Origin of the sequence: Marinobacter sp. ES-1 (assembly GCF_000475255.1) — a bacterium.
In the GTDB taxonomy this organism is placed as follows: Bacteria; Pseudomonadota; Gammaproteobacteria; order Pseudomonadales; family Oleiphilaceae; genus Marinobacter; species Marinobacter vinifirmus.
In genome coordinates, this window is the sequence record NZ_AXBV01000096.1 from 1 (window position 1) to 230,686 (window position 230,686).

197 protein-coding genes, 2 tRNA genes, 1 pseudogene and 1 riboswitch (1 of these 201 cut by a window edge) are annotated in these 230,686 nt (G+C 60.3%); of the genes and pseudogenes, 97 read left to right on the top strand and 103 right to left on the bottom strand.

What is annotated here, in order from left to right; genetic code table 11:
* Nucleotides 1-7 precede the first annotated feature (7 nt).
* Nucleotides 8-181 carry a replication protein C, IncQ-type gene (repC, locus tag Q668_RS17790; RefSeq protein ID WP_227498377.1) on the top strand — a complete coding sequence of 58 codons (174 nt, stop codon included), beginning with the start codon at nt 8-10 and terminating at the stop codon, nt 179-181.
* Nucleotides 182-369: 188 nt separating this feature from the next.
* Here repC and Q668_RS14760 read toward each other — a convergent pair whose 3' ends face one another.
* From Q668_RS14760 to rpmH, 6 genes are all read right to left on the bottom strand, one after another.
* Nucleotides 370-1,506, bottom strand: a complete 1,137-nt coding sequence (locus Q668_RS14760; protein WP_036220251.1) for a site-specific integrase — start codon at nt 1,504-1,506, stop codon at nt 370-372.
* A gap of 171 nt (nt 1,507-1,677) precedes the next feature.
* Complete coding sequence (gene mnmE / locus Q668_RS14765) at nt 1,678-3,048, bottom strand: tRNA uridine-5-carboxymethylaminomethyl(34) synthesis GTPase MnmE (protein WP_022990401.1); 1,371 nt, start codon at nt 3,046-3,048, stop codon at nt 1,678-1,680.
* Between the two features lie 72 nt (nt 3,049-3,120).
* Nucleotides 3,121-4,824: a membrane protein insertase YidC gene (gene yidC, locus Q668_RS14770; RefSeq protein WP_022990402.1), complete on the bottom strand. Its 1,704-nt coding sequence runs from the start codon at nt 4,822-4,824 to the stop codon at nt 3,121-3,123.
* Between the two features lie 4 nt (nt 4,825-4,828).
* Entirely contained in the window at nt 4,829-5,113 is a 285-nt protein-coding gene (gene yidD / locus Q668_RS16975; protein WP_081697620.1) for a membrane protein insertion efficiency factor YidD, read from the bottom strand.
* Nucleotides 5,113-5,535, bottom strand: a complete 423-nt coding sequence (gene rnpA / locus Q668_RS14775) for a ribonuclease P protein component (protein WP_036220201.1) — start codon at nt 5,533-5,535, stop codon at nt 5,113-5,115. The genes yidD and rnpA overlap by 1 nt, the downstream gene beginning before the upstream one ends.
* Nucleotides 5,536-5,550: 15 nt before the next feature.
* Nucleotides 5,551-5,685: a 50S ribosomal protein L34 gene (gene rpmH / locus Q668_RS16980; RefSeq protein WP_008172542.1), complete on the bottom strand. Its 135-nt coding sequence runs from the start codon at nt 5,683-5,685 to the stop codon at nt 5,551-5,553.
* A gap of 649 nt (nt 5,686-6,334) precedes the next feature.
* On the opposite strand from rpmH, the gene dnaA reads away from it, so the two are divergent.
* Genes dnaA through gyrB form a run of 5 tightly spaced genes read left to right on the top strand, consistent with a single transcriptional unit; the run spans nt 6,335 to nt 13,852 of the window.
* On the top strand, nt 6,335-7,804 hold the full coding sequence (gene dnaA / locus Q668_RS14780; protein WP_036220203.1) for a chromosomal replication initiator protein DnaA: 1,470 nt from the start codon (nt 6,335-6,337) through the stop codon (nt 7,802-7,804).
* Nucleotides 7,805-7,856: 52 nt separating this feature from the next.
* Nucleotides 7,857-8,960 (top strand): DNA polymerase III subunit beta, encoded by a 1,104-nt coding sequence (gene dnaN / locus Q668_RS14785; protein ID WP_022990405.1) that lies wholly within the window; start codon nt 7,857-7,859, stop codon nt 8,958-8,960.
* Nucleotides 8,961-8,978: 18 nt separating this feature from the next.
* The gene (locus Q668_RS14790) at nt 8,979-10,250 is read left to right on the top strand and encodes an ABC1 kinase family protein (protein ID WP_022990406.1); all 1,272 of its coding nucleotides are present in this window, start codon (nt 8,979-8,981) and stop codon (nt 10,248-10,250) included.
* Between the two features lie 31 nt (nt 10,251-10,281).
* Nucleotides 10,282-11,409: a DNA replication/repair protein RecF gene (gene recF / locus Q668_RS14795; protein ID WP_022990407.1), complete on the top strand. Its 1,128-nt coding sequence runs from the start codon at nt 10,282-10,284 to the stop codon at nt 11,407-11,409.
* Between the two features lie 28 nt (nt 11,410-11,437).
* A complete protein-coding gene (gene gyrB, locus Q668_RS14800; RefSeq protein ID WP_022990408.1) occupies nt 11,438-13,852 on the top strand; it encodes a DNA topoisomerase (ATP-hydrolyzing) subunit B in 2,415 nt (804 codons plus the stop codon).
* A 92-nt stretch (nt 13,853-13,944) separates the two neighbouring features.
* On the opposite strand, the gene Q668_RS14805 is transcribed toward gyrB, so the two are convergent.
* Nucleotides 13,945-14,712: a VC0807 family protein gene (locus tag Q668_RS14805; RefSeq protein ID WP_022990409.1), complete on the bottom strand. Its 768-nt coding sequence runs from the start codon at nt 14,710-14,712 to the stop codon at nt 13,945-13,947.
* 109 nt (nt 14,713-14,821) lie between these two features.
* On the opposite strand from Q668_RS14805, the gene Q668_RS14810 reads away from it, so the two are divergent.
* The 3 genes from Q668_RS14810 to Q668_RS16990 all read left to right on the top strand — a co-directional run bounded on the left by Q668_RS14810 (nt 14,822) and on the right by Q668_RS16990 (nt 18,773).
* On the top strand, nt 14,822-16,615 hold the full coding sequence (locus Q668_RS14810) for an ABCB family ABC transporter ATP-binding protein/permease (protein ID WP_022990410.1): 1,794 nt from the start codon (nt 14,822-14,824) through the stop codon (nt 16,613-16,615).
* Nucleotides 16,616-16,818: 203 nt separating this feature from the next.
* Nucleotides 16,819-18,201: a DUF1566 domain-containing protein gene (locus tag Q668_RS16985; RefSeq protein WP_081697621.1), complete on the top strand. Its 1,383-nt coding sequence runs from the start codon at nt 16,819-16,821 to the stop codon at nt 18,199-18,201.
* 14 nt (nt 18,202-18,215) lie between these two features.
* Nucleotides 18,216-18,773, top strand: coding sequence for a DUF1566 domain-containing protein (locus Q668_RS16990; RefSeq protein WP_081697622.1), 558 nt, complete (start codon nt 18,216-18,218; stop codon nt 18,771-18,773).
* 52 nt (nt 18,774-18,825) lie between these two features.
* Here Q668_RS16990 and recD read toward each other — a convergent pair whose 3' ends face one another.
* The 5 genes from recD to Q668_RS14840 form a co-directional block, all read right to left on the bottom strand.
* The gene (recD, locus tag Q668_RS14820; protein ID WP_022990411.1) at nt 18,826-21,096 is read right to left on the bottom strand and encodes an exodeoxyribonuclease V subunit alpha; all 2,271 of its coding nucleotides are present in this window, start codon (nt 21,094-21,096) and stop codon (nt 18,826-18,828) included.
* Nucleotides 21,093-24,818 carry an exodeoxyribonuclease V subunit beta gene (gene recB / locus Q668_RS14825; protein WP_022990412.1) on the bottom strand — a complete coding sequence of 1,242 codons (3,726 nt, stop codon included), beginning with the start codon at nt 24,816-24,818 and terminating at the stop codon, nt 21,093-21,095. The genes recD and recB overlap by 4 nt, the downstream gene beginning before the upstream one ends.
* Entirely contained in the window at nt 24,815-28,408 is a 3,594-nt protein-coding gene (gene recC, locus Q668_RS14830) for an exodeoxyribonuclease V subunit gamma (protein WP_022990413.1), read from the bottom strand. The genes recB and recC overlap by 4 nt, the downstream gene beginning before the upstream one ends.
* A 135-nt stretch (nt 28,409-28,543) precedes the next feature.
* A complete protein-coding gene (locus Q668_RS14835; protein ID WP_022990414.1) occupies nt 28,544-28,759 on the bottom strand; it encodes a hypothetical protein in 216 nt (71 codons plus the stop codon).
* A 20-nt stretch (nt 28,760-28,779) separates the two neighbouring features.
* Complete coding sequence (locus Q668_RS14840; RefSeq protein WP_022990415.1) at nt 28,780-29,250, bottom strand: hypothetical protein; 471 nt, start codon at nt 29,248-29,250, stop codon at nt 28,780-28,782.
* A 102-nt stretch (nt 29,251-29,352) separates the two neighbouring features.
* Here Q668_RS14840 and Q668_RS14845 point away from each other — a divergent pair, with 102 nt between their 5' ends.
* Together Q668_RS14845 and Q668_RS14850 are read left to right on the top strand one after the other, a co-directional pair.
* Nucleotides 29,353-31,065 carry a VRR-NUC domain-containing protein gene (locus tag Q668_RS14845; RefSeq protein ID WP_022990416.1) on the top strand — a complete coding sequence of 571 codons (1,713 nt, stop codon included), beginning with the start codon at nt 29,353-29,355 and terminating at the stop codon, nt 31,063-31,065.
* Nucleotides 31,062-33,317, top strand: coding sequence for an ATP-dependent DNA helicase (locus Q668_RS14850; protein WP_022990417.1), 2,256 nt, complete (start codon nt 31,062-31,064; stop codon nt 33,315-33,317). The genes Q668_RS14845 and Q668_RS14850 overlap by 4 nt, the downstream gene beginning before the upstream one ends.
* A gap of 16 nt (nt 33,318-33,333) precedes the next feature.
* On the opposite strand, the gene Q668_RS14855 is transcribed toward Q668_RS14850, so the two are convergent.
* Nucleotides 33,334-35,241 carry a hypothetical protein gene (locus tag Q668_RS14855; protein ID WP_022990418.1) on the bottom strand — a complete coding sequence of 636 codons (1,908 nt, stop codon included), beginning with the start codon at nt 35,239-35,241 and terminating at the stop codon, nt 33,334-33,336.
* A 285-nt stretch (nt 35,242-35,526) separates the two neighbouring features.
* Between Q668_RS14855 and Q668_RS14860 the strand changes: the two genes are divergently transcribed.
* The 5 genes from Q668_RS14860 (at nt 35,527) to Q668_RS14880 (ending at nt 41,409) form a co-directional block, all read left to right on the top strand.
* Nucleotides 35,527-35,919: a globin gene (locus Q668_RS14860; RefSeq protein ID WP_022990419.1), complete on the top strand. Its 393-nt coding sequence runs from the start codon at nt 35,527-35,529 to the stop codon at nt 35,917-35,919.
* 119 nt (nt 35,920-36,038) lie between these two features.
* Nucleotides 36,039-37,037: an HlyD family secretion protein gene (locus Q668_RS14865; RefSeq protein WP_022990420.1), complete on the top strand. Its 999-nt coding sequence runs from the start codon at nt 36,039-36,041 to the stop codon at nt 37,035-37,037.
* Complete coding sequence (gene rbbA / locus Q668_RS14870; protein ID WP_022990421.1) at nt 37,030-39,765, top strand: ribosome-associated ATPase/putative transporter RbbA; 2,736 nt, start codon at nt 37,030-37,032, stop codon at nt 39,763-39,765. Before Q668_RS14865 ends, rbbA begins: the two co-directional genes overlap by 8 nt.
* A 2-nt stretch (nt 39,766-39,767) precedes the next feature.
* Nucleotides 39,768-40,886, top strand: a complete 1,119-nt coding sequence (locus Q668_RS14875; protein ID WP_081697628.1) for an ABC transporter permease — start codon at nt 39,768-39,770, stop codon at nt 40,884-40,886.
* A gap of 10 nt (nt 40,887-40,896) precedes the next feature.
* Nucleotides 40,897-41,409: a lipocalin family protein gene (locus Q668_RS14880; protein WP_022990423.1), complete on the top strand. Its 513-nt coding sequence runs from the start codon at nt 40,897-40,899 to the stop codon at nt 41,407-41,409.
* Between the two features lie 7 nt (nt 41,410-41,416).
* Here the strand turns inward: Q668_RS14880 and Q668_RS14885 are convergent, their stop codons facing one another.
* The 12 genes from Q668_RS14885 to def all read right to left on the bottom strand — a co-directional run bounded on the left by Q668_RS14885 (nt 41,417) and on the right by def (nt 53,435).
* Nucleotides 41,417-42,397, bottom strand: coding sequence for a type II toxin-antitoxin system HipA family toxin (locus tag Q668_RS14885; protein WP_152521798.1), 981 nt, complete (start codon nt 42,395-42,397; stop codon nt 41,417-41,419).
* Nucleotides 42,375-42,692 carry a HipA N-terminal domain-containing protein gene (locus Q668_RS14890; RefSeq protein WP_022990425.1) on the bottom strand — a complete coding sequence of 106 codons (318 nt, stop codon included), beginning with the start codon at nt 42,690-42,692 and terminating at the stop codon, nt 42,375-42,377. The genes Q668_RS14885 and Q668_RS14890 overlap by 23 nt, the downstream gene beginning before the upstream one ends.
* Nucleotides 42,689-42,988, bottom strand: coding sequence for a helix-turn-helix domain-containing protein (locus tag Q668_RS14895; RefSeq protein ID WP_022990426.1), 300 nt, complete (start codon nt 42,986-42,988; stop codon nt 42,689-42,691). Before Q668_RS14895 ends, Q668_RS14890 begins: the two co-directional genes overlap by 4 nt.
* A 139-nt stretch (nt 42,989-43,127) precedes the next feature.
* Nucleotides 43,128-45,347: a DUF2075 domain-containing protein gene (locus tag Q668_RS14900; protein WP_022990427.1), complete on the bottom strand. Its 2,220-nt coding sequence runs from the start codon at nt 45,345-45,347 to the stop codon at nt 43,128-43,130.
* Nucleotides 45,344-45,664: a nucleotide pyrophosphohydrolase gene (locus Q668_RS14905; RefSeq protein ID WP_022990428.1), complete on the bottom strand. Its 321-nt coding sequence runs from the start codon at nt 45,662-45,664 to the stop codon at nt 45,344-45,346. The genes Q668_RS14900 and Q668_RS14905 overlap by 4 nt, the downstream gene beginning before the upstream one ends.
* 128 nt (nt 45,665-45,792) lie before the next feature.
* A tRNA-Pro gene (locus tag Q668_RS14910) sits at nt 45,793-45,869 on the bottom strand.
* Between the two features lie 87 nt (nt 45,870-45,956).
* Nucleotides 45,957-48,038 (bottom strand): glycine--tRNA ligase subunit beta, encoded by a 2,082-nt coding sequence (glyS, locus tag Q668_RS14915; protein WP_022990429.1) that lies wholly within the window; start codon nt 48,036-48,038, stop codon nt 45,957-45,959.
* Nucleotides 48,039-48,040: 2 nt separating this feature from the next.
* The gene (gene glyQ / locus Q668_RS14920) at nt 48,041-49,063 is read right to left on the bottom strand and encodes a glycine--tRNA ligase subunit alpha (protein ID WP_022990430.1); all 1,023 of its coding nucleotides are present in this window, start codon (nt 49,061-49,063) and stop codon (nt 48,041-48,043) included.
* A gap of 136 nt (nt 49,064-49,199) precedes the next feature.
* On the bottom strand, nt 49,200-50,603 hold the full coding sequence (gene trkA / locus Q668_RS14925; RefSeq protein WP_022990431.1) for a Trk system potassium transporter TrkA: 1,404 nt from the start codon (nt 50,601-50,603) through the stop codon (nt 49,200-49,202).
* Complete coding sequence (gene rsmB / locus Q668_RS14930; RefSeq protein ID WP_022990432.1) at nt 50,600-51,901, bottom strand: 16S rRNA (cytosine(967)-C(5))-methyltransferase RsmB; 1,302 nt, start codon at nt 51,899-51,901, stop codon at nt 50,600-50,602. Before rsmB ends, trkA begins: the two co-directional genes overlap by 4 nt.
* Before the next feature lie 2 nt (nt 51,902-51,903).
* Nucleotides 51,904-52,839 (bottom strand): methionyl-tRNA formyltransferase, encoded by a 936-nt coding sequence (gene fmt, locus Q668_RS14935; protein ID WP_022990433.1) that lies wholly within the window; start codon nt 52,837-52,839, stop codon nt 51,904-51,906.
* 92 nt (nt 52,840-52,931) lie between these two features.
* A complete protein-coding gene (gene def, locus Q668_RS14940; RefSeq protein ID WP_022990434.1) occupies nt 52,932-53,435 on the bottom strand; it encodes a peptide deformylase in 504 nt (167 codons plus the stop codon).
* 299 nt (nt 53,436-53,734) lie between these two features.
* Here def and Q668_RS14945 point away from each other — a divergent pair, with 299 nt between their 5' ends.
* From Q668_RS14945 to aroE, 5 genes are all read left to right on the top strand, one after another.
* Nucleotides 53,735-54,751: a LysM peptidoglycan-binding domain-containing protein gene (locus Q668_RS14945; RefSeq protein ID WP_022990435.1), complete on the top strand. Its 1,017-nt coding sequence runs from the start codon at nt 53,735-53,737 to the stop codon at nt 54,749-54,751.
* 83 nt (nt 54,752-54,834) lie between these two features.
* Nucleotides 54,835-55,980 carry a DNA-processing protein DprA gene (gene dprA, locus Q668_RS14950; protein ID WP_036220255.1) on the top strand — a complete coding sequence of 382 codons (1,146 nt, stop codon included), beginning with the start codon at nt 54,835-54,837 and terminating at the stop codon, nt 55,978-55,980.
* Between the two features lie 46 nt (nt 55,981-56,026).
* Nucleotides 56,027-56,599 (top strand): L-threonylcarbamoyladenylate synthase, encoded by a 573-nt coding sequence (locus Q668_RS14955; RefSeq protein ID WP_022990437.1) that lies wholly within the window; start codon nt 56,027-56,029, stop codon nt 56,597-56,599.
* A gap of 8 nt (nt 56,600-56,607) precedes the next feature.
* A complete protein-coding gene (hemF, locus tag Q668_RS14960; protein WP_022990438.1) occupies nt 56,608-57,537 on the top strand; it encodes an oxygen-dependent coproporphyrinogen oxidase in 930 nt (309 codons plus the stop codon).
* The gene (gene aroE / locus Q668_RS14965) at nt 57,527-58,354 is read left to right on the top strand and encodes a shikimate dehydrogenase (RefSeq protein WP_022990439.1); all 828 of its coding nucleotides are present in this window, start codon (nt 57,527-57,529) and stop codon (nt 58,352-58,354) included. Before hemF ends, aroE begins: the two co-directional genes overlap by 11 nt.
* A 9-nt stretch (nt 58,355-58,363) precedes the next feature.
* On the opposite strand, the gene Q668_RS14970 is transcribed toward aroE, so the two are convergent.
* Together Q668_RS14970 and Q668_RS14975 are read right to left on the bottom strand one after the other, a co-directional pair.
* Nucleotides 58,364-58,813, bottom strand: coding sequence for an Hsp20/alpha crystallin family protein (locus Q668_RS14970; protein WP_022990440.1), 450 nt, complete (start codon nt 58,811-58,813; stop codon nt 58,364-58,366).
* A 190-nt stretch (nt 58,814-59,003) separates the two neighbouring features.
* The gene (locus Q668_RS14975; protein WP_036220210.1) at nt 59,004-59,543 is read right to left on the bottom strand and encodes a gamma carbonic anhydrase family protein; all 540 of its coding nucleotides are present in this window, start codon (nt 59,541-59,543) and stop codon (nt 59,004-59,006) included.
* Between the two features lie 293 nt (nt 59,544-59,836).
* Between Q668_RS14975 and prlC the strand changes: the two genes are divergently transcribed.
* Both prlC and Q668_RS14985 read left to right on the top strand, forming a co-directional pair.
* Complete coding sequence (gene prlC / locus Q668_RS14980; protein WP_022990443.1) at nt 59,837-61,882, top strand: oligopeptidase A; 2,046 nt, start codon at nt 59,837-59,839, stop codon at nt 61,880-61,882.
* 56 nt (nt 61,883-61,938) lie between these two features.
* A complete protein-coding gene (locus tag Q668_RS14985; protein ID WP_022990444.1) occupies nt 61,939-62,208 on the top strand; it encodes a YheV family putative zinc ribbon protein in 270 nt (89 codons plus the stop codon).
* A 409-nt stretch (nt 62,209-62,617) separates the two neighbouring features.
* On the opposite strand, the gene Q668_RS14995 is transcribed toward Q668_RS14985, so the two are convergent.
* From Q668_RS14995 to Q668_RS15015, 5 genes are all read right to left on the bottom strand, one after another.
* Nucleotides 62,618-63,940 (bottom strand): Na+/H+ antiporter family protein, encoded by a 1,323-nt coding sequence (locus Q668_RS14995; protein ID WP_022990446.1) that lies wholly within the window; start codon nt 63,938-63,940, stop codon nt 62,618-62,620.
* A gap of 114 nt (nt 63,941-64,054) precedes the next feature.
* Nucleotides 64,055-64,285, bottom strand: a complete 231-nt coding sequence (locus Q668_RS15000) for a DUF1653 domain-containing protein (protein ID WP_022990447.1) — start codon at nt 64,283-64,285, stop codon at nt 64,055-64,057.
* A 197-nt stretch (nt 64,286-64,482) separates the two neighbouring features.
* The gene (locus Q668_RS15005; RefSeq protein WP_022990448.1) at nt 64,483-64,869 is read right to left on the bottom strand and encodes a DoxX family protein; all 387 of its coding nucleotides are present in this window, start codon (nt 64,867-64,869) and stop codon (nt 64,483-64,485) included.
* 89 nt (nt 64,870-64,958) lie between these two features.
* Nucleotides 64,959-65,603 (bottom strand): hypothetical protein, encoded by a 645-nt coding sequence (locus Q668_RS15010; protein ID WP_022990449.1) that lies wholly within the window; start codon nt 65,601-65,603, stop codon nt 64,959-64,961.
* Between the two features lie 190 nt (nt 65,604-65,793).
* Nucleotides 65,794-67,065, bottom strand: coding sequence for an MATE family efflux transporter (locus Q668_RS15015; RefSeq protein ID WP_413771529.1), 1,272 nt, complete (start codon nt 67,063-67,065; stop codon nt 65,794-65,796).
* Nucleotides 67,066-67,324: 259 nt separating this feature from the next.
* Here Q668_RS15015 and coxB point away from each other — a divergent pair, with 259 nt between their 5' ends.
* The 4 genes from coxB to Q668_RS15035 are packed head-to-tail and all read left to right on the top strand — an operon-like array spanning nt 67,325 to nt 71,607.
* Nucleotides 67,325-68,449, top strand: a complete 1,125-nt coding sequence (gene coxB, locus Q668_RS15020) for a cytochrome c oxidase subunit II (RefSeq protein ID WP_036220212.1) — start codon at nt 67,325-67,327, stop codon at nt 68,447-68,449.
* A 57-nt stretch (nt 68,450-68,506) separates the two neighbouring features.
* Complete coding sequence (ctaD, locus tag Q668_RS15025) at nt 68,507-70,090, top strand: cytochrome c oxidase subunit I (protein WP_022990453.1); 1,584 nt, start codon at nt 68,507-68,509, stop codon at nt 70,088-70,090.
* Between the two features lie 13 nt (nt 70,091-70,103).
* Entirely contained in the window at nt 70,104-70,703 is a 600-nt protein-coding gene (locus tag Q668_RS15030; protein WP_022990454.1) for a cytochrome c oxidase assembly protein, read from the top strand.
* A 16-nt stretch (nt 70,704-70,719) separates the two neighbouring features.
* The gene (locus Q668_RS15035; RefSeq protein WP_022990455.1) at nt 70,720-71,607 is read left to right on the top strand and encodes a cytochrome c oxidase subunit 3; all 888 of its coding nucleotides are present in this window, start codon (nt 70,720-70,722) and stop codon (nt 71,605-71,607) included.
* An 8-nt stretch (nt 71,608-71,615) separates the two neighbouring features.
* On the opposite strand, the gene Q668_RS15040 is transcribed toward Q668_RS15035, so the two are convergent.
* Nucleotides 71,616-71,819 (bottom strand): twin transmembrane helix small protein, encoded by a 204-nt coding sequence (locus tag Q668_RS15040; protein WP_022990456.1) that lies wholly within the window; start codon nt 71,817-71,819, stop codon nt 71,616-71,618.
* 60 nt (nt 71,820-71,879) lie between these two features.
* Here Q668_RS15040 and Q668_RS15045 point away from each other — a divergent pair, with 60 nt between their 5' ends.
* The 7 genes from Q668_RS15045 (at nt 71,880) to hrpB (ending at nt 80,306) form a co-directional block, all read left to right on the top strand.
* Nucleotides 71,880-72,575, top strand: coding sequence for an SURF1 family protein (locus tag Q668_RS15045; protein WP_022990457.1), 696 nt, complete (start codon nt 71,880-71,882; stop codon nt 72,573-72,575).
* Between the two features lie 62 nt (nt 72,576-72,637).
* Complete coding sequence (locus tag Q668_RS15050) at nt 72,638-73,279, top strand: hypothetical protein (protein WP_022990458.1); 642 nt, start codon at nt 72,638-72,640, stop codon at nt 73,277-73,279.
* A gap of 82 nt (nt 73,280-73,361) precedes the next feature.
* Complete coding sequence (locus Q668_RS15055) at nt 73,362-74,435, top strand: COX15/CtaA family protein (protein WP_052009731.1); 1,074 nt, start codon at nt 73,362-73,364, stop codon at nt 74,433-74,435.
* On the top strand, nt 74,432-75,352 hold the full coding sequence (gene cyoE, locus Q668_RS15060) for a heme o synthase (RefSeq protein WP_022990460.1): 921 nt from the start codon (nt 74,432-74,434) through the stop codon (nt 75,350-75,352). Before Q668_RS15055 ends, cyoE begins: the two co-directional genes overlap by 4 nt.
* Nucleotides 75,353-75,388: 36 nt before the next feature.
* A complete protein-coding gene (locus Q668_RS15065) occupies nt 75,389-76,054 on the top strand; it encodes an SCO family protein (RefSeq protein WP_022990461.1) in 666 nt (221 codons plus the stop codon).
* A 91-nt stretch (nt 76,055-76,145) separates the two neighbouring features.
* Nucleotides 76,146-77,348: a YbfB/YjiJ family MFS transporter gene (locus Q668_RS15070; RefSeq protein WP_022990462.1), complete on the top strand. Its 1,203-nt coding sequence runs from the start codon at nt 76,146-76,148 to the stop codon at nt 77,346-77,348.
* Between the two features lie 483 nt (nt 77,349-77,831).
* A complete protein-coding gene (gene hrpB, locus Q668_RS15075; RefSeq protein ID WP_036220215.1) occupies nt 77,832-80,306 on the top strand; it encodes an ATP-dependent helicase HrpB in 2,475 nt (824 codons plus the stop codon).
* A gap of 15 nt (nt 80,307-80,321) precedes the next feature.
* Here hrpB and Q668_RS15080 read toward each other — a convergent pair whose 3' ends face one another.
* A complete protein-coding gene (locus Q668_RS15080; RefSeq protein WP_022990464.1) occupies nt 80,322-80,693 on the bottom strand; it encodes a DUF6746 family protein in 372 nt (123 codons plus the stop codon).
* Nucleotides 80,694-80,848: 155 nt separating this feature from the next.
* Between Q668_RS15080 and Q668_RS15085 the strand changes: the two genes are divergently transcribed.
* Together Q668_RS15085 and Q668_RS15090 are read left to right on the top strand one after the other, a co-directional pair.
* On the top strand, nt 80,849-81,667 hold the full coding sequence (locus Q668_RS15085; protein ID WP_022990465.1) for an ATP-grasp domain-containing protein: 819 nt from the start codon (nt 80,849-80,851) through the stop codon (nt 81,665-81,667).
* Between the two features lie 170 nt (nt 81,668-81,837).
* A complete protein-coding gene (locus Q668_RS15090) occupies nt 81,838-83,013 on the top strand; it encodes a type III PLP-dependent enzyme (RefSeq protein WP_022990466.1) in 1,176 nt (391 codons plus the stop codon).
* 187 nt (nt 83,014-83,200) lie between these two features.
* Here Q668_RS15090 and Q668_RS15095 read toward each other — a convergent pair whose 3' ends face one another.
* From Q668_RS15095 to Q668_RS15110, 4 genes are read right to left on the bottom strand one after another with little or no spacing between them, the layout of a single operon-like run.
* Entirely contained in the window at nt 83,201-84,403 is a 1,203-nt protein-coding gene (locus Q668_RS15095; protein WP_036220216.1) for a CynX/NimT family MFS transporter, read from the bottom strand.
* 11 nt (nt 84,404-84,414) lie between these two features.
* Nucleotides 84,415-84,810, bottom strand: coding sequence for an ectoine synthase (locus Q668_RS15100; RefSeq protein ID WP_022990468.1), 396 nt, complete (start codon nt 84,808-84,810; stop codon nt 84,415-84,417).
* A gap of 50 nt (nt 84,811-84,860) precedes the next feature.
* Nucleotides 84,861-86,291, bottom strand: a complete 1,431-nt coding sequence (locus Q668_RS15105; protein ID WP_036220261.1) for a GTPase/DUF3482 domain-containing protein — start codon at nt 86,289-86,291, stop codon at nt 84,861-84,863.
* Nucleotides 86,291-87,700 carry a DUF2868 domain-containing protein gene (locus Q668_RS15110; RefSeq protein WP_022990470.1) on the bottom strand — a complete coding sequence of 470 codons (1,410 nt, stop codon included), beginning with the start codon at nt 87,698-87,700 and terminating at the stop codon, nt 86,291-86,293. Before Q668_RS15110 ends, Q668_RS15105 begins: the two co-directional genes overlap by 1 nt.
* An 82-nt stretch (nt 87,701-87,782) precedes the next feature.
* Between Q668_RS15110 and Q668_RS15115 the strand changes: the two genes are divergently transcribed.
* The 3 genes from Q668_RS15115 (at nt 87,783) to Q668_RS15125 (ending at nt 92,887) form a co-directional block, all read left to right on the top strand.
* Nucleotides 87,783-88,142, top strand: a complete 360-nt coding sequence (locus tag Q668_RS15115; RefSeq protein WP_022990471.1) for a DUF6164 family protein — start codon at nt 87,783-87,785, stop codon at nt 88,140-88,142.
* A gap of 45 nt (nt 88,143-88,187) precedes the next feature.
* Nucleotides 88,188-90,176, top strand: coding sequence for an acetoacetate--CoA ligase (locus Q668_RS15120; protein ID WP_022990472.1), 1,989 nt, complete (start codon nt 88,188-88,190; stop codon nt 90,174-90,176).
* A gap of 467 nt (nt 90,177-90,643) precedes the next feature.
* Nucleotides 90,644-92,887 (top strand): NADP-dependent isocitrate dehydrogenase, encoded by a 2,244-nt coding sequence (locus tag Q668_RS15125; RefSeq protein ID WP_022990473.1) that lies wholly within the window; start codon nt 90,644-90,646, stop codon nt 92,885-92,887.
* Between the two features lie 80 nt (nt 92,888-92,967).
* On the opposite strand, the gene Q668_RS15130 is transcribed toward Q668_RS15125, so the two are convergent.
* Together Q668_RS15130 and ybaK are read right to left on the bottom strand one after the other, a co-directional pair.
* Complete coding sequence (locus Q668_RS15130) at nt 92,968-94,167, bottom strand: cation:proton antiporter (protein WP_022990474.1); 1,200 nt, start codon at nt 94,165-94,167, stop codon at nt 92,968-92,970.
* Nucleotides 94,168-94,171: 4 nt separating this feature from the next.
* Nucleotides 94,172-94,642, bottom strand: coding sequence for a Cys-tRNA(Pro) deacylase (ybaK, locus tag Q668_RS15135; protein ID WP_022990475.1), 471 nt, complete (start codon nt 94,640-94,642; stop codon nt 94,172-94,174).
* A 131-nt stretch (nt 94,643-94,773) separates the two neighbouring features.
* Between ybaK and Q668_RS15140 the strand changes: the two genes are divergently transcribed.
* Complete coding sequence (locus tag Q668_RS15140) at nt 94,774-96,060, top strand: EstA family serine hydrolase (RefSeq protein ID WP_022990476.1); 1,287 nt, start codon at nt 94,774-94,776, stop codon at nt 96,058-96,060.
* A gap of 144 nt (nt 96,061-96,204) precedes the next feature.
* Nucleotides 96,205-96,432 carry a hypothetical protein gene (locus Q668_RS15145; RefSeq protein WP_094624546.1) on the top strand — a complete coding sequence of 76 codons (228 nt, stop codon included), beginning with the start codon at nt 96,205-96,207 and terminating at the stop codon, nt 96,430-96,432.
* A 3-nt stretch (nt 96,433-96,435) separates the two neighbouring features.
* Here the strand turns inward: Q668_RS15145 and Q668_RS16645 are convergent, their stop codons facing one another.
* The gene (locus tag Q668_RS16645; protein WP_152521799.1) at nt 96,436-97,515 is read right to left on the bottom strand and encodes a hypothetical protein; all 1,080 of its coding nucleotides are present in this window, start codon (nt 97,513-97,515) and stop codon (nt 96,436-96,438) included.
* Nucleotides 97,516-97,541: 26 nt separating this feature from the next.
* Between Q668_RS16645 and Q668_RS15155 the strand changes: the two genes are divergently transcribed.
* Genes Q668_RS15155 through Q668_RS15165 form a run of 3 tightly spaced genes read left to right on the top strand, consistent with a single transcriptional unit; the run spans nt 97,542 to nt 102,066 of the window.
* Complete coding sequence (locus Q668_RS15155; RefSeq protein ID WP_022990479.1) at nt 97,542-101,087, top strand: response regulator; 3,546 nt, start codon at nt 97,542-97,544, stop codon at nt 101,085-101,087.
* On the top strand, nt 101,080-101,625 hold the full coding sequence (locus tag Q668_RS15160; RefSeq protein ID WP_022990480.1) for a hypothetical protein: 546 nt from the start codon (nt 101,080-101,082) through the stop codon (nt 101,623-101,625). Before Q668_RS15155 ends, Q668_RS15160 begins: the two co-directional genes overlap by 8 nt.
* Nucleotides 101,626-101,652: 27 nt before the next feature.
* The gene (locus Q668_RS15165) at nt 101,653-102,066 is read left to right on the top strand and encodes a response regulator (protein WP_022990481.1); all 414 of its coding nucleotides are present in this window, start codon (nt 101,653-101,655) and stop codon (nt 102,064-102,066) included.
* A 20-nt stretch (nt 102,067-102,086) separates the two neighbouring features.
* Here Q668_RS15165 and Q668_RS15170 read toward each other — a convergent pair whose 3' ends face one another.
* Nucleotides 102,087-102,359 carry a hypothetical protein gene (locus Q668_RS15170; RefSeq protein WP_036220218.1) on the bottom strand — a complete coding sequence of 91 codons (273 nt, stop codon included), beginning with the start codon at nt 102,357-102,359 and terminating at the stop codon, nt 102,087-102,089.
* Between the two features lie 546 nt (nt 102,360-102,905).
* On the opposite strand from Q668_RS15170, the gene Q668_RS15175 reads away from it, so the two are divergent.
* Nucleotides 102,906-103,142, top strand: coding sequence for a hypothetical protein (locus tag Q668_RS15175; protein ID WP_036220219.1), 237 nt, complete (start codon nt 102,906-102,908; stop codon nt 103,140-103,142).
* On the opposite strand, the gene Q668_RS15180 is transcribed toward Q668_RS15175, so the two are convergent.
* Nucleotides 103,111-103,623, bottom strand: coding sequence for a hypothetical protein (locus Q668_RS15180; protein ID WP_036220267.1), 513 nt, complete (start codon nt 103,621-103,623; stop codon nt 103,111-103,113). The genes Q668_RS15175 and Q668_RS15180 overlap by 32 nt on opposite strands.
* Before the next feature lie 149 nt (nt 103,624-103,772).
* Here Q668_RS15180 and queC point away from each other — a divergent pair, with 149 nt between their 5' ends.
* Nucleotides 103,773-104,438 carry a 7-cyano-7-deazaguanine synthase QueC gene (gene queC, locus Q668_RS15185; RefSeq protein WP_036220221.1) on the top strand — a complete coding sequence of 222 codons (666 nt, stop codon included), beginning with the start codon at nt 103,773-103,775 and terminating at the stop codon, nt 104,436-104,438.
* Nucleotides 104,438-105,094 (top strand): 7-carboxy-7-deazaguanine synthase, encoded by a 657-nt coding sequence (gene queE / locus Q668_RS15190; RefSeq protein ID WP_022990485.1) that lies wholly within the window; start codon nt 104,438-104,440, stop codon nt 105,092-105,094. The genes queC and queE overlap by 1 nt, the downstream gene beginning before the upstream one ends.
* A gap of 1 nt (nt 105,095) precedes the next feature.
* On the opposite strand, the gene Q668_RS15195 is transcribed toward queE, so the two are convergent.
* The 4 genes from Q668_RS15195 to Q668_RS15210 all read right to left on the bottom strand — a co-directional run bounded on the left by Q668_RS15195 (nt 105,096) and on the right by Q668_RS15210 (nt 109,929).
* The gene (locus tag Q668_RS15195; protein WP_022990486.1) at nt 105,096-106,139 is read right to left on the bottom strand and encodes an AraC family transcriptional regulator; all 1,044 of its coding nucleotides are present in this window, start codon (nt 106,137-106,139) and stop codon (nt 105,096-105,098) included.
* A 136-nt stretch (nt 106,140-106,275) separates the two neighbouring features.
* Nucleotides 106,276-107,163: an alpha/beta fold hydrolase gene (locus Q668_RS15200; protein WP_022990487.1), complete on the bottom strand. Its 888-nt coding sequence runs from the start codon at nt 107,161-107,163 to the stop codon at nt 106,276-106,278.
* Nucleotides 107,164-107,256: 93 nt separating this feature from the next.
* On the bottom strand, nt 107,257-109,017 hold the full coding sequence (locus Q668_RS15205; RefSeq protein ID WP_022990488.1) for an ExeM/NucH family extracellular endonuclease: 1,761 nt from the start codon (nt 109,015-109,017) through the stop codon (nt 107,257-107,259).
* Nucleotides 109,018-109,026: 9 nt separating this feature from the next.
* Nucleotides 109,027-109,929, bottom strand: coding sequence for a helix-turn-helix transcriptional regulator (locus Q668_RS15210; protein WP_152521800.1), 903 nt, complete (start codon nt 109,927-109,929; stop codon nt 109,027-109,029).
* A 240-nt stretch (nt 109,930-110,169) separates the two neighbouring features.
* Between Q668_RS15210 and Q668_RS15215 the strand changes: the two genes are divergently transcribed.
* The 6 genes from Q668_RS15215 to Q668_RS15240 all read left to right on the top strand — a co-directional run bounded on the left by Q668_RS15215 (nt 110,170) and on the right by Q668_RS15240 (nt 116,422).
* A complete protein-coding gene (locus Q668_RS15215; protein ID WP_036220224.1) occupies nt 110,170-111,453 on the top strand; it encodes an MFS transporter in 1,284 nt (427 codons plus the stop codon).
* Nucleotides 111,454-111,624: 171 nt separating this feature from the next.
* On the top strand, nt 111,625-112,050 hold the full coding sequence (locus Q668_RS15220) for a MarR family transcriptional regulator (protein WP_022990491.1): 426 nt from the start codon (nt 111,625-111,627) through the stop codon (nt 112,048-112,050).
* Between the two features lie 348 nt (nt 112,051-112,398).
* Nucleotides 112,399-112,968: a TMEM165/GDT1 family protein gene (locus Q668_RS15225; protein ID WP_022990493.1), complete on the top strand. Its 570-nt coding sequence runs from the start codon at nt 112,399-112,401 to the stop codon at nt 112,966-112,968.
* A 52-nt stretch (nt 112,969-113,020) separates the two neighbouring features.
* Complete coding sequence (locus Q668_RS15230; RefSeq protein ID WP_036220269.1) at nt 113,021-114,076, top strand: L,D-transpeptidase family protein; 1,056 nt, start codon at nt 113,021-113,023, stop codon at nt 114,074-114,076.
* Between the two features lie 64 nt (nt 114,077-114,140).
* Nucleotides 114,141-115,604, top strand: coding sequence for an NfeD family protein (locus Q668_RS15235; RefSeq protein WP_036220226.1), 1,464 nt, complete (start codon nt 114,141-114,143; stop codon nt 115,602-115,604).
* A 29-nt stretch (nt 115,605-115,633) separates the two neighbouring features.
* Nucleotides 115,634-116,422, top strand: a complete 789-nt coding sequence (locus Q668_RS15240; RefSeq protein WP_022990496.1) for a slipin family protein — start codon at nt 115,634-115,636, stop codon at nt 116,420-116,422.
* A gap of 65 nt (nt 116,423-116,487) precedes the next feature.
* Here Q668_RS15240 and Q668_RS15245 read toward each other — a convergent pair whose 3' ends face one another.
* From Q668_RS15245 to Q668_RS15255, 3 genes are all read right to left on the bottom strand, one after another.
* Entirely contained in the window at nt 116,488-116,769 is a 282-nt protein-coding gene (locus tag Q668_RS15245; RefSeq protein WP_022990497.1) for an Lpp/OprI family alanine-zipper lipoprotein, read from the bottom strand.
* A 203-nt stretch (nt 116,770-116,972) separates the two neighbouring features.
* Complete coding sequence (locus Q668_RS15250; protein ID WP_022990498.1) at nt 116,973-117,527, bottom strand: L,D-transpeptidase family protein; 555 nt, start codon at nt 117,525-117,527, stop codon at nt 116,973-116,975.
* A 112-nt stretch (nt 117,528-117,639) separates the two neighbouring features.
* Nucleotides 117,640-119,364, bottom strand: coding sequence for a potassium/proton antiporter (locus Q668_RS15255; RefSeq protein WP_022990499.1), 1,725 nt, complete (start codon nt 119,362-119,364; stop codon nt 117,640-117,642).
* 70 nt (nt 119,365-119,434) lie between these two features.
* Between Q668_RS15255 and Q668_RS15260 the strand changes: the two genes are divergently transcribed.
* Nucleotides 119,435-119,508, top strand: a tRNA-Gly gene (locus Q668_RS15260).
* Between the two features lie 15 nt (nt 119,509-119,523).
* On the opposite strand, the gene Q668_RS15265 is transcribed toward Q668_RS15260, so the two are convergent.
* Complete coding sequence (locus Q668_RS15265) at nt 119,524-120,834, bottom strand: NAD(P)/FAD-dependent oxidoreductase (protein WP_022990500.1); 1,311 nt, start codon at nt 120,832-120,834, stop codon at nt 119,524-119,526.
* A gap of 255 nt (nt 120,835-121,089) precedes the next feature.
* Between Q668_RS15265 and Q668_RS15270 the strand changes: the two genes are divergently transcribed.
* From Q668_RS15270 to Q668_RS15290, 5 genes are all read left to right on the top strand, one after another.
* Nucleotides 121,090-121,713 carry a YbhB/YbcL family Raf kinase inhibitor-like protein gene (locus Q668_RS15270; RefSeq protein ID WP_022990501.1) on the top strand — a complete coding sequence of 208 codons (624 nt, stop codon included), beginning with the start codon at nt 121,090-121,092 and terminating at the stop codon, nt 121,711-121,713.
* 141 nt (nt 121,714-121,854) lie between these two features.
* Nucleotides 121,855-122,706 (top strand): UDP-2,3-diacylglucosamine diphosphatase, encoded by an 852-nt coding sequence (locus tag Q668_RS15275; RefSeq protein ID WP_022990502.1) that lies wholly within the window; start codon nt 121,855-121,857, stop codon nt 122,704-122,706.
* Between the two features lie 247 nt (nt 122,707-122,953).
* Nucleotides 122,954-123,469 carry a diaminobutyrate acetyltransferase gene (gene ectA, locus Q668_RS15280; RefSeq protein ID WP_022990503.1) on the top strand — a complete coding sequence of 172 codons (516 nt, stop codon included), beginning with the start codon at nt 122,954-122,956 and terminating at the stop codon, nt 123,467-123,469.
* 178 nt (nt 123,470-123,647) lie between these two features.
* Nucleotides 123,648-124,916: a diaminobutyrate--2-oxoglutarate transaminase gene (ectB, locus tag Q668_RS15285; RefSeq protein WP_022990504.1), complete on the top strand. Its 1,269-nt coding sequence runs from the start codon at nt 123,648-123,650 to the stop codon at nt 124,914-124,916.
* Between the two features lie 50 nt (nt 124,917-124,966).
* On the top strand, nt 124,967-126,418 hold the full coding sequence (locus Q668_RS15290; RefSeq protein WP_022990505.1) for an aspartate kinase: 1,452 nt from the start codon (nt 124,967-124,969) through the stop codon (nt 126,416-126,418).
* A 100-nt stretch (nt 126,419-126,518) separates the two neighbouring features.
* On the opposite strand, the gene Q668_RS17330 is transcribed toward Q668_RS15290, so the two are convergent.
* From Q668_RS17330 to pdxH, 4 genes are all read right to left on the bottom strand, one after another.
* Nucleotides 126,519-126,710, bottom strand: coding sequence for a hypothetical protein (locus Q668_RS17330; RefSeq protein WP_022990506.1), 192 nt, complete (start codon nt 126,708-126,710; stop codon nt 126,519-126,521).
* A 98-nt stretch (nt 126,711-126,808) separates the two neighbouring features.
* The gene (locus tag Q668_RS15300) at nt 126,809-127,393 is read right to left on the bottom strand and encodes a DNA-3-methyladenine glycosylase I (RefSeq protein ID WP_022990507.1); all 585 of its coding nucleotides are present in this window, start codon (nt 127,391-127,393) and stop codon (nt 126,809-126,811) included.
* A 14-nt stretch (nt 127,394-127,407) separates the two neighbouring features.
* On the bottom strand, nt 127,408-128,169 hold the full coding sequence (locus Q668_RS15305; protein WP_036220230.1) for a 4'-phosphopantetheinyl transferase family protein: 762 nt from the start codon (nt 128,167-128,169) through the stop codon (nt 127,408-127,410).
* Complete coding sequence (pdxH, locus tag Q668_RS15310) at nt 128,138-128,773, bottom strand: pyridoxamine 5'-phosphate oxidase (RefSeq protein WP_022990509.1); 636 nt, start codon at nt 128,771-128,773, stop codon at nt 128,138-128,140. Before pdxH ends, Q668_RS15305 begins: the two co-directional genes overlap by 32 nt.
* A 155-nt stretch (nt 128,774-128,928) precedes the next feature.
* Between pdxH and Q668_RS15315 the strand changes: the two genes are divergently transcribed.
* Both Q668_RS15315 and yfbR read left to right on the top strand, forming a co-directional pair.
* Nucleotides 128,929-131,745 (top strand): DUF748 domain-containing protein, encoded by a 2,817-nt coding sequence (locus Q668_RS15315; protein WP_036220271.1) that lies wholly within the window; start codon nt 128,929-128,931, stop codon nt 131,743-131,745.
* Between the two features lie 24 nt (nt 131,746-131,769).
* Entirely contained in the window at nt 131,770-132,375 is a 606-nt protein-coding gene (gene yfbR / locus Q668_RS15320; RefSeq protein WP_022990511.1) for a 5'-deoxynucleotidase, read from the top strand.
* 25 nt (nt 132,376-132,400) lie between these two features.
* Here the strand turns inward: yfbR and Q668_RS15325 are convergent, their stop codons facing one another.
* Nucleotides 132,401-133,435: an SPFH domain-containing protein gene (locus Q668_RS15325; RefSeq protein WP_022990512.1), complete on the bottom strand. Its 1,035-nt coding sequence runs from the start codon at nt 133,433-133,435 to the stop codon at nt 132,401-132,403.
* A gap of 2 nt (nt 133,436-133,437) precedes the next feature.
* On the bottom strand, nt 133,438-133,899 hold the full coding sequence (locus Q668_RS15330; RefSeq protein WP_022990513.1) for an NfeD family protein: 462 nt from the start codon (nt 133,897-133,899) through the stop codon (nt 133,438-133,440).
* A gap of 150 nt (nt 133,900-134,049) precedes the next feature.
* On the opposite strand from Q668_RS15330, the gene Q668_RS15335 reads away from it, so the two are divergent.
* From Q668_RS15335 to Q668_RS15345, 3 genes are all read left to right on the top strand, one after another.
* Nucleotides 134,050-134,865: an SDR family NAD(P)-dependent oxidoreductase gene (locus tag Q668_RS15335; RefSeq protein WP_022990514.1), complete on the top strand. Its 816-nt coding sequence runs from the start codon at nt 134,050-134,052 to the stop codon at nt 134,863-134,865.
* Between the two features lie 94 nt (nt 134,866-134,959).
* Nucleotides 134,960-136,066, top strand: a complete 1,107-nt coding sequence (locus Q668_RS15340; RefSeq protein WP_036220232.1) for a GGDEF domain-containing protein — start codon at nt 134,960-134,962, stop codon at nt 136,064-136,066.
* 50 nt (nt 136,067-136,116) lie between these two features.
* The gene (locus tag Q668_RS15345; protein WP_022990516.1) at nt 136,117-136,908 is read left to right on the top strand and encodes a class II glutamine amidotransferase; all 792 of its coding nucleotides are present in this window, start codon (nt 136,117-136,119) and stop codon (nt 136,906-136,908) included.
* Between the two features lie 185 nt (nt 136,909-137,093).
* Here the strand turns inward: Q668_RS15345 and Q668_RS15350 are convergent, their stop codons facing one another.
* Nucleotides 137,094-137,987 (bottom strand): metal-dependent hydrolase, encoded by an 894-nt coding sequence (locus Q668_RS15350; RefSeq protein ID WP_022990517.1) that lies wholly within the window; start codon nt 137,985-137,987, stop codon nt 137,094-137,096.
* A 228-nt stretch (nt 137,988-138,215) separates the two neighbouring features.
* Here Q668_RS15350 and Q668_RS15355 point away from each other — a divergent pair, with 228 nt between their 5' ends.
* Together Q668_RS15355 and Q668_RS15360 are read left to right on the top strand one after the other, a co-directional pair.
* Nucleotides 138,216-139,322 carry an AraC family transcriptional regulator gene (locus tag Q668_RS15355; RefSeq protein ID WP_022990518.1) on the top strand — a complete coding sequence of 369 codons (1,107 nt, stop codon included), beginning with the start codon at nt 138,216-138,218 and terminating at the stop codon, nt 139,320-139,322.
* 417 nt (nt 139,323-139,739) lie between these two features.
* Nucleotides 139,740-140,147 (top strand): NINE protein, encoded by a 408-nt coding sequence (locus Q668_RS15360; RefSeq protein ID WP_022990519.1) that lies wholly within the window; start codon nt 139,740-139,742, stop codon nt 140,145-140,147.
* Here Q668_RS15360 and Q668_RS15365 read toward each other — a convergent pair whose 3' ends face one another.
* The 4 genes from Q668_RS15365 to Q668_RS15380 all read right to left on the bottom strand — a co-directional run bounded on the left by Q668_RS15365 (nt 140,148) and on the right by Q668_RS15380 (nt 145,931).
* Nucleotides 140,148-141,515, bottom strand: a complete 1,368-nt coding sequence (locus tag Q668_RS15365) for a WS/DGAT/MGAT family O-acyltransferase (protein ID WP_036220234.1) — start codon at nt 141,513-141,515, stop codon at nt 140,148-140,150. It abuts the gene before it with no gap.
* A 106-nt stretch (nt 141,516-141,621) separates the two neighbouring features.
* Nucleotides 141,622-141,990, bottom strand: a complete 369-nt coding sequence (gene nirD, locus Q668_RS15370) for a nitrite reductase small subunit NirD (RefSeq protein WP_036220235.1) — start codon at nt 141,988-141,990, stop codon at nt 141,622-141,624.
* A gap of 170 nt (nt 141,991-142,160) precedes the next feature.
* Entirely contained in the window at nt 142,161-144,674 is a 2,514-nt protein-coding gene (nirB, locus tag Q668_RS15375; RefSeq protein WP_022990522.1) for a nitrite reductase large subunit NirB, read from the bottom strand.
* Between the two features lie 27 nt (nt 144,675-144,701).
* Complete coding sequence (locus Q668_RS15380; protein WP_036220273.1) at nt 144,702-145,931, bottom strand: NAD(P)/FAD-dependent oxidoreductase; 1,230 nt, start codon at nt 145,929-145,931, stop codon at nt 144,702-144,704.
* 346 nt (nt 145,932-146,277) lie between these two features.
* Between Q668_RS15380 and Q668_RS15385 the strand changes: the two genes are divergently transcribed.
* Nucleotides 146,278-147,576 (top strand): nitrate regulatory protein, encoded by a 1,299-nt coding sequence (locus Q668_RS15385; RefSeq protein WP_022990524.1) that lies wholly within the window; start codon nt 146,278-146,280, stop codon nt 147,574-147,576.
* A 45-nt stretch (nt 147,577-147,621) separates the two neighbouring features.
* On the opposite strand, the gene Q668_RS15390 is transcribed toward Q668_RS15385, so the two are convergent.
* The 3 genes from Q668_RS15390 to Q668_RS15400 are packed head-to-tail and all read right to left on the bottom strand — an operon-like array spanning nt 147,622 to nt 150,845.
* Nucleotides 147,622-148,482 carry an ABC transporter ATP-binding protein gene (locus Q668_RS15390; protein WP_036220236.1) on the bottom strand — a complete coding sequence of 287 codons (861 nt, stop codon included), beginning with the start codon at nt 148,480-148,482 and terminating at the stop codon, nt 147,622-147,624.
* The gene (locus Q668_RS15395; RefSeq protein WP_036220238.1) at nt 148,475-149,467 is read right to left on the bottom strand and encodes an ABC transporter permease; all 993 of its coding nucleotides are present in this window, start codon (nt 149,465-149,467) and stop codon (nt 148,475-148,477) included. Before Q668_RS15395 ends, Q668_RS15390 begins: the two co-directional genes overlap by 8 nt.
* 13 nt (nt 149,468-149,480) lie before the next feature.
* Entirely contained in the window at nt 149,481-150,845 is a 1,365-nt protein-coding gene (locus Q668_RS15400; RefSeq protein ID WP_036220275.1) for a CmpA/NrtA family ABC transporter substrate-binding protein, read from the bottom strand.
* A 474-nt stretch (nt 150,846-151,319) separates the two neighbouring features.
* On the opposite strand from Q668_RS15400, the gene Q668_RS15405 reads away from it, so the two are divergent.
* Nucleotides 151,320-153,995 carry a nitrate reductase gene (locus Q668_RS15405; RefSeq protein ID WP_022990528.1) on the top strand — a complete coding sequence of 892 codons (2,676 nt, stop codon included), beginning with the start codon at nt 151,320-151,322 and terminating at the stop codon, nt 153,993-153,995.
* 1 nt (nt 153,996) lies between these two features.
* On the opposite strand, the gene Q668_RS15410 is transcribed toward Q668_RS15405, so the two are convergent.
* From Q668_RS15410 to Q668_RS15445, 8 genes are all read right to left on the bottom strand, one after another.
* Nucleotides 153,997-154,659: a hypothetical protein gene (locus Q668_RS15410; RefSeq protein WP_022990529.1), complete on the bottom strand. Its 663-nt coding sequence runs from the start codon at nt 154,657-154,659 to the stop codon at nt 153,997-153,999.
* A 175-nt stretch (nt 154,660-154,834) separates the two neighbouring features.
* Nucleotides 154,835-155,353, bottom strand: a complete 519-nt coding sequence (locus Q668_RS15415) for an Hcp family type VI secretion system effector (RefSeq protein WP_022990530.1) — start codon at nt 155,351-155,353, stop codon at nt 154,835-154,837.
* 215 nt (nt 155,354-155,568) lie between these two features.
* Nucleotides 155,569-156,420: a formate/nitrite transporter family protein gene (locus Q668_RS15420; protein WP_022990531.1), complete on the bottom strand. Its 852-nt coding sequence runs from the start codon at nt 156,418-156,420 to the stop codon at nt 155,569-155,571.
* Between the two features lie 296 nt (nt 156,421-156,716).
* On the bottom strand, nt 156,717-157,490 hold the full coding sequence (locus Q668_RS15425) for an energy transducer TonB (RefSeq protein WP_022990532.1): 774 nt from the start codon (nt 157,488-157,490) through the stop codon (nt 156,717-156,719).
* Complete coding sequence (locus Q668_RS15430) at nt 157,487-157,897, bottom strand: ExbD/TolR family protein (protein ID WP_022990533.1); 411 nt, start codon at nt 157,895-157,897, stop codon at nt 157,487-157,489. Before Q668_RS15430 ends, Q668_RS15425 begins: the two co-directional genes overlap by 4 nt.
* Nucleotides 157,894-158,289: an ExbD/TolR family protein gene (locus Q668_RS15435; RefSeq protein ID WP_022990534.1), complete on the bottom strand. Its 396-nt coding sequence runs from the start codon at nt 158,287-158,289 to the stop codon at nt 157,894-157,896. The genes Q668_RS15430 and Q668_RS15435 overlap by 4 nt, the downstream gene beginning before the upstream one ends.
* Nucleotides 158,276-159,061, bottom strand: a complete 786-nt coding sequence (locus Q668_RS17625; RefSeq protein WP_022990535.1) for a MotA/TolQ/ExbB proton channel family protein — start codon at nt 159,059-159,061, stop codon at nt 158,276-158,278. The genes Q668_RS15435 and Q668_RS17625 overlap by 14 nt, the downstream gene beginning before the upstream one ends.
* A 121-nt stretch (nt 159,062-159,182) precedes the next feature.
* Nucleotides 159,183-159,947: a sulfite exporter TauE/SafE family protein gene (locus Q668_RS15445; RefSeq protein ID WP_022990536.1), complete on the bottom strand. Its 765-nt coding sequence runs from the start codon at nt 159,945-159,947 to the stop codon at nt 159,183-159,185.
* A gap of 97 nt (nt 159,948-160,044) precedes the next feature.
* Here Q668_RS15445 and Q668_RS15450 point away from each other — a divergent pair, with 97 nt between their 5' ends.
* From Q668_RS15450 to Q668_RS15475, 6 genes are all read left to right on the top strand, one after another.
* Complete coding sequence (locus tag Q668_RS15450; RefSeq protein WP_022990537.1) at nt 160,045-161,532, top strand: amidase; 1,488 nt, start codon at nt 160,045-160,047, stop codon at nt 161,530-161,532.
* A 144-nt stretch (nt 161,533-161,676) separates the two neighbouring features.
* A complete protein-coding gene (locus Q668_RS15455; RefSeq protein ID WP_022990538.1) occupies nt 161,677-162,309 on the top strand; it encodes a hypothetical protein in 633 nt (210 codons plus the stop codon).
* Nucleotides 162,310-162,416: 107 nt separating this feature from the next.
* Complete coding sequence (locus Q668_RS15460) at nt 162,417-163,424, top strand: methionine ABC transporter ATP-binding protein (protein ID WP_022990539.1); 1,008 nt, start codon at nt 162,417-162,419, stop codon at nt 163,422-163,424.
* On the top strand, nt 163,424-164,101 hold the full coding sequence (locus Q668_RS15465) for a methionine ABC transporter permease (protein WP_036220240.1): 678 nt from the start codon (nt 163,424-163,426) through the stop codon (nt 164,099-164,101). The genes Q668_RS15460 and Q668_RS15465 overlap by 1 nt, the downstream gene beginning before the upstream one ends.
* 85 nt (nt 164,102-164,186) lie before the next feature.
* Complete coding sequence (locus Q668_RS15470) at nt 164,187-164,969, top strand: MetQ/NlpA family ABC transporter substrate-binding protein (protein WP_022990541.1); 783 nt, start codon at nt 164,187-164,189, stop codon at nt 164,967-164,969.
* A 264-nt stretch (nt 164,970-165,233) separates the two neighbouring features.
* Entirely contained in the window at nt 165,234-165,818 is a 585-nt protein-coding gene (locus tag Q668_RS15475; protein WP_022990542.1) for a YncE family protein, read from the top strand.
* 66 nt (nt 165,819-165,884) lie between these two features.
* Here Q668_RS15475 and Q668_RS15480 read toward each other — a convergent pair whose 3' ends face one another.
* Both Q668_RS15480 and Q668_RS15485 read right to left on the bottom strand, forming a co-directional pair.
* Nucleotides 165,885-166,538, bottom strand: a complete 654-nt coding sequence (locus Q668_RS15480) for a peroxiredoxin (protein ID WP_022990543.1) — start codon at nt 166,536-166,538, stop codon at nt 165,885-165,887.
* 149 nt (nt 166,539-166,687) lie between these two features.
* A complete protein-coding gene (locus Q668_RS15485; protein ID WP_022990544.1) occupies nt 166,688-168,049 on the bottom strand; it encodes an alanine/glycine:cation symporter family protein in 1,362 nt (453 codons plus the stop codon).
* A gap of 198 nt (nt 168,050-168,247) precedes the next feature.
* Between Q668_RS15485 and Q668_RS15490 the strand changes: the two genes are divergently transcribed.
* Both Q668_RS15490 and fghA read left to right on the top strand, forming a co-directional pair.
* Nucleotides 168,248-168,679, top strand: coding sequence for a CBS domain-containing protein (locus Q668_RS15490; RefSeq protein WP_022990545.1), 432 nt, complete (start codon nt 168,248-168,250; stop codon nt 168,677-168,679).
* Between the two features lie 29 nt (nt 168,680-168,708).
* Entirely contained in the window at nt 168,709-169,557 is an 849-nt protein-coding gene (fghA, locus tag Q668_RS15495) for an S-formylglutathione hydrolase (RefSeq protein ID WP_022990546.1), read from the top strand.
* Between the two features lie 4 nt (nt 169,558-169,561).
* On the opposite strand, the gene Q668_RS15500 is transcribed toward fghA, so the two are convergent.
* The 5 genes from Q668_RS15500 to Q668_RS15520 are packed head-to-tail and all read right to left on the bottom strand — an operon-like array spanning nt 169,562 to nt 175,866.
* The gene (locus tag Q668_RS15500; protein WP_022990547.1) at nt 169,562-172,426 is read right to left on the bottom strand and encodes an EAL domain-containing protein; all 2,865 of its coding nucleotides are present in this window, start codon (nt 172,424-172,426) and stop codon (nt 169,562-169,564) included.
* Nucleotides 172,423-172,839 carry a response regulator gene (locus tag Q668_RS15505; RefSeq protein WP_022990548.1) on the bottom strand — a complete coding sequence of 139 codons (417 nt, stop codon included), beginning with the start codon at nt 172,837-172,839 and terminating at the stop codon, nt 172,423-172,425. Before Q668_RS15505 ends, Q668_RS15500 begins: the two co-directional genes overlap by 4 nt.
* Before the next feature lies 1 nt (nt 172,840).
* Nucleotides 172,841-174,448: a sensor histidine kinase gene (locus tag Q668_RS15510; RefSeq protein WP_022990549.1), complete on the bottom strand. Its 1,608-nt coding sequence runs from the start codon at nt 174,446-174,448 to the stop codon at nt 172,841-172,843.
* Complete coding sequence (locus Q668_RS15515) at nt 174,449-174,988, bottom strand: response regulator (RefSeq protein ID WP_022990550.1); 540 nt, start codon at nt 174,986-174,988, stop codon at nt 174,449-174,451.
* Nucleotides 174,985-175,866 carry an ATP-binding protein gene (locus Q668_RS15520; RefSeq protein ID WP_022990551.1) on the bottom strand — a complete coding sequence of 294 codons (882 nt, stop codon included), beginning with the start codon at nt 175,864-175,866 and terminating at the stop codon, nt 174,985-174,987. Before Q668_RS15520 ends, Q668_RS15515 begins: the two co-directional genes overlap by 4 nt.
* A 779-nt stretch (nt 175,867-176,645) precedes the next feature.
* Here Q668_RS15520 and Q668_RS17555 point away from each other — a divergent pair.
* Nucleotides 176,646-177,017, top strand: a pseudogene (locus Q668_RS17555) (GGDEF domain-containing protein); the annotation flags it as partial.
* 71 nt (nt 177,018-177,088) lie between these two features.
* Here Q668_RS17555 and Q668_RS15525 read toward each other — a convergent pair.
* Complete coding sequence (locus Q668_RS15525; protein ID WP_022990554.1) at nt 177,089-178,483, bottom strand: MATE family efflux transporter; 1,395 nt, start codon at nt 178,481-178,483, stop codon at nt 177,089-177,091.
* A 163-nt stretch (nt 178,484-178,646) separates the two neighbouring features.
* Here Q668_RS15525 and Q668_RS15530 point away from each other — a divergent pair, with 163 nt between their 5' ends.
* Both Q668_RS15530 and Q668_RS15535 read left to right on the top strand, forming a co-directional pair.
* Nucleotides 178,647-179,507 carry an EamA family transporter gene (locus tag Q668_RS15530; RefSeq protein WP_022990555.1) on the top strand — a complete coding sequence of 287 codons (861 nt, stop codon included), beginning with the start codon at nt 178,647-178,649 and terminating at the stop codon, nt 179,505-179,507.
* 159 nt (nt 179,508-179,666) lie between these two features.
* Nucleotides 179,667-181,061 (top strand): sodium-dependent transporter, encoded by a 1,395-nt coding sequence (locus Q668_RS15535; RefSeq protein WP_022990556.1) that lies wholly within the window; start codon nt 179,667-179,669, stop codon nt 181,059-181,061.
* A 104-nt stretch (nt 181,062-181,165) separates the two neighbouring features.
* Here Q668_RS15535 and Q668_RS15540 read toward each other — a convergent pair whose 3' ends face one another.
* The 3 genes from Q668_RS15540 to Q668_RS15550 form a co-directional block, all read right to left on the bottom strand.
* Nucleotides 181,166-181,744 (bottom strand): QsdR family transcriptional regulator, encoded by a 579-nt coding sequence (locus Q668_RS15540; RefSeq protein WP_227498375.1) that lies wholly within the window; start codon nt 181,742-181,744, stop codon nt 181,166-181,168.
* A 64-nt stretch (nt 181,745-181,808) separates the two neighbouring features.
* Nucleotides 181,809-182,531, bottom strand: coding sequence for a 3'-5' exonuclease (locus tag Q668_RS15545; protein WP_022990558.1), 723 nt, complete (start codon nt 182,529-182,531; stop codon nt 181,809-181,811).
* A complete protein-coding gene (locus Q668_RS15550) occupies nt 182,524-184,398 on the bottom strand; it encodes a putative nucleotidyltransferase substrate binding domain-containing protein (protein WP_022990559.1) in 1,875 nt (624 codons plus the stop codon). Before Q668_RS15550 ends, Q668_RS15545 begins: the two co-directional genes overlap by 8 nt.
* A 121-nt stretch (nt 184,399-184,519) precedes the next feature.
* Nucleotides 184,520-184,734, top strand: a riboswitch (cobalamin riboswitch).
* Nucleotides 184,735-184,873: 139 nt separating this feature from the next.
* Between Q668_RS15550 and Q668_RS15555 the strand changes: the two genes are divergently transcribed.
* From Q668_RS15555 to Q668_RS15570, 4 genes are read left to right on the top strand one after another with little or no spacing between them, the layout of a single operon-like run.
* Nucleotides 184,874-186,712, top strand: coding sequence for a TonB-dependent receptor plug domain-containing protein (locus tag Q668_RS15555; RefSeq protein ID WP_022990560.1), 1,839 nt, complete (start codon nt 184,874-184,876; stop codon nt 186,710-186,712).
* 30 nt (nt 186,713-186,742) lie between these two features.
* Nucleotides 186,743-187,627, top strand: a complete 885-nt coding sequence (locus Q668_RS15560) for a cobalamin-binding protein (protein WP_022990561.1) — start codon at nt 186,743-186,745, stop codon at nt 187,625-187,627.
* Nucleotides 187,628-187,640: 13 nt separating this feature from the next.
* A complete protein-coding gene (locus Q668_RS15565) occupies nt 187,641-188,588 on the top strand; it encodes a FecCD family ABC transporter permease (RefSeq protein WP_413771521.1) in 948 nt (315 codons plus the stop codon).
* Nucleotides 188,588-189,361 carry an ABC transporter ATP-binding protein gene (locus Q668_RS15570; protein ID WP_022990563.1) on the top strand — a complete coding sequence of 258 codons (774 nt, stop codon included), beginning with the start codon at nt 188,588-188,590 and terminating at the stop codon, nt 189,359-189,361. The genes Q668_RS15565 and Q668_RS15570 overlap by 1 nt, the downstream gene beginning before the upstream one ends.
* An 11-nt stretch (nt 189,362-189,372) precedes the next feature.
* On the opposite strand, the gene Q668_RS15575 is transcribed toward Q668_RS15570, so the two are convergent.
* Both Q668_RS15575 and Q668_RS15580 read right to left on the bottom strand, forming a co-directional pair.
* On the bottom strand, nt 189,373-189,792 hold the full coding sequence (locus Q668_RS15575) for a hypothetical protein (RefSeq protein ID WP_022990564.1): 420 nt from the start codon (nt 189,790-189,792) through the stop codon (nt 189,373-189,375).
* A complete protein-coding gene (locus Q668_RS15580; RefSeq protein ID WP_022990565.1) occupies nt 189,776-190,384 on the bottom strand; it encodes a nucleotidyltransferase domain-containing protein in 609 nt (202 codons plus the stop codon). The genes Q668_RS15575 and Q668_RS15580 overlap by 17 nt, the downstream gene beginning before the upstream one ends.
* A gap of 161 nt (nt 190,385-190,545) precedes the next feature.
* On the opposite strand from Q668_RS15580, the gene Q668_RS15585 reads away from it, so the two are divergent.
* On the top strand, nt 190,546-191,214 hold the full coding sequence (locus Q668_RS15585; protein ID WP_022990566.1) for a DNA-3-methyladenine glycosylase I: 669 nt from the start codon (nt 190,546-190,548) through the stop codon (nt 191,212-191,214).
* 30 nt (nt 191,215-191,244) lie between these two features.
* Here Q668_RS15585 and Q668_RS15590 read toward each other — a convergent pair whose 3' ends face one another.
* From Q668_RS15590 to Q668_RS15630, 9 genes are all read right to left on the bottom strand, one after another.
* Nucleotides 191,245-191,928: a VIT family protein gene (locus Q668_RS15590; RefSeq protein WP_022990567.1), complete on the bottom strand. Its 684-nt coding sequence runs from the start codon at nt 191,926-191,928 to the stop codon at nt 191,245-191,247.
* A 62-nt stretch (nt 191,929-191,990) separates the two neighbouring features.
* Nucleotides 191,991-193,739 (bottom strand): ArnT family glycosyltransferase, encoded by a 1,749-nt coding sequence (locus tag Q668_RS15595; protein WP_022990568.1) that lies wholly within the window; start codon nt 193,737-193,739, stop codon nt 191,991-191,993.
* Between the two features lie 10 nt (nt 193,740-193,749).
* Complete coding sequence (locus Q668_RS15600; protein ID WP_022990569.1) at nt 193,750-194,418, bottom strand: TVP38/TMEM64 family protein; 669 nt, start codon at nt 194,416-194,418, stop codon at nt 193,750-193,752.
* Nucleotide 194,419: 1 nt separating this feature from the next.
* Nucleotides 194,420-195,187, bottom strand: coding sequence for a glycosyltransferase family 2 protein (locus Q668_RS15605; protein ID WP_022990570.1), 768 nt, complete (start codon nt 195,185-195,187; stop codon nt 194,420-194,422).
* Between the two features lie 89 nt (nt 195,188-195,276).
* Nucleotides 195,277-196,689 carry an ATP-binding protein gene (locus Q668_RS15610; RefSeq protein WP_022990571.1) on the bottom strand — a complete coding sequence of 471 codons (1,413 nt, stop codon included), beginning with the start codon at nt 196,687-196,689 and terminating at the stop codon, nt 195,277-195,279.
* Nucleotides 196,686-197,372 (bottom strand): response regulator transcription factor, encoded by a 687-nt coding sequence (locus Q668_RS15615; RefSeq protein ID WP_022990572.1) that lies wholly within the window; start codon nt 197,370-197,372, stop codon nt 196,686-196,688. The genes Q668_RS15610 and Q668_RS15615 overlap by 4 nt, the downstream gene beginning before the upstream one ends.
* Before the next feature lie 24 nt (nt 197,373-197,396).
* Nucleotides 197,397-198,944 (bottom strand): ArnT family glycosyltransferase, encoded by a 1,548-nt coding sequence (locus tag Q668_RS15620; protein ID WP_036220244.1) that lies wholly within the window; start codon nt 198,942-198,944, stop codon nt 197,397-197,399.
* Nucleotides 198,928-199,935 carry a glycosyltransferase family 2 protein gene (locus Q668_RS15625; protein WP_036149969.1) on the bottom strand — a complete coding sequence of 336 codons (1,008 nt, stop codon included), beginning with the start codon at nt 199,933-199,935 and terminating at the stop codon, nt 198,928-198,930. Before Q668_RS15625 ends, Q668_RS15620 begins: the two co-directional genes overlap by 17 nt.
* Complete coding sequence (locus Q668_RS15630; protein ID WP_227498376.1) at nt 199,907-200,368, bottom strand: GtrA family protein; 462 nt, start codon at nt 200,366-200,368, stop codon at nt 199,907-199,909. The genes Q668_RS15625 and Q668_RS15630 overlap by 29 nt, the downstream gene beginning before the upstream one ends.
* A 295-nt stretch (nt 200,369-200,663) precedes the next feature.
* Between Q668_RS15630 and Q668_RS15635 the strand changes: the two genes are divergently transcribed.
* The 7 genes from Q668_RS15635 (at nt 200,664) to Q668_RS15665 (ending at nt 208,308) form a co-directional block, all read left to right on the top strand.
* Nucleotides 200,664-201,251, top strand: coding sequence for a thermostable hemolysin (locus tag Q668_RS15635; RefSeq protein ID WP_413771528.1), 588 nt, complete (start codon nt 200,664-200,666; stop codon nt 201,249-201,251).
* Nucleotides 201,235-203,427, top strand: coding sequence for an AMP-binding protein (locus tag Q668_RS15640; RefSeq protein WP_022990576.1), 2,193 nt, complete (start codon nt 201,235-201,237; stop codon nt 203,425-203,427). The genes Q668_RS15635 and Q668_RS15640 overlap by 17 nt, the downstream gene beginning before the upstream one ends.
* Nucleotides 203,414-204,196, top strand: coding sequence for an SDR family oxidoreductase (locus Q668_RS15645; RefSeq protein ID WP_022990577.1), 783 nt, complete (start codon nt 203,414-203,416; stop codon nt 204,194-204,196). The genes Q668_RS15640 and Q668_RS15645 overlap by 14 nt, the downstream gene beginning before the upstream one ends.
* The gene (locus tag Q668_RS15650; RefSeq protein WP_022990578.1) at nt 204,193-204,813 is read left to right on the top strand and encodes a tetratricopeptide repeat protein; all 621 of its coding nucleotides are present in this window, start codon (nt 204,193-204,195) and stop codon (nt 204,811-204,813) included. The genes Q668_RS15645 and Q668_RS15650 overlap by 4 nt, the downstream gene beginning before the upstream one ends.
* 155 nt (nt 204,814-204,968) lie before the next feature.
* Nucleotides 204,969-205,835: an MBL fold metallo-hydrolase gene (locus tag Q668_RS15655; protein ID WP_022990579.1), complete on the top strand. Its 867-nt coding sequence runs from the start codon at nt 204,969-204,971 to the stop codon at nt 205,833-205,835.
* Nucleotides 205,836-205,842: 7 nt separating this feature from the next.
* Nucleotides 205,843-207,564, top strand: a complete 1,722-nt coding sequence (locus Q668_RS15660) for a SulP family inorganic anion transporter (RefSeq protein WP_022990580.1) — start codon at nt 205,843-205,845, stop codon at nt 207,562-207,564.
* An 84-nt stretch (nt 207,565-207,648) separates the two neighbouring features.
* Nucleotides 207,649-208,308 (top strand): energy-coupling factor ABC transporter permease, encoded by a 660-nt coding sequence (locus tag Q668_RS15665; protein WP_022990581.1) that lies wholly within the window; start codon nt 207,649-207,651, stop codon nt 208,306-208,308.
* Here Q668_RS15665 and Q668_RS15670 read toward each other — a convergent pair.
* The 5 genes from Q668_RS15670 to gdhA all read right to left on the bottom strand — a co-directional run bounded on the left by Q668_RS15670 (nt 208,305) and on the right by gdhA (nt 216,452).
* Nucleotides 208,305-210,407 (bottom strand): GGDEF and EAL domain-containing protein, encoded by a 2,103-nt coding sequence (locus Q668_RS15670; protein WP_022990582.1) that lies wholly within the window; start codon nt 210,405-210,407, stop codon nt 208,305-208,307. The two genes, Q668_RS15665 and Q668_RS15670, sit on opposite strands and share 4 nt — an antisense overlap.
* 250 nt (nt 210,408-210,657) lie before the next feature.
* Entirely contained in the window at nt 210,658-211,191 is a 534-nt protein-coding gene (locus Q668_RS15675) for a response regulator transcription factor (RefSeq protein WP_022990583.1), read from the bottom strand.
* Nucleotides 211,184-212,458: a sensor histidine kinase gene (locus tag Q668_RS15680; protein ID WP_022990584.1), complete on the bottom strand. Its 1,275-nt coding sequence runs from the start codon at nt 212,456-212,458 to the stop codon at nt 211,184-211,186. The genes Q668_RS15675 and Q668_RS15680 overlap by 8 nt, the downstream gene beginning before the upstream one ends.
* A gap of 63 nt (nt 212,459-212,521) precedes the next feature.
* Entirely contained in the window at nt 212,522-215,095 is a 2,574-nt protein-coding gene (locus Q668_RS15685) for a PEP/pyruvate-binding domain-containing protein (RefSeq protein WP_022990585.1), read from the bottom strand.
* A 7-nt stretch (nt 215,096-215,102) separates the two neighbouring features.
* Nucleotides 215,103-216,452 (bottom strand): NADP-specific glutamate dehydrogenase, encoded by a 1,350-nt coding sequence (gene gdhA, locus Q668_RS15690; RefSeq protein ID WP_022990586.1) that lies wholly within the window; start codon nt 216,450-216,452, stop codon nt 215,103-215,105.
* Between the two features lie 249 nt (nt 216,453-216,701).
* On the opposite strand from gdhA, the gene Q668_RS15695 reads away from it, so the two are divergent.
* From Q668_RS15695 to Q668_RS15710, 4 genes are all read left to right on the top strand, one after another.
* A complete protein-coding gene (locus tag Q668_RS15695) occupies nt 216,702-218,702 on the top strand; it encodes a TonB-dependent receptor domain-containing protein (RefSeq protein ID WP_022990587.1) in 2,001 nt (666 codons plus the stop codon).
* Nucleotides 218,703-218,856: 154 nt separating this feature from the next.
* Complete coding sequence (locus Q668_RS15700) at nt 218,857-220,488, top strand: BCCT family transporter (protein WP_022990588.1); 1,632 nt, start codon at nt 218,857-218,859, stop codon at nt 220,486-220,488.
* Between the two features lie 63 nt (nt 220,489-220,551).
* On the top strand, nt 220,552-221,607 hold the full coding sequence (locus Q668_RS15705) for an efflux RND transporter periplasmic adaptor subunit (RefSeq protein WP_022990589.1): 1,056 nt from the start codon (nt 220,552-220,554) through the stop codon (nt 221,605-221,607).
* A gap of 5 nt (nt 221,608-221,612) precedes the next feature.
* The gene (locus Q668_RS15710) at nt 221,613-224,843 is read left to right on the top strand and encodes an efflux RND transporter permease subunit (RefSeq protein WP_036220291.1); all 3,231 of its coding nucleotides are present in this window, start codon (nt 221,613-221,615) and stop codon (nt 224,841-224,843) included.
* Between the two features lie 5 nt (nt 224,844-224,848).
* Here Q668_RS15710 and Q668_RS15715 read toward each other — a convergent pair whose 3' ends face one another.
* Nucleotides 224,849-225,295, bottom strand: a complete 447-nt coding sequence (locus Q668_RS15715; protein WP_022990591.1) for a potassium channel family protein — start codon at nt 225,293-225,295, stop codon at nt 224,849-224,851.
* 136 nt (nt 225,296-225,431) lie between these two features.
* On the opposite strand from Q668_RS15715, the gene Q668_RS15720 reads away from it, so the two are divergent.
* Together Q668_RS15720 and Q668_RS15725 are read left to right on the top strand one after the other, a co-directional pair.
* Entirely contained in the window at nt 225,432-226,670 is a 1,239-nt protein-coding gene (locus Q668_RS15720; RefSeq protein ID WP_022990592.1) for an efflux RND transporter periplasmic adaptor subunit, read from the top strand.
* A complete protein-coding gene (locus Q668_RS15725; RefSeq protein WP_022990593.1) occupies nt 226,667-229,828 on the top strand; it encodes an efflux RND transporter permease subunit in 3,162 nt (1,053 codons plus the stop codon). Before Q668_RS15720 ends, Q668_RS15725 begins: the two co-directional genes overlap by 4 nt.
* A gap of 10 nt (nt 229,829-229,838) precedes the next feature.
* On the opposite strand, the gene Q668_RS15730 is transcribed toward Q668_RS15725, so the two are convergent.
* The gene (locus Q668_RS15730) at nt 229,839-230,234 is read right to left on the bottom strand and encodes a YkvA family protein (protein ID WP_022990594.1); all 396 of its coding nucleotides are present in this window, start codon (nt 230,232-230,234) and stop codon (nt 229,839-229,841) included.
* Nucleotides 230,235-230,358: 124 nt separating this feature from the next.
* On the bottom strand, nt 230,359-230,686 hold the end of the coding sequence (locus Q668_RS15735) for a DASH family cryptochrome (RefSeq protein WP_022990595.1). 947 nt of this gene lie beyond the right edge of the window; only the last 328 of its 1,275 coding nucleotides appear in the window; its start codon lies beyond the right edge, outside the window — the gene reads right to left on this strand; its stop codon occupies nt 230,359-230,361.

Consider the following 230,686-nt stretch of genomic DNA (forward strand, 5'->3'; position numbering starts at 1 on the left):
ACCAGATTTGACAATAACTCTTGCCACAGAGGCGAGTGCTTCAACCACTCGTAAGCGATTAAGCAGAACACGGGAAGCCATATCAGAGTTGGGTGGTATTGGTTGGAAGGTAACCGAGTACTCCAAAGGTCGATATGAGATCCTGAGGCCCACCGTTAACAGTCACAAACTCCCCCGTTAACGGTCACAACTCCCCCCCTTAACAGTCACACCAAAAATGCCGGAAGCTCAATAGTATCAAGTGATTCCGGCACATCCACGGATCTGATCTAAAATTATCTATAATTTTCTACTACCTAGTGCCGGGGCTGGATGCCCCGGCACATGTTTTCTTTCCAGGAGAGGTGGGTTCCTACTCCTCCGGGTTTATCAAAGTACTTCAGGGAAGCTGACCATCGCTTCTCGCTGTTTAGTTTCGATGATGTCTGCATATATTTCGGTAGTCCGAAGCTCCGAATGTCCCAGAAGGCGCGATACCGAGTAGATATCCACACCTCTGGAAAGTTGTATCACTGCGAAGCTGTGGCGTGCACTGTGGAAAGTGATCTTTTTCGTGATTCCGGCCGCCATAGCCCATCTCATCAGCTCCAAGTTGTGCCAGCTACTATATTTCAAGCCTTTAAACACGCGCTCAGATGGATCTTTGGGAAGACCCATGAGTTTAATGGCAGTGCGATTCAGGTCCAGGTACTGCAGCCCTTTGGTCTTTTTCTGACGAAAGATGACCCGGTGCCCATCGTAGAACTGCTCCACATCCCCCCAAACCAACTTCTGCACATCGGACCATCGCAAGCCAGTACACGCCGAGAATAAAAATGCCCTCTTCAGCACTTCGTATCTGCAATCGGCTTTGGCCAAAGCCCGCAGCTCGTCCTCCGTGAGGTACACCCTCTGATTGTTCTCTGGTTTGATGTTCTTTACTCGGCGAACCGGATTGTCATGAATAATACCCTGCTGCTCAGCCTGGTTCAGAGCAGCCCGAAGTTTATTGAAGTACGCATGCTGGGTATTAGAGCTGAGAGGGGCGGTACTTTTAGTGCGTGCAATGTGGGTAAGGTAATGTTTGAAGCCCTCAAGGAAAGCCTGGTCTACTTCCTCAAACGTCAGCTCCGGAAGCCTGTGGAAAACTTTCAGATGCTTGAGTGTCGAAACCCAGATTGAATGGTTACTCTTACTACCCGCGGCTTTTTCATCTGTGATGGACTGGAAATAATCGAAGAAGCTCGCCTTTAGTTGATTGGTGCCTCCGAGCCCGTGCTTGCCGGTTTCATATTCATAAAGGCGCTTTGCGCGGATTGCTTCAGCTGCGCGCTCGGCTTCCTTGTTGTGATGACGCTGCGCAGGCGTTCTGGGTTTGTCATACAGGAACAAATCCAAGGGTTCCCGAGATCGCTTATGCCGACGCTTGCCAGTCTCCGGATCTGTGTAGGAACCGCCATAGTAAATCAGGCGGATTGCCCGCTTTCCTTCTGTATCTGGTTTCCGAATCTCGATGCTGATTTTCACCTTTTCCTCCATTTGTACCCCAAGAGTCCCCCAAGACCATACTTCGGGGTACTCTCGGGGTAAATCATCGAGAAAAATGGAAAGACAAAAACAGCGAGAAAGAATAAAACCCTTTATAAACAGTTACTTGATTTGCTTTTGGTTGCTGTGGATAACCCTTTTTTTACCACTTCACTTCCCGATGCAAAACGACGAGAAGATTTTGCCCAACAACTCATCCGGTGTCAGATGCCCGGTAATTTCCCCCAGCGCATCCTGCGCCGCCCGCAGGTCTTCGGCCAGCAGTTCGCCAGCACCGTAACCTTCCAGCTGGGCCTGGCCCTGCAGCAGGGAGTCCCGGGCCCGTTCCAGGGCATCCAGGTGCCGGCGCCGGGCCAGGAAGCCGCCTTCGGTGGTGCTGGCAAAGCCGATGCTCTCCTTCAGGTGATCACGCAGGACCTCCAGGCCTTCCGCGGCCTTGGCCGCCAGCCGGATAACCGGAGCCGCCTGGTGCGGCTCGGCGCTGATGCCGACCGGTTCACCGGTCAGGTCCACCTTGTTGCGAATCACGGTGACTGGTGCGCCCTTGGGCAGTTGGTCAATAAAGTCCGGCCAGATTTCATGGGGTTCGGTTTTGTCGGTGGTGGTGGCATCCACCATCAACAGGATGCGGTCTGCCTGGCGGATTTCTTCCCAGGCCCGGGCAATGCCGATGCGCTCCACTTCGTCCGGGCTGTCGCGCAGGCCGGCGGTGTCGATGATGTGCAGCGGCATGCCATCAATGTGGATATGTTCGCGCAACACATCCCGGGTAGTGCCTTCGATGGCGGTCACAATCGCCGCTTCCCTGCCCGCCAGGGCATTGAGCAGGCTGGATTTTCCGGCATTGGGCCGGCCGGCGATGACCACTTTCATGCCGTCCCGCAAAATAGTGCCTTGCTGGGCTTCTCCCAGAATCTGCTGCACCTGCTCCAGCAGGCTCTGCAGGTCAGAAGCCACCTTGCCATCGGCCAGGAAATCGATCTCTTCTTCCGGAAAATCGATGGCTGCTTCCACGTAGATGCGCAGGTGGGTGATGGCCTCCACCAGGTTATCCACACGTTTGGAGAACACCCCTTGCATGGAACGCACCGCGCAGCGGGCCGCCTGTTCCGAACTGCTTTCGATCAGGTCGGCAATGGCTTCGGCCTGGGCCAGGTCCAGTTTGTCGTTCAGGAAGGCCCTTTCGGAAAACTCACCAGGCCGGGCCAGCCGGGCGCCCAGGCTGCAGACTTCCCGTAACAGGATATCCAGGATCACCGTGCCACCGTGGCCCTGAAGCTCGAATACGTCTTCGCCGGTAAAGGAGTGCGGATTGGGAAAATACAGGCCGATGCCTTCATCGATCAGCTCGCCCTGCCGGTCCCGGAACGGGCCGTAGTGTGCATACCGGGGCTTTGGTTCATAGCCCAGCATTGTGCGGGCAATGGCCATGGCTTTCGGACCGGACACCCGGACAATCCCTACACCGGCCTGGCCCGGGGCGGTGGCAATGGCGGCAATGGTATCTGTGGCTGGCTGCATCTTGGTTTTCCTGGAATAGAAAAAACAAAGGCTCCCCAAGGGAGCCTTTGTCAGGTCAGGAGCACTGTTGAATCAGTACTTCTTGCCTGCAGTTTCCGCTTCGATCTTGCGGGTAATGTACCACTGCTGGGAGATCGAAAGAATGTTGTTGACCAGCCAGTACAGAACCAGACCGGCCGGGAACCACAGGAAGAATACGGTGAAGATCAGCGGCATCAGCTTCATGATCTTGGCCTGCATAGGATCGGGCGGCGTAGGGTTCAGGCTCATCTGGATGAACATGCTGGCACCCATCAGGATCGGCAGGATGAAGTACGGGTCCATCTGGGACAGATCCTGAATCCAGAGCATGAACGGCGCATGACGAAGCTGGACGCTTTCAAACAGTACCCAGTAAAGGGCAATAAACACCGGCATCTGCACCAGGATCGGCAGACAGCCACCCAGCGGATTGATCTTTTCGCGCTTGTACAGCGCCATCATTTCCTGGGACATGCGCTGGCGATCGTCGCCATAAAGCTCTTTCAGCCGGGTCAGCTGCGGAGCGACCGCGCGCATTTTCGCCATGGAGCGATAGCTGGTGGCGGAGAGGTGGAAGAACACCGCTTTTACCAACACCGTCAGCAGGATGATGGCAACACCCCAGTTACCGACCAGGCCATAGAACCATTCAAGAATGTAGAACAGCGGCAGGGAAATGAAGAACAGCCAGCCGAAATCAACGGTGCGATCCAGGTTGGGAGCCAGAGCTTCCAGCCGATCAATAATCTTGGGGCCTACATAAGCGGTGGCGCCCACTTCCACGGTCTCACCCGGTGCTACCGTCGTCGCAGGATAAACAAAGCCCATGACATGGAGATCGCCCCGTCGGGTGGTCTGGAACTGGGCTTTCTGGTCCCGCTCGGGTACCCATGCGGTCAGGAAGTAATGCTGCAGGAAGGCCAGCCAGCCATTGGTGACCGACTGATTGATGCGCTTCTCTGACAGATCCTCGAAATCGTACTTCTCGTACGGATCTTCCGGGGTACTGATCACCATGCCCAGATAAGCCCGGATGCCCATGCTGGCCTGGGAAGTGGGGTCCGGAGCCTCGTCACGAACGATCTTGCCGGTGAAGTTGCCCTGCCACTCGGATTCGGAGTTGTTACTGATCAGGTAACGAACACCAATTTCGTAGCTGTCCCGGGCAAGCAGGTAACGCTTGGTGATGGCTACGCCCTGGTCGGTGGTAAAGGTCAGGTCGATGTTGAGCTCTTCCTGCCCTTCGGATAACTCGAATTCGCTGCTTTCTGCACTGAACACCGGCGGCTGCGAAGCGTTACTTCCATCCGGACCATCACGGCCGATCAGTCCGCTTTCCAGCAGGTAGGTACGGGTCTGGGTATTGGTCAGCAATTTCAGCGGTTGTTCGCTGTTGAGGGATTCGTCGTACTGGAGCAGTGAGCTTTCCACCACATTACCGCCAATACGGTCAATCTTCAGCTGGAAAACGTCCGTGGTTACAGTGATGTAGCGATTGCTGACCGACCCTTCGGCAGCTGTAGGCGTTGATGCCAGGCCGGTATTTTCCGGGGTGGCAAACTCTTCATTGCCTGATGCGGTGGATCCGGCCTCCGGCAACACCATATCGTCTGCCATCAAGTTGCCGTTAACGGAGGACTCAGCCTGTACCACAGGGCTGGTTTGCGGCTGGTTATAATCTTCGTTCCAGGCTAGCACCATCAGGTAACTGACAATCGCAAGACCGGCAAACAATACGATGCGTTGAATATCCATAAACTTAGCGTCTGGTCTGAATAGTGGTGTGTGTGGGTTCAGTCATGTTGCCGGTTGGTTCCGGAGCAACGTGTCCGGTTCCCGGTACAGGATCATAACCGCCTTCGGCCCAGGGATGACATCTGAGTAGACGCGCACCTGCCAGGTAACTGCCTTTGACAGCGCCATGATGCTGAATGGCTTCGAGAGCGTATTGTGAACAGGTAGGGTAGTGCCGGCAATGGCTAGCCATCATTGGAGAAATGGCATATTGGTAGAACCGGATGGGCAAAAGCAGTAACTGGCGCATCAATCGGTACCTCGGGACGTCGTGGTTGAGCCCTCAGACGTTGATTTTTGGTACGTTTTTTCGAGTTGCTTGTTGAACTGCTTTTTCACTCTGTGCCAGATATCGTCCAAAGCGGAATGCACGGCTGCGTTTTCCAGCTGGGCGAGGCCCTGTCTGCCAAGAACAATGATGTCAAGGGCAGGTAAATCCTGCTGTTTTCTGAAGGTTTCCCGTACCTGACGTTTGATCCGGTTTCTCTGGACCGCCAGTTTCAGGTTTTTTTTCGAGAAAATCAGTCCGACCCTGGCGTGACCCAGATTATTGGGGGCAGCCAGGATCAGAAAATTCCTGTGCGGAACTTTCAGCTGTACGCCATCGAAGACCTTGCTGTAGTCCGAAGGTTTCAACAGTCGATGAGACTTCGGAAACGTCAAAGCCTTCATGAGGCAAGCGTAAAGTTACGCAGACAGACGTGCGCGGCCTTTGGCACGACGACGGGAAATTACCTTACGGCCGTTCGCAGTCGCCATACGGGCACGGAAACCGTGAACACGCTTGCGCTTCAGGACGCTTGGCTGGAATGTTCTTTTCATGGTGATGATCTCACAACTCGTCAATGGACATTGGTAACTGGCTGGAAAATAGACAGCCAAAACAGGAGCGGCATTCTAGTCAAATCCTGCGGCAAGTTCAATGTTTGAGCGATATCTGAAGCGAGTTTTCCGTATGGGTAAAACCCGCAAGGCTCGATAACAGAATCTATAAGTCTTTTTTAAATTCTTTCAAAGATTATTTATTACTGTTATTAGGCACCATGATTTCTGTGGAAAAGCATGAAAATCCCTATAGAAACAGAATCCTAGAATAATGATAAGGCTTGTGACAGGTTGCTCTGAGCCCTGTGGAGAATGCCCGGTCGAATTGTGAACAAGTCGGGTCTGGAATCCGGGAGCGAGTTATCCATGGAGCGGTCAAGGTGTTGCACACAGGGTTGAGGTAACGGTTTACACAGAGCCCTGTGAATAACTTTTTTTCAGAGCTTTTCTGTACACAAGGCTGTAGATAGGTTTGTAAGAATTTGAAACTGAACATGAAAAGTTTCCACAGGCTGTTCATGACCTGAACAGCCGGCCTTTTACTGAACCCCCGCTCGCGGTAGAATCCGGGGTCACCTTGAGCAACGGGAAAGACCTTTCCGGTGTAAGAACAGTCAGGTAGTTAGGTAGTCGGGAGCAGGCGGTCGTGCCGAACAGTATGTGGCATCAATGTCTTGAAGTACTCCGGGATGAATTTCCCGCACAGCAGTTTAATACCTGGTTGAGGCCCCTTCAGTCGGACCAGCGGGAGGGGCAGCTGGTGCTGTTCGCCCCCAACCGGTTTGTGATGGACTGGGTGAATGAAAAATACCTTCGGCGTATAGAAGAAGTATTAAAGGAACTGGGCGGTGGCCAGGCCCCCCGGGTGCAGATGAAAGTGGGGTCTGCACCCAAGGCCAGTGAGCCGGTGGTGCGTTCAGTGGCCGAGCCGGTTCCGGAACGCTTGGCGGATGAAACCGGCCAGACGGTGACCGAAGAAGAGAAAAGCGTGGCGGCTACGGTGGCCAGTCCGGCCCAGGCCCCCGGCAGTACCTCGGCGGGCAGGGCCGGTAGCAGTGAACGGCGCCCGGTGCAGGTTGAAGGTGATATCAAGCACCAGAGTTTCCTGAACGAAACCTTTACCTTCGATACCTTTGTAGAAGGTAAGTCCAACCAGCTGGCCCGCGCGGCATCCATGCAGGTGGCGGAAAACCCCGGTGGTGCTTACAACCCGTTGTTCCTTTACGGGGGCGTTGGCCTGGGTAAGACCCACCTGATGCACGCCATCGGTAACGAGATTGTCCGTCGCAACCCGAAGGCCAAAGTAGCGTATCTGCGTTCGGAACGGTTTGTAGCCGATATGGTCAAGGCGCTGCAGTTGAACGCCATCAACGAATTCAAACGCTATTACCGCTCGGTCGATGCCTTGCTGATCGACGATATCCAGTTCTTCGCCCGCAAGGAGCGTTCCCAGGAAGAGTTTTTCCACACCTTTAATGCGCTGCTTGAGGGTGGCCAGCAGGTGATCGTGACCTGCGACCGTTTCCCGAAAGAAATCGTGGATATGGAAGAGCGGCTGAAATCCCGGTTCGGCTGGGGTCTGACGGTGATGGTCGAGCCGCCGGAGCTGGAAACCCGGGTTGCCATCCTGATGAAGAAGGCCGAGCAGGCCAATGTGAAGCTGAGCAGTGAAGCCGCGTTTTTTATTGCCCAGAAAATCCGCTCCAACGTACGAGAGCTGGAAGGCGCACTGCGTTTGGTGATAGCGAATGCTCACTTCACTGGTTCGGAGATTACCCCGCCGTTTATCCGGGAAAGCCTGAAAGACCTGCTGGCGCTGCATGAAAAGCAGGTCAGTATTGATAATATCCAGCGCACCGTGGCGGAGTATTACAAGATCAAGGTATCGGACCTGTTGTCCAAGCGCCGGACCCGTACCGTAACCCGGCCCCGCCAGGTGGCGATGTCCCTGGCCAAGGAACTGACCAACCACAGTTTGCCGGAAATTGGCGATGCCTTTGGCGGACGGGACCATACCACGGTGCTGCACGCCTGCAAGAAGATAGTCGAGTTGCAGGAAACTGATCCGGGCATCCGGGAAGACTACCAGAACTTTATGAGACTGCTGACCACCTGACCGGGGTGGCAAAACCAATAACATTCACTTCCGATAACTGAAGCCGAGTGCCATGAAACTGACAATCAGCCGTGAATCCCTGCTCACCCCGCTGCAAAGCATTGCGGGCGTTGTGGAAAAGAAACAGACCATGCCGGTGCTGTCCAACGTGTTGTTGGAAGCGGAAGACAATACTCTGACGCTGACCGGTACCAATATGGAAGTGGAGCTGGTAGGCCGTGTTACCCCGGTGCACGTCGACCAGCCCGGCAGGATCACGGTGCCGGCCCGCAAGCTGTCGGACATTTGCCGCGCCCTGGGCGATGAAGCCCCGATTGACCTGGCACTGGAAGGCGACCGCCTTCACGTACGCGCGGGCAATTCCCACTTCACCCTGTCGACGCTGCCGGCAGAGCATTTCCCGAATGTCGAAGACGAGCCGGAAAGTTTCCGCCTGGAACTGCCCCAGAAAGAACTCGGCCGCATGCTGGACGCCACCGCCTTTGCCATGGCGCAGCAGGATGTGCGCTATTACCTGAACGGCCTGTTGCTGGAAGTGGACAGCGGCCACGTGCGCGTTGTAGCCACCGATGGCCACCGCCTGGCCATGGCGCACAGAGACCTGCAGACCGGTTGCCCGGACCTGCGCCAGGTGATTGTGCCCAGGAAAGGCGTACTGGAACTGGCGCGTCTGCTGGCAGACGAAGAAACTCCGGTCACCCTGGTGATCGGGGACAACCACCTGCGGGCCACGGTGGGCGCCTACACCTTTACCTCCAAGCTGATTGAAGGCAAGTTCCCGGACTACAACCGGGTGATTCCGCGCGGTGGTGACAAGGTTGTGCTGGCCGATCGCGCCACCCTGAAAAATACCCTGCAGCGGGCCGGTATCCTGTCTCACGAAAACATTCGCGGCGTGCGCCTGAACCTGTCCCCCGGGCAGTTGCAGGTATTTGCCAACAACCCGGACCAGGAACAGGCCGAAGATGCATTGCCGGTAGACTACCAGGGCGAATCCCTGCAGATCGGTTTCAATGTAGGCTATCTGGTGGATGTGATGAACGTCCTGGACAATGCCCAGGTGAAGATCACTCTGTCTAATCCAAACAGCAGTGCGCTGATTGAAGCCGAAAATGACAACAGCAGTCTGTATGTTGTCATGCCCATGCGGCTGTAATTATTTCCGGAGGAGTTTATGGGTGCCGTAACGAATGGAATCAAAGGTGCTTTCCGAATTGGCCAGACCTTGTCGGTGCTGGGCCGTACCGGGCTGAACTGGGTGCGGGGCGATCGCCCCCCTACCCCGCAGCTGCTGCGCCAGACCTTCGAAAACCTGGGTGCCACCTACATCAAGCTGGGGCAGTTTATCGCCAGCTCGCCGACCTTTTTCCCTAAGGAGTATGTGGAGGAGTTCCAGTATTGCCTGGATAAAACCCCGAGCCTACCCTTCAGCGTTATCCGCAAGATTATCCGGGATGAACTGGGCCGGCCGATTGACCAGGTGTTTGCCGAGATCGATCCGGTTGCCCTCGCCTCCGCATCCATTGCCCAGGTACATGCGGCAAAGCTGGTGACCGGTGAAGATGTGGTGATCAAGGTTCAGAAACCGGGTGTGGAAAACATCCTGCTGACCGACTTGAACTTTCTGTACCTGTCTGCGCGGATTCTGGAAACCCTGGCGCCGAAACTGTCCTGGACGTCGCTGTCCGGCATTGTCGATGAAATCCAGCAAACCATGATGGAAGAGTGTGACTTCATCAAGGAAGCCAATAACCTGAAGGTGTTCCGGCAGTTTCTGCATGATACCCACAACGAAGACGCCACGGTTCCCCGGGTGTACGAGCACTGTAGCAGTCGCCGGATTCTGACCATGGAACGTTTCTACGGTGTGCCGCTGACCGACCTGGAAAGCATTCGCGGATTTTCCAGCGATCCGGAGCGTACCCTGATTACGGCGATGAATACCTGGTTTGCCAGTCTGACTAAGTGCGAATTTTTCCACGCCGATGTACACGCCGGTAACCTGATGGTGCTGAAAGACGGCCGGGTCGGGTTTATCGATTTTGGTATTGTTGGCCGGATAAAGCCGGACACCTGGCAGGCGGTCAGTGACTTCATTTCCGCCATCATGGTGGGTAACTTTGACGGTATGGCCGATGCCATGATCCGTATCGGCGTCACCCGCCGGTCCGTGCGGGTGGAAGACCTGTCTGCGGATTTGCAGAAACTGTACCGGCAGATGGATCGCATGGTTCCTGACGATGTCCCCTACCAGGTCGACCAGGCCGAGGATGATGTGAACAACATCCTGATGGATATGGTGAAGGTGGGCGAAAGCCACGGGCTGCATTTCCCAAGGGAGTTCGCGCTGTTACTGAAACAGTTCCTGTATTTCGACCGCTATGTGCATATCCTGGCGCCGGAAATGGATGTGTTTATGGATGAACGCCTGACCATGCTGCATTAACAAGGCTCAGGTTTATCGAGATGTTCTCCCTATGGCGCTAGTGAAACTTCAGACTCAGAATTTTCGTAACCTGGCGCCAGATTCTATCAGTTTCTCTCCCTCCTTTAATTTGCTCTACGGTGCCAATGGCAGTGGTAAGTCCAGCGTACTGGAAGCCATCGGCTACCTCGGGCTGGGCCGCTCGTTCCGGGTTACCCGGCACCAGGCTGTCGTTGCCCATGGCCAGAGCAAGCTCACCGTGTTTGGTGGCCTGGACAAAGGTCTGGACACCCCGGACAGCGACGGCGGCGAAGCAGTTATCCACAGGCTGGGGATTGCCCGGGATATTTCCGCCAAGGAAACCACGCTGCGTGTGGATGGAGAGGCGGTTCGCAGTTTGTCGGCGCTGGCCATGCATCTGCCGGTATCCGTGATTGACCCTGGCGTTTTCGACATAGTTGCCGGGGGGCCGAGCAAGCGTCGCCAGTTTCTGGATTGGTTAGTGTTCCACGTGGAACCTTCCTTTTCTTTAACCTGGCAACAATGCCAGAGAGTGACATCGCAGCGGAATCAAACGCTCAGAAATGGTAGACTGGACGAATCATTGATGCGGGTATGGGATAACCAGTTTGGTACCCTTGCAGAAACCCTCAGCGACATCAGGGAACAGGTTTTCAGGAAGTTCAAGGCAGCCTTCAATGGTGTGCTGAAAGAACTGGACGCCGGATGGACCGATGGTCTCAGGCTGGAGTTCTATCCGGGCTGGGATCGTAGCCAGTCACTGGTGCAGGTTCTGGCCAGTCACCGGGAGCAGGAACGCCGGATGGGGCACACTTTGTATGGCCCTAACCGGGCAGACATCCGTCTGAAGTTGGGCGGACGACCGGTGGCCGAAACCTTCTCGCGGGGGCAGCAGAAGACCCTCGTGATCCTGATGAAGATTGCCCAGGGTAAGGTACTGAGCGATCTTGGCAAACAGGTAACCTTCCTGCTGGACGACATCAATGCGGAGCTGGATGTGCGCCACCGGATTATGCTGGCCCGAAAGCTCCAGGAATTGCGTTGTCAGGTGTTTATTACCTCCATCGAACACCCGGAACCCGACGTGTTATGGGCGGGTGTGGACGCACCTGAATACAGAATGTTCCACGTGGAACATGGAAAATTGACGGAAGAATAGACCGGGAATCACCTCAGGAGTCTCGTTAATGAGTGAATCGAACTACAATTCCTCCAGCATCAAAGTCCTGAAAGGGCTGGATGCGGTGCGCAAGCGCCCGGGTATGTACATCGGCGATACCGACGATGGCACCGGCCTGCACCACATGGTCTTTGAATTGGTGGATAACTCCATCGACGAGGCTCTGGCGGGTTACTGCTCTGAAATCGGCGTGATCATCCACCCCGATGAGTCCATCACGGTCAAGGATAACGGCCGTGGTATCCCTGTGGATATCCATGAAGAAGAAGGGGTATCCGCCGCCGAAGTGATCATGACCGTACTGCACGCCGGCGGTAAGTTCGACGACAACTCCTACAAGGTTTCCGGTGGTCTGCACGGTGTGGGTGTATCGGTGGTTAACGCCCTGTCCTCTACCCTCACCCTGACCATCCGCCGTGATGGCAAGGTCTACGAGCAAAGCTACACCCACGGTGTGCCCAATGCTCCGTTGACAGAGGTCGGTGATACCCAGGATTCCGGTACCAAGGTTCATTTTATTCCCTCTCCGGAAACCTTCACCCAGATCAAGTTCCACTACGACATCCTGGCCAAGCGCCTACGGGAACTGGCGTTCCTGAACAGTGGTGTCCGTATCCGCCTGACCGACGAGCGCAGTGGCAAGGAAGAGGTGTTTGAATACGAGGGCGGTCTGCGGGCCTTTGTTGAGCACCTGAATACCAACAAAACCCCGCTGAACCAGGTGTTCCACTTCACCCATGAACGTGAAGACGGGATTGCCGTGGAAGTGGCGATGCAGTGGAACGACGCCTTCCAGGAGAACATCTACTGCTTCACCAACAACATCCCCCAGCGTGATGGTGGTACCCACCTGGCCGGCTTCCGGGCGGCGCTGACCCGCTCCCTGAACAACTACATCGAGCAGGAAGGCCTGGGCAAGAAAGCCAAGGTTGCCACCTCCGGTGATGACGCCCGGGAAGGCCTGACAGCCATTGTCAGCGTGAAGGTACCGGACCCGAAATTCTCGTCCCAGACCAAGGACAAGCTGGTTTCCTCCGAGGTGAAAACCGCGGTGGAGCAGGAGCTGTACCAGAAGTTTGCCGACTACCTGCAGGAAAAGCCGAACGAAGCTAAGGTCATCGTCAACAAGATGATCGAAGCGGCCCGTGCCCGCGAAGCCGCCCGTAAAGCCCGGGATATGACCCGCCGCAAGGGTGCGCTGGATATCGCCGGCCTGCCCGGCAAGCTGGCGGACTGCCAGGAAAAAGACCCGGCCCTGTCTGAACTGTTCATAGTGGAGGGTGATTCTGCAGGTGGTAGTGCCAAGCAGGGTCGTGACCGGAAAACCCAGGCCATCCTTCCCCTGAAAGGTAAGATCCTGAACGTTGAAAAAGCCCGGTTCGACAAGATGCTGTCGTCGGCGGAAGTGGGCACCCTGATTACCGCCCTGGGTTGTGGTATCGGCCGGGAAGAGTTCAACCCGGACAAGCTGCGTTACCACTCCATCATTATCATGACCGACGCCGACGTAGACGGCTCCCACATTCGTACCCTGCTGCTCACCTTCCTGTTCCGGCAGATGCGTGAAATCATCGAGCGGGGCCATGTATTCATTGCCATGCCGCCCCTGTACAAGGTCAAGCGTGGCAAGCAGGAACAGTACCTGAAGGACGAGAAGGCGAAGGAAGCCTACCTGACCCAGACCGCCCTGGAAGGCGCCCAGCTGTATGTGAACCCTGAGGCTCCGGCCATCAAGGATTCCGCCCTGGAGACCATGGTGAAGGATTATCAGGCGGTGATGGCAATGATTGAACGCCTGTCCCGTGCCTACCCGGCCATGGTGCTGCAGCAGATGATCTACAACAGCACCCTGACACCGGAGCAGCTGAAGGACGAAGAAACGGTCGCACGCTGGGTGGAGCGCCTGGGAGAAGGCCTGGAGCTGGATACCAAGACCGGCACCAAGTACACCTTCTCGGTAACCCGGGACGAAGAACGCGGCCTGTACCTGCCCAAGGTAACCATCTACGTGCACGGTATTCCCTACGAGCACGTGTTCAGCCACGATTTCTTCGAATCTGCCTCCTACAAGGCCATTGCCCGCCTTGGCGAAACCCTGGAAGGCCTGATCGAAGATGGTGCGTACATCCAGCGAGGTGAGCGTAAGCAGCCTGTATTGTCGTTTGAGGGCGCCCTGGCGTGGCTGATGAAGGAAGCCTCGCGCGGCCTGAACATCCAGCGCTATAAGGGTCTGGGTGAGATGAACCCGGAACAGCTGTGGGAAACCACAATGGACCCGGAAACCCGCCGGATGATGAAGGTCACCATCGAGGACGCCATCGCGGCCGACCAGATCTTCACCACCCTGATGGGCGACGACGTGGAACCCCGCCGCGAGTTTATCCAGACCAATGCACTGGAAGTGACCAACCTGGACGTCTGATTCCCAGGCGCCATCCAGGCCAAAAAAAACGGTGGCATCCGCAAGGAGCCACCGTTTTTGTTATCAGTACCGGGTGCATATTCCAGACCGTACTATTTGGAAGACTGTGCCCGCTTCCGTTCCTTCTCCTTTTCTTTCTCCACCAGGTGCGGTGCCATCACCTCTTCCAGGGTGTGGCCGGTGAGCCTGCGGATGGTGCGCCACAGGTACCAGAAAATCAGCATCATCATCACCATGGAGGGAATGGCGATCATCGGGTAGCTGACCAGCGTCATCCGCCCAAGTTCTTCATTGAACGCCTGGGTGCCGGACGGGCTGACCACAATCCACTTCGCCAGCACGTAGTTCATGATGGACGAGAACAGGAAGGTTCCGGCAAAGAAATAACTGGCCTTCATCAGCCGCCCTTCGAATTCCTCGACACTGCCCCGCTCTTCCAGCGAAGCATGGATCTTATCCACATCCAGAACATTCGGGTTGTAAAGCAGGGTGCGCACCAGCGGGTACTTCGTGCGGGTGGAAACCAGCACTGCCAGGCCAATCACCGCCGGCACCGCGGCTTCCTTGATGGCCAGCCAGCCGGCATCCAGCTCCAGTAGCCCGATGCCCCCGGTCAGGCCGACGCTGACCAGGCCCAGCAGGGCAATGAAGTTCTTCTTGTGATACCGGACCAGCTCGAACAAGCCCCAGCCCAGGGGAAAGGCCAGGCCGATGAGCAGTGCATTGACACTGCCAAGGTGTTCGTCGCCACTGAACTTCATCAGGATGACGGAGGGAAGGATGATACTGACCAGCAGGTCAATCCAGGGCCGGGGTTGATGATCCGGCGTGGTCTTGGCTTTGGAGGGTTCCGAAGTCATGCAAATACCTGAGTCTGGAAATTGGGTGCGCGTCAGGCACCTTGTGAATGCCCACAGTATACGATGAATCTGGCACAATCTGCTCCTTGCCAACCGAACAGGAAATCCCGTGCGCGCCTACGCTGATAACGACTACCCTGCCGACCATAAACCTGACTGGAAAGTGATTGCCGGCCTCTGGCCCTACCTGGCCGAGTACCGTGGCCGGGTGGTGCTGGCGCTGTCCCTGCTGGTGCTGGCCAAGCTGGCCACCGTGGCCACCCCGATCGCGCTGAAGTACATCGTCGATTACCTGGACCAGAACCGCGGTGCCGATATGCTGCTGTGGATTCCGGTTGTGCTGGTGGTGGCCTACGGGAGCCTGCGTTTTGGTGCCACCCTGTTCAGCGAACTGAGGGATGCCGTGTTTGCGAGGGTGGCGGAGCGGGCTATGCGGCGGGTTTCGTTGCGCGTTTTCGAGCACCTGCACCAGCGTGAGCTGGGTTTTCACCTGGACCGCAAAACCGGCGGCCTGGCCCGGGATATCGAACGGGGCACCAACGGCATCAGCTTTCTGCTGCGCTTCACCCTGTTCAACATCGTGCCTACCATCCTGGAAATCCTGCTGGTGGCGGGCATCCTGCTGGTGGTGTTCAACGTCGGGTATGTCGTCGCCATTCTGGTGGCGGTGGTTGTGTATGTGGTGTTCTCTATCAGGGTCACCGAGTGGCGGACCCGGTTCGTGCGGGAAGCCAATGCCCGGGACAACCAGTCCAACTCCCGGGCCATCGACAGCCTGCTCAACTACGAAACCGTCAAATACTTCAACAACGAACGCTACGAAGCCGAGCTCTACGACCAGGACCTGGATGAGTGGGAAAAGGCCCGGCTGAAGAACCGCCTGTCCCTGGCCACCCTGAACGCCGGCCAGGCATTGATCATCGGAGTGGCGCTGATCGTAATCATGGCCATGGCGGTGGGCGAAGTGGCCAGCGGCGAAATCACTCTGGGCGATTTCACCATGATCAACGCCTACCTGATCCAGCTGTTCATTCCCCTGAACGCATTGGGCTTCGTTTACCGGGAAATCCGCCAGGCCCTGGTGAACGTGGAGCGGCTGTTCAAACTGCTGGGCGATCAACCCGCCATCCAGGACGCACCGGATGCCCAGCCCCTGGCTGTGGATAAGGGCGAGGTACGCTTTGAACATATCCACTTCGCTTACCGGCCCGACCGCCCCATCTTGCAGGATGTGAACTTCACCATCCCCGCCGGCCACACGGTGGCTGTGGTTGGCGCCAGCGGTGCCGGCAAATCTACCCTCGCCCGGCTGCTGTTCCGGTTCTATGAGGTGGATAACGGTTCCATACGGATTGATGGTCAGGACATCCGTGAGGTCACCCAGGACTCCTTACGCTCCGCTATCGGTGTGGTTCCCCAAGACACCGTATTGTTCAATGACACGCTTTACCGAAACTTGGCCTACGGCCGCCCCGAAGCGACCGAGGAAGAAGTACAACGGGCCGCGCGCATGGCCCACCTGGAAAACTTTATCCACAGCCTGCCGGAAGGTTACGTCACCAAGGTGGGCGAACGGGGGCTGAAGTTGTCCGGTGGCGAAAAACAGCGAGTGGCGATTGCCCGGGTGATCCTGAAGAACCCGCCAATACTGATCCTCGACGAGGCAACCTCCTCCCTGGACTCCTTGTCCGAACAGGCTATCCTCGGCGCCCTGAAAGAGGTCAGCCGCCAGCGTACCACCCTGGTGATTGCCCACAGGTTATCCACAGTTCGCGATGCCAACACCATTCTGGTGATGGACGGCGGCCGGACTGTGGAAAGTGGCAGCCATAACGAACTGCTGGCGGCCGGTGGACACTACGCGCGCTTGTGGGCGCAGCAACATCGGGGTGAGGAAAGCTGACGATGAGGATGGGGCGGGTGAATGTGTTTAACCGCGGATGGCTGGAACAAAAGATACACCGATCATTCCTGATACCGCATGTTTGATTTGTGCAGATTGCATCTATATTCGATTTTTTTTCAGAAAACTTAGTTGATTCTTAGAAGTTTTATTCTATTATTGCGATTTGTTAATAATTGGACGTTATTTGTTTGGGGAAAAATATGAAGTATAAGCTATGGCTGGCTGGACTCATTTTATTATTGGCAGGATGTGGCGGTGGAGGTTCGTCCACTAGCGATGATCCCTCTGCTTCGCAGGAAGAGAAAGACTCAGAAAAGACTGCACAACCAGAAGAACAACTTCCAACTCCCACTAATAAAACTTACCAACTTACGACAAATGTAAAGCCCGGCGGCTTCATCTCCCCAACCGAAGCCACCGTTGAAGAGGGTCTTACTCAGGTTTTTGAGCTTACCGCTCAGGAGGGGTACAAGCTAAACAGCGTTCAGGGATGCTCCGGCAACCTCTCAGGGAGCACATACACAACAGGTGCAATTAGCACCTCCTGTTCTGTCACAGTAGAATTTGCACTACTGCCGCCTGTCGAACTTAGAGCATCGCCTCAGAATGGCTCAGTGGAGCTCTCCTGGGCTGCCACAACACCTGCGGTTCAATACTGCGTTTATGTCAGTGAAACTGAAAACATTAATCTTGATAACGCGGCGTCTTATAGTTCCGAGCTTTCAGTATGTACAGGAATTACTGAAGCTAGCTACACAGTAACGGGTTTAACAAATGGAACGCCTTACCATTTTGCTGTCACAGCCAAAGATGCGAATGATCTTGAAAGCCCACTCAGCTCCGAAGTTACCGCAACATCGGAAGCCCCCGTCGTTACAGCACGTGCCTTGAATGACACCGGCATTATTTGGTGTGCCAGCAATGACGCAAATAATCAGCCATGCCCTGTTACAGGCTTCTCTGGCCAGGATGGGGACTATGGGCGCGACGCGGCGGCCCGCTCGGGAGCTCTGGTCAAAGAAGGTTTTGGTGATGCGGGCTTTGATTTTACCAAGATTGCCAATGACGGTAGTGAGCTACCACCAGACGCAACAACGTGGTCCTGTGTGCGGGATAATGTTACGGACCTGATTTGGGAAGTGAAAACGGATGATGGTGGTCTTCGGGATAAAGACCATACCTACAGCTGGTTTAACGACAATCCGACCACTAACGGTGGTACCCAAGGCACTGAAAACGGTGGGACTTGCAATGGTGCCTCTTGTGATACAAAAGCTTACGTCGAGGCTGTTAACGCTCAAAACCTGTGTGGTGCCAGTGATTGGCGCTTGCCTCCGATCGAAGCACTGGCCAGTATCCATCACAGTGGCAAAAACGACCCTGCAATTGATATTAATTTGTTTCCCAATACTTTGAGCGGACGCTATTGGACTGCAACATCTAGCCCTTATTTTTCTGGCCAAGAAGCATTGAGTATTAGTTTTAATCTCTTATTTGGCAACATGGACGAGTTCGGGGAGGCTTCCGCAAAATCTACCGCCAAACATGTTCGCCTCGTGCGTTACGCAGACATTCGGGACTGAAGGGAGATCAAGTAATGATGGTTAATAGAGTAAAGTCTTGGATGTTTCTGGCTGCCGTGGTGTTACCGTTAAACGCAAACAGTCAGGAATCAACTTCGCAGTGCGCCAATGAAAATCCGGCGATTACCGCGACAACCCCAACTTCTGATTTCGAGCTGGGCACGGACGGAACTGCCGTTCACAAACCGACTCAACTGATGTGGATGCGTTGCGGCTTGGGCCAAACGTGGAACGCTGAGACTGGTGACTGTACGGGGAGTATGACAGGTTATACTTGGAGTCAGGCATTGCAGCAGGCAGATAGCGCAACATTTGCCGGTTACAGTGATTGGCGCCTGCCCAACAAAAACGAGCTGTTATCCATTTTTGAACGTCGGTGCTGGAATCCGAGTGCGAACATTGTCGTATTCCCGAACATACCAAACGCCCAGTTCTGGACATCGTCACCTTATGTGGCGGATAGTCGGAATGCATGGCACATCAATTTTTACACGGGAACTTCCAATTGCTTTGGCGCTTGTAAAATCCTTGAGCCCCATAAAGTCCGTCTGGTGAGAACGGCTACCCCGTAAACGTTGAGCAAAAACTGGTAGCACGACATCTTTCATTCGGGTTGCTTTTCCCTTAATCAAAGCTCTGCGGCTTGTTATCCACAAGCCGCAGAGCCAGCCCGGAAGCCCGCACCACCTGCTGTTCCACGCTTCCCCGGAATACCTGGGTGTCCCCGGTGATCAGGCTGAACCAGTTCTTGGCCCGGGTGATGCCCGTGTAGACCAGCCCCTTGGTGAGTACCGGGCTGAGCCGGTCTGGTAGTACCAGGCAGGTGTGGTTGAACTCCGAGCCCTGGGATTTGTGCACGGTCATGGCGTAGACCGTTTCCAGTTGCTGAAGGCGACTTGGGGAAATCCAGCGAATGCCGCCTGCGCTGTCACCGCTGGGGAAGGCTACCCGAAGGGTCTGTTTGGGCTCGCCGGTTTCGGTCTTATCCCAAGGCACGCTGAAGGTGATGCCGATATCCCCATTCATCAGGCCGAGGTTGTAGTCGTTACCGGTCACCAGCACCGGGCGGCCGGGGTACCAGCCTTCGGTTTTTTCGATCAGTTTCTCCGCCAGCAGCTTTTGGGCGATTTGCTGGTTTAAGCCTTCCACGCCCCAGGGGCCTTTGCGTAAGGCACATAGAACCTGGAAGTCGTTGAAGGCTTCCAGCGCATTTGCGGCGTGGGCATCCCAGGCTTCTCGGGGACTGTCGGCGGTTAAGCCAGAGTTGTGGATAACTTCCAGGTAATGGCGATAGCCCACCGGCGGAGGCAGTACCTTTCCATTCACCACCCGCCCCTGTCCGGCATTGCGGAAACTCTCCGGAGTGCCAGTGATGGCGTGGTAGCAAATCAACTCCTGGGTCTGTTCCGGATCTGGTTTCGGCGTGCCGCCATTCAGCCAGATCACATCCTCAAACTCGGCATCTCGGATCTGCCCCAGTACTTGGCTGGTGAGCGCGCTGGTGTTGACGGCTTCTGCTAACTGTCGGATACCGCTGTCCTGCCCGAAACGATGGCTCTTGCGCAGCATGGCCACGGCCTGGTCGAGTGGCTGGCCGGAGTTATCCACAAGGCTGGCCGGTACCTGGGCACCGGTGATGACGGCCAGCCAGCGGGTGGTGTCCGGGGTGTAGTGGGCGTCGAAGGCCCGCTGGCACAGCTCGCCCAGCACCGCGCCGGCATCCACCGAGGCCAACTGGTCTTTGTCGCCAAGCAGAATCAGCTGGGCACCTGCGGGCAGAGCGTCGAACACCGAGGCCATCAGGTCCACATCCACCATGGAGGCTTCGTCGATCACCAGGATATCCACCAGCAGCGGGTTGTCTCGGTTGTGGCGGAACTGGCGGGTGTCGGGCCGGCTACCGAGTAGCCGGTGCAGGGTGGTGACCTTGGTGGGAATGTCCTCCAGTTTCACGGAGCCGGGCAGGTCGGCCAGTGGCAGCTTGCTGACCGCACCGCCAATGGATTCGTTCAGCCGGGCGGCGGCCTTGCCGGTGGGTGCGGCCAGGCGGATACGGTACTTGCGCCCTGCCCGTTCCGGGCTTTCCCCGGCCACGGCCTGCAGGGCTGCCAGAAGATTCACCACGGTGGTGGTCTTGCCGGTACCCGGGCCACCGGTGATCACGGCAAAGCGGTTACGGGCCGCCAGAGCGCAGGCCAGTTTCTGGTAATCCACCGGTTCGGTGGACCGGAACAGCGTGTTGAGGGCTGTGGATAAGGTTTGCGCGGCCACTGATTGCGGGTCAGCCAGGGTTGATGGCAAGGCCAGCCGTTGCTGGATGCCGTCGGCAATACGCTGTTCGTAGCGCCAGAACCGGCGTAGGTACAACCGGGTGCCGTTCAGTACCAGCGGTGTCGGCACGGAGCCATCACTGACTGCCAGCGAGCCTTGCAGGGCCGCCAGGCAATCGGCGAGTTGTACCCGCGCCAGCAGCTCCTGTGGATAAATCCCTTGCAGGTTGGTCTCCTCGGCTTCGGACAGTCCGGTGTGGGCCGGTTCTTCTGGCGGCAGCGCCAGGGTATGGCCGGCATCGGCCAGCAGTGTGGCCAGGTCGATGCAGACGTGGCCCCGACCCACCTGGTGCGAAGTCAGTGCCGCCAACAGCAGCACCAGTGGTTGCGGGCGTTCGCCCTGCTCTTCGCTGAGTTCCCTGATCAGCCGGGCAAAGCCGGTATCCAGCGGGCGAATCCAGCCGGCCTGTTGCCATTGCCCTAACAGCGCCTCGGTGTCGTCAAGGTGGGCCAATAGCTGTGAGTTATCCACAGGCTTACACGGTTCCGTTGCCGTTGTGTTCACCGGCATGTCGTCACCCAGGTCCAGGGCAAACTGGTTATCAGTATGGCGGGTACGGCTCATGCGGCCACCTCCCCGGCAACCGGCTGGCCATCGAACAGGGCATCCAGTTGTTCAATCAGCGCTCTGGGTGGCTTGTCGGTAAAGGCTCCGCCGCTGGCGGAATTCACCCCGCGCAGGAACAGGTATACCGCGCCGCCGATGTGCTGGTCGTAGTCGTACCCCGGCAGCCGGGCTTTCAGCAGTCGGTGCAGGGCCAGCAGGTAGAGGATGTATTGCAGGTCGTAACGCTTGGCCAGGATAGCCTCGCCCATGGCCTGGTCGGTGTAGGCGGCGTCGTCCTCACCCAGGGTATTGGATTTGTAGTCCAGCACGTAATACTGCCCCTTATGTTCGAACACCAGGTCGATAAAGCCCTTGAGCATGCCGTTGAAGCGGTTGGCCTCGGCCCGGGGCCGGTCGGCACCGTTCAGGGTATAACGGGTGACCAGCGCATCCAGTTGCCGGATGCTGACGTTGCGGCTTTCAAACCAGAATTCCAGTTCCGGGCGCAGGCTGTCGAGTTGCGCCAGGCTGGCGCTTTGTTGCCCTTCCCGGTCCAGCTTTAGCGGTTTCCGGATCAGCGCCAGCAGCCACTGTTGCAGGGGTTCCACCCAGTCGCCCCAGCCCCGGGTGCCACAACGGCGGGCCAGCTGCTCGTGTAGAAGCTCGGGGTTATCCACAACCCGCTGGAAGCCCTGGGCCGTACACCACTCCAGTAACTCGTGCAGGAAAGTGCCGGGGCCGGCGCCCTTGGGGAAGTGATGGTGGTCGCGTGCGGCAGGCACGGCGGGTGTCTCATCAGTGTCGCTCTGGGAACTTTCTTCCAGCAGGTTCTGGGTCTGGGCGTCTTCCACCTCGCCGGTGAAGGTAATGCCGGTGCCTGCCATGCCGGTGTATTCGATGGTGGAGTAACTGGCAATCCACCAGTCTTCCTTCGCTTCCCGGGTGGAGACCAGCGCCGGGCCCAGGGCTTCCGGGGCGGTTTCGGTGAACATTGTGCTTTCGGCTTCCGGCAGCGGGGTAACCTGGATTTCCGGGCGGCCTAGCGCGAGCGGGGCCAGGGCCTGGCTGATGGGCTGCTCCGGTGTTCCGGCAATCGCATAGCCCAGGCCACTCTGGTGCCAGTTATCCACAGCCGCTGCGCCCACCCAGGTGGCAAATCGGGCCCGGGTCAGGGCCACGTACAGTTTGCGGATGTCCTCGCCCAGACGTTCCTGGTCGGCTTGTTCGAGGTCTTCCGGAGTCGGGTCGAACACCGTTACCAGCTTGCCGCTGTCGTCGTGGTAGCGAACATACGCCTGCTTCGGGTTCTCGGCCCGGAAGGCGGTGCCGAAGGGCAGGAACACCAGTGGATATTCCAGGCCCTTGGATTTGTGCACGGTGATCACCTTCACCAGCCCGGCGTCGCTTTCCAGGCGCAGGGTGCGGTGTTCGTCTTCTTCGTCTGCCGCCCGCAGGATCTGGGTGAAGTGGTGCACCAGGGCATGTTCGCCGTCCAGTTGCAGGCTGTCCTGCTGCAGCAGTTCGGCAATGTGCAGGATGTCAGTCAGTCTTCGCTCACCGTCGGGGCGCTGCAGCAGGCGGCCAGGCACCTCGAAGTCCATCAGAAAGCTGCGCAGCATGGGCAACACGCCCTGGCTTTGCCATTGCTGCTGGTAACCCTGAAAGCGCTCGATCTCCCGCTCCAGCACCAGCTCGTCGGTCAGCAGCCGATCCAGCGCTTGCCAGCTCTGGCCCAGGGTCGGCGTCGCCAGCGCGGCGCGGATAAACGCCAGTTGCCGGGGCTCGGCGAAGGCCCGCAGCCAGCACAACACTTCCTTGGCTTCCCGGGAAGTCAGCACCGAATCCCGGTCCGACAGGTACACGCTCTTGATGCGCCGGCGGCCAAGGGCATCGCGCACCGCAGCGGCTTCGTTGCGGTTGTTCACCAGCACGGCGATGTCTTTGGGTTCGACGGGCTCCAGGTCGGCCGGGTTATCTGGCAGGATAAAGCCTGCCTGCCCGGCCTGGCCCAGGGTTAGCAAGCGGGCAATCTCGCTGGCGCAGGTTTCGGCTACATCGGCCGTGGCGGTGCCTTTGGCGAGGCCTTTGGGGTTACCTTCCTTGTCCTCTTCTCCGGATTCGTGGGTCCAGAACACCAGGCTGGGCTGGATCTCTCCGTTTACGGCCCAGAGCCGTTTGGTGCCGTTGGCCGCCACGCTCTGGAACGGCAGTGGCGTGCTGTCCCCTTTGCCGAACAGGAAGGCGCCTTTCGGGCTTTGCTGGTCGCTGTACTCGAACACCCGATTCACCCCGCTGACCATAGTATCGGCGGAGCGGTAGTTTGTGCCCAGGGTGTAGGTGCGGGCCTGTACGCCCAGCCGGGCCTGCAGGTAGGTGTGGATATCGGCGCCCCGGAAACCGTAGATGGCCTGTTTCGGGTCACCGATCATCAGCAGGCAGGTGTCCGGTTGGTTGGCTTCTACGTTGTAGATCCGGTTGAAAATGCGGTACTGCACCGGGTCGGTGTCCTGGAATTCGTCAATCAGCGCTACCGGGAACTGGCGGCGGATGGTGGCGGCCAGTTGATCGCCCCGGGGGCCATGCAGGGCGTCGTCCAGGCGGGTGAGCAGGTCATCAAAGCCCATTTCCGAACGTTGCTGCTTCTCCGCTTCCAGCCGCGCGGCAACCCAGTGGCTGGCGTGGCGCAGGATATCGGATTTGGCGCTGGGCAGGTTCTGGCCGAATGCCATCAAGGCTTCGATGGCGTCGAAGGCCGGGTGATGGGGGCCGGGCTCCTCCCCTTTCAGGATGTTATCCAGGCCTTCGGGGGTCTGGTTCTTGTAACCGGCGGCGCTGTCCAGCTTCTCCGGCAGCAGCTCGTCGGATTCAGCCCAGGCCAGCAGGCTGTCCCAGACCTTGAGCATGGCGTTTTTGCTGTTGCCGTTCAGACGCTTGGCTTTGTTCAGGCCGTTCAGCAGGTCGGTGACTTCCTGCTGCCACTGGGCCCAGGGGTGGGCTTTCAGTTCACTGGCCCGGGCCAGCCGCTCGCTGACCACCTGGTTGATGGCCTGGTGGACACTCTCTGGCGGTGTGCCCAGGGCGGCTGGGTCGTCAATCAGGTTGCGCACCGCCTTGCGCAGGTCGGTGGGGGTTTTCCAGTGGCTCAGGGCTTCGTCCATCAGGGCCGGTGGCAGCGGGTAGACAAAGGTGCGCCAGTAGTCCCGGGCCACATCCTCCAACAGCTCGCTCTGGTCGGTTTCCAGGGTGAGCTTGAACAGGCTGCCGCTGTCGAAGGCGTGCTCGCTGAGCATGCGGTTGCAGAAGCCGTGAATGGTGGACACCGCGGCCTCGTCCATCCACTCGGCGGCCAGCAGCAGTTTCTTGCGGCAGTCGGGCCAGCTGGCCGGGTCCGGGTAGCTGCTATCCCGAAGCTTGTGGATAAGTGCGGTTTCCGGGGTCGGTTCCAGGCTGTGGGCGGCACCGGAAAACACCTCGGCAGCCTGGGTCAGCCGGGTGCGGATGCGGTCTCGCAACTCCTTGGTGGCGGCTTCGGTAAAGGTGACCACCAGCAGGTTCGGTGGCAGCAGGTTCTGCAGCGGGCTGTCTTCACTTTGGCCATGGCCCAGCACCAGACGCACATACAGGATGGCGATGGTGAAGGTTTTGCCGGTGCCGGCACTGGCCTCGATCAGCGCACTGCCGTTCAGGGGCAGTGCCAGCGGGTCGAGGTTCGGGTTGCGGTTTGCGATTGTCTGATTCATGCCTGCTCCTCCTGGTAACCCACCTGCTCCGCCGCCGATTTGCCCTGCTCCGCTTCCCACAGAGGCACGTAAAGCTGGTGCAGCAAGGCTTCGAACTCTCCGCTGGCCATCAGCGCCTCGGGGCTTTCAAAGGCGCCGCGCAGGTAGCCGGTGTCCCGTTCCAGGGCGGTGGTGTAGGCCTGCTCTGCCTCACTGATGGCCCGCTCGTGGTCGCCCACGTATTTCTTGCCGCCGTAGAAACTGGTGACCCAGGCAAAGCCGGCTTCGCAGTGAATGGGCAGGGCCCGGGTGGTGGCTTCCATCCAGCGGCCCAGAATGGCTTCGACATGTTTTCGTGCCTGCTCGGGGGCCATTATCGGGAAGTGGAATTTGCGGCCTTCTTCCTTACCGAGGATCAGGGTTTCAAACGGCTGGCCGCTGAGCTGCCCGGCCAGGTGAATCAGCCAGTCCCGCAGCAGGTTGGCGTAGCGGACTTTCTTGCCACTGCCTGAACTGCGCAGAAGGCCGGAGCTGGCGATGACCAGCCGGCACAATTGCCCTTGTGGATTACAGCGCAGGTTGTCGATCAGGTCCGCCACTTCTGCCGAACCGAGGTCACTCGTATAGCGAAACTCGAAGGGTAAAGGCTCGGCCACCACTTCCGGCCATTCCGCCAGGGCGCCCCGATAGCGCTCGAACAGGTCCGGCACCCGGCCGGCCAGCTCTGTGCGCAGGCGGTGTTCGGTGACGCCCATGCCCAAGTCGCCGCGCCGGGCCATGCGGTCCAGGCTGGTTGCAAGACGTTCGTGCAGCTCTTCCTCGCTGGCGGCTTTCAGTACGCTGTCCTGGATCAGTTCGTTATCCAGGCGCCAGCGGTCCAGGCCGTTCAGGTCGAAGTTTTCGTTGTCGGTGTCTTCGTCTTCCACGTCTTCAAAGCGCACCTGCAGCCGGCGCTGGTAGAAGGTGTCGATGGGCTTTTTCAGGAAGTTCGCCAGTTCATTCAGGCTGATTGGCTCTTCCGGCGCCTGGTATGGCAGGGCTTCCCGGCCCTGCTCCAAGTTATCCACAGCGTGGGCACTGCGCCATTCCCGTTCATAGGTAAACAGGCCCCGGGCCTGCAGCACCTCGGCCAGCGGTTTGGGTTGGGCCTCTTCGCCTGCGCCCACGCCGTTGGTTTTCGGGAAGTAATCCCGGCTGAACGGTTGCAGCGGGTGCCGGGTGGTCAGGGCCCGGGTAACCGCCAGTTCCGGTTGCCCGGCCACGGTCCACAGGCTGTCCAGGTGGTCCTGCAACTGGCCGATGAGCACCGAGGGAGGCCGTTCAGAGTCGTCCCTGATACTGCGCCCCACCCAGCTGATGTACAGCTGTTCCCGGGCGGACAACAAGGCTTCCAGAAACAGGTATCGGTCGTCTTCCCGGCGGGAGCGGTCCCCCGGCCGGTAATCCTGGGCCATCAGGTCGAAATCCACCGGCGGCCGGGAGCGAGGGTAATCGCCGTCGTTCATGCCCAGCAGGCACACCTTGCGGAAGGGAATGGCGCGCATCGGCATCAGGGTGGCAAAGTTCACCTTGCCGGCCAGGAAACGCTGGTTCAGACCGCCTTCGTCCAGGCCCTGCAGCAGCACATCTTTGACGATGTTCAGGGGCAGCGGCTGGTTATCAAGGCCGGCGGCAAGGGCATCGTCCAGCCACTGCTCCAGCTGACGGCGGAAACGGTTCAGCAACAGCAGGTCCTGGCCCTCCACCTTGTGGAAAAACTGCTCCAGCATGGTGGAGAACAGCGTTTCCCACTCGCCGGGTGTGCGGGTGGTTTGCAGGGCCTGCCAGAGGGTCTCCAGCTGATGCACGAACTCGCCCAGGCGCCCGGCCAGACTGGCTTGCAGCCCGCCGATTTCGCCATAGGGCTCTACCCCGCCCCAGGGCTCGTCATCGCCCATACCGTAGCCAAGCAGCATGGCCCGCAGGCCAGCCTGCCAGGTGTTACGTTCCAGCTCTGCCGGCAGGTCCAGGCTTTCCCGGTGTGCGCCGTGCAGGCCCCAGCGGATGTTGGCGCCTTCCACCCAGCGCCGGGCCAGGGGAATTTCATCCTCACTGATATCAAAGCGGTCGCGAATGCCGGGCACTTCCAGCAGGCTGATGATCTCACTCACGCCAAAGCGGCTGCGGGGCAGTGACATCAGGGTTTCCAGGGCAATCAGTACCGGCTCGTGGTGGCGCTGTCCCTGGTCGGAAATGGTGAACGGAATGTGGCGCTTGCGGCCGGGTGAATAGCGGCCGAACACCGCCTGAATATGAGGCGCGTACACGTTGATATCGGGCACCATCACGATCACATCCCGGGGTCTGAGCGATTCGTCGGCATTGAACGCGGCCAGCAGCTGGTCGTGCAGGATTTCCACTTCCCGCTGGGGACCGTGGGCGTCGTGGAACACCAGGGAATGGTCCCGGGCCAGGTCGACGGTGCGCTGTTGTTCGCGGATTTCCTGAAGCGGTGTCAGGTTGTGGATATCGTTCTGCAACTGATGCAGCAGGCAGGGGTTATCCACAGCGCCATGGTCGGTGAAGATGTCGATTTTCTGGCCCGGGGTCTGGAAGCTGGCGCGGTAGTCGTCCGGGTTGTCGAATTCATCCAGCAGCCGGATGTAATCCCGGCCTTGCTTACCCCACGCCGCCAGCAGCGGGTTGGCGTGCTGGTGCAGCTGGTCCGGATCGTCGATCTGTGACAGTACCGGATGCGCGGCGCCCCGTTTACGCTCGGCTTTCAGCAGCTCCCGGTCGCTGATGATGTCGGCCCAGTAGAACTGGCAGGGGTTGTGCACGCACAGCACCACCTGGCTGAACCGGCTTAACACATACAGGGCTTCCAGTGCCTGCCGGGGCAGGGATGACACCCCGAACACTACGATGCGTTTGGGCAACCGGCCCGGGTTGGCGGGCTGAGTGATGCGCTGGCCCTGTTCCATGAAACGGGTGTGGATCTGCGAGCGGCTGGTGTGGGCCTCGCTGCCGGTGTCTTCGACCAGCTTGCGCCAGAGCAGAGGCTGCCATAGGGTTTCCGCATCCAGGGCCTTTTCTTCACCCCGAGCGGTGATTACCACATCCCTGCCCTGCTCCCAGGCGGCCAGCCAGTCGGCCCGGAACACCTGGTACTGGTCGAACAGGTCGGCCACTTTCTCGGCCAGCTGGAAGTTGCGCAGTTCCGTATCGCGGCCATCCAGGAATCGCGCCAGCGGCGTGAAGGCCTCATCCTGCCCGACCAGTTGCGGCAACAACCGGTACAGGCGCCACACCAGCCGGTGCTTGTCGAAGGGAGATTGTTCCGGCACTTCGCCATCGGGCAGCACCGCCCGGTAGGCCTGCCAGATAAACCGGGCGGGAAACAGGAAATCCATGCCGGCGGCAATACCCAGGCCGCCTTCCACGCCATCCTCGGTACGCTTCTCCGCCAGTGCCAGTTTCAGCCACTGGGCAATGCCGTTACTCTGCACCAGAAAGGTCTCACTCTGCAGCGGCGGCATGGGGTTCTGCCGGCAGATATAGACCACGGCGCGGCGCAGGTCTTCCAGGTGGTTGGCGTGGATGGCATGAAAGCCGGGTTCAATGGCGGCCATGGGTGTCCTTAGCTGCGGAATTCGCTGGAATAGATGGCAAACAGCTTACCTTAAGCGCTCCCGGATTCGCAGAGGGTGCGCCAGGTTGCAGAACAAAGGATACCTGTGACTTGCGACAAAGAAGGTCGCGTTCGGTCAGCGCACCAGGTCGAGCAGCATTTTCCGCACCCGGGCGCTGGATTCCGCATCCAGGCAGGTCAGGTCTTCCACGTGCAGCTGGTGGTTTTTCAGAAGCCGGTACAGGGAGTCGGCCGAGATCGAGATGGAAACCTGCCTGTTGTCAGGTGCAGCGGACCAGTTCACATGCTGGTAGTGGTTGGTCTGGGTCAGATTCGGGTTTAAGAGCGCCATTCCCATAGAGCCTCCGAAGTTCAGTGCGCCGCCATAGCGGTTTGCGGTGTGGGGTAGGATGCGGGAATGTCTGGCCAGTTCAGGTACTCTGAGAAAAAGTCGGCCTGGCGTGGGGTATCGAGCAGCACTTCGATGCATTCATCAGTACTGCAACAGCCGCTGGGGCTACCATGGCAGGGCTCGGCCGATTGCAGACTTTCCAGGGCGCTGAACAGTACGTAGTCTGCGGCGGTATGGTCGCCCCGGTCGTGTAGGGCCCGGCACACCAGAATGGCGGCCAGGGTAAGCTCCACATGCATGCAGTCCGGGTGGTCAGCCCGCGCTAGGCAGGCCAGGTCAAAGGCGCTGCCGGTGGCGGCAATCATCTTTTCGGTATCCTGGTTCTCGCAGAAGGTGAAGGCGTACTCCATCCAGAACAGCCACAGGTCGTTCTGTTCAGTTAAGGACAGGTTGGAAAACATCTGGCGGTGGCGTGAGCAGAGAAATTTCATGGCGTCCTCCTTGTCTCGATGAAAATGATAATAGTTATCATTAAGCGAGTTAGCAAGGTGTGTGATGATTAATTTTTGTGCATGGATTACAGTCCCAGCCCTATGACGACAGAATTCACGGGCCAGCGCCCGCAAACAGCAAACCTTGAAGACCCCCTTTATTACCTGAGCAACATGGACACTATTGTGTCCTGGGTGGCCGATCATCACTCGGATTTGTTGACCGATCGGGAGCGAAACCGGCTGTCGGCGTTTGCAAACCTCGGGACCGGCCCCCGGGCCTTGCTCACGCGCATGGTCATGCGCACCGGTGAGCTGTTCCGGGCCGACAAGCTGCGTTATTCGGAACTGCCAGTGCCGGAGGCCGAGGCGCTCAAGTTATTGGTACAGGAGGGCTGGCTGGATAACCGGCCGGAGCTGAGCCTGGATGATTTGTTCCGGCTGTTTACCCTGGCGGAATTGCGGCCGCTGTTTGGCGGTTGGTTGCAGGAGCAGGGCCACCCGAAAACGCTGGGCAAGGCTCAGATGCAGGAGCTGCTGGCGGAACCGTTCAGCGAACCCAGGCCTTTGCGGGATTGGATGCCTGATGACGGTGAAGCTGCGCAAGTCGTCCAGCTCCAGGACATGGCCCTGTTCGACCGCATCCGCCTGATGTTCTTCGGCAACCTGCGCCAGAGCTGGACCGATTTTGTGCTGGTGGAACTGGGCGTGCAGCAGTTCGAGCCGGTGCCCTTTACCCCGGAATCCCGCGCCTTTCAGCACCGGGCAGAAGTGGATTGTTACCTGCAAATGCACCAGTGCCGGGAACGGCTCGACAACGGCGAACCGGCGGTGGACGTCTGGCCCGATGTTCCGGGGCCTGTGGATAACCCCTGGCTCACCAGCCGACGGGACCGATTGTTGCTGGAACTGGGCCGGCAGGCGGAACGCCAGGGTGAACAGGAACTGGCGTTGCAGGTATGGGCGGCCAGCGGCCACCGGGAAGCGCGGCTGAAACAGCTGCGGTTGCTGGAGCGGATGAAGCGCTTTGACGATGCCTGGGCCATTGCCTGCCAGTGGCAGACTACACAACTGAGTGATGCTGAAGCCCAGGGCCTGGGTCGCCTGCTGAAGCGGCTGGCGCCCAAGGTGGGGGCCGACAAACCCGAGCCTGTGGATAACCCTCCGCTGCGGGAATTCACCCTCACCTTGCCAAGGCCAGACACCGGCACCGTGGAGTTGGCGGCGGTTCAGCACTTGAGCACAGAGGCGGCACCGGTGGTCTATGTGGAAAACACCCTGATCAATGCCCTGTTCGGGCTGCTGTGCTGGCCGGTGATCTTCAAACCCATCCCCGGCGCCTTCTTCCATCCGTTCCATATCGGCCCGGCGGACCTGACCCGGGAAGACTTTGTCGCCCGACGCGCGCAGGCATTTGAGGAGCGTTTTGGCCTGCTGAAAACCCATGCCTATAAACAGCACATTCGCGACACCTTTCAGGCCAAACAGGGCATCGCCAATCCCTTCGTATTCTGGCCGGTACTGGATGAAGCCCTGCTGGAACTGGCGCTGCACTGCATTCCCGCCTACCACCTGGATGCCCTGTTCCGCCGGCTGCTTCACAACATCAAGGAACATCGCAGCGGCTTCCCGGACCTGATCCGGCTGATGCCGGATGCCGAGCAACCTGAACAGCGTTATGAAATGATCGAAGTAAAAGGCCCCGGCGACCGATTGCAGGACCACCAGGTTCGCTGGTTACACTTTTTCGCCCGGCAAGGCATCCCGGCCAGCGTCTGCTATGTGCGCTGGGATGGCGATGAGGCGAGCGTGTGAAAGTCGCGGTCCGTACCCTCTGTGAATTCGCGGCCCGCCACGGCGACCTGGACTTCCGCTATACCCCGGCGCCCACCAGCGAAGAGGGCATTGCCGGCCATCAGGCAATCCAGTCAAAGCGTGGCTACGGCTATAAAAGCGAGTATTCACTTACCGGTAAATGCCTGGAGCTGGAGCTTTCCGGGCGGGCTGACGGCTATAACCCGCACAAGAACCGGCTGGAAGAAATCAAGACCCACCGGGGGGATGTGTCCCGCATTCGCCCCCACCAGCGTGCCCTGCACCGGGCCCAGTTACGGGCCTACGGCGCCCTGCTGTGCCGGCAGGAAAACCGCAAAAGCGTGGAGCTGGCGCTGGTGTATTACGACACCGGCCGGGACAAGGAAACGGTGCTCACCGAAACCGCCAAGGCCGACGAACTCTGGCAGGAACTGGAAACCCTGTGTGGCCGCTACCAAGCCTGGGCCGAGCAGGAAGAACATCACCGGGAACAGCGCGATGCCCTGCTGGCCACCCTGACCTTTCCGTTCCCGGACTTTCGCCCCCGGCAACGGCAGCTGGCGGAAACCGTGTACAAGAATTCGGTCAAAGCCGGCACCCTGCTGCTGGAAGCCCCCACTGGCCTGGGTAAAACCCTGGGTACCCTGTTCCCGGCCCTGATGGCCATGCCTGCCGCAAAGCAGGACCGGCTGTTCTACCTCACCTGCCGCAACACCGCCCGGCAGTTGGCGTTGGATGCTGTGGATAAGCTGCGGCACGCGCAGGATGAACTGCAGCCCTGGCCACTGCGTACCCTGGAACTGGTTTCGAAAGACGACGCCTGTGAACACCCGGACAAAGCCTGCCACGGCGAGTCCTGCCCCTTGGCAAAAGGCTTCTTCGACCGCCTGCCCGATGCCCGGGCCGAGGCGGTGCAGAGCAAAGAGCCGTTAAATCAGCAGAATTTGGCGAAAATCGCCGCAGGGCATGACATTTGCCCCTACTTCCTCGCCCAGGAAATGGCCCGCTGGAGTGACCTGGTGATCGCTGATGTGAACCGCATGTTCGACCAGTCCGCCCTGCTGCACGGCCTGATCCGCCAGAACAACTGGCAGGCCAGCGTGCTGGTGGACGAAGCCCACAACCTGGTGGACCGTGCCCGGGGCATGTATTCGGTGCAGCTGGAGCAGCAGCGGCTGTTAAAGCTGAAGAAGATTGCCCCCAAACCGGTAAAAGCGGCGCTCGACCGAACCGCCCGGGCCTGGCAAGCGCTGATCCGGGATCACGGCGAACAGCCCCAGCCGGTGTTCCTGGCGACTCTGCCACCGCAATTACTGGGCGCGTTGCAGGCCATGGTTTCTGTGATCACCGATTACCTGGCCGACAACCCGCCGGACCTGGCCCTGCAGGAAGTGATGTTCGAAAGCGTGGCCTTTATGAAGCTGGCGGACAGCTTCGGTGACCACTCCCTGTGTGAGTTCCAGCGCACCGGCCGGGGCCGCGCCAGCCTGACCATCCAGAACCTGGTCCCGGCGGATTTCCTCACGGAGCGCTTCAAGGCTGCCCACTCGGTACTGCTGTTCTCCGCCACCCTCAGCCCCGGCGTCTATTACCGGGACCTGCTGGGCCTGCCTGAAGACGCCCGCTTCACCTCCCTGCCCAGCCCGTTCAGCGCCGAACAATTGCAGGTGCAGTTCACCCCCGGCATCAGCACCCGGCAGGTGCACCGTGAGAGTTCGCTGCAACCCATCGCCGAACTGATCGCCCGGCAATACCGGGAACGGCCGGGCCATTACCTGGCGTTTTTCAGCAGCTTTAAATATGCGAAGGAAGTGAGTGACACCCTGGCGCAACACGCACCGGATATTCCCCAACGCGCCCAGCAACCGGGCATGAGCCCGGAGCAGCGCCGGCAGTTCCTAGCAGAATTCCAGAAACCTGAAGGCTCAGTTGCCTTCGCGGTACTCGGCGGCGTGTTCAGTGAAGGCATCGACCTGCCCGGCGACCAGCTGATCGGCGCCTTCGTGGCTACCCTGGGCCTGCCGCCCTTCGATGCCTGGCACGAAATCCTCAAAGACCGCCTGCAGCAGCGCTTCGGTGAAGGCTACAACTACACCTACCTGATTCCCGGCCTGCAGAAAGTGGCCCAGGCCGCCGGCCGGGTGATCCGCACCCCGGACGACCGGGGCGTGATCTGGTTGATCGACGATCGCTTTCTGCAGCCCGGCGTTAACCGGTTACTGCCCCGCTGGTGGTTTTCAGGTCCCGGCTGATTCCGGCCGGGCAGCCTTAGTCGTTATCCCCTTCCCAGCGAGCAATTTTTTCACGCTCGGCATTCGGGCTTACCATCTCAGAGTCCAGCGCAGGTTGCTGGGGAGGCACCAGGCCTTGCGCTGTCATATCGCCTGTGCGGCGGGCTTCCTGTTCCTGACGAATATAGTCAAGACGCTGCTCCCTGTCTGACCGCTTTTCGTTCTGAATTTCTTCATTCCGCTGGCGGAACTGTTGCTCCAGATCGCCCATAACGCTTTCCATGAAGCCATCGCAGGGGCTCATTGATAACACATAGCGTGGCTGTTCAAGATTGTATTGACCAGATACCGCAAAAGTGGAGCTTACCGTGTCTGCCGCCAAAGCAAAGTAGGTTGCATCAAAGGTAAAAACATCCTGCTCGCTGGAAGCGCTGTGGCGGTCAGCCCCGCGAAAATGAGTGGCCCGCATGACGGTACCCTCGCAATGAAAATCAAAAATCCTGGAGCGGAAGAAAATCTCGGCCCAGAACATATGACAGATTCTGTCCAGCGTACGGCCAAAGCCCATCAGCAAAAGACCCGCAAGCAAAGTGGCTGCGGTCGCACCAACCGGCACTAATAGCTGACTGACCACGGTTTCAACACCTGCACTTTGGCTGACCAGCTGACGCCATGTATCGATATGGGGCAACACGCTTTGTGCTCCCAGCCAGAATAAGACGGCACCCAACAACATCAGGATCTGGGCTAATACCGTGCCACCGATCCGCGAGTAGCGCATAACAACGGATTCAGGCATATCCTCGGCCACGGGCTGAATTTCGGTAATCAAGTCGCCATTAAATTGCTCGTTATCCCGGTTAGCCTGGCCGGTGTCGTTTTCATCCAGGTACATGCGATTCGGAAGTTCCTGCTCCCGTTTTCCCATCAAAACCAGATCTCTCAGCGTGGTGAAGATTTGTCTTGGGTGCAGGTCGTAGCGCCAACTGTTGTTTTTCTCCGAGCTACTGGTTTTGATCTCAACCATCCGAATACGCGCGCGAATCATCATCACGGCAATGGCCGCAAGAATGGCTGCGCAAACCAGCGTCAGCGTGATCAGAGTTCCGGTGTAAAAGACCGGCTCGAGAATGGGCAACAATTCAACAAATTCGGCGCGGCTTCCAGGGCGCAGCTCGGACCAGAGCGCAATCCAGCCTTGCGCAACCAATACCGGAACAACGATCGCACCAATGACCACCAGGGCAAGCCCGCCACTGGAGTATGTGTGCAGTTTGGTCATGTTTTGGCGAGTGAGTGGATTGCCCAGTTTTACCCAAATCAAGCCGAGATAAACCAGCAACACAAGCTGAAAAACCAACGACACCACAACGCTGCCCGCTTCGCCGCCGGCAGTGCCGGAGAACACCATCACCACCACCAGGGAGGCGATCAGGAAGGCGCATAGCGCGATAAGGCTACGCGTGATTTTCATCACCAGCGTTTTGGCCATGTTCCGGATAGGCCAGGGCGTTACGATCAGCCCAGGAAATACCGAATGCACGGCGCGGGCAAACCACCCCTGGGGTTCAGTAAAGGTCGGGTTACTTTTACTCATCAGCATGTTGTGTATGCTGCGTGCTGTGTAGAGCGTTGGCTCTTTCTCCTGAACCGCTTCCCGGGCGACGTTGCCGGTCAGCGAGGCGGGGGCTGCCCGGCCCACGAAAAAACGCATAACCTGAAACAGCCCGACACCCAGAGCTTTGAAACCACCAATCACAAATAAACCACCAATCACCAGATTCACCCAGGCCTGAGTTTTGTCCGTCGAGAGCAATGGTTGGATCTGCAACAGGAGATAAACGCCGATCGCCGTCAGCACAAGACCTCGAACAGACCGGACAAGCCCTTCGAACCGGAACGGGTTCCGGATGTTGAGTTTCTGGGTACCGTATTCAAACGCCATTCGTTAGTTCCTTAACGTGGTTCCTGAGTATTTGCCGGCAAGTCTATCGCAAACCCTGCTTAGCGAAGTGAATTTGAAAGCTCGTTTTACATTATTTTGCCATGCAGAATTTAACGAATGGAGTTGCCGTTCAGGTCGGTTCGGAATAACGCTTTTCCGCGGTCGGCGACATTTTGTCGCAGCACTGGTAGTAGCGGCATGCCGCTATATCTAATTTCGGTCGCTTGCTTACAATCACTGCCCTAATCAGAATTCCCTCGGTTTTTACAAGGACAACCACTGCAAATGAACAACACGGATCTTGTTTTCCAGAGCTACGGGCGCTGTTGCCGAAACGATGAGTTCTTCGTGGATTTCTACAACTTCTTCATGTCCAGCTCCGATGCCATTCGCAACCGCTTTGAGAATACCGACATGGGCGCCCAGCGCCACCTGCTGCGTAATGGTGTTATGCAGATCATCCTGGTCGCCCGCGGAATGTCTGATCGCAAACTCAAGGACTTGGGCGAAAGCCACAACCGGCACAACCACAACATCCAGCCAGAGTGGTATGACTTGTGGGAAGACTCACTGCTGAAAACCGTGCGCACGCACGATCCTGAATACACGCCGGCACTGCGCGAAGCCTGGCGTGAAGTACTGAAGCCGGGTATCGAGCTGATCCGCGGCGTTTACTGATTTACTGTAAGGCTGACAGACGGGATAGATCGTAAGCTATCTTGACTCCTGTCAGCCCTATCGTCACACTTTTTTGCTATACTTCCCTTCCGTAGTACTCATCTGATCAAGGACGTCATATGGCCGGTAAAAGCGCCAAAATTGCCTCCAAACTCCTGCTGGCACTGCTGATTGTGGCGGCGATTGCGGCCGCCGCCTGGTACCTGATGCCAAGTGCCGATGAACTCCCCGAGCACATTGCTTCCGGCAACGGCCGTATTGAAGCCACCGAAGTGGATATCGCCACCCGTATACCCGGGCGCCTGGAATCCTTCGAGGTGCGTGAAGGCGACATGGTAGAAGCCGGCCAGCTGCTGGCGGTAATGGACACCGACGAACTCAAGGCCCGCGCGGCCGCCGCTGAAGCCAACTTGCACCAGGCTGAACAGGCCCGGCTGCTGGCCGAAGCCGTCGTTGTGCAGCGGGAAAGCGAGCAGCGCTATGCCCGTGCCGAACTCGCCCGTATTGAAACCCTGGTCGACCGGGGCCATGCCTCCCGGGAGCAGCTGGACCGCACCCGCACGGCGGCAGAAACCGCCGGGGCTGCCCTGCAGGCGGCCCGGGTACAGGTGGCTTCGGCCGATGCCGGCATTGAATCGGCCCGGGCCGCCATCCGGCAGATCCAGACCAACATTGATGACAGCCAGCTTTCTACCCCGGTGGGTGGCCGGGTGCTCTACCGGCTGGCGGAACCCGGCGAAGTACTGGCCGCCGGCGGCAAGGTGGCCACAGTGCTGGATGTGACCGACGTCTACATGACCATCTTCCTGCCCACGGCCCAGGCCGGCAAAGTGCGGGTCGGCTCGGAAGCGCGCATCATCCTGGATGCCCTGCCGGATTACGTGGTGCCGGCGGAGGTCAGCTTTGTGGCGGCAGAAGCCCAGTTCACCCCCAAATCGGTGGAAACTCGCAGCGAGCGGGAGAAGCTGATGTTCCGGGTGCGTATCCGCATCAATCCGGACCTGCTCAAAGCTTACCGGGACAGGGTAAAAACCGGTGTGCCGGGCGAAGCCTATGTGCGCCTGGATGAAAGCCTGCCCTGGCCCGACAGCCTGAAGGTGAGCCTGCCCAATGACTGACACCGTAGCCCGGCTGGAAGGAATCAGCCACCGCTACGGGGAAACCGCTGCGCTGTGCGACATTACGCTGGATTTCCCCGCTGGCTGCATGGTGGGCCTGATCGGCCCGGACGGGGTGGGTAAATCCACCCTGCTGGGGCTGGTTGCCGGTGCCCGGGAGTTACAACAGGGGCGTTTGCAGGTGCTGGGCGGCGACATGGCCAGCCACCGGTTTCGCAACCGGGCCGCTCCGCGCATTGCCTATATGCCCCAGGGCCTGGGCGGCAACCTGTACCACACCCTGACGGTGGACGAGAACATTGCCTTCTTTGCCGACCTGTTCGGCCTCACCGGCGCCTCGCGCCGGCTGCAGATCGACCGCCTGCTGGATGCCACCGGCCTGCTGGCCTTCCGGGACCGCCCCGCGGGCAAACTCTCTGGCGGCATGAAGCAGAAACTGGGCCTGTGCTGCGCACTTATCCACAACCCGGACCTGCTGATTCTGGACGAGCCCACCACCGGCGTAGACCCGCTCTCCCGCAAACGCTTCTGGGACCTGATCGACACCATCCGTGGGCAAAGTAGTGGCATGAGTGTGCTGGTTGCCACCGCCTACATGGAAGAAGCCGAACGCTACGACTGGCTGGTGGCCATGGACGCCGGCAAGGTGCTGGCCACCGGCTCCCCCGCCGAGCTGCGCCAGCAAACCGGCACCGATAACCTGGACGATGCCTTTATCGCCCTGCTGCCGGACAGCCGCCGGGAGCAGGAGCTGGGCGTGCCGGTATCGGCACAAGCGACAGCTTCACCCACTCCCGAGAACAGCACTCCGGCCATCGTGGCGGAGAACCTGACCCTGAAATTCGGCAGCTTCACCGCGGTCAAAGACGTCAGCTTTGCCATCCCGAAAGGCGAAATTTTCGGCTTTCTCGGCTCCAACGGCTGTGGCAAAACCACCACCATGAAAATGCTCACCGGTCTGCTGACCCCCACCGAGGGTAAGGTGGCGTTGTTCGGTGAGCCGCTGAATGCCAAAGACCTGGCCACCCGCCGCAAGGTGGGCTACATGTCTCAGTCGTTCTCCCTGTACGGCGAGCTGACCGTGCGCCAGAACCTGGACCTGCACGCCCGGCTGTTCCACCTGCCGGAGGCAAAAATTGCCGGGCGCATCAGCAGCCTGGCCGGGGAATTCGGCCTGGAAGAGGTGCTGGACCACCAGGCCGGCGCACTGCCGCTGGGGGTACGCCAGCGATTGTCTTTAGCGGTGGCGGTGGTGCACGAGCCGGAACTGCTGATCCTGGATGAACCCACATCCGGCGTAGACCCCGGCGCCCGTAACCGGTTCTGGCAGCTGCTGATGCGGCTGTCCCGGGAAGACGGGGTGACCATCTTTATCTCCACCCACTTCATGAACGAAGGCGAGCGCTGCGACCGGATCTCGCTGATGCACGCGGGCGAAGTACTGGCCTGTGATACCCCCGAAGCACTGATCGAACAAACCGGCAGCGACAGCCTGGAAGGCGCCTTTATGACCACCCTGGAAGCGGTGGACAAGGAACCGGAAAGCCAGAACGGCGGCAAACTGCTGAGCCGGGACAGCAGTTTGCCGGAACGTCCCAAGACCTTCAGCCCGCAACGGCTGCTGGCCTACGGCCGGCGCGAAGCCCGGGAACTGCTGCGGGACCCGATCCGCATGGCCTTTGCCTTTATCGGCTCGGCCCTGCTGATGCTGATTCTGGGCTACGGCATCACCATGGATGTGGAAGACCTGCCCTTTGCGGTGCTGGACCGGGACCAGACGCCCCAGAGCCGGGATTACATCGCGGCGATCTCCGGCTCCCGCTATTTTGTCGAGCAACCGGCGCTGTCGACGGCGGAGGAGCTGGAGCGGCGCATGCGCTCCGGGGAGCTGAGCCTGGCTATCGAGATTCCTTCCGGCTTTGGCCGGGATATGAAACGGGGCCGCGACACCGAGCTGGCGGTGTGGGTGGATGGCGCCATGCCGTTCCGGGGCGAAACCATCCTCGGCTACGTACAGGGCATGCACATCAGCTACCTGAGCGAACAGGCCCGGCAGGCGTGGGGCGAAGTACCCACGTTGAGCCTGGTCAGCCTGGAAGACCGCTACCGCTACAACCAGGATTTCCGCAGTCTGGATGCCATGGTGCCGGCGGTGATTCCGATCCTGCTGATCTTCATCCCGGCCATACTGATGGCCCTGGGCATTGTCCGGGAGAAAGAACTGGGCTCCATCACCAACCTGTACGTAACTCCGGTCACCCGGCTGGAATTCCTGCTGGGCAAGCAGTTGCCCTACATCGCCTTCAGCATGGTGAGCTACGCCAGCCTGGTGTTGCTGGCGGTGTACCTGTTTGATGTGCCCCTGAAGGGCGGCCTGCTCACCCTGACCTTTGGCGCTTTGCTGTTTGTCACCGCCACCACCGCCCTGGGCCAGGTGATGTCCATCTTTGCCTCCACACAGATTGCCGCCCTGGCGGCCACCGCCATACTCAGTATTCTGCCCACCGTGCAGTTCTCCGGCCTGACCGAACCGGTATCGTCCCTGAGCGGTGCTGGCGCCTGGATCGGCCCCTTCTGGCCGGCCACCTGGTTTTTGCAGATCAGCCGGGGCGTGTTCACCAAGGGTTTGACCCTGGCCGACATGCAGGGCGCGTTTCTGGCGCTGGCGGCGTTTATTCCGGTGCTGACCGGCCTGGCCATGGTACTGCTGCGGAAACAGGGGCGCTGATGATGGAATCTCTCGGTAACATCTGGCATCTGGGCATCAAGGAACTGCGCAGCCTTTGGCAGGACAAGGTGTTGATGGTGTTCGTATTGGTGGCCTTCACCCTGATGATTTACACCGCCGGCTCCGCCGGTTCCATGGAGCTGCACAACGCCCCGGTGGCGGTGGTGGATGAAGACCAGACCGTGCTCTCCGGCCGGGTCATCAATGCCCTGCAGCAGCCCTGGTTTCTGCCGCCAGACATGGTGCGCTATGACCAGATAGACGACTTGCTGGACAAGGGCAGCCACACCTTCGCCCTGGTAATCCCGGAAGGCTTCGAGCGCAAGGTGCGCCAGGGCCAGCCGGTAAGCCTGCAGCTGAACATAGACGCCACCCGCATGAGCCAGGCCTTTATCGGCACCACCTACATAGAACGCTTCGCCATGACCGAAGTGGCGGAATTCCTGCAGCCGGGTAGCTCAGGGGACGGCCTGCCGGTGACTTTGGTGACCCGCGCCAGCTTCAACCCCAACCTGGACGGCACCTGGTTTGGCGGCGTGATGGAACTGATCAGCCAGGTGACCCTGATCAGCATTATCCTGACCGGCGCAGCGCTGATTCGCGAGCGCGAACACGGCACCGTGGAACACCTGATGGTAATGCCGCTGCGGCCGTTCGAGATTATGGCGTCCAAGGTCTGGGCCAACGGCTTGGTGGTGCTGCTGGCGGCGTCTGTGTCGATCACCCTGGTGATTCAGGGCTGGCTGAACGTACCCATTGCCGGCTCGGTGTGGCTGTTCCTGCTGGGGGCGCTCATTCACCTGTTCTCCACCACCGCCATCGGCATCCTGATCGGCACCGTGGCCCGCACCATGCCCCAGTTCGGTCTGCTGCTGATCCTCACCATCCTGCCCTTGCAGCTGCTGTCTGGCGGCATCACCCCAAGGGAAAGCATGCCGGACCTGGTGCAGAACATCATGCTGGCCGCCCCCACTACCCACTTCGTGAGCATGGCCCAGGCCATTCTGTACCGGGGTGCCGGGCTGGAGGTGGTGTGGCCGCAAATGCTGGCGCTGGTGGCCATTGGCGGAGTGTTTTTCTCCACCGCTCTGATATTGTTCCGCAGACACCTGTCGGTTTGAGGATAGAACCATGAAAGCACTGAGCCTGATTACCGCCACCCTGCTGCTGTTAGCCGGCTGCACCGGCCTGCCTGAAGGCATCGAACCGGTTACCGGTTTCGACAAAGACCGCTACCTGGGCACCTGGTACGAAATCGCCCGCCTGGACCACTCCTTCGAGGAAGGCCTGAGTAAGGTGACTGCCGAATACACCCTGAACGACGACGGCAGCATCAAGGTCATCAACCGGGGCTACAACGCCGAGGAAGGCGAATGGCAAGAAGCCGAAGGCCGGGCAAAATTTGTGGGCGACAGCGACGTGGGCCACCTGAAAGTGTCCTTCTTCGGGCCCTTCTATGGCTCGTACGTGGTGTTCGGGCTGGACGAGGACTACTCCACCGCCTACCTGACTGGCTACAACCGGGATTACCTGTGGCTGATGTCCCGCACGCCGGAGGTGAGTGATGAGGTGTTGGATGCGTTCAGGGGGCGGGCTGAGGCTGAGGGGTTTGAGCTTGGGGAGTTGATTGTGGTGGAGCAGTGAGGCTCTGTTATTCCGGACCAGGCTCCAGTAGCGAAACAAACCGCAGCCGCTCCGAGACCAGTGACTGGTAACGACTTTTCATGTCCTCTGGCATGAACGAAGCCTCGATTATGGCTGGGGCGGTTTTCTGAACTTTCCTGGCCAGACCCTGGATACGATTTTTTACCACTTTGCCAATCAGCCCTGCCTTAACCGCGAGCTCCACGAAATCCGAGCCGGCATAATAGCCATTACCCATGGTTCGGTAATATTCGGGCTCCCCGTCTTTCAGCACTTTGAGTGCCATGGGGTTTTCCGCCTTTGAACTGTAAAGGGATGAGGCGAGGACATCGTAGCAAGGGGTCAGTTTGAACACCGGTTCATGGAAGAAACTGATGTTTTTCAGGTGATGGTCGTCGTTGCCCACCAGATAGCTGAACACCAGTCTTTCCAGAAGCTCCATGGCAACTGCCATGCCGCCGTGCTCAATCACCAGCTCAATGACTTCCTGATAGCTGGCCGCCGTGTATTTTCGGGAGGAATCCGCGTTGGAAATCCCCAAAGCCTGCATGGCATCTTCCTGGTGGATTCGAGCACCACTTTCAACGTCCCGGTCGTAGCGGCGGATGACAAATACCAGGTGGTCATCCTTCAGGCTTATAAGTCCGCATGGGGGCACCGGGAAACCGACTCTCCGCATCAGTGTAAGGGTGGCATGCTCGTTTTCGGCCACGTAGGGATATTCTTCCGGTGAGGGTTTCATGATGAACTGGCCGTTACTGTCCACAAGCTTGAGCTTACCCGCCTCGATGGCTAGCTGGGCTTTCATCTGGACGCCGCTGATCGAGAAACCATGGGTTTTCCGTGGTATGGCTGTCACCAGGTCTTTGCGGCTTTCTGCCAATGCCAGGTTGACCTTTCGGGTGCCAAACAGCTGCCCAAGACAGGCACCGTGGTACTGAATACGGGCGCTCTCGGGCAGTGATTTAAGACAGATCAAACAGTTCAATGGTTACTGCTCCGGGCAGGTCGTTGCCGTTGTGTACCAGCAGGGAAAACTCGTCGTTCGGGTCTATGTGTTGCTCAGTCGCCTGCACCCGCTTCAGCCAACCCTCACTGACAAGGCCGCTGAAGTAAGCCGGTAACCCCTCTGATTCATAGGGTTGTTCACGCAGTGGCAGGCTAAGGCTGAGGGCTGGCTGGCCTAGCTGCAGGTAGGCTTTGTCGTACTGGAAGCGAACGGTGCTCCCCTTCCTTTCCAGGATTCCCGCAACCAGGCCCTTCATTTTTACCCGGGCTTTCATTTCAGTTCGATCCAGATCCGGAAGTTAAGGACCGACCCTATGCCTTCGAGGGTGCGAAGTGTGGGGTTGCCAGTGCCGTTCTCTATGGCCCGGTAGGTGGTGGGTGAGATGCCACACAGTTCGCCTACGTCTGCCGCATTCAGGTCAAGCGCCTTTCTGCGGGCTTGAAGCAGCTCCGCCAACTCGGAGAGCGGGTGTAAGTCCGGCTCTTCAGACGCTTCGATGCGCTCCGCCAGGGTCTGCAGATGGCGGATCTCTTCGGTGATAGCTGTCAGTAGTGCCTGTTTGGTTTGCATGATGTTTGCCGGCTTATCAGTAAAGTGATATTTCAAAGACTTATTGAAAATAATAGCCACTATAATGGTTTTTAGTCGATAAAAATCAATTTAATTGCTTATCTTTTGATATTTTATTGAATCTATCAGTTTAGAGATTCTAGGTGTGCTGCTCGTCAATAAGACATACAAACACTCCCGCCACCCGGTATCGAAAAGCCTCTTCATCGTTCAGTTCAAGTGGCTGGAAGCTTTCATCATGGGAGTTGGGATTCAACTGAATATGTTCGTGACGCCAACCATTCTCGTCTTCCGCTCTGAAACTTTCATAAACCTTCACTGTGTAACGTGACCCTGAATCGGCATCAATGCTGTCCATACTCTCCACCAGAACCGTCTTGCCGTTTCGGGAACCACCAGGGTCAGTCCGAAACAGGCACAGGGCACCATTGGGAATAACCCGATTCATGGATTCGCCGATCACCCGGCAGGCAAACATGTCTTCGCGGACCCGGACTCCGTCGGGAACTGCGACCCAGTCTGGGTGCTGGGTAGGGTCAAGGTCGGTGACATCACTGAGTGCTCCGAAATCCCCCGCAGCCGCCTGCAGGTCAAACAGCGGCACGGCGTTCACATAAGGTTTCAACTCCACCACGTTGGTGGCTTCAGGCTTTTCGACGTGAGCAGCATGAACCGGAATGTGCTGTTTCAGATATTCGCGCAGTGTATCGTCACAAGCGTAGACAAAGGTGCCGCGGATGCCGCGCAGCATGATGGTTCGGTAGATGTTGATGATGTATTGCTTCAGCTCTTCCGGGTCTTTGATGCCTTGGCCGCCGGTGCGGTCGTGGTAGTTATCCTTTTCGATGACTATGGACTGGCTTTTCGGGTCGTACCGGATCTCCTCTCCGAAGATAATCCCCGCGTAGTTCAGGTCATAGCCCTGTGTGGTATGAATGCAGCCGACTTCCCGGTGTGAGCCATCCTTGTTGATCCAGTCGGTATTAGTGCTGTTCCAGCGGAGCTGAACATCGTCGATCACGATGTCGTAGGCCTCACTATCCTTCTTTGAGGCCCAGGGCCAGGAGTAACCGGCGATCAGCCGTGACAGCCCGACCTGCTCCTCCTTTTCATTGATGGTACGGACCAGGTCCTTGAGGGAGTCGAACACCTCAAACTCGTAGTTTTTGGCGGTGAACACCACGCCGTCATCAACACGGCCGTTCAGTAACTTATCCACAAACTCCACATAGGGCTGTCCGGCCTTAACCCGGAACTGGGACAGTAACCGGTGGGTTACCGAGCCGCTGGCAGCTTTCAGGCGCTGGAACACCTCAACATTGGCGTCAGACGGTTTGATGGACTGGCCTTCATCGTAGAAAAAGATCGCCTTGTCCGCCTGCTGGCACACCCAGTCCACTTCGCTGCAGGTGTGCTTGTCCATGCGCAGCGCGGTACAGGCCTTGTCGAAACTGCCGAAGTAAGCACCCAGGTTCTTGCGTTTGCGCAAGCGGTGGGACTCGTCCACCAGCACAATATCGTAGCGTTGTCTGGTCAGCTCAGACGGGCTGATGACCATGTCGGGGCTGAGCCCGGCAACATGCCTGAAGGCTTTCTTCAGGGTGGTTCGGAACGAGGTCATGGGCACCACCAATGCCATTTTCGGTTTTGGCATGAGGGCCTTGAGCGACGAGAGCAAAGAGTGGATTTCGGCCTCTTCCTCGGAGAATTCCCTCAGATTGACCTGGTGTTCTTCCGAATGCAGCAGCTTGAACAGAAAGATCGCCAGCACGGATTTGCCGGTGCCGGCTCCACCTTCCACCACGATGTTCTTCACACCGGGGTTGAGCAGCTCGTGCATGATGGTGAGCAGGCCCTGGCGCTGATCGAAGGACAGGGATTTGTAAGGGGAGTATTTGAAGACATCGGAGTTATCAAGGTGGTCCAGGGTGCGGGACACAACCCCCTTGGCAATCAACCGGTTCCAGACTTCCCGGAATACCTCTTCATACAGGGCACCGCGCTGGTAATAGTTGTGGTCAGCCAGCCCCAGGTTGCCATTGAGCAGGGTGTACTTGCCATCGGCGGCCATGTACTTGATCAGCAGGGATTCCACATCCAGGGTGGCGGATTTGTTGAAGTACTCGCTGGTGATCAGGTGAACCGCAGTCAGCAGCTGCTTTTCGTCATGCTTGAGGTGGGTGCTCATGCGGGTGAGCGTGTCGGTGGTTTCGCCGATGTAGGCGCGCCGGCGCTTTTCGTCACTGAGTACGTAAACTAGGGGCCAGTTGCCCGCGGCAAAAGCATTATCGCGCAGGTCGTTCAGGGCATCCCGGCTGAAGGGGTAGCGCTGAATCTCCACCATCGGCGAATGGCTCATAGCTCGGTGTACTTCTTCGTGGTGCCCCTGGCTTTGCTGACCGGGTATTTCTTTTCGTTCAGGGCAATCTTGTCGAGAACAATCTGTTCCACGTCCAGCTCATAGCTGTCTGCCAGCAGCAACGCGTAGGCAATCACGTCGGCCAGTTCTTCCTTTACCTTACTGACATCGGCCTGGTCCGGAGATTTCCACAGGAACAGCTCCAGCAGTTCCGACGCCTCGATACTCAGGGCCAGCGACAGGTCTTTCGGGTTGTGGAATTGTTTCCAGTCTCTGTCATCCCGGAACTGACGTAGCCGGGCGATCGCCTCATTCATCAAAATACCCCTTTAATCATGAGCAGATTTACTAAGGATACAGAAATTCATGGGCTTGGGGTGTAAGAACCCGGAATGGAACAGCGTTGGAAAACTAAAATAGGAAAAAACAAAACAAGGAGGGAAAATGGTCGGCGTGAGAGGATTCGAACCTCCGACCCCTTCGTCCCGAACGAAGTGCGCTACCAAGCTGCGCTACACGCCGATCAACGGCCGGTATTATACGGATTGCCGGCCGTTTTACTACCCCCATCCGTGGGGAAATTTATCCGTATAACTGCGGAGCCGCCCTTCAGCCTGCGGTTGGCAGCAGGGAGATGTCGGCTACCCGCAGGAACAGGTTGCGCAGGCGGTTGAGCAGGGCCAGGCGGTTATAACGCACGGCCTCGTCGTCTGCCATCACCATGACTTCGTCAAAGAAGGTGTCTACCGGCTCGCGCAGGCTGGCCAGGGAGGTCAGCGCGCTGGCGTAGTCACCCTGTTCGAACAGCGGCAGCACTTTCTGCGCCTGCTCTTCTACCCTGGCGGCCAGGTTCTTTTCGGCGGCATCCTGCAGCAGTGAGTTATCCACAGCCTCGCCGATGCTGTCGCCACCCTGCTTGGTGAGGATGTTGGACACCCGCTTGTTGGCGCCGGCCAGGGCCTGGGCTTCCGGCAGCTGGCGGAAGGCTTCCACCGCTTTTACCCGGCGGTCGAAGTCCAGCGGGCGGGTCGGGCGGCGGGCGTGTACGGCCAGGTACACTTCAGCGCCAATGCCCTGCTCGTCGTAATGGGCGCGGAAGCGGTCAAGCATGTAGTCCACTACGGTGCTGGCGGTGTTGTTCTCGGTCAGCACGGTGAAGTTCTGCTCGGCCCATTCGCACACGGTCTGCAGGTCCAGCGGCAGCTGGCGCTCGATGATGATGCGCAGCACACCCAGGGAAGCCCGGCGCAGGGCGAACGGGTCGCGGGTGCCGGACGGCGGCTGGTTGATGCCGAACAGGCCTACCAGCGAGTCGATACGGTCAGCGATGGCCACGGCACAGCCGGTCAGGGTAGTGGGCAGGTCGTCGCCGGCAAAGCGCGGCATGTACTGCTCGTTCAGGGCCTTGGCGACGTCTTCGTGCTCACCATCGTTGGCAGCGTAGTACTGGCCCATGATGCCCTGAAGGTCGGTGAACTCCAGCACCATTTCGGTCACCAGGTCGGTCTTGGCCAGCATGGCGGCGCGTTCGGCCAGGGCCGGGTCGCTGTTGATGGCCTCGGCGATCTTCTTCGCCAGCGCCGCTACCCGCACGGATTTGTCGTAAATGCTGCCGAGCTTGTCCTGGAACACGATGGGCTTGAGGGCCTCGATGCGGTCTTCCAGCCTGGTCTTGCGGTCGGTCTCGTAAAAGAAGGCGGCATCCGAGAGGCGCGGGCGGATCACTTTCTCGTTACCGGAGATCACCTGTGAAGGATCTTTACTTTCCAGGTTGGCCACGGTGATGAACAGCGGCAGCATGTTGTCGCTGGCATCCACCACGTGGAAGTACTTCTGGTGCTCCTTCATGGAAGAGATCAGCGCTTCGGCCGGCACTTCCAGGAAGCGCTCTTCGAAGCGGCCCATCAGCGGCACCGGCCACTCGTTCAGTGCGGTGACTTCGTCCAGCAGGTCTTCGTCGATCACGGCCTTGCCGTTGGCTTCTTTCTCGGCCAGGGCGTTGACACCGGCTCGGATCTGTTCACGGCGCTCGGCGAAGTCTGCCAGCACGTAGCCTTCCTGCTTCAGCACCACTTCGTAGTCGGCCGGGGTCGGCACAATCAGCTCTTTCGGGCAGTGGAACCGGTGCCCGCGGGTTTTGTTGCCGGGCTTCAGGTTCATCACCGGCGTTTCAATCACGGTGTTGCCGTAAAGCTGTACCAGCCAGTGTACCGGGCGTACGAATTCGGTTTTGCCGGCACCCCAGCGCATGCGCTTGGGAATGGGCAGTGCGGCCAGGGATTTCTCCACCAGCTCGGGCATCAGTTCGACGGTGGGCTTGCCCTTTTCGACGGTGCGGTACACCAGCCAGGCGCCCTTGTCGGTTTCCAGGGTGTCGAGCTGGTCCGGGGTAATGCCCAGGGAGGTGGCAAAGCCGGTCAGGGCCCGGGTGGGGTTGCCGGAGTCGTCGAAGGCGGCTTTTACGGCCGGGCCGCGCTTTTCGACCGCCTTGTCGGGCTGGGCATCGGCCAGGTTACGGATGCGCACGGCCAGGCGGCGGGGGGCCGCGAAGCTTTCCACGGCACCGAAGTCTACGCCAGCTTCTTCCAGGCCTTTGACAATGCCCTGGGTGAAGGCGTCAGACAGTGGCTTGAGGGCTTTCGGAGGCAGTTCCTCGGTACCCAGTTCGACCAGAAAATCCTGTGTTGCCATGATTATGCGTTCCCCTGTTCCTGCGGTGCCTTGTTGGCTTTCTTGCCCTTCTTGCTGGCCTTGGCGTCGGCGGCTTCAGCGGCGGCCAGTACTTCCTTGCGGAGATGCTCCGGAGCCAGCGGGAAGCCCAGCTTGCGGCGGCTTTCGAAGTAGGCCTGGGCGACTGAACGTGCCAGGGTGCGTACACGCAGGATGAAACGCTGGCGCTCGGTCACGGAAATGGCGTGGCGGGCGTCCAGCAGGTTGAAAGTGTGGGAGGCCTTGAGTACCTGCTCGTAGGCGGGCAGCGGCAGGCCGGCCTCGATCAGGCGGGCGCTTTCCCGCTCGTACACATCGAAGCTGTGGAACAGGAACTCGGTGTCGGCGTGTTCGAAGTTGTAGGTAGACATCTCCACCTCTTGCTGGTGGAACACGTCGCCGTAGGTGACCACGCCATCCGGGCCGTTGGTCCAGACCAGGTCGTACACGCTGTCCACGCCCTGGATGTACATGGCAATGCGCTCAAGGCCGTAGGTCAGCTCGCCGGTGACCGGATAGCATTCCAGTCCGCCCACTTGCTGGAAGTAGGTAAACTGGGTGACTTCCATACCGTTCAGCCAGATTTCCCAGCCCAGGCCCCAGGCGCCCAGGGTGGGCGATTCCCAGTTGTCTTCGACAAAGCGGATGTCGTGCACCAGCGGGTCCAGGCCCAGGGCACGCAGGGAATCCAGGTACAGCTCCTGGATGTTGTCCGGTGACGGCTTAAGCACCACCTGGAACTGGTAGTAATGCTGCAGGCGGTTCGGGTTTTCGCCGTAGCGGCCGTCGGTCGGGCGGCGGCTGGGCTGAACGTAGGCGGAGTTCCAGGTTTCCGGGCCGATGGATCGCAGGAAAGTGGCCGGGTGGAAAGTACCGGCGCCCACTTCCATGTCGAGGGGCTGGAGAACCACGCAGCCGTGCTGCGCCCAGAAATTCTGCAATGCCAGGATCAGACCCTGGAAGGTCTTGATATCCGGCGCGGAGTTGTTGGTTGCCTTGTCTGTCACGACGTTTGCCTGCTGGTCAGTCTGTGTGTGGCGCCCCGCTTTGCGGAGCACTCCGAAAAAATGAAAACGCGCATTATACGCTGGCTGGCGCTGCATTTCTAAGTGCCAGCCAGGGTGTTGTTTTGTCTCGGGTCAATCAGAAGAAGGTGAGGCCCACCTGGAACAGTTTTTCCACATCCCGGATGCGGGATTTGTCCACCAGGAACAGGATCACGTGGTCATCCGGCTGCACCCGCAGGTGGTCGTGGGCGATCAGCACTTCGTTATGGCGCACGATGGCCCCGATGGTGGTGCCCGGCGGCAGGTGGATTTCATCCAGCCGCTTGCCCACCACCTTCGAGGAGCGGTGATCGCCATGGGCAATCGCTTCGATGGCCTCGGCTGCGCCCCGGCGAAGTGAGTGAACATTTACTACGTCGCCACGGCGCACGTGGGTGAGCAGGCTGCCGATGGTGGTCTGCTGGGGAGAAATCGCCACGTCGATGTCGCCGCCCTGGATCAGGTCTACGTAGTCCGGGTTGTTGATCAGGGTCAGTACCTTGCGGGCACCCAAGCGCTTGGCCAGCAACGACGCCATGATGTTGGCTTCGTCGTCGTTGGTAACGGCACAGAATACATCGGTGCTTTCGATGTTTTCTTCCAGCAGGATGTCCTTGTTGGCGGCATTGCCTTCCAACACCACGGTTTTCTGCAGGCGCTCGGACAGCATCACACAGCGCTCGTGGTCCCGCTCCAGAATCTTGACCTGGTAGCGGCTTTCCAGGGTGTTGGCCAGTCGGTAGCCGATGTTGCCGCCACCACAGATAAAGATGCGCTTGTAGGGCTTGGACAGCGGCTGCAGTTCGCTCATCACCGAGCGGATGTGGTCGGCGGCGGCAATGAAGAACACCTCGTCGCCGTCTTCGATCACCGTGTCGCCCTGGGGCATGATGGCGCGGTCTTTACGGAAGATGGCCGCTACCCGGGTGTCGATCTTGGGCATGTGGGTACGCAGGTAAGACAGCTCCCGCCCGACCAGCGGGCCACCCTGGGTCGCCCGGATGGCTACCAGCCGTGCCAGGCCCTTGGAGAACTCCAGCACCTGCAGTGTGCCGGGATATTCGATCAGCCGGGTAATGTGCTGGGTCACCAGGTGTTCCGGGCTGATCAGTACATCAATCGGGAAGCCCCGCAAACGGTCCAGCTCTTTTTCGGTATCCCGGTTATAGAACAGTTCCTGCTTGCCCAGATACGCCCCGGCCCGCACGCGGCAGATGGTGGTGGGGGTCTTGTACAGCAGCTTGGTGACCTGGCAGGCCACCATGTTGGTTTCATCGCTGTTGGTTACCGCAATCACCATGTCGGCGTCTTCGGCGCCGGCATCTTTCAGGATGGTGGGGTACGAGGCCCGGCCATGCATGGTGCGGATATCCAGCCGGTCCTGCAGTTCCCGCAGGCGTACGCTGTCGCTGTCCACTACGGTGATGTCGTTGGCTTCATTGGCCAGGTTTTCAGCGAGGGTGCCGCCCACCTGGCCGGCGCCGAGAATCAGGATTTTCATGCGTCAGGTTTCTCCAGCACGGCATAGAAAAAGCCGTCGTGGCTGTCCGGGTCGGGTAGCAGTTGGCGCCCGGTGTCCATGTCCCGGCCCCAGTCGGCGTTGATCTGAACCAGCGTTGCCTGTTCCTGCTGCTTGAGGAATCGCTGGATTATACGGTGGTTCTCCTGGGGAAACACCGAACAGGTGGCATACACCAGCCGACCACCCGGTTTCAGGATAGACCACATGGCGTCGAGCAGGCCAAGCTGGATGCTGGCCAGGGGCACAATGTCGGACTCCCGGCGCAGCAGTTTGATGTCCGGGTGCCGGCGGATCACGCCGGTGGCGCTGCAGGGTACGTCCAGCAGGATGCGGTCGAACGGGGTGCCGTCCCACCAGCTGTCGATATCGGCGGCATCGGCCTGTTTCAGGGTGGCGTGCAGGTCGAGCCGGTCGAGGTTTTCCTGGACCCGGGGCAGGCGCTCGGCGGATTCGTCGATGGCGACTACTTCATCCAGTTCGCCACAGGCTTCCAGGATGGCGCAGGTCTTGCCGCCGGGCGCGGCGCAGGCATCCAGTACCCGCTGGCCGGGTTGCAGGTCCAGCATGGTGGTACACAGCTGGGCGGCTTCGTCCTGGACGCTGGCACCGCCGTCTTCGAACCAGGGCAGGCGCTCGACCGGTACCGGGCGTGCCAGCTGAATGCCGTGGGGGGCGAAACGGGTTGGCTTGGCTTCGATACCGGCCTCGGCCAGCAAATCCAGGTATTCGTCACGGCGGAAACGCAGGGCGTTTACCCGCAGGGTCATGGGGGCCTGGGTGTTGTTGGCGTCCAGAATGGCCTGCCAGTCTTCCGGCCAGTTGTGGCGCAGCTTTTCCACCATCCACACCGGGTGGCTGTAGCGGCTGCTGTCGTCGTTCGGCTCCGGCGCCCCTTCCCTTTCCGCCGCCCGCAATACGCCGTTGACCAGCCCGGTCAGGTGCGGCTTGTCCAGCGCCCGGCAGGCTTCCACGGTTTCGTTCAACACCGCGTAGGTGGCCTGTTCGCTGAATCGCAGCTGGAACAGGGCCACCAGCATCAGGTGGTGAATCACCCGGTCCGGTTTGCGCAGGGGCTTTTTCAGGCGCTGGTTCAGCTCGCCGTCAAGCCGGTGAAACCAGCGGCAGGTGCCATAGCAGATGGCTTGCAGCTGGGGCCGTTGTTCCGGCGGCAACTGGTTCAGGGCCGGCGGCAGGCATTGGGTTAATGACTGGCCGTTTTCCACCGCCAGCAATACGTTGGCGGCGACGGCGCGAAATGGCAGGGGCTGGTAGGCCATGGTCAGTTCAGCTCCTGGCCGGGCAACAGGACCTGCTTGCCGCCGTTGATCAGGTCGTTGATGCTCTGGGCCTTGCTGCCCGGCAACTGGACCGAGGTGATTTTCAGGCTGCCGGTGCCGCAGGCCACCTCAACGCTATCCCGCTCCCGGCTCAGTACCGTGCCGGGGGCTTTGCCGCTGCCCTGCTCCAGCGCAGTCGCCTGGTGAATGCGGATGCGTTGTTCGCCCAGGTCGGTAAAGGTGCCGGGCCAGGGGTTGAAGGCGCGGATCAGTCGTTCGATGTCGGTGGCGCTGCGGCTCCAGTCGATGTGGCCTTCTTCCTTGGACAGCTTATGGGCGTAGTTGGCGTCGGCATCGTCCTGGGGCTCTCCGGTCAGCTCCCCTTGTGCCAGCCGGGCCAGTGCGTCCACGATGGCTTCGCCGCCCATGTCGGCAAGTCGGTCGTGCAGGCTGCCGCCGGTGTCGTCGGCGTTTATCGGAGTGCTCACTTTCAGCAGCATGGCACCGGTGTCCAGGCCTTCATCCATCTGCATGATGGTAATACCGGTTTCGGCATCGCCGGCGGCAATGGCCCGCTGGATCGGAGCGGCACCGCGCCAGCGCGGCAACAGGGAGGCGTGGATATTCAGGCAACCGTGGGTCGGGATCTCCAGCACGGCTTTGGGCAGGATCAAACCGTACGCGGCGACGATCATTACATCCGGTTGCAGTGCCGCCAGCTCCTGCTGGGCCTCTTCGGGCTTCAGGCTGACCGGCTGGAACACGGGAATGGCGGCATCCAGTGCCACCTGTTTGACCGGGCTGGGCATGAGTTTGCGGCCACGGCCAGCAGGGCGGTCGGGCTGGCTGTATACGCCCACCACATTATGGCCGGCTTCCAGCAGGGCCTTCAGGGCAATGGCGGCAAAATCCGGTGTTCCGGCAAAAACAATGCGCACGGTGGTTGCTTCTCTGTGTCGTTGATACGAAAAAACCGGGTCGTAACCCGGTCTGAATTCAGTTCTGCGCTGGCGATGCTTCAGCCATTGTCTCAGGCGCTCTGCTTGTGCAGCTTTTCCAGCTTCTTGCGAATGCGGTTGCGCTTGAGCGAGCTGAGGTAATCCACAAACAGCTTGCCGTTCAGGTGATCCATTTCATGCTGGATACACACGGCCAGCAGGCCTTCGGCTTCAAGGACGAACTCTTCGCCGTTACGGTCTTTGGCGGTAATCCGGCAGTGTTCGATACGCTTCACGTCTTCGTAGAAGCCTGGTACCGACAGGCAGCCTTCCTGCATGGCTTTCAGGTCTCCGTCCAGCACTTCCACCTTCGGGTTGATGAATACCCGGGGCTCGCTCTTGTCTTCGGACAGGTCCATCACGATGATCTGCTTGTGTACGTCTACCTGGGTAGCCGCCAGGCCGATGCCGCGGGCATCGTACATGGTCTCGAACATATCGTCGATCAGGGTGCGGATTTCGTCGGTCACCTCATTCACCGGCTTGGCGATGGTGCGAAGACGGGGATCCGGATACTCAAGAATTTCTAGAATCATAGTGCCTTGGCTTCTCTGAAATGCGACGGCGGTCTGCGCAAAATTTCTTCATGAACCTATCATGAAGTAACGTCTTGGCCTGTATTATCCGATAAATTACCGATTGAGTACAAACTGATCAGTCGATAGCTAAAATCTTTCAGGGAAACCAAAGAATTCACTGGAAGAACAAAAGATAACATCACAAATCGCCAGACTTCTTCTATAGTAACGGGAATAACAACGTAATAAGCTGCCGTCATACCGCAGCGGCATTACCTAACGCATAGATTCTAGGCACGCGATCAAGGATACAGACAATGAGGAAACTGTTGTACGCTCTGGCAGCCACGGCGCTGCTGTTTACCTCCTGGGCCCATGCAGAACCCGAGTTCAGGGCTGATCATCCTGAGCGTTACACTGTCGTGAAAGGGGATACCCTTTGGGACATTTCAGGGCGATTTCTGAATAACCCCTGGTACTGGCCGGAAATCTGGCATGTGAACCCGCAGGTTGCCAACCCTCATCTGATCTATCCGGGCGATCGCCTGGCACTGGTGTATATCGACGGCAAGCCACGCATCACCAAGGTGGCCACCAGCGATGTGGTGAAGCTGTCGCCGCAGGTTCGCTCTGAAGCCATCGACACGCCAATTCCTGCCATCCCGCTGGACGCCATTGCCAGCTTCCTGACCGATACCCGCATTGTGTCGCCGGAAGAACTGAACGGCGCGCCCTACGTGCTGGAAGGTGAAGACAGCCGCATCATTACTGGTGCCGGCGACAAGATCTACGCCCGTGGCGAGAAGCCCGCCGACCGCGTGGGTGTGTTCCGCCGCAGCAAGGAATTCCGTGATCCGGAAACCGGAGAATTCCTGGGCCTGGAAGCCCGCAGCATTGCCCGTGGTACCGTTGCGGCTGAGGACGGTGACGTCCTGACCGTTAACCTGAACAAGTCCAGCGAGGAAGTGCGCATTGGCGATCGCCTGCTGGTGAACGAAGACCGTCGCCTGACCACCAACTTTGTGCCCAGTTCTCCGGATCAGGACATCGAAGGCGTGATGATCTCGGTAGACGGTGGTGTAAACCAGATTGGCCAGTACAACGTGGTGGCGATCAACCGTGGCGAGCGTGAAGGCCTGAAGCCTGGCAACGTGATGGCCATTCTCAAGAGTGGCAACCTGGTGCGTGACCCGGTTACTAATGAAACCATCGAGCTGCCGTCCGAGCGTGCCGGCCTGCTGATGGTGTTCCAGACCTATGAGAAGATGAGCTACGGCCTGATTCTCAAGGCGACCCGCCCGCTGGCGGTGGGCGACAAGGTAGTTAACCCCTGAGCCCGGGCCTGATCAGGCCTGTGTGCTGAGGTAAAATGGCCGGACCGGAGTGTCCGGCCATTGTTGTTTTCAAGGATGAAAAAATGTCTGTATCGAGTCTTGACCGGTCGCTGGACAACCAGTGGCTGCTGCTTTCCCTGTTACCCCGCTTTGCCACCCGTGCCCGCGAGCGGGTGCTGGCCAATGCCGACTGCCTGACCGATGTCTTGTCGATGAACCCGGCCACCCTGAAAGCGCTGGGGCTGTCGGCTGAAACCATGTCGGCGATCCATGGCTGGCAAGCCGAAGACCTGTCCCACCCGGTGCTGGCGGAACTGATGAAAATCCGGTCGCAATGCCGGCAGCACGGTATCCGGCTGATCGGTCAGCACCATGACCACTTCCCGGAAGCCCTGCGCCAGATACACGATGCGCCCATGCTGCTATACGCACTGGGCGATACCGGCTTGTTGCTGCAGGACCAGATCGGCGTGGTGGGCAGTCGAAATGCCACCCGTACGGGCCTGGACCATGCCCGGAAGTTCGCTGCCGAGCTGGGCCGGCGGGGTTTGCTGGTGACCAGCGGCCTGGCCTTGGGGATTGATGGTGCTGCCCACGCGGGTGCCCTGGATGCCGGCCACCCGACCGTGGCCGTGGTGGGTTGCGGGCTCGACCGGCTGTATCCCGCCCAGCACCGGCAGCTGGCACACCGGATTACCGAAAACGGCCTGATTGTCTCGGAATACCCGCCCGGCACCCAGGCCCGGGCCGCTTACTTCCCCCAGCGTAACCGGATTATCAGTGGCCTTAGCCGGGGTGTGCTGGTGGTGGAGGCCAGCCTGAAGAGCGGTTCGCTGATTACGGCCCGTACCGCGCTGGAACAGGGCCGGGAAGTGTTCGCCATTCCCGGTTCGGTGCACAGCCCGGTAGCCCGGGGCTGCCACCAGTTGATCAAACAGGGGGCCCGGCTGGTGGAAACCGCTGATGACATCCTGGAGGAGCTGGGCACCTGGTGGTCCATGCAGGCGCAACCGGAGGCTGGGGAGGCTGTGGATAAAGGGCCGGTGCTGGCCGGTTTGGATAGCCGGGAAATCGCGGTGTTCGAGGCTTTGGGGTATGATCCGCAATCTACCGATGCACTGGGCCAGCTCACCGGCCTGCCAGCGGACCAGCTGATGCAGTCCCTGTTGTTACTGGAACTGGAAGGGCTGGCCCATTCGGCTCCGGGAGGCTACCTGAGAGCCGGCTGACCGGTGCATCATCACCCATAATCTGTGTGGATTGACCGGTTTCACTATGGCGGCGAAGTCTTCCCTGAACCCCTGGCAATTGCACTGTGCCCGGCGCACTGTGCTGGCCGGTGGCGTGATTGCCTACCCTACCGAAGCAGTCTGGGGCCTGGGCTGCGATCCCTGGAACCAGGACGCGGTTGAGCGGATCCTGGAGCTCAAGCAGCGGCCCATGGAAAAGGGCATGATCCTGGTGGCTGCCTCGGTGGAGCAGGTACGCTTCCTGCTGGATCCCCTGCCCCGGGTGTTGCAATGGGAAGCCGAGCAACACTGGCCCGGGCCGATCACCTGCCTGGTGCCGGATGTGCTGGAACAGATCCCGGACTGGGTTCGCGGCCGGCACAGCACCATTGCCGTGCGCGTGAGTGACCACCCGGTGGTTCGCGACCTGTGCGAGGCCACCGGCATGCCGCTGGTGTCGACTTCCTGCAACCCGGCTGGCCGCCAGCCGGCCCGCAACATCTGGCAGGTGCGCCGCTATTTCGGCAATCAGCTCGACCGCATCGTGCCCGGCGCCCTGGGCGGCAACCGCAAACCCAGCCGGATTATTGATATCGTTACCGGAAAACAGTTTCGTTAGGAGCAAGCATGTCACAGCAGCCGGATACCCGGGCCGTAAAAGAATACCTTCTGAGCCTTCAGGATCGCATCTGCCAGCGGCTGGAGGCGGTGGATGGCCGCGCTTCCTTCATTCGTGACAGCTGGGACCGGCCGGAGGGTGGCGGTGGTATCAGCCGGGTGATGGCCGATGGCGGTGTGATCGAAAAAGGCGGGGTGAACTTTTCCCATGTGATGGGCGATACCATGCCGGCTTCTGCCACGGCGCATCGCCCGCACCTGGCCGGTGCTCCCTGGCAGGCCATGGGTGTATCACTGGTGATACACCCGGAGAACCCCTATGTGCCGACCTCCCACGCTAACGTGCGCTTTTTCATTGCCACCCCGAAAGACGGCGAGCCGGTGTACTGGTTTGGCGGCGGCTACGATCTGACTCCCTACTACGGTTTTGATGACGATTGCGTGCACTGGCACCAGACGGCCCGTAACGCCTGCCAGCCGTTCGGCGACGAGGTATACCCGAAGTTCAGGCAGTGGTGCGACGACTATTTCTACCTGAAGCACCGCCAGGAGCCCCGGGGCGTGGGCGGCCTGTTCTTCGATGATTACAACACCGGAAATTTCGAGCAGGACTTTGCCTTTATGCAGGCGGTGGGCGACAGTTATATTGAAGCCTATGAGCCGATTGTCCGGCGCCGGATGGACACCCCCTGGGGCGAACGGGAGCGGGAATTCCAGCTTTACCGCCGTGGTCGCTATGTGGAGTTCAACCTGGTGTACGACCGTGGCACCCTGTTCGGGTTGCAGTCTGGCGGGCGCACCGAGTCGATCCTGATGTCACTGCCGCCGCTGGTGCGCTGGGACTACGACCGGAAGCCGGAGCCGGGCAGCGAAGAGGCGCGTTTGACGGATTATTTCCTGACCGGACGGAACTGGCTGGAGCAAAGCGATGACAAATGAACTCTATGCGGTGGTGGGTAACCCCATCAGCCACAGCAAATCCCCCCGTATTCACAGCCTGTTTGCCAGCCAGACCGGCGAGCCGGTGGAGTACACCGCCATCCAGGCGCCCATGGACGATTTTACCGGCACCATCAGGCACTTTTTCGAGCGTGGCGGCAAAGGCCTGAACGTAACCGTACCGTTCAAGGAGCAAGCCTGGACCCTGGCTGACCATCGCACTCCGCGGGCCGAAAAGGCCGGTGCCGCCAACACCCTGTACCTTGATGCCGACGATGCCCTAGTGGCTGACAACACCGACGGTGTTGGCCTGGTGCGGGATCTAACCCGCAACCACGGCGTGGCCCTCAAAGGCCTGCGTATCCTGGTATTGGGTGCCGGCGGTGCGGTGCGGGGTGTACTGGGGCCGATCCTGGCAGAAGCACCCGCCAGCCTGACCATCGCCAACCGCACCGTGGCCAAGGCCGAGGCGCTGGTGCGCCTGTTTGCCGGTGAGGCCGGTGATACCGCACTCTCTGCCTGCGGTTTCGAACAGGCAGCCGGAGCGTTTGACCTGGTGATCAACGGCACCAGCGCCAGCCTTCAGGGTGACCTGCCGCCGGTGCCGGCGTCGATTCTGGGGGGCAACACGGTGGTGTACGACATGATGTATTCCCTGCAGACCACCACCTTCAACCGGTGGGCGCAGGACAACGGCGCTACCCGGGTGTTTGACGGGCTGGGCATGCTGGTGGAGCAGGCAGCAGAATCGTTTTATGTATGGCGTGGGGTGCGGCCTGAGACCGCACCCGTGATCGACGAGCTGCGTAACGACTGAACCGGGCGGTTACTGCACTTCCACTTCGATGGCCTTGGGTTCTTTCGGCTCGGCCTTCTGCAGGGTCAGCGTCAGCATGCCATCCTTGAAGTTAGCCTTCACACTGTTCTCGTCCACGTTGTCGGGCAGTGTGAACCGGCGCATGAAGCTGCCGTAGAAACGCTCGATGCGGTGCAGCTTCTTGTCCTTGGTTTCTTCCTCGCTCTTGCGTTCACCCTGAATGGTGAGCACGCCGTCGTGCACGGTGACCTTCACATCATCCTTGTTCATGCCCGGCAGTTCGGCTTCTACCGTGAAGGCATCGGCGGTTTCCTTGATATCCACTGCCGGTGCCCAGTCACTGCGGCTGAACAGGTCCTTGCCTTCCCGCTCATTACGGACCAGCCCGAACATACGGTTGTAGCGGTTCATCAGGTCATCAAACTCGCTGATCGGATTCCAGCGTGTAATGTTGCTCATGGGAACTCCTCCTGTAACGATGTCGAATCTGAGATGGTCATCAGCTTCGCTCGCGGAACAGCTCCAACCCGGTGGCGCCCCCGGATGGACTCCGTGAACTTCTGCTATTGAGGAAAGTAGGTGCAGGCGGGAAATTTTCAAGGTGCCCCTGATCAGAATTTGATCTGAATCAGGGGCGGTTGGTCAGGGCTTATTCGGCAGGGTTCAGGTATTCGTCTTTCAGTTTGACGTAGTTGGCGGCGGTGTACTTGAAGAAAGTTTTTTCCTTATCGCTCAGGGCCCGGGCCTGTTTGCAGGGGGAGCCGACATACAGATAGCCGGATTCCAGGCGTTTGCCCGGTGGTACCAGGGTGCCGGCGCCGATAATGACTTCGTCTTCCACCACGGCGCCGTCCATCACGGTACAGCCCATGCCGACCAGGACCCGGCTGCCAATGGTGCAGCCATGCAGCAGGGCTTTGTGGCCAACGGTCACGTCGTCGCCCAGGATCAGCGGCCAGCCGCCGGGGTTGAAGTCGCTGGCGTGGGTGATGTGCAGTACGGAGCCGTCCTGGATGCTGCAGCGGTCGCCGATGCGGATTTTGTGCATGTCGCCGCGGATGACGGTCATGGGCCAGACGGAGCAGTCTTCACCCATTTGAACGTCTCCGATGACTACTGCGCTCTCGTCTACCCAGGTGCGTTCGCCAAATTGTGGTGTGGTACCCTTGTGAGTTCGTACATTTGCCATTACATATACCTTTTGACTGGCCTCGAATTGAGGGGAAGGAGTCTTTGGGAGGAGGGCTTTCCAAAAAACGCTCCTTCGGCACCCCTTCGGGGTCCGGCCCGCAATCACAGATTGCGGTCGCTCAGCTGTCGCATGAAGCTTCGCTTCATCAGCGCTCGGCTGAGCCCATGTGGCGCTTCTGCTCCGCCATCCATGGCTCCGCAAATTTTTGGAAAGCCCTCCTCCCAAAGACTCCCCCAAGCATTGGAGTTGCCTGAAAGTAACCTAAACCCGGACAGCTGAGAAGGGGACCTATGAATAACCCGCTTTTGACAGATGATTTGTTACCGAAATTTGGTCACATCCGCACCGAGCACATGGAAACGGCGATTGACCAGATTCTCAGCGAAAACCGCGTAAAAATTCAGGAGTTGGCGCAGCAGGACGATCCCACCTGGGACACCCTGGCCCAGCCCATGCAGGCGCTGGAGAACAAGCTCAGTAACGCCTGGTCGGTGATTTCCCACCTGAATGGTGTGATGAATAACGACGACCTGCGCAAGGTGTACAAGAACTGCCTGGAGAAGCTGACCGAGTACAGCACGGAAGTGAGCCAGAACGGTGCCCTGTGCGAGGCCTACAAGAAGCTGGCTGCACGGGAGGATTTCAAGGAGCTGAGTGAGCCCCAGCGCAAGTCCATTGAAAACATCCTGCGGGATTTCCGTCTGGGTGGTGTGGATCTTCCGGAGGACAAGAAGAAGCGTTATGCGGATCTGTCCCGGGAGCTGGCGGAGTTGTCCAACAAGTTCAGCGACAACGTGCTGGATGCTACCCAGCACTGGTTCAAGCACATTACCGATGTGGACGAGCTGTCCGGTCTGCCGGAAACCGCCATTGAGGGCGCCAAGCAGGCGGCCCGCCAGAAGGAGCTGGATGGCTATGTGATTACCCTGGATTTCCCGAGCTTCTACCCGGTGATGACTTACTGCGACAACCGGGAGCTGCGCCGGGAGGTTTACGAGGCGTTTGTCACTCGCGCCTCTGATCAGGGCCCGGATGCGGGTACCTGGGACAATACGCCGGTGATGGGAGAAATCCTCAAACGTCGTCACGCCCTGGCCCAACTGCTCGGGTTTGATAATTATGCGGAGCGGTCTCTGGCTACCAAGATGGCCCGCAATACCGACGAGGTGCTGGATTTCCTGAACCAGCTGGCGGGCAAGTCGAAGCCTCAGGCAGAGAAGGAAATTGCCGAGCTGAAGGCGTTTGTGAAAGACGAGCACGGCGTGGACGACTTGCAGGCCTGGGACATCGGCTACTACAGCGAGAAGCTGCGCCAGAAGCAGTACGACATCTCCCCGGAAACCCTGCGGCCTTGGTTCCCTGTGGATAAGGTGGTGCCGGGCCTGTTCCGGGTGGCGGAGAAGCTGTTTGATGTGCAGATTGAAGAGCACACAGACGTCGAAACCTGGCATGAAGACGCCAAGGCCTACTGCATCAGCCGCAACGGCCAGCCCATCGCCTGGTTCTACCTCGACCTGTTCGCACGTCAGGGTAAACGTGGCGGAGCCTGGATGGCCGACTGCCGGGTGCGCTGGCGCGATATGCGCGGCAAGCTGCAGCTGCCGGTGGCGTTCCTGACCTGTAACTTCACCCCGCCGGTGGATGGCAAGCCGTCGCTGCTGACCCACGACGAAGTCACCACCCTGTTCCACGAATTCGGCCACGGCCTGCACCACATGCTCACGCAGGTGGAGGTGATGGATGTATCCGGCATCAACGGCGTGGCCTGGGATGCGGTGGAATTGCCCAGCCAGTTCCTGGAAAACTGGTGCTGGAACCCGGAATCCCTGGCCCTGATCGCCAGCCACCACGAAACCGGCGAACCGCTGCCGGAAGACCTGCTGCAGAAACTGCTGGCGGCCAAGAACTTCCAGTCCGGCATGGGCATGGTGCGGCAGCTGGAATTCTCGCTGTTCGACTTCCGCCTGCATGCGGAATTCACCGACGAAGCCCCCACCAACCCGCTGGACATGCACCGCAAGGTGCGCGAAGACATCGCAGTGGTGCAGTCGCCGGAATTTAACCGCTTCCCCAACGGCTTCTCCCACATCTTCGCCGGCGGTTACGCCGCGGGCTACTACAGCTACAAGTGGGCGGAAGTGCTGGCGGCGGATGCCTTCTCCCTGTTCGAAGAGAAAGGCATCTTCGACCCGGAAACCGGCCAGGCCTTCCTGCACAACATCCTGGAAAAAGGCGGCTCGCAGGAGCCCATGGAACTGTTCAAAGCCTTCCGGGGCCGCGAACCGCAGGTGGATGCCCTGCTGAAACAAACCGGCATCACGGACGAAGCTGCCTGATACAATCCACCCCGGTTGTCGTATCCGGCAACCGGGTGTTCTTCTGGAGTAACGTTATGGCAAGTCCGAAACGCTTCATCGCCGGCGCCGTGTGTCCCCGCTGCGCCGAGATGGACAAAATTACCATGTTCACCACCGACGCCGGCGACCAGGTTCGCGAATGCGTGGCTTGCGGCTACACCGATGCGTTGTCCGACCAGCCCCAACCCGAGGCCCCGGAAATCGAAACGCGGGTAAACAAAAAGGGCAACACCGACGATCATACCGTCAAGCAGGTGGTGTTCTTTAAATCTGGCTCCGATTCCGACTCTGGCTCTGGTGAGTAGGTCTGGCCCTGGCCCTAGCCTGCCGGTTTTGGGGGGTTAGAGGCCACGGGGGTGCTTTTCTTCCGGGAAAAACAACTCGCTTCGCTCAGACATCTTTTTCCCTGCAGAAAAGCACCCCCGTACCCTCTAAGCCAAACTGCACGGAAATCGTTTGATTAGGGTTTGGTTTCTTTCTTTTTTCTCTTTTCTTCTTTCTTCTTTTCCTTCCGTACCCCTCATTGGTACGACGTGAGGGGGTGGGTCAGGTTTTTTTCCGCCGGAAATGGATGTCTGAGCGCAGCGAGTTGCATTTCCAAGGGAAAAAACCTGACCCACCCCATCGCAGCCCCCAAAACCAGCAGGCTACGATCAAGAATATGCCCCCCAAACAGGCAGGCTACGATCAGGACGGCAAGCTCCAAAAACGGCGTCAGAGCACCATCGCGGCCAACCACCCGAAGGCGAGCAACGGCAGGTTGTAGTGCAGGAACGTAGGCACCACAGTATCCCAGATGTGGTTGTGCTGGCCGTCCACGTTCAGGCCGGCAGTTGGCCCGAGGGTGGAATCAGACGCTGGTGAACCCGCATCACCCAGGGCACCGGCGGTACCGACCAGGGCGACGATCGCCAGGGGGCTGAAACCCAGTTGCAAGGCCAGCGGCACGTACAGGGCGGCGATGATGGGAATGGTGGAGAACGACGAACCGATACCCATGGTAATCAGCAGGCCGACCACCAGCATCAGCAGCGCAGCCAGTGCCTTGTTCTCACCGATGGCGGCAACCGAGCCCTCTACCAGGCTCTTGATCTCGCCGGTTTCCCGCATAACTTCGGCAAAGCCGTTGGCGGCGATCATGATGAAGCCGATCATCGCCAGCATCTTCATGCCCTCAGTGAACAGGTCATCGGCTTCTTTCCACTTCACCACACCGGAAATGTTGAACAGCACAAAGCCGGCCAGCGCACCCAGGATCATGGAGCCCAGCCAGAGCTGAACCACAAACGCCACCACAATGGCCAGCAGCGCCATGAACAGGGTTTTCGGGCTGTATTTCACATCCACCCGCTCGGTGCGTTCGATGAGTTTCATGTCGTAACCGCGGCCACCCCGGTAGCTGAAGAACACCGCGATCAGCAAGCCGATGAACATACCCAGGGCCGGCAGGGCCATGGCGGACATAACGTTCAGTTCGCTGGCGTCGACACCGTTGTCGGCTACGTTAGCCAGCAGGATTTCATTCAGGTAGATGCCGCCGAAGCCCACTGGCAGGAACATGTACGGGGTAATCAGGCCGAAGGTGAGTACACAGGCTACCAGCCGGCGGTCCATGTGCAGCTTGGCCATGACAAACAGCAACGGTGGCACCACCAGGGGAATAAAGGCGATGTGGATGGGCAGGATGTTCTGGGACGAAATGGCGACGGCCAGCAACAGGCCGATGATCATGAAGCGGATGCCGGTGGCCGCGCCGCCTTCATCCTGGCGGCCTACCATGGCCAGGGCTTTGTCGGCCAGGGCGTGGGCCAGGCCGGATTTGCCGATGGCCACGGCGAAGGCACCCAGGGTGGCGTAGGACAACGCCACGGTTGCACCGCCACCGAGGCCGGAGTTGAAGGCATTGATGGTGTCTTCAAGGGACATTCCGGCCACCAGGCCACCGGAAATGGCACCGATGATCAGGGCAACGACAACGTGGATGCGGCACAGGCTCAATACGAGCATGATCAGTACCGCGGCAACAACGGCATTCATGGCAGACTCCGGGTAGGAATATTGGGTTTACCGGCACCTTTTGGGCACCGGCGGCACGAAAAGTGCGCTAATGTGCAGGAAATGACCGCATCAGTCAAAGTGGTTGTGTAACGGTCAGCCAGCATCCACGCGGGCAAACCGGGGTACCTGTTCGCCGGCCACTTCTACGGTTTCCCGGAACATGGCCAGCGGCCGAACCCACAGGCTGTAGTCGCCGTACAGGCAGCGATACACTACCAGTGGCTCTTCGGTTTCGCTGTGCCGGGCGACGCCGATCACTTCGTAGTCCTGGCCTTTGTAGTGCCGGTAGCGGCCGGGCTCAAGGGTGTGTTTCTTGTCAGGCATAGGATTCTCTCTGGTGGTAGGTCAATTCTATCCCCTTATGATAGGGGCTCTGGTGAGATTGTCGGGTTAATTGAGTTACCCGACAACTCGCTCGGTGTTGATGCGGTACGCAGTCTGCCGCAGCAGCGCTGGCCCTGGCGTACCGGATCAAGGTGTGGCGTGATGAGGCTGTTGCCCCGGCAGACCGGGGCTGAGGCTCAGTTCTTCAGCTTGTACTTGCCCGGCCCCATAAACACCACGGCCAGCGCGGTAAACAGGAAAAAGCCCTGCAGTTCCAGTGCCCAGCCGCCGTTACCGGCCAGCGACAGCAGCTGGTGGCTGTGCACCAGCACAATGGCCACAAGCATGTTGAAGACAATGATCAGCGCGCCAATGCGGGTCTGATACCCCAGAATCACCATCAGTGGTGCCACCACTTCCCCGATATACACACCGTACGCCAGTATCGCCGGCAGGTTATGGCTGGCCAGCTGGGCCTCGATAAAACCGATGCCATTAAACAGTTTTGCGATGCCGTGAAACAGCAGCAGGCCACCGAGGGTAAGCCGGACAATCAGTTTTCCAAGGTCGGTATTCTCAAGCACAGGGCAAGCCTCCGGAACAGTGAATGGACGGCCGAAGGATACAGGGTTATTGCACAGAAATTCAGTGACTTGTTGGTCAGGATGTTGTTTTACAGGGCCGGGCCAAGGGAAAACCGGATGTGGTTCCGCTCCAGCAGGTTTTCCCAGTAATTGCGCATCCAGTCCCAGGCCCGGTTGTTGAACTGCTCCACGAAGGGGTCCAGGTCCAGGTCGTAGTAATCCGGGGTGCCGGCAATCTGCAACACGGTCACGGTGATGGCATCGTCCAGCTCGTTGGCGAACGGCTCGCCGATCAGTTCGTGGGCCAGCAGGTTGGCCCGGGTGGCTTCCAGGTCTATCAGCTCGCCGGCCCGGATAGAACGGTTGTTGTCGTGCATCTCTTCCATCAGCCGGTGGCACAGGTAGGCCCGGATCAGCAGGCCGTCCAGGCCGTCATAGCGGACCAGCAGCACCGAGGGCTGGGTGAAATAGCGGATAGCGGCATCAATGAATGGCTGGAACAGGGGCTTGGTGCCGGCGTCGATGGCGCAGGTGTCTACGCACTCGATCAGCCGTGGCGCCATTTCGATGTATTCCACGGCAAACTGGAACAGGCAGGTGGCAGGCTGGCCGTCGATTACGATCGATGACGGCAGCCTGGTCGCCTTGTCTTTCAGCTGCCGGAGAAAGCTCCCCGAGCGGGCTTCCTGGCGACGTGCCTGGTCAATAATCTCGAGGACTGCCTGTGGTGTCATGTCAGGAGATGCCGATGTAGGTACAAAATGAGGTCGCAAGGCGCCTCCCCTTCTCCAGGAGCAACCAAGTGGCAGTCGGCCGGGCTGGCCAGCTGAACTGCCTGCCGTTTAAAAACAGTGTAGCCAATATTTTTTATGGCGCTGCCGGCAGGCGGCAAAATCCCCTGCGGAAAACCGAAACCCCGGCTGCTTAGCGGGCCTGAAACCACACATCCTGGCGGGTGTAGCGCCAGCACAACCAACCCATACTGCCAGCGCGGGCCAGCATCAGGCTGATCAGTGCCAGCCACAGGCCATGGTTGCCCCAGCCGGTAGTCAGCCACCACACCGGCAAAAACACACCAAGCGCTGAGAACAGCATGGTGTCCTGCATTTCCCGGGTGCGGGTAGCCCCGATAAATACGCCATCCAGCAGGTAACTCCACACCGCTGCGAACGGTAACATCCAGAGCCAGGGCAGGTATTGCCAGGCGGTGGTTTGTACTTCTTCAATGCCGGTCAACAGGCTGATCAGCCAGCGGCCCCCGAGCACAAAGCCGATGGTCAGCAGTAATGCGCCCCAAAGCGACCAGCGCAGGGCGCTGGCGAACACCGCCTTGAAGCGTCGCCTGCTGCCCCGGCCGATGGCTTCGCCGATCAGCGCTTCGGCCGCGTTAGCAAAGCCGTCCAGGGCATTGGAGATCACCAGCAGGAAAGTGATCAGCACGGCATTGGCGGCCAGGATGACATCCCCTTGCCGGGCACCCTGGGCGGTGAAGAAGGCCAGGCACAGCAGCAGGGCGATGGTACGCACCATGATGTAGCGGTTCACCTGCAGGATGCGCAGGTAATCCGATACCTTGCCGAACAGCTCCCGGGTCAGCTGCTGGCCCTCCGGCATGCGTTTGAGCACGATCATTACACCGATGGCGGTGGCCCCGTATTCGGCCATCACGGTGGCCATGGCCACGCCCCGGCTGTTCCAGCCCAGAACGGTCACGAAGAACACGTCCAGCACGATGTTGATGCCGTTGGCGATGATCAGCATAACCATGGGCCCGCGGGGGAACTGGGTGCCAATCAGCCAGCCCACCAGGGTGTACTGGCACAGCACCGCCGGCGCACTCCAGATTCTGATGGCAGCGTATTCCGCAGCCAGTGCCGCAACATCCGGGCTGGGGTTCATCAGCTTCAGGCCCAACGCAATCAGCGGTTGATGAAACAGGATCAGTAACAGGCCAATGCCTACGGCCAGCAACAGCGAACGCAGCAACAGCGCCACCTGGGCAAAGGCATCCCGCTGGCCCCAGGCCTGGGCGGCCAGGCCGGTGGTGCCCATGCGCATGAAGCCGAAGGTCCAGTACAGGATGGTGAACAGATTGGCGCCCACCGCAACCGCGCCCAGGTATTCCGGGCTGTCCAGGTGGCCAAGCACGGCCGTATCCACCAGCCCCAGCAGGGGCACGGTGAGGTTGGTCAGCATCAGCGGCCAGGCCAGTGTCCACAGGCGGCGATCGGTAGGGCGAACAACGGCCTTATAAATTCTGCTTATCAAAACGGGTTGCTTATCCTTTTTAGGTTTAATGATTTTTTAGTCTTTTTTTGATCTGTGTCTACACTGACATTTGATGTATCCGTAAGCAGGCTTTCACTCTCGGTGGTTCCGCTGTTGCGAGCTTCGGAACAGACCGCAGAGGGATGACGCAAAATCCGACAAGAATAACACTCTGTGGAGACACAGTATGCGCGTGCATGCCAAGCGGGCAGTTGCCCTAGCCGCTGGTCTGTTGTCACCGGCTGTAGTCATGGCGGACTGGACCATGAATATGGCTCCGGGGGTAACCGGTACCAGCAACCAGATTTTCAGCCTTCACATGACCATTCTCTGGATCTGCGTGGCCATCGGTGTGGTGGTGTTCGGGGTCATGTTCTGGTCGATCTTTGCCCATCGCAAATCCCAGGGTGCCAAGCCCGCCAATTTCCACGAAAACACCGTGGTGGAAATCCTCTGGACCATTATTCCCCTGGCCATTCTGGTTGCCATGGCCGTGCCTGCCACGGCAACCCTGGTGGAGATGTACGACACCAGCGAGTCCGAGGTGGACATCAAGGTTACCGGTTACCAGTGGCGCTGGCGCTATGAGTACATCAACGACGATTTCGGTTATTTCTCCAGCCTGTCCACCCCGAGGGAGCAGATCGAGAACCGCCAGGCCAAGGGTGAGAACTACCTGCTGGAAGTGGACAACCCGCTGGTGATTCCGGTGGGCAAGAAGGTGCGCTTCCTGCTGACCGCCAATGATGTGATTCACTCCTGGTGGGTGCCGGAATTCGGTGTGAAGAAAGACGCCATCCCCGGCTTTATCAACGAAACCTGGACCCGCGTGGACGAGCCGGGCATCTATCGCGGCCAGTGCACCGAGCTGTGCGGCAAGGACCACGGCTTTATGCCGGTAGTGGTGGAGGCGGTGCCCGAAGAGGAATATAACGCCTGGGTAGCCGAACAGCGGGCCGCCGCAGAAGCCGAGCGCCAGCTGACCGAGAAAGACTGGACCCTGGAAGAGCTGATGGAGCGGGGCGAGAAGGCCTACGCCAGTGCCTGTGCTTCCTGTCACCAGCCGGATGGTACTGGCATGCCGCCGGCCTTCCCGGCACTGAAGGGCAGCCAGATCGCAACAGAGGACATGGCCGCGCATATCGATATCGTCGTGAATGGTAAGTCCGGCACAGCGATGCAGGCCTTCGGTGGTCAGCTGAGTGAAGTGGACCTGGCCGCGGTGATTACCTACGAGCGGAATGCCTGGGGTAACAACACCGGCGAGATGGTCACGCCGAAAGAGATTTTTGATTACAAGAACCAAGAGTAATCGACGCCAGATAACAACAATCACCAGCCATAACAAACGGCGGTAACGGGGGTTTTCATGAGTGCGGTTGCAGATACCCACAGCCAGGAACATCACCACGGCCCGGCCAAAGGCATCAGCCGCTGGCTGCTGACCACCAACCATAAAGACATCGGGTCTATGTACCTGATCTTCAGCTTCGCCATGTTCCTGCTGGGCGGCAGTATGGCGATGGTGATCCGGGCCGAACTGTTCCAGCCCGGCCTGCAGATTGTGCAGCCGGAGTTCTTCAACCAGATGACCACCATGCATGGCCTGATCATGGTGTTCGGCGCGGTGATGCCGGCCTTTGTGGGGCTGGCCAACTGGATGCTGCCGCTGATGATCGGCGCGCCGGATATGGCGCTGCCACGGATGAATAACTGGAGTTTCTGGCTGCTGCCCTGTGCCTTCCTGATCCTGGTGTCGACCCTGTTCATGGAGGGTGGCGCGCCCAACTTTGGCTGGACCTTCTACGCCCCGCTATCAACCACTTACGGGCCCCCGAGTACCACTTTCTTCATCTTTGCCATCCACATTATGGGCGTGTCTTCCATCATGGGCGCCATCAACGTGATTGCCACTATCCTGAACATGCGGGCACCAGGCATGAAGATGATGAAAATGCCCCTGTTTGTCTGGACCTGGCTGATTACCGCCTTCCTGCTGATTGCCGTGATGCCGGTGCTGGCCGGTGCGGTCACCATGATGCTGATGGACATCAACTTCGGCACCAGTTTCTTCGATGCTTCCGGCGGTGGTGACCCGGTGCTGTTCCAGCATGTGTTCTGGTTCTTCGGGCACCCGGAGGTGTACATCATGATCCTGCCGGCGTTCGGGGCTATTTCCCATATCGTACCGGCCTTCTCCCGCAAGCCGCTGTTCGGCTATGCCTCCATGGTGTATGCCGTGGGCGCCATTGCCCTGCTCTCCTTCCTGGTATGGGCGCACCACATGTTTACCGTGGGCATACCGCTGGCGGGTCAGCTGTTCTTTATGTATGCCACCCTGCTGATTGCCGTGCCCACCGGGGTGAAGGTGTTCAACTGGGTAACCACCATGTTCCGGGGTTCCCTGAGTTTTGAAGCTCCCATGCTGTTTGCCGTGGCCTTTATCATCCTCTTCACCATCGGTGGCTTCTCCGGGCTGATGCTGGCCATTGCCCCGGCGGACTTCCAGTACCACGACACCTACTTTGTGGTGGCGCACTTCCACTATGTACTGGTGCCGGGGGCCATCTTCGGTATCTTCGCCTCGGCTTACTTCTGGCTGCCCAAGTGGACCGGCCACATGTACGACGAAACCCTGGCCAAGACCCACTTCTGGCTGTCGTTTATCGGCATGAACCTGGCCTTCTTCCCTATGCACTTCCTGGGGCTGGCAGGCATGCCCCGGCGGATTCCGGACTACGCCCTGCAGTTCTCGGACTTCAACATGGTGTCCAGTATCGGGGCCTTCATGTTCGGTGTTACCCAGCTGCTGTTCCTGTTCATTGTCGTCAAGTGCGTGCGCGGTGGTGAAAAGGCCGCGGCCAAGCCGTGGGATGGAGCTGAAGGGCTGGAATGGACGGTGCCGTCGCCGGCGCCCTATCACACTTTCTCTACACCGCCGGAAGTGAAATAACCGGGAGGTCACCATGGCCGAACAGCAACCACAACAGGGCAAGCGCAGTAACAGCCGGGTGATCGCCTGGTGCATGGCCGGCGTGGTGGGCATGTTTGCCTTTGGCTTTGCCCTGGTGCCCCTGTACGACGTGTTCTGTGAAATCACCGGCATTAACGGCAAGACCGGCGGGCGCTATGAAACCGGGGTGTCGAACCAGGTGGACGAGAACCGCACGGTCACCGTGCAGTTCCTGGCCAGCAACGGCCCGGGTATGAGCTGGGAGTTCCGGCCGGTACAGCGGAGTGTGAAGGTGCATCCGGGTGAGGCGGTCACGGTGAACTTCTATGCCGCCAACCCCACCGACCATGCCATGGTGGGGCAGGCGGTACCCAGCCTGTCGCCCTCCGAAGGCACCCTGTATTTTCACAAGACCGAGTGTTTCTGCTTCAACCAGCAGCCCCTGGACGCCGGGGAAAGCGTGGAAATGCCCCTGGTGTTCATTGTCGACCCGGAACTGCCGGAACATATTACCAAGCTGACCCTGTCTTACACCCTCTACGACCAGGACCCAGAAGCAAGGGTATCCGGTTCGGCCAGGGCAGGCGCAACAACAACCAACAATAACGGCTAAGCCATCGGAGACAGCTATGGCGGATCACCAGACCTACTACGTTCCCGAACAGAGCAAATGGCCCATCGTTGCCACCGTGGGCCTGGGTGTAACCCTGTATGGCGCCGCGTCGATCATGGTGAACGGCAATCAGGGCGAGAGCACCGGCGGCTCCTGGTTCATGTTCTGGATTGGCGCGCTGATCATGGCCTACATGCTGTTTGGCTGGTTTGGCAGCGTAATCCGCGAAAGCCGGGCCGGCCTGTACAGCGACCAGATGGACCGCTCGTTCCGCTGGGGCATGAGCTGGTTTATCTTCTCGGAAGTCATGTTCTTTGCCGCCTTCTTCGGGGCGCTGTTCTACGTAAGGGTGTTTGTGGTGCCCTGGATTGGCGGTGAAGGCGACAAGGGCAGCACCAACATGCTTTGGGAAGGGTTTCAGGCCAGCTGGCCGCTGATCAACAACCCGGACCCCCAGGTTTATCAGGGCCCGAAAGAAGTGATCGGCCCCTGGGGCCTGCCGCTGATCAACACCATTTTGCTGGTGACCTCATCGTTCACCGTCACCATCGCCCACCACGCCCTGAAAGCCGGTAACCGGGCCAAGGTAAAGCTGTGGCTGGCCGCCACCATTGCCCTGGCGGTGGTGTTCATGTTTGTGCAGGGCTATGAATATGCCCACGCCTATGGCGACCTGGACCTGACCCTGCAATCCGGTATCTACGGCAGCACCTTCTTTATGCTCACCGGTTTCCACGGTGCCCACGTAATGCTGGGTACCCTGATGCTGTTCATCATGCTGGTGCGGATCATCAAGGGGCACTTTACGGAAGACAACCACTTCGGGTTCGAGGCGGCCGCCTGGTACTGGCACTTTGTGGATGTGGTGTGGCTGGGGCTGTTTGTCTTTGTGTATGTAATCTGACGGAGCGGTTATGGCGTGGGGTTCAGGGTCAGGTTCCCGGACCAGAGAGCGGCCAGGATCAGCGCCAGCAAGAGCACGCTCAGGGCAACCCGGACTGCGAGGGAATTCACCACGCGCCGGGTTTTGCCGCCGTCGTGGATCAGGAAAAACAGACCGCTGAACAGGCTGGCCATAACCGCAACGAGCAACACAACGATGGCAATCTTGAGCATGGGAATTCCCGTTATTTTTAGCTTTCACTCACTATAGCAGAGCATGGGTAGACCTGTTTGATGGCTCGCCACTGGCAGTTTGACTGGCGATTACTGGTGTTTTCCGGGTTGTTTCTGCCCCTGCTGATCAGTCTTGGCGTGTGGCAACTGAATCGCGCCGCGGAGAAAACCGCGCTGCTGGAAACCTGGCAGGCAGAGTCGGCCAGCCAGGCCTGGGCAGAACAGTCCGCCGGTGCGCTGAAACCCGGGCAACCGGTGTCACTCACCGGCTTTTATGGTGGACAGACCTGGCTATTGGATAACCGTACCCGGGACGGCATGCCCGGCTACGAAGTGTTGACGCTGTTCCACCCCCTTGAAGGCCCGTCGGTGGTGGTGAACCGGGGCTGGATACAGGCGCCGCGCACGCGGGACCAGTTACCAGCGGTGACCACGCCGGAGGATCTGTACACCCTGAATGGCCGGCTGGCGGATTACCCGGAGCCACCCGTACTGGCAGCTACGGAGCCGGAATCCGGTTCCTGGCCAAGAAGGGTTCAGGCATTGCCGGCAGAACTGGTGGCCGGGGAGGGCGTTGATCCTGCAGCCATGATTGTTGCCCTGGCCGACAGCCAGCAACCCGGCGCCTACCGGGCCGACCGGGTGCCGGATGTGATGGGCCCGCAGACCCACTACGGATATGCGGCCCAGTGGTTTGCGCTTGCCGTAGCACTGACTATATTGACTGTAGTGGCGAGTTATAAAGTAGCGAGTTAAAAAGTAGCGAGTTATAAAAAGAACAGCGAGACCTCGAAAGAACCGAAAGACAGGAGCCGATAATGACAACGACAACGGCTGATAACGTGACTCCCGGTGTTGAGCCCACCCCCGAACAGACCCGCCGTGGCCGGCGTACCGCACTGTTGCTGTTTGCAGTGGGCTTTGGTCCCATGGTGCTGGCCACTATCATGTTTTATACCGGCTGGCTGAACCCCGCCGGCCATTCCAACCAGGGCCAGTTGCTGCAGCCCGTGGTGCCGGTACAGGCACTGAATCTGGAAACCGGAAGTGGCGTAGCCCTGGCCGACCGGTTTGGGGTAGACCAGCCGGAGGCCAAGTGGCTGATGCTGGTTACCGCCGGCAGCTGCCAGAAGGATTGCGAACAGTTACTGTACCTGGCCCGGCAGGTGAACATTGCCTTGGGCAAGAATGCCCCGAGGGTTGGCCGTGCGGCGTACCTTGCTAGCACCCCGGCAGCACTGGAAGCCCGCTGGAGCGAGGAATACAGCCTGATGGAGCGGCTTCGGGTTGCTCCCGGAGCAACACCGGCCTGGCCTGCAGGCGTGAACCCCGCCAACGAGCCCCGGATTCTGCTGGTCGATCCGTTTGGTAACGTAATGATGCATTACGGAACCGAGCACACCGGCAAACAGATGCTCAAAGACCTTAAACACCTGTTGAAGCTGTCCCAGATTGGCTGATCGGGAGGTCAGGGCCGTGAAACCGGAATTGAACCCCGAGCTGTCTTTGCCTGAGGCGAAAAAGCCATCCGTTGCCAAACCCATGGCCCGCTGGTCCGCTTTTGCCTGCGGCCTGGCGGTGGTGGTAATCATGCTGGGCGCCTGGACCCGGCTGGTGGACGCCGGGCTTGGTTGCCCGGACTGGCCTGGCTGCTATGGCTTTCTGACCGTACCCCAGAGTGAAACCAGCATTGCCATTGCCAATGCCCGTTTCCCGGAAACTCCGGTGGATGTGTCCAAGGGCTGGCCGGAGATGATCCATCGCTATGCCGCCGGTACCCTGGGGCTGGTGGTGTTCGGCCTGGCGATTGCCGCCATCCGGCACCGGAGGGAGCAGTTGCCGTTGCGGCTGCCCCTGTTTATTGCCGGTTTTATCGTGCTGCAGGGCGCTTTCGGTATGTGGACCGTTACCCTGAAGCTCTGGCCCCAGGTGGTGGCCCTGCACCTGCTCGGAGGCTTCACGACCCTCAGCATGCTGTTGTTGCTGACCCTGCGCCTGCGCAAACGGGCCCGGGGTGAGCCGCCGGCAGTTGCTACTGCTTCATTGTCCCTTGCCCGGCTTCGTCCGTGGCTCTATGGCGGCCTGCTACTGGTGGTGCTGCAGATTGCCCTGGGAGCCTGGACGGCGGCCAACTATGCCGCTGTCGCCTGCACCGACCTGCCCACCTGTCAGGGCCAGTGGTGGCCGGAAGGGATGGATTTCCGCCATGGCTTCGATATTGCCCAGCATGTAGGCCCGAATTATCTGGGCGGCCAGCTGACAGCCGACGGCCGGGTGGCCATTCACGTCACTCACCGGTTAGGTGCGCTGATAGTGCTGGTGTATCTGGGCCTCCTGCTGCTCAGGCTATGGCAGCAGCGGGGTGAAAGCCGGCTGGAAAACAGCGTCTTGCTGGTGGCCGGGGCACTGGTGTTACAGATCAGCCTTGGCCTGGCCAACGTCTGGCTGCACATACCACTGGCCATTGCGGTCGCCCACAACGCCATGGGGGCGGGCCTGCTGTTGTCCGTTATCCACTTGATCTGGCGCCATCACCAGCTTCCGCAGCCGCAAACATCCAGGGCTGCATCAACAGAATCCCACACAACAACCATAAACCGGGAGGTTACGGCATGAGCGAGCAAGCAAAGGCGCTGCCGGCCCAGCACAGTGCAAAGTCAGTATCGGGCCGGATTTCCTGGCGCGACTACCTGGAGCTGACCAAGCCCCGGGTGGTGGCCCTGATGATCCTGACCTCGGTGATCGGTATGTTGCTGGCGGCGCCGGGGGTGCCGGGCTGGGACATCCTGCTGTTCGGTAACCTGGGCATTGCCTTGCTGGCAGGGGCGGCGGCCGTGGTGAACCACGTGGTGGACCAGAAGATCGACACCGTCATGGCCCGCACCCGCAAGCGTCCTGTAGCCACCGGGCGGATAGCACCCTTCGATGCCATCCTGTTTGCGGTGATGCTGGCGGCCGCCGGCATGATTGTCCTGATCTGGCAGGTGAACGAACTGACCGCCTGGCTGACCCTGGCATCACTGGTGGGCTATGCCGGCGTATACACATTGTTCCTGAAACGGGCCACGCCCCAGAACATCACCATTGGCGGCCTGGCCGGTGCCATGCCACCGCTGCTGGGCTGGACCGCGGTCACCGGGCAGGTGGAAGGCCATGCGCTGCTGCTGGTGCTGATCATCTTTGCCTGGACCCCGCCCCACTTCTGGGCCCTGGCCATCCACCGCAAGGAAGAATACGCCAAGGCCGGTATTCCCATGTTGCCCGTTACCCACGGCAACAAGTACACCGAACTGCACATCCTGCTGTACACCCTGATGCTGCTGGCGGTGAGCCTGCTACCTTTTGTCACAGGCATGTCTGGCGGTATTTACCTGATCGGTGCCCTGGCGCTAGGCTTGAGGTTCCTGCAATATGCCATCCGCCTGCTGAAAGGGGATGATCGCCGGGTAGCCCTGAACACCTTCAAATACTCCATCACCTACCTGATGGCGCTGTTCGTGGTGTTACTGGTGGATCACTTCGCCTTTTTCTGAACAGAGGCGGTTGCACTAACCTGAGTTGGAGGCCCCATGGGGCGGTCGTTACGCATTACGCTGTTTGTACTGTTACTACTTGTTGTGCTGATCTTTGGACTGACCGTCGGCCGGCAGGTGTTCCTCAGCAGCAGCGAACCCGCGCCGGCACCGGATCTGAGCCAGTACAACACCTACGTGTACGACCAGCCCCGTGAACTTGCCGAGTTCACCCTCACCAATGAGCAGGGTGAACCCGTGACCCGGGACAGCCTGAAAGGCCGCTGGACCTTTGTGTTTGTGGGCTATACCAATTGCCCGGACATCTGCCCCGCGGCCATGGCAAACCTGCGCCGGACCAACAGCCTGCTGCCGGCGGAACTGCCCCGGCCGGATTACCTGCTGGTGACGGCGGACCCGGAACACGACACACCAGAAAAACTCAAAGCCTATACCGGCTTCTTCGGTGAAAACTTCCATGGCCTGACCGGCGACCTGGATACCCTGCGAGCCGTGGCCAAAAGTGTCAGCGCCGTGTTTGTGCACCGGGAGGTTGATGGCCAGTTGCTGGTAGACCACAGCGGCCACTTCGCCTTGCTGAACCCGCAGGGAAAACTGCAGGCGCTGATCCAGCCTCCCCATAAGCCGGAAGAACTGGTGCAGGCCTATGAGCGGATCTACCAGTGGGCGAAGGCAAACGACCCCCGGGCTTCGGGAGCCTGAGGGGTTGGGCCAAGGTCCCACTGACAAAACCCTGCGCCTCCCTTACACTGCCCGGCTCTGATACCCAGCCACCAGAAACCGGGCCGCGCTCATGACATCTTCCCCAACTGCCACTCCGAAACAGCTGTTCACGGTACTGCTGGCCGGCAGCCTGGTGCTGCTGGTGGTGCACACCCTTGGCCGGTTTATCTACACGCCGCTGCTGCCCTACCTGGTGGCCGACAACCAGTTCAGCGCCCCGGACGGCGCCGCGGTCGCCACCTGGAACTATCTGGGCTACCTGATGGGCGCCATGCTGGCCATCCGCTGGCATCGCATCGACCAGATTCGCTTCATGCTGCCACTGTTCCTGGCCGTGCATGTACTCACCACCCTGATCATGACCCAGACCGACAACCTCACGGTCATCTCGACCACCCGCTGGCTCAATGGCGTGGCTAACGGCGTGGTGTTTGTACAGGCTCCGGCGCTGATCCTGGAATGGCTGGTCCTGCGCAACCGCGCCACCATGAGTGGCCTCGTGTACATTGGCGTGGGTGCCGGTCTGTTGGTATCCAGCGGCCTGGTATCCGGCACGGCGGATTTCCTCGAAGGTGCCCAGCGATGGTGGCCGGCGGCACTGGTGTCCATCCCGCTGGCCTGGTGGGGTGTCATGCAGCTGCGCAAGCTGGATGTGCCGGTGCGGGAACACGATGATTCCGGCCAGGCCATCACCAACACCCCCCTGATCGACCGCGCCAGCATCCCGCTGTTTCTCTCATACGCCGGTGCCGGCCTGGGCTACATCCTGCCCATGACCTTCCTGCCGCTTCTGGCGAAAATCGAATTGCCGGATGGCCACTTCCTGCAGGATGGCACCTGGATGCTGGTCGCCCTGTTCACCATCCCCGCGCCCTGGCTCTGGAACAAACTCGGAGCCATCATGGGCGACCTGCCGGCGCTGCGGTTGAATTTCATCATACAGTTGGCCGGTGTCCTGGCTGCCGTGCTCTGGCCCGGGGCCATCGGTTTGGTGCTGTGCGCGGTCCTGGTCGGAGGCACCTTCCTGGGCACTGTTCTCCTCACCCAACGCATCGGCCGCGCTCTCCATCCCCACCAGGGCCCGCGCTTGTCCGCAGCCATGGTAGCCCTCTACGGCTTCACCCAGATGGTGGGGCCGTGGCTCACCAAGCAGTGGCTCGACTCCGGCGGTACCCTGGTGTCTGCTTTTGGTATCGGTGTCGCGGCTCTGGTGTTTGGCCTCGTGTTCGCGTTCTTTGTGCCCCGGCCTGAGGTGTGGCATTCCCGCCATTGAGTTTGGAGCGGGTTTGGGCTCCCAGACTGTTGGTTGCGGGGGATTGATCGGGGTGGTGGGGTATTTTTTGCCTTGGAAATGAAACTCGCTGCGCTCAGACATTCATTTCCGGCGGAAAAAAATACCCCACCACCCCGCTCTAGCTGACAACGGCGGTTCCGCTGGTTTGAAAAACTGTTTGGTTGAAAAGCTCAGAGCTGATGGTTTTCGGTAGCACTTTGAGATTGATACTGGTTTGTTTCCAAGGGTGTTTGACTAATAGCAGGCGAACCTGACCTGACTGGTTAAAAGGTCAAACAGCTTAACCTCAGACAGACCATGGTAACCTCTTGAGATACCCTAAAAGTTACGCAAGGTGTGGGGGGTGTTTTAATTTTTTGGTCGAATAAAGGTGTCTGAGCGCAGCGAGTTCTTTTTCGGCCAAAAAATTAAAACACCCCCCGCGCCACCCCCGAAACAAACAGGCTAAACCCAACCCAAAACATGCCCCCGATAGAACACATACTCCCAGAGCTAAAACAAACCCTGAACGAGGGAACCACAGCCCTGCTGCAGGCCCCACCGGGCGCGGGTAAAACGACGAGGGTGCCGCTGGCTCTGTTGGATGCCCCCTGGAGGGAGAACCGGAAGATCCTGATGTTGGAGCCGAGGCGGCTGGCGGCCCGGTCGGCGGCTCGGTATATGGCGAAGCAGTTGGGGGAAGCGCCGGGGCAGACGGTGGGGTATCGGACCCGGCTGGATACCAAGGTATCCGGGGCCACGCAGATTGAGGTGGTTACCGAAGGCATTCTCACGCGCCTGATTCAGAACGACCCGATGCTGGAAGACTATGCGGCGGTGTTGTTTGATGAGTTTCACGAGCGGTCGTTACAGGCTGATCTGGGCCTGGCTCTGGTGCGGGAGAGCCAGCAGGCGTTGCGGGAGGATCTTCGGTTGCTGGTGATGTCGGCCACGCTGGACACTGCGCCCATTGCCCGGGTGCTGGGGGATGTGCCGGTGATTACTTCGGAGGGCCGGGCGTTTCCGGTGGAGGTGTTGTACCGGCCTTTGCCCCGCAATGGCCGGGTTGTGGACCAGGTGGTGGCGGTGGTCCAGGAGGCGCTTCGGGAGCAGACCGGTTCCCTGCTGGTGTTCCTGCCCGGCGCTGGCGAGATCCGGCGAGTGGCGCAGCAGCTGGCGGGGCCGTTGCCGGATAACGTGGTGCTGGCGCCGCTGTATGGCAATTTGAAATCCGAGGAGCAGGACCGGGCGATTTCTCCGGCGCCAGAGGGAACCCGCAAGATTGTGCTGGCCACGGCCATTGCCGAGACCAGTCTGACCATTGAGGGCGTGCGGGTGGTGATTGATGCCGGCCAGCAGCGTCGGGCGGTGTTTGATCCGAACAGCGGGATGACGCGGCTGGTCACCGGCCGGGTGTCGAAGGCTTCTGCCGAGCAGCGTAAAGGCCGGGCCGGGCGGGTTGAGCCGGGGGTATGTTACCGGTTGTGGAGCGAATCCGAGCAGTTCGGGCTGGCGGATTACACGCCGCCGGAGATCCAGCAGGCGGATCTGGCACCGCTGGTGCTGGAGCTGGCCCAGTGGGGTGCCCGGTCGCCGGAGCAGGTGGCCTGGATTGATGCACCGCCGAAGGCGCACTGGCAGCAGGCGGTGGAGTTATTGCAGTGGCTGGATTTGCTGGATGCCGAGGGGGCCATTACCGACCACGGCAAGGCGGCCCGGGAGCTGGGCCTGCATCCGCGGCTGGCCCATATGGTGATCAGGGGCCGTGCGCTGGGGCTGGAGCAACTGGCGGCAGAACTGGCGGCGCTGCTGGAAGAGCGGGACTTGCTGGGGCCGGGCTCTGGCGCCGACCTGCATGAACGGATTCGGGTGCTGCGGGGCGAGCGTGGTCACCGGGGCCTGGATCCGGCTCGGTTGAAAGCGGTTCAGCAGGCGGCGAAGCGGCTGTGTCGGGGCCAGTTTGTGCAGGATTTACCGGCAGAAACCGATGTCGGCCGGGTGCTGGCCCAGGCCTATCCGGACCGCATAGCCCGCCGGCGACCGGGCACAACACCCCGTTACCAGCTCAGCAACGGTAAGGGCGCAGTATTGCGAGATGAAGACCTGCTGGCCCGGCAGGGGTGGCTGGTGGCCGCCGACCTGGACGGCAAGGCCCGGGAAGCAACGATGTACCTCGCGGCGCCGGTAGACCTGGTGGACCTGGAGCAGGATCTGGCCGGGCACATTGAAGAGCGGGAAGAAGCGTTCTGGGACGACAAACGCGGCACCGTGGTGGCCCGGAAGGTTCGCAAACTCGGTGCCCTGATCTTGGCGGAAAAGCCCCTGCAACAGGTAGCCCCGGAACTGATCCAGCAGGGTTTGCTGGATGCGGTGCGCCGCAAGGGGCTGGACAGCCTGCCCTGGAATCCGGGTGCCCGTCAGTGGGTTGCCCGGGTGCGATTGCTGGCAGCTCAGTTTCCCGGTGACTGGCCGGAGGTCAGCGACCAGGCTTTGCTGGACACTCTGGAGACCTGGCTGGCGCCTTTTATGGCGGGCATGAAGCGCTGGTCAGACCTGGCCAGTATCAACCTCGTCCAGGCCCTGAATTCTCTGCTGGATTATCCGCAACAACAGCAACTGGAAGAGCTGGCGCCCCGATCTCTGACCATTCCTACGGGCCAGAACGTGACCCTGGATTACAGCGCCGACAACGGCCCGGTGCTGGCGGCCAAGCTGCAGGCGCTGTTTGGCTGGACAGAAACCCCAAAAGTGGCCCGCGGCCGGGTGCCGGTGGTGATTCACCTGCTGTCCCCCGCCCAACGGCCGCTGGCGGTAACGGCGGATCTCGCCAGTTTTTGGCAGAACGCCTACCCCGAAGTGCGCAAGGAACTGCGGGGCCGCTACCCCAAACATCCCTGGCCGGAAGACCCGCTCACTGCCGTGGCCCAGCAGGGTACGAAAAAACGCCCGGCCAGGTGAGCCTGACCGTAACGGTTATTTTACGATGGTGCGGCTCTTTTCCAGGTACACCGCGCCTTCCTGCTTCACGGTATCCGGGTCGGCGCGCTCGGAAGCCTTGTGGACCAGTTCCAGACGCTCGGCAATGTCTTCCAGCTCGTCATCCATCTTGCCCAGGGCATTTTCCAGGGTGTAGGTGAGCTGGTGCACTTCGTTCATGGCTTCCGGGGTCAGCTCGCCGGCAAGTACTTTTTCCAGCCGGTTGTTGTACTCGGAGAGATTGGCAACCGCCTGTTCGAGGGTTTTCGAAGGTTCGCCCTTGTAATGCTCGTAGTCGTCATCGGCGAATGCGAGAGCGGCGAACAGCAGGGCAGCAGCGGCAGCGGCAATTTGCAGGGTGGTTTTCATGGAGCATCCTCTTGACCATTAAACGTTAATGCGAATTATTACCAATAATATCTGGGTGTGCAACAGGAATTCGTGCGCAAACGGAAAAATACCGCTTGCCAGTGGCCGGAAGCTGTATAAAATGCCGCCACTCTCCACCCTGTGCGGCGATAACCATGCACCTTGTTTCCTTCAACGTGTTCCGTACTCTCGGCTTTCCGGACACCACTGTCCTCAAACCTGAACATTTTTTGCGCCACAAGCCTTTGCTGCAGGAAGCAGACTGGGTGTTGTTCCCCGAATACTGGCAGCTCAATGCCCTGGTGCACGGCCTGAAATGCCGGGTGTTTCCCAGTGTGGCCAGCTACCGTATCGGCCACGACAAAGTAGAAATGACCCGGGCCTTCCAGACCGTGGCCCCCGAACACACGCCCTGGACCATCATTGAAGCCAATGGCCCCCGGGAGCGGGAGATGCTGTGGGATGCCATGGCCCTGCCCTTTGTGGCCAAGTTGCCCAAGGCGAGCATGGGTGAAGGCGTGTGGCTGATCGAGTCCCGGGCAGACTGGCTGACGTATTGTGAACGCAGCGATGTGCTCTATGTGCAGGAGTACCTGCCGATCGACCGGGATGTGCGGGTGGTGATCGTGGGCGACCAGGTCGTCACCGCCTACTGGCGCACCCAGGCCGAACAGGGCTTCTATAACAATGTGGCCAGGGGTGGGCAGATTGTCACCGGTGACGTGCCTGCGGCGGCTATCGAGCTGGCCCTGCGCCTGGCCCGGGAGTTGGAAGTAGACCACGCAGGCTTTGATATCGCGCTGGTCGATGGCTACCCCTATGTACTGGAATTCAACCGCCTGTTCGGCAATCAGGGCCTGGGCCAGGGCAGTGACCTGAAAGACGCAATCCTGGATTACCTGCAGCGCCAGAGTTGCCCCCAGGACCCGGATGGCCCGACCGAACCGACCCCGCTCTGGCCGGTGGCGGTGTAAGCAAAAATTCTGTGCAGGACGTCCGGTTCCCGTTGCCGGATTTATGGGTACATATGCGCATTTGTGGTGATCAGAAAAAAGCCTGATGATCGCGCCATTCACGGGTAGCACGGCGAGACTGTGCTACCCTTTTTTTATGCCCGTTTACCCTGTGGAGGGACACACCACCCATGAACCAGACCCCCAACGCCGATATCGCCGATTACTACAGCGCCGAGACGTTCAAGCGGATCAAGGACTTTGCCGATGGCAAGGAAACCCCGTTTGTGGTGATCGACACCCAGACCATCGAACGCCAGTACGATGAGCTGATCGACGGTTTCCCCTACGCAAGCGTCTACTATGCGGTGAAGGCCAACCCGGCCCCACAGATTCTGACCATGCTGCGGGACAAGGGTGCCAATTTCGATATCGCGTCGGTGTATGAGCTGGACAAGGTCATGGGGCTGGGTGTCACCGGCGACCGCATCAGTTACGGCAACACCATCAAGAAGGCGAAGGACATTCGTACCTTCTACGAGAAGGGTGTGCGCCTGTACGCCACCGACTCCGAGGCCGACCTGCGCAACATTGCCAAGGCGGCACCGGGTTCGAAGGTGTATGTGCGGATTCTGACGGAAGGTACCCTGACCGCCGACTGGCCGCTGTCCCGCAAGTTCGGCTGCCAGACCGATATGGCCATGGACCTGCTGATCCTGGCCCGGGATCTGGGCCTGGTGCCTTACGGCGTGTCGTTCCATGTCGGTTCCCAGCAGCGCGAAATCGGTGCCTGGGACGCTGCCCTGAACAAGGTGAAGGTGATTTTCGAGCGCCTTAAGGAAGAAGACGGCATTGAGCTGAAGATGATCAACATGGGCGGTGGTTTCCCGGCCAATTACCTGACTCGCACCAATGAGTTGAGTGTCTATGCCCGGGAGATCCTGCGTTTCCTGCAGGAGGATTTCGGTGAGGAGCTGCCGGAGATCATTATCGAGCCCGGTCGTTCGCTGATTTCCAATGCCGGTGTGCTGGTGAGTGAGGTGGTGCTGATTTCACGCAAGTCCCGCACGGCGCTGCACCGATGGGTGTTTACCGATGTGGGCAAGTTTTCAGGCCTGATCGAGACACTGGATGAGTCGATCAAGTTTCCGATCTGGACCGAGAAGACCGGCGAGGGCGAGGACTGTGTGATTGCCGGGCCGACGTGTGACAGTGCCGACATTATGTATGAGCACCATAAGTATCCGTTGCCTTTGAACCTGGCGATTGGGGACCGGATGTACTGGCTGTCTACCGGGGCTTATACCACCACTTACAGTGCCATCGAGTTTAACGGGTTTCCTCCGTTGAAGGACTACTACATCTAAGTTCGGAGTCTGGCTCCGCTTTATTTCGGAGTCCAGCCGCAGGGCGGGGGTGAGATTTCCTCTGGAAAAAACAACTCGCTTCGCTCAGACATCTTTTTTCCGGCGGAAAGCTCACCCCCGCCCCACGGCTTGCTAGCTCTTTGCGGGGAGCCGGCACGGCTGTTGGATATTGGAAGGAAACAAAGGATCAGCTTTCGGGCTGGTCCTTTTTTCGTTCCAGGTCCAGGGTGAAGGCCAGGGGCAGGACCAGCACGCTGTAGGCGATCATGGTGATGATGGCGTGTCTGGGGTCGCCGGTGGTGTCGGCGATGAGGCCGCCGAGCATGGGCACGCAGAAGCCCATGGTGTAGCCCACCAGGAAGGTGCCTGCGGAGAGGCGGCCGGTTTCGGCGGAGCTGACCAGGAGCGGTGGCAGGGCGACGAGCAGGATCAGGAGGATGCCGGCGACGAAGCTCATGACGGTGGCACTGGCGATGAACCACCAGCCTTCCAGGAACACGGTGCCGGTGGTGCCGAGGATGCTGAGGGCCGCGGTTATGACGATGGTGGTGCGGCTGCCTACCCAGCGGCGGGCCATTTTGAGCACCACCAGGGAGGCGAAGACCTGGGCAACGTTGTACCAGAACAGGGCTTCGGAGAGCATGCTGATTTTGCCCTGCTGCTCCAGCAGGTTGCCCATGTAGGCATTGAGGCCGAAGAACATGGAGCCGGACAGGCCCAGTAGCAGGCCAATGCGCAGGGTAAGCGGGTTTTTCCAGTCTGGCAGCCAGGCGGCGCGGCGTACCGGGCGGGCCATGTCCCGTTTGGGCAGGAACAGGGCGGCGGCCACCAGCAGGGCCGGTAGCGACCAGACCAGCAGGGTGGCACGCCAGCTGTTGTCCAATAGCGGCATGAGTACCGGCAGGGTGATGCCGGCGCCTATGAATTCACCCATCAGCATGCCGTTCATGTAGATGGCAGAGCCCATGGCGATGTGGTGGGGTTCCAGCCAGCGCGGTAACAGCGCTGGCAGTGCCGGTTGCATCATGGCAACGCCCAGCCCCATCACGGCGCTGGCGAGCATCAGGGTGAAGGTGTCGGGCACCAGGCCCCGGCCTGCGGAACCGATCACCATAATAACCATGGCTATGGCCAGGGTGTTTCGGGGGCCGATGCGGGAGATCGACAGGGAGCCGGGCATGGCGCCGATGGCGAGCATCAGGATGGGCAGGGTGGTCAGGGCACCGGTGAGGGCCTGGCTCAGGGCCAGTTCGTCAGCAATAAATGGCGCGAGGGGCGGGGCGACCAGTATAGGTACCCGGAGGTAAACACCGGCCAGCCAAAGCAGCACCGCCACCGGCAGCAGCCTGGCTGGCGGTGGCGGTGTGGTCGCGGCGGAGTTGCTTGCCACGATGGTGCGAATCAGTCTTCGCTGGTGTCCGGCAGATAGGCGCCGTCTTCGTCGTGCACTTCCTGGCCGGTAACCGGCGGGTTGAAGGCGCAGATCAGGCGCATGTCTTCGGTACCACCGTACAGGGTGTGACGGTCGTGCTTGTCGAGGGCGTACAGGGTGCCGTCGGTAATTTCGTGCACTTCACCGGTGGCAAGGTCCTTGATGCGGCCGTTACCGGCTACGCAGTAAACCGCTTCCAGGTGGTGCTTGTACCAGAAGGTGTGCTCGGTGCCGGCCGGGATGATGGTTTCGTGGAAAGAGAAACCCATACCGTCCTTTTTTAGCAGCAGGCGGCGGCTGGTCCATTGCTGGGCGCTGACTTCGCGCTCGGTACCGATGATGTCTTGCACTCGTACGATTTTCATTCGCATTCCTCATTTGGTGATGGAATAGCCATACAGTATAAACATGTCTGTCAGGCCCGGTTCAACCGCCAGTCATCATAAACCGCCATGGCCTGCTCGATGGCGGAGGCCAGGTCCTGCCGCTGGGAATGGCTCAGGGAGCGCTGTTTGCGGCACCGGTCGAAGGCTTTCTGGATCTCCCTTCGGCTGGCTTTGCCGAGCTGTTCCAGCCAGTGGTGATCCGCCGGTTCCAGTTCCAGTAAATCCCGGCCGGCGTGGTTGCGATGGCTGATGTGCCACCAGTGGTCCACGGCCCGACCTAAAACAACATAGCCGAACTGGCTGTCCTGTACAGGGCCAAAACTGGCGGTTTTCAGGCCGTCTTTTATGGGGCCGATGTTCAGGGCCGGCAGTACCAGTCTGTCTCCGTAAAAATAACTGCCCGCTGCCCCCAGTACACCACCTATTAGAGCGCCGGCACCCAGGGACGAGCCCAGGGTCAGGGCGTCCAGGCCGGCACCGCCCACGGCCCCGGCACCAAAGCCGGCGCCGGCCAGGTACTTCTTGCTGACGGCCCAGTGCTGGCGGGTGTCTTCCGAGAACAGGTCATGCTGGCTGGCCCACTCCAGTTCCGCTTCCTGCCGCTGTATGCGCTGGTGCTGGTACAGGTGTTCGATGCTCACCCGCAGGGTTTGCTCCCGTTTACGCTGACGTTGATACCAGCGTTCCCGGAGGGTTTCGGCCAGGGTGGCATCGCTGGTGCCGGCAATCTGGTCCAGGGTCAGGGTGCGCTTTTCCTGCCAGGACATCAGGTCTTCCAGTGCCCGGGCGATCAGCTGGGCCGCCTGTTGCCGGCGCTGGCGACGTTGTTCTGACAGCAGGTGAGTGGCCTGTTCCAGGGGCTGTTCCCAGTCCGGCTCCAGTTGGCCAAAGGCCCGCAACAGGCTCAGATGTTGTTCGAACGGGGCGCGTACGGCGTCGAACTTGCGGACAACCTGGAAGAACTGGCCAAGGGCAGATTGCCAGGTGTCGCTGTAATCGTCGTCGCCGATGCTGTTGATCAGGGCCAGGCTGGGGCGCCCGGTCCAGCGCAAAATGGTCATCTCCGCTTCGTGTTCGGTGCTGTAGGGTACGGAGCCGTCCACCACGTAGATAATGCCGGCCCCTTCGGTGATCGGTGCCAGCAGTTCGCATTCATCCACAAAGCGGTCGTCGCCCCTATGCTGCAACACGAAGGCGCGCACGGTTTCCGGGTGGTCCGAGGCCGACAGGCTGTGGGCTTCCAGCCATTGCAATACCCTTCGGGGGCGCTGGAAGCCGGGAGTATCCACCAGGGTGTACAGTTCCTGGCCGTCGACGGTCAGCGGGTAGGCTTGCCCGGCCCGGGTGGTGCCCGGTTCCAGGGCAATGGCGATGGCGTCGTTCTGGGACAGGGTGGCCACCACGCTGGATTTGCCCTTGTTGGGGTGGCCCACCACCGCAAACACCGGTTTCTGGTTCATCATGCGGTACTCCCGGTGTGATACGGGTTATCCGGCAGCGCCGGTAGCAGGGCAACATTGGCAAACCCGGCGGGCAGGCGTTCGGTGAAGCGCAGCCAGGGCTGGACCAGGTGTTCCGCCGGTTCCCGGTTGGCATCGGGCGCCAGTGGCAGAATGGTCAGGGTGGTGCCATCCGGCCAGCGCGCCCGGGCCTGGTCCAGGAAGTCATGGAGTTCCCCGGTCGGCGGTTCCCAGCTGCGGGTAACCAGCACAACAGAAGGAGCCCGCTCCCCGGCCAGTTGTTCAGCCAGGCTCTCCAGTACCCCGTCATCTTCCGCCAGGGACGCCCGGCCACCGGCTTTGAGTACCCGGCTGTCCTGCGCCAGCAATGCTTGCGGCAGTTCCGGCTCCCCCGCTCCGGCCCAGCAGATAATGTACTGGCTGTCCTGCAGCTGCCCGGGCCTGCCCCGGGTGCGGGTATCGGGCAAATCGTTGGCATCGTTGTGCTGGTTGCCGGTGTCCAGGGTCGGAGTTTCCATGCGGTACATCAGGGCCTGCATGCCGGGATGACGTTGCAGCAAGCGCTCCGCCTTCCGGGCCAGCAACCACTGGCTGAGTGCCAGCAGAAGCAGGCGGGGCAGCAGTACCCAGGTCAACCACAGCATCACCACGAAGGGCCACCATTGCCCCCATTGAACCGGATCGGTGCCGGTACTGCCCGGTGAGGCGCGGAAGAAACGGGTGGCTTCCACCAGTTCCCGGGAAGGTTCTGCGGCAGGCCACAGCCAGCTCCAAGGGTTGGCAATGGCATGGATCAGGCTGTGGTAGCTCTGGGCGGCGGTGTTGAGCGTGGTGCTCCAGCCGAAGGCCAGGTCCTGAACCACCAGCATCACCAGCAAGGTCAGCAGGCCAGTCAGGGCAAACAGGCTGCCACCGGTGTGGGCGGCCCGGGCCATCAGCGCCGGTTGCAATTGCGCCAGGGTTGTTCCGGGAGGCTGTGCTTGCAGGCGCCGTTGCAGCCAGCTCCAGGGTTGCCATCCGGCCAGCGATTGCACGGTGGTGGCCAGTGCCAGCAAAAGCTGCAGTAACACGAACGCGATGATCATCGTGACATTGATGCGCTGGCCGCCATCGTAAAACAGCAGGCCGCCCATGGTAAGCACGCCGAACACCGCCCCCGCCGCTGCAAAGCCGCCGTTAATCCGCCGCCAGCGCTGCTGCACCGCCCTGCCTGCCTGGCGTGCGTTACCGGGGCCGCTCAGGCGTTCCATCTGTTCCAGCCACAGGGCGGCATCCGGGCTTTGGCCCTGTTGCTGGCAGTCCAGGGCAAAGCGCCGGTCCCGGCGGTGCAGAAAGGCGGGGGCCTGGTCCCTGTCCCGCTGGATGCGATCATCAAAATCCAGCAGCAGACGAAGGGGGTTGTGGCTCATGCAGTGTCCTGATGAATTCGGTCGGATTGGCTTTCCTGCTAGGATATAGCCAATAACACTAACGAAGCCAGCCGGGAAACCCATGCCCCACCACCTGATGAACCTGCGTAACGTACCCGATGACGAGGCCGAGGAAATCCGCGCCCTGTTTGAAGAACACGAGGTGCGCTACTACGAAACTCCGCCCAGCCGCTGGGGCATCAGCATGGGCGGCTTCTGGGCCCATGATGACGACGAAGCTGCCCGGGCCCGGGCGTTACTGGATGAGTACCAGGCGCAGCGGCTGGAAAGCCAGCGTGAGCAATACCAGAGTCGCTGCGAACGGGGAGAAACAGGGCTTTGGTACCAGTTCCGCAAACGACCGGCGACCTTTCTGGCGGCGCTGGTGGCGATTGTCGTGATTCTGGGATTTTCCTTGCTACCCTTTGTGCGTCTTGGCTAGAAGTGCCCGCTATAGCTGAACACTAACAACAATCCGGAGAAACGGATGAGCAACACAGTACAAACACCGGTGGTCTGGACACCGGACCAGGACACTCTCACTCGTTCCCGCATGGGCCAGTTCAAGGCCTGGCTGGAACAGCAGGGCTTTGGGCCCTTTGCCGATTACCACGCCCTGCACCAGTGGTCGATCACCGAGCTGGACACCTTCTGGCAGAAGGTCTGGGATTACTGTGGCCTGGTCTGCGAGACACCGGCCAAACGGGTGCTTGGCAACCGTGAAATGCCCGGCGCGGAATGGTTCCCGGGCATGAAGCTGAACTTCGCCGCCAACCTGCTGCGGCTGGCTGATGGCGACCATGCCGACAAAGAAGCCGTGGTGGCCTACTGCGAAACCCGCCCGGTATTGCGCAAAACCTACGCCGAACTGAAAGCCGACACTGGCGCCCTGGAAGCCTTCCTGCGCAGTAAAGGCATCCAGAAGGGCGACCGCGTGGCCGGCGTGGTCACCAACGGGTACGAAGCCCTGGTGGGCATGTTGGCAGCCACCAGCCTGGGGGCCATCTGGAGTTCTGCCTCCCCGGACTTCGGCATCGGCGCCATCAACGACCGCTTCGGCCAGATTGAACCGTCGGCGCTGATTGTGGTGAATGGCTACGGTTATGGCGGCAAAGTGTTCGCCCGCCAGGACGACTTCGCGGAACTGATCGCCAGCCTGCCGTCCCTCAAGACTGTGGTCAGCATTGCCCAACTGCCGGACGAAGCGCCAATTCCCGGCGAATTGGTCACTACCTGGGATGAGGCCCTGAAAGCGTGCGAAGGCCAGGCGCCCTCGTTCACCCCGGTGGACCCGGACCATCCGGTGTACATCCTTTATTCCTCCGGCACCACCGGCAAACCCAAGTGCATTGTGCACGGCACCGCCGGCTTGCTGGTCAACCACGCCAAGGAACTGATGCTCCACGGCGACGTTGGCCCGGACGACCGCTTCCTGTACTTCACCACCTGCGGCTGGATGATGTGGAACTGGCAGGCCTCCGCCCTGATGACCGGCGCCGCCGTGATCACCGTCGACGGCTCCCCGGGATACCCGAGCCTGAACTTCCTCTGGGAAACCGTGGCCAGCGAACGAGTCACCCACTACGGCACCAGCGCCCGCTTCATTGCCGGCTGCCGCAAAGCCGAACTACAACCGGCGAAAACCCTGGACCAGAGCGCACTGCGGGTGGTGTTCTCCACCGGCTCGCCGCTGTTGCCGGAAGACTACGACTGGATCTATACCGACGGCGCCCCCAACGCGCTGCTGGGCTCCATTGCCGGCGGCACCGACATCTGCGGCTGCTTTGTGGGGGCTACCCCACTGCTGCCGGTACGAAGAGGTGAAATCCAGTGCCGTTTGCTGGGGGTAGATGCAGTGGCCTACGGCGACGACGGCCAACCGGTCAGCGAAGGCCGCGGCGAACTCGTCTGCCGCCAGCCGCTGCCGTCCATGCCGGTCAGCTTCTGGCAGGACCCGGACGGTGAACGCTATAAAGACGCCTACTTCAACACCTTCCCCGGCGTATGGGCCCACGGCGACTTCATCGAATTCACCGAACACGGCGGCGCCATCATCTACGGCCGCTCCGACGCCACCCTCAACCCCGGCGGCGTAAGAATCGGCACCGCCGAAATCTACCGCCAGGTCGAAACCATCAGCGAAGTGAAAGACAGCCTCGTGGTCGGCCGCCAGATCGATGGCGATGTCGAAGTGGTGCTGTTCGTCGTCCCGGCCGAAGGCCAGACCGTCACCGACGACCTGGTCAAAACCCTGAAAACCCGAATCCGCGAAGGCGCCAGCCCAAGGCACGTACCCAAACACATCGTCGAAGTGCCCGACATCCCCTACACCCGCAGCGGCAAGAAGGTCGAGCTGGCAGTCGCCCGACTGATCAACGGCTCGAACAAAGCCGATAACCGGGATGCCCTGGGTAACCCGGAAGCGCTGGATCAGATTCGGGAGAGGTTGGCTGCGGTTGGACTGTTGCCTGAGTGAGTTGGTCAGAACAGGGGCGATGGCAGAGGTAGATTTCAGGGGTTTTGTTAACAAAAGGAACTTATCGTTCCTTGAAATTTAAGTAGGTGGACGCCCCGAACAAGGTATGGGTGTGGCAGGGGGAGGGCTTTCCAGAACTGTGCGGAGCCATGGATGGCGGAGCCCAAGCGTCACAGGGATGTGCCGAAGGAGCGTGTTCTGGAAAGCCCTCCTCCTGCCACGCTGACGCTTTAGATGGTAAATGTTAGAAAGTTTCGTAAATTCCCGCCATTTCATCAGCCTGTAACCGAAGATCAGGCATTATCCGTACGTTCTTATACTAAGATCGTAATCAAAATTCCGCAAAAAATGCTATCTTAGTAGGTCTATCAAAAGTTCCGAATCAGTCACTGGCAAAACCGGACGTTCACAAGACGCCCGAATGCGCCATGACCGTCCTGAACCCACCCCATAGCCTGAGGACGAAAATGAGCAACTCCAAATCCAAGATTGTCTACACGTTGACCGACGAGGCACCCGCCCTCGCTACCCGGTCACTGCTTCCCATCCTGGAAACCTTCGCCAAGCCGGCTGGTATCGACTTCGAAACCAGCGACATCTCTCTCGCGGCGCGTATTCTGGCAGGCTTCCCGGACTACCTCGAGGAAGACCAGCGGGTGCCGGATGCCCTGGCTGAATTGGGTGAGTACACCAAGGATCCGGACGCCAACATCATCAAGCTGCCGAACATCTCTGCGTCCATTCCCCAGCTGCGTGCTGCCATCAAAGAGCTGAACGAGCAGGGCTACAAGGTTCCCGAGTACAAAGAAAACCCGGAAACCGACGAAGAGAAAGAAATCCACGCACGTTACTCCAAAGTGCTGGGCAGCGCCGTTAACCCGGTACTGCGTGAAGGTAACTCCGACCGCCGTGCACCGGCTGCGGTAAAAGCCTTTGCCCGCAAGTTCCCGCACACCATGGGTGAGTGGAGCCCGGCTTCCCGTACCCACGTGGCGCACATGCGCGGTGGCGACTTCTACTCCAGCGAGCAGTCAGTAACCCTGGACAAGGCCACCAACGCCCGCATCGTGTTCGAGAACAAGAAGGGTGAGCAAACCGTTCTGAAATCCGACCTGCCGCTGCTGGAAGGCGAAGTGCTCGACGGCATGTTCATGAGCAAGAAGGAACTGGTGAAGTTTTTCGAAGGCGCCATCGAAGACTGCGAAAAGACCGGTGTGATGTTCTCCCTGCACGTGAAAGCCACCATGATGAAAATCTCTCACCCGATCGTGTTCGGTCACGCGGTGAAGGTGTTCTTCAAGGAGCTGTTCGACAAGTACGGCGACCTGTTCAATGAAATCGGCGTAAACCCGAACAACGGCCTGTCTTCCGTGGTTGAGAAGATCAAGCAACTGCCGGAATCCAAGCAGGAAGAAATCCAGGAAGCCCTGCACGCCTGCTACGAGCACCGTCCGGAAATCGCCATGGTCGATTCCGTTAAAGGTATCACCAACCTGCACGTACCGAGCGACGTGATCGTAGACGCCTCCATGCCGGCAATGATCCGTAACTCCGGCAAGATGTGGGCCCGTGATGGCAAGCTGAAGGACACCAAGGCGGTTATGCCTGAGTCCACCTACGCCACCATCTACCAGGAAGTGATCAACTTCTGTAAGACCCACGGCGCGTTCGACCCCACCACCATGGGTACTGTGCCGAACGTCGGCCTGATGGCCCAGAAGGCGGAAGAGTACGGCTCCCACGACAAAACCTTCGAAATCAAGGAAGACGGTATCGTTCGCGTTGTCGCTGAAGACGGCACTGTGCTGACTGAGCACAACGTTGAGCAAGGCGATATCTGGCGCGCTTGCCAGACCAAGGACCTGCCGATCCGCGACTGGGTCAAGCTGGCGGTCAACCGTTCACGTTCCAGCGGTATGCCGGCGGTATTCTGGTTGGACGACGAGCGTGCCCACGATGCCCAGCTGATCAAGAAGGTCGAGAAGTACCTGGCCGAGCTGGACACCGAAGGCCTGGAAATCCACATCATGTCTCCGGTTCGCGCTATTCGCTGGACCATGGAGCGCCTGATCCGTGGCCTGGATACCATTTCCGTAACCGGCAACGTGCTGCGTGACTACCTGACCGACCTGTTCCCGATCCTGGAGCTGGGCACCAGCGCCAAGATGCTGTCCATCGTGCCGCTGCTGAACGGCGGTGGTCTGTACGAGACCGGTGCTGGCGGTTCCGCACCCAAGCACGTACAGCAGCTGATCCAGGAAAACCACCTGCGCTGGGATTCCCTGGGTGAATTCCTGGCCACCGCAGTGTCCCTGGACGAGCTGGGCGAGAAGCAGAACAACCAGCGCGCCCGCCTGCTGGGCCAGACCCTGGACAAGGCTACCGAAAAGCTGCTGGAGAACAACCAGTCTCCGTCCCGTGTGACCGGCGAGCTGGACAACCGGGGTTCCCACTTCCACCTGGCCCGTTACTGGGCGGAAGAGCTGTCCAAGCAGGATGAGGACAAGGAACTGAAAGAGTTCTTTGCCAAGCTGTCAGCACAGCTGGAAGAGAACAAGGACAAGATCCTGGAAGAAATGACGGTGGTACAGGGCAATCCGGCGGATATCGGTGGTTACTACCACGCGCCGGCGGAGAAAGTGTCTGCCGTTATGCAGCCCAGCGCAACGCTGACCAAGATCCTGGTCGACGCCCAGGCATCTGTGAGCTGAGGCTCAGTGTCAGGCCGGGATGTTTCCCGGCCCTGATCAAAAAAACCGGACAGCCATTGGCTCTCCGGTTTTTTTGTTGTCTAGTCGTCCTCATCAGGGTCTTCCTGGTAGCCCTTGCCGGTCTCACCCGCCTTGCGCAGCTGGATCAGCGTCAGTGGCGGGCCAATGATCTCGAATACCACCGTCGCGCCGATGACCAGTGGCAGGATGTAACCCAGTTCCGGTAGCCGTTCGGTGGCTACCAGCGCCAGGCCCAGGGCTACGCCTGCCTGGGGCATCAGGCAGGCCCCGATGCGGCTACGGGTATCGGGCGCCGAGCCGGCCAGCACGCTGCCCAGATAGCCACCGGCAAAGCGCCCTGCCACCCGGGCCAGCACGTAGGCCACTCCCAGTGCGCCCAGTGTTGGCAGTGCCAGCCAGTCCAGCTGGTAGCCCGCCATAAAGAAGAACAGTGCCAGGAAGGGTTCGGAAATACCGTCGATTGAACGGAATGGCCGCACGTGGTGCCGGGCGAGGTTGGCCACGACCACGCCCAGGGTCATGCAGGTGAGCAGGTAAGACAAGCCGAGCCAGCCGGCCAGCCCCGCGGCTACAAACACAAAGCCGGCGGATTCCAGCAGCATGGGCTCACCGGGCCGCAGCCGGCCGGTCAGCCACGCCATGGGCAGGCCCAGCACAATACCCAGCAGTACCGAGCCTCCGACCTCCATCACCCCGTGCAACATGGCCGTAGGGCCATGGGTATCGCCGTTGCCAATCAGCAGTCCGGCGCTGACCAGCAGGATACTGAACAGGATGGCGCCCCAGGCGTCGTCGATGGCCACCACCTGGAACACCAGCCGGGTCAGCGGGCCGTTGGCGCCGGATTCCCGCAGTACATCCAGCGTGGCGGCCGGCGCCGTGGCGGTGGAAATGCCGCCCAGCAAAAGCGCTGCCGCCAGGTTGCCGGTGGCCCACCAGGTAGCGAAGGTAACGGCTGCAGCGGTCACAAAGGTGACCACCAGGCTGACAATCAGAGCCTCCTTGCCCTGCTTGAGGTCCTTTGCAGACATCCGCTCGCCCAGCAGAAAGCCCACCATAGCCAGGGTCAGCTGGGTAATCAGGTGAAAGCTCTGGCTGGCATCGGCCGGCAGCAGGTCCAGAAGGTCCGGCCCTGCCAGGGCGCCCAGCAACAGCAACAGGGTGACCCGGGGCACATGTACTTTCTGGCCGACCGCATGGGCCGCCAGGGCCAATAACAGGGTGGCGCCAATCAGGATAAGGTCGTTGGCGTGATTCACCGGATCAGTCCTGTTGCAGGGGCGCGAAGGTGGCCCCGGTGAGCCTGGACAGGTCTTCCGGAGCCAGCTCGATCTCCAGTCCCCGTTTTCCGGCGCTGACAAACAGGGTTGCGAAGTTGCGGGCCGAGTCGTCGATAAACGTCTTCAGGCGCTTCTTCTGCCCCAGCGGGCTGACGCCACCCAGAACATAGCCGGTAGTGCGCTGCACCAGCTGTTTGTCGGCCATGGCGGCCTTCTTGGCCCCGGCGGCCCGGGCAATCAGCTTCAGGCTGAGCATGGCGGATACCGGCACCACGGCGACGGCGAGGTCTTTGCCATCCAGCGAGACAACCAGGGTTTTGAACACCTGGTCCGGATTGGCGCCGGTTTTTTCCACGGCCTCGTTGCCGTAGCTTTCGGCGGCCGGGTCATGCTCGTACTCATGCACGGTAAAAGCCACCTTGGCGCGTTGGGCGGCGAGAATTCCGGGGGTCATGCAGACTCCTGTTGCAATCACGGTTTGCCGGAATTAAACCACGGGGCGCCGGTAACTGCACCCCGGTTGCTGCCGGATGATGTGCTTTGATCTATAGTGAAACCATTCAGATATAAAACAAAGGCAACAATATGCATTCACTGGCTCGCCGCGCCCTGAACCTCAGCGCCATTCCCCGGGACCTGCACTCGGTCACCTTCCGGGACACTGCCTCGGAGCACCCGGAACGGGTCGACCTGGCCCCCGAGGTTCCGGAAGCCGTGTGGCGCAGCGTGGAAGCCCTGTACCGGACCGGGGTTCATCCCGGTATCCAGCTGTCTTTGCGTTATCGGGGTGAACAGGTGTTGCATCGCGCCATCGGTCATAGCCGGGGTAACGGGCCCCACGATCCCCGCTCGGTGCCCCGGGTGCCGATGACTACCGAAACCCCCATCTGCTTTTTCTCTGCCTCCAAGGCAGTGACTGCCTTGCTGATGCATATGCTGGCCGAGCAGGGGCTGGTGAACCTGATGGACCCGGTGTCCTACTACTGCCCGGAATTTGCCAGCAGTGGTAAGCGCACCATAACCGTGCACCAGATCCTGTCCCACCGGGGCGGCATTCCGGCCATTCCCCGGGAAACTCCCATTGATGTGTTGTGGGATAAAGACGAAATCTGGCGATTGCTGTGTAACGCCCGGCCGGTGGAAGTAGACGGCGCCAAGGTGGCTTACCACGCCATCACCGGCGGCTTTGTGTTGCAGCGGGTGCTGGAGAAGGTGACCGGCGACAGCATCGATGCCTACCTGGACAAGTACCTGCGTGGGCCCATGGGCATGAAGTGGTTCACCTACGGTATTGGTGCGGAACACCTTCCGGACCTGGCCAGTAACTACGCCACCGGGCCTACCCCGAGGTTTCCGGTGTCCTGGATTGTTAACCGGGCGCTGGGCGGCGACATCGGTACCGTTGAGCGAGTGACCAATGATCCCCGTTTCCAGGAAGCGGTGATTCCCGCCGGTAACCTGTGTGGCACCGCTGAGGAGATGAGCCGGTTCTTTCAGATGATGCTGAATGGCGGCACCTGGAATGGCCAGCGGATCTGCAGCGAACTCACCATCCGGCGTGCGATCCAGCAGTTCGGATCCCTCCAGGTGGACCGTACCATGATGTTGCCCATGCGCTTCAGTGCCGGCATGATGCTGGGCGGCAATCCGGTGGGGCTCTGGGGGCCGCAAAGCCGCTATGCCTTTGGCCACGTGGGCTTGATCAACAAGTTCTGCTGGGCGGACCCGGCCCGGGATATTTCGGTCAGCCTGCTCAATACCGGCTTTCCGATAGTCGGCCATCATTTACCCGCGCTGGGGAAGTTTGTCTATACTGTGTGCAAGCAGTTTCCGTTATTACCGGAGCATCGCCGCAGGCTGGTGGCAGCATGAGCCGGGGCACCGGGGTTAACGGAGTGTTAAAAAAAGTGAAAGCTTGTTCATTTTAATTGAACTTTGTCGGACAGTCCGGCACACTTTTTCACGCAAGACTTTCAGGATGTGGAAGTTACCAAAGACTCAATGGATGAGACCCCTATGCCAAAATCAAGGCTATCCCCGCTCGAACCCCGCCGTGTGCAACTGGACTATCACGAGAGCATGCGCTCCCAGGTCCAGCAACAGCTGTGCAACGAAGTAGAGCGGCTTGAACGCCGTATCGAAACCCTGCGCATGACCAAGGCCCCCCACGCTGCCCTGATGATTTCTACCTATGAGCGCATGATCAGCCGCAAGAAGGGGTTTTTGCAGAACTGGGATTTGTAGCCCTCAGGGTCTCAGGCCAGACTCCTTCGTTGCATATTCGTACTCTGGTTCGGTTTTTTCCGAGCAGTAGGCATCTGTGCTCGGGGTTTGGTCTATTGAGGTGTAAACACGGACTTTTGGCAACTCGTAGTCCATCTCAATCTTTACGCAATCTACGATCTGTCCCGCAAATGTGAATTCCGGGCCGCCCTCAGTGTTTTCTGAGGTACCGATTGCAGTTCCATCAATGATCAGGCTGTCGGTATTCGAACCGGAATAACTCCGCGCAAATGCCATTTCCCGCTCATTCTCAATGACGACACTACCTTCGGTAATGACTCTGGCACCATCGTTATAGCCTGAGCTGGAAAATGCTTCGGGCAGGAATTGGGTGGCAAGTGTGGCACTGGGTCGCGTTGAGCCGGGCGGGAAAGAGCCGGACGACGCCCATGTGAGCACGCGGGTTACTAGATTGGAAGATTCTGGTGTATACACCCACTTTACGATTGGGTACTGCCAGTTATAGTCGTTCTCGGGCTGGCCGTCTTTAAGGGCGGACTCATCGATAAAACGGATCTGAACCTGGTTTGTTCTGTTGCTGTATTCACCGGCCTCACCTTGTTTGATCCTTCGTACAATGTATTGTCGGCCTTCGTTAAAGTTTTCGACGGCATTTTCACCGATGACACGCCTTATGATGTCTAAAGGATTCCTTGCGGATTCAATTTGTGGTGGCTGCTCATCGGAGTAAGTAAGGCCAGCAAACAAAGCGATCTGATTCCTGATGCTGTCTGCTACCGCCGCTGCATCAAAAGTGCTTTGGGTGTTGGGATCTGGTTCTACAGCCTGGATCAGATCGGCAAAAAGGACGGTATCGGTTTGTTCGAGCAGGGTGAACGTGGAAAACCGAAGATCTACATTTGTGGCGGGATTGAGCGTAGAAGTGGAATCCCCACCGCTCTCCACACGGCACCCACTCAGGGTCAGCAACGCCAGTGATATGGCAACAAAAAGGCAGGAATGTCTCATTTCAGAAGGCCCCGGGGTGCGAAATTCGTTGTGAACGGCTAAAGTGAGCTGTGCTGACAATAAACGATAAAGCACGCAGCTACCCGCGCGGAGATCACATTTTGCAGCAACGGTTCGCCCAGGCCGGGATTCCGGTGCTGGTCCTGTTTCTTGTACTGGCAGCCCTGATTCTGCCGGCCCCGGCCATGGCCCAGGATGCCTGCCGCAGTGGCGAAGTCCGGCTTGACCGGAACACCGGTGCCATCCGTGACCTGGGCGGATGCTTGCGGTACCTGGAAGATCCGGACCAGAGCCTGTCGATTGATCAGCTCAGATATCTTGAGGCCGAAGCCTTCACCCAGCATGAATCCGGCGTGCTCAACTTCGGCTACACCGAATCTGCCTACTGGACCCGCTTTGACCTGAGTACCCATGCCCTGCAGGGCGAGACCGACTGGATACTGGAGCTGGCGCTACCGCTGGTGGACAGCGTCGAGTTGTTTCTTGAGCGGGATGGCATGCTGGTAGATCAGCGCCAGGCCGGCTACCAGGACAACTGGGAAGACCGCGACCTGGCCGTGCCCAACCCCACTTTCCGGCTGAAGCTGCCTCCTGACAGCCGCACGCGGGTGTTCCTGCGCATCACCAATACCAACACCTTCCGCCTGCCCATCACCCTCTGGCACCCAAACGAATACATCGAGAAAGTTTCCATCGATGAAGCGGTGCGCGGGGTGCTGCTCGGTGCCATCCTGGCGATCCTGGCCTACAACCTGTTTGTGGCGGTGTCGGTGCGCGAACGCAGCAACATCTACTATGTGCTCTACCTGGTGGGTGCGGCGGTGTTTATTTCTACCGAGCAGGTCCACGGCGTGCAGTTGCTGGATGAACGGCCGGTCTTGCTGAACAAGGATTACCTGCACTACCAGATCATCCTGACCTGGTTCTTTGGCCTGCTGATGGCCCGCTCCCTGCTGGAAACCCGTGAGCGTTCACCAGACCTGGACCAGGTGCTGCGGCTGTGCCTGTATTCGGTGGTGCTCACCTTTGGCCTGTCCATTTTTATGCCCTATTCGGTGGCGATGGAATGGATCGTACTGGATTCGATCCTGCTCAGTATCATCCTGATCGTGGTCAGTTACCTGTCCTGGCGTTACTACAACCCGGCCGCCCGGGCTTATTTCTACGCCTGGACCATGGCGCTGATCGGCTTTGGTATCTATGCCCTGACGGTGATGGGCTACCTGCCGCTGAATACCTTTACCACCTACGCCCCGCAGTTCGGGCTGACTGCCCAGATCATCCTGTTCTCCTTTGCCCTGGCCGACCGCATCAAGCAGGTGCAGGGTGAAGCCATGGCCTGGAACCGCCGGGCCCTGGCCAACCTTGGGCGTTACCAGTCGCTGTTCAACAACGCCATCGAAGGCGTGTTCCAGATGTCACCGGAGCGGAAATTTGTGACCGCCAACCCGGCCATGGCAGAGCTTCTGGGTTACAACAGCAGCCGTGAACTGCTGGGTGAAAATCCGGACGTGCTGGAAACCTGCATAGCCGATGAGCGCCTGCGGCGGCTGGTGGTGGAGCAGCTGGAAGCACGGGGCACGGTTAAAGGCATCGAAGCCCGGTATTTTACCCGTGAGGGCGAGGAGCGCTGGGCGACCATCTCCTTGCACACCGCCTACGATGCCGAGGGCATGCCAGTGCACCTGGAAGGCACCTGCATCGATGCCACCGAAAGCCACCAGCGCCAGCAGATCGAACGTGAACGGGAACAGGAACGGCTGGAGAAAGAGCTGGCCCGCAACTCCGCCAAGGCCAAGAGCCAGTTCCTGGCCAACATGAGCCATGAAATCCGGACGCCGCTGGCGGCGATCATCGGTTACGGCGAAACCCTGCTGGACCCGGTCCTGGACGACCGGGAAAAGCGCAGCAGCGCTGAAACCGTGGTACGCAGTGGCCGGCACCTGCTGGAGCTGGTGAACGATATCCTGGACCACTCCAAGATCGACGCCAACAAGCTGGACGTGGATGTGGTGCCGGTGAACCTGCCGGAGTTGCTGGATGAAGTCCGCGCGTTCTTCGAGCCACGGGCCCGGGAGAAAGGCCTGGATTTCCGCATTGTTTGCGAGTATCCGCTGCCGGAGCAGATCCGCACGGACCCCACCCGCTACCGGCAAATTATCATCAATCTGTGTGCAAATGCGCTGAAATTCACGGAAAGTGGCTCGATCTCCCTGGTCATCCGCTGTGATCGCGAGGCCGAAACCCTGATTGCCCGGGTGGTGGATACCGGTATTGGCATGAAGCCGGAGCAGCTGGAGCGGTTGTTTGATCCGTTCGCCCAGGGCAGCACCGCCATTTCCCGCCAGTACGGTGGCACCGGGCTGGGGCTGAGTATTTCCCGCCGGCTGGCGGAGCTGCTGGGAGGGGATATCCGGGTAACCAGTACCTACGGCGAGGGCAGCGAATTCGAGGTTTCCATCAGCACCGGCAGCCTGCAGCAGGTGCACTTCCTGCGGGATGCCTCGGAATTCAGCCAGCGCCGCCGGGCCATCGCCATGGTGCTGGCACCGAGGTTGTCGGGCCGGATCCTGTGTGCCGAAGACAACGAGGTGAACCGGCGGCTGGTATCCCTGCTGGTGGCCCGTACCGGCGCCGAGCTGGTGCATGTGGCTAACGGTGCCGAAGCCCTGGAACGGGTAAGGCGCGAAGACTTCGACCTGATCCTGATGGATATCCAGATGCCGGTCATGAACGGCCGGGATGCCACCCAGGCGATTCGTGAAGCAGGTATCAATACGCCCATTATTGCCCTTACGGCTAATGTTATGGCCGAGGATATTGCGGAATATCGGATGGCCGGCTGTAACGAGCACCTGGCCAAGCCGATCGACAAGCAGCGGTTCTACGAGATGCTGGCCCGCTACCTGACCCACTGCCCGGAGCCGGTTACTGCTACGGACAGGAGCTATTCCGGCCGGGTTCTGGTGGCCGAAGACAGCGAGGACAACCGCCGGCTGGTGGAGCGCATGCTCCGGCGCCTGGGCCTGGACCCGGTTCTGGTGGCCTCGGGGGATGAAGCCGTGCGCCGCGCACTGTCGGATACCGTGCACCTGGTGTTGATGGATCGCCACATGCCGGGAATGGACGGCGTGGAAGCTACCCGCCTGCTTCGCCAGGCCGGATTCCGCCGGCCCCTGATAGCCTTCACCGCAGGTGACCAGGCCGAGAACGAAGCCCTGCTGGCAGCCGGCTGTGATGGCGTGCTCAACAAGCCCATCGACCAGAGCCACCTGCAGGCCCTGCTGGATCGCTATCTGGGAGCGCAGACCGTGGACAGCTCAGGCCTTGATGATGACCTGGCGCACCTTGTTTCCCGCTTCCTGTCAGGCCTTGCGGAGCGCCAGCGCCGTATGAAGCTGGCCCTGGGTGACCGGAATGTTGACGTGCTGCGCACCGAGAGCCACCAGATCAAGGGTACGGCCGGTGCCATGGGCTACCCGATGATGACGGAACAGGCGGGCAGGCTGGAGCAGTGCCTGCGACAGAGTGAATACGACTGGCCGGAAATCGCACAACGGCTGGAACAACTGAACCATATGATTGACCAGGCTCTGAAGGCACTGGTTTCAACCACCGGTACCCGACAGGAACAGACCCATGAGTGACCAGAATCGCCCCCAGGAACACAATTCACTGAGCATGATGTACGGCACCTACGCAGACGTGCTGTTTGTGCTGTTTCCGTTTCTTGTCATTGCCATGCAGCGGCTGTGGAATGGCAATGTCTATGAAACCCTGATGCGGGCGGACCTGAGCATTGCCGCGACCATCATGGCAGGCCTGGCCATCGGCAAGTTTGTGCTGGGGCTGGTGACCAACCGCGATCTGGGCCGGTACAAGGAGCGCATTGTCTTTTTCATTGCCCTGACCTTGTTTGTGGTGCTGGGGCCGTCCATCATTCTGATGTTGAGTATCGTGGGCAATACCGAAGTCCCGGGGTTTGTGGCCTTTGTGCAGCCGGTGCTGCTGATTGTGGCCATTTCGTTGTACACAACGGCGGTCAGCATCAGCAATATACTGGTGCGGGAAGGGGCCGGAGCCGGCGAGGGTGCCGACAGCCGGCCAGCCGGCGAGCGGGAACAGGGCCGGCCGGGCCCGGCACCGCTGGAGCTGCCGCGCAAAACCGGCAATGACTCATTCTGAGTAACGGGACACAACAGGAGAGAATGGATGACGGATCTGAGAGTACTGGTGGTTGAAGACGAGCCGGTCATGCGCGAGCGGCTGGTACAGCTGCTGTACAAGGCGGGCGCAACGCTGGTGACGGAATGCAGTGATGCGGCTTCGGCCAGGGCAGCGTTCGACGCCAGTGAATACCAGATCATTCTGCTGGACCTGGGGCTGCCGGACGGCAACGGCCACGAGTTGATGACCCGCTTCAAGGAGGTTCGCAAGGAGCAGCACATCGTGCTGGTAACGGCGGATGATTCGATTGAGAGTATCCAGCGGGCAATCAGTGCCGGCGCCAACGGCTACGTGGTCAAGCCCTATTCCCAGGAAAAAATTCACGATGTGGTGAGTAACTACGCCATGGTCCACGGTGGCGACATGGCGCAGATGCAGGGGCTGAACCGGCACCACTGACCGGTCCAGCCTGCGTTGGCTCAGGCCACCTGGCGGGCAATCCAGGAGTTGTAACGGGTGGCCAGTGCACGCACATAGCGGGCCTCGGCGCCGTCCAGGTTGCTCAGCACGCCCTTGAAAATCCAGCCACGCTCGTACAGACCCAGCACCCGCTGCTCGTCATCCAGGTTGACGCGCTGATTCAGTTTCTTGCAAATCGCATCCAGCAGCGGCAGCTTTTCCGGACGTTTGATCGGTGCCTGCCGGTTGGTCATTGGCTGGTTGGCTGCCCGTGTAGTCGGATGTCTTCTCATGATCTTCTCCTTGTCGTTTTGCGGCTGCAAAAACAGAAAACCCCGGGGCCTGAGGCAACCGGGGTCTGGCAGAGAAGCTGCCCCGGTCGCTGCAATGGCTCCCGGGACTGACCGAAAGCCGTTAGATGTCTTTCACCATGGCGCGCACGGATTGCCCTGCTTGGCAACCGGCGGTGGTAATAACGGTGTACTTGGTAATCATTCTGGACCTATCGGCTCTGTGATTTCGGTTCGGTATCAGTGTATCGGCAATTGGCCGGTTTGCAATAGCCTCCGCCATTCGGCAAACCCGTACAGACGCCGTGGGCTCTCGGGGCCATAATTTGTTCCGTCACGTGTTTTTACGTTGTGCAATCCTCGATGCCTCCGTATCAGGTATCGGATGGATCTCTCCTTTCTACGCAGCCCCATGGGCTGCGTTTTTTTTCGCCTTCGGAAACTTCGTAGCCACTAGTCCCTACAGCCAATTCCGGCCGGATTGGCGATAATTTGCACACCAATCAAGTGGTACACTTAAACCGAATACAGAGGTTGAAACCGAAGAAAATGCCCGAAGACCCTGCCCCCGCCCGCAACAAGTTCCGTTCTGATTTTATCGTTGAAATCGCACTGCTCGCCGCCGTTGCCGTTTACCTGGTGATCGCCCAGGGGCAGTCTGTGGGAGACAACCTGAGCTTCACCGTTGTGGGCGCCAGCCTGATGGCCCTGGCCACTTACTGGACCCTGCATACAGCCCGGGATGGCCTGGAAGTTATTGCACTGAGGCTTCGCCCCGGCAAGTAAGTTTTTGCCAGGTGTGGTGCAGGATCAGGGCGTCGTTGGCGGCCCGGTGAACCGGCAGGCCCAGTTCGGCAATCACCTGCTGGCGCACGCCGGACCAGTGCCGGACCTGGGTCTGGTCGAGCAGCATGGAGATGGACTCCAGCTGGAAGGCCGGTGTTTCTCCGGCGGCCCGGTACAGGCGATGCAGCCAGAAGCTGTCGAAGGTCCAGGCATCACAGAACACCTGCCCTGACAGCAACCCGTTCAGCTGTTCGACAACCTCGGCTACCGGCCGGCCGTCCTGCTCCAGCCGGCTGCGGGTGATACCGTGAATGGCCTCGGCACTGTCGGACCAGTCCTGCCATTGCCTGTTGGGGCGGATCAGCCAGCTGTGCAGGGCGCCGTCAGGCAGGCACAGGCCAACCTCGATCGGGTAACTGGCGATCAGGTCAAGGCTGGAGGCCTCGAAGTCGATAAACGCTGGGCAGGAATCCGGTTGCATCAGGTGTCGGTTCTGGTTCATTGTCGTTTTCTCCCGAGTTTACCGCCGATCCTGCGTTGACGCGAACCCAACCGGTGTTTGCGCTGTTACAATACCGCTCAGCTTTGAACGCCCTGTGACACACCCCCTGCTATTGTGGTGAGATTCCCATGACTGACACTGTTGTCGTTATTTATTCCGGAGGCATGGACTCGTTTACCCTGCTCCACCTGGCCCGTTCCCGGGGTCTGAAGGTCCATGCGCTGTCGTTCAATTACGGCCAGCGCCATGTACGGGAGCTGGAGGCGGCGCGCGCCGTGTGCCAGGCCGAGGGTATTCCCCACAAGGTGATTGATATCCGCGCCATGAGCGAGGTGATGGCCGGTTCTTCCCTGACCTCTGACGCCGAGGTGCCGGAAGGGCACTATGAAGAAGACTCCATGAAGTCCACTGTGGTGCCCAACCGCAACATGATTCTGCTGTCCCTGGCCACCGGCTACGCGGTAACCGTGGGCGCGGGGGCTGTCTGGTATGGCGCCCACGGCGGCGATCACGCCATCTATCCCGACTGCCGTCCGGAATTTGTGGAGAAGATGGACGCGGTATGCCGCATCGCCAATTACGAACCGGTGGGTATCGAAGCGCCGTTCATGGCCATGGACAAGGGCGAAATCCTGGCTGAAGGCCTGAAGCTTGGCCTGGATTACAGCCAGACCTGGACCTGCTACAACGGCCGGGATAAAGCCTGCGGCCGTTGCGGTTCCTGTGTCGAGCGGCTGGAAGCGTTCGCCGCCCACGGCCTGGAAGATCCGCTGGCCTACGAGGACAATGCCTGATGTACCGGGTGAAAGAAGCCTTTTACACCTTGCAGGGCGAAGGCGCCCAGGCGGGCCGGGCGGCGGTGTTCTGCCGGTTCAGCAAATGCAATCTGTGGAATGGCCGGGAGCAGGACCGGGCGACCGCGGTGTGCAATTTTTGCGATACCGACTTTGTTGGTACCGATGGCCAGAACGGCGGCCGCTTTGAAACCGCCGAGGCGCTGGCGGCCCATATCCGCAGCCTGTGGCCGGACGCGCCTGGCAAACCCTATGTGGTGTGCACCGGGGGTGAGCCGTTGTTGCAGCTGGATGAGCCGCTGATTGCAGCCTTCCATGCCGAGGGCTTCGAAGTGGGCGTGGAAACCAATGGCACCCTGCCGGCGCCGGACGGTATCGACTGGCTGTGTGTGAGCCCCAAGGCGGACGCCGAGGTGGTGATTACCGAGTGTGATGAACTGAAGCTGGTCTTTCCTCAGTCGCTGGCCCCACCGGAGCGCTTTCTGGGCATCCGGGCCCGGCATTACTTTTTGTCTCCGATGGCTTCGCCCTCGGTGCCGGACCAGGGCAATGATCCGGTCAAACAGAGCAATACCCGCAAGGCGACCGATTACTGCCTGGCCCATCCGCAATGGCGCCTGACCCTGCAGATGCACAAGATTCTGGGCATCGACTGACTCAGGCGGTTTTCCGGAAACCGGTTTCCCGGGCACGGAAGTGGCTCGGGCTCAGGCCGGTCCAGCGTTTGAAGGCACGGGTAAAGTTGGCGGCATCGGCGTAGCCCAGGGCATCGGCAATCTGGCTCAGGTTCATGCCCGTGGTGCCGAGCAGGTCCTGTGCCCGCTCCAGCCGAACCTGGTCGACCAGGTTCTGGAAACTGGCGTCTTCTTCCTGCAGCCGGCGCTTGAGTGTCCGTTCCGAGACAAACAGGGTACTGGCCACCCGGGCCAGTTTCGGCGGGAACGGATGGCTGGTTTCGATCACCCTGCGCACCCGGCAGGCAAAGCCGGCGTCTTCCGTGAGTTGTTTCAGCGCTTCTTCACACTGTTCCCGCGAGCTCTCTGCCAGCTGTTCATTGCTGAACCGGACCGGCTGTCCCAGCTGGCTGACGGGAATTACCAGGGCATCCTCATGGGCGCCATACTCTACCGGCACGCCCACCACGCGACGGAATCGGTGGAAATGATTCGGCTCCGGGCCGCGCCGGAGAATCCGGGTGCCGGGCACCGCAGCCCCGGTCAGCTGGGCTCCCATGGATACGCAGCCGTACAGCACGGCATCCAGCACAAAGCCCTGCAGCGGCCCCAGTTCGACATCACAGGACACGGTGTAACGGGCGTTCTGGCCACTCAGGTGCTTTTCTACTTTCAGGTGCGGTGCCCGCAGTGTCAGATAACGGGTCATCAGCTCCAGCGCTTCTTCCAGGGTAGGGCTGCTCATCACCGCAGTACCCAGGGCTCCGTGCAGGGGCAACCGGAGTTCCCTCGCCAGCATGATGCCCAGGCCAGGTTCGCCGCTTTCGATGATCGCCCGGGTAACAAATTCACTGGCCTGGGCCTGGCTGACCCGGAGATCGGTGGAGTTCAGGCGGGCCGGGTCCAGGCCGACCCGGAGGATCAGATCCCGCTCGTCGACGCCAATGGTGCGGAGCAGCTCGGCCAGGGTATGCAGGTAGATGGCCGGCATACCCAGGTCCTGTGCGGTAGAAACGGAGGCGCGCATGGGTTTCCTCGTCAGTGTCTGTTGTTGTTATGCAAGGGAGTCAGTCACAGATTATGGCCTTTTGCCGTGCCCGACCCCATGACTCCAGTGACGGGTCAACGGGCCGGAGAGGCCAATTGCCGGTATGCCGGCCCTGTCACTGACTGTGCCGGCGAATAAAATCTTCCAGTACCCGGGACGAGCGGCCGGGTTTCTCCAGCATGGGCAGGTGGCCCACACCCCGGAATACGTGTACCTCGGCATGGGGCGTGGCGGTTCCGAACCAGTCCACGCAGCGGGTGGGCGTGATAACGTCTTTGTCGCCCCATTGCACCTGCAGCGGCGGGGTTTCGGTTCCCAGATAGCGGGCCGGTGCCAGCGGGTCTGCCAGCATGTCGTTGAAAATATGGCGCAGGGAATCCCGGCGCTGCAGCAGGTCTGGCCCCAGCAGGCCGGTCATGGCCAGGCCCGGCAGGGTCGGTTTGCCGTTGCCGACGCTGTTGAACATTCGGTAGACCCCGCTCCAGTCCCGGGGAATGAGGATGGCATCCCGGTCGGTTTTGAACGGTGCGTTGAGGTCGGCATCCGGCTGTTCCGGTATGCCGGCACTGTTCAGCAGGGTGACGGTACGCGGTGGCCGGTCGAGCGTGTGCGCCATCACCGAGGCAATGGCGCCGCCCATGGAACTGCCGGCAATGTGCAGGTTGTCGGTGGCATAGCCTGACAGCCATTGTCCGAGCCGCCGGGCCTGGCTTTCATAGCGATAGCAGGCGTCTGGCCGGTACTGGCTTTCTCCCAGGCCGGGCACATCCGGTACCAGCAGGTGCCAGTCTGCGGGTAGCATCTGCATCCACAGGGCCCAGTTTTCTTTCATGGCGGCAAAGCCGTGAATCAGCACCAGGGTCGGTTTGCCCGGTGTCGGCCGGCCCCGCTCCAGAAACACCAGCCGGTGTCCGTCGACCAGGGCCTCCTTGCGGCGGGCACGCAGTAACCAGCGCTGGCCGGTGCGGGCGGCAGGCCACAGATTGGGGGCAGGAATTCTCATGGGGACAACCTCGTAACAACAAGCCGGCACCCAGTGTAACGGGCTGTGGCCGGGGAGCTATTGCCGGGTTGCCTGGGCTGGCGGTCGGTCGGGTCAGTTATTGCCCAGATGGATGTCGGTGATCACCGGATTGTGGTCCGAGGCCCGCCACGGCTGAGGGCCTGACAGGGCGGAGCGCTGGTTGTAGGCAAGTGCCCGGGCTTCATCGGCATTGATGTTCCAGGTTTGCGCGTGGCGGACCCGAGGCTGCAAGTGCCTGTCGGCCAGGCTGTAATCGAGCGAGCCCTTCTCACCCCGGTAACGATAGCTGTGGTAGGCGCAAGCCTCCGGCCCGCAGGGGTAAAAGCGATGTACCTGGCTATGGTATCCGGCCTGTCGGAATCTCTGAACCGGTGTTTCCATGGCATAGCTGTTGAGGTCGCCGGTAATCAGGGTGCCGGCGAATCGGGCGGGAGCGGGCAAGGAATCCAGCCAGCGGATCAGCGCCCCGGCTTCTTCGCTGCGGCGATGGCTGTAGCAGCCCTGACCGTCTTGCCGGTCGGTCTCCTGGCCGGAGGCTTGCCGGCAGGATTTGGATTTCAGGTGCGGCACCACTACCTGTAAAGCATCACCGCCGGCTGCGGGGCGAAACGCCTGTGCCAGTGGCGGACGGCCCTGGTGCCGGAATGTACCGGAGCGCAGCCGGTGCGGCTGACCGGCCGGTACAACCCGGTCTGTGCGGTACAGCAGTGCGGTACGAATGGCATCGGAGCCGTCCTGCCCCGGGGTCCTGATGAATGCCCATGGTTCTCCGAGCGTCTCTGCCAGTTGCGTGATAGCGCTGTCCGGGCCGTAACCGTCGTTTTCCAGCTCACTGACCGCAAGGATGTCCGGCTTGGCCTGCAGGATGGCACTGCGCAGCCGCGAGGCCTGCACCTCCAGTTGCTGAAGGGATTCGGCACCTCTGGGTGTCGGGAAGCCGTTGCCCCGGCCATTGCCGTTAAAGAAGTTCTGCAGGTTCAGGGCCATGACCCGGACATGGTTCCGGGCCGGAGCCGGTGGTGCGTCTGGGCGGGGATTGTTGCGCTGGAACCGGGGCATTACGGACGGTTGCAGGCGCCACTGGCTGAACCGGAAATCCAGAACGCCTTCAAGCCGGGTTACCCGGTCGCCGGCGCGCAGGGGTGCATCGCCGGCAAGGTTGTTCAGCCAGGGCACGGGGTTGGGCTGGCGCTGGCTTTTGCCGTCGTCCAGAAGTACCCGGTGGAGTTGGTTACGTTGGCTTCGGGCAGCGGCTTTGGCGCCCGGGGGCAGGTATTCGGTGGGCGTAACCTGATCGGAGCTGGCCAGGGTGAGTTCGCCATAGCGGGCCAGGTTGTAGTGGTCGATGATGGTCAGGGGCTGGCTGAACCTCACGCGCATGTTTTCCAGGTGTTCCGGTGCCTCGGGCCAGGGCAGTCTGACCTCAATGGGTTCCGGGAGTGGCGCGGTACCGCAGACCTTAAGATTCCGCACAGCCACCAGCTCGGTCAGCCCGTGGAACTCCTTGACGGTGCCGGTCACCCGCAGCCGTTGCCCGGGCTTGCCGGTTTTTTTGCGGGTGTAGATAAACAGGGCTTCGGAGGTGGCGGGGTTGTTATCGGTTTCGTGGTCGGCCTGTTGCAGGTAAAAGCCGTTGAAGCCTCCGGGTTCCCGGGCGTCCCGGGTAACTATGCCTTCTACAGTAACGGTTTGTCCGGCCAGGGGAGAGCGGGTGCCATCAGACTGGATGCGATGGATGGGGGTTGCCGGATCGCCACAGGAGGCCGCCGCCGCTGCAGGAAGCAGGGCGGCGAGGATCAGGCTGATAAGGGGTATTCGTTCTGGCTTGGTCACCGGGCCAGTCTAGCAGAGACCGGCAACCGCTTTGAGTGCCCGTTCCCGTTTGCTGCCAAAGCCGAGTTGGTCGGGATTGGCCAGTTCCACCTGTTGCACCAGCGGGTCCGGGTGCAGGTTATCCAGCGTAATGCCCATGCGTGCCAGCACATAGGATGCCAGGGCGGCGCGGGTTTCAAGGTGCAGCCTGCCCTGTTCCATGCCGTAGTCATTGGCAATGATCTGCTGCTGGGCTTCGGTCAGCCGCTGGTCGGGGGTAATTTCCAGGCTTACCATGCGCTGCCAGTCGTCATCCTGGCCGGCGGTTTGCCGGGCTTTCTGGCGCAGGGCTTCCGGGTGCCCCTGGAAACGGCTCAGGGCAAAGTCCCGGAACTCGCGGTTGGCATGGCACCAGGCGCGAACGTGCCAGTTATTGCCGGTACACACCAGGGTATGGGGTTCCAGCAGGCTTTCAGCGGCTTCTGGGCGGCTCAGGGAAATATAGCTGGCGCGCAGCTGGCGGCGGTAACGGGTTGCGGTTACCACCGCACGCATGGTTTCCGGCGCAACGTGGCGGCAGGGCTCCACGACCACGGTGTTGCCGGGCAGGCCCAGATCCAGCTCCGAGAAGGTGGCCCCGAGCCTTTGCTGGCGGGCCAGCAGGTCATGGTATTCGCTGACCTGGCCATGGGTGACCACCGGTTTGAAATCCCGGGCGGGGACATAGCCTTTAAGGTGCCGGTCGTAGACCAGGTTGCCCGGTGCCAGCTCCCGCAGGTAGGTATTGATGTCTTTGGAAGCCTGCTGCCGGCCGATTCCGAAACTGTGGCAGATGTGGTTGGTGGTCAGCCGACCTTCCCACAGTGCGATGGTTTCGATGAGTCGATAGCGAAGCAGCAGATCCCAGCGAATGGGCCAGTCCGTTTTCTTCATAACCAGGCGCTCACGATCCAGTAATTTGCGTGGCATTCATGTTACCCGCTCCCGTCACCGGGGTGTGTTACGGCCCATTAATGTAAAACATTGTCAAACGGGGCGCCAGCAGCGCCTTCGGTTTCGGCAAGTGCCTAGTGGTGCCGGCTTGGTGTGGCTGGTTAAATACCTGTCTGCAGCAACTTTTAAGGCTGCTATCTTTTATTGATTCCAATCCAGATTTCCCAGCCGGAGTTGCCGATGACCCGAATGGTCGTTTCTTTGTCTGCCTTGATCATGAGCATTGTGCTCCTGGTCAGCGGTAACGCCTTCCTGATGACTCTGCTGGGTATCCGGCTGAGTATCGAGCAGGTGTCTCCGGACGTGATCGGCTGGGTACTGGTGTGCTATTCCATCGGCTTTGTACTGGGCACGTTGTATGTGCACAAGATTATTGGCCGTGTGGGCCATATCCGTGCGTTTGCGGTGTTTGCGGCGATGGCGGCGGTGGCCGCATTGTTGTATCCGATGGCAGTGTCCACCCTGTTCTGGGCGGTGTTGCGGGTATTGTCCGGTTTCAGCGTGGCCGGCGTTCTGGTGGTGATCGAAAGCTGGTTCTCCAGCCGCGCCACCAACAGTAATCGCGGCGCCATGTTTGCCGTGTACCAGATTGTGTTCTACCTGTCCGCCGCCGGCGGCCAGCTGATCGTGAATGTGGGTGACCCTGCCAACTTCCTGCCGTTTTCACTGGCCGCTATTTTACTGGCCCTGGCCCTGATTCCGCTGTCCCTGACCCGCATGGAAGCCCCGGTGATCGAGCAAACTGCCCGGATGTCGGTGTTCAAGCTGGCCCGGGAATCTTTCTCAGGGGTTGCCGGGGCGCTGGTCAGCGGGGTGCTGATTGGTGGCTTCTATGCCCTCGGGCCGGTCTACGCCACCCTGGTGGGGCTGGATGTGGCGAAAACGTCCACCTTTATGGCCAGTGCCATTGTTGCCGCCATGCTGCTGGCCTGGCCGCTGGGCCGGGTGTGCGACCGCTTTGACCGTCGTCGCGTGATGTTCTGGGTGGCCCTGGCGGCTGCCAGTTCGGCGGGCGGTGTGGCGGTGCTGGGCGCCGGCAACCTGGCCTTGCTGACCCTGCTGGTGGGGCTGTTTACCGGATTGTCTGCCACCCTGTACCCGATTGCTGTGGCTATTGCCAACGACCGTATGGACAGCAACCGTATCGTGGCCGCCAGTGCCACCCTGCTGCTGAGCTATGGCATTGGCAGTGTCATCGGGCCCATCGCCATGGCCGAGCTGATCAACCAGCTGGGGCCGTCGGGCCTGTTCTACGGCAATGCCGGTTTCCTGCTGGTCCTGGCTGTAATCACCAGCTACCGCATTACTCACACCGACGATGTGCCGGTCGAGGATCAGGAGCACTTTGTGCCCGCCATGCCGGAGGCTTCTCCGGTACTGGCCGAGCTGGATCCGCGGAACGAGGATTTCCACGAATCTCCGGAAGTGGAAGAGATGCAGGAAGAGTTGCGCCAGGCTGGCTGACGCAACTTGCTGAAACTTTCGGTTATCACCGATTATATTTTCACTTCGGTATCTGTATTTAAATCAACGATTAGCATACTATTGGTGAATATTCAGCAATAGTAAGTTTTCGTCAGTTCTTGCCCGGGCGTGGTTTGCCCCGGAGCAGATCAGCCTCAGGAGTAGATTGTCATGAGAGAACAGTTCCCCTTTGCCGTTGCCCGGGTTACCCGCCGCTGGCGTAAAATGCTTGATGAACGCCTGAAAGACCTCGGTGTTACCCAGGCCCGCTGGAGCACCATGTTCTACCTGCAGGAAGGCGGCGAAGGCCTGACCCAGCGCGAACTGGCGAGCCTCATGGCCATCGAGAACCCGACCCTGGTGCGCCTGCTCGACAGCCTGGAACAGCAGAACCTGATTGAGCGCCGCCCTTGCCCGAACGACCGCCGGGCCCGTCGCCTGCACCTGACCAAGGCGGGTGTGGACTTTATGGAAGAGCTGACACAGAGAGCCTCCGACCTTCGGGAGGAGATGCTTGAAGGGATTTCCGACAAGGATCTCGAGTGCACCCTGAAGGTGTTCCACAAGATCATGGAAAACGCTGAAAAGCAGAAGTAACCCTTGGCGGATAATTCGGTCGAGGGCCTGAAGGCTCGATACGGTGACCGCTGGCGCTGGCTGGCAACCGGCTTTGTCGCCGCCATCCCGGTCTGGAAGATGCGCAGTTGAGTCGGCGGTTGTTATCGGCGCCTGAAATGACTACCATATTGCCTCCTTCGGGGGAGTAGCCTCCGCACCGGTTTGTTTCCGGTCGGACGGTGGTCAACATACTTGGAGCCCAATCTCCATGGCCACCGTGTTCCACGAGTAATCGCTGGAATTGGCAAGACCTGGGGCAGATCACCTCCAATGGGCGGAAGGTGGGCTGCTTCATGTCAATTTTGCTCCGCCCAGAGGCCTGTCTGAATGGATGCTTTCCTCGCATCGACCCTTGCCGTAACCATTGCCGAGATTGGTGACAAAACCCAGCTGCTGTCGTTGTTCCTGGTGGCCCGCTATGCGACCCGCACACCGATTATCCTGGGCATCCTGATTGCCACGGTGCTTAACCATGCGCTGTCTGCCTGGATTGGTGCCTGGGTGGCGGCACAGATTCCCGCCGCCTGGTTGCCGTGGATCCTGGCCATAAGCTTTATTGCCATTGCCTTGTGGTTGCTGGTGCCGGATAAAGACGACAGCGAAGATTCGAAATTCCTGGGCATGGGCGCCTTTATGGCGACCACGATTATGTTCTTCCTGGCCGAAATCGGCGACAAGACCCAGGTGGCCACGGTGGTGCTGGCGGCAAGGTATACCGAGACATTCTGGGTTATTATCGGAACCACCGTAGGTATGCTGATCGCTAACGTACCGGTTATTCTGGCCGGCCGGTGGTTGATGGAGCGCCTGCCCCTGGCCACGGCGCGGATCAGCGCCAGCATCCTGTTTGTGGTGCTGGCGATCGTTACCATTTGGACAACCTTGATGAACTCCTGACGCCCTGGCCGGTCTTCTGGTGTGGCAGGATGTTGAACAGGAAATAAAGATGATGCAGTTGAACAACCCTTTCACGTGGCTGCTGGTACTGCTACTTGCCAGCTCTGGCGTGCAGGCCAGTGGCCAGCATGCGCCGGAATCCGGGCCTGGGGAGCAAGCAGCCACCGACCAGGCGGCCGACCGCTCGCCACGGGTGCCGACCTTTGCCCTGAACGGTGATCTGGCCGGGGAGCTGCAGGTATTCACCACCGCCTATGAAGACACCTTTGCCGGCATTGGTAACGAGCTGGCACTGGGCTACCTGGAGCTGGTGAAAGCCAATCCCGGCGTGGACCCCTGGCTGCCCGGTGATGGTACCGTCATCACCCTGCCCCGTATGTACGTGCTGCCGGATGTGCCGCGCAAGGGGATTGTGATCAACCTGGCCGAGTACCGGCTATACTACTTCGCCGAAGACGGTGTTCAGGTATACCCCGTGGGCGTGGGCACCGAGGAAAACCCGTCGCCGCTGACCAACGCCGAGGTGACCATGTCGCTGGAATCGCCGGCCTGGTATCCACCGGCCAGTATCCGGGCCGAGTATGAAGCTTCTGGTGATTTCCTGCCCCGGATGATCCCCCCGGGCCCGGGCAATCCGCTAGGCAGCCATGCCTTGCTGCTCAGTGAGAAGGGCTATCTGATCCATGGCACCAACAAGCAGTTTGGTGTCGGCATGGCCGTCAGCCATGGTTGTTTCCGGATGTATAACGAGGATATCTCGCGCTTTGTCTACCAGGTGGAAAAAGGCACGCCGGTGCGGGTGATCCGCGAGCCGGTCAAGCTGGGCCTGTCCGGCGGCGAGGTCTGGCTGGAAGTGCACCGGCCCCGCGAGGATTACACGGCCGAGGATCGCGACAAGCTCTGGCAGGAAGTTTTCGCGAAGGTCGAAGGCTTTGTACAGCAACACCCGGATGTGCAGGTGCGGCGCCAATCCATTGAAATTGCCGTAGACCAGGCCGACGGTATTCCCACCATGATTGGTGAAAAACTCACGCAAATGGCCGCTGATGAGGGCGGCGAACCGCCACAACAACCAAAAACCGAACCTGGCCAGACGCTGTACTTCTGACGGCGCGGCCCGGATCAACGGTCGGGGCCAACACGCGTCCTGACCATCCCGACCGGAGGGCACGATGCACGCACCGCCATTTCAGAGTCGACCCAGCTATCGCAGGGCAACATGCTGGGGGCTGGTGTTCCTGGCCGGAGCCTTGCTGTTACTGGCTAGCCTGTCATGGCAGGCACTGGCCCAGCAGGAACGCCGCGGAACCGCCCTGGTGCTGACCGTGGAAGGCACCATTGGCCCCGCTACCATGGACTACGTAACCCGGGGTATTCGCCGGGCAGGGCAGGAGAATGCCGGGCTGGTGATACTGGAGCTGGACACCCCGGGTGGCCTGATGGACTCCATGCGCGAGATCATCAAGGCTATCCTTGCCTCCGACGTGCCCGTTGCCACCTACGTTTCGCCCCAGGGCGCCCGCGCAGCGAGTGCCGGTACCTATATCCTCTACGGCAGCCATATCGCGGCCATGGCCCCGGCCACCAACCTGGGTTCTGCCACACCGGTACAGATGGGTGGCCTGCCCGGTTCTCCGGAATCGCCTTCCCCTTCTCCCGCAGACAACACGCCTGAAGACGCTGCCGGCGAACCCGAAGACACCCGCGCCGAACCGGAAAAGCGCCGTGGCGAGACGGCCATGGAGCGCAAGGTGCTGGAGGATGCGGTGAGCTACATCCGCGGCCTGGCCGGGCGCCATGGCCGCAATGCTGACTGGGCCGAGGAGGCCGTGCGCGAGGCAGTCAACCTGGGTGCCAGCGAAGCGCTGGAGCTTAACGTAATCGATGTAGTGGCTCCGAACCTGGCGGCCCTGTTGTCCGCCATTGATGGTCGCACTGTGCAAATGGCCTCTGGCCCGCGCACCCTTGAAACCGCTGGGTTGGACCTGGTGCGGGCAGAGCCCGGCTGGCGCACCCGGCTGCTGTCGGTGATCACCGACCCCAACGTGGCCTACTTCCTGATGATCATCGGCTTTTACGGCATCATCTTCGAACTGTCGAATCCCGGTGCCGTGTTCCCCGGGGTGATCGGTGCCATCTGTCTGATACTCGCGTTGTTTGCGTTTCAGGTGTTGTCGGTGAATTACGCCGGCCTTGCCTTGATTCTGTTGGGGTTGGCGTTCATCGTGGGCGAAGCCTTTGTGCCCAGTTTCGGAATACTGGGTATCGGCGGCATTGTCGCCTTTGTGACCGGTTCGGTGATCCTGATGGATGGCAGCCACCGGCAGATTTCCCTGCCGACCATTGGCGGAACGGCGGTGGTGGCGGGTGGCTTTATGTTGTGGACGGTCACCCGCTTTATCGGCCTGCGGCGCCGGCACCCGGTCAGCGGCAGTGAGCAGATTGTCCATGAGCATGGCCTGGCGCTGGATGACTTCAGGCCGGACCATGACCAGTTCGCTGGCCATGTCCGGGTCAGTGGAGAGCGCTGGAACGCCCGCTGTGCCACGGCGATAACGGAAGGTATGGGTGTCAAGGTAACCGGCATTGACGGGCTGACCCTTCGGGTTGAGCCCGCACCGGAATCGGGACACTAGGACAATAATCGGCAATACAAGGAGGCCGTATGAACCTGGGTGACTTCATCCCCTATCTTGCACCCACCGTGGTGCTGCTGCTGATCCTGGGGTCAGCCATCAAGATCCTGCCTGAATACGAGCGGGGCGTGGTGTTCTTTCTGGGCCGCTTTCAGGGTGTGAAGGGGCCGGGGCTGATCATCGTGATTCCCGGCATCCAGCAAATCGTCCGGGTAGACCTGCGGGTGATTACCCTGGACGTACCCAGCCAGGATGTTATCTCCAAGGACAACGTGACGGTGCGGGTTAACGCGGTGCTGTACTTCCGGGTAGTGGACCCGGAAAAGTCTATCATCCGGGTGGAAGATTATGGCGCGGCGACCAGCCAGCTGGCCCAGACCACCCTGCGCTCGGTGCTGGGCAAGCATGACCTGGACGAGATGCTGTCGGAGCGGGACAAGCTGAACGCGGACATCCAGGAGATCATCGATGCCCAGACTGAGGAATGGGGCATCAAGGTGGCCAACGTGGAAATCAAGCATGTCGACCTGAATGAATCCATGATTCGCGCCATCGCCCGGCAGGCGGAGGCCGAGCGGGAGCGCCGGGCCAAGGTGATCCATGCCGAGGGTGAGTTGCAGGCGTCGAAGAAACTGGTTGAGGCTGCCGAGGTGATGTCGGCCAATTCCGGTGCCATGCAGCTGCGTTACCTGCAAACGCTGGCGGATATGAGCAACAACAACTCATCCACCATCGTGTTCCCGCTGCCCATGGATATGATCCGGAACTTTATGGAAAACCAGGCGGGCCACAAAGGGCCGGACCAGCCAGGCCAGTAACGGTCCGGTTTTCAAATACACACAAAAAAGGCCGGTTGAACCGGCCTTTTTGCTAAGCGTCAGCCTTACTTCTGGCTGGCACGCTCCAGCATGCGCTTGGCGCGCTCGTTCGCTTCGTCAGCGGACTTCTGAGCAGCGCGGGCAGCAGCCAGGGCTTCTTCAGCAGTCTGCTGGGCAGTGCGAGCGGAGCTGGCAGCGCTGTTAGCAGTGTTCAGGGCGTTGTTAGCAGTCTGCTCAGCGGAGCTTGCAGTTGCATTGGCTTCGTCGATAGCAGCCTGGTCAGTGGTGGCACAACCTGCAGTCAGAGCAGTGGCCAGTGCAAACCCAGCGATCGTCAGTTTACGCATGGTAAATCCCCTTATTGGTCGTTTTATTTCCTGTGATCCAGAAGTCAGTATAGACGACTTCCTGTCAACTATGCCCGATAGGCAGTGACTACCGGAGTCGTTAAACAGTGTAAAACACTCTGAAGGAAAATGTTAACTGAGGATAGGTAAAAATTCTTAGCTTATGACAACAACTTAATCGCGCTGTCATAAACGCCCGGGCATCAGGGCATGATCCGGATGGGGGTGCCGTCGTTGACCATGGCCCAGATCTCGTCCATCTCTTCATTGGTGACAGCTATGCAGCCTTCGGTCCAGTCCAGCCCGGCATAGGCGAAGGCCATGTCGCCGGCATCGTTGGGCAGGCCGTGAATCATGATGCTGCCACCCGGGTCCAGGCCCCAGGCCTGCGCCAGTTCCCGGTCTTTCGGGCTGGGGTAGGAGATGTGGATGGATTTGTAGAAATCGCTCTTCGGGTTGCGCCAGTCAAGGGTGTAGTCGCCTTCGGGGGTGCGTGAATCGCCTTCGTAAAGCTTGTGGCCAACCGGGTTATCGCCCAGGGAAATCCGGTAACTGCGAACCCTCCGGTCGCCACTGAGCAGGTGCAGGCGGCGCTCGCCTTTGTGCACAATCACCTGGGTGATTTCAAAGTGGTCTGCCAGCTCCGGCTCTGCCACAGCCGGCGTCATCCGGGTGTTAGCCCGGGCTAGCGGCTCGGTAGCCCCGGCAAAGGGTGTCAGCAGTGTTGCAAAAACGATCAGAAAGGCTCGAAAAATCATGGTGCCGGCGATGGGAGTCCAATGGTTAAACTTTGTTCATGGAGTTTATAACACAGCCAGCCGGCGGATTGATAAGGGGTTTTGTTACATTTTTTGGTGCCGGTGTGCCTGCTCAGCCATTTTGTGAGGCATCCATCTTCAGACCCACCTTGGTGACCTGGTCGGCATTGGTGGCCCGGGCTACCAGGGTAACCGGGCCCAGGGTGACCTTGTCGCCCACCACCGGGTGACCCTTGGTGCGCTTGGCGAAGCACTCGGCAAGCGAAAGGTCCGGTGACAATCCGTCGAACTCTATGCCGTAAACCTGCTCCACATCGCCCAGCAAGGCATCGCCGTTGAGCACGAAATCACCAAAGAAGGCGCGCTCGGCCAGGTGTTTCGGTGCCTGCCGTCCACTCAGGGCCTTGCCAAGCTCTGGCAACACCGCCGGTGTGGCAAACATGGCAACGACGTCGCCGGTCGACACCTCAAGGTCTGTGGTGGGCTGCAGGCACTGGCGATCCCGGAACACCCCGGCAACCGCGGTATTGTCCGGCAGCCGCAACTGCCCGAGCATTTTCGGCGATTCCCAGTTCTGGCCCCGGAGCGGGAACAGCATCAGCTCATGATCGCCCGCCGCCGGTGCGTCCAGAGGCAAGCGGCGATAGGGGTCTTCGCCGGCCGGCACTTCCAGTTTCAGCATGCGGGCCAGGGGGGCCATGGTTGTGCCCTGCACCACCAGCGATACCAGCACGATGAAGAACGCGGCGTGGAACACCAGCTGGGCGTCGGGCAGGCCGGCGATAATCGGGAACAGGGCCAGCACAATCGGGACCGCGCCCCGCAGGCCCACCCAACTGATAAAACCCAGCTCACGGCGGTTGAAACCGAACGGCCAGAGTGTCAACAGTACCGTTGCCGGGCGAATCACGAAGATCAGTGTAAAGGCCAGGATCAGGCCGGCTCCGGCCAGTGGCACCAGGTCCGACGGGTTGACCAGCAGCCCGAGCATCAGGAACAGGCACAACTGGGCCAGCCAGGCCAGGCCATCGTGTACCTGCAGGATCATGGGCATCATGCGTACGTGGCGGTTACCGACCACCACACCGCTCAGATAAATGGCAAGAAAGCCGCTGCCACCGATGGCATTGGTGGCAGAGAACACGGCAATGCCGGCGGCGCCGACCAACAGGGGATAAAGGGCGGGCGTCAGGCGCATCCGGTTGGTGAGTGCGACAATGGCAAAGCCACCCAGAATCCCGGCGGGTGCGCCAATCCCGAACTGCTGAACCAGCATCAGCAAGCCGGACGCCAGGGCGCCGTCCTGGTGCTCGCTGATCAGGGTAACCAGCATCAGGGTGAGGAAAATGGCCATCGGGTCGTTACTGCCCGATTCGATCTCCAGCGTGGCACTGACCCGTTCGTTCAGGTGCAGGCCCCGGCCCTGCAGTAGGGAAAATACCGCGGCGGCGTCTGTAGAGGAAATGATCGCGCCGATCAGCAGCGCCATCAGCCAGTGCAGGTCGAACACCCACCAGGCGACGATGGCGGCACCGCCCGCGGTCAGGGCTACACCGACGGTGGCCAGCACCAGTGCCGGCCGCAGCCCCACCCGGAAGGTGTCCACCCGGGTGCGCATACCGCCATCCAGCAGAATCACACCCAGGGCCAGATTGGCGATCAGGAAGGCCAGCTCGAAATTGTCAAACTCGATGCCGCCGGGCCCGTCTTCGCCCATCATCATGCCCACGGCAAGGAAGACCAGTAGCACAGGCATGCCAACGCGGCTGGAAAGGGGGCTGAGCACGATGCTGAAAACCAGCATCAGGGCGCCAATCAGGGTGAAGGTGGGATCCATCAGACTCCAACTAAAGGGGCTTGCCCGGCCATAGCTGCGGGCTTATATTGCTTGAACAGACATTATGCCGGCGGGCGTAGCTCAATGGTAGAGCTTCAGGTTCCCAACCTGGTGACGTGGGTTCGATTCCCATCGCCCGCTCCAGTCCGGCAGTTTCCCTCAGTGCAGCTTCAATCTCGGGTGCATGGCCCGGCTGATCTTGTCCATGAGCCAGATAATGCCCGTACGCACAAACCCGTGCAGCGCGACCTGGTGCATCCGGTACAGGGACACGTAAAACAGCCTGGCCACCTTGCCTTCAATGTACATGCTGCGGCCAGACAGGTTGCCCATCAGGTTGCCAACGGTGGTGTATTTGCTGAAGTTGATCAGTGAGCCGTGGTCGTTGTAGACAAAGGCTACCGCTTCCTTGCCTTCAAGCCGGTTACACAGGGTTTCGAACAGGGTATCTGCCTGCTGGTGGGCGGCCTGGGCCCGTGGAGGCACCGGCCGGTCAGAATCCGGTTGCGGGCAGGCGGCGCAATCACCGAAGGCGAAGATGTGGTCGTCCCGGGTGGTTTTCAGGGTTTGTTCTACCATCAGCTGGTTGCCGCGGTTGGCCTCCAGCCCGTCCAGATCAGCCAGAAAGCCCGGGGCCTTGATGCCGGCGGCCCAGATGGTCATCTCGGACGGCAGTTCGGTGCCGTCTTTCATCACCAGGCTGTTCTCCCGTACTTCGCTGACCGGCTGGCCGGTCAATACCTGCACTTTCTGGCGCTGCAGTTCCCGGGTTGCGGCGGCAGACAGCCGGCCAGGCAGCGCCGGCAGAATGCGGTCGGCCGCTTCGATCACACTGATGGAAACGTCTGACGACTTCAGGTGGTTCATGCCGTATACCGGCAGTTCCCGGGAGGCCAGCCGCAGCTCCGCGGCCAGTTCCACACCCGTGGCGCCCGCCCCGATGATGCTGATGTTGAGGCTGTGGGGCTTGCCCTGCAGGGCTTCATGATTCTTGCGCAGGAAGGCATTGAGCATCAGGTTATGGAACCGCCGTGCCTGGCGCAGGCTGTCCAGGAAAAGACAGTGTTCCTGGGCACCCGGAGTGCCGAAATCGTTCGCAGTGCTGCCTACCGCAATCACCAGGGTGTCGTACCGGATGCGGCGTTCGGGCACCACTTCATTGCCTTCGTCATCGTGGAAGGCCGCAATGACGATTTCCTTGGCTGAGCGGTCGAGCCCGCTCATCCGGCCAAGCTGGAATTCGTAATGGTGCTTGCGGGCGTGGGCGCGGTAGTTGATTTCGTTGGCGCTGGCGTCGAGGGAACCGGACGCGACCTCGTGCAGCAGGGGTTTCCAGACGTGGGTCAGGCCGGCATCGACCAGGGAAATGCGGGCTTTGTGTTTCTTGCCCAGTTTGTTGCCCAGCCGGGTGACCAGTTCCAGGCCGCCGGCGCCACCGCCGACAACTACGATGTGGTGCAGGTTTTCCATAACGATCGCCTTGAAGTGAAGAGAGCCAAGCGCTCTTTCGGCGAAAAACGCTTGGCTGTCCTCACTGACTTTGTCCAGTCCCTGACTGGAGGCGGCTAATACTAACGTCGTAGTTCCGGCATGACAATTCAACGAAAGTGGCTTTTTGCTGCCTCGTTGGGCCTGGTCGCGATTGATTAATCCGATGCCATGCGGCACTTTAGGGTAAACGCCCACAGAGGCTTGGACCATAACCCTGCTAACAGGAGAACCACTGTGAAACTGGAAGTCAAAGGCATTGCGGACGGCCAGCCGATTCCCGAAAAGTTCGCGTTTGGTGTATTCAGTGAACAGGACCACATGAGTTTTGGCCCCAACCGGAACCCGGAACTGGTGTGGGAAGGCGCGCCGGAGGGCACCAAAAGCTTTGTGGTAGTGATGTTTGACCCGGATGTGCCCGGCGTGGCCGACGATGTGAACCAGGAAGGCAAGACCGTAGCGGCCGACCTGCCCCGGGTAGACTTCTTCCACTGGCTGCTGGTGGACATCCCGGCCAGCGTTGCTCGCATCCCGGAAGGTGAGGACAGTGACGGCGTCAGCCCCAAGGGCAAGGATCACGGCCCCGGCCCGATCGGGGTGCGCGGTGTGAATAACTACACCCAGTTCCTGGCCGGCAATCCGGACATGGCCGGCACCTACGCCGGTTACGACGGCCCTTGCCCGCCCTGGAACGATGAGATCATCCACCATTACCACTACGAAGTGCATGCGCTGGATGTGGAAACGCTGGGCCTGGATGGCGAATTTGACGGCAACGACGTGCGCCAGGCCATGGCCGGGCATGTGCTGGCCAGTGCCCGGGTAACCGGTACCTACACCCTCAATCCGGATCTGCGCTGAGCGGGTTCTGACGGTGCGGGGCTGCAGCGGCTCCGCGCCTGTCTTCATCTAACTGTCTCGTGGTTGTCACCTGCGTGTCACCCGGCCTTGTCAGAGTTTTTCCTGCACTCTGACGGCTGGCCTGACAATGCAGGAGGCACCATGGGCAATTATCGCAGCGTCTTCATCTCGGATGTCCATCTTGGCACAGCGGATTGCCAGGCCGGACAACTGCTGGATTTCCTCAATACCATCCGGTGCGACACCCTGTACCTGGTAGGCGACATCGTCGACCTGATTGCCATGCAGCGTCGGGCCCACTTTCCGGAAAGCCATCGGCAGGTTGTTCACAAACTGTTGGAGCTGGCCGCCACCGGCACCCGCGTTGTCTATGTGCCCGGTAACCACGATGAATTCTTCCGCCGCTTCTGTGGCCAGACCCTCTCCGGTGTGGAGCTTCTCTACAAGGCCGTGCATACCACCGCGGATGGCCGCCGCTTTCTGGTATGCCACGGTGACCAGTTCGACCAGGTGGTGCGATGCAGCCCCCTGATGTTGCTGGTGGGTGACCATGCCCACGGCCTGCTGCTGCGGTTGAACCGCTGGTTCAACGCCCTGCGCCGTTTGCAGGGCAAGCCCTACTGGTCGCTGGCGGCCTGGATCAAAAGCCGCATAGGTAAGGCCAGAACCTTTATTCGCCGGTTTGAACTGGCAGCGCTGACGGCCGCGGAGAAGGGCGATTTCGATGGTTTTATTTGCGGACATATTCACTCTGCCGGCTTCTTGCGTGGCGAGGACGGTCTATACTGCAATGACGGTGACTGGGTTGAGCACTGCTCGGCTCTGGTGGAAACAACCGATGGCGAACTGCAGTTGCTGCAGTGGTCTGATCAGCCGGTGATTGTCATGACCGAGCAGAATGCGCCTGCGGTGGCGGGCGCGGAAGGGGATCGCCCGGTGGTGGACGTGCTGACGCCGTCGTTCATCGAACAGGTTAACCGCATTGCCGGTTAACGGCGCTGATGTTTGGAGGCCTAAACAATTTGGTTTCGGCTCTTTAGCCTTGGGTAGCTACTCATTCGGGGGGTTACGGTAAATTGTCAAAGTAATCCATAAAAAACATGAGGTTAAAAGAGTTTGGCCAAGAAGCTATTGGTGCCTTGCAGTGTCAGGGAGGGCGGTAGCCAGAGAGGGTCGACTTGAAATATATTTTGTGGTCTATATAATTCAACTCTAACTTTCGAAGCGAATTGATCACGTTATGACATCAGAAGGATCGAATACCACCGCCATCACCTTGCGCAAACCCACCAAGGATGATGGCTTCAGGCTCCACCAGCTGGTTGCGGAATGTCCGCCGCTGGACCCCAACTCGATTTACTGCAACCTGTTGCAGTGCAGCCACTTTGCCGAGACCGGCGTGGCGGCGGAGAAGGACGGCGATCTGGTCGGCTTTATCTCCGGATACATCCCTCCCCAACAGCCCGAGACCGTGTTTGTCTGGCAGGTGGCGGTACACGAGAAAGGTCGTGGCCAGGGCCTCGCCAAGCGGATGCTTAAGGAAATCGTAGGCCGGGACGCGTGCAAGAACGTCACGCACCTGGAAACCACGATTACCGAAGACAACGAGGCTTCCTGGGCGCTGTTCCGCTCATTTGCCCGTGATCTGGGAGCCGAGCTCACCTATCACGAGCACTTCGAGAAAGAGACCCACTTTGGCGGCAAGCACGATTCTGAGTTCCTGCTGCGCATCGGGCCTTTCACGAAGCCTGTCTGAGAGCCCTGATTCACAACATGTGAATCGCTGACTGCGAATCTGAACAGCCGGCAGGCCACCCGGGGTGGGCCTGCCAGATGGCTGACATCAACGCACGGCGGGCCTGTTGCGACCGACACGTTTTACCAGCAGGCCACCGCGCATTTACCTCGAACCTGACATGCTAAGAGGCAAGACAATGGAAATTTTTAAGTCTACTGAATCCGAAGTTCGTGTTTATTCCCGTGCCTTTCCGGTGATTTTCAACCGTGCCAAGAACGCGCACCTGTACACCGAAGACGGCAAACAGTACCTGGACTTCCTGGCCGGTGCCGGTTCCCTGAACTACGGCCACAACAACGATGTCCTGAAGAAAGCACTGCTCGAGTACATCGAGGCAGATGGTGTGAGCCAGGGCCTGGACCTGTTCACCACCGCCAAGCACGACTTCATGGAATCGTACAAGAAGTACATCCTTGATCCCCGTGGCCTGAACTACAAGATGCAGTTCACCGGCCCCACCGGTACCAACTGTGTGGAAGCGGCCATGAAGCTGGCCCGGAAGGTGAAAGGCCGTACCAACATCATTTCTTTCACTAACGGTTTCCACGGCGTAACGGCCGGTGCCGTTGCCGCCACCGGTAACGAGCATCACCGTGGTGGTGTAGGCGTACCCCTGGGCCACGTGGACTTCATGTTCTACGACGGCTACCTGGGTGAAGACGTAGACACCCTGGACATCATGGACAAGGTGCTGTCTGACAGCTCCTCCGGTGTTGAAAAGCCGGCGGCGGCTATCGTTGAGGCCGTTCAGGGTGAAGGCGGTCTGAATGCGGCCCGCGCTGAATGGCTGAAAGGCTTGTCCGAGCTGTGCAAGAAGCACGACATCCTGCTGATTGTGGATGACATCCAGGCGGGTAACGGCCGGACCGGCGAGTTCTTCAGCTTTGAATTCGCTGGCATCAAGCCGGACATCGTGACGGTATCCAAGTCCCTGAGTGGCTATGGCCTGCCGATGGCGCTGGTGCTGTTCAAGCCGGAGCTGGACGTATGGGAATCCGGTGAGCACAACGGTACTTTCCGTGGTAACAACATGGCGTTCGTAACGGCCCGCGCTGCGGTAGAAACCTACTGGAAAGACGATGCCTTCGCCAACGAAGTGAAGGCCAAGACCAAGGTGCTGGGCGATGCCCTGCAGGCGATCTGCGACAAGTACCCGGGTGAGTTCTCGATGAAAGGCCGTGGCCTGATGCGTGGTATCGAAGCCAAGCATGCAGACGTGACCGGTCCGATCACCAAGCGCTGCTTCGAGAAGGGCCTGATCATCGAGACCAGTGGCCCGAACGATGAAGTGATCAAGTGCCTGATGCCGCTGACCACCAGCGAAGATGACCTGCGTCTGGGCGCGAAACTGCTGGGCGAGTCTGTTGACGAGATCATGCAGGAAGGTGTGAACGAGGCGTCGTAAGACGCCCGTTTCCCCCACCTTTCCAAAACGCAGATTACGAAGGCAAGGATATGACTACGGCACAGCACACCGTCGAGAAAATCGGCGGTACATCAATGAGTAATTACGAGGCCGTGCGCGACAATATCATTATTGGCAAGCGCAAGAAGAGCGACCTCTACCAGCGGATTTTCGTGGTTTCAGCCTATGGCGGCGTAACCAACGAACTGCTGGAACACAAGAAAACCGGCGAGCCGGGCGTTTACGCCCTGTTTGCTGATGCCGAATCGGACTGGGCCTGGGGTGACGACCTCACCAAGCTGATCCAGTTGCTGACCGACATCAACGGCGAGCTGTTCAGAGACCCGATGCTCAAGCAGCAGGCGGACCAGTTCATCACTGACCGTATTGAAGGTGTTCGCGGCTGCCTGATCGACCTGCAGCGCCTGTGTTCCTACGGCCAGTTCCAGCTTGAAGAGCACCTGCTGACTGTCCGGGAAATGCTGGCGGGTATCGGCGAAGCGCACAGTGCGTTCAACACCACCCTGAAGCTGCAGCAGGAGGGCATTAATGCCCGCTTTGTCGACCTGACCGGTTGGCGTGATGCCGAGCTGCTGCCGCTGGACGAAAAGCTGAAGCAGGCGTTCGACAGCATCGACCTGAGCCGCGAGCTGCCGATTGTGACCGGCTACGCCCAGTGCAAGGAAGGTCTGATGCGCACCTTCGATCGTGGCTACAGCGAGATGACGTTCAGCCGGGTGGCTGTGATGACCAACGCCCGCGAAGCCATCATCCACAAGGAATATCACCTGAGCTCCGCCGACCCGAAAGTGGTGGGTGAAGACAAGGTAGTTCCCCTGGGTCGTACCAACTACGACGTGGCGGACCAGCTGGCCAACCTGGGTATGGAAGCCATCCACCCCCGGGCCGGTAAGGGCTTGCGCCAGAACGAGATTCCGCTGCGGGTGATGAACACCTTCGAGCCGGAGCATACCGGCACCCTGATTACCGGTGATTACATCAGCGAGAAACCGCAGGTGGAAATCATTGCCGGCGCCAAGGGTGTGTTTGCCATCGAAGTGTTCGACCAGGACATGCAGGGCGAGCCCGGCTCGGATCGCAAGATCCTGGACGTGCTGACCCGCTTCAAGGTGCGCTTCATGTCGAAGGACACCAACGCCAACACCATCACTCACTATGTGGGCACGACGCTCAAGCATGTGAAGCGAGTGGTCAAGGCGCTGGAAGAAGAGTTTCCGAATGCCGAAGTCAGCACCCGCAAGGTGGCCCTGGTGTCAGCCTGTGGCAGCGACATGAAGGTGCCCGGCATTCTGGCCCGCTCTGTGAAGGCGCTGGCAGACAAGGAGATCAGCGTGCTGGCCATTCACCAGTGCATGCGCCAGGTGGACATCCAGTTCGTGATTGACGAAGACCATTACAACCAGGCGATTGTGGCCCTGCACGGGGCGCTCATCGAGCCCCACAACCACGAATATGCCATTGTGGCGGCAACCACCGCCTGAAGAATTGCCCGCAAGCGGAACCGGTCGCTTCGCTTGCGGGTGATGGAGGACGTCTTGCCTCCTGATCGGGCGCCCGGTCGGCCGTCTCGCCTCTGGCGAGTTATTGTGGCCGGGCGTGGCCGATCACCTTTCCTTCCCCCGTTTTCTTTCCCTTCAGCCGCCGTGCAACAGCCAGAACCAGGCGCCGACCGTCAGTTGGCAGAGCAATACCACCACCGTCAGCAGCAGTCGCAATTTCAGGTACCAGGCCGGCAATGCCGGCCAGAATGGCAAGGCGGGCAACGGCGATCACGACCGCTGCCTCGGTTTCAGTTCATTGAGAATTATTCGCACGGTATAGCTCCCTGAATTGCGATACAGGGAGATTTACGCTTGCCATGCCCGTCGGGATCATCTGGCCAGTTCGAGACATTCCCGGTGGGCCGGGCAGGTGACCAGGTGATCGTTCACCATACCGGTAGCCTGCATAAAGGCGTACACGATGGTTGGGCCGACAAAGTTGAAACCGGCTTTTTTCAGGGCCCGGGACATGGCCTCGGATTCTGCGGTGGTGGCCGGTACCTGTTCGATGGTTTGCCAGTGGTTTTGCCGGGGTTGGTGCTCCACGAACTGCCAGAGAAAATCGGCAAAGCCGATGCCTTGCTCCTTCAGCGCCAGGTAGCTGCGGGCATTGCGGATAATGGACTGCACTTTCAGGCGGTTGCGGATAATACCGGGGTTCTCCAGCAGCCGGGCCTGGTCCTGCTCGGTGAAGCGTACGATCTGTTCCGGATCAAAGCCGGCGAAGGCGGCGCGGTAGCTTTCCTGTTTGCGTAAAATGGTGATCCAGCTCAGGCCGGCCTGCTGGCCGTCCAGGCACAGCTTTTCGAACAGCGCCTGGTCATCATATTCCGGGCGACCCCAGACGGTGTCGTGGTAATGCACATAGAGCGGGTCGGTTCCGCACCAAGGGCAGCGTTCGCGGATCTTGCTCATTGGGGGCCTCCGGGTCAGGTTTTTGCGCGGATAACCCGCTGGAACAGGGGTTCCCAGCTGGTGTCTGTTGGCCGAGCCGGGGTGAGTGCAAAGTCGTCCGCCGGCGGCTCCAGCAGGGTGATATCCGGCCACAGGGTGTGGTTGCCGTCGGTGGCCGCCTGGTGCACCAGGGTAATCACAAAGCCTTCGGCAGAAAAGCAGCTGGCCTGCCAGAGGCCATCAGGCTGGTCGCCGTAGAGTTCGAAGTTCTTGCGTACTTCCAGGGTTTGCAGATTGCCGGCAATGCCCCGTCCGGTGGCTTTCAGCCAGGCTTCCTTGAGGGTCCAGACCTGCAGGAAGCTGAACGGGTCATCCGCCCGGAACAGCCACTCCTGTTCCACCGGTGAAAACCAGCGCCTGGCCACACCGGTCCAGTCGGGCTTGCGCTGGCCCGGTTCAATGTCGATACCCAGTGGCCGGCGGGCGGTGGCCACGGCGGCGAGTTCCCGGCTGTGGCTGAGGCTGAGGCACCAGTGCGGGGGAGTAAGCGTTGCTACGGGGCGACCATCAACAGGAACGCAGTCTTCAGGGGCCGTATTGCTGGCGGAAGCAATGCCCTGGCGGATCAGCCAGCGGCTGGCCATGAATTCCCGCCTGCGGGCGCCTTCCAGCCGGGCCATGGTGTCGGCCTCAAAACGGGTCATCCACTCCGGCGGTGCGGGCAGGTCCCGCTGGATCTGGTGGCACAGCCAGATATGGGGCCGGTCAGGGCTGCAGGCGTTGGATGGTCCAGCCATCACCCTCTCTCACGTATTCGAAGCGATCGTGCAGCCGGCTTGGCCGCCCCTGCCAGAATTCAATCCGCTCCGGAACCACCCGGTAACCGCCCCAGAAACTGGGCAGGGGAATTTCGCCGGAGCTGAACTTGCGTTTCATCTCCGCCACTTTCTGTTCCAGCAGGCCCCGGGAAGTAATCGCCTTGCTCTGCTCCGATACCCAGGCGCCAATCTGGCTGCCCCGGGGCCGGGAGGCGAAGTATTTCAGGGATTCCGACTTGCTGACCTTTTCCACCGGCCCCTGAACACGTACCTGACGGTTCAGGCCGATCCAGGGAAACAGCAGCGCTGCCTTGGGGTTCTGCTCCAGTTCCAGCGCCTTGCGGCTACCGTAATTGGTGTAGAACACAAAGCCCCGGTTATCGAAGTATTTCAGCAGCACGGTGCGCAGGTCCGGCATCTGGTCGGTACCGGCGGTGGCCAGCGACATGGCGTTGGGCTCAAGAATGCCGGCGGTGCGGGCATCTTCAAACCAGGCCTGGAACTGCAAAACCGGGTCGTCGTTCAGGTGTTCGCGATCCAGCCCTTCACTTTCAAAATCCCGACGCATATCGCCGATGTCCATACTGCTCTCTCCGTTGGGTTGCACAGGGAGTGTTACGTCTTGCGAGGATATCGGGTTCAGTGCCGGCTGTCAGGTCTGGCTGACAAAGACTGGCGCCCGGCGGTATGCTGGAAGGAGTATCCGGAATTTCAGTGCTGTTTCAGAGGGAGTGGTCTGTGGCCGAGCAAAAGGCAGAACGTCATCTGGCGCGAAATAGTGTCATCGTGCTGGCGGTATTGGTGGGGTTGTACGCACTGGCGGGGTTCCTGTTGCTGCCCTGGTGGCTGGAAAAAGCCCTGCCCGAACAGCTGGAACAGCGTATGGGCTGGCAGGCGCAGGTGGAAAGCATTCAGGTTAATCCGTTTGCCCTGAGCATGGAAGCCGAAGGCTTTGCCGCCCGTGACCGGGCAGACGAACCGGTCACGGCCTTTGAAAAACTGCGGGTGGATGTGAGTTTCCTCCAGCTGGTGCGGGGCATTATCGGCTTCGAGGAAATCCGCCTGACCGAACCGGATATCCGCCTGGATCTGCTGGAAGACTACTCGGTGAACTACGCCCGGGACTGGCAAAACGCCAACCCGCCTGCCAGCGAACCTGAGCCGGTTCAGGAGCCGTCGGAACCACCCAGGCTGTTTTTCCGGCAGATCGCCATTGAAGGTGGCCAGCTGCTGTTCCGGGATTTCTCCCAGCCGGAAGCGGCCGAATTCCTCATCGAACCGCTGGATCTTGCCCTGAACGACCTGGCCACCTGGCAGAGGGAAGAGTCTGACAGCCAGTACTCCGTCACCGCCGCCATCGGGGACCAGCACATCGACTGGCAGGGCGACCTGAGCGTAACGCCGCTGTATTCCGAAGGCCGGTTGCGTATTGCCGATGTTCGCCACGACACCCTGGCCCACTTCCTGGCCCCCTATTTGCCCTGGCAACTGCAGGATGGCGCCGTCACCGTGGAATCCCGCTACCAGCTGGCCGGTGGTGACCAGTTTGAACTGATTACCTCCGGTGGCAAGCTGTCGATCCGTGACCTGGCCCTGGCCCTGAACGAAGGTGACGAAGAGCCGGCGCTCACAACCCGGGCCCTGACCGTGAATGACGTTGGCTTTGACCTCACCGCCCGGGAAGCTTCTGTGGGCATGGTGACCATCGAGGCACCGTTCGTGGCCGCCAGCCGTGATGCCGAAGGTATGGTCGACTGGGTAACCTCGCTGCCGGCCGGTGAGCAAGCGGCGGAGGCCGCCGGGGAAGAACCCGCAAGCTCCGCTCCGGCTTTCCGCTGGTCTGTTGAGGGTGTGGAACTGACCGAAGGTGGCGTCCGGTGGCGTGACCGGGTTCCGGAAACCCCGGCGGAACTGGCCCTGACTGACCTGGCGGTCACTCTGGGCGGGCTGTCCCAGCAGATGGATGAGCCTGTGCCCTACAGCCTGTCGGCGGGACTGGCCAGCGGTGGCAGCCTGCGGGCAGACGGCCAGGTGACACCCGCACCGTTCAATTTTGAAGGGGCCCTGGCCGGCACAGACATCGCACTGGCGGCGGTAGAACCCTATCTGCAGCTGGGCGCCAACCTGGCGGTAAACGATGGCCGTCTGGGCTTTGACGGTAACCTCGACCTGGACAGCCAGGATGATCCCATGACCGGCACCTTCAGTGGCACCGCGCAAATTGCCGACCTGGACCTGCGGCTGGCGGACCAGGACGGGCAACTGGTGTCCTGGCAGTTGCTGCGACTGGCGCCGGTGGAATTCAACGTTAATCCGGCCCGGCTGGAAATCGGCACGGTAACCCTGGTACAGCCAGCCTTTAACCTGGTGCGGGATACCGGCGGTGCCCATAACGTGGAGCGCATTGTCAAAACCGGCGCCGATGCCGGCACGGAACAAGCCGGCGCGGCGCAAGACGACAGCGCAGCCGAACAATCCGGCGAGCCAGACTTTATCTTCCGCATTGGCGAGCTGCTGGTGGAGGAAGGCTCCGTAGCCTATACCGACCGCACCATGGAGCCGGTGTTTAACACCACCTTTGATACCCTGAGCGGCAGCGTAACCGGCATCAGCAACGTGCCACCCCAGCAGGGTTCGGTGAATTTGCAGGGCCGGCTGGCGGGCGTGGCGCCGGTCACCTTCAAAGGCACCCTGGGCGCCCTGGGTACGGAAGACCCCAGCGAGCTGCAACTGAATATGGACGACCTGGCCCTGCCGGTGCTGTCCCCCTACTTCGGCCGCTTTCTGGGTTACGGCGTGGACAGCGGCAAACTGAAACTGGACCTGGACTACGAATTCACCGGAACCCGGCTGAAAGCTTCGAACCAGGTGGTGCTGGACCGAATGGAACTGGGCCAGGCGGTGGCCAGTGAGGAGGCGGTCAACGCCCCGGTAAAGCTGGGGCTCGCCCTGCTGACCGATCGCCAGGGCGTGATTGAAGTGGACCTGCCCATCGAGGGTGACCTGTCGGACCCGCAATTCAGCGTGGGCCAGATTGTCATGCGGGCCTTTGTGAACCTCTTGGTGAAAGCGGCGGCCTCGCCGTTCAGCATGCTCGGCTCCCTGGCGGACCTGGCCGGTTTCAGCAGCGAAGAACTGGGGCAGGTAAGCTTTGTGCCGGGCAGTGTGCAGCTGGCCAGCGGCGAGGCGGAAAAGCTGTCTGCCCTGGCAGGCGCCCTCAATGACCGGCCGGACCTGCTGTTGAATATCCGTGGCGCCGTAGCCGCCGAAGCCGATGGCCTGGCCCTGCTCAAAGCCGAGCGTGAAGCCCGGGGTGAACCGGTAACCGGTGAAGCCTGGGAGCAGGCGCAGCAGGCTTATCGCAATGGTGAGCTGTCGCTGCCACCGGAGACACTGGGCAAACTGGCCACAGACCGGGGGGTGGCGGTGCGCCGCCTGCTGCAGGACACCCATGGTGTGCCCTCTGACCAGCTGTTCACCCTGGAGCCGTCCCGGCAGGCGGCCGTGGATGATCAGGGCCAGGTGACCGTACCATTCAACCTGGATGTACGCTGAACAACCACCGGATCAGGAAGGCTTATGGCCAGTCTAAAGGCACGTGCTGCCAGTCATTTCTTTGCCTATGTGTCGCGCCTGCGCTGGATCAAGCGCTGGGGCCTGATGCGCAATGCCATCGAAGAAAACGTGGCCACCCATTCCTGGGAAGTGGCCACCATCGCCCACGCCCTGGCGCTGATCCGCAACCGGCACTTTGACGGGGCGGTGAATGCCGACCGCATCGCCGCTGCTGCGCTGTACCACGATGCGACCGAGGTGATTACCGGTGATATGCCGACCCCGGTGAAGTACCACTCGAAAGTGATGCGGGAAGCCTTCGGGGATATCGAGCACAAGGCCGAAGCAGAACTGCTGGCGCTGTTACCCGATGACTTGCGGGAGGATTTTGCTCCCTATGTGCGGGAGTCGCAGCTGGGCCAGGCGGAGAAAGAGCTGATCAAGGCAGCAGACCGGCTGTCAGCCCTGCTGAAATGCCGGGCCGAGATCCAGACCGGCAACAAGGAATTTGAGCCGGCGGCGGAGCAGATACTCCATGGCCTGCAACAGCAGGCACTGCCGGAAGTGCTGTACTTTCTGGAGGTGTTTGCACCCAGTTACGAGCGCCCGCTGGACCATTTGCTGGGCTAGCGAGCACCGTAACCGGGTTTATGGCTTAGCTGTTGCCGGCTGAGGCCACCATGCCACCACGCAGGCCGTCCCGGCTCAGAGCGTCCCGAACGGCATCTTCAGGGCTGCCGGCCAGTTCCCGGAACATGCCCATGGAGCCCAGCAGGGCGGAGGATTCGTAAGGTACGAAGACCCGCTCGCCGTCTTTCGCCATGGTGGGCAGGGCTTTGATGTAGCTCTGGCCCAGCAGGTAGCCGACAACGGTGCGCTTGTTTTCCTCCGAATCGCCAATGGCGTTGAGTACCAGGCGGATCGACTCCTGCTCACCCTGGGCGCGCAGAATCGCGGATTCTTTGTCGCCCTGCGCGTTCAGGATCGCGGACTCGCGCTGGCCCTGAGCCATGGCAATGGCGGCGGATTTCTCGCCTTCCGCCTCGGTTACGGTAGCCCGGCGCTTACGCTCAGCGGCCATTTGCAGGCGCATGGCTTCTTCCACTTCTTCGGGCATGCTGATGTCCTGCACTTCCACCCGGGTCAGCTTGACGCCCCATTTCGAAGCGGCATCTTCCATTTCCGCCTGGATGGCATTGTTGACCTCGCTGCGGGATTCGAACAGCTTGTCCAGCTCCATCTTGCCCACCACCGAACGCAGCGTGGTCTTGGCCAGCACCTCCACCGCCTGGCTCATATTGGCGACTTCGTATACGGCCCGGCGGGGGTCGATGATCTGGTAGTAAAGCGCCCCGTTTATTTTTACCGTAACGTTGTCGGTGGTGACCACCGGCTGGCCGGGAAAGTCCATCACGGTTTCGCGACGGTCAATGCGGACTTCGTCAGTGGTGACCGGGTGATACTCATCGCCCATGCGCATGTAGCGGATCATGCTGATCGGGCGGGGTTTCTCGATGAACGGAATGATGATGTTGATGCCGCTCTCCAGCACCCGGTTAAACGAGCCCAGGCGCTCGATCACCATGACTTCGGACTGCCGGATAATGACCAGCCCCTTGGCAATAACGAAAACGCCAACAGCGACAATGATAAGGCTGATGACCAGCCCCGGGGTAATCAATGCTTCCATGTTTACTGCTCCTTGTTGGGATGTGCGAGGTGCACGATGGCGGTTGTGCCATCAAAGGTTTCAAAAATCACTGGCGTGCCTTCCGGCAGTGCAGGGCTGCTGCCGTCCACGAGTTTCAGGCGATAGAAGTCGCCATTGACCTCAATGCCGGTGGTGCCGTCAAAGTCACGTAATTGAGAGTGGTAGAGCTTGCCGTGTTCCACGCCGGTGCCGGTGGTGCCGTAGGCGACCCCTTTGGGGGAGAACCTGGGGCGTATCCAGAGAATGGCCACCGGAACCAGAATGCCGGATAGAACCCCCATCGCTACCAGTTGCCATTCAAACGGTGCGCCGAGAGACGCCACCAGTGCGGTCAGTGCGGCCGCCACGCCGAGGGCGAGCAACAGCAGTACGCCGGAGGTGAGTTCGGCCAGGCTGAGGGCCAGGGCCAGAATCAGCCAGAAGTGGGTAAGACTCCATTCCATAGTCAGTTTTATCCCGTCGTCGAATCAAGTGGCCGGAGCGCCCGTTTCAGGGGGCGTGTGATGCCATTTTGCATGGCGGCCCAGCTGTTACAGTACCGGAGTATTAAAGTACCTGCATCAGTAGCAAAAACAAGACAGAGGGTCGTAATCATGAAGGATCTCAAGAACAAAGTGGCTGTGGTAACCGGAGCCGGCTCCGGAATCGGCCGGGCCCTTGCCAGTGTATTGGCCGCCAAAGGCTGCCGGCTGGCGCTGTCTGATGTTAACGAAGCCGGGCTGGCGGAAACCGTGGCCGCCTGCGGTGGTGCCGACGTGCGTTCTTACCTTCTCGATGTCTCTGACCGCGACGCCATCTACGCCCACGCCGAACAGGTACGGGCGGACTTCGGCCAGGTTAACCTGGTCATCAACAACGCCGGCGTGGCGCTGTCGGCCTCCGTTCGCGAGATGACCGATGAAGACTTCAAATGGGTGATGGATATCGACTTCTGGGGCGTGGCCCACGGTACCCGCGCCTTCCTGCCCCACCTGATCGAATCCGGTGAGGGCCATGTGGTGAACGTCTCCAGCGTATTTGGCCTGATCGGCGTGCCCAAGCAGAGCGCCTACAACGCGGCCAAGTTTGCCGTTCGGGGCTTTACCGAATCCCTGCGCCAGGAAATGAAACTGGAAAACCAGCCGGTGCAGGTCAGTTGTGTGCACCCCGGCGGAATCCGCACCAACATCGCCAACTCCGCCCGCATGGGTAAATCCGAAAACGGCGAAGCCCAGCGCAAAGGCTTCGATAAGATTGCCATGACCACCCCGGAAAAGGCTGCGGAAATCATCGTGAAAGGCATTCTGAAAAACGAATCCCGCATCCTCGTGGGCCCGGATGCCTGGGGCATCGACGCCATCAACCGCCTGCTCGGCTCCGCCTACCAGCCACTGGTGGAGCGTTTTTCGCGCAAGAATCTCTACATCTGAAGCGGGCGTAATTCATTTTAGGGGATAACTGTCTGGTTATTTTACAGACAGTTTTTCCTGACTATACTCAACGCTGATACAGGGAAAGGTCAGCATGAAAACGCCTAAGCATCCGGACTTGGGGGCGACACTGGAACAAAGTCGCTCCGGTCTTCGGGATAATCATCGTCGCTCACTTGCCAGATTATTGTTTCTGTTTGCCGCGTCTGCACTGGCGGTGTTTGCCGTGCTTCAATGGTTTAACGGCTATGCCTGGATATTCGCCAGCGAACTCAGTGCCAGCGTCCTCCTGTTTCTGGGGGCGATGCGCCTGGACGCCACGCCGTATCTGCAGCGTTGGATCTACACCTTCCTGATTTTACTCTTTGCCTTCTTCCTCGCGATCATGTTGTTGCCTGATGCTTCGGTGGCAGCGTTTGTCTGGGTGCTGATGATGCCCGTGCTGGCTTATTTGCTGCTGGGCCGGCGCGAGGGCATGATCCTCAGCGTGCCATTCATGCTGGCAGGTGGTGTGGTTTATTACCTGTACCTCGGTGGCGTGCAATCTGCCAGCGGCATGATTGACCTTCTGAACCTCACGCTGTGCGGGATATTGATGCAGATTTTCATGCACATGTATGAATTGCGCCGGGAGGAAGCTGAACAGAAACTGGTGGAACTGGCCCGCACCGATACCCTGACCGGCCTGGCTAACCGCTCTGCCTTCCAGTCCACCCTGGCCCGCACGATCGCTGAAGGCGAGCGCAGCGGGACTGGCTTTGCCCTGGTGGTGATGGATATCGATCACTTCAAAGCGGTCAACGACACCTTCGGCCACAACGCGGGAGATATCGTCCTGCGCCACATTGGCCGGTGCCTGGCCGAGCGACTGCGCACCACCGACTACGTGGGCCGGCTTGGCGGCGAGGAATTCGGACTGATCCTGCGTGATGCGAAACCGGCGGCAGCCTATGAACTGATGGATGAGCTCCGGCAGCGCATCGCCCGTCAGCAACTGACCTGCGGTGGCGCCAATATCAGTGTGACGGCATCCTTCGGGATCGCGCAGTGGCCGGAACACGGCCGGGAAGCCGAAACGTTGTTTTCGGTGGCAGACGGCTGCCTGTACAGTAGCAAACGGGCAGGCCGAAACCGCATAGCCCCCGCTGCCCTGGCACCCCGGGCCGGGCAAACGGACACGGTGGCTGGAGGTGCCGCCTGAATCGGGTATCCTTAGGCTGACAGCACCAACAACCAAGGACCGAACCCACCATGTGCGAACTGCTGGCCATGAGCGCCAACACCCCCACCGACCTGTGCTTCAGCTTCACCGGCCTGACCCGCCGCGGCGGCGACACCGGCCCCCATAAAGACGGCTGGGGCGTGGCCTTCTATGAAGGCAAGGGCGTGCGCAGCTTCCACGACGCCGACGCCAGCGCCAACTCCCGCATCGCCGAAGTGGTCCAGACCCACCCCATCAAAAGCGAAGTCGCCATCTGCCACATCCGCCAGGCAAACGTCGGCGAAATCTGCCTGGCCAACACCCACCCGTTTATCCGTGAACTCTGGGGCAGATACTGGGTCTTCGCCCACAACGGCCAACTCACCGGCTTCCGCCCCGAACCCGGCTTCTACGAGCCGGTCGGCGACACCGACAGCGAAGCCCTGTTCTGCGACATCCTCAACCACCTGCGCAGCGACTGCAGCCGCGACACCCCGCTCGAAGACGTCGTCACCAGACTCGTGAGCCTGTCCCAGGCCTACGCCAGCGAAGGCGTCTTCAACCTGCTGCTCAGCAACGGCGACTGGCTGTTCACCCACTGCACCACCAAAATGGCCAGCATCACCCGCCGGGCTCCGTTCGGCCCGGCCCGGCTAAAAGACGCCGACGTCACCGTCGACTTCGAATCCGAAACCACCCCCAACGACATCGTCAGCGTGATCGTGACAGAACCCCTGACCACCGATGAAAAATGGGATGTCTACCAGCCCGGCGAATGGAGGCTGTGGAAGAAGGGAGAAGTCGTGATGTCAGGCCTGACAAAGCAGGCCCAGGTAGGATAACTGGCCCGGAGAACACACAACAGTTCAAGTTCAGTCGGAGACAGTTCGTCGTCAGTCAGGTCAAGCAGGAGAGTGGGTTGGAGGGGCTTTCCTGCAGGAAAAAAGATGTCTGAGCGAAGCGAGTTGTTTTTTCCGAAAGGAAAGCCCCTCCAACCCGCTCGCCAGCGTAACTCCAGCCAGAAACCTTACTGCAAGGTCCGCCGATTCCCACTCTTATACTGCGGCGCAATATACTGCTGAATCTGTGCCTTAAACCGCCCGATCAGCTCGCTATTGTCCTTGTCCCAGGGATGGAAATCCGGCTTGAAATACTCCGCCCAGGCCGGAATCAGGCTAGAGAAAGCCCCATCCTTACCCCACATGCGCCACATCCCCTTGGCTGCACCCTTCACCGAAAAATGCTTGCGATCCTTCATCACCATCCGCCCGGTAAACCAGGTAGCCACCACACCCAGCGCCGCGGTCGCGAACAACTGGTAGAAAGCCCGCTCGGCATAGGTGCCGCCCACCTGCTGGAACACATCATAGGCCACCGCCTTGTGCTCGGTTTCCTCAATGGCGTGCCACACCCACAGCGGGCGCATGGACTCGTGCATATCCTCACGCACATCGTCCCGCTCCAGCAGCATATCCGCCATCATCGCCGTGATATGCTCCAGGGCACAGGTCACCGCAAGCTGGTGCCGCTTGGGCAGCTTGCGGGCCAGGTCCAGAATGACCTTCAGATCCTTCTCCATCTCGTCCACCGGCATGCCCTGATCGCGAACGTGCTGGTTCATGGCAATATGTTCCAGGGAATGCATGGCCTCCTGGCCAATAAAACCCCGAACCTCGGCTTTCAGCTTCGGATCGTTGATCTGATCGCGGAACGCCCGCACAGAATCCACAAAAAACTGCTCGCCTTCTGGGAACAGCACCGACAGGGCATTCATGGTGTGGCTGATCAGATAATTGTTATCCAGCCAGTAGCGGGGCACCTTCTCATCGAACTCGAAGCCCATGCGCTGGGGCTTGATGGCGACGTTGTCCGGGGTATGTGAGGCGTTGGTCTGGCCGTTTGCGTGTGCCGTGGTCAGCATGTTGTTACTCCTGTGCGTATGAACGCTTTGGCTGATGTCATGGCTCCAGTGTGGGCCAGTCAACCAACAAGCTGAATGCGCAAACGGGCCGGCCATCGTTCACAATGGGCCACCGGAGCCCCGCATTGACCGGTATGACGGCAAACATGCGGCCCGCAGCCCCACTGTTGCTTTGATGGGGTTCTGGTACAGTCAGTAACCAGACATTTATCAATTCAGGAACAGACTATGGCAGCAACGGGAGCGGACACCGAGAAGCAGATGTTAGGGCTGTTTCTGGTGCCGGGCGTTTACCTGCGGGTACTGGCAGAAACCGTACGCAAGCTGGGCCATAACGACCGCTCCCTGTATCAGGGGCTGGCCTTCACCGCTGAAGACCTCAAAGCCAACGACAGCCGCGTGTTTGTCACCGACGCCATCCTCATGGCCCAGCGGGCACTGGAACTGGCCGGAAAGGATGGCCTGAGCTTCCAGCTGGCGCGGGAGCTGCGGGTAACCATCCACGGCACCCTCGGCTTCGCCGCCCTCACCAGCCCCACCTTTGAAGGCGCCCTGGATTCCGTGCGCCGCTACCTGCAACTGCGGGCGCCGTTCCTGAGCATGAAACAATCCCTCGCTGGCGATCAGGTGCTCGTGCAGCTGTGCACCGAATTTGATGCGCCCGGGTTGTACAACTTCCTGGCCGAAACCGTCAGCGCCACCCTGATTCTGCTGACCGAGCAGCTACTGGACCGCAGCGACGCCGAGGCCAAAGGCTTTGCCCTGTCCGACGGCAAGCTCCCCGGCGTCTCAGTACGCCTGAGCGCCCCGGAACCTGCTTGTTACTCAGCCTTTGCCAGCCAGCTGCCGGTGCGGTTCGACTACGGCCAGCCGGAAGAAATGCTGATCTTCCCGCGCCAGATGCTGGATGTAAGAATGCGCCTGGCCGACGCCGAAGCCTCCCAAATGGCCCGGGACCAATGCGAATTCGAGCTGCAGAAGGCCCTGAAAGAACAAGGCGATATCGTACTGGCCATCCGCAACATGCTTAGAATGACCCCGGGGCCGCTACCGTCCCTGGAAGCCATGGCCGAGCGATTCCACGTCTCATCCCGAACCCTCAAGCGCCGGCTGGCGGACCGGGACACCAGTTACCGGGAAATTGTCGAAGCCGTCCTGAAAGACCGGGCTATCCAGCTGCTACGTTATACCACCCAGTCCGTCAGCGAGATCGCCTATGAACTGGGCTATGCTGACCTGTCCAACTTCAGTAGGGCGTTTCGAAAGTGGACCGGCAAGTCTGCATCTGAATTCCGGGAAGGTGGGGTGGATCCGGCTCCGGACGTGGGGCCCTGATTTGTTGCGCCTTGTTCTTGGGAGCTTGGTCGCAGGGTGGCGCCAGAGTTTTTTCTCTGAAAAACAACTCGCTGCGCTCAGACATCTTTTTCAGAGAAAAAACTCTGGCACCACCCCACGCCCTGCTGGCCTTTTAGATGGCGTACCCGTTAATACAGGGGACAGGACTGTTTCTGAACATTATTTTCATTGTTCTTTGCCGTTTTTGGCAGTTGTCTTCCCCGCCTATGCCCCGATATTGTGACGGACGGGGGGGTTGGATTATTTCTCCCGCCAGAAAAAAGATGTCTGAGCGCAGCGAGTTCTTTTTTCCAAGGGAGAAATAATCCAACCCACCCAGTCCCGCCCCCATAACCAAAAGGCTGGGGCCCAAGCCGAACCCGAACCCAAACTTGAACCCAAACAAAAGGAACCAGGATGAACGGACAACCAGACACCCACAGCAAAGTCATAGGCTACCTGCTCTGGATCTTCGGATTCCTGGGCTCGCACCGGTTTTATTATGGTAAACCGATCACCGGCACCATCTGGTTCTTCACCTTAGGGCTGTTCTTCATCGGCTGGATCATCGACCTGTTTCTGATTCCGAGTATGGACAGGCAGGCCGACCGGCGTTTTCAGGAAGGCGAGGTCAGCTACAACATCAGCTGGATTCTGCTCACCTTCCTGGGGGTGTTCGGCGTGCATCGCATGTACATGGGCAAGTGGATTACCGGGCTGATCTATCTGCTGACCGGCGGCTTGTTCTTTATCGGTGTGCTGTACGACTTCTGGACCCTGAATACCCAGGTTTCCGAGCGTAACCACGAAGTCCGTTTCGGCTGATTACAGGCCGGCGGCGGTTTCCAGCTCGGCCAGGCCTTCTTCCAGGTGGTCGAGCATTCGCTGCATGCTGGGCAATGTCCGGCGGCAGCCGATGAGGCCGAATTCTACCTGGCCGTTGTAGCTGGTCAGGGTCATGTTCAGGGCCAGGCGGTCCATGGCGATGGAGACCGGGTACATGCCTTCGAGCCTGGCGCCGTTCCAGTACCGGGGTTCTGAAGGGCCGGGTACGTTGGAGATTACCACGTTGAAGGTCTGCCAGTTTGGCGCCATGCCGGTGAGCAGGTGGAAGGCCGCCGGGGCCAGGGTCAGGGCGGTGTAGTTGACGATTTCTTCAGACGACATGTGCCGGTAGCGGTCCTTGGCTTCCTGCATGCTCTGATGGATTTTCATCAGGCGCTGGCCGGGGTCGTTTTCATCGGTGTGCAGGTTGGCCAGGATCACACCGACCTGGTTGCCTTCGGAACTGTCGTCCCGGCGCAGGGAAACCGGCACGAAGGCGATCAGCGGTTTTGCGGGCAGGGCATCCTGGTTCATCAGATAGGTGCGCAGGGCTGAGGCACACATGGCGGTGACCACGTCGTTCACCGTGGTGCCATAGGCTTCACACACCGCCTTGATGCGTTTCAGGCAGTAAGACTGGGCGGCGAAGCGGCGGGAACCGGTAATTTTCTGGTTCAGAACGCTGCGCGGGGCGTGGAAGATGGAGTGGTAGGCCGGGTCTTTGCGGGCCTGGTTGATGGTTTTCAGCAGCTCCTTCGCTACCGTGGGAATGGTGCCCAGCTGTTTGCCGGAGCTGCTCAGCAGGTGGGCAACGCTGCGCCAGAGTGACAGGCTGCCATCATCGCCACCGGAACGCGCCCTTGGTGTCATATCCCAGATCGGCGGCATGCCGGTTTCGTGCGGGTTTTCGCTCAGCATCCGGGTGGCCAGGCGCATCGCGGAAACCCCATCGATCAGCGAGTGATGCACCTTGGTGTACAGGGCAAACTGGCGGTCTTTCAGCCCTTCAATCAGGTGCACCTCCCACATCGGTCGCTCCCGGTCCATCAGGTGCGAGTGCTCGGCCGACACAAACGACAACAGCTCCCGGATGCGACCCGGCGTTGGCAGCGCTTCAAAGCGGAAGTGGTGCTCCAGGTCGAGCTGATCGTCTTCCACCCACACCGGCTGGCCCAGCCGGTAGCTCAGCCGGCGGTTGAACGGCGCGGTTACCTGATGCTGCTGCCGCAACTGCTCCGCCAGCCGGGCAACGTAATCGTCCGGGGCGTTTTCGGGAAAGGAAAACAGCTGAAGCCCACCCACGTGCATGGGTTGCTGGCGCTTTTCCAGCCAGAGGAACAATTGGTCGGTGGGGCTGAGAGGTGTCACGGTGCATCTCGTGTTGTTGAGGATAGAGATGATACTACCGCAACTTGCCCGACACCGGATTGACCCAAACAAACCCGGCTGACGCCCGTTCAGCGACCCCAGGGGCTCAGGCGGCCACCGACGCCGCCTGAGCCACCGGCACCTCCAGCCGAATCCGATTGCCGTCCAGCAGCGCCGGATACGTTTTCACCTGCACACTGTCATCCTCCAGACACTGTCCGGTACGCAAACTGAAATGCTGTTTATACAACGGCGACGCCACCACCGGCTCCCCGTTGATATCCCCGGTAATCCCCCGGGCCAGCACGTTCGAGCCACTGAACGGATCGGTATGGCTGATGGCAAACAGCGCCGGCAGCCGGTGTGGCAGATAAAACACCGCCACCGGCCCGTCCTCCGTCCAAACCGCAATGCCGGAGTCAGCCACCAGATCGTCCACCGTACAAACCGCTTCCCAACAAGTCCGAGCTTTCATAGCAAAGTCTCCAAAATCCAAATGTATGTCAGTTTCCTATCCCACTTATGTTTGCGAGCGCGGGGGTCGGGGTAATTTTCTGGCAGGAAAAAAGATGTCTGAGCAAAGCGAGTTATTTTTTCCAGAAGAAAATTACCCCGGCCCCCGTGCTCCGCCCCCAAGCCAGAAGGCTACGAAGAAGCCACCTCCAAAACAGGCCGCCGCTGCCCCCGCTCCGAAGTCCAACGCTGCACCGGATCTTTCTGCTCCGGCGCATTCACAAACTCCCGGAACCGCTTACGCTTCTCCGGATCCTCCACCGCGGTCTTCCACTCACACTGATAGGTATCCACCAGATCCGCCATGTGCTGCTCAAGCTCCTCGCCGATACCCAGGCTGTCCTCCAGCACCACCTGCTTCAGATACTCCAGACCGCCCTCCAGATTCTCCATCCAGACCGACGTCCGCTGCAGCCGGTCCGCCGTGCGCACATAGAACATCACCACCCGATCAATCGTGCGAATCAGCTCCTCATCTGACAGATCCGTGGCAAACAGATCCGCATGCCGCGGCCGCATGCCGCCGTTGCCGCACACGTACAGGTTCCAGCCCTTCTCCGTGGCAATCACCCCAAAGTCCTTGCTCTGGGCCTCGGCACACTCCCGGGTACAGCCAGACACCGCCATCTTCACCTTGTGGGGCGCCCGCAGCCCCTTGTAGCGATTCTCCAGGGTGATCGCCATGCCCACACTGTCCTGCACGCCGTAGCGGCACCAGGTGCTACCCACACAGGACTTCACCGTGCGCAGGGACTTGCCGTAGGCGTGGCCGGTTTCGAAACCGGCGGCGATCAGCTTTTCCCAGATCTCCGGCAGCTCAGTCAGGGTGGCGCCGAACAGATCCACCCGCTGGCCGCCGGTGATCTTCGTGTACAGGTTGTATTCCCTGGCCACCTCGCCCAGAACGATCAGCTTGTCCGGGGTGATCTCGCCGCCGGGAATTCGCGGCACAATCGAGTAAGTGCCGTTCTTCTGCATATTGGCCATGAAGGTGTCGTTGGTGTCCTGCAGCGGCACGTGGTCCGTGGCCAGGATGTGCTCGTTCCAGCAGGTAGCCAGAATCGAGCCCACCGTGGGTTTGCAGATATCGCAGCCCTGGCCCTTGCCGTATTGCTTGAGCAGGCCCCGGAAGGTGCGGATGCCGTTTACCTTGACCAGATGGAACAGCTCCTGGCGGGTGTAGGGGAAGTGCTCGCACAGATCGGTGCACACCTCCACGCCGCGTTTTTCCAGCTCGCTGTCCACCACCTTTTTGAGCAGCGCCGCGCAGCCACCGCAGCCGGTACTGGCTTTGGTTTCCGCTTTTACACTGCCCAGATCGGCGCAACCTGCGTCAATAGCGCCGCAGATATCGCCCTTGGTGACGTTGTGGCAGGAACAGATAGAGGCCGTGTCCGGTAGAGCGTCCGCTCCCAGCGCAGGGGCACCGCCTTCGCTCTCCGGCAGAATCAGGGCTTCCGGATTGGCCGGCAGCTCGATGCCATTGAGGGCGTATTGCAGCAGGGTGTCATAGGGGCCGTTATCGCCCACCAGAATGGCGCCCAGCAGGGTCTTGCCGTCCTGGCTCACCACCATGCGCCGGTAGTGGCCGGCCTGCTCATCGTGAAAGCGAATGTTACGGGCGCCGGGGGTCTTGGCATGGGCGTCGCCGATGGAGCCCACATCCACCCCCAGCAGCTTGAGTTTGGTGCTCATGTCGGCGCCGGTGAAGGCCGCACTGGCGTCGTTGTTCAGCGCCGCCGATAGCGTGCGGGCCATGGTGTAGCCCGGCGCCACCAGGCCGAAGACAAAGTTGTTCCAGAGCGCGCATTCGCCGATGGCGTGGATGTGCGGGTCGGACGTGGTGCACTGGTTGTTGATCACAATCCCGCCGCGTTCGCCCACTTCCAGGCCGCAGGCCCGGGCCAGGGTATCCTGGGGGCGGATGCCGGCGGAGAACACAATCAGGTCGGTCTCCAGATGGCTCTCATCCGAGAAATTCATCCGTAGCCGCGCACCGCTTCCCGGCACGATGGCGGTGGTGGCTTTCTCGGTGTGCACCTGTACGCCGAGGTCCTCGATCTTCTGACGCAACAGGGCGCCACCCTGATCGTCCAGCTGCACCGGCATCAGGCGCGGGGCGAATTCCACCACATGGGCCTGCAGGCCGAGGCTTTTCAGGGCATTCGCCGCTTCCAGCCCCAGCAGACCGCCGCCCACCACCACGCCGGTTTTTGCAGACTGGGCGCTGGCCTGAATGGCGTCCAGGTCGTCCAGGGTGCGGTACACGAAGCATCCGTCCCGGTCGTTGCCTTCAATCGGCGGTACAAACGGATAGGAGCCGGTGGCCAGTACCAGTTCGTCATAGGGATAGACGCCCTTGGCGGTGGTTATCACCCGGGCGTCCCGGTCGATGGCGGTAACCGGCTCATTCAGGCGAAGGTCAATGCCCTGTTCCCTGTACCAGTCTGCCGTGCCCATGGCCAGGTCGGCATGGGTGGAGCCACTGAAGTACTCCGACAGGTGCACCCGGTCGTAGGCCAGTTGCTTCTCTTCCCCGAACACCAGAATGTTAAAACTCCCGGCAGCCGGCGACTGGGTGAATTGCTCCAGGAAGTGATGGCCAACCATGCCGTTGCCGATCACGATCAGGGTTTGTTTGCTCATGGTGTTGTCCTCTCTCATGGCAACGGCTCAGGCCGCTGCGTCGCAATAGGGTTTGCCGAAGGCGATGGTGTCCCGATAGCGGGAAATGTTGGCGCCGGAGCGAATCAGTTGGCTGTACCAGAGGCTGTTGGTGGTGTCGCCCAGCAGGATGGCCCCGGTCAGCCGGTTGCCATCCACCAGCAGTTGGCCGTATACGGCCCGTGTCCGGTCCTGCCACTCAATGAGTTCGGTGTGTTCACCCGGGGCTATCCGGCCACAGGAAAAAATCGGCAGATCACTGATCTTCAGGCGGGTGGCCACCTCTCCGGGCTCGAATGTCCCGGCGCCCGGCGCCTGGCAAAGATGCTGTGCGAGGATGCGCGCCTGCTCGTAACCCGGCTCGACCAGGCCAAAGGTGTGGCCATGAAACTGGCAGCACTCACCCAGTGCGTAGACATGCGGGCTGGACGTCATCAGGTGCGGATCGACCCGAACACCCCGGTCACAGGTGAGGCCGGCGTCAGCGGCCAATCCCTTGTTAGGTGTAATACCGGTGGCAATAACCACCAGGTCAGTGGCCAGAACCGTTCCGTCGCCCAGTTCCACGGCGCGGACCTGATGCCTGCCGAGCAGGGAGACGGGAGAGGTGCCGGTTCGGATATTCAGCCCCCGTTGCTGTAATCTACGCCGCAGAATATCGCCGGCGATGGGGTTCAGCTGGCGGTTGAGCAGGTGGCCGCTGCGGTGCAGAACCGTAACCTTCATGCCCCGGGCCCGCAGCCCTTCGGCCGCCTCCAGTCCCAGAAACCCTCCGCCGATTACCACGGCCCGCCGGTGTGCCTGAGCCTGCCGGATCAGCGTGCGGGTGTCGGCCAGATCCCGGAAGTTCATTACGCCGTCAAGGTCTTCACCTGGGAGGCCAGGGCGGGAGGGGCGCGCTCCGGTGGCCAGCACCAGCGTGTGGTAGGGCTGAATGCGGCCACAGGCGGTTGTTACCTGGCGCTGGCCCGGATCGATATGGGTGACAGGCTCGTGCTGGTGCACCTCAATGCTGTGTTTCCGGAACCACTGCCAGGGTTTCAGTTCCAGATCGGTTTCCTGAATCTGATCAGCCAGTAATGACGACAACTGGATCCGGTTGTAGGCAGCGAAGGGCTCACCGTTAAACACCACAATCCGGCTGAACGGATGCCCCTGGGCTACCAGTTGCTCCAGCAGCCGCTGCGCGACCATGCCGTGGCCGCAGATCACCAGCGGGTTGTCCTGTGTGTGTTCCATGGAATTGAACTCCTCCAGCAACGAAAAAAGCCGGAGCATCATGCTCTCCGAAGAGAACAGATGGTCCGGCACCAATGCCAACAACAATGATCTGATGGTCCGGCCTGATTCCATGGCCGGGACAGTCGTCCTTGATTAAGGATTAGCGATCTTCGTGCCAACTTTCCATGCCATTGTTATTCAATGAGTTACAGTAAATCGATGGAGGAGACGGGCTGGTTAGAGTGAAAAGGGTGCCCCGGGATGGGGCGAGGTGCACGATGATTGGGCCGGAAGGGGTGGCCTGTAAATTGCTGCATACCGGGCAGACAGGAACAAATTGTGTAATGACACCAGGAGCTGCACCATGAACAACAAACGCCATGCCCATGTGACCGCGCCAGCGACGGCTGCGGAATTCCTGATGGCCTCCCGGCAGTGTGAGATCCGTAACCTGGAATACTTTCTGCAGATGGGGCGGTTGGTGCAGAGCGTTGGCAACCTGGTCCATGGCCTGCAAAGGGAGCGTGGTGCCACCAACCTTTATCTGGGGTCCGGTTGCCAGCGCTTTGCCCGGGAACGGACCTTCATGGCCGGCGAGAACGACCAACTGGCCGCCACCTTCCGGCAGGCACTGGCAGACATTCAGGAGGATCTCACCACCCATCCGGTCAGCAGCCCTCTGCTCGGGCACATCGCCAGCGCCCTGCACAGCCTCGATCAACTGCCGGGGTTACGGCAGAGAGTGAATGAACAGGTGGCCAGTGTCTCGGAGGCCACGGAGTGGTTTTGCGACAGTATTCATCAACTGATTACCGTGGTTTTCGAGGCGGCTGAAACCGTGGCCGAGCCTTCTATCGCCGGCCTGCTGGTAGCCATGGTGCATGTGATGAATGGCAAGGAATACTGCGGTCAGGAGAGGGCCGCAGGCTCGGCGGGATTCTCCAGCGGGCACTTCGATAACGCACTGTCCCGGCGCATGATGCACCTGGTTGAAGCACAGGAACGGTGCTTTGAGGTGTTTATCGGCTTTGCTAACGAAGACAGCCTGTCGCTCTGGCAAGCCCTGCGCGCTCACCCGCGGGAACTGGAAATCGAGCGGATGCGACAGACGGCCGTCTCGGTCGGGCGTTACAAGTCCCTGGATAACGAGATGGCCGACCGCTGGTTTAACCTGATGACCGACCGTATGGACGATTTGAAGAAGATTGAGGATTCGGTGGAGAGCGCCTTTCACCATCGCTGCGTTCAACGCTACACCGAAGCCCGCCACTCCCTGGCTCACCAGGAAACCCTGCTGGCCTCGCTGGAACAACGGCATGCCTCACCAACGCCTGTGCTGGTGGTCTGCGATAACGGTGTAGATGCCGGAACCGCCGACGCATGGGCCGGGGAAGGTGTCGGGCAGCAGGCAGGCCGATCCATCTTTGACCTGGTTCAGGAACAGACCCGCCGCCTGCGTCAGATGTCCGAAGAATTGCAGAGTGCCAAAGATGCCCTGGAAGACCGCCGTACCCAGGAAAAGGCCGTCTTGCTGTTGATGGAACACCGCAACATCAGCAACGATGAAGCGCACCGCCTGCTGCGTAAGCTGGCCATGGACCAGGGTAAACGGCTGCCGGACGTCGCCCGGGCACTGGTCTCCATGGCGGGGGTATTAAGCTGAAATCGGGATAAGGCAGGTGCGGGCAAAGCCCGCCCCTGCACACACTCAAGCGGTGGCTGAATGTTTACTGGCCGGCGTTTCGGGTTTTGTACTGCTGCCGCGCCGACTGTTCAGAGACTCCAGCTTGCGTTGTTTCTCGTACAGGAACGACAACACCTCCTGCCGGTAATGCACATACCTGGTATCATCCGCCAACGCCACGCGATTGCGTGGCCGAGGCAAATCAATGTGCAGATCCTCCCCCACCGTGGCTGCAGGGCCGTTGGTCATCATGATAATGCGGTCGGACAACAGCACCGCCTCGTCCACATCGTGGGTAATCATGATCACGGTATTGTTCAGCTCCTGCTGAATTTCCATCAGCGAATCCTGCAAATGCGCCCGGGTTAACGCATCCAGCGCCCCGAACGGCTCATCCATCAGCAACACACTGGGTTTCATGGCCAAGGCCCGGGCGATGCCCACCCGCTGCGCCATCCCCCCGGAAATTTCACCCGGCCGCTTGTTGGCGGCGTGGGCCATATTCACCAGCTCCAGGTTGTGGGTAATCCAGTCCTTGCGCTCCTGCCGGGTCATCGACTTGCGAAACACCTGCCGCACCGCCAGTTCCACGTTTTCATACACCGTTAACCAGGGCATCAGGGCATGATTCTGAAACACCACCGCCCGCTCGGGGCCGGGCGAATTTACCTCATGCCCGTCCAGTACACAGCCACCCCTGGAGGCCTGCAGTAACCCGGCAACAATGTTAAGCACCGTTGATTTTCCGCAGCCGGAATGGCCGATCAGTGAAACAAACTCCCCTTTCTGGATCTTCAAGTTCACATTGTCCAGGGCAACGAAGGGTCCTTTCGGCGTATCAAACGCCATCTCGACTCCGGTTAGTTCCAGATGTGTCTTATTCATTCCATGCCACCTTTTTCTGAATTAACAGCATTACCCGATCCAGCAAAAACCCGATAAACCCGATGGCCAGCACCGCCACCATAATCCGACTCAAAGACTGGCTACTGCCATTCTGGAACTCATCCCAGACGAACTTACCCAGCCCCGGGCTCTGCGCCAGCATCTCAGCGGCGATCAGCACCATCCAGGCAATACCCAGCGACACCCGCAAGCCGGTAAAGATCATCGGCACCGACGAAGGCAAAACCACCTTGCGCACGTGGGTCCAGAATGACAGCCGCAGTACCCGGGAGACGTTCAGCAGATCGGGACTCACTGCGGCTACCCCAACACTGGTATTAATCAGCGTCGGCCACAGACTGCACAGGGTGACTGTAATCATCGAGGTCAGGAACGACTTCTCGAACATCGGATCGTCACTGACATAGGTGGCGGACACCACCATGGTCACCAGCGGCAGCCAGGCCAGCGGAGAGACCGGTTTGAAGATCTGTATCAGGGGATTCACCGCAGCCTGGAAGTACCGGTTCAGGCCAAAGACAATGCCCAACGGCACTGCAATCAATGACGCCAGGGCGAAACCGGCCAGTACGGTCAGCAGGCTGGTGACCACCTGGTCGAGAAAGGTGGGCGCGCCCGGGTAATCCCGGATGCGGACGTCTGCCTGCGGATTGTCGGCCAGAATGCGGGCATTACGCTCCTCCTGCATGGTGATGAACTTATCGGCCCGCTCCCGCTGGCTGGCGTGCTCCTGCCACAGTTGTCCGGATTGCTCCCACACCTGCACCGGGCCGGGGAAAGCCCCCAGGGAGGTTTCCACCTGCGGTGCGGCCAGGTGCCAGAAGCCGAGGAAGAGCAGAATACCAACCAGCGGCAACAGCAGCTCTTTGCCCCGCGTGAGCCATTCGCGCGGATGCATACCGGAAAGCAGCTGGCGGCTGCCACTGGCCATGGACTGACCGATTCTTGCACTTAACGTAGTCATTTTTAGCCCTCCCTCACGGTGTCTCTGACCCTTTCAGGCCGATACTGAAACGATCGATGTAGGCGTTGGGTTGGCGCGGAGTGAACGGTACACCGTCAATCAGCTCACCCTGCACTGGACGTTCAAAGTTCTCCTGGGCAAAGTCCGGGAAGTCACTGGCGGTCATCAGGCCGTCCTCGATCAGTGACTGGGCGGCTTCGGCGTAAAGATCGCCCCGATACACCCGGGCTGCGGTCTTCATGTACCAGTCGTCGGATTTCGCCTCGGGAATCTGTCCCCAGCGACGCATCTGGCTCAGGTACCAGATCGCATCAGACGGATAGGGGTAGGTGGCGTGGTAGCGGAAGAAGACGTTGAAATCCGGTACTTCCCGGACATCGCCCTTTTCATACTCGAAGGTGCCGGTCATGGAGTTGGCAATGACTTCCCTGTCGGCCCCCACGTAGCTGGGACGCGCCAGAATGTCCACGGCGGCTTCCCGGTTGGCGTTCTGGTTTTCGTCCAGCCAGTAAGCGGCGCGGATCAGCGCCCGCAGTAAACGCAGGTGGGTGTTGGGGTATTGCTCCGCCCAGGATTCGGTCACCCCGAATACCTTTTCCGGGTTGTTGGGCCAGATTTCGTAGTCGGTAATCACCGGCACACCGATGCCCTTGAACACCGCCTGCTGGTTCCAGGGTTCACCCACGCAGTAGCCCTGGATGGTGCCCGCTTCCATGGTGGCCGGCATTTGCGGCGGTGGCGTTACGGAAAGGTGCACGTCGGCCTCGAGGGTGCCGCTGGTGTCACCGCGCTGGGGCGCGTAGAAGCCGGGATTCAGGCCACCGGCGGCCAGCCAGTAACGCAGTTCGTAATTGTGGGTGGACACCGGAAACACCATGCCCATGCGGAAGCGCTCGCCATTGGCACGGGTCTGCTCCACCACGGGCTTAAGGGCGCTGGCTGAAATCGGGTGGGCCAGACGCTCGCCTTCCATCTCCAGGTTCGGTTTCATCGCTTCCCAGACATCGTTGGACACGGTAATGCCGTTGCCGTTGAGGTCCATGCTGAAGGCGGTGATGATGTCGGCTTGGGTGCCATAGCCTATGGAGGCGCCCAGCGGCTGGCCGGCCAGCATATGCGCACCGTCCAGTTCGCCGGTGATCACCCGGTCCAGCAACACCTTCCAGTTCGCCTGGGCTTCGAGCTCCACGAACAGGCCCTCGTCCATGAAGTAGCCCTGTTCCCAGGCAACCGCCAGCGGGGCCATATCCGTGAGCTTGATGAAGCCAAGCTTCAGGTCGGGTTTCTCCGCCGGGCCAATCTCGGCCTGGGCCAGGGAACTCAGACCGATCAGGGTGGCGGTCAGTAAAGGTCGAACATAATGGTTCACTGTCTTCATCGGGATGCCTCTCGGTTCTTTCATTCCAGACGCGCAAAAAAAAGCGCCTGCCTCCGTTGCCGGAGAGCAGGCGCCGATGCCTGTAAATGAGAGCTGTGATGTCGTGATGGTTCACTAATTACTCAGCACAAGCCGTGCCATTTGGAACTATTCATGTATTTCAGTAGGTTGCGGGATCTCTGGTCGTTCAGGCAGGGGCGCCCGGTTCTGTGCCGGGGTGGTTTTGGTGCAGAAAATGGACAATTGCACCAAGGTGAACACCAATCGAGAGGCTTTCCACGGGATCTTTTTAACGGTGCAGCCTGGCTTCAACCTGCGCACCATGCGGCATTCAAGGCCCTTACAGGCATCAAAGCGTGCACTGGCCTCCTAATTGCTTTCTTTAAAGACAGACAACTCAGGCAACGAAGCCCGCCCCCGGCTCTGGAAACAGAACCCGGGAGGCGGGTTTTTTGGTTAAAAGCGAGGAACAGCATGAAACACCACGACACTCCAACGGACTCTATTGCCACCACCTGCCCCTACTGTGGTGTTGGCTGCGGTGTGCTGGCCACCTCCGGCGATGTCGGGGGCGATCGCCTGCATCCGGCTAATGGCGGCCGGCTTTGCGTCAAGGGCTCTGCCTTGCACGAGACGCTGGAGGATCCGAACCGGTTGTTGGAGCCAAAGGTCGGGGGGCGTGAGGTGACGTGGGCTGAGGCCATTGACCGGATAGCCGGGGCCATTTCTGAATCGGTGCGGGAGCATGGTCCGGAGTCGGTGGCTTTCTATCTCTCCGGGCAGTTGCTCACGGAGGATTATTACGTTGCCAACAAGCTGGCCAAGGGCTTTATCGGCACTCCGCATGTGGATACCAATTCCAGACTGTGCATGTCCTCGGCCGTTGCGGCCCACAAGCGTGCCTTTGGCGAGGACTGTGTCCCGGGCTGCTACGAGGATCTTGAGCTGGCGGACTTGCTGGTGCTTGCGGGCAGCAACGCCGCCTGGGCCCACCCGGTGCTGTACCAGCGGATGAGTGCGGCAGGTCGTCAGGGACGGAGAGTGGTGGTCATCGATCCCAGAAAGACAGCAACGACCGACCTGGCGGACCTGCACCTTCAGCTTCGCCCCGGAACAGACACCCTGTTGTTCAACGGCTTGCTGGTCTGGCTGCAGGATCATGAAGCGCTGGCGGATGACTATATTGCAAAGCACTGTAACGGTTTCGAGGAAACCCTGGCGATCGCCCGGTCCTGTGCCCCTTCTGTGCAAGCGGTGGCCAGCGGCTGCGATCTGGCAGCAGAAGATGTACGGTGCTTCTATGAGTGGTTTGCAGACACCGGGCGCACTGTGACCGCTTTTTCCCAGGGTATTAATCAGTCGGTCGCCGGTACCGACAAAGCCAATGCCATCATTAACTGCCATCTGGCTACCGGGCGGGTGGGCCTACCGGGTGCGAGCCCGTTTTCGTTAACCGGGCAGCCCAATGCCATGGGTGGTCGTGAGGTCGGCGGGCTCGCCAATACCCTGGCAGCCCATATGGATTATGACACCCCGGGCGCCATGCTCCGGGTCTCGGATTTCTGGCACAGCGAGCAGATGGCCAAGGGGCCTGGCCATAAAGCCGTGGAGTTGTTCGAGGCGGTTCACCGGGGTGAGATCCGTGTGCTCTGGGTAATGGGAACCAACCCCGCAGTCAGCCTGCCGGACACTGACCGGATTCACCAGGCACTGTCCCGTTGCCAGACGTTGATCGTTTCGGACTGTGTGGCTCAGACCGATACCACGCAGTTTGCCGATATCCTCTTGCCGGCTGCCGGCTGGGGCGAGAAAGATGGAACGGTGACTAATTCGGAGCGTCGCATTTCGCGCCAACGGCGGTTTCTATCCCTGCCGGAGAAGGTCCGGCCGGATTGGCAGATTATGCGGGATGTTGCCTGGGCCCTTGGCCATGCCCAAGCCTTCGACTACCGTTCCCCGGCCGATATTTTTCGTGAACATGCTGCGTTGTCCGGTTATGGAAACGGGGGCGAGCGTGTGTTCAATATTTCGGCGTTGTCTCAGCTCAGTGACAAGGAGTACGACGAACTGGCGCCGGTGCAGTGGCCGGTTACGGATGGTAATCCAGGAGCCTGGATGCAAACCCGCCGGCTGTTTTCGCACGGCAGGTTCCCTACGCCGGATGGCCGGGCCCGGTTGGTGCCTGTGTCCAGTTTGCCGCCCGGGCAGCAACCGAGCCCCCGGTATCCACTGGTGGTGAATACCGGGCGAATCCGGGACCAATGGCACACCATGACCCGAACGGCCGTGGCCCCCAGACTGCTTGCCCATCGCAGCGAGCCCTTTATTGAGCTGCACCCGGCGGATCTTGCCAACTTTGGCCTGACGGAAGGCGCGCTGGCGTTGCTGCGTGGGCAGGGCGGTGCCGGTTACGTTGGTCGGGTGCGGGCCAGCACCGGGCAGCGTACCGGTGAAGTGTTTGTGCCCATTCACTGGAATGGCCGGTTTGCCTCTGCTGCCCTGGCCTCCAGCCTGATCCGGCCGGTTGTGGACCCCATCTCCGGCCAGCCAGAAGGCAAGCACGGGGTGGCGACAATCCGGCCCCTGGTGACTTGCTGGCAGGCGAGGCTGATGTTGAATGACGCCAGCGATGTTTCATTGGACACCACTGCCCTTGTCTACTGGAGCCGCCAGCGCTTGCCCCACAGTCACAGCTGGTGGTTCGCCGGTGGCCATGACATGAACTGGGATGACTGGGGGCAAGGGTGTTTTTCCCGGGAACCGGAAATGGTGATGGAGGACCGCGCCAGGCAGCGTTACCGAGCCGCCTGGCTCAGCGGCGATCGACTGGATGCCGTGTTACTGGTTGAACCCTGTGCTCAGACCATGCCGGATCTGGACTGGCTGGACAGTTGCTTCGGCAGCGGTGAGCTGGGGCCGGAACAACGCCGGTCGTTACTGGCAGCAGGGACGGTGGAAGGCGAGGCGGCGGGGCCGATTATCTGCAGCTGTTTTGGCGTGGGTGAGCACCAGATTGCCCAAGCCATTGAGCAGGGCATGGCCAGCCCGGAGGCACTGGGCGAGCACCTGAAGTGTGGTACCAACTGTGGCTCCTGCCTTCCGGAGATACAGGACCTGCTTGCTCGCACTGGGGCCCGGGAACCCGCCTGAGTCAGGCCGCAGCAGCCCGCCGAAGCAGCGACAGCGGCACCCGGTAACGAAGGATCCGGGCATGCTGGCTGACAGTCACGGTGCAAGTCTTGCGGTTAACGCGCACCACCTGGCCTTGAATTTCGCGTCTGCCGTCGCCGAATACCACTGAATCCCCCACCTGCCAGTGCCGATGCTCCGCAGTGGGACTCGGAAATTCAAAGGGCGCGGTGGATAGCTCGATCCCGCAGCCGCTGGCCTGTTCCGCAAGGTATAGCCGGGTGGCGTTTGCGGCACCGCTGTGGTGCAACTCATCCAGCGCTTCATAGAAATGCCGGTTATGCACCGAGCCGTAATGCCGCTGCCCGGCGCTGTGCTGCAACAAATGGGCAAACTCATGGCAGCAGGTGTGCGCCAGCAGGTTCAGCACACTCACTTCCCCCTCAAAATAGCCGCGGCTCCGGATTTCCCGGGTGGATAACCAGCCCTGGGCGGTTTCCGGTTGATGCTTGGCGGCAATCATCCGGGCCCCGTAGGTGATCAGATGTTGCTTCTTGCGGGGATCATAACGGTGGTAAGTGGCTTGCCCGGAGCCTACGCGCAGCACCAGTCCTGCACACTGGTTCTGTTTTCGAACCCAGCTTGCAGCCGGCGCCCACAGAATGTCCCGGGTGGCCTGGCACATGAGGCTGCCTATTTTTCGCGTGTGCTGAGAGTGTAAGGGTGTCAGAGAAGTCATCGATCCGGTTTAGCCCATGCTGTGGGGTAATGTGCAAACCGTATTCTCAGGTAATTTGCCGCTGAAAACAAAAACGGCCGGCCCGAAGGCCAGCCGTTTTCCGAGGATCGAACCTGAAAAATCAGGCTTCGATTGGCGAGCGCCAGTCGTCTGCACCGGAAGTACCGGCAACGGCATGCTCCCAGGTTACCTTGCGGTAGGACAGGGAAACGGTTACCAGCTGGGTGAAGTCAGCGTTGGCGGCGTCCTGGCAGTGGGGCATGTTGCAGTCGATGTCGATGATGGTGGCATCTTCCAGGATGGTGGAGAAGAAGTGCTCCTGCTTGCCTTCTACGGAAGTGCGGTACCACTTGAGCTCTACTTTCGGCAGCATTTCGCCGGAAGCTAGGGCGTTGTACATCAGCGGGGTGGCTTTGTTCAGGGCGGAAGTGAACTTGAACGGCTTGTGCACGCGCTGGCCGGAAGGCTGACCGGATTGGGGGTCAGTCGGAACGGTGACAACGTGGCTGAATTCCTGAACCAGCACTTCGTCTTCGTGACCTTCAACGTAGATGTTGCCTACGGAATCGGAAGTGAATGCGCCAGCGGTGATGTTGCCCTGAGTTTTACCTTCGATGCTGATATAACAAGGAGTTGGCATAGTCTGCTCCATGACGTTTTAGTGAATGTATGTCCCCGGGGTGTTCCCTGGACGGGGTGTTATAAACAAGCACTGTGCCAGTTTTAGAAATCTCAATTAAAACATGGAGATAGGTTTCTGCTAGGCCAGATCGAGGGAGCGTCGTGGCAAGGTGTTGCCTGGGGGTTGGGCGAGGAATTGCTCCCTGGGCAATAAATTGCCCAGGGAGCGGTGTGTCAGGCTGATTGCAGAACTTGGCGTTCTTTAACGGCAGGCGTGACCGGGCAGCGCTTGGGAGCGGTGCGTATATGGGTGGCGTAGAGGGTCAGGCCGGTGAAGGACAAACCGCCCACCAGGTTGCCCAGTACGGTCGGAATTTCGTTCCAGACGAAGTAGTCCATGATGCCGAACTCGCCGCCCATCAGCAGGGCAAAGGGGAACAGGAACATGTTGACGATGGAATGCTCAAAGCCCATGTAGAAGAACAGCATGATCGGCATCCACATGGCCAGTACCTTGCCCTGCACCGTGGTGGAGATCATCGCACCGACCACGCCCATCGACACCATCCAGTTACACAGCACGCCCCGCAGAAAGATGGTAAACCAGCCCGCTACGCCGTGTTCGGCGTAACCCAGGGTGCGGGCTTTGCCAATGGAAGCGATTTTTTCGCCTACCACACCGGGCTCGGTGTTGAAGCCGTAGGTGAAGACGAAGGCCATGATGGCGGCCACGGTGAGGGCGCCGCCGAAGTTACCGAGAAACACCCAGCCCCAGTTGCGCAGAATGCCCCGGGTATCCACGCCCGGGCGCCGGTCCAGAAGCGCCAGCGGCGTGAGCATGAACACGCCGGTGAGCAGGTCGAAGCCCATCAGGTAGAGCATGCAGAAGCCGACCGGGAACAGCATGGCGCCCGCCAGCGGGCTGCCGGTCTGGACGGTGACGGTGATGGCAAAGACGGCGGCCAGGGCGAGGATGGCGCCGGCCATGAAGGCCCGGATCAGGACATCCCGGGTGGCCATGGAGACTTTCGATTCTCCGGCGTCGACCATCTTGGTGACGAACTCGGAAGGCAGAATGTAGGACATAACGGATTCCTCCTGGTTTTCTGACGCGGTTGCCGGCGCCAAAAAAAAGGCGCCGCTCACGATTCGCGCTGAGAGCGAAGGTGAGCAGACGCCGTCGTCTGAAGTCGTTCATTTTCGGTGTGGCAGAGTGCTGGTCTGCTGAAGGAGTCTCTGCAGGGTTCGTGCCAGCTTCGGAAGTTCTAAAGAAAAAGCGGTGATTTCAATAGCAAGGCGAGTGTGTGCGCATGGTTAGCCGGCTAGTCCTGGCGCGGTCAGCAGCACTGATGCAGTGCAGCCTGCGTGGCACTGGTGCATTTTCAGCGCAAACTGAACCGAACCGGCAGGGCATAGGCAAAGGTTCGGCCCCGCATTTCCGGCGGCACGGCGGGCAGCGGTGCGGCTTGTTCCAGCATTTGCAGGGCGGCATCGTCCAGCAGGCGGTGGCCGGAGCTGTCCCGGAGCGAATGGTTCAGCAACTCGCCGGTGCGGGTGAACTCGAACACGATCACCGGTGTGCCCTGCTGACCCAGCCGGCGGGCCCGGCGCGGGTAGTCGTAGTAGCGGGCCAGGTGGCGGCTGAGTTTGCTCAGATAGCTGTTCACGTCGGCGGAGTTGCCGGCGGTCTGCAGAGGCACGGCATCCTGGCTTTCCGAGGCATCGCCCTCTTCCCCGGATGTCTCAGTCGCTTCTGAAATATCGGCCGCAGGGGCAGGCTCTGCCGGCGTGGGTGCCGGTTCCGAAGCAGGCTCCGGTGTTGGCTCGGGTTCAGGTTCTGGCCGAGGTTCGGGTTTCGGAGCCGGTTCGGGCTTGGGATCGGGTTTGGGCTTTGGCTTGGGGGCCGGCTTGGGCTCGGGTTTCGGTTTCGGCGCGGGCTCTGGCTTGGCAGGGGGAGCCGCGGGTGTTTCCACCGGCGCAGGTGTTTTTCGGCCAGCCAGGCTGATCTTGATAGCCGGTGCGGTGTTCACAGCGCTGTCGCCCAGGGTAGCCAGGGGTATGGGTTTGTCCGGTGCCGCCAGCGTCAGCCCGAAGCCGGCAGCGGCTATGGCCAGCACCAGAAACAACAACTTGGAGCCCTTGTGTTGCGGCATCATTGCCCGGGCTCCGTCAGCAGCAGAACCTCGGTGTAGCCGCCCTGCTCCAGGACGGACAGCAGCGCTTCCAGGTCGGACATGGTAAGCGACTGGTCTGCGGCAATTCTCAGGGGATTGCTGTCATCGGGTTGCGGCAGGGCGGCCAGCAGCTGTTCTTCGCCCAGCACCTTGCCCTGCACTTTCCACTGGCCATCGGCTGCGACCATCAGGTCGGCTTCGGGGGCACGTTCCTGTTGCTGTCGGGCTGCACCGGGCAGCTCGGGCAGGGGCTCGTTGGTCAGCTGGCCGGCCACGATAAAGAAGATCAGCAGCAGGAACACCAGGTTGATCAGCGGCAGCAGGGCGTCTTCAACCCGGTCCAGCAGGCCTTTGCCGGAGGTTGATGGAGGAGGAACCAGTTCTGTCATAGGTCGTTGGTGCTTTGGCGATTCCAGTGCGCTTCCACGCCGGCGTTGTCCAGGGCGCTCAGGGTGCGGGTGAAATCTGCCAGGCGGGTATCGGCGGTGGTGCCCAGGTTGGCTTCCCGGATGCCGGCTGCCTTCAGTGCTTCCAGTAATTCCCCGAGGCTGTAGCGGTTGTCCTGCCACACTACCTGGCCGCTGGCGGTTACCTGCAGCTCAGGCAGGGGCTCGCCGGTCACACTGCTGCGGCTTTCAGTGTTATTGCCCAGCTCCAGGTAGTCCACGGGCAGCAAGCGGGTGGTCAGCATGAAAAACACCAGCAAAATAAACACCACATCAATCAGCGGTGTAATCCGGATCGGTAGTGGCCGGTTGGGCCGGGGTTCAACCAGCTGCATGGGCGAAGCGCGGGCTGTCGTTGCCGGAATAATTACGGGTGTCAGCGGCTTTTGAGGGTTCATCCGCTGGGACAGCCTGCGGCGCGCCGGCGGCCTCACCCGACGGCACCACATTGAACACGCTGACCAGTGCGCTGTTGATGGTCTTGTGAATCCGGCGCAGGCGGAATTCGATCCAGGCGGCCAGGGCGGCAAAGGGAATGGCGACTATCAGGCCTGCAGCGGTGGTCATCAGGGCTTCGTAGATACCGCCACTGAGCTGGCTGGCGTTGGCCCGGCCTTCGGTGGCGGCCATGGCGCTGAAGGCTTCCATCATGCCCATGACGGTGCCCAGCAGGCCCAGCAGCGGAGCCAGGGCGGCAATCACTTCGATGATTTTCAGCGGTGCTTCAAAGGGTTCCAGTGCACCCTGGGCATCCCGCACGGCGGTCTCGCGCACGGCCGGGGTGTTGGGGTTGGTCTGGCAGGCGCTCATGGTATTTACCAGCAGGTGCATCAGCGGGTTGCCGCGACCGAAAAAGCCGGCTTGCTGGCGCACCTGTTCCGGGCGGGTGTCCGACGGCGCAGATTGCCACTGGTCTACCAGGGTGCGCAGCTTGCGGGTGTATCGTGGGGCGTAGAAGCTGCCGTACAGCATCAGGTAAACAAAGGTAACGGTACCGATCACCGCCAGGGCAATCAGCACAACCATGATCGGGCCGCCCATGTCGACCAGCTGGTTTAACGGACTGAGTTCGGTAAGGGGCTCGGCTACGGCGCTGAAGGGTTCCATGAAGCAACACTCGGAAAAATGAAAACAGAACTAAATAATAACTATTATCACTAGAATTACAAGTGGGAATGCGAATGTGTTGCAACGGGCTGGCTGCTTTTCGAAACAGTGCGGAGGTGTGTCAGCCGAACCAGCCGGCTGACTGCGCCGCCTGCCATAACAGCCGCAGTGCCAACAGGGTCAGCACCACGTTGAACGCCAGGCTGAACCAGCGGTTGGTCATGGTGTTCAGCAGGCGCAGCCCCAGCCAGGTGCCGGCAAAGCCGCAGGCAATCATGGCGACAATGAACAGTAGCCATTCCGAGAACACAAAGCCGGCAAAGCCGAACACCAGGGCTTTGGGCGCATGCTGCAGGGTCATGGCGGCGGCAAAGGTGGATACGGTTTTAAAACGGTCGGTGTGAATCTGCTTGATGAATGCGGCTACCAAAGGACCGGTGGCACCCACAAACAGGCTGATAAAACTGGTGATGGCCGAGGCCAGGAAAATACCGGCCGGCCCGAAAGAGGCCTTGGGCAGTTTCGGGCCCCAGCACAGATACAGCACGAAGCCGGCAATGGTCAGCTGCCAGAGGTGAGCGGGAAGGTTGACCAGTAACCAGGCACCCAGGGCCGCCCCCGCCACAACACCCGGCGCAAAGGCGAGAATCACCCGCCAGTCTATATGGCGAAAGGTCAGTACTGCCCTGCCGGTGTTGGAGCCCAGCTGGATCATTCCGTGGACAGGAATAATCGCCGCTGGCGGAATCCAGGTGGCCATCAGCACCAGCAGCAATACACCACCACCGGCGCCCAGCACGGCAGTCAGCATGGAGGTAACGGCGGAGGCCGCCAGCAGGAATAATCCCACGCCCGTGCTCAGGGCTTCCGGGAACAGCAGATCCATGGCACTCACCTAACGATTGTCGTAAGCTCCGGAGTTTCCGGATTACACCCGAAATGTCCAGCCGGATTGCACCACAAAACAACAAGCAGGGTTGCCGATGAAACAGTCTGAATATCTGAGCTTTGATGCCACCGCACTGGCTGACCTGATTCGCCGGGGCGACGTCAGCGCCCGGGAAGTGGCCGAAGCGGCCATCGACCGGGCCAACCGGGTGAATGGCAAACTCAACGCGATATGTCATCCGCAGTTCACCGAAGCCCTGGAACAGGGTTTCCCTGAGGACGGGCCCTTTGCCGGCGTGCCGATACTGTTGAAAGACCTGGCCCAGGAGCAGGCCGGCCATCCCTGCAGCTATGGCAGCCGGGCCCTGAGCACCAATGTACCGACCCGGGATTCGGAATTCGTGCGCCGTGCCCGCAACGCCGGGCTGGTGTTTCTGGGGCGCACGGCTACGCCGGAATTCGGCCTGAAGGCGGTGACGGAATCCGAGCTTTGGGGCCCCAGCCGCAATCCCTGGAACACCGACCTTACCCCCGGCGGTTCCAGCGGTGGTTCCGGTGCTGCGGTGGCGGCTGGCATTGTGCCCATGGCCGGTGCCAACGATGGTGGCGGCTCCATTCGTATTCCGGCCGCCTACAATGGCTTGTTCGGGCTGAAACCGTCCCGGGGCCGCATCTCAGTGGGCCCGCATATGGGTGAGGCCTGGACCGGCGCCTCCACCGATCACGTGGTGTCCCGCACCGTGCGAGACAGCGCGGCCATGCTGGATGTGCTGGCCGGCCCCGCCAGCGGTGACCCGTTCCGCATTCCTGCGCCCGAATCGTCGTTTCTCGAACAGATGCAGCAATCCCCCGGCAAGCTGAAAATCGGTGTGTTCACCTCCTCACCCTACGACACCGACGTGGCCCCGGAATGCGTGGCGGCGGTGGAAGAAACCGCGAGAATGCTGGAGGGGCTCGGGCATGAGGTGGAATACGCCCGTCCGGACTTTGACGGCATGGCCCTGGCCCGGTGCTACCTGTCCCTGTATTTCGGGGAAGTCTCGGCCCTGATGGACAGCGCCCGGGAACGTTTCGGCGCCACGGATAAAGACTTTGAACTGGAAACCCGCCTGCTGGGAATGCTCGGCCGCACCATGCCTCTGCCGGACTACGTTCGGAGGCGCCAGCAGTGGAATGACTTTGCCCGGGCCCTGGGGGCGTTCTTCGACCGCTTTGACCTGTACCTGAGCCCCACGACCGGCCAGTTACCGGCACAGATTGGCCAGATGGATACCCCGGCGCACCTGAAGCTGGTCGCCCGGCTGATGCTGGGCCTGAAAGCCGGCAAACTGGTACACCGTTCAGGACAGGTAGACCAGATGGCCCTGGAAAGCCTGGCCCGCACCCCCTTCACCCAGCTGGCCAACCTGACCGGAACCCCGGCAATGTCGGTGCCCATGCACTGGACCCGCGACGGGCTGCCGGTGGGCGTTCAGTTCGGCGCGGCCCACGGCGGTGAAGGCGGCTTGCTGCAACTGGCCGCCCAGCTGGAGGAAGCCAACCCCTGGTTTGCCAACTACGAGCGTCTGGAATCGGCATTCTGAAGAAACTGTGCGGATTTGTTGGTCAGGGGTTGTGATCCGGGCCAACAAACTCCACGTTTATCTTTCCATGTGGAACAGGCTATGCTGTAGGGCAGGGACTCCGCTCCCTGACCACCCTGATGGCATCGAGGAGGCGAGCATCTTATGAACCAATCGATGGCAATCGACGATCTGGTATCCGTAGCACAGGCCGAAGCCATGGGGGAGCTGGATGCCCCGATGATGGCAATTGTTCTCTCCAGCGATGAGAGCTACGACCTGCCCATCAACTCCCTGGAAACCGATGCCGACAAGGCCCGCTGGGGCCTGATTCTGCGTGCCGCCCGTGAGCATGTAGAAGCCGACGCGGTGGCTGTGCTTTACCCGGCCTGGACCACCATCCGCCGCAAGCCGGCTGAAAGCGAAGAACCCGAAGAGTCTGAAAAGTCCGACGTGCAGGCTTCAGAAGCCGATGACGGGAATGCAGACGACGACAAAGGCCCCATCGACACCCTGTTCGTACAGCTGCACACCCGCGACAGGATTTACTGGCGTGGCTTCGAACAAATCCGCGACCCGCGGCACCAGCGCATCATCGGCTTCCGCCGGATCAAGGCGCTGTCCACCGACTACGAACGGGATAACGCGCCCTCCGTGGCGGCCTGGCTCAGTACTCTGTTCGAGCCGCTGCCGGAAGAAGGCGAACAAACCGACATCGACCAGGAACTGGCAAACCTGCTGGAAGAGCCGGAAGTGAGTGCTGCGCTCTACCCCCGGCAGATGCGGGCCCTGCATTGACGGATAAGGGCAAGTACACACGGCAGTGATTCGGGTTTGATCAGCGAATAGGCTATAATCGTCGGTTTTATCTTGCACCCTCAAGGCACTGAACCAGGGCACTGACCGTGATTGTATTTGACCAGGTACAAAAGTCGTATCAGGTGGCCGGCCGGGCGATCCCCGCGTTGCATGCCACCAGTATGACCATAGAAACCGGCGAAGTATTCGGCATCGTCGGCCATTCCGGTGCGGGCAAGTCGACCCTTGTCCGCCTGATCAACATGCTCGAGCCAGCGACCGGTGGCCGCATCCTGATCGATAACGAAGACATCACCCGCTACAGCGCCGCCGAGCTCAGGGCTTTCCGCCGCAAAGTGGGCATGATCTTCCAGCACTTCAACCTGTTGTCGTCCAAAACTGTGGCCGACAACATCGCCTTCCCCATGAAACTGGCGGGTATCTACTCGAAAACCGAGATCCGGGAACGGGTGGAAGAACTGCTGGCCCGGGTCAGCCTGAGCGAACATGCCAACAAATACCCGTCCCAGTTGTCCGGCGGCCAGAAACAGCGCGTGGGCATTGCCCGGGCCCTGGCCTGCCGCCCGACCATCCTGCTGTGTGACGAAGCCACCAGCGCCCTGGATCCGCAAACCACCCAGTCAGTACTGAAACTGCTCGGCGACATCAACAAGGAACTGGGCCTGACCATCGTGCTGATCACCCACGAAATGGACGTGGTACGCCGGGTATGCGACCGGGTTGCGGTGATGGACGCCGGCCGGGTAGTGGAAATGGGCCCGGTGAGCGACGTGTTCCTGCACCCGCAGCACCCCACCACCCGGGATTTCGTGTTCGAAAGCGAGAACGTAGACCGCGACGAACTGCAGGAAGACCTGCAAAAAGCCAACGGCCGCATCCTGCGACTGACCTTCAAAGGCGAATCCACCTACAAGCCGCTGCTGGGCAGCGTGGCCCGGGAATCCGGTGTGGATTTCAGCATCCTGTCCGGCCGGATCGACCACATTAAAGACACCCCCTACGGCCAGCTGACCCTGTCACTGGTGGGCGGTGATCTCGACATTGCCATGCAGGCGCTGGAAGCCGCCGACGTTCACGTGGAGGTGGTGCGCTGATGGAAGCTTTAATGGAAACCCTGATGGGCAACGTAGACTGGGCCGAAATCGGCTGGGCCAGCTGGGACACCCTGGTGATGGTCGGTATGTCGTTGCTGTTCAGCGTCCTGATCGGCCTGCCCGTCGGCGTACTGCTGTTCCTGTTCGGCAAACGCCAGCTGCTGGAACAACCGGTGGCCTACGCGGTGCTGTCGTTTGTAGTCAACGTACTGCGCTCGGTACCCTTTATCATCCTGCTGATCGTGATGATCCCGTTCACCGTCATGCTGATCGGCACCTCCCTGGGCGTAGCCGGGGCCATCCCGCCGCTGGTGGCCGGTGGCGCACCCTTCTTCGCACGCTTGGTGGAAACCTCCCTGCGGGAAGTCGACCGCGGCATCATCGAAGCCACCCAGGCCATGGGAGCAAACGTAAGGCAGATCATCTTCGGCGCCTTGCTGCCGGAAGCGCTTCCCGGCATTATCGCGGGTATTACGGTTACTGCCATCACGCTGGTGTCCTACGCAGCCATGTCTGGCGTGATCGGTGGCGGTGGCCTAGGTGACCTGGCCATTCGCTTCGGTTACCAGCGTTTTCAAACCGATGTGATGGTGATAACCGTCGCTTTGCTGGTGATTTTTGTACAGCTGTTGCAGATGGCGGGTGACCGCCTTGTGTTGTATTTCAGCAGAAAGTAACCGGACTCACCTGCGGAGTCTGATATAGGCCACCGGCCGTATTCCCGAACATGATGCATTCGTTAATGCTTTAAGGAGAGATTTGATGAATCTGAAGAAAACCCTGGTAGCCATCGCTGCCGTAGCAACCTTCTCCTCAGCCGCCTTCGCTGAAAAGCTGTCGGTAGCTGCTACCCCTGTTCCCCATGCGGAACTGCTGGAATTTGTGAAGCCGGCACTGGCTGAACAAGGCGTTGAGCTGGACGTGAAAGTCTTCACCGACTACGTACAGCCGAACATCCAGGTCGACCAGAAGCGTATGGACGCCAACTTCTTCCAGCACCAGCCGTATCTGGATGAATTCAACGCCGGCCGCGGCACAGACCTGGTGACTGTCACCGGTGTCCACGTTGAGCCGTTTGGCGCCTACTCCAGCAAGATCAAGTCCCTGGACGAGCTGAAAGACGGCGCGGTTGTGGCTATCCCCAATGACCCCACCAACGGCGGCCGTGCCCTGCTGCTGCTGCAGAAAGCCGGTCTGATCACCCTGGAAGACGAGAGCAAGATCACCGCCACCCCGCGTGACATTGCCGACAACCCCAAAGACCTGGACTTCAAGGAACTGGAAGCCGCCACGCTGCCGCGTATCCTGAACCAGGTAGACGTTGCCCTGATCAACACCAACTACGCGCTGGAAGCAGGCCTGAACCCGTCTGAAGATGCCCTGGTGATTGAAGGTGCCGAGTCTCCTTATGTGAATATCCTGGTTGCCCGTCCGGACAACAAGGACAGCGAAGCCATGCAGAAGCTGGCCAACGCCCTGAAGTCCGATGCGGTAAAAGACTTCATCATGGAGAAGTATGAAGGTGCGGTAGTCCCGGCGTTCTGATACCAACCGGGTAACCGACTGAAATCAAAAGGACAGGCTGAGACCTGTCCTTTTTTTATACCTGCAGTTGGCCGAAATGACGGGCCGGGTGTCAGTTGCGTCATGTGTCTGATTGCCTAAAAAAGGTACAAGTGTTCGCCGAAAAAGGAAATCGGCCAGTTCCCGACCGGCAATTCGCCCCACGAAAATGTCTATTCCAGGGATGGCAGCAAGATTTACCACGCCAGCATCGGCCACGTTTTCACCCCGCTGGACAAGAACCTGATGGATTTCACCAAGGGCGAGCGACGGTTCCAGGTGGTGGATGCAGAATCCCTGGAAATCATCGAGCAGTTCGACTTTGCCGAAAAACTGGATGTGGCCGGCTACAGTGACCTGAGCCCCGCCATCCGGCCCATGGCCCATACACCGGATGAACGCTTCTTCTACTTCCAGCTGTCGTTCCTGCACGGCTTTGTGGAGTACGACATGGAGCAGGGCGTGGTCACCCGCCGGGCGGCGCTGCCAAACCTGGTACCGGATATGCCACGGGAGCTCTACATCAACGATTCCGCCCACCACGGCATTGCCATGAACGGCAAAGGCGACACCCTGTGTGTCGCCGGCACCATGAGCGATTACGTGGCAATTGTGGACCGGGAAACCTTCGACTACAGGGTGCTGACCGGGCTGGGTGAGAAGCCCTATTGGGTAACCACCAATGCCAAGGGTGACCGCTGCTATATTTCCTGGAGTGGTACCGACCAGATGTCGGTGATTGATATCGACAGTGCCAGCGAGATTGCCCGGGTGGATGTGGGGGATCATCCCCAGCGTATCCGTGAAGGCCGGGTGCCGGCCAGCTGGTAAGCCTGAAACAGAAAAGGGCAGGTGTTCAACCTGCCCTTTTCGTGACTGCTATACAGAACCGGAGGCTCAGTCGCCGCTCCAGTTGGAGGACGGGTCTGGTGTCATCCGCAGGTAGGACTTAACGGCCTTGTAGCCTTTCGGAAAACGTTTCTTGATTTCCTCTTCGTCCTGCAGGGACGGCACAATCACCACATCGCCACCTTTTTCCCAGTTGCCCGGGGTGGCCACTTTGTGTTCGTCGGTCAGCTGCAGCGAGTCGATCACCCGCAGCACTTCGTTGAAGTTACGACCGGTAGAGGCCGGATAGGTGATGATCAGGCGCACCTTCTTGTTCGGGTCGATCACGAACAGCGAGCGAACGGTCAGGGTGCTGTCAGCGTTGGGGTGGATCATGTCGTACAGCTTGGCCACTTTGCTGTCGTGGTCGGCAATGATCGGGAAGTTAACGCTGCAACCCTGGGTTTCGTTGATGTCCTTGATCCACTCCTGGTGGGAGTCCACCGGGTCGACACTCAGGGCGATTGCCTTGACGTTACGCTTGCCGAACTCGTCCTTCAGCTTGGCGGTCAGGCCAAGTTCGGTGGTGCAAACCGGTGTGAAGTCCGCCGGGTGAGAGAACAGCACGCCCCAGCTGTCGCCGAGCCAGTCGTAGAACCGGATGGTGCCTTCGCTGGATTCCTGTTCGAAATCCGGTGCGGTATCTCCAAGACGCAAGGTCATAGTCAGTCTCCTTTCCTTTGCACGGTTTTTGTACGGCCACTTTGCCAGTGTCTACCAGTAACTCTGGTACCGGATGATCCGGATAACAAGGGGTAGTTGACCCGGATCATCCAACACTTTGGTCACATCCTTATGACAATCCCTGGCGGTTAACGGTAACCGGCAGCCTTTTGCTTCTCGAAATATTCCCGTGTCAGCTTGAACACCACCGGGCTGAGCAGCAACAGGGCGATCAGGTTAGGCAGCGCCATCATGGCGTTCAGGGTATCTGCTACCAGCCAGATAAAGCCCAGGTTCACCGTGGCACCCACCGGAATCGCAATGATCCACAGCACCCGGTACGGCACAATGGCTTTCACCCCGAACAGGAACTCGATGCTGCGCTCGCCGTAGAACGACCAGCCGATGATGGTGGTGAAGGCGAAAATGGCCAGTGCGATGGCGACCACATAGTTACCGAAGCCCGGCAGGCCGGTTTCAAAGGCCAGTGAGGTCAGGGCTGCACCGGTTTCACCGGAGGTCCAGGCGCCGGAGGTGATAATGACCAGGCCGGTGATGCTGCACACGATGATGGTATCGATGAAGGTGCCCAGCATGGCCACCATGCCCTGCTTGACCGGGTTTTTGGTCTGGGCCGCAGCATGGGCAATGGGTGCAGAACCCAGGCCGGCTTCGTTGGAGAAAATACCCCGGGCCACACCGAAGCGGATGGCCGCCCACACTGCGGCGCCGGCAAAGCCACCCTCGGCTGCGGCAGGGCTGAAGGCGTAGCTGAATACCATGCTGATGGCGTCCGGAATCGCGTTGGCGTTGATGGCCAGGACGATAAGGCCGATCAGCACGTAGGACACCGCCATGAACGGCACCAGGGCACTGGCGACCTGGCCGATGCGCTTGATACCACCAATCAGCACCAGGCCCACCAGGACCATCAGGATAACGCCGGTTACCCAGTGCGGCAGGTTGAAGTTGGTTGCCAGCACATCAGCCACCGAGTTGGCCTGTACGGTATTGCCGATGCCGAAGGCTGCGATCGAGGCAAAGACGGCAAACAATACACCCAGCCAGGCCCACTTGCTGCCCAGGCCGTTTCGGATGTAGTACATGGGGCCACCCACGTGATTGCCGCGCTCGTCAACCTCCCGGAAGCGAACGGCCAATACGGCTTCGGAATACTTGGTGGCCATACCCACCAGGGCGGTCAGCCACATCCAGAACAGCGCACCAGGGCCGCCGAGGAAGACCGCCGTGGCCACGCCGGCAATGTTGCCGGTGCCCACGGTGGCAGACAGCGCCGTCATCAGGGCCTGGAACGGCGGAATGTCACCGTCGTCCTCATCGCCCCGGGCCCGACCGCTCCACATCAGCCGGAAGCCGGCGCCAAGTTTCATGATCGGCATCAGTTTCAGGCCAATACTCAGGAACAGGCCGACACCCAGAATCATGACCAGCATGGGCGGGCCCCAAACCAGCCCGTTGATATCATTAACAAAATTTGAAATGGCTTCCATGGAGACTCCCGGTTTTTGCCACGGATCTATTATGTTTTTTGGCCTTGTTAAGGCATAACTCCTTGAGTTTAGTCGACTATTTGTTCATGTAAACCGTTTTTGCCGCCGTGGTTTCCTATTTGCGGGCGAATTGCCTATGTTTAGGGTAACCGGAATCGCTTTCCGGCCAGTTGAATCTGACACCGAGGGGAGCAGTTGATGCGCTCACTGAAGATTTCCGAAGTCATGTGGAACCATATTGAACCCATTCGCTGCGGCACACCGCTGCCACGGGTGGTGAAGGCGCTGCTTGAGAACCACGTTTCCGGGCTGCCGGTAGTGGACGACCAGCGCCATGTGCTGGGCTTTGTGTCGGAGCAGGACTGCATTCATGCACTGCTGGTGAGTAACTACCATGGCGAAGGCGAGCCCATGGTAGACGACGTGATGTTCCATAACCCGCTGACGGTATCCCCGGATATGTCGGTGGTAGACCTGGCCCAGAACCTGGGTGCCGGTAAACCGAAAGTGTATCCGGTGGTTGATCATGGGAAACTGGTGGGTATTGTTACCCGTACAGCCATCCTGTCCCAGCTGGCAAAGGCAGGCTACACCATGGAGAAATCCCGCTTTGCCAGTGCCGAGGACTGAGGTACCCATTCAACAGAATCAGGACTGCTATGGAACTGTTATCGACCAACGTCTGTTTTGACGGCGAACACCGCCGCTATCGCCATACCTCGGCCACGCTGCAGTGTGTGATGGAATTTGCGGTTTTCCTGCCCCCGGCGGCACTGGGCACCAATGGCAAGCCGGTACCGGTGTTGTACTGGCTCTCGGGGCTGACCTGCACAGACCAGAACTTCATGCAGAAAGCCGGCGCCCAGAAGCTGGCAGCAAAGCTCGGCCTGGCGATTGTCTGCCCGGACACCAGCCCCCGGGGCCTGAACCTGCCGGGTGAAGACGACAGCTACGATTTCGGCTCCGGTGCCGGCTTCTATGTGAACGCGACCGAGCAGCCCTGGGCACCCCATTACCGGATGTACGATTACGTGGTGAAGGAATTGCCGCAGCTGGTGGAAACCGAACTGCCATTGAGTGGTGAGCGGGCCGTCAGCGGGCACTCCATGGGCGGCCACGGTGCTCTGATTTGTGCCCTGAAGAATCCCGGTTTCTACAAATCCGTGTCGGCGTTCGCACCCATTGCCAACCCGATGGCCTGCCCCTGGGGTCAGAAAGCCTTTACCGGTTACCTGGGGTCAGACCAGGGACGCTGGGAAGAGTGGGATGCCACCCGGTTGATTCCGGGGGCCGAGGAGCGCTTGCCCCTGTTGATTGACCAGGGCACCGCCGATGAATTCCTGGAGCAGCAGCTGAACCCGGAAGCGCTGGCGGATGCCTGCGAGAAGCACCATCACCACATCAATCTGCGCATGCACCGGGGCTACGACCACAGCTATTTCTTCATTGCCTCGTTCATTGATGACCACCTGAACCACCACGCCCGGGCATTGGGCCTGGTGGCCTGACGCATCAGGTCTGCGGTTGCATATTGGCGTGGTATTTGAACGCCTGCCGGATATGCTCCCGCAGCTGTTTTTCGTCCCAGGGCTTGGTCAGGAACTTGTAGATTGCGCCCTGGTTGATGGCCTCGGTGACGGATTTCAGGTCGGTGTAGCCGGACAGCACAATGCGCACGGTGTGCGGGTGAATGGCTTTCACCTGGCTGAGAAACTCGGTGCCGGACATTTCCGGCATGCGCTGGTCTGAAATGATCACCTGTACTTCGTTTTCCGCCAGCAGGGTGAAGGCTTCGATGATGCTGGTGGATGACAGAATCCGGTAGCCATCCCGGCGCAGGGTCCGGGTCAGGGCCTTGATGATGTTCACCTCATCGTCCAGCAGCAGGACGGTTTTCTGCTCTTCCTCTGCATTATCACTGCCGCCGGCCCCGCGATGTCCGTGCAGGTTCATATATTCGGTCAGCTGCCCGAACGGCATGGGCCGCGAGAAGGCATAGCCCTGCAGCAGGTCACACTGGTTGCGGCGCAGGAAGTTGGCCTGGGCCTCGGTTTCCACCCCTTCAGCCACCACTTCCAGCGACAGGTGGTGGGCCATGGAAATGACGCCCCGGGTGATGGCGGCATCACTCCGGTTCTTGATGACTTCCTTGATGAACGAGTTGTCGATCTTGATCCGGTTGGCGGGCATCTGCTTGATGTAGGTCAGGCTCGAAAAACCGGTACCAAAATCATCAATCGAGATCTGTACACCCAGCTCCCGGAGTTTGTGGAGTGTGTCGACGACCTGGCTGGTGTCATTGATGACCGCAGACTCCACCATCTCCAGGTCCAGCGCCTGGGCTGGCAGGCCGGATTCTCCCAGGGCCCGTTTGACCGTCGCCAGAAAATCGGTTTTCCGGATTTGCACCGGCGAGATATTCACACCCACCGAACAGTCCCGGAAGCCGGCGGCATGGAGTTTGACCATATCCCGGCAAGCCTGGTCCAGCACCCATTCACCCAGAGCGATAATCTGCCCGGTTTCCTCTGCCAGCGGCACGAAGTCTGCTGGTGATACCAGTCCCAGTTCCGGGTGTTCCCAGCGCACCAGCGCTTCCACCGAGCGGGCCTGGCCGGTGCGGGAGTCGATCATCGGCTGGTAGTACAGCGTCAGCGCCCGGTTATCGATGGCGTCTTGCAGCTGGTTGCGCAGTTTGACCCGGTAGCCGGCCTGGGTGTTCATGGCTTCTTCGAACCACTGCCAGGTGTTCCGGCCCAGTTGCTTGGCCTGGTACATGGCCAGGTCGGCCTGCTGGATCAGTTCGGCGGGGCTGCTGATGTTGCCGTCGGTTTCGGTCATGCCGATGCTGGCGGTCAGGTGCAGGGTAACGTCGCCAATCCGGTAAGGGTTGGCCAGGGTGCTCATCACCTGTTCCACCACCATCTGGGCATCGCTGCCGTGGGTCAGGCCCGAGAGCGCCACCACAAATTCATCGCCACTGACCCGTGCCACGGTGTCGCCGGAGCGCACCAGCCCTTTCAGCCGGCGGGCAACTTCAATCAGGATCTGGTCGCCGGTACGGTGGCCCAGAGAATCGTTGATCAGCTTGAAACCGTCCAGGTCAATGAACAGCACGCCCACGTGGCGGTTGTAGCGCCGGGCAAACTGGCAGGCCTGGGTCAGCCGGTCTTCCAGCAGGGTGCGGTTGGGCAGCTGGGTGAGCACATCGTGGCTGGAGTTGTAGGCCAGCTGGTGTTCGATGGATTTGCGCTCGGAAATGTCGTTCTGTACGCCCACGTAATGGGTGATTTCGTTGCGTTCATTGCGGATCGGCGACAGGTACAGGTCGTTCCAGAACGGTGTGCCGTCCTTGCGGTAGTTACGCAGCATAACCGACACTTCTTCGCCGTTGGCCAGGCCCCGGTGGATTGTCTCCAGCGCCTGAATGTTGCTGTCATCGGACGGATCGCCCTGCAGGAACCGGCAGTTGCGGCCCAGGACCTCAGCGGCGCTGTAGCCGGTGATGCGCTCGAAGGTGGGGTTTACGTAAACCAGTGGCATGTCGTCGGCTCGGGCATCGGCTACCACCATGCCGTTGGAGCTGGTTTCAATGCAGCGTTGCAGCAGTTTCAGCTGCCGGGTGTTTTCGATCTGGGCGGTTTTGTCGGTCAGGGTGAACAGGGCCAGTTCGTGGTGGCCAATGGTGATGTTCTGGCTGGCCACTTCGACAATCAGCTTTCGGCCATCCCTGGTGCGGTGGCGTTCCAGCCCTGCACCCGCTTGCAGCACCATACCGTCACCATCCGGCTCGGCGGTGAGGGATTGATCGGCCAGGTCGGCAATGTTCAGGCCTGTCACTTCCTCTGGCACCACGCCATAGAGCGTGCGTGCAGCTTGGTTCATGGCATTCATGCGGCCGCTGCCCGGCGCCGCCAGGCACATGGGCGTGGGGTTATTCTCGAACAGCAGCCGGTACTGGGCTTCGCTGCTGGCCAGGTCTTCGGTGGCGACAGCACGGTCGATGGCATAGCGAATGCTGCGCAACAGGGCGTGGCCATCGATACGGCCCTTGACCAGGTAATCGGCGGCCCCCAGTTCCACGGCACGGGCATCCAGTTCCTCATCGCCTTGGCCGGTCAGCAGGATAAACGGGGTGGTGATGCCTTCGTTCTTCGCCTGCTGGATCAGGTCCAGGCCGGAATCCGGCCCCAGGCGCAGGTCAACCAGGGCCACATCAAAGGTTTCCAGGTGCAGGGCTGCCAGGCCATCGTCCAGGCTGTTGTGCCAGGTCAGCCGGGTTTTGCCCGGGTTGGCTTCCGCCAGCAGGTCTTCGGTGATCAGGTAGTCGTCTTCGTCGTCCTCGATCAGCAGCACGCGTAGTATCGCGTCGGTCATTGCGGTTCCCACCAGGTTGCCAGGGATTTCACGATGTCGATCAGTTCGGTATAGCTGGACGGTTTCACCAGGTAGTCGTTGGCCCCCCGGGCCAGGCAAAAGGCCCGGTCTTCATCGTTTCTGGAGGTCGTCAGGATAACCGTTGGCAGCTGTTGCAGGGCGGCCTCCGAGCGGATTTCCGCCAGCGATTGCCGGCCGTCTTTCAGGGGCATGTTCAGGTCTAGTAGCAACAGGTCCGGCAGCTGCCCCCGGCTTTGTGCGTCCAGCAGCAGGGTCATCAGCTCCACGCCGTCCGAGACAAACTGCAACTGGCAGTGTTCACAGGTTTCCTCGAAGGCATCCTGCAGCATCAGCTGGTCGTCCGGATCGTCTTCGGCGATCAGGATCACCGGCGGGCGGTTGCTGCGGGTCATATCAGGCCGCTCCCTGACCGCTGCGCAAGCGGATACGGAAGGTGGTGCCGGTACCGGGCTGGCTGTTCAGGCTGACGGATGCTCCGTGGCGATCCAGGATCTTTTTCACAATGGCCATACCGATGCCGGTGCCCGGGTAGCCTTCTTTCTGGTGCAAGCGCTGGAACGGGTGGAACAGTTTTTCCGCATAGCGTTCGTCGAAGCCGATGCCGTTATCGCTGACCACCAGGGTCCAGGCATCGTTCGTGATGTCTTCGGCCCGCACCTGAACCACCGGTGGCCGGTCCGGGGCGTGGAACTTGATAGCGTTGCTCAGCAGGTTCTGCAGCACCTGCCGCAACTGGGTGGCGTCGCCCCAGGTTGCCGGCAGCGGTTCGGCCTCTACCCGGCCTTGCGCCCGGCTGATGCTGGTTTCCATATCCACCAGCACGTCGCTGAGGATTTCGTTGGTGTTGCAGGCCACCATGGGCTTGGCCCGGGTGGTTACCCGCGAATAGGACAGCAGGTCTTCAATCAGTGCCTGCATGCGCCCGGCGGCAGACTGCATGCGCCGCAGATAGTCTTTTTCCCGCTCGCCCAGGTCTTCGGAACGGGCAATCAGGCGGTCCGAGAACGCCTGTATCTTGCGCAGGGGTTCCTGCAGATCGTGGGAGGCCACAAAGGCAAAGTCCTGCAGCTCCCGGTTGCTGCGCTCCAGCTCTTTCATGGTGTCTTCCAGCTGTTGCATGGCGTTGCGCAGGGCAGTGGTGTCACGGGCCACCACGTAGATCAGGTCGTCTGCACTGATAATGGCGTTGATGTCGACCCAGTGGATGCCTCCCTGCCGGTTGAGGATACGAACCTCCAGGTCTTTGATTTCCGCACCTTCGCCCAGTGCCCATACGGCTTCCTGGACCGCTTCCCGGTCGTCCGCATGGACCAGGTCCAGGTAGGACGTACCCAGCAGTTCATCCCGGGTGTAGCCCAGGGTGTCGACAAAGTGGGCGTTCAGCTCGAAGAAATAACTGTTCAGGTCGATGATGCAGAACATGTCGGGTGACAGCGAGAAGAACTGTTCCCGTTCCTGGGTGAGGATTTCTGCCACCAGTTCATTGCTGATGTCCCGGCCTACGCAGAACAGGATCTGGTCTTCCGGAGACCACTCGGCAATCCAGGCAATCGTGATGACCTGGCCGTTGCGGTGGTTCAACCGGGCCCGGAACTCGATGGCTTTGTCGTGTTCGCCGGAGATCAACCTGGCCATTTCATCTTCGGTACTGGCCCGGTCTTCCGGCACCAGTAGCTGGCGGTAGGGCTGGCCCTGAAGCTCTTCGGGGCTGTAGCCAAGAATGGTGAGACAGGCCGGGCTGATCTGCAAAAAGGTGCCATCGGCACTGATGGAGCAGAGAATATCCCGGGAGAACTCCAGGAAGCGCTCGTTGATGTAGCGCAGCGCCCGTTCCTGCTCCAAGTGGTAGTTGAGGGTGTTATTGAGCTCTTCCAGTGACGCCGAACGCTGCCGGGCCTGGTTCCAGAACCGGTAGCTGGCAATGGCCAGGGCCACCACCAGTATCGACGCGCTGACAATGAGCAGAATCAGCCAGGGGCTGAAGCCAGAAGAAACCGCCATTCAGTCGGAAGACCCCGCATCGTCGTCCAGCAGTACCGAACCATCGGCATCCCGGCGCACCCGGGTAATGCCGGGGTTGTCGGCCTCCAGGCGCAGCAGTTCTTCTTCCCGGGCCCTGATCATGGCGCGCTGGGCGTCGTTTTCCTTGCGCAGGCGCTGGTTTTCTTTTTGCAGCTGATACAGGCCGATGGCGGAGCTAATGGCGGCTACCACTTCGTGGTCGTCCCAGGGCTTGGTCAGGTAGCGGAACACTTCGGCCTGGTTGATGGCCTTGACCATGGAATCGCTGTCGCCATGGCCGCTGAGCACCAGGCGCACGGCATCCGGCTGCTTCTGCTTGGCAAATTTCAGGTAGGTGACGCCATCGGCCATGGGCATCTTGTAGTCTGACAGGATGACCGCGTACTCGTGTTGCAGAAGGGCTTCGAGGGCTTCTTCCACATCGCTGAAGGCGTCGACCTGCCAGTCCTGGCGGCGCAACAGGCGGCGCAAGCTGTTGAGAACGTTCGGCTCGTCGTCGACCAGCTGGATTCTGATCATGCAGGGTTCTCCGTATCCTGGTTGGGATGTGTGTGCCGGAGCGGTTCCGGTTGTGTTACCGGCAGTGTAATCCGGAATCGGGTGCCCTGCCCGGGCTCGCTGTGTACCTCGATCTCGCCATTGTGCTTCTTGATGATGTTGAAAGACAGCGACAGCCCCAGCCCGGTGCCCTTGCCGATGCCCTTGGTGGTGAAGAACGGCTCGAAAATGCGGTTCAGGTGCTCGCTGGCAATACCCTTTCCGGTGTCTTCCACTTCCAGGGTAACGCTATCACCCTGGTGCCGGGTACGAATGGTGATCTTGCCGAAATCCTCGATGGCGTGGGCCGCGTTCACCAGCAGGTTCATGATCACCTGGTTGATCTGGGAGGCAATGCACTCCACGTGGGGCAGCTCTCCGAAATCCCGGACAACCTCGGCTTTGTATTTGAGCTCGTTGTTCACCACGTTCAGGGTGGTTTCAATACCCCGGTGCAGGTCGGCCTGCTTGAACTCTTCTTCCTCGATGTGGGAGAAGTCCTTCATCGCCGAGATGATGGTTTTTACCCGTTCGATACCCTCGCGGGATTCGCTCAGCAGGTCTTTCAGGTCTTCCCGCAGGTAGTTGTAATCGATGTTGTGGCGAATCTGGCGCAGATCCTCCAGCGATGCCGCGGTGTCGATGGCGTCGGTCAGCCGGAACAGGTCGTTCAGGTAGTTTTCCAGGGTTTGCAGGTTGGAATAGACATAGCCCACCGGGTTGTTGATCTCGTGGGCAACCCCCGCGGCCAGCTGGCCGATGGCCGCCAGTTTTTCTGATTGCAGCAATTGTTTGTTGGCCTGCTCCAGTCGGGCATTGAGTGCCTCCTGGCCGGTGTTGGTGGGTTCCTTGTCGGTCATTTGGGTGCCTGCCTGCGGGTTGGTTGGATAAACAATATCTGGATTGCATTCAGTATAAATTCACTGCCCCGGTTTTTGCGTAACGTTTGGTTTCCGGAATTCACGCCAAGTTATTAGTTCTTCGTGAGATGCGTGCTTGTTCGGGTAGAGATTTGTTAAGAATCGTTGTCGCGCGGCGACCGCTCAATTAGCTTGCGCTATTCTTGATTCCCAAATAAGACTTTTGTCGGATCCGGTTCCGCATGCTGCATCGTTTGAAGAACGATTTTCGCCTGTCCATCATTACCCTGCTCGGCGCCAGTGCCGTGCTGGGGATTACGCCGTTTGCCGTGCTTCGGTTCCTGCAGGGCAACACCATGGCGGGCCTGCTCGATACGGTGATCCTTGCGGGTATTTCCTTCGGAGTGATTTACAGCTGGCTGACCGGCAACACCCGGGTGGGCGGCATGGTGCTGGCCCTGGTGGCCTGCGGCGGTGCGGTATCGGTTGGCTATGTGGTGGGCGAGCCGGGCCTGTTCTGGTTGTATCCCTGCCTGGTAACCACCTTCTTCCTGGTGGCACCGAAGATTGCCATTGTGCTGAATATTGCCTCGGTGCTGGTGCTGATGTCGTTCGGAGAGGCCTTCAGCTCCCAGGTGCAGATGTGGTCCTTTGCCTCCACGGCAGTTGTCGTCAGTGCCTGTGCCTATGTGTTCGCTTACCGGAACAAGAACCAGCGGGTGCGCCTGGAACACCTGGCCACCATTGATCCCCTCACCGGGGTGAAAAACCGGCGTTCGATGGACGAAGCGCTGGACCTGGCGGCCGCCAACGCCGAGCAGACCGGGCAGTCCTACGCGCTGGTGCTGCTGGACCTGGATCATTTCAAAACCATCAACGACGACTATGGCCACGGTGTCGGCGACAGTGTGCTGACCGAGCTGGTCGCGCTGATCGAACACAATACCCGCAAGTCAGACCAGTTGTTCCGCTATGGCGGCGAGGAGTTCGTCCTGCTGCTGCCGGGTGTAGATGGCGTGGGGCTGCAGTCGGTGATGACCAACCTGCAGCAATTGTTGCGCCGGCGGCTGAAGCACCCGGGCGGGGCGGTCACGGCTTCCTTCGGTGTGGCATTGCTGGGCCATGGCGAAAGTGTAGCCAGCTGGCTGCGGCGTGCCGACAACGCCTTGTATGAAGCCAAGGAATCCGGCCGTGACCGGATTGTCTATGCAGACGCCCTGGCTCAGGCCGGTTCCGGTGCCGGCCGGTACCGGAACAGCCGCCAGCCCAGCAGCAAGCTGGCGGAGGTCAGCCCCGCGGTTAGTCCCACCCAGAATCCGGCCGCGCCCAGCGCCGGCAGCAGTGCGTCTGTAAAGGTCAGAAAGTAACCCAGCGGCAAGCCGATTCCCCAGAACGAGAACAGCATGATAAACATGGGGATGCGGGTGTCCTTGTAACCCCGGAGTGCGCTGATGCAGGTGACCTGGATGACGTCTGCAATCTGGAACATGGCGGCAAAGGTCAGCAACCGGACAGTGACCGCCTGTACCTCGGCATCACTGGAATACAGCGCCGCAATCGGCCCGGAAAACACATACAGGGCGCTGGCGAAGATCAGGGCGATGGCCGAGGCCAGGATCAGCGAGCTTCGGGAAATCAGCCGGGCGGTGTCCGGGGCCCGGGCGCCGATCAGAAAACTGACTCGCAGGGTCAGCGCCATTCCGATGCTCAGCGGCAGCATGAACAACAGCGACACCACGTTCAGGGCAATCTGGTGCCCTGCCACCACCACCGGCCCCAGCGGAGCCAGGAACAGCGCAATAACCGAAAACATGCTGGCTTCTACGAAAATGGTAAAGCCGATCGGCACACCAATGCGCAGAATGTAACGGATGCCCTGCCAGTTCGGTTTCACCCAGTCTGCCAGTATATGGAAGGCCCGGAAGGTCTTGCTGTAGTTCAGGTACACCAGCAGGGCGATGGCCGCCGTTCCGTTCGACAAGGAGGTGGCCCAGCCGCAACCCACGCCCCCCATGGCCGGCAGGCCGAGCTTTCCGTAGATGAAAATGTAGTTCAGGGGCAGGTTGATCAGGGTGCTGAGCACCGAAAATGCCATGATCACCCGGGTGTGCCCGAGCCCATCTGTAAGGCCTCGCAGGGCGTTCATCAGCAGCATGGCAGGAATGCCCCAGGCGAAGGCATCCAGGTAGCCCTGGGTTATGCCTGCGGTGGTGGGCTCCATCTTCAGCATCGACAGCACCGGCTGTACGTTGGTCAGCAACAGCACCATCACTACGGTGCCGGCCAGGGCGATGTACAGCCCCTGCCAGGTAGCCGGCATGATCTTGCCGGTGGTGCGGGCACCGTTGTAGCCGGAAATGATCGGTTGCAGCGCGCCGAGCAGGCCCATGAAAAACAGGAACAGCGGCATCCACAGGCTGCTGCCGATGCCGACACCGGCCAGGTCTTCGGCACTGGCGTGGCCGGCCATCACGGTATCGATGACACCATTGGCCATCTGGGCCAGCTGGGCAATCAGGATGGGGCCGCCCAGAATAGCCAGGGTTTTCCATTCAGTAAGGGTGCGGCTGACCAGCGGTTGCCGGGCTTCTGGTAACGGTTGGTGGTTATCGTCCATGGGTTTCCGGGCTTGTGTGCGGTGCGTATAGGGGCCTTGGCTGGCTGCAGATCATACCCTATCGCCGGTGTTGGTTCTTATAGGGACAAGCACGCCTTCAGAAACTGCATTTGCCGGCAGAAATCAGTAAAGTAGCAGCCCGGATTTTTGCAGGTGGCGTGCGATGAAACTGTTGGTTCTGGTTACGATTCTCTGGGCACTCTCGTTCAGTCTGATTGGTGAATTCCTGGCTGGCCGGGTAGACAGCGACTTTGCGGTGCTCAGCCGGGTGTTGCTGGCAGCTCTGGTATTCCTGCCCCTGACCCGCTGGCGTGGTGTTCCCGGAGGCATGAAGCTGGGCATCATGGCCACCGGTATGCTGCAGTTCGGTATCACCTACCTGTGCCTGTACCGCTCGTTCAGTTACTTGACGGTGCCGGAAGTGCTGTTGTTCACCATCTTCACTCCGCTGTATGTCACCCTGCTGGACGATGCCCTGTACCGCCGGTTTTCCCCGGTGGCCCTGCTGGCTGCGGCCATCGCCACCCTGGGCGCCGGCATTATCCGCTACGACGGCCTGAGCGAAGACTACATCACTGGTTTCCTGTTGTTGCAGGTGGCCAATTTCACCTTTGCCGCCGGCCAGGTGGGCTACAAGCATGTAATGCAGCGTTACCCGCTGGAGCTGCCGGGCTACCGCACTTTCGGTTATTTCTTCTTTGGCGCGCTGGTCATCGCCCTGCCGTCGTTCCTGGTTTTCGGCAATCCGGACAAGCTGCCGGCTACCGGCTTGCAGTGGGGGATTCTGGCCTGGCTTGGCCTGGCGGCTTCTGGTTTGGGCCTGTATCTGTGGAACCGCGGCGGCTGCCAGGTGGATGCTGGTACCCTGGCGATCATGAATAATGCCCTGGTGCCGGCCGGCTTGCTGATTAACCTGTTGATCTGGAACCGGGATGCGGACCTCGGGCGGCTGGCGCTCGGCGGCCTGGTGATTGCGTTCTCGCTGTGGGTGAATAACCGGTTTCGGCGGCAGGCCCTGGCCTGATCTCCTGGCCGGGGCCGGCCGTAAACAACTGAACAACATTTCAACACTGGCATCGTTTGGCCAGTGCTGGCAGAATCCGGCCCCAACTGCCCCAGCACTCAGGCTCGGCGCACTCACAATCCGTAATTTCCTAAAGCCAAAAGCACAGGAATAAAACTCATGACTCAGTCCAACTCCGCAGCTGACAGCGGTACCGGGGCTCGCGGACTCTGGTCTTCCAGACTCGCGTTTATTCTGGCAGCAACCGGTTCTGCTGTCGGCCTTGGTAACGTGTGGAAGTTTCCCTACGTAACCGGTGAAAACGGCGGCGGCGCGTTCGTTCTCGTTTACCTGCTCTGTATCTTCATCATCGGTATTCCCATCATGATGGCCGAGGTGTTTATCGGCCGGAATGGTCGCCACAACCCGATCACCAGTTTCCGGCTGGTGGCAGAGCGCAACCTGGCGTCTCCGGGTTGGCGTATTTCTGCCATCATCGGTATGTTCGCGGCCTTTATCATTCTGTCGTTCTACTCCGTTATCGGTGGCTGGGCGGCTTCCTACATCGGCCACGCGGCCATGGGTGACTTTACCGGCGGCACGGCGGATTCGGTAGGCGCCTTGTTCGAGGGTTTGAAGAGCAACCCCGGCCTGTTGCTGTTCTGGCATACCGTGTTTATGGCGCTGGTTATCCTGGTGGTAGCCCGTGGCCTGAAGGGTGGCCTTGAGCGTGCTGCGACCATCCTGATGCCGGCACTGCTGGTGTTGCTGCTGGTAGTGGTGGGCTATGCCACCACCACCGGGCATTTCGGCGAAGCGGTCAGCTTCCTGTTTACCCCGGATTTCAGCGCCCTGACCATTGACGGCGTCCTGATTGCCCTGGGCCACGCGTTCTTCACCCTGAGCCTGGGTATGGCCATCATGATGGCCTACGGTTCTTACCTGGGTAACGATGTGAAGATCGGCCGCACGGCGGTCAGCGTTGCGATCATGGATACCGTGGTGGCCCTGCTGGCAGGCCTTGCCATCTTCCCTGTGGTGTTTGCCAACGGTCTGGAAGCCGGTGCCGGACCCGGCTTGATTTTCCAGACCCTGCCGCTGGCGTTCGGTAACATGCCGATGGGTAGTCTGTTCGGTACCCTGTTCTTCGTTCTGCTGCTCTTTGCTGCCTGGACCTCTGGCATTTCCCTGCTGGAGCCAGTGGTTGAGTGGGTTGAGGAAAAAACCAGCCTGGGCCGTACCGGCAGTGCCATTGTCGCCGGCGGTGCCTGCTGGGCGCTGGGTATTGCCTCGATCCTGTCACTGAACGTGTGGTCTGGCGTTACCCCGCTGGGCATGTTCACAGCCTTTGAAGGCAAGACCATCTTCGACCTGCTGGACTACTTCACCGCCAATATCATGCTGCCGCTGTCCGGTATGCTGACCGCCATTTTTGTGGGCTGGTTTGTGGCCAAGGAGTCTCTGAAGAGCGACCTGGCCATGGGTGCTGGTGCCTTTGCCCTGTGGCACATTCTGCTGCGGTTCGTAACTCCGGTTGCGGTGGCGATTGTGTTTGTTTACAACCTGATCGGTTGATCCGGTGCGGCCGTTCTGGCCGCTGCCACACCACAAAAAAACCGGCGCTGGTAGCAGTGCCGGCTTTTTTTGTACCTGAAGATGACTGCCTGAACCTTGCCGTTCTAGACCTTGCCGCCCAGCAGGATGCGCACCGCCGTGCAGGCATCTTCGAGTTCTTCGTCCCGGGGGTCGTGGCCGCCGATGATGTCGCTGTACAGGCAGGACTCGGCAATGCGGACCATAAAGTAGGACAGGCTCTGGATGTTCATGGGCGGGCTCAGGTGGCCAGCGCGCACTTCGTCCTTGAGTAAGCGGGTGTTCACTTCCACGGTGCGGGCGTGCAGCGTGGAGTGGGAGGAAGTGAGCATTTTCAGGGCGTATTCCGGGTCCTGATGCAGGAACTTTCGCAACGGTGCAAAGTGCAGGATGGTCATGTTGATGTGGCGGAACACGCCCACCACGTAGTCGACGCCATGGCCGGGGGTAATGGCACGGGCTTCTTTGTAGAGAGGTTCGTACAGGGACCAGAGAATCTCACCAATCAGCAGGTCCCGGTTGCCCACCCAGCGGAACAGGGTGGCGCGGCCTATGTGCAGGTCATCGGCCAGGGCCGCCAGGCTGATCTTTTCCCCTTTCAGCCACATTCGTCGGGCGCGTTTGAAGGCGTCCAGAGGCGTAGGTTTGGTGATGGTGTCGGTCACTGTGGTCTCTTTGGCAGATTTGCCGTTTATTCTAGCGATTGCCGCCTGCAGGGGCTATGGGTCCTTATACCCACAGGTCGCCAATGGGCGTATCCGGGCTGAAGTGATGAAGTACCTGGGCCTGGAACAGTTCGGCGGTGGCGATGGCGTCGATCAGCGCATTGTGGCCGGCGTAGTGGGGCAGACCGTAGCGGATCCGGCTGTCGGGCAGGCGGATAGAGATGGGCTTTTTCCCCATCAGTTGCTGCCACCGGCCGGGGTTTCGTTTGGGGTGCAGGTAGGCTTCGATGGCCATGGTGTCGATGACCGGGAAGAGCAGCTGTTCTTTCAGGCGCCATTGCAGGGCCATGTTCAGGAACGGCCGCTCTATGTTGCGGTAGTGCACCACGGGTATGCGGCCCTTGAGGTGCTGGAACAGGGTGTCGAGCACCTCGGCAAGGTCCGGGGCGTGTTCAATTTCGCTGTGGGTGATGCCGTGAATCGTAACGGTGTCCTGCTCCAGCGGCAGCTGCGGGCGGACGATCTGGTGCCAGGCCTCGCCGAGTTGTATGCCGCCCAGGGTAAAGGGCACCAGGCCGATGCTGACAATGGAGTGCTTGTTGACGTCCAGGCCAGTGGTTTCGAAGTCCAGGGCGACCAGCGGAACGTCGCGCACGGGGGTGGTGGCATCCGGGCAGCCGGCGTTGTAGAAGTCGCGAATCCGCGCGTCCTTTGCCTGTTTAGCCTGCTGGCGGTAGGTGTCTGGCCAGTTCCGGTTACTGTTGCTGCTTTCGATGGCGTTAGACATTCCGCGTGGCTCCGGCGTTGTAGCGGAAGCGCAGGAATTTCTGGGCGTTGCTGACGATCTGGAAGGCGTCTTTCAGGTGGCTGCGTTCAAACGGCGACAGGTCCTCCGGGCGTACGTTGTTGTCCGGGTCGCGGCCCTCTTCGATGGCCAGGGCCTGATGGCGGATGCGGACGATGGAGATGAATTCCAGGGCATCCCGCAGGTTGCCGGCGTCGTCGTCCAGAATGAGTTTGGTTTTGGCGATGTCGCGCAGGCGTTCGAAGGAGTTCTGGGAGCGGGAACCGCAGGCCAGGGCGTGCACCCGGATGAGGTCAGAAACCGGTGCAGTGCCGCGGCGTTTGAGGTTGAAGGTTTTCTGGTGCTTGCCGTCTTCTTCCAGCACAAAGGTGCGGAAGAAACCCAGGGGCGGTGTGCGGTTCAGGGCATTCCTGGCCAGGAACGTGAGGAAGCGCTGACTTCCTCCGGCCTTTTCCACAATCAGGGTTTTCAGCTGCTCGGCAAAGTCGGTTTCGCCGTAGATGCCGTCCAGGTCGAAGAAGATGTTGCTGTTGAGCAGGGCTTCGGCCTTGGGGTTATCGATCCAGTCAGTGAAATAGTCTTTCCAGACCCTCAGCGGTTGCCGCCATTTCGGGTTGGTGGCCATGATGTCGCCGGTACAGTAGGTGTAGCCGCACTCGGCCAGGCCGTCGGAGACGAACTTGGCCAGGGCCAGGAAGTAGTCGTCGTGTTCTTCCGGAATGAAACTGTCGTCCAGGATCATGGCGTTGTCCTGGTCTGTGACTACCAGCTGCTCGTCCCGGGCCATGGAACCCAGCGCCATGAAACAGTAGGGCACCGGTGGCGGGCCGAGCTTTTCTTCGCCCAGTTCGAGTAACCGCTGGCTGAAACTGCGGCCGATTCCGGCCATGGCACTGCCGATCATGTGGGAGTTGGCGTCTTCGTTGACCATGCGCACGAAGCTCTCGCGCACCTCCAGGCTGATTTTTTTCAGGCCTTTGACGTCTTGCTGGTGGTAGATGTTGCTGACCAGGAACAGGCTGCTCTGGCTTTCGTATTTCACAATGTCGGACAGGGCAACCACGCCCCGTACTTCATCGCCTTCCATCACCGGCAGGTGGTGCACATTGTTGTGCAGCATGGTGAGCATGGCTTCGAAGATAAAGGAACGGGCGCTGATGGTGATCAGCCCTTCCGACATGATTTCGCTGATGGGCGTTTCCGAGGCCAGGGCGTGGGTAACTGCCCGGGTGCGCAGGTCGCGGTCGGTAATAATGCCCTGCAGTTTCGGCCGGTCGCCGGCTTCATCCATCAGCAGCAGCGCAGATACACCGTTTTCCGTCATGATGCGGGCGGCTTCCTGCAGGCGCACGGTGGTAGGAGCGGAGATTGGCTCCCGGGAGATCAGCCGGGTGACCTTGGCGGTCATCAGTTCGTTGGATTTCTCCCGGCGCGACAGGGCCGAGCGCAGCCGGCTGCGGTCTTCGATCTCGACAAAGTCGGCGAAGCTTTCATCCTGTTCCCACAGATACTGGAAAGTGACGTCCGGTATTTTGTAGATCAGGCAGTCCTCAATAGCCTTGGCGGGAAAGCGTACTTTCTTGTTCATCATCAGGCCGAACTGGCCGAAAATCTCGCCCTCGCCCACCCGGTTATAAAGTTCGCCCGAGCGGCGGAAGATTTCCACCGCACCACTGCGAATATAATGCAGCCAGTGGTTCTGCTGGCCCAGCTCCAGGATATGGCTGCCAGCCCGGAAGTACACCACTTCAATGCCGGCCACGATCTTTTCGAGCAGCTCCTCCGGCATGTCATCGAACGGCGGGTACTGGGCAATGTGGTTGCGGATGTCGAGCAGCTCGGCCTGCATAAAACTCCCTGATCTGGCAGTAAAAAGAATGTGTTAACTGATGAATATAGCAGTGCGAACTGTGCGGGGCCACGCAACCTTTTGATAGATCTCGTTGACCACTTTGGCTGGTGTTGCTAGCCTTGCGCCACTTTTTTCAGGTGCCCGTTGCAAAAGCGCAGCGGGTGAAACGGGAAATCGGTGCGCCATTGTATGGCTAATCCGATGCTGCCCCCGCAACGGTAAGCAGGTTAACGGCAATCTGATGCGCCACTGTGCTTCGGCATGGGAAGGTGATTGCCCCGGAGTTCGCTCTGCCTGCAAGCCCGGAGACCGGCCTGGAAAAACACCCGGAGTTGCGGTGGGCTGCTTGGGTGGGCGAATCCCGGCCCGTTTCACAACACCGCACCCGCCTGCCCTCTGCCCGTTCCGCAACCTTAAGCCTGAACCTTGAGTATCAACCCGTGCGGGTGCGCGCGGTTGGCGGAGTAAAGCGATGCATACCCTGAAGTTTCCTGCCGCAATTGCCGGCGTTTCCATGTTGACCCTGCCCCTGGCTGTGGCTGCCCAGTCTTCCGAACCTGCTGAAAACCTTGATCCGATTGTCGTGACTGCGACCCTTGGGCCGAAGACGGTGGGGGAGAGTTTGTCTTCGGTGACGGTGATTGAGCGCGCAGATATCGAGCGCCGGCAACCGGCCGAGTTCCGGGATCTTTTGCGTGCTCAACCGGGTGTTCATGTGGTGTCTGATGGTAGTTACGGTAAAACCACCAGCCTGTTTCTGCGTGGCGCCGGTAGTTCCGGCACGGTTCTTCTACTGGATGGAATTCGTTTGCGCTCGGGCACAGCTGGTATCCCGCCCTGGCAGTTTCTGCCACCGGAGCTGATGGAGCGTGTGGAGCTGGTGCGTGGTGCCAAGAGTTCATTGTATGGTGCTGATGCTGTCGGCGGTGTGGTTCAGGCCTTCACGCTGGAGCCACAGGCGAACCAACAGGGGTGGGCTGAAGTATCGGGTGGTTCTCACAAGACCCGTGAGACCTCAGTTGGCGTTGCTGGTAAAGCGGGACAAACTTCTGTGCTGGCAAGCGGTGTTTACTCCGATACTGATGGAACCAACCTGCGTGCCGGTGGCGATGACAAAGGCTTTCGCAATGCAGGCGGCCTCGCCAAGATCAGCCACCGGTTCGAGCAAGGTGGCGGAGCTGGTGTAACCGTTTTTCAGTCTGAAGGTAACACTGAGTTCGAGAACGGCGATACCGATTACATGATCCGGGCGGCCGGGCTGTATGTTGAGGCGGTGGCCAGCGATTACTGGCGTACCCGGATCCAGTTCTCGGAAGCACGGGATGAGCAGGAAACGTTCGGTGCCTACCCGAGCATCTACGATTCATTGTCCCGTTCTGCCCGTTGGGAGAACACGCTGACCGCCGGTGTTCATGAACTGGTGCTGGGCTCCGAAGTGATGGTGGATGAAGTCGAGGGCAGCGACGAGTTTACCGAAACCAGCCGTACCAACGCTGCGGTGTTTGGCCAGGGGCGCCTGAACTTCGGGGCAACGGATGTCATGCTGAGCCTGCGCCTGGATGATAACGAAGCCTTTGGCAAAGAAGAGACCGGTGGCATTGCCGTTGGCCACCAATTTGATCGTGCTCATCGGGTTCGTCTGAGCTATGCGACCTCATTCAGGGCGCCGACTTTCAATGATCTCTACCTGACCACACCTTACTACACCGGTAACCCGAACCTGGAGGCGGAACAGGGCGAGATGGTTGAACTGGGCATGTCGGGTCGCTACGACCGTTGGTTCTGGGATCTGGCGCTTTACCAGAATGATGTGGAAGACCTGATTACCTATGTATCTGATCCGGTTACCTGGAATGGCACCATGGAGAACGTGGAGACTGCAAGGATTCGCGGTGCTGAACTCTCATCCGGTTTCGACACTGGCGGCTGGAATATCGCGGCGGCCCTAAGCTACTCGGATACAGAAAACAGGGACACGGGTGCCCGTTTGCCTCGTCGTGCGGAAAAGACCGCGCGACTTGATGTTGATCGGCTGTTCTCGCGGTGGTCGGTAGGCGCCAGCCTTGTTGCTGAAGGCAATCGCTATAACGATGCCGCTAACACCAGCCTCTTGCCAGGCCACGGCACCGTCGATCTGCGAGCCGCCTGGAATTTCCTGCCCGGATGGTCGGCCAGCTTCAAGGTGGATAATGTGCTGGATCGTCGTTACACCACCAGCCTTGGCAGTGACAACGTCACCTTCGAGCCGTTCGACTATCTCGCCGCAGGCCGGACGTACATGGCAAGCGTACGCTATGATTTCAGCCGGTAAAGTACTTATCCAGAAAGGTATTGTTTCCTGATGATGGCTCGCGGGCTCACCCTCCTGACCGCTCTCCTACTAGCACCCCTCCCGGTGCTGGCAGAAACCCTGTGTGCCCGCGATGCCCTGCAACGTGATGTCTGCCTGCCGGATGCCGCCACCCGAATTGTCTCCCTGTCGCCCGGCGCCACGGAGCTTCTTTTTTCCGCCGGTGCCGGCGACAAGGTGGTGGGCGCCGGGGCCTGGAGTGATTATCCGCCAGCGGCGGAGCAGTTGCCCCGTGTGGGGGACAGCAACCGGTTGGACCTGGAGGTGATTCTTTCGTTGCAGCCAGACCTGGTGGTGGCCTGGGTGGATGGTAATTCCCGACAGCAGGTGGAGCGGCTGGAGCAGCTGGGTTTGCCGGCGTTCTGGCTGTCGCCCAGGGAGTTTGAGGATATTCCCCGGGCTATTGAACAGCTTGGTACGCTGGCGGGTACTTTGGATGTGGCGCAATCCGAAGCGCTGTCGTTCCGGCAGGGCATCCGGGAACTGGAGGAACGCTACCACTCAGCCGACCCCATTCGGGTGTTCTACCAGATCTGGGATCAGCCCCTGATGACCATCAACCGGGATGAGTTGATCGGTAAAGCCATCGAGCTGTGTGGCGGTATCAATGTCTTTGGTCACCTGCCCCGGCTGGTGCCTCGCATCAGTACCGAGGCGGTTCTGGAAGCCGCACCGGAGGTGATTGTAACCTCTGGCCGTGAGGGCAATGACCGGGCGTGGCTGGCAAGCTGGGAAGCCTACCCAGGCTTGCCGGCGGTCGCTGCCGGCAACCTCTTCCTGGAGCCGCCGGATCTTCTTGCCCGCCCGACTGTTCGTATGCTCGAAGGCGTAAGCCATCTGTGCCAGACACTGGAGACCGCCCGTGGCCGGCTTTAATGCCCTGCGTCCGCTGGCTGTGCTGGTGCTGATCAGCATCGCCGCAGTCACCTTCGCCATCGCCGTGGGCAGTGCCCAGATTGGCGTTGGCAAGGTGGTGTGGGTGTTGGCCGGGGGCGGCTCGGACCTGGATCGTACCCTGATCCTGGATCTACGCCTGCCCCGGGTGCTCAGCGCCTTTGCTGTGGGTGGCTTGCTGGCGGTGGCCGGTGCCTTGATGCAGGTATTGCTGCGCAACCCCCTGGCGGACCCCTATGTACTTGGCCTGTCTGGCGGTGCAGCGGTGGGCGCCCTGCTGGCTATGCTGGCGGGTATGGCCGGATTGATTGTGTCCGGTTCCGCCTTTGCCGGTGCCATGCTGGCCACCCTGCTGGTGTTTGGCCTGGCCCACGGCAGCGGCAGCTGGACACCTTCGCGCCTGCTGCTGACCGGTGTTGTAGTAGCTGCTGGCTGGGGTGCATTGATTACCCTGATCCTGGCCATGACACCGGCAGCCCGGTTGCCGGGCATGCTGTACTGGCTGATGGGCGACCTGTCTCATTCCGGCCAGCCCTGGCCCGGTTTGCTGGTGTTGGTGCTGGTGATCCTGCTGGTGCTGCCGCTGGGCCGGAGCCTGAATGTACTTGCCCGGGGTTCCATGCAGGCGGCGGCGCTGGGCGTGTCGGTTCGGCCGCTGGAATGGCTGGTGTACCTGCTGGCCAGTTTGCTGACTGCAACCGCCGTGACCATGGCCGGTGCAGTCGGGTTTGTCGGGCTGGTGGTGCCGCATATGCTTAGGCTGGTGCTGGGCAATGACCAGCGCCTGATTCTGCCTGCCTGTGCCCTGGCCGGTGGCATTCTGCTGGTGCTGGCGGATACCCTGGGGCGGGTGGTGATTGCCCCGGAGCAACTGCCGGTGGGTGTGATTACCGCTTTGCTGGGGGTGCCCACCTTCCTGTACCTGCTGTACCGGAGCCGATGATGACGACGTTGGCGACTCACGAGCTTGTGATCGACATTCCCGGGCGGGCGTCCGGATCGCCACTGGGACTGCAGGTTGCACCGGGGCAGATCTGGGGTGTGCTCGGCCCCAACGGTACCGGCAAAACCACCCTGCTCCACACCCTGGCTGGCCTTCGGCCACCCCGAGGCGGGCAGGTGTTGCTGGATCAGAAACCCCAAACCTCTCTGCGTCGCAAACAGGTGTCCCGTAATGTTGGTTTAGTCTTTCAGGACCGGCAAGACGGCTTCCCCGCCACGGTCCTGGAAACCGCCCTGATTGGCCGTCATCCCTGGCTCTCGGCCTGGCAAATGGAATCCGCGAACGATATCGCCCTGGCCGAACAGGCCCTGCAGGCCCTGGATGTAGCGCACCTGCGGGATCGTCTGGTCAGCACCCTGTCTGGCGGCGAACGCCAGCGGGTAGCTATTGTCACCCTGATGACCCAGAACCCGGACATCTGGTTGCTGGACGAACCCACCAACCACCTGGACCTGCACCATCAGGTGGCCGTGATGAACCTGCTCACCGCCCGTGCCAACAGCGGCAAGGCGGTGTTTATGTGCCTGCACGACCTGAACCTGGCTGCCCGCTGGTGTGACCATCTTCTACTGCTCTATCCGGATGGCCAGGCCTGCTGGGGGCCGGCGGATACGATGCTGGTGCCCGCGGCCCTTGAACAGTTGTATAACCAGAAGCTGGAAACGGTGGAGGTGGATGGCGCACCGTTCTTTGTGCCCAGCCGCGGGAGCTGATCAGCCGTTTGTCAGGATTTGATCGGCGGTAGTACTTCGACGAGCCCTTTTAATTCCCGGGTGATATCAAATAACTCCCTGAGCAACTGGGGGTTCACATCCATATGGCCTTCGTATTCGGCTAGGTTGCGGGCTGCATGGCACTTATCGAGCACACGCCATTTTGCGTTGGATAAGCCAACGGTATGCTGAAGACACTGGAACACAATGTAGCGGCTTTCTGACCGATACCCGTGCCAGCGCAGCGCGGCCAGCGATAAGGCGTGAGCGGCGCCGTAAGCGAGTGAAAACTGGCTGTCGGCCGATAAGCCGTCAATCGAGGCGTCTCTGAGTTTGGTCTCAGCAGCCCGCATCATCCCGGCAAATTCTTTGGCATCGGGTGGTTCGGCTTTAAGACGTCGTATTCTGACCAGGTTATCCAGTGCTTCCATGCGCTAAGTCCTTTTCATGGGTGAAAACCAGCTCCAGCCGGGGCTGCTCCAGAACCCGTGTAACAAAGCTCTGCTGCTCTTTGATCCGTTGCTCAAATTCGGCTGGTGAGTATACCGTTGGATTGATGGTGCGTTGCAATTGCTGCTCGGCGGGAGCCAGTAACTCCATGATTCCGCTGTAACTCAGATCGTTGCCCACGAGCATCAAATCAACATCGCTTGCCGAATGGGCTTCACCCTTGGCAACGGAACCGTAAATAAAGGCCTGCTCCAGTTGATCGGCCAGCGGTGCCAGCGCGGTTTGCAGTATCTCGCGGATACCAAAGGTTTTCTGCACGAGGCTGCACAATTCCTGAAAGATGGGGGTGTCCTGATTGGCCTGATAATGGTGCTGGTTTCCATGGGGTATCATGATCACCAAGCCAGATTCGGTTAGCTTGGCCAACTCCCGGACGACCGAACCCCGGCCGATCTGGGCAAGCCGTACCAGTTCGTTCAGGTAGAAACTCTGGTCCGGGTGGCCATAAAGTACGGAAAGTAGCCGCTGCTGGGTTTTGGTAAAGAGTGCATCACCGATGCTTCTGCCTGGCATAATCTGGGCTCTGCTGACTAGGTCCTGTTATGGGTACTATAGTACCCAATATGGGAATTGAAAGTCTCAAAAAAGGTACTAAAGGTCTCATTTTGGGTACTATGAGTCCCTTTGTGAGACTTCTTTTTGTGTTTTGACAGCTCTGCCTTTTGGAGAGTGCTATGAACTTTACTGAATTCTACAACGTCGCCCTCGCCCGCAAAGGTGGTGAGCAGGCCCTGCAAGCCCTGCTGCCGCCGGTGGTGGAGAAAAGCCGGCTGGCGGAGGTGAGTGACGACCGCTATCTGTCGGAGATGACTCGCTGCATTTTCAAGGCGGGGTTTGTCTGGCGGGTCATCGAGAACAAGTGGCCGGATTCTGAGGCGGCGTTTGACGGTTTTGTTCCGGCCTACTGGCAGCAAGTGCCACCGGAGGTGCTGGAACGGTTGGCGGCGGATGAGCGTATCGTCCGCAACATGCAGAAAATCCGCACCGTGCCGGAAAACGCCCGGATGATCATGGATGTGGCGAAAGATCACGGCAGCTTCGGGCAGTTTCTCGCTAACTGGCCGGGTGATGACCAGGTGGGCTTGTTGCTTTACCTAAAGCGTAACGGTGAGCGGCTGGGCGGTAACTCGGCCCAGTACTTTCTTCGCCGAGTGGGCTGGGATGGTTTTATCCTGTCCCACGATGTGGTTACCGCTCTTACCCGAGCCGGCATTCTGGATGCCTCTCCTGCCAGCAAGAAAGGCCTGACCCAGGCCCAGCAGGCGTTCAACCAGTGGCACCAGGAAACCGGGTTGCCGGTGAGCCATTTGTCGCGGATTGTGTCGTTTACGGTGGATAATTAGCCAGACGGGACACGAGGGCTCGCCGGGTTTTCAGCCGGCGACGACACCAAAAAGCGCACCAATGCCCGCAGTAAGCGCCATGGCGAGCGCCCCCCAAAACATAACCCGGATGGTGCCCCGCATGACACCCGCACCGCCGGCCCGGGCGGACAGGGCACCAAGGCCTGCGAGGAAAATCAGTGAACTCACCGATACCGCGCCGAGAACCAGACTGACCGGAACCAGCAGAAGTACAGTCAGGGGCAGGGCTGCACCAACGGCAAAGGTGGCTGCCGAGGCCAGGGCTGCCTGCACGGGTCTGGCGGTAAGGGCATCCGTAATACCCAGTTCGTCCCGGGCGTGGGCACCCAGGGCATCGTGCCTGGTTAACTCGGTCGCCACTTGCTGCGCCAGCTCCCGGCTCAGACCGCGAGCGCGGTATATACCCGCCAACTCTGCCAGCTCTGACTCAGGGTCCGATTCAAGTTCCTGGTGCTCGCGCTTGAGATCGGCCTGTTCGGTATCAGCCTGCGAACTGACCGACACATACTCGCCGGCGGCCATCGACATGGCACCCGCCACCAGCCCCGCTACCCCGGCAACAAGAATGGCCTCTTTGCTGGCTCCGCTGGCCGCGACCCCAAGCACCAGGCTGGCGGTAGACACAATGCCATCGTTGGCGCCCAGAACGGCGGCCCTCAGCCAGCCAGTTCGGTGAACTCTGTGATTTTCCATCTATCATGGTCCGTGTGTAGGGAGTGCATGAGGCAACATAGCACACAGGAATCCTGGCGGGTTTATTTCAGCCAGGTTCCCGGTTGTCGGGTGGTGAAGCGCAACACGGACGCCGGAGGCTCGCACTCCGGTTTCAGGTGGTTGTCGCTCAGCAGCAGGAAGTTGTCCCGGTGAGCCGTGCCAATGGTTTTTGCGCCGTCAGTGGTGAAGCAAGACAGGGCATGCCGATCGGCCACAATCAGATAGCTATCCGGCGTCTCCCTCATCCAAAGCCAGGCATTCCGATCTTCCTGTTCCAGTGAACTGAAGAAGCTGAAATGCGTGAAATCGCGCTTTGAGAAAAGGATAAACTGTTCCCGAAAATCAATCATGCCGATCTGGCCCCCGGCTGGCGCGATCTGCTCTGCCGCCGCCAACACATTCCTGGGGGTGCGCAATGGCTCGAGAATCCGATAACCCCAGGTGGTGAATACCAGCCAGCTCAGCATCAGGGCAACGAACCAGCGCCCAAGAGCCTGGGAGCGCCAGAGCGCTACGAGGCTCACCAGCCAGATAAGCCCGAGGGTGAATAGCAGGCTGCCGGCTTCGTGCAGTCGGGCAGGATCCTGGGTGTAGTCGGCGACTTTTTCCACCAGGCGGGGGAGATCGTTCCAGGCCATCACGCCAATGCTGACCAGGGCGGCACCCAGCAACAGGTGCAGGCCGGTCATGGCCGGCCCGAACCAGCGTGCCGGGCGTTGTCCGCTCAATGCCGGAGCCAGGCTCAGGGCCAGTGCTGGCAGAGCCGGGAGCACATACACCCCGCGTTTGCCCGGGCTCAGGCTGAAAAACGCCACCACCAACACCACCCACGCCAACAGGACCAGGACTTCCGGACTGTGCCTGAGGGCGTTCCGAACGGGCTGCAACAGCGCCAGGAGCAGGAGTGGCAGCGGAAACCAGAGTGAGGGAATCACGCTGGCGAGGTAGTAATACCAGGGCTGAATGTGCCCCCAGGAATCGGCATAGCGCTCACCGGTCTGTTTGAACAGAATGTTGTCGCGATAAGCCAGGGCTTCATCGGTGCCAAGGTGATTGACTGCCAGAACCATCGGCACCAGCCAGGCTGCCACAACGGCCAGCATGACCAGGGGCCCGAGGGCGCAGCGCCAGCGGAGTGTGCCCTGAAATTGAGAAGTGTCCCGCAGTTTCAGAGCCAGTATCGGAATGAACAGCAAGGCGGGAAGAAAGCCAACCCCTTTGGTAATAATGCCAAGCCCCATAAAGGCCCAGGCCACGAAATACCAGCGCCAGGACGGCTGAACAAAAAAGTGCCGGATCAGGCCGTAACAGGCCACCATAACCCAGCAAGCCACCATGGCATCGATCTGGGCACGCTGGGCTTGAATCAGGAACTGGGGCGCCAGCATCAGCAACAGGGCGGCGGTTGCGCCGGTGCGTTGATTCCACAGGCGCGTGCCCAGATCGAAGACCAGCCCCAGGGTCAGCAGGCTGCAGAGGGCATTGGGTAAGAGAAAGGCGATCTTGAGATTGCCGGTCAGCCAGTAGAAGAACGCAATCGCCCACATGAACACCGGCGGCTTATCCGGGTACAGCTCACCGCCCCGCATGGGTAGCAGCCACTGCCCTGATTCCACCATCTCACGGGCGATCTCCGCAAAGCGGGGTTCGTCAGCAGGCCATGGCGAGCGCAAGCCCATGCCCGAGAAAATGACAACGGCGGCAAAGGCCAGGAGCAGCCAGAGTAATCGGCTGCGTGGCAGGTCGAACAGGCGTTCAGGTAACTGACGTAAAAACGGAGTTGCAAGCATAAACGGGAACTCAGGATGGCTCAGACACGGACCGGGCCAGAGACTGGTTGCGTTGACTGTGGTAGAGGAATGCCCCAATCGCTGATGCCACGGCAAAAAGAACGGCACTGACCAGCAGCTGGGTTGCGTCGGTTTGACCGATACCGGCACCGGCCAGGGCGAAGATCACCATTTGCGGAACATAGCCAATGACACTGCCGGTTATAAACGGCAGAAAACGAATGCCGGAACAGCCGGCAATCAGATTGGTGGCCAGGTTGCTGCCGACGGGCAACAGGCGGATCATCAAAATTTTCAGCAGGGTCTGTTCACGGAAGAGTGCGTCAAAGCGGTTGAGCCTGCGCTGGAAGCGATTGAGCAAGGGGGCTCTCAGCAGCAAGCGGGCGGTGAAAAAGCAACCGGTGGTGCCGAGGGCCGTCGCCAGGGTGGAGAGAATCGTGCCCTGCAGGCCGCCCACGGCGAATCCCATGGCCAGTGCCAGCAGTTGTCGGGGCGCGCCAAGCCCGGTGTAGAAGGCGCCTCCGAGCGTGACGGCCAGTAATCCCTGCAGACCGTGTTGTTCAAGGTACCCGGCGATTCTGGCCTGATCTGTGATTAATCCAAACCAGCCGTAGTGCACGGCCCCATAACCTGTCAGAACCAGGCCTGCAAATGCCAGCCAACGAACACCCTTGATCATCTCAGGCCTGCTCGGATGTCGGGAACTCAGCGTGGCTGTCGGCCGGCGCTGCAATGCGGGGCACGCGGGTTCGGCGAATCAGCCACATCACCCCGATCATGTCGATCACACCGGCCCAGGCCCGATTCCAGGCGGTGTATTTGGAGATGCCCGCCGTGCGGGGGCGATGATTGACTTCCACCACGGCAATCTCACCATTCAGACCCTTTACCAGCGCCGGAATAAATCGGTGGGCGTGGTCAAACCATGGCAGTTTCAGGAACGTCGCTCTGGGAAACAGCTTGAGCCCGCAGCCGGTGTCGGGTACCCCATCGTGCAGAAAGACATTGCGCACCTTGTTGGCGAAGCGGGATTGGAAGCGTTTCCACGAGGTATCTTTGCGGTTCTTCCGATAACCGGCAATGCAGAAATCGGTAGCACGGATGCCGTTGGCTTGTTGCAGAAGCGCCGGTATGTCCGCGGGGTCGTTCTGGCCGTCGCCGTCCATGGTCACGATCAGTTGACCCCGTGCGCGGTGGACGCCCGTTGACAGTGCGCCACTCTGGCCGATGCTCTGTTCATGTCGAACCGTGACCAGTTGCCCGCCAAGCCCCTCGGCGGTGCGACGGGCAATGGCCAGTGTCTGGTCATTGCTGCCATCATCCACGACCACTACCTCAAAGCCCGGGTAATCCCGCATCACCGTGAAAGCCTCGGTCAACAGGTGTGCGATATTATCCTGTTCGTCTTTGGCCGGAATCACCAGCGAGAGGGTACGAGGTTGCACCATTGCGTCTGTCTCCCTGAAAGAACCGATGGATCATCGCTGTCGATGATCCAGTCCGGGAGGTATTATTGGCCTGGAACCTTAAATGAACCTTAAGGGCGGGGCTGGCTTGCTGCGTACCGGGCGGGTAGCCAAACGTTGACGCAGAGCCCGCTTTCGCCATCCGCACGGTCGGTCAAAACCAGGTGGCCATGATGCAGCTCGGCAATCCGTCGGGCGATTGCCAGGCCCAGCCCGGCGCCGCCTCCTTTGCGCTGGTCCAGCCGGACAAACCGGCTGAGCGCCCGTTCACGTTCTTCGGGGGGAATGCCCGGGCCTTGGTCGCATACCGAGATGGCATAGCCGTCGCCGTCTGGCGCCAGGCGGGTAGTGATCAGGGTGTGCGCCGGGCTGTACTGAATCGCGTTGGCCAGCAGCGAGCGCATCAGGGTATTGATCAGCGCGCTGTGGCAGCTGATCAGCGATTGCCCAGCCTCATCCTCGAGTACCGGCTCGATGTGCTTTTTCAGGGCCAGTGGTGCCACGTCGGCAATGCTCTGTTCGATAATAGCCGAGAGGTTATGGTACTCCGGCGTGAAATCCGTGCCGGCGTCGACCCGGTTCAGTAACAACATTTGCTCCACCAGGTAGACCATTCGGTCGACAGACTGAATCAGGTCGCCGTAATGCTCCGGGTTGTCGCCGTAGACTTTCTCCAGGTTCAGGCGCAGCGCGGTCAGAGGAGTTCGCAGCTCGTGGGCGGCATCGGCGGAGAACCGGCGTTCCCGTTCCAGGGCCTGGTTCAGGCGTTTCAGCAGGCCATTTACGGCGTGCACCAGCCCGGCGACTTCTTTCGGCGCCTGGCGGTCGTCCAGAGGGTGAATTTTCTCCGGTGCCATATTGCGAACGGACTTCTCCAGCTTTCTCAGGGGCTGGAAACTGACCTGAATGGCGGTCAGCACGGATAACCCCAGCAGGGGCAGTGCCAGCAGGAATGGCAGCACGTTGCCCAGGGCAATCTCCTGGCTCAGCTCATCCCGAACGTCTTCCCTCTGAGCCGTACGAATCCAGAAGCCGGTGGCGGGATCCTGCAGGGTGAAGGTTCGCCACTGGTAGCCCGCAGCCTCTTGCCAGGCAAATCCCGGCTCCAGGCCCTGGGTGTCGTTGGCCCGAAGTGTGTCCAGAACCGGCTGCTGATCTGGTGACCAGACCTCAAAGGCTATTTTCCGTTCGTACTTGTGGCCAGCGCCGTCCGGCAGGATTTCGTCTTCCTCTTCATCGCCCTGAAAGACGGCGTCGGGTAACTCCAGGGTTCTGGACAGGGTAATGGCCAGCTGATCAATGGACTGAGTGCCAGACAGGTGCTCCACCAGCCCCTGCACGATGCGGGTGCTCTGGGCCAGTTCGGCATCAAACAGTTCTTCCAGCTGATGGTCGCTGACGTAAAAGCCCCAGCCGGCGGCAATCAGGGTAATCAGGAAAACGGTGCTGGTAATCAGCAGGATCAGCTTGCGGGTCAGGCTCATGCGCTTTCATCCTCGCCCGCTGCAGCCTTGCTGTCGAGCAGGTAGCCTACGCCACGCACGGTGCGGATGGTCTGTTTGCCCACCCGCCGGCGCAGGTGGTGAATGTGTACTTCCAGAGCGTTGCTTTCGGCGCCCTGATCCCAGCCATACAGCTGTTCTTCCAGGCGCCTGCGGGTGGCTACCTGGTCGGGGTGGCGCATCAGGTGGTGCAGAATCTGCAGTTCGCTGCGCGGCAGCACGGAGGCTTCGGTGCCGACCTGTAGCTTTCCTGACTCCGGATCCAGTATCAGTCGGCCGACTCTCAGTCCGTCGGCCCGGGTGCCGGAGCCCCGGCGCGTAACGGCCCGGATGCGGGCCTTGAGTTCGGCCATGGCGAAGGGTTTGGTCAGATAATCATCGGCCCCGGCGTCCAGGCCTTGAAGCTTCTCAGTCAGGTCGCTGCGGGCGGTCAGAATAATGATCGGCAGGTCGATTCCCTGTTCCCGCACCCTCCGGACGATATGCAGGCCGTCGACTCGGGGTAATGTCAGGTCCAGAATGGCCAGGTCAAAACTCTCGTTGAGTAAGGCATTGAGGGCCTGCTGACCATCATCCAGCCAGTCCACGGTATTCTGGCCGTCCCGCAGCATGCTCAGCATGGTGTTGGCCAGTGGGTGATCGTCTTCGGTTAGAAGTATGCGCATTTGGCTACGCCATCCGGTTGGTTTTTAGCTCAAAGGTTGCTGGTGTTTTTCAGTGTAATGGAATGCGGGCAATTTGCGGTCCGAATTACTGTTCCCAGCCGTATTGTTGGTCATCGGTTCCAGCAGGAACAGCTTGTAACGCCGGTTTTCGTCGACCGGATCGGTAATCTGCTGCAACTGGCCAAGTAAGTCATGCTGGTTTTTTCCCACGGCCACCGCCAAAGGTCGCCGCAGAGTTCCATTCGCGAGCTGAAGACGAAGACTTTCGACGTCAATGCTATCGGCTCTGCCTGCGCTGTAAAACCTGGCCGAAAATGGCGGTTCGCCGGTGTACACAAGCCTGGCCGATGAACGCCCGGCCAGCTGGCTGGCGGTCATCACCAGCTCCCGTTCCGTTTTCAGTTGCTCCGGATGCAGGTAGACCCAGCCGCTGGCCAGGGTGCCGAGCACGGGGATGAGCAGGCTGGCCGCTACCGTGGGGCGCGGCAGGCGCTGGCCGGTGTCTGGTGTCAGTAATCCCGAGGCAAGCACGGCCACAAAGGGCAGCCCCGGCAGCACATAGGTCCAGAGTATGTTGCCAGCCAGGGTAAAGAATAGGGCCGGAGCTAACGCCGCCAGCACCACCAGGGTGCTGACGTTGTGTTCGCCACTAAGCCAATGCTGCAGTTTGTGAACACCGCGCCAGTGGTGGCGGACCATCCCGGCCATCGCAGCCAGCCCCCAAGGCATGCTGGCAAGCACCAGATAGAGCCAGATAGTGCCCCGGGGGAAATCGTGGGCGCTGCCGTACAGATCACCCTGCCAGCCGCTGACCACAAAACGCTTGATGTGCTCGCCGACAATGAAGTAATCGAGGAAGCCAGGTGTCTTCAGCTCCGCCAGAACATACCAGGGGGCTGAAATCAGCAGGGTCAGGGCCAGGCCGCGCACCCAGGGCAGGCTGTGCCAGAGGGGCCGCCAGCGGTTGAAGGCGAGCGCCCAGAGGAACACCGGCAGGCCAGCCAGCACCAGAACCAGTGGTCCCTTGGCCAGCAGGCCAGTAGCCAGGCCGATGAAGAACAGCCAGCCCCAGAGCGGCGGCCCCCCCTGCAGGCGAATGATCAGGCTCACCAGTGTCAGGCTGGTGCCAAGGGCCAGGAATGAATCTGTCATTACCGTGCCGGCAGACAGAAAGCCCAATGCCGTAGTGGCGTAGATTAACGCAGCCCAGAGCCCTTGAGTTTTGGCTCCGTGGCCGAGCGGGTCGGGGTGCAGGTAGCGACGCAGGTTGTAGACCAGCCAGACGATGCCGACATTGGCCAGCCAGGAGGGCAGTCGGCCGGCGAATTCGCTGACGCCGAACAGCTTGAACGACAGTGCCTGAGTCCAGAACGACAGGGGCGGCTTGCCCCAGAAAGGCACACCAATATCGAACCAGGGGGTTATCCAGTCGCCGGTTTCCGCCATAATCCGCGCCATCTCCGCGTAGCGGGGCTCGGTGGTGTCCGCGAACGGCAACAAGGCAGACAGGCCGAGCCTGGCAGCAAGCACCGAGACCAGCAGCCACAGCAAGGTGTTACTGATTCTGGTCATGGCCGGCCACTCGCAGCATGGGTTGTATGTAAGTCATGGTCTCCTGACTATCTTCCGCCACGATAAAAACCGGGCGTTGCTTGGTTTCCATATAGATGCGCCCGATGTATTCCCCCAACAAGCCGACACACAGAAGCTGGACGCCGGACAGGAAGGTGATCATGGCAATCAGGGAGGCATAGCCCGGTGTTGAAATGCCGAAGGCCAGCGCCCGGATTACCTCCCAGAGGCCAACGGTGCCGCCTGCCCCCGCGGCCAGTAAGCCCAGCACAAGGGCCAGTCGCAGTGGTCGGGTCGAGAATGAGGTGATGCCCTCCATGGCCAGGTGTACGAGTTTCAGGTAGTTCCACTTGGTGCTGCCTGCGATTCGGGGGTCGCGATCGAATTCCAGGGTTACGGTGGGCATACCGACCCAGGCAAACATGCCCTTGAGGTAACGGTTGCGTTCCGGAAGCCGGTTCAGGGCCTCGACCGTGCGCCGGCTCATCAGCCGGAAGTCGCCGGTATCGACCGGAATCGGAGAATCGCTGATCCGATTGATCAGACGATAGAAAAGGCTGGCCGTGATGCGTTTAAGCCAGCTTTCGCCGGCCCGGGATCGGCGTTTCATCAGCACGACATCGGCCCCTTTGCGCCATTCGGCAAGCATGTCGGGAATCAGTTCGGGGGGATCCTGAAGGTCTGCATCCATAAGCACCACGGCCTCGCCGCGGGCGTGCTCCAGGCCGGCCGAGACTGCCGCCTCCTTGCCGAAGTTTCGGGACAACTGCAAGACACGGATTTCTGGCTGCCGTTGCCTGGCGGCCATCAGAATGGCGACCGAATCATCCCGACTGCCGTCGTCGACAAACAGCAGCTCAAAGCTGCCGTCGAGCTTTTGCCCGGTCGTCCAGAGTCGAGCCAGCAGGGCCGGGAGCACTTCAGCCTCGTTGTGGACCGGAATAACTATGCTCAGCATAGGTTCAGGGGAGCTTGAGCGTTGTTTTTTCATGGAAAACAAACCTCTTGGCAAAGAAGTAATTGGCAACCGTGACGAGTGCCGTGGCCAGGAACTGTGCTGACAGGACTTTGAGGCCAGCCAGGCTGAGAACGGAGAAGCTGAAAAGGTTCAGGGTCCAGCCCAGACTGGCTGCCGCCAGGTATCGCGGCATCGCGACTCGGTGCGGCAGGTTCGAGGCAAACGCGTACTGATGCTGGGCCACGTAGTTGAAAACCAGTCCGGCCGTGGCTCCGGTTGCTGTTGCTAGCCTGGGGTCAAGCCCGGCCTGAACCAGCAGGCCCATCATCAGCCAATGCAACAGCGTGGCCAGTCCGCCGGCTGCAAGGAAACGGGCAAGTCGGCGTTGAAAAAAATGGCGAGCTTTGGGCATAGGTGTTTGCGTCTGTGTCGATTGTTTTCGGGATAGCCCCGAGGTTGGCCGCAATCTACCCCTCCTTTCTTAAGTGAGCCTTAACCGTGCAGGCACAGAAACCTTAAGGCGCTCTTAAGGTTTCTGTGGTGCCGTCTTAAGACTGGTTTAAGCCAGCCTTTCTAATCTGTCAGCCATGACCCTGCGTCCGTCTGGGCCAGGAAAAGCAAGCAGAGAGAAGGCAGCCATGACTGATCCGTTAACAATGTCGACCTGTTGTCCTCCGGATTCCGGGGAGTTGGTTCCGGCCGTCCGTTGTGCTGGCCGGTGGTTTTGCGAAATCCAGTCCAACACGCCATTGGCCCACACGGTGTCGGATTTCATTCGGCGCCGCTTCCTCCACGCGTACGGGGCCGAGCCTTCCCTGCGTATTCCACGGCTTCTGGCCCTGACAACCGCTCAGGGAACGCTGCTGGCCGCCGTTGGCGTGCGCAATGCGGAACAGGAACGGCTTTTTCTGGAGGATTACCTGTCGGTGCCGGTGCAAACACTGATGCCGGAACCGGGAACAAGGCGCAGCGGTATTGCCGAAATTGCCCACCTGGCCGGGGTGGAAGCCGGGGTCAGCCGCTATCTGTTCGCCTCGCTCTCAGTGTGGTTGGATGCTGCCGGCTATGACTGGGTGGTGTGTACCGGTACCGACCAGTTGCGCAACAGTTTCCATCGGCTCGGCATCGCCACGCAGGTGCTGGCGGATGCCGACCCTTCAAAATTGCCGGATGGCGGCGCTGGTTGGGGTCGCTATTACGACCATCATCCGGTGGTGATGACCATCAAGGTCGCTGATGGTATGGCGGCCTTGCGCACCGCCGGCTTGCTGAAGCTGGTGCAGCCGGTTGTTGCGGCCGAGTATAAACCGCAGGCGGACCTGGGAGGTGCCTATGGCCGCCTTGCCTGATCTCCTGTCTCAGCGGGTCCGGCAACATCCGGAGCGCATTGCACTGCAGGGGCCAGACGCCAGTTTCAGTTATCAGCAGCTATGGCGGGCGGCGCAGTTGGTGGCCGAACAGTTGCGAAACCTGGGTGTTAAACGCATCGGGTTGTGTGGCGTCAACACCCCGGCCTGGGTGGTGGCGGACCTTGCCTGCCTGATGGCAGAGGTGGTGTGTGTGCCGGTGCCGGTGTTTTTCTCCAAAAGCCAGACCGAGCACCTGATTCAGCGGGCAGGGCTGGATGCCCTGCTGTTCAGTGCCGAGGCCGAACAGGCGGAGGCGATTGGCCAGGGTGTTTGGTTGCGGCACCTGCCGGTGTCTGCGGGTGCGGCCTGGATGCCGGAACACACCGCCAAGATTACCTTCACCTCCGGCAGCACCGGTACCCCTAAGGGCGTGTGCCTGTCGGCGCAGCAGATGGCTGCGACCGCTTGTGCACTGCAACAGCGGCTTGAAGGTGTGACGTTACAGCAACACCTGTGCATCCTGCCCCTGGCGACCCTGCTGGAGAACATTGCCGGGGTATACCTGCCCCTGCTGATGGGTGCCACGGTGACGGTTGCCCCGCTGCAAACCCTGGGCATGACTGGCAGCAGCGGCCTGGAACTGGGCCAGCTGGTGGCCGGCCTGAATCAGCACCAGCCCCATTCGGTGATTCTGGTGCCGGAGCTGGCCATGGCGCTGGTCAATGCCGCCGAGCAGGGTTCGCTGGCTACGGATTCGTTTCGTTTCCTGGCCGTTGGTGGTGGCCGGGTTTCACCGGATTTGCTGGCCCGGGGACGGTCGATCGGGTTGCCGCTGTACGAGGGCTACGGCTTGTCCGAGTGTGGCTCGGTGGTGGCCCTGAACGTACCGGGCGCGGAGCGGGAGGGCACTGTGGGCCGGCCGCTTTCGCATGTACAGGTTCAGGTGGATGGCAATCGGCGGATTCTGGTGCGGGGCAACACCCATCTGGGTTATCTGGGCGACGAGCCCGAAGATGATGGCTGGCTGGACACCGGAGACCTTGGGGCGATCAGCCCGGAGGGCTTCCTGGCTGTTAACGGCCGCGCCAAGAACCTGATCATTACCAGTTTTGGTCGCAACATCAGCCCGGAATGGCTGGAGAGCGAGTTGGTACAGGCCGTGGGCGCCGCCCAGGCCGTGGTGTTTGGTGATGGCGAACCACAGCCCAGCGCCTTGCTGGTGGTTCGGGATGGTCGTGGCCCGGACACGTTGCGGGCCGCCCTGACGGCACTCAATGCCGGTTTGCCCGACTACGCCCGCTTGCAAGCCGTGTACATCCGCCGGCAACCCCTGACCCAGGCCGAAGGCCATATCACCGCCAACGGCCGCCCGGTGCGGCATCAGATTCAGGCTGACCTGCCCGTGCTCATGGCTGAAGCCTTTCCCCTTTTTATGAATCTTTCTGTGCCTGCGGGCACTTCTCCCCAACAGACAACGCCAGGAGTCTCCAACATGGCATTTTTTGACCGACTGCAATCCGAAACCGAACAGGCCCGGGCCCATGTCACCGGAGCCCCGGTGATTCAAGCCATCCAGGAGGGTCGCTTTGACCTTGAAGGCTACACCTGGTTTCTGACCCAGGCCTACCACCACGTGAAACACACGGTGCCGCTGATGATGGCCTGCGGCGGCCGGCTGCCCGAGCGGCTGGAGTTTGTGCGCAAGGCGCTGGTGGAATACATCGAGGAAGAATACGGCCACCACGAGTGGATCCTGAACGACCTGGAAGCCTGTGGTGAAGACAAGGAAGCCATCCGCCATGGCCAGCCGGATACCTCCATCGAGCTGATGGTGGCTTACCTGTACGACCGCATCCAGCGCGGCAACCCGGCCGCCTTTTTCGGCATGGTTCAGGTACTGGAAGGCACCTCCATCGAACTGGCCACGCCGCTGGGCGAAGCCATCCAGAAGCAGTTGGGCCTGCCTGACCAGGCCTTCAGCTATCTGTATTCTCACGGCGCACTGGACCAGGAGCACTTCGAGTTTTTCCGCAACCTGATGGACAGCATTACAGATCCGGACGACCAGCAGGTCATCATCGAGTCGGCCCGCATGGTGTATCGACTTTACGGCGACATGCTGCACAGCATTCCGCTGCCGGCCAGTAACAAGGAGCAGCGCCATGAGGCTGCATGACCGAACCTTTCTGCTGCTGGGCGGCACTGGCGGCATTGGCCAGGCCCTGATCAGCCCCCTGGTGGAAAGTGGTGCCCGGGTGATTGTGGCGACCCGCCATCCCGAGCGGCTGGAAAAGCGCGCAGGCGTTTCCCCGGTGCACCTGGAGCTGGCCAGCCTGGAACTGGACCGGCAACTGCAACAGCTGACCGAGGTGTATCCGGATATTGATGGCGTGATCCACTGCGCCGGCCAGAACCGCTTTGCGGCGCTGGAGGGCATGGCGGTCAGCGACCTGGACGCCCAGCTCATGGTCAACCTGCGTTCCGCCATGCTGGTCGCCCGGCATTTTGTCCCGCGGTTCCGTAAAGCGGGGATGGGCGGCCTGGTGTTTGTGGGTTCCACCTTCGGCAGTATCGGGTTCCCGGGCTACACCGCTTACTGTGCCAGCAAATTCGGCCTGCGCGGCTTTACCGAAGCCCTGCGCCGGGAGCTGGCGGATACCCCGGTGCAGGTGGTGTACGTGGCCCCCAGGGCGACCGCCACGGCCATGAACCCGGAGCCGGTGAACGAGTTGAACCGGGCGCTGGGCAATGCCATGGACGCTCCGGAAACCGTGGCGGCCCAGATTCTTCAGGCCATGGAAAAGGATGAGCGCCGGCGCTTCCTGGGCTGGCCGGAAAAACTGTTTGTGGTGATCAACGGCATCCTGCCGAAGATGGTGGATAAAGCCATGTTGAAACAACTGCCGGTCATCCGGCGCTTTCTGGATTCAGGAGCAATGTCATGAAGTGGATAGCAATGATGTTGGCCAGTGTCCTGGCCATGCCTCTGTGGGCTCAGGACATACAGGCTGAGCTGGTGCACATTCAGCAACGCTGGGCCGAGATCCAGTATCAGTTGCCCGAGGACGACAGGGAAAAGGCGTTTGAAGCACTGGCCAGGGACGCTGAGACCTTTGTCGCCGATTACCCGGGCCGGGCGGAACCGCTGATCTGGCAGGGTATTGTGCTCAGCACCTACGCTGGCGCCAAAGGCGGTCTGGGGGCCCTGGGGTTGGTAAAAGAGGCCAGGGCGTCACTGGAAGCGGCACTGGAGATTGATCCAGAGGCACTGGATGGCTCGGCCTACACGTCTCTGGGTAGTCTATACTACCAGGTGCCGGGCTGGCCGCTGGGGTTCGGGGATGACAGCAAGGCCCGGAGTTACCTGCAAAAAGCCCTGGCGATCAACCCTGATGGCATTGATGCCAATTATTTTTTCGGGGATTTTCTGCTGGATCAGGATGAGCCGGAGCGGGCGCGGGTGTACCTGGAAAAAGTACTGTCGGCGCCAGGCAGGCCGGGCCGTGAGCTGGCAGATGACGGTCGCCGCCGAGAGGCCACACAGCTTCTCGGGCAACGCTGAGCAAACACCCTGCCGAGTGCCGGAACGTGTTCCGGTGCCCGGTGTGATGCATCGCACTTATCGCCTATATAAGAAAACAGAATTTCACCTTATATATCGTTTCAGTATATCCTTAGATCAAATCATAGATATCGGCGACATCAAAGGTGAATACCATGACCCAGCCTATCGTTCAGCATTTCTTCGACGAACCCACCAATACCTTCAGTTACGTGGTGCGTGATCCGGACAGCCAGGCCTGTGCCATCCTGGATTCGGTGCTGGATTTCGACTACGCCGCCGGCCGCACCGACGTGCGCTCCGCAGACGAGATCATTCAGTACGTGCGTGATAACGACCTGCGGGTTGAGTGGATTCTGGAAACCCACGTGCACGCGGACCACCTGTCAGCCGCACCCTATCTGCACGAAAAGCTGGGTGGCAAGACCGGTATTGGCGCAAAAATCGTCGACGTTCAGGAAATCTTTGGCAAGGCCTTTAATGCCGGGACCGAATTTGCACGCGATGGCAGCCAGTTCGACCAGCTGTTTGAGGAAGGCGATACCTTCACCATTGGCAACCTCGAAGGCTATGTGCTGCACACTCCGGGCCACACACCGGCGTGCCTGACCTACGTTATCGGCGATGCCGCCTTCGTGGGCGACACCCTGTTCATGCCGGACTACGGTACTGCCCGCTGCGATTTCCCGGGTGGCGATGCCCGCACACTGTACCAGTCGATCCAGAAGGTACTGGCGCTGCCGGAACAGACCCGCATTTTCCTGTGCCACGATTACAAGGCGCCGGGTCGGGATGAGTACCACCACATGACCACGGTGGCTGAACAGCGTGAAGCCAATGTGCATGTCCACCAGGGCATTTCGGAAGACGAGTTTGTGAAGATGCGTACTGAACGGGACGCCACCCTTGATATGCCCCGGCTGATTCTGCCTTCTGTTCAGGTGAACATGAGGGCCGGGCACATGCCGCCGGCGGAAGACAACGGTCAGGTGTACCTGAAAGTTCCGGTTAACCGGTTCTGAGCCGGGTATGAACCTGAAACGCTACTTGCCCATTCTGCAATGGGCGCCGCGCTACAGCCGCGATCAGGTCACCAGTGATCTGATCGCGGCTGTGATCGTCACGGTCATGCTGATCCCGCAGTCGTTGGCCTATGCCCTGTTGGCAGGCCTGCCTGCCCATGTCGGGCTCTATGCCAGTATCCTGCCCCTGGTGATCTATGCCGTGTTTGGTACCAGCCGGACATTGTCTGTCGGGCCGGTAGCCGTGGCTTCGTTGATGACCGCGGCCGCTCTGGCGCCACTGGCTGAGGCCGGTACGCCGGAATACCTCGCCGGAGCCGTTCTGCTGGCGGTGATGTCGGGCCTGATGCTGACGGTAATGGGGGTGATGAAGCTTGGCTTTATGGCCAATTTCCTCAGCCACCCGGTAATCTCGGGATTTATTACCGCATCGGGGATTGTGATTGCGGCCAGTCAGCTCAAGCACCTGTTTGGTATCCAGTCGTCCGGGCACAACCTGATCGATATTGTCGGATCGTTGTTCGGCGCTCTGGGTGATACCAATATGCCTACCCTTCTGGTGGGCACCGGGGCATTGTTGTTCCTGACCTGGTCCCGCCGTTACCTGAAACCGGTGCTGAAGAGGCTGGGGCTGGCACCGCGCGCGGCAGACATCATTACCAAAACTGCACCGATCCTGGCGGTGGTGGTGACCACCCTGGTGGCCTGGGCCCTGAGACTGGATGAGCAGGGGGTAAGGCTGGTGGGTGACATACCCTCTGGCTTGCCTGTTTTCACCATGCCCAGCCTGGATCCGTCCCTGTGGTCCCAGTTGGCGGTAAGCGCCCTGCTGATCAGTGTGGTGGGCTTTGTGGAGTCGGTATCGGTAGGCCAAACCCTGGCCGCCAAGCGCAGGCAGCGCATCGACCCGGACCAGGAACTGATCGGGCTGGGAACCGCCAATCTGGGCTCCGGATTCTCCGGTGGCATGCCGGTAACCGGTGGCTTCTCCCGCTCGGTGGTCAATTTTGATGCCGGCGCGGAAACACCGGCTGCGGGGGCTTACACGGCTGTAGGTATTGCCCTGGCTACCCTGTTCCTGACTCCGGCTATCGCCTGGTTGCCCCAGGCGACGCTGGCAGCAACCATTATCGTGGCGGTGGCAACACTGATCGACCTACCGGCGCTGGTGCGTACATTCCGGTACTCCCGTACCGATTTTGGCGCCATGCTGGCGACGATTGTGCTGACACTGGCCCACAGTGTGGAGGCGGGGATTATCGCCGGGGTGGCGTTGTCTATCGGGCTGTTCCTGTTCCGGACCAGCCGGCCCCACAGTGCCGTGGTGGGCCTGGTGCCGGGTACCGAGCATTTCCGCAATGTGTTGCGCCATGACGTGGAACTGTGCCCGAAGGTAACCTTCCTGCGGGTAGACGAGAGTCTGTACTTTGCCAATGCCCGTTTCCTTGAGGAAACAGTGATGGACCTGGTCAGCCGGGAGCCGGAGCTGACAGACCTGGTGCTGGTGTGCCCCGCGGTTAACCTGATTGATGCCTCGGCGCTGGAAAGCCTAGAAGCCATCAATGAGCGCCTGCACGATGCCGGCGCAAGGCTGCACCTGTCTGAGGTGAAAGGCCCGGTGATGGACCGGCTCAAGGGCACGGAGTTTCTTGAGCACCTGGGCGGTGGCGTGTACCTGAGCACCTATGAGGCCTGGCAGGCACTCACCAACCGGCCGGCGATCGCATGATCTGAGCGTAGTGATCCCATTGACCGGCGCGGGGGTATGTTGAACACTGCCCCCGTATTTCATGCCAGCAACCGGTGACCGCCGATGGGAATGACCGACAACCTGCTCTCTACTGGCCAGTGGCTGTTTACCGCCCTGTTGTTTGTGCTGGTTCTGATTGCCGCCCTCCGGTCCGTGGACTGGCGGGCCTTCCGCAACGATGACGCGGCCCAGCACACGCTGTTTGGCGCTGCGGTGGTGTTGGGGTTTGTCTGGCAGTTAAGGGCGGGGATATCGCCCGGGCTGGCCATTCATATTTTCGGTATCACTGTGATTACCCTGATGGTGGGCTGGGCCCTGGCAGTGCTCGCCGGCCTGCTGGCGCTGGTGATTACGGTGATCACCGGGCGCGAACCGCTGATGATGTTTGCCGCCAACGGCCTGGTCACTGTGATGGTGCCGGCCCTGGTGAGCCACGGCATCATGCTGTGGGAGCGTCGGCGTAACTTCCGCAATTTCTTCGCTTATATCTTCTTTTGCGGGTTCTTCGGTGCCGGGCTGTCAGTGGCGGCGGCCGGGGTGGTGATGTGTTTGCTGCTCTGGACCAGCGGAGCCTATAGTTTCGACATGCTGGTGCACGAATACCTGCGCTACCTGCCGTTGTTCATGATTCCCGAAGGCTTTATCAACGGCGCCTTTGTGACCGGGCTGATGGTGTTCCATCCCGACCGGTTGAGCACCCTGGACCAGCGCCGGTATCGTTAGCGGGGCGGCTCCGGCTGGGCCTTGCAGGTGGCGTTCTCGCGCCACATGGCCAGCCAGGGCAGCACCTCGGAAGCCGGCATTGGCCGGGCCACAGCATAGCCTTGCACCAGGTTGCAGCCCATGGCCATGAGCGCTTCGGCCTGGGCCATGGTTTCCACGCCTTCGGCCAGGGTCGGTTTCTCGAAGCGCTGGGCCATGAAAATCACACTTTCCACAATCGCCCGGTCGCTGTCGTCCTGCAGCATGTCGCGGATGAAACTCTGGTCGATCTTGATCATGTTGATCGGCAGGGTGCGCAGGTACGTCAGGGATGAGAACCCGGTTCCGAAATCATCCAGGGCAACCTGGAGGCCCAGGGTCTGGCACTTTGCCAGTACGTTCTCGGCGCGCTGAATGTCTTCCAGGGCGGTGGATTCCAGCACTTCCAGTGTGATCTGTTCCGGATTTACCTCCGGGTGGCTCTGCAGGTAGCTTTCCAGGTAGTGTACAAAGCTCCGATCCATCAGGTGCGGTGCGCCGATGTTAATGCTCACCGCAAGCTGCTCGCCGGCCTCGTTCCACAGGTTCATCTGGTGGATGGCTTCTTTCAGCACCCAGCTGCCCAGCGGTACTTCCAGGTGGCTGTTCTCTACCGCAGGCAGGAACTCCCCGGGCGTGGTCAGGCCCCTGGCCGGGTGGTTCCAGCGGATCAGGGCTTCAAAGCCCACGACCTGGTAGTCTGCCAGCCGCACCTGGGGCTGGAAATACAGTTCGAATTCGTTGTGCTCCAGCGCATTGCCGATTTCCACCAGCTGGTTGCGGCGCTGGCGCCGGAAGGCGTCTTCACCGGGGTCGAAAATATGGAACTGGTTACGGCCTTTTTCCTTGGCTGCGTACATGGCCTGGTCGGCGTGGCGGATCAGGCCTTCGGCGTCGGTGTTGTCGTCCGGATAAATGGCGGCGCCCAGGCTGGCGGTGACCGTAATAAAGGTATCCGCCACCGGAATCGGCTGACTCACTTCCGCCAGCAGTCGCTGATAGACGATTTCCGGGTTGTCGCTCTGAACCAGGATGACAAACTCGTCGCCGCCGATCCGCGCGATGGTGTCGCCCCGTCGCAGGCTGTGGGCCAGGCGGTCGGCCACGGTTTTCAGGGCCTTGTCGCCGGCGTCGTGGCCGAATTCGTCGTTGATGGCTTTGAAACCGTCAATGTCCAGGTAACACACCGAGAGCGAACGTTTCTGGCGGTCGGCGTGCTGGCGGGCCGTGCGAAGACGTTCCACCAGCAACTGCCGGTTGGGCAGGCCGGTGAGTTCATCGTAGTTAGCAGCCCGGTCCAGGTCCCGGGCATGGTTTTTCAGGGCGGTGATGTCGGAAAACGACGCCACGTGGAAATATTGCCCCGGCTCCTCCAGGTGAACCCGGCTGACCGACAACAACTCCACATATTCCTCACCATTCTTGCGCCGGTTCCACAGCTCGCCACGCCAGAAATCGTTTTGCTCGATAGAGCGCCACATGGACTGGTAGTAGGCCTTGGAGTGCCGGCCGGAGCTGAGAATGTTCGGGTTCAGGCCCAGCACTTCTTCCCGGCTGTAGCCGGTGATGCGGGCGAAGGCCGGGTTCACATCCATGATGCGGTTGTGCTTGTCGGTGATCAGGATGGCCTCGTGGCTGCGGTCGAATACGCTGGCGGCAATGCGCAGGCCCCGCTCACCGTGCTTGCGGTCGGAAATATTGGTCTGGATGATGACAAAACCCGGGTCTACGCCCTCTGCTTTGCCGATCGGCATGCTGCAGGTGTGTACCCAATACGGGGTGCCGCTGGCGGTGTAGTGCAGGATGTCTTCTTCGAAGGGTTCGCCGTTGGCGAAGTGCGCCCGGATGCGGGCGACGGTTTCCTTGTCGGTGCCGGTTCCGGGTAACAGGTCAAACGGCTTTTTGCCCCGGATATCGGTCAGGGGGTAACCGGTATGGGCCTCAAACGCGCCGTTTACCCATTCGATGCGGGCCTCGCCATCCAGGATCAGCACCATGTTGCTGGTGGTGGTGGCCACCAGTGCCAGCCGGGCCGGGGAAATATCAGCAGTTGGTGCGATGTGTTCGGGACCTTTGGGCATCTCGGGTAAATCCGGTAATTGGCGGTTGGCTCTCCTCCCTGTGAGTGCGCCGGAAAGTATAGCAATCGCAATCAGTTTAACCGTCCGTAGAGGCCGAGATGGCCGCAGTGACAGTCAGCGGATTATCCATTTATTGCAAAAGTCAGGCGCCGCGCAATCCTAGCGTATACGCGAATTGCGGGCATTACACATTAGTCTGACGGAATTGATGTCGGTCAAAATCGTGTGGATTGAATAGCTTGCGTTGGGGTTATTGGCGCCAGCGGGAGTGTTTTTGCAGCTTCCGTTGCAGGGTGCGGCGATGCATGTTCAGGGCCCGGGCCGTCGCCGAGATGTTGCCCTCGTGCTCATTCAGCACCCGCTGGATGTGTTCCCATTCCATTTCTTCCACCGAGGGTGGCTCCGGGCGCAATTCAGGCGGGGCTTCCAGTGGTTCAAAACCACTGATCAGCTGTTGAACGGTCACCGGTTTGCACAGGTAGTTGGCAGCACCCCGGCGCATGGCCTCCACGGCAGTGGCAATGCTGCCGTAGCCGGTGAGCACCAGTACGTCCAGGTCCGGGTTGGTGTCGAGAAGTTCCGGCAGCAACTGCAGTCCGCTCTCGCCGGCCAGGTTCAGGTCGAGCACGCAGCGGCGGATGTTGTGGGCATCCAGCGCATCCAGGGCGCTGTCGTGGTTGCTGGCGGTGATGGCCTCGATACCCTGCCGGGCCAGGGAGCGGCTCAGCACCTGCAGGAAGGCCTGGTCGTCATCAACAATCAGCCACTGTTCCTGTTCAGACATATTCCGGCTCTCCTGCAGTGGATGTCACGGTCTGCGGCAAATCGATCACCATGGTGGTTCCGGTGTTGCCGGTTCGGGCTTTCAGGTTGCCGCCCAGCCGCTGGATGGTGGCATTAGACAAAAACAGGCCAACTCCCAGACCGTTCCTGGAATCAACAATGTCCTCGCCGGGTGCCCCGGCCAGGGCGGCCTCCAGCCCTTCACCGTGGTCTTCGACCACAATCTCTATGCGGCCGTTATCGGTTTGCCGACTGCTGACTGCTACCCACTGGGGGCTGGCGGTCAGGGCATTGGCCAACAGGTTCAGGATGGCCTGGTCGAGGGTGGCGTCGACCGCAATGCGGGTGTCGGGATGATCCTTTGCCCACTGGATAGGACCGGACGGCCACAGCAGGGTGGCGGATTCCCGCAACCGGGCCAGCCACTCACGTACAGGCAGGGTTTCCAGTTGGGCGGTCCTGGCTTCTACGGCAGTTTTGGTGAGCTGCTGCAGGTGGCTGCTGCACAGCATCACCTGCTGGCCCATCATGTCCAGGTCTTCTTCCAGCTCCGGGTTGCCCTGGCCGCTGTGGGAACGGATTTCGTCCAGTAGCAAGGTCATGGTGTTCAGTGGCGTGCCGAGCCGGTGTGCAACCGCCGCCGCCGAGAGGCCAAGGGCGATTACCTGCTCATCCCGCAACCGGTTTTCCCGAAACCGGGACAGCTGGCTTTGCTGGTGTCGCAGGCGACGGGTCAGGGTGCCCACCACTAGCAGCAGAATGCCGGCGGTCAGGGCAAAGGTTACCCACATGCCGACAAGGTGTAGCTGGGCCAGGTCGCCACCGTGGTGATCGTGCACCACCGGGGTGTGCCAGATGACCAGGGCGGTGTACACGGCAATGCCGGTGAGCGTTAGCGCAATACTCTGGCGGGTTGGTACCAGGATAATGGCCACGGCAATGGGCAGCAGCAACACCGACACCAGCGGATTGGTATAGCCACCGGTGTAGAACAGCCAAAGACCGATCAGGATCAGGTCCGTGGCCAGGGTCAGGCTGACCGGAACCGAGGATTCGGGCGGTTTGCGGTTGAACCAGAGCCAGCCAAGGGTGGCCAGCACGCCGTACAGCAGGCAAACCAGCAGGGCCTCGGCCCGGTGCGCCAGGGTGATGACGGATTCGGCAACGGCAATAGCCACCAGTTGCGTGGTGATGATGGCCAGCCGCATGCCCAGCAGGTAGCGGGCAGCCTGGCGAAAACCGGTCTGAGAGTGAGTGAGCCATTCCATGAGGGCATTCTAGCAGCAAGCGGCTGCGGCGCACCTGAACAACGTGCGACCTTTTGTCAGGGGTCAATCGGTGAAATAACACACCAGTTGCTGGCTGACCACATCGCCGGTCAGTTGCAGCTGGCCCCGGGTGATGTGATGGACTTCCACGGCTTCTGCAGCTTGCCCAGCCATTCCTGAAAGCTGGCAGGGTGGCAGGCGATCAGGGTGGTACTGGCAGTGGGCGGTATCCGGGAACAGGGCCGCATAGGCTATGCCGGTTTCCACCAGGTCCTGGAAGAAATGCGAACCGTAGGACAGGTCCGGCACCATGTCGCCGGCGTTTTCTGACACTTCCACCAGCGCGGCCACGCCGGCAATGTCGGAAAACCGCACCGGAACACCCAGTTCCGGGCTGCTGGTGCCCCAGCGACCGGGGCCGACCAGCATCGTGGGTTCGGCCGAAGCCCGCACGGTTTCACCGACCAGCCGTGCCACCTCGTAACGCTCATTGGTATTCAGGCCGGCATAGATGGCGGCGTTTACCCGGATCACCCTTGTGATGGCCAGGTTGATGTTGCCGCCCATGAAATGGCCCCGGGTCCGGAACAGCAGCCGGGGCTCGGGCAGCGGGTCCGGAATCTGCACCGGGCCGGTTTCGCCAATGGTGGCCAGGGGGCGGCATTGCACCAGGTTGAAAGACGGCTCTCCCTCGGCATTCAGATGCAGGGTAAATTCCACATCCACCGGATGCCGGTAACCGGCTTCCAGGGTGGCCAGCAGGCTCGATAGCCGGTTGATAAACCGGCTGCCCTGCACCAGTGGCCGGAAGGTTAGGCGCCAGACCGGGCCATCAAGGCCGATCTGCTCGGCCCTGGCGGTGGCGTCCCGGTCGATTTCGGCAAGGTGGTTCATGGGCAGGTTTGGCGCAGATGGAAGCATCTGGCTCAGGGGCCGGGTTTCGAGGCCCCCGGTTTCCAGGTCCAGCAGGTCCACCAGGTGCTGGGAGAACCGGAAGCTTTCGTCCTGGTTGCGGAACGGTTGCCGGGTGGGATGGTCCAGTGCCATCACGCAGGCGTGGTCGCCTTCAATACGGTCCACCGCCCGGGTGCCCAGGCCCATCACCAGTCGCACCATGCCGGCTTTCGGGTCCATGTTGCTGTCCCAGGCAAAGGTGTTGCGGGACACCCCCACGCCGGCAGCATCCGGCAGGTAATAGCGGTTGTGGAACCGGCCGTTTACCCGCTGGATCAGCAGTGCCATGGGTTCTTCCCGCTGGTCCAGGCCCAGCTGTTTGCGGTACACCAGCGCATCTGTGCTCATGGACGATGCATACACCTGCCGGATGGCATCTTCCAGCGCGGCCAGTCGCTGTTCGGGCGAGCCCTGGTTGACCAGGAATACGCTGTCGTACTTGCCCGCAAAGGCATTGCCGAAACCGTCTTCCTGCAGGCTGGATGAGCGCACCAGGATCGGGTACTGGCCGTAGTGGTCCAGCAGGCGCTCCAGGTCGGCCCGGATTTCATCGGGAAAGCGGCCTTCCAGAATACCGTTTTGCAGGGCCGGGGCTTCTGCCAGGTAACCGGTGGCGGAGCGCTGGCGCATGATCGCCGGCCACAGGCCGTTGTGCACCAGGAAGGCATAGTAGGCATCGGTGCCCAGATAGCTGGAGTCGTGGGGTTCCAGCATCTCCTGCCATTGTTGCGGATCGTCTTTCAGCAGGATGTTCCGGGCAATCAGCATGCCCGTGGCCTTGCCGCCAATATAGCCGCTGCCCACCAGCCGGCCGCGGATGGCCAGCAGGTCTTCCAGCGACAGATAACGGCGGGCCAGTTCCAGTATCTGCGGGTCCCGGCTGACCAGAACCTGCAGCACCTGCTCCTGCAGGTTGGCAATGGCGGCGGGATCGTTTTCGGACAGGGCCCGGCTGGCGTCCTGGAACAATCGGTCCCAGTAATCCAGAAGGGGCTGCCGGTGCAGGCTTTCCTGTTCCAGGCTGGCCTGTAGCCGGGTGGCATCGCTGCTGTCGGTAATCGGGCAGAACTGGCCGTTATGCTCCCGGTGGGGCAGGAACATGGTGGGTGATTGCCGGCGCCAGGCCTTGATTGGCTGTACCTGCACATTGTCGCCATGGCGGCGAACGTCCAGCATTACCTGGGTGGTCTGGCGGATTCTGTCCAGGGTCATCCGGGAGTGGCGCTCCGGGTGAAGGGCAAACCAGGCAACGGTGTCCAGCTCGAACAGAAACGGACACACCACCCGGAAGAAATTACCCACCATGGCGTCGGTGGCCCAGGCATTGAGCAACTCGCTCAGGCTGTCACAGACATAGAACGCGCCGCGACCGTGTTGCTCGATCAGGTGCCAGACCCGGCTGGTGAAGCTTTCAAACCCGCCAAGGGCGTCGATTTCGATCGTGCGAACGGCAGGGTGGTTTTCAATGATTGGCGGATGGTCGCCAAACCGGAGGTAGAGAATCTGCCGGCCGGCATCGGCGGCGGCATCAACGAAGGGAAGGACGAATCGGCGATAGTCATCAAGGTGGGAGACCCGCCAGACAACGTTATCGCCGATTCTGAGGTAATCCAGAACCTCGTCCAGTCCGGCCAGACCGGTAGATACCCGGTCTTCGGACTGGCGAGGTTCTTCGCCGTTCATGGCAGGATCAGATAACGCCCATGGCGTTCATGGCCTTGGCAACCCGCAGGAAGCCATTGATGTTGGCACCCAGTACGTAGTTACCTTCGGCGCCGAACTCGGCCGCGGTCTCGTAGCAGTTCTTGTGGATATCAATCATGATTTCCTCAAGGCGCTTCTGGGTGTAATCGAAGGTCCAGGAGTCACGGCTGGCGTTCTGCTGCATTTCCAGCGCAGAGGTGGCAACACCACCGGCGTTGGCTGCCTTGCCCGGGCCGTAGGCGATCTTGGCGTCCTGGAAGATGATGATGCCTTCCGGGGTGGTCGGCATGTTGGCGCCTTCAGCCACGGCGATACAGCCGTTTTCGACCAGGGTCTTGGCATCGCTGCCGTTGAGCTCGTTCTGGGTGGCGCAAGGCAGGGCCACGTCACACGGAACGCTCCAGATGTTGCCGTCTTCCACGTACTTGGCGTCTTTGTGGAACTCGGTGTAGGCACTGATGCGACGACGCTCAACTTCCTTGATACGCTTGAGGGTCTGCAGGTTGATGCCGTTCTCGTCCACGATCATGCCCTGGGAGTCGGAGCAGGCAATGACCTTGGCGCCCAGCTCGTGGCACTTGTCGATGGCGTAGATGGCCACGTTACCGGAGCCGGAAACCACGACAGTCTTGCCTTCCAGGGAGTCACCACGGGCTTTCAGCATTTCGTGGGTGAAGAATACAGTGCCGTAGCCGGTGGCTTCGGTACGGGCACGGCTGCCGCCCCAGTCCAGGCCCTTGCCGGTGAACACGCCGGATTCGTAACGGTTGGTGATGCGCTTGTACTGGCCGAACAGGTAGCCAATCTCGCGGCCGCCCACGCCGATGTCGCCGGCAGGAACGTCTGTGTACTCGCCCAGGTGACGGTACAGTTCGGTCATCAGGCTCTGGCAGAAACGCATGATTTCGTCGTCGGACTTGCCCTTCGGATCGAAGTCGCTGCCGCCTTTACCGCCGCCGATGGGCAGGCCGGTCAGGGCGTTCTTGAAGATCTGCTCGAAGCCCAGGAACTTGATGATGCCCAGGTAAACGGACGGGTGGAAACGCATGCCGCCCTTGTAGGGGCCCAAGGCGCTGTTGAACTCAACGCGGAAGGCACGGTTGATGTGGATCTCGCCACTGTCGTCCTGCCAGGGTACACGGAAGATGATCTGGCGCTCTGGTTCGCAGATGCGCTGGATGATCTTCTTGTCGGCGAACTCGGGATACTTGACCAGTACGGGCCCCAGAGTTTCCAGCACTTCATGAACTGCCTGGTGGAACTCTTTCTCACCGGGATTGCGGTGCAGAACGTCCTGGTAAATCGGTTCCAGCTTTTCGTCGAGTTTTGCTGTCATGGGATAAGCCCTCGGAATTCGCGTATTGAAAGTCGCAAGAATTTGCGACCACCCAAAAAAAGGGACGAGATTTCACCACATCTGACGGTAGTTTTGCAAGTGCAGGGCGAAACAATGTGCTTCTGCACCTATCGGAGATACCCCCAAAGAGGTGCGGCATTGTGTCTCAAGCCAGGCTTAAGGAAGGGTCTTACAATTCCGGATCATTAGTCATGCAACCAACTAAAACGATCCAAGGACCGCCAACCGATGTTGAGACAAACCCGCCTGGCTCGCTGTATCAGCCTTGTGATGGCCGGCTATGCCGTCGCTCCCCTTGCCAATGCCCAGTCCGAAGCTGAAAACCCGGTGGTCATCAGGGTAACCGAAGGCCAGTCCGCCGAAGCGGCCAGGCTTTCTGCGGCAGCTATCCAGACCGAGCCGGTACAACGGTTGTCGTCTGATGCGTCTGTGTCGCTGTCCCGTATGGGTGGCCGTGGCCTGGACCCGGTAATCCGTGGCCAGAACGAGGAGCGGGTTGAGGTATTGCTGGACGGCATGCGGGTGGAGGGCGCCTGCCCGAGCCGGATGGACCCGCCCACCAGCCGTCTGAGTACGGCGCTGGCGCCGGTGCTGGAAGTGCGCACCAGCAACCGCACCCTGCGCTGGGGTCCGATTGCCGGCGGCCAGGTGGTGGCCACCACTGCAGCTCCGGAATTTGCGGATGACAACCGCACAACCGGCCACCTGACCCTGGGCGGCGCCGACAATGGCGAAGGCAAGCTGGTGAACGGCAGCGTAGCGGCCGGTAGCAAGGATGCCTTCATTCGATTGGCCGGCGGCTACGACGAAGCGGACGACTACGAAGACGGCGACGGTAACGAAGTCCGCAGCTCCTACGAAAACACCGAAGGCCGGGTGGATGGCGCCTGGACAGCTGATAACGGTTTCTACATCAAAGGCATGGTCAGCCGCCAGGAAGAGCGGGATGTCAGCTTCCCGGGCCGTGGTATGGACGCGCCGAAAACCGACACCGACCTGTACCGAATGGAGCTGGGTGCGCCCATTGCCAACGGCGGCTGGAACCTGATGGCCTGGCAGGCGGACGTTGACCATGTGATGGATAACTTCAGTCTGCGTGAGCAAACGGCTCCCATGAAAATGTTGACCGCCTCGGAGACGAGTACTCAAGGCGTGCGACTGGTGCTGGATCAGACCATCAACTACACCAAAGACATTGCTATCGGTGTCGATGTGGAAAGCAACGACTGGGATGCCGCCCTGAACAACGTGGATAAAGACGTTGTGGCCTCTTACATGTGGCCGGGCGTTGAGAGAGATCGGGTGGGTGTGTTTGTTGAAGCCTTCCACCAGATCCGCATGAACACCCGGTTGGGTGCCGGTATTCGTTACGACCGTGTAGAGATGCAGGCCACCAAGGCTGACCAGACCTACATGCTTAAAAAGCCAGATGGAACCATGGTGTCGATGAGTGCGGCCAAGGCTTACGAGCAGGTATATGGCACCACCAGCACCGATGCCAATGATGACAACGTCAGTGGCTTTGTCAGTGGTGAGTGGCGTTACGCGCCGAACCGTAGCCTGGATGTCGTGGCCAGCCACAGTGTGCGCAGCCCTGGAGTGACCGAACGCTACGTCAACAAAATGCTCGGTTGGGTGGGTAACCCGGGCCTGGACACCGAGAAACACAACAAGCTGGAAATCAGCCTGTCGGGCCGGGAAGGCAACTGGAACTGGCGTCCGGCGGTCTGGGTAGACCAGGTGGACGACTATGTTCTGCGTTCCCAGGACCGCTACTACAACATTGATGCCCGCTTGCTGGGTGTCGAAGGCCAGCTGGGCTGGAGCAACGGTACCTGGAGCACGAACAGCAAGCTGGCGTCTGTAAGGGGTGAAAACCGGGATGCCGACAAGGCGCTGCCGCGGATTCCGCCGATTCAGTTTATCCAGACCCTTGGCTGGCATCATCAGGGTCACACCCTGGAAGCTGAATGGCAACTGGCGCGCCGGCAGGATCGGGTAGACCTGGAGTCTGGCCTTGATCCCAGCACCTCACCGGGTTACGGCGTCTTCAACCTGTCCGGTACCCATCCGCTTATGGCCAACCTGAGCCTGACCTGGGCGGTCGATAACGTGTTCGACAAGACCTGGGCATCCCACGTGAGCAAAGCGGATGCTCTGGGCGAGGAGTTTTTCAAGGTCAACGAACCGGGCCGTACCGTGCGCGCAGCACTCACGGCCCGGTGGTAAAGACGATTATGGCGGTTACCCGCTTCTCATAGCCGGCGGGTGACATTTATACCCCGGGCAGATGTTGAGTCTGTCCGGGGTTTTTTTGTGCCTTTCTGCAGGGGGGCTAGAATGGGACGCTATCAATTCAGCAAGATCAGGTAAAAGGGTGGTTATGAGTCATCGTCCCGGTTGGGTTTTCTACAGTTCATTTGTTCTGCTGGCGGTCTTTGTGGTGGCCGGCGGGCTGATGCCAGACCAGTTGTCCTTCTATGCCCACAAGGCCCTGGAGTTCACCACCCTGCACTTTGGCTGGTTGTACCTGTTTGCCACCTCGGGTTTCCTGGTGTTCTGCATAGCGATTGCCGGCAGTGACTACGGCCGGATACGACTGGGGGCCGACGGCGAGGCGCCGGAGTTCTCCTACCTGACCTGGCTGGGCATGATCTTTTCCGCCGGTATGGGGGTGGGGCTGGTGTTCTGGGCGGTGGCCGAGCCCATGAGCCACTTTGTTTCGCCGCCGTTTGGTTCCGCTGAACCGGAAAGCCCGCAGGCGGCCAGTATGGCCATGCGCTATTCGCTGTTTCACTGGGGCTTTCACCAATGGGCCAATTTCGCGCTGGTAGGGCTGGCCATTGCCTATGTGCGTTTCCGGCTGCAGCGCCCCGGCCTGATCAGTGAGGCCTTCCGCTCCACCATGGGCGACCGTGTGGATTCCGGTGCCGGCCATGCCATCAATATCCTGGCGGTGGTCTCCACGGTGTTCGGGGTTGCCACCACGCTCGGGCTGGGGGTTATCCAGATCAACAGTGGCCTGGGAGCGGTGGCCGGCACGGCATTCGGGGTGAGTCAGCAGCTGTTCATCCTGGTGGGAGTGGCCGCGGTATTTCTGCTGTGTTCGCTGGCGCCGCTGGAAAGCGGTATCCGCTACGTGAGTGATGCCAACATGGTGCTGGCGGCGGGTTTGCTGGTGTTTGTGTTTTTCTTCGGGCCCACCGATTTCATTACGGCGGCCATGACCAATGCCATCGGGGATTATTTTTCCAACATGGTGGGCATGAGCCTGGTGATGACGCCTTACACCGGCGACGACTGGGTAGAGCGCTGGACCATTTTCTACTGGGCCTGGGGGCTGTCGTGGGCGCCGTTTGTGGGCAGCTTTATTGCCCGGATTTCCCGCGGCCGCACCATCCGAGAGTTTGTGTTCGGGGTGATCGGCATGCCGGTGCTGCTGAGTATTGTCTGGTTCTCCACCTTTGGCGGTTCGGCGCTGTATTTCGAACTGTTCGAGGGCGCGGCGCTGGGCGAGGCGGTGACCACGGAAATGAGTTCGGCCTTGTTTGCCACCCTGGAATACCTGCCGGGTACCGCCATTCTGGGCGGGCTGATGCTGGTGCTGATCGTTTTGTTTGTTATTACTTCCGCTAACTCGGCTACCTTTGTATTGGGGATGTTCACCAGCAAGGGGGTGCTCAACCCGAAACGCTGGTCCCGCTTGACCTGGGGCATAGTGCAGGTGTCTGTGGCCGGTGTACTGTTGCTCAGTGGCGGGCTGGAGGCGTTGCAGACCATCTCCATACTGGCAGCCTTTCCGTTCATGATGCTGATGATCTTCATGGCAACGGCACTGCTGAAATCCCTGCGTAACGAACAGCGCCAGATCGAGCTGCACGAGGCCATGACCCGGGAGCGCCTGCTGCGGTTGCTGGCGGAAAGTGACGACCTGGGTGACAAAGGCTGGGAACCGGCCGAAGAGGGCGGCTCAGAGGCTCCGCCGGAACAGCCGGAAAATAACCCCCGGGCCTGATTTCATCGGGTGAAAAGGGTGCTAGAATTCGGTTATTAGCAAATACCAAAAAGGAATAAGTTGATGGCTAAGCGCGCGTTGATCGGATGGATGCTGGCACCCTGGTTACTCTTTCCCATCGCAGCTCCGGCACAGGATCTCCAGGCCACGCCGGTAACCCGGGCGCCGTTCAATGAAACCGTACACCTTGACGGGCTGATCGAAGCGGTTCAGCAAAGCACGGTGTCGGCCCAGACCAGCGGTACGGTGGTCGAGCTGCCGTTTGATGTGGACGATTCGGTAGCAGCCGGAGACCTGATCGTGCGCCTTGAAGACAGCGAGCAGCAGTCGCGCCTTCGGCAGGCGGAAGCCGGCCTTGGAGAAGCCCGCTCCGGTTTGCAGGATGCCCGGCAGCAGTACACCCGCATAGAAGCCATCCATGAGCGGGGCCTGGTGTCGCGGCAAGAGTTTGACCAGGCCAGGAACAACCTCAGTGCGGCCAGGGCCCGGGTGGAGCGGGCGGAAGCCTCTGTGGCAGAAGCGCAGAAACAACTGGACTACACCCGCATTATTGCCCCTTATGGCGGAATCCTGACCGAGCGCCATGTGGAATTGGGCGAGTCGGTGAACCCGGGCCAGCCGCTGCTCAGCGGCCTGTCGCTGGAGCAACTTCGGGTCGTGGTTGACCTGCCCCAGAAGTACGCAGATCTGGCCCGCAGCGAACGCCAGGCTACCGTTACCCTGGCCGACGGCCGGGTGCTGGAAACCGGCGAGCTGACGTTCTATCCCTACGCCAATCCGGAAACCCACACCTTTCGCCTGCGGCTGCGCCTGAATGAGCCCAATGGCAGCCTGTTCCCGGGCATGCTGGTGAAGGTCAGTGTGCCGGTAGCCAGCCGGGAGGCCCTGTGGGTACCGGCCAGCGCGCTGATTCAGCGCAGCGAACTGCGGGCCGTGTTTGTGCTGGACAGCCAGGATCAGCCCCGTCTGCGCCAGGTCCGCCTGGGTGTTCGCGAGAACGACCGGCTGGAGGTGCTGGCCGGGCTTTCGGAAGGCGAACGGGTGGTGACCAATCCGGATGAGCTGGTGGGCAGCGAACGCTTGAGCCTGTCTGAAAACGCCCGGGCTGAAGGGGAGTAATGGCTGTGAGTGATAACCTGCCGCCGGTCGGCCCGTCCGGAGCCATTGCCCGGGTATTCCAGAACAACCACCTGACGCCGCTGCTGGCGATCCTTGCGATTATTCTTGGTGTCCTGTCTGTCGTGGTGACACCCAAGGAAGAAGAACCTCAGATTGATGTCACCATGGCGGACATCATGGTGGCCATGCCCGGTGCCAGCACCCGGGAGGTTGAAAGCGCCATTGCCACACCTGCCGAGCAGGTAATGAGCGAAATCAAGGGCGTGAAGCACGTGTATTCCGTGTCCCGTCAGGGCCAGGCGGTGATCACCGTGCAGTTCGAGGTGGGCATCGCCCGCCAGGACGCCCTGGTTCGGCTGTACAACCAGGTGTATTCGAACCAGGACTGGTTGCCGCAGAATCTCGGCGCCTCCCAGCCGGTCATAAAACCCCAGGGCATTGATGATGTACCGGTGATGACCTTGACACTGTATGACCCCACCGGCACCCACAGCGGGGAAGAACTTACCCGCCTGGCCCATATGCTGGAAGTGGCCCTGAAGCGGGTACCCGGTACCCGGGATATCTACACAGTGGGCGGCGTGCCCGACCGGGTGGATATCGTATTTGATCCGGCTCTGCTGGCCGGTTTCGGCCTGACCACGGCGGATATCGAAAGTGCCCTGCAGTCTGCCAACGCCTCCAGCCAGGAAGCCCGGGTAACCCGGGATAATCTCTCGATACCGGTGCAGGCCGGTACCCTGTTGCAGTCCCTCGAAGACGTAAAGCGCCTGGTGGTGGGGATGCACCAGGGCGCGGCTGTGTACCTGGATGATGTGGCGGAGGTTCGTCGCGGCAGTACCGTACCCGACCAGAGCGTGCTGGCGGGCTTCGGACCGGCCCATGGGGATGAACGGGCAGGGAAGGCCGGCGATGTCTACCCTGCGGTCACCCTCGCGATTGCCAAGAAACCGGGTGAAAACGCCATCGATATCACTACCGCGATCGAACAGCGCCTGGACCAGCTGCGCAACCGGGCACTGCCGGCCGACGTGGAGGTGCTGGTTACCCGTGACTACGGAGTGACCGCGTCTGACAAGGCGCAGAAGCTGATTTCCGACCTGGTCTCCGCCACCCTGGCGGTGATGCTGCTGGTGCTCGCCTTTATGGGCTGGCGCCAGGCGCTGATCGTCGGTATTTCGGTGCTGATCACCCTGCTGCTGACCCTGGTGTTTTCCTGGGCCTGGGGCTTCACCCTCAACCGTGTCTCGCTGTTCGCGCTGATCTTTTCTATCGGGATCCTGGTGGACGACGGCATTGTCATTACCGAGAACATTAACCGCCGCATCCAGAACAGCCGTCGGGCCATAAAAGACATTATCCCGGTGGCAGTGGATGAAGTGGGTACACCCACCATCATGGCCAGCCTGACCATCATGGCGGCCCTGCTGCCCATGGCGTTTGTCTCCGGGCTGATGGGCCCCTACATGAGCCCGATTCCGATCAACGCATCGGCCGGTATGGTGGTGTCCCAGGTTGTGGCGTTTGTGGTGGCGCCCTGGCTGGCCTTCCGGCTGCTCAAGCACAAGAAAGGCGAGGCCCTGGAAGAGGGTGGCGATTCCGGCAGCTCTGCCGATGGCGTCAGCCCGGTGTCCCTGAAAATTTTCAACACGGTGCTGGGGCCGTTTTTGGGTGAACACGCCTGGCGCCGGCGTTTGCTGGCGCTTGGGGTGGTCCTGCTCACTCTGGGCGCGGCCTCTTTGCCGGTATTCCAGGCGGTGATCCTGAAAATGCTGCCTTTCGACAACAAGTCGGAATTGCAGGTGGTGGTGGATATGCCCGAGCGCACACCCATGGAGCAAACCCAGCGGGTGCTGACCGAAATGGGCCATTACCTGGAAACCGTGGACGAAGTGGATAACTGGCAGGCCTATGCCGGTACCGCTTCACCGATCAATTTCAACGGCCTGGTGCGCCAATATTATCTGCGCAGCGAGCCCTACCAGGGTGATATCCAGGTCAACCTGGCCAGTGCGGAGGCGCGCAGCCGCCCCTCCCATGACATCACCCAGGCCCTTCGTGGCCCGCTGACCGAGATTGCTGACCGGTACGGCGCCAAAGTGAAAATGGTGGAGGTGCCGCCGGGGCCGCCAGTGATGTCGCCATTGGTGGCGGAAGTCTACGCTGCTGATGCTTTCCGCAGAGCCGAGCTAGCCAGGCTGATTGCCGGTGATATGGCAAACATTGAGGGGTTGGTGGATATCGACACCACCCTGGAAGCACCCACCCGGCAATGGGAAGTGGTGGTAGACCGGGCCCGGGCGGCCCGGCTGGGTGTGTCCCAGGCCCAGGTGGTGGCCACCCTGCAGACGACACTGGGCGGCGTGAATGTCAGTTACCTGCACGATGAACAGGCCAAGTACCCGGTGCCAATCAGGGTGATTTTGCCTGAGGCCGACAAGGCCCAGCCGTCTGCCCTGTTGTCCATCAAGGTGCGCAGCCGCAGTGGCGAGCTGGTGCCGCTGGCCAGTGTCGCCGAGGTGCGGGAAGCGGACTGGATGGGCGCTATCTATCACAAGGACTTGCTGCCGGTGACCTACGTGACGGCAGATATGGCCGGCGAGATTGATTCACCGCTATACGGCATGTTCCGGATGGTCAGCCTGTTGAACGAGCAGGAGCAGGCACCGGAGCAGTTCTTTATCCAGCAACCGCCGCTGCCGGAAAAAGGCACCCTGAAATGGGATGGCGAGTGGCAGATCACCTACGAAACCTTCCGGGATATGGGCGCTGCCTACAGCGTGGGTGTGTTCATGATCTTCGTATTGCTGGTGGCCCAGTTCCGCTCCTACATCCTGCCGCTGGTGATTATGGCGCCGATTCCGCTGACCATGATCGGCATCATGCCCGGCCATGCCCTTCTGGGTAAGGAATTCACCGCCACCAGTATGATCGGCATGATCGCCCTGGCGGGGATTATCGTACGTAATTCCATCCTGTTGGTGGTGTTTATCAAGCAGCTGCTGGACGAAGGCATGGAGCTGGAGAAGGCGGTGGTTCTGGCCGGTGCCGTGCGGATCAAGCCCATTGCGCTGACCGCGGTGTCTGCCGTAGTAGGGGCTTACTTCATCCTCAGCGACCCGATCTTCAACGGCCTGGCGATTTCGCTGGTGTTCGGGCTGGCCATGTCCACGCTGTTCACGGTGATTGTGGTGCCACTGCTGTACTACACCCTGGCCCGCTGCAAGTGGGTTTGAAGCCGCTATCGGGCGGGCCAGTAGCGCTGCATTTCCAGGAACAGGAATGAGGCGCTCCAGGTCAGCAGCAGAAACCCGGTAAGCCCCTCAATGCCGGTCAGGTAGCGCAGCTGGCCGAGAGGCACAATGTCGCCGTAGCCCAGCGTGGTGAAGGTGCTGAAGGAAAAGTAGACGCAATCGAGCAGGCTGCCCGAGAAGTTACCGGTCAGCAGGCCCCAGCCGTCGGCGTGGTGCATGAACCAGAATGCGGTGGCGAACACCCATACCTGCAGTGCGTGGGAAATCAGGCACCCCAATACCGCCACAATCAGGCGGAAATGGTGGCTCTTTCTCATTTTGCCGAGCATGGTGCTCAGGCGCAGCAAGGTTTCATTATGGATAAACACCACAATGCACACCAGGGCGCAGTTGAGCAGGACAACGTTCAGCAATGTGTCGTAGGTGCTCGGCATTGAGCGGGCTTCCTGGTCAAGAAGGGGGCCTGTGTGAATTTGTCGCAGGGTGCGGTCAATCGGATCCGCCCTGAAAATTGTATAGTAGTTTTAGCGCGTTAACGCGACCCTGCCAACCGGAACAAGAAACCTGGCTATGTTGAAACGTCTGTTACCCCTGATCATCCTGGCTGTCGGTGTACTGGTTTTTATTGCCCTGAAAGCCACCCGTCCGGAACCGGCGGAGGTTACGGCCACGGAACGCAGCTGGCGTGTTGAGGTGCAAGCCATTACACCGGGCAGCCAGGTGCCGGTATTGCCCCTGTATGGCGAGGTGCTTGCACCGGACCAGCAAACCATCACCGCCACGCTGGCGGGCCGGGTGGCGGAGCGCCCGGCGTCTGAAGGGCTGAGCGTGAAGCAGGGCGATTTGCTGCTGGCGCTGGACGAAGAGGACATCGGCCCGGCATTGGCCCAGGCCCGGGCCCAGGTGGATGACCTGGACGCCCAGATAAGCTCGGAGCAGGTGCGCTACCGCAACGACCAGGCCGCCCTGAAAAGTGAGCAGGCCATTGTTGCCAATGCCCGGCGGCAGTTTGAGCGTATTGAGTCGCTGGTGGGGCGCAACCTGGCCTCCCGTGAAAACCTTGAGGCGGCAACCGATGCCCTGGCCCGTGCCGAACTGACGATCAGCACCCGGCAGCGGGCTATCCAGGAACACCCCGCCCGCCTGCAAAGCCTTGAGGCCAAACTGGCCCAGGCCCGGGCTAACCTGGCGGCCACGGAACGGGATGTCGACCGGGCCAGGGTGGTGGCACCGTTTGACGGTGTGGTGACCGGTATTGAGGTGGCCGTAGGCGATCAGGTATCTCGCAACGAGCCTCTTCTGACGGTTTATCCCACCCGGGGCCTGGAAGTGCGAGCCCGGGTGCCCCAGGTATTCCAGAACGAACTGATCACCGCGCTTGGGCAGGGGCAAACCCTGACCGCGATTTCAGATAATGGCCATGAATTCGTCCTGGCCCGCTTTGCCGGCCTGTCAGACCCGGCCGGCACCGAAGCCGTGCTGGAACTGCAGGGCGAACCCGGTGGCCTGCGCCCCGGGGCGTTGCTGCCCCTGACCCTTGAACGACCCGCCCGGCAGCAGGCGGTGGACGTACCGTTCAGCGCCCTGTATGGCGCGGACAGCGTTTACCTGATGACCGAAGACGGCCGCATGCAGCGGATTGAGGTAGAGCGCATCGGCGAGGCCCGCAGCGAAAACGGTGAACGCCGGTTGCTGATTGCAGGAGAGCAGCTCACCCCCGGTGCCCGCCTGATCACTACCCACCTGCCCAATGCTGTGACCGGTTTGAAAGTCGAACTGGCAGGTACTGACGGGGAGCCTGCCCAGTGAAGCGCAAGCAGGGCGTAATCGGCTTCTTTGTTCATCACCGGGTTGCCGGCAACCTGGTGATGCTGGTGATGTTGCTGGGTGGCGCATTGGCGCTTACCCGCATGAATATCCAGTTTTTCCCCACTTTCGCCCTGGACGTAGTCAGTGTGCGGGTGGTCTGGAGTGGTGCCTCTGCCGAAGACGTGGAGCGCGGTATCACCGACCCGCTGGAGCAGCGCCTGCGCAGTGTCGATGGCCTGAAAAAGATGACATCTACCTCCGCCCAGGGGGTGTCATCCATCAGTCTGGAATTCCATGAAGGCACCGACCCGATCCAGGCGGTGGACGATGTGCGCCAGCAGGTGGATGAATTCAACAACCTGCCCGGCGACGCCGAGGAACCCCAGGTAGCCCGGGTGGAGCGGTATGAACCGGTGGCCCGGCTACTGGTATACGGCGAGGTGGATCGTAGCGAACTGCGCCAGCTGGTGTACCGGTTTGAAGACGAACTGCTGGAGCGGGGTATTGACCGCATCAACATCCGCGGCCTGCCTGAACAGCAGGTCAGCGTGGATGTGCCGGTAGAACGGCTGGAAACCCTGGGGCTGTCGCTGGAGCAGATTGCTGACCGCGTTGCTTCCCTGTCCCGGGATTTGCCCGCCGGCATGATGGCCCAGCAGGACGCCACCCGGGAATTGCGTTCGGTAGAGCAGCGTCGCAGCCCCCAGGCTTTTGAAACGATTCCGGTACTCAGCGGAGACCGCATTCGCTTGCAGCTGGGTGATATCGCCATCATTCGCCAGGAAGCCCGGGACAACCAGACGGTGATGGAAAACGAAGGCCTGCCGGCGGTGGAGCTGCAATTGCAGCGCGCGGAGAACGGCAATTCGCTGGCGGCTGCCCGGGTACTGGAAAGCTGGCTGGAAGACACCCGCCCGGTATTACCGCCCACGATCAAAATGCAGGTGTATGACGAAACTTGGCAGCTGCTGGAAGACCGGATTTCCCTGCTGGTGAATAACGGCCTCAGTGGCCTGGTGTTGGTGATCGCCCTGCTGTACCTGTTTCTGCCCGGGCGGGTGGCGGCCTGGGTGGCCGTCGGTATTCCCACCGCCTTTATGGCCGCGCTGGCGGTGCTGTGGTTGCTGGGCGGCTCCATCAACATGATGTCGCTGTTTGCCCTGATCATGGCGCTCGGGGTTATCGTGGATGATGCCATTGTGGTGGGCGAGGATGCCGACGCCCACGCCCGCATGGGGGAGCAATCCATCTACGCCGCCGAAGGCGCCGCCAAGCGCATGGTGTGGCCGGTGCTGGCCTCGTCCCTGACCACAGTGGCCGCCTTTATGCCGCTGCTGGTGGTGGGCGGCATTATCGGCAACATTCTGGGCGATATTCCGCTGGTGATGATCTGTGTTCTGGTGGCTTCGTTGCTGGAATGCTTTGTGGTATTGCCGGCTCACCTGCGCCACGCCTTTGTGGTCAAGGACAAGGGAGACAAGCTACCGGAGCAGGGCGCTCGCCCGCGCGGTAATCCGGTAAGCCGGTTCCGGGACCGGTTCGAGCAGGGTTTTGACCGTTTCCGGGAAGGCCCGTTCCGCCGGTTTTCCCGGTACAGCCTGAAACACCGTGGCGCTACCGTGGCCAGCGCCCTGGCCCTGGCGATTGTGACGGTGGGTCTGTTGGCCGGCGGCCGCTTGGGCTTTAACTTCTTCCCCACACCGGAGCCTTCCGTGTTCTATGCCAATGCCAGCTTTGTGGCCGGCACGGACAAAGGCACCGTGGAAGATTTCATGCGCCAGATGCAGCAGACCCTGAACGAAACCGAACAGGCCCTGGGAGGTAACCTGATCCGCCATGCGGTAACCACCTTCGGGGCCACCCAGGGTGCCGAGGGCAGCTCCCGTAACGATGACGAACTGGGCTCCATGCTGGTGGAGTTGGTGCCGTCGGACCGGCGGGACGTTCGTAACCCGGAGTTTATGCGGGAATGGCGTAGCCGCATGGCGCTGCCCGCCGGGCTGGATGCCCTGAACATCAATGAACGCCAGGCCGGGCCTCCGGGGCGGGATGTGAACGTACGCCTGACCGGCGATAACGCAGAAAACCTGAAACGGGCCGCCGATGAAGTGGCCCAGGCCCTGAGCACCCTGCCCGGGGTGCTGGATGTGGAAGACGACATGCCCTGGGGCCGGGAACAACTGATCTACCAGGTGAGCGCCTTTGGTGAAGCGCTGGGCCTGACCACGGTGGATCTTGGCCGGCAGTTGCGGGCCGCCTTTGACGGCCGGATCGCCCAGATCTACCAGGATGGTCGCGACGAAGTGGAAGTGCGGGTGCAGCTGCCCCGGGATCAGCGGGAACAGTATTCCACCCTGGAGCGTATGACCGTGCGCCTGCCCGACGGTCGGTTTGTGCCCCTGGCTCAGGTGATGAACCTGGATCACCGTCAGGGCTTCCAGGCTTTGCGCCACGCCGACGGCAAGCTGGCGGTGGAAGTGACGTCAGCACTCAATACCCGGGTGGCCACGACCGACCAGGTGATCGAGAGCCTGCAGGCCGGCGCGCTGCCGGATATTGCCAGCCATTATGGCGTGCGTTACAGCTTCGAAGGCCGTTCCGCTGACCAGCGCGAAACCATGGACGACATGAAAGCCGGCTTGGTGATCGGTGTTGCGCTGATGTACGTGGTGCTGGCCTGGGTGTTTGCGTCCTGGAGTCTGCCGTTGATCGTGATGGCCATCATCCCGTTCGCCCTGGTGGGCGCGTTGCTGGGGCATTGGGTCATGGGGCTTCAGCTGACGATTCTGTCACTGTTTGGTCTGTTCGGCTTGTCAGGCATCGTGGTCAACAACGCGATTATCCTGGTGGCTTTCTACAACCAGCAGCGACAGAAAGGCCTGAGCATTACCGATGCCCTGAACGAAGCGGCGGTGCAGCGGGTGCGGGCAGTGTTGCTGACTTCCCTGACCACCATCGGCGGCCTGTTGCCCCTGCTGTTTGAAACCTCCCTGCAGGCCCAGTTCCTGATTCCGATGGCGACCTCTATCGCCTTCGGCCTGGGGTTGGCGACCTTCCTGGTGTTACTGGTGATTCCGGCACTGTTGTCCTGGGTGGAGCAGTTCCGGGAATGGCGGGCCAGCCGTCGGGGCCCGCAGCCGGAGGTGTCGGAAGCCTGAGTGCCGTTACTCAGGTTTCCTTGAGATCTTTCCAGGCCGCGTACTTGTGCAGGTCGGATTCCACCAGTTTCAGACACAGGGCAACCACGCCCGCATCATCCAGCAGGCCAAAGCCGAAAATGAGGTCCGGAATCAGGTCCAGCGGGTTCATCACGTACAGCAGGGCGCCTGCGATGGCGGCAATGGATTTCCAGGGAATGGCCCGGTAGTCGCCGCGCCAGTAGTCCCGGATCAGCGAGAACATCAGGTGGATGTCGGTGCCAAAACGCTTGAGCTTGCCGCTGTTCTTCACTTTGTCTTCGATGGCTTTCTGTCGTTCCAGCAGGGATTGCAGGTCCTCTTTCTGAACCTGGCTGGCTTCCTTGTCCAGCTGATGCTTAGCCGTTTTATCTGTAATCCACGCCATACACTCTTACCTTACTAAACGTTGGTGCACCCAAGATAACCCGTCAGCCGACAAAAATCCGCTTCGCCAGGCTGGCTCCCTTGAGGCCCTGGGTGGCAGGGTTGTTACCAGCCCGGCATGATATTCAGGCTTCGCCTTGCCAGCGTGCCACGAAATGCCCTTCAGGATCGTACTGGCTGGCCTGCTTGTCCAGATTAAACTGGCGCAATCCACGGGGGTCTGCGCCCACGCCGGCGAGGTACTGCCAGTTGCCGTAGTTACTGGCGACATCGTAGTCCACCAATTGCTGCTCAAACCAGGCGGCGCCGTAACGCCAGTCCTGGGCCAGTTCATTGACCAGGCAACTGGCCACCAGTTGCCGAGCCCGGTTACTGATATAACCTGTGAGCCGGAGCTGGTTCATGGCGGCGTTGACCAGCGGGTAGGGTGTGGTGCCCCGGCACCAGCTCTCG

Excerpts from the sequence above, each read along its gene's own strand:
- Q668_RS15585 (WP_022990566.1), top strand. The coding sequence starts at position 190,546 with ATGAACTTTACTGAATTCTACAACGTCGCCCTCGCCCGCAAAGGTGGT.
- recC (WP_022990413.1), bottom strand. The coding sequence starts at position 28,408 with ATGGCCGCCATTGAACCCGGCTTTCATGCCATCCACGCCAACCACCTG.
- Q668_RS17625 (WP_022990535.1), bottom strand. The coding sequence starts at position 159,061 with ATGGAACCCTTCAGCGCCGTAGCCGAGCCCCTTACCGAACTCAGTCCG.
- Q668_RS15245 (WP_022990497.1), bottom strand. The coding sequence starts at position 116,769 with ATGCGTAAACTGACGATCGCTGGGTTTGCACTGGCCACTGCTCTGACT.
- Q668_RS15045 (WP_022990457.1), top strand. The coding sequence starts at position 71,880 with ATGGCTCGCCACTGGCAGTTTGACTGGCGATTACTGGTGTTTTCCGGG.
- dnaN (WP_022990405.1), top strand. The coding sequence starts at position 7,857 with ATGAAACTGACAATCAGCCGTGAATCCCTGCTCACCCCGCTGCAAAGC.
- Q668_RS15235 (WP_036220226.1), top strand. The coding sequence starts at position 114,141 with ATGCACGCACCGCCATTTCAGAGTCGACCCAGCTATCGCAGGGCAACA.
- Q668_RS15000 (WP_022990447.1), bottom strand. The coding sequence starts at position 64,285 with ATGCCTGACAAGAAACACACCCTTGAGCCCGGCCGCTACCGGCACTAC.
- Q668_RS15525 (WP_022990554.1), bottom strand. The coding sequence starts at position 178,483 with ATGGACGATAACCACCAACCGTTACCAGAAGCCCGGCAACCGCTGGTC.
- Q668_RS14975 (WP_036220210.1), bottom strand. The coding sequence starts at position 59,543 with ATGGCAAATGTACGAACTCACAAGGGTACCACACCACAATTTGGCGAA.
- ectA (WP_022990503.1), top strand. The coding sequence starts at position 122,954 with ATGACATCAGAAGGATCGAATACCACCGCCATCACCTTGCGCAAACCC.
- Q668_RS15425 (WP_022990532.1), bottom strand. The coding sequence starts at position 157,490 with ATGATGCCGCAACACAAGGGCTCCAAGTTGTTGTTTCTGGTGCTGGCC.
- Q668_RS15450 (WP_022990537.1), top strand. The coding sequence starts at position 160,045 with ATGAAACAGTCTGAATATCTGAGCTTTGATGCCACCGCACTGGCTGAC.
- Q668_RS15660 (WP_022990580.1), top strand. The coding sequence starts at position 205,843 with ATGAACCTGAAACGCTACTTGCCCATTCTGCAATGGGCGCCGCGCTAC.
- Q668_RS15325 (WP_022990512.1), bottom strand. The coding sequence starts at position 133,435 with ATGGAAGCATTGATTACCCCGGGGCTGGTCATCAGCCTTATCATTGTC.
- Q668_RS15390 (WP_036220236.1), bottom strand. The coding sequence starts at position 148,482 with ATGAATAAGACACATCTGGAACTAACCGGAGTCGAGATGGCGTTTGAT.
- mnmE (WP_022990401.1), bottom strand. The coding sequence starts at position 3,048 with ATGCAGCCAGCCACAGATACCATTGCCGCCATTGCCACCGCCCCGGGC.
- yfbR (WP_022990511.1), top strand. The coding sequence starts at position 131,770 with ATGGCCAGTCTAAAGGCACGTGCTGCCAGTCATTTCTTTGCCTATGTG.
- Q668_RS15175 (WP_036220219.1), top strand. The coding sequence starts at position 102,906 with ATGCCCGAAGACCCTGCCCCCGCCCGCAACAAGTTCCGTTCTGATTTT.
- Q668_RS15655 (WP_022990579.1), top strand. The coding sequence starts at position 204,969 with ATGACCCAGCCTATCGTTCAGCATTTCTTCGACGAACCCACCAATACC.
- recB (WP_022990412.1), bottom strand. The coding sequence starts at position 24,818 with ATGAATCAGACAATCGCAAACCGCAACCCGAACCTCGACCCGCTGGCA.
- Q668_RS15055 (WP_052009731.1), top strand. The coding sequence starts at position 73,362 with ATGGCCCGCTGGTCCGCTTTTGCCTGCGGCCTGGCGGTGGTGGTAATC.
- Q668_RS15695 (WP_022990587.1), top strand. The coding sequence starts at position 216,702 with ATGTTGAGACAAACCCGCCTGGCTCGCTGTATCAGCCTTGTGATGGCC.
- Q668_RS15555 (WP_022990560.1), top strand. The coding sequence starts at position 184,874 with ATGCATACCCTGAAGTTTCCTGCCGCAATTGCCGGCGTTTCCATGTTG.
- Q668_RS15505 (WP_022990548.1), bottom strand. The coding sequence starts at position 172,839 with ATGACCCGCAGCAACCGCCCGCCGGTGATCCTGATCGCCGAAGACGAT.
- Q668_RS15360 (WP_022990519.1), top strand. The coding sequence starts at position 139,740 with ATGAACGGACAACCAGACACCCACAGCAAAGTCATAGGCTACCTGCTC.
- yidD (WP_081697620.1), bottom strand. The coding sequence starts at position 5,113 with ATGCGCCAGTTACTGCTTTTGCCCATCCGGTTCTACCAATATGCCATT.
- Q668_RS14995 (WP_022990446.1), bottom strand. The coding sequence starts at position 63,940 with ATGAATGCCGTTGTTGCCGCGGTACTGATCATGCTCGTATTGAGCCTG.
- Q668_RS15335 (WP_022990514.1), top strand. The coding sequence starts at position 134,050 with ATGAAGGATCTCAAGAACAAAGTGGCTGTGGTAACCGGAGCCGGCTCC.
- Q668_RS15530 (WP_022990555.1), top strand. The coding sequence starts at position 178,647 with ATGAAACTGTTGGTTCTGGTTACGATTCTCTGGGCACTCTCGTTCAGT.
- gdhA (WP_022990586.1), bottom strand. The coding sequence starts at position 216,452 with ATGACAGCAAAACTCGACGAAAAGCTGGAACCGATTTACCAGGACGTT.
- Q668_RS15415 (WP_022990530.1), bottom strand. The coding sequence starts at position 155,353 with ATGCCAACTCCTTGTTATATCAGCATCGAAGGTAAAACTCAGGGCAAC.
- Q668_RS15665 (WP_022990581.1), top strand. The coding sequence starts at position 207,649 with ATGGGAATGACCGACAACCTGCTCTCTACTGGCCAGTGGCTGTTTACC.
- Q668_RS15515 (WP_022990550.1), bottom strand. The coding sequence starts at position 174,988 with ATGATCAGAATCCAGCTGGTCGACGACGAGCCGAACGTTCTCAACAGC.
- Q668_RS15730 (WP_022990594.1), bottom strand. The coding sequence starts at position 230,234 with ATGGCGTGGATTACAGATAAAACGGCTAAGCATCAGCTGGACAAGGAA.
- Q668_RS15480 (WP_022990543.1), bottom strand. The coding sequence starts at position 166,538 with ATGACCTTGCGTCTTGGAGATACCGCACCGGATTTCGAACAGGAATCC.
- Q668_RS15435 (WP_022990534.1), bottom strand. The coding sequence starts at position 158,289 with ATGCAGCTGGTTGAACCCCGGCCCAACCGGCCACTACCGATCCGGATT.
- Q668_RS15160 (WP_022990480.1), top strand. The coding sequence starts at position 101,080 with ATGAGTGACCAGAATCGCCCCCAGGAACACAATTCACTGAGCATGATG.
- rbbA (WP_022990421.1), top strand. The coding sequence starts at position 37,030 with ATGACTGACACCGTAGCCCGGCTGGAAGGAATCAGCCACCGCTACGGG.
- gyrB (WP_022990408.1), top strand. The coding sequence starts at position 11,438 with ATGAGTGAATCGAACTACAATTCCTCCAGCATCAAAGTCCTGAAAGGG.
- Q668_RS15140 (WP_022990476.1), top strand. The coding sequence starts at position 94,774 with ATGCATTCACTGGCTCGCCGCGCCCTGAACCTCAGCGCCATTCCCCGG.
- Q668_RS15545 (WP_022990558.1), bottom strand. The coding sequence starts at position 182,531 with ATGTCTAACGCCATCGAAAGCAGCAACAGTAACCGGAACTGGCCAGAC.
- Q668_RS15265 (WP_022990500.1), bottom strand. The coding sequence starts at position 120,834 with ATGGAAAACCTGCACCACATCGTAGTTGTCGGCGGTGGCGCCGGCGGC.
- Q668_RS14945 (WP_022990435.1), top strand. The coding sequence starts at position 53,735 with ATGAGGAAACTGTTGTACGCTCTGGCAGCCACGGCGCTGCTGTTTACC.
- ectB (WP_022990504.1), top strand. The coding sequence starts at position 123,648 with ATGGAAATTTTTAAGTCTACTGAATCCGAAGTTCGTGTTTATTCCCGT.
- Q668_RS15580 (WP_022990565.1), bottom strand. The coding sequence starts at position 190,384 with ATGCCAGGCAGAAGCATCGGTGATGCACTCTTTACCAAAACCCAGCAG.
- Q668_RS15340 (WP_036220232.1), top strand. The coding sequence starts at position 134,960 with ATGAAAACGCCTAAGCATCCGGACTTGGGGGCGACACTGGAACAAAGT.
- Q668_RS15610 (WP_022990571.1), bottom strand. The coding sequence starts at position 196,689 with ATGAGCCTGACCCGCAAGCTGATCCTGCTGATTACCAGCACCGTTTTC.
- Q668_RS15035 (WP_022990455.1), top strand. The coding sequence starts at position 70,720 with ATGGCGGATCACCAGACCTACTACGTTCCCGAACAGAGCAAATGGCCC.
- Q668_RS15100 (WP_022990468.1), bottom strand. The coding sequence starts at position 84,810 with ATGAAAATCGTACGAGTGCAAGACATCATCGGTACCGAGCGCGAAGTC.
- Q668_RS15405 (WP_022990528.1), top strand. The coding sequence starts at position 151,320 with ATGAAACACCACGACACTCCAACGGACTCTATTGCCACCACCTGCCCC.
- Q668_RS15675 (WP_022990583.1), bottom strand. The coding sequence starts at position 211,191 with ATGTCTGAACAGGAACAGTGGCTGATTGTTGATGACGACCAGGCCTTC.
- Q668_RS14790 (WP_022990406.1), top strand. The coding sequence starts at position 8,979 with ATGGGTGCCGTAACGAATGGAATCAAAGGTGCTTTCCGAATTGGCCAG.
- Q668_RS15165 (WP_022990481.1), top strand. The coding sequence starts at position 101,653 with ATGACGGATCTGAGAGTACTGGTGGTTGAAGACGAGCCGGTCATGCGC.
- Q668_RS15470 (WP_022990541.1), top strand. The coding sequence starts at position 164,187 with ATGAATCTGAAGAAAACCCTGGTAGCCATCGCTGCCGTAGCAACCTTC.
- Q668_RS15620 (WP_036220244.1), bottom strand. The coding sequence starts at position 198,944 with ATGACCAGAATCAGTAACACCTTGCTGTGGCTGCTGGTCTCGGTGCTT.
- Q668_RS15180 (WP_036220267.1), bottom strand. The coding sequence starts at position 103,623 with ATGCAACCGGATTCCTGCCCAGCGTTTATCGACTTCGAGGCCTCCAGC.
- Q668_RS15615 (WP_022990572.1), bottom strand. The coding sequence starts at position 197,372 with ATGCGCATACTTCTAACCGAAGACGATCACCCACTGGCCAACACCATG.
- Q668_RS14905 (WP_022990428.1), bottom strand. The coding sequence starts at position 45,664 with ATGAATGAGGCGATCGCCCGGCTACGTCAGTTCCGGGATGACAGAGAC.
- Q668_RS14900 (WP_022990427.1), bottom strand. The coding sequence starts at position 45,347 with ATGAGCCATTCGCCGATGGTGGAGATTCAGCGCTACCCCTTCAGCCGG.
- Q668_RS15200 (WP_022990487.1), bottom strand. The coding sequence starts at position 107,163 with ATGAGAATTCCTGCCCCCAATCTGTGGCCTGCCGCCCGCACCGGCCAG.
- Q668_RS15255 (WP_022990499.1), bottom strand. The coding sequence starts at position 119,364 with ATGGATCCCACCTTCACCCTGATTGGCGCCCTGATGCTGGTTTTCAGC.
- Q668_RS15225 (WP_022990493.1), top strand. The coding sequence starts at position 112,399 with ATGGATGCTTTCCTCGCATCGACCCTTGCCGTAACCATTGCCGAGATT.
- nirB (WP_022990522.1), bottom strand. The coding sequence starts at position 144,674 with ATGAGCAAACAAACCCTGATCGTGATCGGCAACGGCATGGTTGGCCAT.
- Q668_RS15595 (WP_022990568.1), bottom strand. The coding sequence starts at position 193,739 with ATGCTTGCAACTCCGTTTTTACGTCAGTTACCTGAACGCCTGTTCGAC.
- Q668_RS14860 (WP_022990419.1), top strand. The coding sequence starts at position 35,527 with ATGAACAACACGGATCTTGTTTTCCAGAGCTACGGGCGCTGTTGCCGA.
- Q668_RS15050 (WP_022990458.1), top strand. The coding sequence starts at position 72,638 with ATGACAACGACAACGGCTGATAACGTGACTCCCGGTGTTGAGCCCACC.
- Q668_RS15430 (WP_022990533.1), bottom strand. The coding sequence starts at position 157,897 with ATGACAGAACTGGTTCCTCCTCCATCAACCTCCGGCAAAGGCCTGCTG.
- glyS (WP_022990429.1), bottom strand. The coding sequence starts at position 48,038 with ATGGCAACACAGGATTTTCTGGTCGAACTGGGTACCGAGGAACTGCCT.
- Q668_RS15250 (WP_022990498.1), bottom strand. The coding sequence starts at position 117,527 with ATGATTTTTCGAGCCTTTCTGATCGTTTTTGCAACACTGCTGACACCC.
- cyoE (WP_022990460.1), top strand. The coding sequence starts at position 74,432 with ATGAGCGAGCAAGCAAAGGCGCTGCCGGCCCAGCACAGTGCAAAGTCA.
- Q668_RS15490 (WP_022990545.1), top strand. The coding sequence starts at position 168,248 with ATGCGCTCACTGAAGATTTCCGAAGTCATGTGGAACCATATTGAACCC.
- Q668_RS15195 (WP_022990486.1), bottom strand. The coding sequence starts at position 106,139 with ATGCGCGCCTCCGTTTCTACCGCACAGGACCTGGGTATGCCGGCCATC.
- Q668_RS16985 (WP_081697621.1), top strand. The coding sequence starts at position 16,819 with ATGAAGTATAAGCTATGGCTGGCTGGACTCATTTTATTATTGGCAGGA.
- Q668_RS15715 (WP_022990591.1), bottom strand. The coding sequence starts at position 225,295 with ATGCCGAGCACCTACGACACATTGCTGAACGTTGTCCTGCTCAACTGC.
- Q668_RS15010 (WP_022990449.1), bottom strand. The coding sequence starts at position 65,603 with ATGACACCACAGGCAGTCCTCGAGATTATTGACCAGGCACGTCGCCAG.
- def (WP_022990434.1), bottom strand. The coding sequence starts at position 53,435 with ATGATTCTAGAAATTCTTGAGTATCCGGATCCCCGTCTTCGCACCATC.
- dprA (WP_036220255.1), top strand. The coding sequence starts at position 54,835 with ATGTCTGTATCGAGTCTTGACCGGTCGCTGGACAACCAGTGGCTGCTG.
- aroE (WP_022990439.1), top strand. The coding sequence starts at position 57,527 with ATGACAAATGAACTCTATGCGGTGGTGGGTAACCCCATCAGCCACAGC.
- Q668_RS15115 (WP_022990471.1), top strand. The coding sequence starts at position 87,783 with ATGCCCCACCACCTGATGAACCTGCGTAACGTACCCGATGACGAGGCC.
- Q668_RS15705 (WP_022990589.1), top strand. The coding sequence starts at position 220,552 with ATGGCTAAGCGCGCGTTGATCGGATGGATGCTGGCACCCTGGTTACTC.
- Q668_RS15455 (WP_022990538.1), top strand. The coding sequence starts at position 161,677 with ATGAACCAATCGATGGCAATCGACGATCTGGTATCCGTAGCACAGGCC.
- Q668_RS15720 (WP_022990592.1), top strand. The coding sequence starts at position 225,432 with ATGTTGAAACGTCTGTTACCCCTGATCATCCTGGCTGTCGGTGTACTG.
- Q668_RS15145 (WP_094624546.1), top strand. The coding sequence starts at position 96,205 with ATGCCAAAATCAAGGCTATCCCCGCTCGAACCCCGCCGTGTGCAACTG.
- Q668_RS15560 (WP_022990561.1), top strand. The coding sequence starts at position 186,743 with ATGATGGCTCGCGGGCTCACCCTCCTGACCGCTCTCCTACTAGCACCC.
- pdxH (WP_022990509.1), bottom strand. The coding sequence starts at position 128,773 with ATGGACATCGGCGATATGCGTCGGGATTTTGAAAGTGAAGGGCTGGAT.
- Q668_RS15275 (WP_022990502.1), top strand. The coding sequence starts at position 121,855 with ATGGGCAATTATCGCAGCGTCTTCATCTCGGATGTCCATCTTGGCACA.
- recF (WP_022990407.1), top strand. The coding sequence starts at position 10,282 with ATGGCGCTAGTGAAACTTCAGACTCAGAATTTTCGTAACCTGGCGCCA.
- Q668_RS15040 (WP_022990456.1), bottom strand. The coding sequence starts at position 71,819 with ATGCTCAAGATTGCCATCGTTGTGTTGCTCGTTGCGGTTATGGCCAGC.
- Q668_RS15290 (WP_022990505.1), top strand. The coding sequence starts at position 124,967 with ATGACTACGGCACAGCACACCGTCGAGAAAATCGGCGGTACATCAATG.
- Q668_RS14875 (WP_081697628.1), top strand. The coding sequence starts at position 39,768 with ATGGAATCTCTCGGTAACATCTGGCATCTGGGCATCAAGGAACTGCGC.
- Q668_RS15400 (WP_036220275.1), bottom strand. The coding sequence starts at position 150,845 with ATGAAGACAGTGAACCATTATGTTCGACCTTTACTGACCGCCACCCTG.
- Q668_RS15645 (WP_022990577.1), top strand. The coding sequence starts at position 203,414 with ATGAGGCTGCATGACCGAACCTTTCTGCTGCTGGGCGGCACTGGCGGC.
- Q668_RS15510 (WP_022990549.1), bottom strand. The coding sequence starts at position 174,448 with ATGGCGGTTTCTTCTGGCTTCAGCCCCTGGCTGATTCTGCTCATTGTC.
- Q668_RS15070 (WP_022990462.1), top strand. The coding sequence starts at position 76,146 with ATGACATCTTCCCCAACTGCCACTCCGAAACAGCTGTTCACGGTACTG.
- Q668_RS15500 (WP_022990547.1), bottom strand. The coding sequence starts at position 172,426 with ATGACCGACGCGATACTACGCGTGCTGCTGATCGAGGACGACGAAGAC.
- Q668_RS14840 (WP_022990415.1), bottom strand. The coding sequence starts at position 29,250 with ATGAAATTTCTCTGCTCACGCCACCGCCAGATGTTTTCCAACCTGTCC.
- prlC (WP_022990443.1), top strand. The coding sequence starts at position 59,837 with ATGAATAACCCGCTTTTGACAGATGATTTGTTACCGAAATTTGGTCAC.
- Q668_RS14845 (WP_022990416.1), top strand. The coding sequence starts at position 29,353 with ATGACGACAGAATTCACGGGCCAGCGCCCGCAAACAGCAAACCTTGAA.
- Q668_RS15570 (WP_022990563.1), top strand. The coding sequence starts at position 188,588 with ATGACGACGTTGGCGACTCACGAGCTTGTGATCGACATTCCCGGGCGG.
- Q668_RS15305 (WP_036220230.1), bottom strand. The coding sequence starts at position 128,169 with ATGGCTGGACCATCCAACGCCTGCAGCCCTGACCGGCCCCATATCTGG.
- Q668_RS15210 (WP_152521800.1), bottom strand. The coding sequence starts at position 109,929 with ATGAAGAAAACGGACTGGCCCATTCGCTGGGATCTGCTGCTTCGCTAT.
- Q668_RS15085 (WP_022990465.1), top strand. The coding sequence starts at position 80,849 with ATGCACCTTGTTTCCTTCAACGTGTTCCGTACTCTCGGCTTTCCGGAC.
- nirD (WP_036220235.1), bottom strand. The coding sequence starts at position 141,990 with ATGAAAGCTCGGACTTGTTGGGAAGCGGTTTGTACGGTGGACGATCTG.
- Q668_RS14985 (WP_022990444.1), top strand. The coding sequence starts at position 61,939 with ATGGCAAGTCCGAAACGCTTCATCGCCGGCGCCGTGTGTCCCCGCTGC.
- Q668_RS15625 (WP_036149969.1), bottom strand. The coding sequence starts at position 199,935 with ATGAAAAAACAACGCTCAAGCTCCCCTGAACCTATGCTGAGCATAGTT.
- Q668_RS15685 (WP_022990585.1), bottom strand. The coding sequence starts at position 215,095 with ATGAACGGCGAAGAACCTCGCCAGTCCGAAGACCGGGTATCTACCGGT.
- Q668_RS15240 (WP_022990496.1), top strand. The coding sequence starts at position 115,634 with ATGAACCTGGGTGACTTCATCCCCTATCTTGCACCCACCGTGGTGCTG.
- Q668_RS15485 (WP_022990544.1), bottom strand. The coding sequence starts at position 168,049 with ATGGAAGCCATTTCAAATTTTGTTAATGATATCAACGGGCTGGTTTGG.
- Q668_RS15015 (WP_413771529.1), bottom strand. The coding sequence starts at position 67,065 with ATGCTGACCAACCTCACCGTGCCCCTGCTGGGGCTGGTGGATACGGCC.
- Q668_RS14835 (WP_022990414.1), bottom strand. The coding sequence starts at position 28,759 with ATGGCGCTCTTAAACCCGAATCTGACCCAGACCAACCACTACCAGCAT.
- trkA (WP_022990431.1), bottom strand. The coding sequence starts at position 50,603 with ATGAAAATCCTGATTCTCGGCGCCGGCCAGGTGGGCGGCACCCTCGCT.
- Q668_RS15670 (WP_022990582.1), bottom strand. The coding sequence starts at position 210,407 with ATGCCCAAAGGTCCCGAACACATCGCACCAACTGCTGATATTTCCCCG.
- Q668_RS15700 (WP_022990588.1), top strand. The coding sequence starts at position 218,857 with ATGAGTCATCGTCCCGGTTGGGTTTTCTACAGTTCATTTGTTCTGCTG.
- yidC (WP_022990402.1), bottom strand. The coding sequence starts at position 4,824 with ATGGATATTCAACGCATCGTATTGTTTGCCGGTCTTGCGATTGTCAGT.
- Q668_RS15110 (WP_022990470.1), bottom strand. The coding sequence starts at position 87,700 with ATGAGCCACAACCCCCTTCGTCTGCTGCTGGATTTTGATGATCGCATC.
- Q668_RS15030 (WP_022990454.1), top strand. The coding sequence starts at position 70,104 with ATGGCCGAACAGCAACCACAACAGGGCAAGCGCAGTAACAGCCGGGTG.
- Q668_RS14865 (WP_022990420.1), top strand. The coding sequence starts at position 36,039 with ATGGCCGGTAAAAGCGCCAAAATTGCCTCCAAACTCCTGCTGGCACTG.
- Q668_RS15080 (WP_022990464.1), bottom strand. The coding sequence starts at position 80,693 with ATGAAAACCACCCTGCAAATTGCCGCTGCCGCTGCTGCCCTGCTGTTC.
- Q668_RS15550 (WP_022990559.1), bottom strand. The coding sequence starts at position 184,398 with ATGCAGGCCGAGCTGCTCGACATCCGCAACCACATTGCCCAGTACCCG.
- Q668_RS15395 (WP_036220238.1), bottom strand. The coding sequence starts at position 149,467 with ATGACTACGTTAAGTGCAAGAATCGGTCAGTCCATGGCCAGTGGCAGC.
- Q668_RS15230 (WP_036220269.1), top strand. The coding sequence starts at position 113,021 with ATGCAGTTGAACAACCCTTTCACGTGGCTGCTGGTACTGCTACTTGCC.
- queE (WP_022990485.1), top strand. The coding sequence starts at position 104,438 with ATGTACCGGGTGAAAGAAGCCTTTTACACCTTGCAGGGCGAAGGCGCC.
- Q668_RS15380 (WP_036220273.1), bottom strand. The coding sequence starts at position 145,931 with ATGGAACACACACAGGACAACCCGCTGGTGATCTGCGGCCACGGCATG.
- Q668_RS15465 (WP_036220240.1), top strand. The coding sequence starts at position 163,424 with ATGGAAGCTTTAATGGAAACCCTGATGGGCAACGTAGACTGGGCCGAA.
- Q668_RS15640 (WP_022990576.1), top strand. The coding sequence starts at position 201,235 with ATGGCCGCCTTGCCTGATCTCCTGTCTCAGCGGGTCCGGCAACATCCG.
- Q668_RS15345 (WP_022990516.1), top strand. The coding sequence starts at position 136,117 with ATGTGCGAACTGCTGGCCATGAGCGCCAACACCCCCACCGACCTGTGC.
- Q668_RS15350 (WP_022990517.1), bottom strand. The coding sequence starts at position 137,987 with ATGCTGACCACGGCACACGCAAACGGCCAGACCAACGCCTCACATACC.
- recD (WP_022990411.1), bottom strand. The coding sequence starts at position 21,096 with ATGAGCCGTACCCGCCATACTGATAACCAGTTTGCCCTGGACCTGGGT.
- Q668_RS15650 (WP_022990578.1), top strand. The coding sequence starts at position 204,193 with ATGAAGTGGATAGCAATGATGTTGGCCAGTGTCCTGGCCATGCCTCTG.
- Q668_RS15420 (WP_022990531.1), bottom strand. The coding sequence starts at position 156,420 with ATGTCCTACATTCTGCCTTCCGAGTTCGTCACCAAGATGGTCGACGCC.
- Q668_RS15575 (WP_022990564.1), bottom strand. The coding sequence starts at position 189,792 with ATGGAAGCACTGGATAACCTGGTCAGAATACGACGTCTTAAAGCCGAA.
- Q668_RS15220 (WP_022990491.1), top strand. The coding sequence starts at position 111,625 with ATGAGAGAACAGTTCCCCTTTGCCGTTGCCCGGGTTACCCGCCGCTGG.
- ybaK (WP_022990475.1), bottom strand. The coding sequence starts at position 94,642 with ATGACCCCCGGAATTCTCGCCGCCCAACGCGCCAAGGTGGCTTTTACC.
- hemF (WP_022990438.1), top strand. The coding sequence starts at position 56,608 with ATGTCACAGCAGCCGGATACCCGGGCCGTAAAAGAATACCTTCTGAGC.
- Q668_RS15355 (WP_022990518.1), top strand. The coding sequence starts at position 138,216 with ATGGCAGCAACGGGAGCGGACACCGAGAAGCAGATGTTAGGGCTGTTT.
- hrpB (WP_036220215.1), top strand. The coding sequence starts at position 77,832 with ATGCCCCCGATAGAACACATACTCCCAGAGCTAAAACAAACCCTGAAC.
- Q668_RS15170 (WP_036220218.1), bottom strand. The coding sequence starts at position 102,359 with ATGAGAAGACATCCGACTACACGGGCAGCCAACCAGCCAATGACCAAC.
- Q668_RS15330 (WP_022990513.1), bottom strand. The coding sequence starts at position 133,899 with ATGGAATGGAGTCTTACCCACTTCTGGCTGATTCTGGCCCTGGCCCTC.
- Q668_RS14890 (WP_022990425.1), bottom strand. The coding sequence starts at position 42,692 with ATGAAAGCCCGGGTAAAAATGAAGGGCCTGGTTGCGGGAATCCTGGAA.
- Q668_RS15105 (WP_036220261.1), bottom strand. The coding sequence starts at position 86,291 with ATGAACCAGAAACCGGTGTTTGCGGTGGTGGGCCACCCCAACAAGGGC.
- Q668_RS15590 (WP_022990567.1), bottom strand. The coding sequence starts at position 191,928 with ATGGAAAATCACAGAGTTCACCGAACTGGCTGGCTGAGGGCCGCCGTT.
- Q668_RS15600 (WP_022990569.1), bottom strand. The coding sequence starts at position 194,418 with ATGATCAAGGGTGTTCGTTGGCTGGCATTTGCAGGCCTGGTTCTGACA.
- coxB (WP_036220212.1), top strand. The coding sequence starts at position 67,325 with ATGCGCGTGCATGCCAAGCGGGCAGTTGCCCTAGCCGCTGGTCTGTTG.
- Q668_RS15680 (WP_022990584.1), bottom strand. The coding sequence starts at position 212,458 with ATGGAATGGCTCACTCACTCTCAGACCGGTTTTCGCCAGGCTGCCCGC.
- queC (WP_036220221.1), top strand. The coding sequence starts at position 103,773 with ATGACTGACACTGTTGTCGTTATTTATTCCGGAGGCATGGACTCGTTT.
- Q668_RS14970 (WP_022990440.1), bottom strand. The coding sequence starts at position 58,813 with ATGAGCAACATTACACGCTGGAATCCGATCAGCGAGTTTGATGACCTG.
- Q668_RS14855 (WP_022990418.1), bottom strand. The coding sequence starts at position 35,241 with ATGGCGTTTGAATACGGTACCCAGAAACTCAACATCCGGAACCCGTTC.
- rsmB (WP_022990432.1), bottom strand. The coding sequence starts at position 51,901 with ATGGCCTACCAGCCCCTGCCATTTCGCGCCGTCGCCGCCAACGTATTG.
- Q668_RS15605 (WP_022990570.1), bottom strand. The coding sequence starts at position 195,187 with ATGGTGCAACCTCGTACCCTCTCGCTGGTGATTCCGGCCAAAGACGAA.
- Q668_RS14895 (WP_022990426.1), bottom strand. The coding sequence starts at position 42,988 with ATGCAAACCAAACAGGCACTACTGACAGCTATCACCGAAGAGATCCGC.
- Q668_RS15385 (WP_022990524.1), top strand. The coding sequence starts at position 146,278 with ATGAACAACAAACGCCATGCCCATGTGACCGCGCCAGCGACGGCTGCG.
- Q668_RS15120 (WP_022990472.1), top strand. The coding sequence starts at position 88,188 with ATGAGCAACACAGTACAAACACCGGTGGTCTGGACACCGGACCAGGAC.
- rnpA (WP_036220201.1), bottom strand. The coding sequence starts at position 5,535 with ATGAAGGCTTTGACGTTTCCGAAGTCTCATCGACTGTTGAAACCTTCG.
- ctaD (WP_022990453.1), top strand. The coding sequence starts at position 68,507 with ATGAGTGCGGTTGCAGATACCCACAGCCAGGAACATCACCACGGCCCG.
- Q668_RS15065 (WP_022990461.1), top strand. The coding sequence starts at position 75,389 with ATGGGGCGGTCGTTACGCATTACGCTGTTTGTACTGTTACTACTTGTT.
- rpmH (WP_008172542.1), bottom strand. The coding sequence starts at position 5,685 with ATGAAAAGAACATTCCAGCCAAGCGTCCTGAAGCGCAAGCGTGTTCAC.
- Q668_RS15125 (WP_022990473.1), top strand. The coding sequence starts at position 90,644 with ATGAGCAACTCCAAATCCAAGATTGTCTACACGTTGACCGACGAGGCA.
- Q668_RS15215 (WP_036220224.1), top strand. The coding sequence starts at position 110,170 with ATGACCCGAATGGTCGTTTCTTTGTCTGCCTTGATCATGAGCATTGTG.
- Q668_RS15445 (WP_022990536.1), bottom strand. The coding sequence starts at position 159,947 with ATGGATCTGCTGTTCCCGGAAGCCCTGAGCACGGGCGTGGGATTATTC.
- Q668_RS14880 (WP_022990423.1), top strand. The coding sequence starts at position 40,897 with ATGAAAGCACTGAGCCTGATTACCGCCACCCTGCTGCTGTTAGCCGGC.
- Q668_RS14805 (WP_022990409.1), bottom strand. The coding sequence starts at position 14,712 with ATGACTTCGGAACCCTCCAAAGCCAAGACCACGCCGGATCATCAACCC.
- fghA (WP_022990546.1), top strand. The coding sequence starts at position 168,709 with ATGGAACTGTTATCGACCAACGTCTGTTTTGACGGCGAACACCGCCGC.
- Q668_RS15300 (WP_022990507.1), bottom strand. The coding sequence starts at position 127,393 with ATGAGCAAGATCCGCGAACGCTGCCCTTGGTGCGGAACCGACCCGCTC.
- Q668_RS14955 (WP_022990437.1), top strand. The coding sequence starts at position 56,027 with ATGGCGGCGAAGTCTTCCCTGAACCCCTGGCAATTGCACTGTGCCCGG.
- Q668_RS15090 (WP_022990466.1), top strand. The coding sequence starts at position 81,838 with ATGAACCAGACCCCCAACGCCGATATCGCCGATTACTACAGCGCCGAG.
- Q668_RS15475 (WP_022990542.1), top strand. The coding sequence starts at position 165,234 with ATGGATTTCACCAAGGGCGAGCGACGGTTCCAGGTGGTGGATGCAGAA.
- Q668_RS15535 (WP_022990556.1), top strand. The coding sequence starts at position 179,667 with ATGACTCAGTCCAACTCCGCAGCTGACAGCGGTACCGGGGCTCGCGGA.
- Q668_RS15520 (WP_022990551.1), bottom strand. The coding sequence starts at position 175,866 with ATGACCGACAAGGAACCCACCAACACCGGCCAGGAGGCACTCAATGCC.
- Q668_RS16990 (WP_081697622.1), top strand. The coding sequence starts at position 18,216 with ATGATGGTTAATAGAGTAAAGTCTTGGATGTTTCTGGCTGCCGTGGTG.
- Q668_RS15410 (WP_022990529.1), bottom strand. The coding sequence starts at position 154,659 with ATGTGCCAGGCCACCCGGGACATTCTGTGGGCGCCGGCTGCAAGCTGG.